Source organism: Collimonas rhizosphaerae (assembly GCF_038896935.1).
GTDB lineage: Bacteria > Pseudomonadota > Gammaproteobacteria > Burkholderiales > Burkholderiaceae_D > Collimonas > Collimonas rhizosphaerae.
The window spans coordinates 1-230,686 of sequence record NZ_JBANDC010000003.1 but is presented as its reverse complement, the minus strand read 5'-3'; the positions used below and the strand labels follow the sequence as shown (position 1 = coordinate 230,686).

Here is a 230,686-nt window from a genome sequence, read left to right as displayed (position 1 = left end):
CGGCCGGCGGTGTCATGAGCGCCGACGCCAAGACCCGGTTCGGCATCCTGCATGGCGTCGCCAGCGGCATCTACCTGATCCAGAGCTTGCTGGGAGTGGGACTGATCCTGCGTTTGCGCAGCTTGCGCTAGGCGGCTGGCCGCCCCGCGCAGGCTGTGGTATTTGCCGAAGCGGCAGGCATCAACGGCCCAATGCGGATTTCTTGCTGCTTTTCTGACGCGGTTTGGCGCGCTTGATATTGCCGCCCTGGGTCACGCGTTCATTGCCTTTTACCATGACCTTGGTCACCGACGGCCGCTTGGTGCCGCTTGGGCTTGGTTTGACGATAGTCACTTCACGCATGCCCTTGCCGCGGCTTTCGCTGCGTTCTTTGGCAGCATCTTTTTGCGGCCGGTACAGGACCAGCAGCTTGCCGATGTGTTGTACCGGGGCTGCGCCGAGTTTTTCGCAAATGGTTTCGTAGATGGCAATCCGTGCCTCGCGATCATCACCGAATACACGCACTTTAATCAGGCCGTGCGAGTTCAGGCTGGCATCGATCTCTTTCATCAGGGACGGCTTCAAGCCATCTTCGCTGATCAGGACCACCGGATTCAGTCCGTGGGCTTGGGAACGGAGCTCGCTACGCTCGGCGGATGTAAGTTTCAACATAAAAATTCCTTAAAAACGGTATTCTACGCGAATGGCAAAGAAGAAATTAAACAAAAACTGGCTGCACGACCACATTAACGATCCTTATGTGAAGCTGGCGCAGAAAGAAGGCTACCGTGCGCGGGCCGCCTACAAGCTGAAAGAAATCGACGAACTGGACAAGCTGATCAAGCCTGGCCAGATCATTGTCGACCTTGGATCGACCCCGGGCAGCTGGTCGCAATACGCGCGCAACAAGCTGGCGGGCCAGGACGGCGGCGGTATCCACGGCATGATCATCGGCCTGGATATCCTGCCGATGGAGCCGATCGCCGATGTCCATTTCATCCAGGGCGACTTCCGCGAGGCGGACAGCCTGCGCCAGCTGGAGCGCCTGCTGGAAGGGCGCAAGGTGGACCTGGTGCTGTCCGACATGGCGCCCAACCTGTCCGGCATCGCCATTTCCGATGCGGCGCGGGTGGAGGAAATTATCGATTTGGCAATTGAATTTGCGCAGCAGCACATGAAGCCGGGCGGCGCCTTGCTGGCGAAATGTTTCAACGGCACCGGCTACAATGAAGTGCTGATGAAATTCCGCCAGGAATTCAAGACCGTGGCCTCTCGGAAGCCCAAAGCCAGCCGCGACAAGTCCTCGGAAATCTTCTTGCTTGGCAAGATATTGAAAAATCCAAGGTAATTAACAAGTTTTCCTTGATTTATCGTTGGTACGGCCACATATCCTGCCTAGCAAGCCGTATCTATTCCGAGTAAAATCTAATGAATACCTCGAAGCTGTACCTATGTCAGGCGCGCAGCGCGTCCAAGGAGTTCTAGTGAACAACATGTTTTCCAAAGCCGCCATCTGGGTGGTCATCGCCCTGGTGCTTTTCACCGTATTCAAGCAGTTCGACGGCCGAGGACTGGCCAGCGGCGCAGGGCCGATTGCCTATTCTGATCTCATCACTGAAATCAGGGCCGGACATATCACCGATGCGACGATTGAAGGGGGCAACATTGTCGCCAGCACTTCGGACGGCAAGAAAGTGAAAACCGCCATTACGTCGCTGGACCGCGGCTTGATCGGCGACTTGGTCAACAACAACGTCAAATTTGAAGTCAAGCAGCCGGAAGAACCATCGTTCCTGCAGCAGATCTTCATTTCCTGGTTCCCGATGATCCTGTTGCTCGGGGTCTGGATCTTCTTCATGCGGCAGATGCAGGGCGGCGGCAAGGGCGGGGCGTTCTCGTTCGGCAAGTCGAAGGCGCGCATGCTTGATGAAAACAGCAATTCTGTCACCTTTGCCGACGTTGCCGGTTGCGACGAAGCCAAGGAAGAAGTTTCCGAACTGGTCGATTTCCTGCGCGACCCTACCAAATTCCAGAAACTGGGCGGCCGTATTCCGCACGGCGTGCTGATGGTCGGTCCTCCGGGTACTGGTAAGACTTTGCTGGCGCGTGCGATTGCCGGCGAAGCCAAAGTACCGTTTTTCACCATTTCCGGTTCGGATTTCGTTGAAATGTTTGTCGGCGTCGGCGCATCGCGGGTACGCGACATGTTCGAGAATGCCAAGAAACATGCTCCCTGCATCATTTTCATCGATGAAATCGATGCGGTGGGCCGTCATCGCGGCGCCGGCATGGGCGGCGGCAATGACGAACGCGAACAGACGCTGAACCAGATGCTGGTCGAGATGGATGGTTTCGAGGCCAATTCCGGCGTGATCGTGATCGCTGCCACCAACCGTTCCGACGTGCTGGACAAAGCCTTGCTGCGTCCAGGCCGTTTCGACCGCCAGGTGGTGGTCGGCTTGCCGGACATCCGCGGCCGTGAGCAGATTTTGAACGTGCACATGCGCAAAGTGCCGATTTCGACCGACGTCAAGGCCGATATCCTGGCGCGCGGCACGCCTGGCTTCTCGGGCGCCGACCTGGCCAACCTGGTTAACGAAGCAGCCCTGTTTGCAGCCCGCCGCGCCAAGCGCCTGGTCGAGATGCAGGATTTCGAGGATGCCAAGGACAAGATCGTCATGGGCCCTGAGCGCAAGTCTGCCGTGATGCGTGAAGAAGAACGCCGTAATACCGCCTATCACGAATCCGGCCATGCCGTGGTCGCGAAGCTGCTGCCGAAAGCCGATCCGGTGCACAAGGTCACCATCATGCCGCGCGGCTTTGCGCTGGGCCTGACCTGGCAATTGCCAGAGCATGACCGCGTCAACATGTACAAGGACAAGATGCTGGAAGAGATCGCCATCCTGTTCGGCGGCCGTATTTCGGAAGAAATCTTCATGCACCAGATGTCGACCGGCGCGTCCAACGACTTCGAGCGCGCTACCAAGCTGGCGCGGGCGATGGTTACCCGTTACGGCATGTCCGAGACCCTGGGCACCATGGTCTATGAAGATACCGAGCAGGACGCGTACTTCGGCCGCATGTCGGCCAAGACCGTGTCGGAAGCCACCCAGCAAAAAGTCGACGCCGAGATCCGCAGCATCCTCGACCAGCAATACGCCTTGTCGCGCCGCCTGCTGGAGGAAAACAAGGACAAGGTCGAAGCCATGACCAAGGCCTTGCTTGACTGGGAAACCATCGACGCTGACCAGATCAACGACATCATGGAAGGCCTGGAGCCGCGCCTGCCGAAAGCCGGCAGCTCGGTGCGCAAGGCGCCTAGCGACAATTCGTCCGGCGGGGTTTCGCCGAACGCCACCGCACCGGCCTGACCTGGCCCGGAGCGCCTGTCTGGCGTCGCGGTTTGTGAAATGACCATCAGCAAGGGTGAGGAGAGATCCTCGCCCTTTTTGTTTATTTTCGCGTTTTCAATAGAATTTCCATATGCAACAGTATTTTCAATGCGGCCGTTACCGGCTGCCGGTCAACACGCCGCAGGCGCGGCCGCTGGTGATGGGCATACTCAACATCACGCCCGATTCGTTTTCCGACGGCGGGCAATTCCATGCGCTCGAATTTGCCTTGTCGCACGCGGAGCAGATGATCGCTGACGGCGTCGACATCATCGACATCGGTGGCGAGTCGAGCCGCCCCGGCAGCCCGGCGCTGTCGCTGGAAGAAGAGCTGGACCGCGTCATGCCGGCGATTTATGCCTTGCGCGATTGCGGCAAGCCGCTCTCCGTCGACACCTACAAGCCGGCCGTGATGCGCGAAGCGCTCGCCGCCGGCGCCGACCTGATCAACGATATCAACGGCTTGCGTGCGCCCGGCGCCTTGGAAGCAGTAAGCGACAGCGATTGCGGTCTGTGCGTCATGCACATGCAGGCCGATCCGCAAACCATGCAGATCAAGCCCGAGTACCAGGATGTGGTGGGCGAAGTCAGCGCTTTTTTGCATGAGCGGGTGGCGGCGCTGGAGCAGGCGGGGATCAGCCGGAATCGCATCAGCATCGATCCAGGCTTTGGTTTTGGCAAGACCTTGGCGCATAATGTTGCCTTGTTGCAAAGCATGGGAGATATCCAGCGTGCGCTGGACTTGCCCTTGCTGGCAGGCATGTCGCGTAAGACCATGCTGGGACAGCTGACCGGCAAGCCGTTGGAGCGGCGCCTTGCCGGCAGCCTGGCGGCGGCTTTGGCGGCGGTTTCGCAGGGTGCTAAGATAGTCCGGGTGCATGATGTGGCCGAGACGGTGGACGCGCTCAAGGTATGGCAGGCGGCGCAGCGGACATGAGCAGCAAGACGGTTATGATTGAAATGCATGTGACTGAGGGTTGAGATGACAAGAAAATATTTTGGTACCGATGGTGTGCGCGGGCGCGTCGGCGTAGCGCCGATTACGCCGGATTTTGTAATGAAGCTGGGTTACGCCGCGGGTAAGGTGCTGGCCCAGGCCAAATCGGGAACCGGCAAGCCAACCGTGCTGATAGGTAAAGATACCCGGGTCTCCGGTTACATGCTGGAAGCCGCGCTGGAGGCGGGTTTTGCCGCCGCCGGCGTCGACGTGATGCTGGCAGGCCCCATGCCGACGCCGGCGATTGCCTACCTGACGCGCGCCTTGCGCTTGTCGGCCGGGGTGGTGATTTCAGCGTCGCATAATCCGTACGAAGACAACGGCATCAAATTTTTCTCGGCGCAAGGGAACAAGCTGGCGGATGCGGTGGAAACCGCCATCGAAGTTGCGCTGGAGCTGCCGATGGTTTGCGTGTCGTCGGATAAGCTGGGCAAGGCAAAGCGCCTGGACGACGCGCCTGGACGTTATATCGAATTCTGCAAAAGCACGTTCCCCAACGAGCTCGACCTGCGCGGACTGACCATCGTGGTCGATAGCGCCCACGGCGCCGCCTACCATATTGCGCCGTACGTATTCCACGAGCTGGGGGCGGAAGTCATTTCTATCGGCAACCAGCCCAACGGCTTCAACATCAACGCCGGTTTCGGCTCCACCGCGCCGGACGCGCTGGCGCTGGCGGTGCGCTCCAACCGCGCGGACATCGGCATTGCGCTGGACGGCGACGCCGACCGCCTGCTGATGGTCGATGCCGGCGGCCGCATCTACAATGGCGACGAGCTGTTGTATGTGATGGTCAAGGACCGCATGAAGTCCGGGCCGGTCAAAGGGGCGGTCGGCACCCTGATGACCAACATGGCGCTGGAAGTGGCGTTCCGCCAGATGGGCGTCGAGTTTGCGCGCGCCAAGGTCGGCGACCGTTATGTGCTGGAAGTGATGAAAGAGCGTGGCTGGATCCTGGGCGGCGAGGGCTCCGGCCATCTGCTTTGCCTCGACAAACATACCACCGGCGACGGCATCGTGTCCGCGCTGCAGGTCTTGTCGGCCTTGAAGCGCGACGGCGAAACGCTGGCGCAGCTGACTGCCGATATGACGCTTTACCCGCAAACCTTGGTCAACGTGAACGTGAGCGCAGGTTTCGACTGGCAGAAGAATCCGGCGATGGTGGCGGAGAAAGAAGCGGTCGAGCGTGAGCTCGGCGATAACGGGCGCGTGCTGATCCGCGCCTCGGGCACCGAGCCGCTGATACGCGTCATGGTCGAAGCCAAGGATGCTGACCTGGCGCAAGCGATGGCGCGCCGGATCGCCGCTAAAGTCACGTCCTGACGATCGACTTCCACTGAATAGAGCCTATTGCCGATGTCGAAATATCAAACCCACATCCTGATCGTCGAAGATGAACCGGGCATCGCCGAGCTGCTGCGGTTTACGCTCGACGACGCCGGCTTTTCCTGCGAAATAGCGTATAGCGCCAGCGAAGCGCGGCAGGCGATCGTCGGGGTCTTGCCCAAGGCCGTGCTGCTGGACTGGATGCTGCCTGACACCTCCGGCCTGGCGCTGCTGCAAGAGTGGCGCAGCCAGCCGCGCAGCGCCACCTTGCCGGTCATCATGCTGACGGCCAAGGGGATGGATGAAGACAAGGTGCGCGGGCTCAATGCCGGCGCCGACGACTATGTCACCAAACCGTTTTCACCCAAGGAACTGATTGCCCGGATCCAGGCGCTGCTGAGGCGCAAGATCCCGGAACTCGGACAAAGCCTGCTCAGCCACGGCTTGATCCAGATAGACACCGACCGTTACCAGGTGACGGTCGACAGCCAGGAAATCGAACTGGACCAGGCTGAGTTCAAGCTGCTGCGTTTCCTGGTGGCGCATCCGGACCGGATTTTCTCGCGCGCGCAGTTGCTCGATAAAGTCTGGGGCGACCATACTTTCATCGAAGAGCGCACGGTGGACGTCCACATCATGCGCCTGCGCAAATCGCTTGGCCTCGCCGCCGATTACGTGAAGACCGTGCGTGGCGTCGGCTATAAGCTCAACGCCGAGCCGGCAGCGTGACAAGAGCCAGACCCGGAGCCAGACCCGGAACCAGGCCCGGAGCCGGCGCCAGCACCCGCAGCGCGCGCAAATTCTGGGTGCCGGCGCTGCTCTGGTTTGGCTTGCTGTCCCTGATTGCGGTAGCGGTCGCCGCGGTTGGCGGCGCTATTGTCGGCCTGCTGTTCTTTAGCTTGTCGCTGGCAGGCTTGCTGTTCCTGCAGATGTGGTCGCTGTACCAGATCGAACGCTGGATGGATACGCCGGTCGGCGGCCGCCGGCCGAAAACCTGGGGATTGTGGGCGCACGCATTTGCTGCGCTGGAAGACATCCGCCTGGAAGACGAGCGCTCGCGGGCCGAGATGGCGGAATGGCTGGCGCGCTTTCGGCAAGCCATGAGCTTGCTGCCGGACGGTGTGGTGATCGTCGATGGCGTGATGCATCTGGAGTGGTGCAATCCCGCGGCGCAAACCCACCTGGGGCTGGACCTGAAGCGCGACGAGGGGCGTTTGCTGACCAACCTGATACGTTCTCCCGATTTCGTCGATTACATGCTCTCGGGGCGTTTCGAACAGCCTTTGCCGTTCATGCATCACGACAGGAAAATCCTGGTGCAGCTGATTTCATTCGAAAGCCGGCGCCAGATCCTGGTCACCCACGATGCCACGCAAAACGAAAAAATGGATACCATGCGGCGCGATTTCATCGCCAATGCATCGCATGAACTGCGCACGCCGCTGACAGTCATCAATGGCTTTCTCGAACATGCGCTGAGCAGCGAAATGAGCGAAGAAACCCGGCAGCGCCAGTTGCATCTGATGGCTGAGCAGGGGCAGCGCATGCAAAGGCTGGTGGCCGACATGCTGACCCTCACCAGGCTGGAATCGCTGGTGCAGCCGCCATCGAACGACACGGTGCGCATCAAGCCGTTGCTGAATCGTTTGGTGGAAGAGGCCAGGGCCTTGTCCGGCGGCAGGCACAGCATCACTTTGCAGGTGCAGGACGTCGACCTGAAAGGCAATCACGATGAGCTGGAAAGCGCGTTTGCCAACCTGCTTTCGAATGCGGTCCGGTATACCCCGGACGGCGGCCGCATCGATGTCAGCTGGGGCATGGAAGAAGAGTGCGCCAGCCTGGTGGTTGCCGACGATGGCATCGGCATCGCGGCCGAACACCTGAGCAGGCTTACCGAACGTTTCTACCGCGTCGACAAAACCCGGTCACGCGCTACACAGGGAACCGGCCTCGGCCTGGCGATCGTGAAACATGTCCTGCTGCGCCATCGCGGCCGCCTTGAAATCACTTCCGAGTATGGCAAGGGCAGCCGTTTCAAGGTGAGTTTCCAGCGCGCGCAACTGGCGCTGCGGCAAGACTGATGAATTTTATAAATGATTTTGGCGCGGCGATTTTTGCGTGATATCGCTGCTTCTTTCCGTAGATTTGCCGATGTTTTAAGCAGAACCAAAAGCAGGCTGAAATTTTTGCCGAAATATGCGTTTTTCTCTCGCATATTTTTCCAAATTCTGGTCTAATCCGTCTCTCAAGTTTTTCAGCAGATAAGCTTTTGGCGGTACCGTTATTGGGTTGGTTTTTGCGGCAGGATTTGAAAATTTCCCTGTATAAAAATTTGACAAAAATCGGAATACTGTTTATTATCTTGCTTCTCGGAGTGTAGCGCAGCCCGGTAGCGCACCTGGTTTGGGACCAGGGGGTCCAAGGTTCGAATCCTTGTACTCCGACCATATTTAAGTTGTAAGATCAATGACTTGGAAGAGAAATCTTCCGAGTCATTTTTCTTTGCGCGCGATTTTTTTGCACGACTTTCCGTTGATTACCCTGCGCAGCCTGGGGATATTCCGCGTTTTCCGCACAAGATTTGCCATCTCGATAAGCCGTGCAATTGTCGGCGTAGCATAGTGCGCCGACATGTTGTTTACCCCATGGCCCATCAATACCGCCCGGTCCTCGGAAAGGATGCCGGCATCACGCAGGCGCTGCCCAAATGTGCGCCCTGAAAGCCCTCAGGGTGAGGGCATATTATGCGGGACTTGCAAAGAGTCACTGACCACTTTACAGGATGGCAGATGGCTCCTGCTCGGGGGCGGATCGATGGGGGCCAGTAGCGCTTTGGTTTTCGCAAACGCGATCACGCCCGCTGGATTTTGCCGCGTAAAGGGCCTTGTCGGCCGCCTGTATCAGCTCTAACGGATTGTCCAGGTTCTGAATGGGGATAAACGCATCAACGCCTGCGCTGACGGTGACCACGCCGGCCGAATTGCCCGTATGCTCGATACCAAGATTGTGGATTTCCAAACGGATTTTTTCTGCAATGGTCATTGCTCCGCGTACGTCAGTACCGGGAAGCAGAACGCCAAGCTCTTCCCCGCCGTAGCGGGCAGCGACGTCGCCAGGCCGGTTCTGATTGGTTTTGATTACCTGGCTGATTTTTCGCAAGCATTCATCGCCTGCTGCGTGACCGTATATGTCGTTATATTGTTTGAAGCAGTCAACATCGATCATGATGAGCGCCAATGAACTTGCCTCTCGCACCGCGCGGCTGAATTCCTTGTCCAGCGCGAGGTCAAAATGACGACGATTTGCGAGTCCTGTGAGACCGTCTTGCAATGCGAGCCTTTCGAGCGTCTGGTTGAGTGTTTCCAATGCATCCCGTGCTCGTACAAGTTCTGCTTCGGCATTCAGGCGTTGCTTGATTTGGCCCACGAGGTGGAATCCCAGCATGCTCAATACGATGAGCAGTATCCCCACGCCGGTGGAGTGCAAATAGGTATCCGTGAGCCAATCTGCGAGGATTTCATCTTCCGACAACGCCGTGGCGACGAACAAGGGATAGTGCTCCAAGTGTCGAAAGCTATTCAGACGCCTCACGTTGTCTAGCGCAGAAACGATAACAATCGTGCCGCTGGCCTTCTTCGCTACGTTGTCGCGAAACAGGGGGATGTTTGCAATATTTTTTCCATTGGTATCGGCCAAAAGCGGCCGGCGGGTCAGCATGATGCCATTGTTTAGCCCAAGCACGATCACGCCGTGCTGGCCAATCTCGAAGCTTTTGTAGAATTTGTTGAAATAATCCATGTTGATGGTGGCCAGCGCAACGCCGGCGAAGCTGCCGTCTGCATGTTCGATCCTGCGCGAAACGGTAATGATCCATGCGCCCGTTGAACGGCTTCGGATCGGCAGTCCAATGTACGGTTTCGGATCGGCGTGGGTGCTGTGATAGATGAAATAATCGCGATCCGAATTGTTAACGTTGGATGGCATGGCCGGTAAGGCGTTAACCAGCCAATTTCCTTTTTCGTCATAGACGAACAAGCCTTGGAGCTGAGGCAATTCTATAACCCTCCGCACCAGCAGCTCATGCATGCGCCGCAGGGCCTCGGGACCGGTACCGTCCGTTTGTACCCGTTCAACCAGGCCCACCAGCGTGGTGTCGGCTGCTTTAATCGTGTCGTCGGCGTGCTGTGCTATGGCTCGCGTCATGTTAGACGTGGAAATTCCCATCTCGCGCAGCTGAATATTGCGGGCGGTCCAGCTTCGCCAGCCATCAATGAATACCAAAGATAGACAGACAAGAACGACGAAAATTAAGGCCAACGACGTAATTGGGATCCGTTTGGTCACTAATTCTGTTTGCCGCGCCAATGTGTCTCGAAGACCGTTCATGATTTTATGGGGAGCTGATTACAAGTTTAAAAGTCGGCGTGTCTCTCTTCTGTCGCATAACCACGCGCTTGCGGATACCGGAAAATATTTTCATGTGGAAACTATTATTGATCATAGGGCGGCATAGATCAATGCAATAGTTATTTATTAATTGCTTGGTGCCGCCGCGTTGGCGTGTGCTGTGTTGCCCGTTCGCTGCCTTGCCCGCAAGAAAATTTCCCCATCAGCTGCCGGTTACAGGTGATCGTAACGATTAAATAGGTGTAGAATTGATTCCAAATGGCAACATTTTGTGGGTTATTGTCGAACGTCAAGACTGACGCCAATCATTTGCCGGTGCCAATAGAACAGCTATTTCAACTCGGCATTCCCTCTTTTAGGAGGTGTTATGGACTCAATTCCATTCGAAAAAGTCTCGGTCTCGGAAGCAAAAGCCGTACTTGATGCAGAGCAGCGCAGGAAGCAAGAAAAGAATTGGGACCAATTGCGCCGCTTGCATGAGCCTGCCGATTTGAAATTGCAGGAACGGACATACAATTGGTTGCTGTCGCTGCCTACGGAAATCTGGCCTTTATGGCTCATCAAACATTATCCGCGTATCGCCAATCAATTTGCCGCAGTTTGGCCGCGGCATGCCGCCAGTGAAAAACTGTTTGCTGAACTCTTGCTGGATCAACGAGGCACCCGCAAAGGTTTTCCTGCAGATGTCTCCAGGGAAATCATGGCTTTGAAGCTGTATTACGACACACAAAAAGTTCCAGCTGCCAAGCAGCTGAGCCCGCTGGAAAAGGCAAACGACGCTTGATTACGCCGAATCATCCGCCTCCTTGGAAGGGATTGATCTGGCAGGCCTGCCATTATTCGTCTTAGAGCATTCTTACTTGCTCCCAGTCGGTCAGGCCTTGAAATATTTTATCGATCCCGTCCTGTTTCAAGGTACGCATGCCTTCCCCAATGGCGGTTTGCAATATTTCGGGGACATTCGCTTTGGCATGGATTTTTTTCTTGATGGCGGGACTGTTGACCAGTAATTCGTGTACGCCCAATCTGCCTTTATAACCGCTCTTGTCACATTTTTCGCATCCCACGGCCTTGTATAACGTGAGAACAGTGCCGTCGTCGCCATATTGTTTTTGCCATTGCGCTGCTACGTCGTCTTCCCGGAGTCCGGTTTCCAGGCAATATTCGTAAGCAAGCATCTTGATTTGCTCGGCGGTGGCGGAATAAGGCTGGCGGCAGCTTGTACACAATTTACGCGTGAGCCGTTGACCGACTACGCCTAACAGCGCATCTGCAAAATTAAACGGATCCAGGCCGAGATCCAATAACCTGACGACGCTTTCGACCGCACTGTTGGTATGCAATGTGGAAAATACCAGATGCCCGGTTAGTGAAGCTTCAATGACGGTCCGGGCCGTTTCCGGGTCCCTTGTTTCTCCTACCATGATGACATCGGGATCGGCTCGCAAAAAGCTCCGCAATACGGCGGCGAATGTCAGGTCGATTTTTGCGTGAACCTGTACTTGCCGCAGGCCTTTCTGGGTAATTTCTATAGGGTCCTCGACCGTCCATATTTTTCGTTCGCTGGTATTGATATAACTGAGCAAGGAATGCAAAGTCGTCGTTTTACCTGACCCGGTGGGGCCGCAGACGAATAGCAGGCCATGAGGTTTCAGGGCAAGTTTCTTGAGTCCTTCCAGCACCGCGGTAGACAGGCCCAGTGCGTCCAGGGATAAGGCCTTTGGCGCTGCGAGTATGCGCATCACGATATCTTCCAGGCCTTCCGTAGTCGGCATGGTGACGACTCGCAGTTCAATTTTCGCAGGACCAAACTGCTCAAAATTCAGTTTCCCATCTTGTGAGCGGCGCTTCTCGGAAATGTCGAGGCGGCTCATGATCTTAAGGCGGGAAACCAAGGCATTACGGTAGTTGGCCGGAATGTTCGAATAATCGACCATGATGCCGTCCTTGCGAAAGCGGACCCGGGTGGGCTCATTGCCTTTCATGACTTCGATATGGATGTCGGAGGCGCCTTGTTCGAATGCATCGAGGATGATCTTGTTGACCAGGCGAACCGTGGCGTTGTCGGATTCGGTAATGACCTCACTGCCAACCTGGCTTGGCTCGGCGCTGCCGCCATCATCCATTTTAGAAACAAACTCTGCGATATCCTGACGTTCCCCTTGCCGGCCATAAAATCTTGGAATGACCTCGGCCAGGTCAGTCTCCGACGCCATGACGGGATCAATCGTCAGCTTGGAAAAAAATGATAATGCCTTCAACGCTTCCGACGACAGCGGATCTTCCATTGCCACCACCATGCGCGACTGGGTTCGGTATAGCGGCATGACAATGTATTTTCGTGCCAGGTCGGCAGGCACTACCTTGGTTAAATTCAAGTCAAACTGGAACTGGGGCAGGGTAACGAAGGGGATGCCAAGCTTTTTCGCCAATATTCTTTTAATGCTTTCTTTGGTGACAAAACCCATGCCGACAAGGATTTCTCCCAGGTGCAGCTTTCTGTCTTCATGTTGTTTCTTTAGCGCTTGCGCCAGCTGTTCAACGGTGATCAAATTCTCTTGAACCAATGCTTCCCCAAGCTTGAGGTGAGGCATCGATCTTTGTTTTTGCAACGCCTTTTCCACTTCCGCTTCTGAGACAAGGCTTTCCAGCTGCAGATATTCGCCCAGCTTGGATTCCCGCAGCTGGCCTTGCTTCTTCAAGCCCGCATCGACAGCGTCCGCCGACGCCATTCTGGTGTCTATCAGCATCTGGCCAAGCTTGTCGCCAATTTGATAATTGGCAATTGCTTCTGTTGGAATAAACCAGCGCAAAACGTTGTTGCCGACGCCAACAAGAAATAGAAAGAGCCCGATTTCACGCGGAACGTAACCTATCGTTTCGGATAGCAGATGTTCTCCGTCCTTGAACGTAATCACGCATTTTTGCCGAATCGGGATGGGCAAATCTCCTTGTGTTTCGACCGTTGAAGGCAATTCCATTTTCTTTAACTCTATCGGCGACGTTAAGCGGATACTTTTGAAATTGGAAAAGCCGATACGCAAGTTGCCGCCGGCACGTTCCGGATGAAATTCTATCGATGAGGTTTCCAGGTCAAAACCCAGCAGATTTCCGACCTTCCGGTTACCGTCGTTCATGGTAACGATGCATGGCGCCTTGCCATTGTCCGCAGCCGAGGTTGCAGAGATTGATTCGAAGTGTGGCGGCAGTGGCCAGCCGAAATCGGTATCCATGGACTTCTCCGTTTTGATTCAAAAACTGTCGCATTCCAAGAAAAATTATCGTTTGGCGTAACGCTTGGCGAGTTGCGATTCCTTATTTCAAAGCGGGTGCGCTGATGGGCTTGGTGTCCTGTTTCGGATTTTTACCCATCGTGCGTGCTTCGTAGCGACGAAACGACTCTCCAACATGCTGCCGCAGCAATCGGTCATCCCACGGCTTCGTCAGGAATTTATAAACGGCTGCCTCGTTAATTGCGCCGGTCGCCAGCTGTATTTCGGAGTAACCGGAAAGCATGATGCGGACTATATGCGGATAGAGTCCTCTGACCCGGCTTAAGGGATCGATTCCGGGTATTTCAGGTTTACCCAGGTCAGATACAATGACGCCCACAGGATAGATCGCTAGCATTTCCAACGCTTCAAGCGGACTGTTTGTGCTGAAAATTTGATAGCCGTCCGGTAGAAAAAGACGATTGAGGGAGGCCTGTATTTCCTCATCGTTGCAGACCAGCAGCAGGGTGCGCTTGAGTTGCTCGCTGCGTTGGTTGTCATCAAGGAGATGTGTTCCTGCGCTAAGCAACGCATCCATTTCTTCTATCGGCAATGGGCGGCTGAAATAATACCCTTGCATGGTGTCGCATCGGTTGCTGCTTAAAAACCCCAATTGGCCTTCTGTCTCCACCCCTTCGGCAACTGTCGTCATATGAAGGGACTCGGCCATGGCAATGATAGATTTGGTGAGCGAGGCGCCATCGACGCTGTTGGTCACGTCGGTGATGAACGACTTATCGATCTTCACTACATCGAAGGGGAATTCCTTGAGATAGGAAAGACTCGAATATCCGGTGCCGAAATCGTCCAGCGTTAACACCACGCCTATCTCTTTGAGCTGACGCAGTGTTTTTACCGCGGTCTGTCGATCCCGCATGAGCACGCTTTCTGTCAGTTCCAGTTCCAGATATTCAGCGGCGAGGCCGCTATCAAGCAGAGCGCTACGCACGAGTTCGACAATATTCTGTTGTCGAAATTGCCGCGCTGATACGTTGACTGCCATGCTCAGCTCAAGATGCCCTGCAACTTGCCAGGCCTTTGCCTGGACGCAAGCCGTTCTCAATACCCACTCGCCCAAGGGCACAATTAATCCCGTCTCTTCCGCCAAGGGGATAAAGCTGTCCGGGGGGATCAAGCCGACCCCCGGGCGACGCCAGCGCAGCAGCGCTTCAACGCCATTGACTTGTCCACTTTTAAGATCGACCTTGGGTTGGTAGAAAAGCTCGAATTCATGCCGTACGACGGCTTGGCGCAGCGCATTTTCGAGCTCCGCCTGTTCCTCTACCTGAACGCCCATTTCACGGGTATAGAGCTGGAAGCAATTCCGGCCCTTTTCTTTCGCACTGTATAACGCAGCATCTGCCGTTTTCAGCAATGTTTCGCTATTGCCGCCATCCTCAGGATAAATACTCACTCCGATGCTGGTCGTGACATGCAGCGTATGATCGCCGACCAGGAACGGCGAGGAAAACGCATCTAACACTCTTCGCACTGCCGTGTCCGTATCATCGGAGGCGCTGAAAGCCGGCAGCATGATGACGAATTCATCGCCTCCTATTCGCGCTACGGTATCCTCTTCGCGCGTCGCTGTTTTGAGCCTGGCAGCAACCGCCTTCAACAAATTGTCGCCTGCGGGGTGGCCGAAATTGTCGTTAACAAATTTAAATCGATCCAAATCGAGAAACATCACAGCCATGTGCTGGCCGGCACGGTTCGCATGAGCGATTGACTGCGTAATGCGATCGCTCAGCAAGTTGCGGTTGGGCAGGTCTGTAAGCGCATCATGGTTGGCCAGGTATTCGATCCGCGCCTCGTGCATCTTACGTTCAGTGATGTCTTGCAAAGTGCCGCGGAGTGTCAGGATCCGGCCTTGCTCGCGCAACGCTTCCGCCTGTTGGAGCACAATCCTCTCGTCTCCGTTGGGGCGTGTAATACGGTGCTCCAGGCTATAGCTGATGCCTTCAGTGCGCAAATTCATGAAGGAATAAATCAGCTTGGGCTGCTCATCGTTGGGCGCCACTTGCAGCAGCGATTCAAACCGTGGCGGACTATTACTCTCGTCGAGTCCCAGGATCCTGTAGACTTCCGGGGACCAGTAACCGTCGGCGCTTTCCGGGCTATATTCCCAGTTTCCCACATGGGCCAATCCCTGGGCATACGTCAGGCTCGCCTCGCTGCGCGCCAGGTCCTCCAGGGCTTCGCTGGCCCGTAACAGATATCGCACTCGATGCGGCAGCAATTTCCAGCGCATGGGCTTGGAAAGAAAGTCGGTAGCCCCAGCCTCAAATGCCTGCGTAATCGACTCGTCATCGTCGTTTCCGGTAAGGACGACAATCGGTATGCGCTTGCCGTCAAGCAGTCCACGTATGCGCTTGCAGCAAGCAAATCCGTCCATTCCGGGCATGCTGACGTCTAATAGAATGATGTCAGGCTGGAGGCGTTGAAACGCCTCGATGCCTTCGATGCCGCTTGCGGCTTCTTCCACCTTGAAACCCTCAGGTTCGAGCGCTTCTACAACAAGCATGCGTGTCATCGCATCGTCGTCAACGATGAGAACCACGGTAACGTCTTTAGTTTCCTTAGTCATGCGGCAACCCTTTCCAGAGCGAGCGCCACAAGGACGCGGTCAAGTTCTTCCATTGCTCCATCAAATGGTGCGGCGGTTGCCGCCACATCCGCAGAGCGCGCTAGTTGTTCGATTTCACGGCAGTACGCCGCAAGCACCATGGCGCCGACATTTGCACTAGTCGATTTCAGCGTATGTGCAGCACGCTGCAAAGCGTCAGCATCATTCGCCGCAATGGCGTTACGCATTGCGGAAAGCAACCGGGGAGCATCGAGGTTGAACATGTCGACAACCCGGGTGAGTACGTCGGGGCGGCCCGGCTTTTGCAGTGCGCGCAAGACTTGCAGCGCCTTGGGGTCGATGGTGACGGCTTCCGGCGTGGCTGATATGGCTGGAATCTCGTCGGCGATCGGAGTGGAGCTTGGCGCCTTTCTTTCATCTCGAGTCCAGTGCGCGAGCGTCTTTAATAATATGTCGCGGCGGAACGGCTTCGAGATATAGTCGTCCATGCCCGCTTCAAGGCAGCGTTCCCTATCGCCGCCAATGGCATTTGCCGTCAGTGCAATAACGGGAATGCGATGGCCGCCGGTTTCGTTTTCTCGCCGGCGTAGCTCGCGGGTCGCTTCGAAGCCGTCCATTTCCGGCATTTGGCAATCCATCAATACGACATCAAAATCGCTGCTCGCAAGCATGGATAGCACCACGCGACCGTTCTCGGCTGCGGTGACGTGGTATCCGGTATCTTCAAGCATTGCTATGGCGATTTCCTGATTGATCGCATTGTCCTCAGCCAGCAGCACTCGGACCGTTATCCCGGGGAGCAGATTGGTTGCCGCAGCTGGTGCAGGATCGATCGCCTTTAGCATGGGCTGCGCGGTAGTTGGGGTGCCGGCTCCGGTTGCGGCGATGATGCAGTCGTAGAGGTCGGTTCCACGTACCGGTTTGTTAAAACAGTGTTCGATGCCCAGTTTGCGGGCAAGATTGATGTCGTCGACGGTGTCGAACGAAGTGAGCATGACAATCTTCGGCTGAAAGAGAGAAGTATCGGCTTGGATCGCGTGTACCAGGGCAATGCCGTCCATGACAGGCATGCGAACGTCGATGATCGCTACGTCAAAATGCTTGTCGCCGGCTGCGGCGGCGCGTAGCTGATCCAAAGCTTCCGCGCCGCTCGATACGCTCACGGCATCCATATTCCATTCGCCCGCATGCTCCAGGAGAATACTGCGGTCGGTCGCATTGTCATCGACAATCAGCATCCTCAATCCGGCCAGGGATGTCCGTACGGCAGGAGCATGGGACGATATTTCCTCGGCCAGCCGCTCCAGGAGCAAGGTGACCGAAAAAATGGACCCCTGACCCGGCGAACTCTTCAATTCGATTGTTCCTCCCATCATTTCGACGAGCTGCTTGGTGATGACAAGACCTAATCCGGTGCCGCCGTACTTCCGTGAAGTTGAACTATCCGCTTGCTGGAAGGGTTGAAAAAGATGCGCGGCCACCTCCGGTGCTATGCCTATGCCAGTGTCAGAGATCGAAAAACAGATACGGTCGCGATCGTCGCAGCGCACATCGACCACAATTTCTCCACGATCAGTGAACTTGATGGCATTGTTGATCAGATTCGTGATGATTTGGCGCACCCGAACCGAGTCGCCTCTCACATTTTGCGGCAGGTCCTCTGCCATAAGAAGGATGAGATCAAGGCCCTTGCGTTGAGCGCCATGAGCAAGCAGGACAACGACATCGTCGATCGTCTGTCTCAAGTTGAATCCGATTTTCTCCAGTGTCAGCTTGCCTGCTTCGATTTTTGAAAAATCGAGAATGTCGTCGATAACCGTCAGAAGCGACTCGCCAGAGCGGTAAACCGAGTCGACGAAGCGTCGCTGCTTGGCATCCAGCCTGGTACGCAACAATAGTTCAGTCATGCCCAGCACGCCGTTCATGGGAGTGCGGATTTCGTGGCTCATCTTGGCTAAAAACTCCGACTTCGCCTGGTTGCCAGCCTTTGCTTCCGCAGTCGCGTGCTTGAGCTGCGCGTCACGCCGCTCAATATTCTCGAGCATGCTGTTAAAACCGTTGATCAGTATTCCGATTTCGCCCGTACCGTGCTCGAGCACCCGCAAAGAAAGATCCTTCCCGCCTCGTATGCGTTCGATCGTGGCGGACAGGCTGGAAAGCGGGTGCGCGATCGACGTTCCGATCTTGGTATTGACAGCGATGCCGGCGAAAGCCAGTAATAATGTTGCGATCACAATCACGACAAACGATCTATTTACCGAACTCTGCAAATTCGATACGACGCCTTGCTGTTGCTTGCCGATGTTTTCCACTTGCAAGTCGCTGTAAGCAAGTTTTTTCATCGAGACGGCATTGACCTGTTCGACGATTTCGCGTAACGCAGCGTCACTTGCAAGCACACGCATCTTTGCCGTGATGATTCTTTCAGATCCTTCATTGAGTACCTGGATAAGCCGGTTGATGGCATTGGCATCGGCAATGTATTTGTTCTGCTGCGTGCCCAACAGCTCCTTTCTAAACAAAGAATCACTCTCTTTCAATTCTTTTGCCTGGATCCTCGCAGCAGTCACGCTCGTTTTTAATTCAGACTCCGATTCGCTCAGGATCACCCCCCCGATTGCGCTATTCAACTCGTTGACATCAATGGTGATGGCATTTCCAGCGTCTTTCACGCGCGTCGCCTTTTGCAAGAATGCAGTGGCTTCTTCAAGTTTGTGGCGGTCGCGGACCAGTTGCATTTCAATCGGATCGATAGCCTCGGATACTTTCGCATCAATGGATTCAAATTCCCGAATGATGTTTGCTTTTTCCGAAAAATAGCCGGCCTCTGAGGCAGCGTTCGACAGTGTGTTGGAGCGCAACGCGATCAATCCGCCTTTATTGTTGAGGACACGTTCAGTCAATGCCGAAATGGCGTCGCCTATTTCCTTCATTTTTGTCGTGCCGTCCTGCGCATAAGCAAGCCCTTTAATCGCATTTTCCGCAGCTTTCATGCGTTCTTTCAAAGGGGTAAGCCGATAACGGTTCTTTACTGTTTCAATCTCATCGATGATGATGATCATGTCTTTCACGCGCATTCTGATACCGGAGAATTCTTTGATAATCTTGTTCGACGAAAGACTTGCCTGCTGCGCCGCGGCGACCACTGTTTCCGCCTGCGTATTCAGCGTGCCAATACTGGTCTTGATGGTGCTTATCGAGCGCTCTATGTTCTTTAGCGTCTCTTTGATGTTGTGCGCCTCGTCCTTGAATATTTCGGTATCCTGTAGACGGTCGCCGACCGCAAGATTCATCTTTCCCTGCATCGCCTCATATAATGCAGGATTGATGTCAATCCCTTGCTGATCCATTTCTTGGATATTGCTCGTAAGAGTTCTGATCGACTTGATATTGCTGGCGATTGCCGATGAAGACTGTTCTTGCTGCTGACGATCTGTCGACATGCCGAGTTTGAAAAAATTGTCTGACGTTCTTTCGATGGTGCGCTGCAGTTCGCCTGTTTTCAATTGCAGGGGCAGCGATTCCTTGGTAAGCCGGTACACGCTCGAAGAAACGCCGTTCAAGGCGATGAGGCTAGCCGCCGCGATCGCGATCACTCCTAATAGCAGCAATCCTGTACTCGCAAACAGCTTTGTTCTGATTTTCACCAAGACCTCACTTTTGCAACGCGCGGTTCGTTCTTTTCAAGTCGGCTGTCTTGTGTGCTACTTTGGAATTGTGTCGATCGAGGTTATTTTCCCTTGCGATATTCTGGTCAAGAATACCGAATTGGATGCTTGATGATTATCCGGGCCGAGATTGAATTGCAGGCCGCCGATATCCAACCCCTTGATCGATTCGAAGGCGTGGATCAGTCCCGGCCGTGTCAACGCCGGCCCGGTCCTGTCCAAGGCGATGACCATGGCCTTGGCGCTGATACACCCTTCGAAATTGACAAATCCGAGTTTTTCTCCCGGAGCATATTTATTGATGAGTGCCGCGCATTCCCTGGCGAGCGGCAAGTCATGATTTTGCGGGAACGGGACCACTTGCGATATGACGACCCCATCGCCGTCGGTGCCGACCAGCCTGACCAGATTGTCGGTGCCGACGAACGACACGGTCGCTAAACTGGCTTTCAACCCTTCGGTTCTCGCATTTTTGATGAATGTCGACAGCGGCGTATAGGGTCCGACCATGATCACAACGTCGGGCTTGCTCTCTATTAATGTGGCAAGCCCAGCCTGGATTGCAGTCGTCCCGCGTTGGAAAGTCGCCTTTGCCACGATTTCAATGCCGCGCCGTTTTAATGCCATCTCGGTTCCGGCCAGGACCGACAGGCCGAATCCATCGTCTTGGTAAAACACGGCAAAACGTTTGGCGCCTCTGTCCTTGATGAAATGATCAACCAGGATTTCCGTCTCATCGCCATAGCTGGCGCGCAGATTGATCACTTCAGGAATGACTGGCTTGCGTAACAGCATCGCGCCGCTGAAGATACCCACGAGGGGGATCTTGGTGTCCTTGATGATAGGCAGAACGGCGTTGGCGGTTGGCGTGCCGACATATCCGAACAGAGAAAAAACATTTTCCTGGTCGATCATTTTCAATGTTGCATCGATTGCCTTGTCGGGATCGTAGGCATCGTCATCCACCAGTAGATTTATCTGTCGCCCGTGAATCCCGCCATTGGTGTTGACGTCGTTGAAAACCGCCATGGCGCCAATCCGCATGCCTTGGCCCAGTCCGGCGGCCGCCCCGGATTGCGCATTAACCATGCCCAATCGAATTTCAGTGTCGGAAATTCCCGGATCCGCAGCGAATGACTGGCCTGCAAGCATCGTGCTAAACATGAAAAAGATAAGCGATTGCCTTACCACCAGTTGCCTCCTAAATCCGTTGTCAGCTCTGTAAATATGGACGAGAAAATTGACATCAGGCTGTCCATGCAGCCATGGCAATAGTTGCCTTTTGTCTATAGTCGGCCAGAAAAATAACAAGGCAGTTCATGATCGACATATAGCCCCCACACACATATGGCATGGCAATGACCGTGGCCGATTTTCCCCTGGTGAATAGCAGGTTGCATCCGACGGCTGGGCAGTTCAATAGCCATTAACCGCTTTTTTAACATTAATGCTTTAGATGTCACAAAAACAGCTGTCAATATTGATAGGTGGCAACATATTAATAAGCTGGCAATATTAGACATCAAGATTAAGAAGTGATCAGCATTTGCCGCCTGTGGTTTTTTGCCTATTTATCTTCGGCTGCTGGCTGCTGGATGCCGGCATTGCATATCTTCTTGGTCTGGATCGTTGTTGAAGTGCGTCGACCGGATTCTTTGCTTTGTGATTTGTTAAGACAAGACTACACTTAATTTCCATGTGGGAATATTTTTTCTTGCCCATTGGCCCTGTGAGGATGAGCGGTGCACATTGCCGTACCGCAGCAATCTTCCTGCCATCAGGAGAGGGATTTGGTATGGGTGCTGATAATTTTCCGGTATATGACGATATGCCGAGGAAGAATTGGGAGCGGCCTTCCGAGCCACCCATGGTAGTCGCCGACCTGCTGGTGGCCTATCTGGACCAGATGGAAATCGAATGTGTCTTCGGTGTTCCAGGCGGGGCCATCGAGCCTTTTTTCGATGCCCTTGCCAGAAGCAGCCGCAGGGGGGGAGTGCGCCATGTCCTGGCGCGGCACGAAGCGGGAGCTGCCTACATGGCCGACGGTTATGCCCGTGAAACCGGCAAAATCGGCGTCTGCTGCGCCACCTCCGGCCCCGGCTCCACCAATTTGATTACCGGGGTGGCCTGCGCCTACGATAACAATATTCCCTTGCTGGTGATTACAGCGCAGCCAGCCCTGCCTACTTTCGGCAAGCATCCGCTGCAAGAGTCGACTTGCACCGGCGTCGATACGCTGGGCATGCTGCAGCACTGCACACACTACAATTCCCTGGTGTCCCATCCGCAGCAGTTCGAAAACAAGCTCATGACTGCTCTGCAGCGCGCCATCCGCACACCGGTCGGGCCGGTGCACTTAAGCATACCCATCGATGTGTTTCGCAGCCCGAATACGCAGTTGGCTCCCTCTTACGATTTACAAGCGCTTTTGCAGCCGTCGGCGTCGGTGGACGACGAAGCGCTGGCAACGCTGCTCCTGATGCTCTCCAGGGCCGAAAATATCGTCTTGCTAATTGGCGTGGGTTGCGGCGAAGCTATCGGTTCCATACTCCAGTTCGCCGACCTGAGCGGTGCTGCCGTGATTACCACGCCGGACGGCAAGGGCCTGGTAAGCCCGCGGCATCCGCTTTTTCGCGGCGTATTCGGTTTTGCCGGCCACGCCTCCGCCGAGACGGCGATACGGGACAAATCGGTCGACCTGATCATGGCGATCGGCACCGGGATGGGGGAGTGGAGCAGCGGCGGCTGGAGCGACGGTTTGCTCAATTCACGGCTGGTGCACATCGACGATACCGAGGAGCATCTCAGCCAGACCCCGATGGCGCGCTTTCACATGCGGGGACGGATCCTGTCAATTTTCAATCGGCTGGTCAAGCATATGCAGGACGTTCGCCGTTCCGGCAATTTCGAGTATGAACAGAGGCGCTTCGTTCGCAAGCAGCATAGCAGCCAATGGGAGCCGGACACCATGCTGATTGCTCCCAAAAAATACGAGAGCAGCGTCATACCGATTTTGCCGCAACGGCTGATGCGCGAATTAAGCCGGCTGTTTCCGCCGACCACGCGTTTCCTTGCCGATACCGGCAATAGCGCCGCCTGGGCGATTCATTATTTGCAACCCCGGGACAGGCGCATATCCGAAAGACGCCAGGGCGGGGGGGGGAGCGTCCGCGCGCCGGGACGGCGCAAGACCTACGGCGGCTGGCTGCGCGTCATCATGAATTTTGCACCGATGGGCTGGGCTATCGGCGGGGCCATCGGCACCGCCATTGGCAATCCAAAAATGCCTGTGGTATGCATTACCGGAGACGGTAGTTTCTTGATGAACGGCCAGGAAATATCGGTAGCCGTCGCCGAAAAGCTGTCCGTGATTTTTGTTGTCCTCAACGACCAGGCCTTGGGAATGGTCAAGCATGGCCAGCGGCTGGCAGAAGCCGAGCATATCGGCTGCGATTTGCCGCCTACCGATTTCGCTGCCCTGGCGCGGGCCATGGGAGCCGAAGGGCATACCATTCATGCGCCTGAAGATCTGGCCAAGCTAGATATCGCTGCGATGTGCGCGCGACCGGGGCCGACGCTGCTGGACGTGCTGATAGACCGCGACGAGGTGCCTCCAATAAATCTTCGCATGCGGGTTCTCGCTGGAACTCTATAAGGAATAGACATGGGCAAACTGGACGGCAAGACGGTACTCATCACAGGTGGTTCCAGCGGCATCGGTTTGGCAAGCGCAAAGCTTTTCCTGGAGCAGGGCGCCCGCCTGGCGATTACCGGGCGTGATCCGGATGGCTTGGCGCGCGTCCGGGAGGAGCTGGGCGGCGACGTCCTGACGATCCGCAGCGATACGGCGAATCTCACCGAAATAGCATCCTTGATGCAGCAGGTAGAGCGCCGCTTCACACGTCTGGACGTCCTGTTCGTCAATGCCGCCATCGCCACCGCAGCGCCAATGGAACTGGTCTCTGAAACACAATTTGACGACATCATGGGAATCAACTTCAAGGGAGCGTTTTTCACCATCCAGAAAGCGTTGCCGTTGTTTAGCGGGGCGGCATCCATCATTGTCACCACCTCTATCGCCAACCAGCTGGGATCGCCGAATTTCAGCGTCTACGGCGCCAGCAAAGCCGCCTTGCGCTCGCTGGTGCAGTCGTTGGCGCTGGAGCTGATCAGTCGCGGGATCCGGATCAATGCGATCAGTCCTGGCCCCATCGCCACACCGATCTTCGACCGCTTCGGCCTGCCGCCCGCCGTAGCCGACGGCATAAAAACCGAGATTGCGCAAAAGTCTCCGAGCAAACGTTTCGGCCTTCCGTCAGAGGTAGCCAAGGTTGCCCTGTTCCTGGCTTCGGACGATGCGGCCTACGTGGTCGGCGAGGAAATCGTTGTCGATGGCGGCATGAGCCTGCTTTAGCAGTTTCTTTCGAATAAGGAATCAGATGAACGATAAAGAAAGCCCGCACAGCATCCGCAGCAGCGTCTGGCAAGAAGAAGCTGAAACGGACAACCCTTTTGCTGCCGCAGCCTGTTATTGCCGAGGTTACGATGTCTATGGCGATTTGCTCGGCAAGATCGGTTACATCGAATACCTGTATCTCCTGTTCAAGGGCGAACGCCCGCAACCGGCCGTGGCCGCAGTCTTGGAGACATTAGCCGTAGCCTTGGCCAACCCCGGCCCACGCGATCCTTCTGTACACGCGGCGATGGCGGCCGGCGTCGGCGGCTCAACCGCTGCCTCGGTGCTCATGGCAGCGCTGGCTGTCGGCGCCGGTTCGCACGGCGGGGCGCGAGAAATCTTCCTGGCATTGGAGGCATGGAAGAAGAATGGGAACGAACTTGCAAACTGGCGCTCCGCTCTTGCCAGCCCGGCCGCACCGACCCGCCTGCAAGTCTGGCCTGAGCCAGGCCACCCTCCAGGATTCGACCCCTATGGCAAGAGCTGCGCAAATCCGGTACGCCAGACCCTCTCGCAATTGGTCGCGATGATGCCCGCAGGCCACCTGGCGTGGCTGTTGCAAGAAAGAGAGGCGTTGGAATCGATGGCCGGCCACCCGCTGGCGATGACCGGCGTGGCCGCCGCCGCGCTTGCCGATATCGATTTTTCTGCCAGCGAAGGTGAGATGCTGGCCTTGCTGCTGCGGCTGCCGGGCGCGGCCATCCATGCTTTGGAACAAGGCAGGCAGGGTTTTCGCCAGTTTCCTTTCTTTGAACTGGATCTGGAAAACGATCCCGGCCCGGCCTTCGCCAGGGAGCAAGCATGAGAAACATCTTGCTGGACTATGAAGGTCCCCTGCGCACCACGATGGGCGCATGTTTCCCGGGGGAGCGCGCGGTATTTCGCGGACACGATCTGCATGCCGATCTGAAGGACATGGATTGGATCGCGCTATATGCCTTCGGCATCACCGGGCGTCGCTACTCGCCTGAGCAAATAACCGTCCTGCATGCGCTCTGGACTTATACCAGTTACCCGGATCCCCGGTTGTGGAACAACCGCGTTGCCGCCCTGGCGGGTAGTGCCCGCAGTACCGGCGCGCTCGGCATTGCCGCCGCGATCGCGGTTTCGGAAGCCAGCATTTATGGATGGCAGCCGGAATTCGCTGCGGCAGATTTCCTGGTCCGCGCCCATGACCGCATCAATGCCGGGGAGTCGCTGGAAGCAGTTCTGCAGCAGGAGCTGCTGCAGCATCGACGCATCCTGGGGTACGGCCGTCCGGTGGCGACATTGCAGGTGGATGAACGTATTCCGGCGATTCTCGCGCGCATGGAAAGCGAAAAAATGGCGCAGGGTCCGTATCTTCGATTGGCCTTTGATATTGAACGGGAGCTGTCTCGAATGGGGCGCCGGTTACCGATTAACTATGCAGCTGTCGTCGTGGCCATCCCCTTGGATCTGGGCTTTTCTCCGCGCGAGTGTTATTTATTCCTGCTTCCCTCGTTCATGGCGGGCATGCCTCCTTGTTATCTGGAGGCCAGTGAACGCCCGGCAGGAGCGACATTTCCGTTGCGCTGTTCACAGCTGCGTTACGAAGGACCCGGGCGACGGCTCTGGCAGGAAGAGTAAGACAGCAAGAATAAGGCAGCTGATGCGGGAGGATGAGGAGCAGCGGCTCGACATCCTGTGATACCTGGGTTCCATCGAATGAGGCAGCAATGAAAAACCGTTGGCAAACTCAAATTCCGTGCGCCGCCATCCTGTTCCTGGGCGCCGCTTCGGCTGCAGCACAGCAAAATGCCGATGAAGACGATTTGGTGCTTTCCTACGGGAATAAAGCGTTCGTCAGCATCGCCACCGGCAGCCAGCAAGATATTTCCCGGGCGCCGGCGGTAGCGTCGGTGATAACCGCCCAGGACATCCAGGCCATGGGAGCGACCAGCATGAACCAGGCGCTGGAAAGTGTGCCAGGTTTGCACGTGTCTTACTCGGGCCTTTACAACGATCCAATCTATTCGTTCCGCGGCATCACCACGCAATACAATCCGCAGGCATTGATGCTGGTGAACGGTATCCCCATCAACGATGCTTTTCTCGGTAATCGTGACTTTGCCTGGGGCGGTGTGCCGATCCAGAACATAGCCCGTATCGAGGTCATCCGCGGCCCTGGATCAGCGCTGTACGGCGCGAACGCTTTCGCCGGCGTCATCAATATCATTACCAAGACCGCGGCTGACATCAACGGCACCGCGTATGGCGCACGGGCGGGATCGTTCGATACGCACGAAGCCTGGATCCAGCATGGCGGCAAGATGGGGCCGCTGGATGTGGCGTTCTATCTTGGAGCGGGCCACACCAGCGGCGCGAATAAAACGATAGACGCCGATGCGCAAACCAGCCTGGACAAAATTTTCGGGACGCAGGCCTCGCTAGCCCCTGGGCACGAGCAGCTGATGCGCAACAGCCTGGACATGCAGGTCGATGTCGCCTATGACCTATGGCGTCTGCGCGCCGGCTATCAGGACCAGGAAACCGGCACCGGCGTCGGCCTGGCCAACAGCCTCGATCCCAGTGCGCGCGTGCGGGCGCAGCGCTGGAATGCCGACCTGACCTATTCCAATCCCAATTTTTTCCGCAATTGGGATGTCACTGCGCAGGCGTCGGTGAAAGATATCAACGAACTGCCGGCGTCGCCGCCGACAGTGCTGTTCCCGCCGGGAGCTTTCGCGGGATCTTTCCCTGGTGGCGTCATAGGCAATCCCGGCCACGCCGAACGAGACAGTCAATTCAGCCTGTCGGGGTTTTACACCGGGTTTGACAAGCATCGGATCCGGCTCGGCGCCGGCTATCGGATTGAAAACCTGTATCAGACCAGCGAGAGCAAGAACTTCAAGATCGTGGCGATTCCCGGGGTCGGGGTCGAGTTCGTTCCGCTAACGAGCGTCATCGACGTAAGCGGCACCAGCGATGTATACCTGACCCCGCACAAACGCACAATCAGCTACGCGTTTGTGCAGGACGAATGGACCTTGGCGAAAGACTGGACGCTGACATCGGGGGTGCGGGTGGACCGCTATTCCGATTTCGGCAGCACGGTCAATCCGCGCCTGGCGCTGGTTTGGGATGCTGCCTACAATTTTTCCGTCAAGGCCTTATACGGCAGCGCGTTCCGCGCACCGTCCTTCACCGAGCAATACAGCATCAACAATCCGGTCACCATAGGCAATCCCCATCTCGAACCGGAAACCATCAATACACGCGAGCTGGCGTTCACGTGGCAGCCTACCCAGACGCTGCAAACAAACTTGAGCCTGTTCTACTACCGTATGCACAACATCATTCAGTTTGTGCCGAATCCTGACCCCTCGACCGGCTCGACCGCGCAAAATGCGGGCGACCAGACCGGCCGCGGCCTGGAACTGGAAGCAACCTGGGACGCCACGCGCAACCTGCGGCTTTCCGGCAGCTATTCCTTGCAGCACTCTACGGACCAGACCACAGGACAGGACGCCGGCCTGGCGCCGCGCCAGCGCTGGTTCGGCCGCGCTGACTGGCGTTTCGCGTCATTATGGCAATTTGGCAGCACCGTCAATCGCGTAGTCGACCGCAAGCGGCAACCTGGCGACACCCGCCCCCAGATTCCCGATTACACCACCGTCGATTTGAATTTGCGCAGGGAGAAATTGATCGGCAACTGGAGCGTCAGCGCGATGGTGCTGAACGTGTTCAATCGAGATGCCAGGGAGCCCAGTTTCGCCCCAGGCAATATTCCTTTCGATTTCCCACTGCCAGGCCGTACCTTTTATGTACAGTTCCAGCACAAACTGTGAGTCGTCCCTGCTGATTCAACTGCCCAGGGTCTCCTGTGCGGTTGTATTGCGGATCGAAGCCAGCTTGCTTCTTTTGCTGGCATGTACATTCGGCTACGCTGCCCCGGGGAGCGTCTACCAGGATCCTGGCCGGCGCGCGGGCGCCAGCCACTTGCCGGACTGGTACGAAAATACGGCTGAGATGCGCGCCGCGCGCAGCGAACTCCAGCCGCTGATCATCGCCGCAGTGGCCGCGCTGGACGCGCCAAGGCGACAGGAGATCATGGATGGCAAAGGTGCGATCGCTGTCATTTATCCAGACATCGGTGAACCCTATCGCAGCATCTTTTCCAAGATTATCGAAGGCATTCAGGAGCAAGCTAAAGTGCCGATAAACACTTACGCCGTTGGTCCCAACACCAATGCCAGCGACCTTGGCGCACAATTGGCGCGCGGCAGCGTCAAGGTAGTGATAGCGCTGGGGCGCCAAGGATTGAAGGCTACCTCCGGGTTGGCGCCGGAGATAGCGGTAGTGGTTGGCGGTGTGCTGTCGGTACCCGAAAACGAGAGCCGCAACCTGACCGGCATCAGTTTGACGCCGGATCCGGCCCTGCTGTTCGTACTATTGAAAAGACTGTTGCCCGGCATAAAAAGGGTGACCGTGATCTACGACCCGCAGCATAACGACTGGCTGATCAAACTGGCGCGTGAGGCAGCCAAGGCGCAAGGCCTGGAACTGGTCGCCCGCGAAGCCCATGACCTGGCTTCGGCGGCGCACCTTTATGACGCTGCTTTCGCCGCCGCTGACAGCCGCCAGGATGCAGTCTGGCTGCCTCAGGATACTACTACGGTAGATGATGAAACCATCTTGCCGCTGGTCCTGAAGGAAGCCTGGAGTCGAGGTTTGCCGGTCTTTTCCAGCAGCTTCCTGCATGTCAAAAAAGGTGTCATGTTCGCCTTGTATCCGAACAACCTGGGACTAGGGCGCGACCTGGCCAGTTCCGCCTTGGGTGTACTTTCAGGAGAATCACGCAAGCGTGGCGTGTCGCCGCTACGCGAGGTGCTGACGGCGGTCAATCTGCGCACCGCCAGCCACGTCGGGTTAAATCTCGATTATCAGCAGCAGCGCAGTTTTGATTTTGTTTTTCCGGAGCCTTAGCGTACGAGCATGTTCATCCAATACAGATGCAATTCGCGTGGCCAGCCGGCATGCGATGCCTTTTTTTCCTCATCTTGACGAGTCCATCATGTTGCAATCCTACTTACGCCGTACCGGATTCCGCCGCCAACTGATGGCGATTGTCACCATCTCGATCCTGGGCCTGGCGTTGTTTTCGTCCTTGATGAATTCCTGGCAAACCAATCGCAGCGTGCGGGGTTACCTGATTGAGCAAGGGCTGCATATTGCAGAAAACCTGGCGCGTCAAAGCACCCTGGCCCTGCTTTACCATTCTGCTGACAATGTGCGTGAGGAGGTTGCTACCACGCTTGCGTTTCCTGATGTGCTCCAGGTGGAGATTACCGATACCGCTAACAAAGTTTTGCTGTTCGAAACCAAGGCAGGCAAGATAGCCGGGCCGATTCAAGGGGCGCAGCCTGGCATCGCTCCGACCAGGGCCATGCTGGAACAGGAAAACGATAAGGAATGGCGTTTCGGCGCACCGGTCTATCAAGGCCATGCAGCAACGTCGCCGTTCGAGCTGCAGGAGAGCAAGCCGCAGCTCCTTGGGTATGTGTATATCGTGCTTGGCAAGGGAACCATGAATCACCTGGTGCTCTCCTTGCTGATGGTCAATCTGGCCATTACGCTTTCCTTTGCTCTTATCTTGCTGGGAATCATGCGCCTTTTGGCGCGCAATCTGATCCGGCCTTTGAATGCCCTGTCCGAGCTGATGGGGCGCGCCGAGTCGGGCGAGTCGGGCATGCGCGCAGCGCGCGAGGGGCCGCGCGACATCATAGACATGGCCAAAGCCTTCAATAAAATGATGGCAGTACTGGAAGAGCGTGAGCTCGAGCTGAAGCAGTCGCGCGACCAGGCATTGCACGCAGCAATGATGAAGGCCCAGTTTGCCGCGACGGTGAGCCATGAAGTGCGCACACCCTTGAGCGGCGTGGTGGGAATGCTGGACATGCTAAGGGAAATGCGGCTCACCAAGCCGCAAATGGAATGCGTCGAAGTGGCCTGGAGTTCGGCCCATACGCTAATTGACTTGATCAACGATGTCCTCGATTTCTCCAAGATAGAGGCCAACAAGCTGATATTGGAAGAAATCGATTTCAACTTGCGCAAACTGGTGGAAGAAGTCCTCGATCTGTTCGCCAAGCAGGCCCGGGAAAAAGAACTGGACCTTGGTTATCTACTGGCGGACGACGTTCCGGATCTGATCAAAGGCGACTCGATGCGCTTGCGGCAGGTTCTCACCAACCTGGTGGGAAACGCCTTGAAATTTACCGGACACGGCGAGGTGGCTGTCCGCATTTCCCGCAGTCGGGACAGCGGCGAATACTTCGGCCTGAGGATAGAGGTGAACGACACCGGTATTGGCATGGACCAGGATGCGGCGCTCCATGTATTCGACTCTTTTGCCCAGGCCGACAGCGCCACCGCTCGCCAATACGGCGGGACCGGTCTCGGCCTGGCGATTTGCAAGCAGCTGGTGGAGCTCATGGGAGGCGGGATCGGGGTGGTCAGTGCGCCGGGCCAAGGCGCTACATTCTGGTTCACGATTGTTTGCCAGCCGGCTGAAAAGCAGGCTGCAGTTGCGCCCGAGCCGGACTTGCAAGGGATGCAGGTCCTGATTGCAGCGAAAAGCGAGATCGTACGCAGGTTCCTGATGCAAAGCCTGGCAAGTCACGGGATGCAATGCCGCATAGCCTACAGTGCCGCGGAAGCGCGGGAAGAACTGGAGCGGGCGGCGAAAACGCCATATGCGCTGATCATCACCGAATGCACGCAGGCAGAAGGCGAGGACGCCGACTTGCTGCGATATATCCGGGCCGCGCCGGCGCTGGCGACGGCACGTCTGCTGCTGTTGCAGCACTACGGCGCAGCGAAAGACGCACAGTTCAAGGGAGTCGATGCCTATCTGGACAAGCCGTTACGCTTGCAGCGTCTATTGGAGGCGATCCGCCAGCCGCGGCCGGACCGGCAATCAGGCGCCGCCGAAATCCTTGCCGCGCAATTGCCAGGCACACTGCCAGCCAAGGCAAAACAATACCGGGTATTGGTCGTCGATGACAATCGCACCAACCAGGTGGTGGCTACCGGCATGCTTGTCATGAGCGATTGTTTCTGCGAATGCGTCGACAACGGCTGGGCGGCGATCGAGGCAGTCCAGCGCAGCCACTTTGATCTGATCCTCATGGATTGCAATATGCCTGAGATGGACGGATATGAGGTCACTGCGCGAATCCGCAATATCGAAGAACCCGGGTTGCGGCACACGCCGATCGTCGCCATGACCGCCAATACCCAGAGCGGCGATGTGGAAAAATGCCTGGCCGCAGGGATGGATGATTACCTGGCAAAGCCAATCACGCTGATTGAGCTACGGCATAAGCTGGAGCAGTGGCTGATTCGAGCAACCGGACGCAGGACAAAGGAATCCGAAACGGCGTCAATGGCGGCTAATCCGATCGAGACTGAGGCCAGTCCTTTGGATCGGACTGTGTTCGATAAACTGCAGGAGATATTAGGGCCCAGCTTGCAGCAAGCGGTGACGCCCTACCTGGAAGATATGCCGCTTAACCTAGAGCAGCTGGAGCAGGCCATAGGACAGAAAGACACGGATGCTATCCGGTCTTTAGCGCATGCCATCAAGGGTAGCAGCGGCAACCTGGGAGCAACCAATATGACCCAGTTGGCCAAGAAAGTGGAAGAACTGGAGCTGGCTGGGCAGATCGATGAGATCCGTCCTTTGCTGCCGCAGTTGCGTGCAGCGTTCGATGATGTAGCAGCCTTGCTTTACAGCGAGGTCTCAAGTGAAAACTATTTCAGCACAAAGCCGACGGAAGGCAGCGCCCTGGTGCTGGTGGTCGATGATGACCGCAGCACCCGCAGTGCCTTGCGCTATACCTTGTTAAGAGACGGTTTCCGGGTGGCGGAGGCAGAAAATGGCGCCCAGGCATTACGTGTCCTTAAGCGGATAAAACCAGACGTCATACTGATGGATGCCGTGATGCCGGTCATGGACGGATTTACCGCCTGCGCTCGCATGCAGGAGATTCCCAGTCGCCAGCATATCCCGGTATTGATCATCACCGGCCTGGAAGACAACTTGTCGGTAGAGCGTGCGTTCGCCGCAGGCGCTAGCGACTATATACCCAAGCCGATCCACTTCGCAGTCCTGCCGCAGCGAGTACGCCGCATTGTCGAAGCCAATCGCGCAGAGAGGCGAGTGCGCGACCTGGCCTTCAGCGATTCGTTGACCGGCTTGCCGAACCGGGCCATGTTTTTCGATCAGTTGAAGCGCAGCATTGAGCAGGCGCAGCGGAGCGGGAATGGCGCGGCCGTGCTGTTCCTGGATTTGGATCGGTTCAAGTACGTGAACGACACGCTCGGCCACGATGTCGGCGATCAGTTGCTGATAGCTGTAGCACGCCGCATCCAGCGCAGCGTGCGCATCGTGGATTGCGTGGCCCGATTGGGCGGAGATGAGTTCACCGTCGTACTGGCGGACGTGGCAACTTCGGATATAGCCACGCTCGTTGCCCAGAAAATTTGCCAATCCTTGGCTAAACCCTTCCTGATCAGCGGCCACGGCATCGTCGTTAGCGCCAGCATCGGTATTTCGCTCTATCCTCAGGACGGTGCTGATGTTGGAACCTTGCTGCAGCATGCTGACGCCGCAATGTACCGCGCCAAGAAAGCCAACTCAGGCTTCATGTTTTTCGAGGCTTCCATGGAGTACTCGATGTCTGAACACCTGTCCTTGGAAAGCGATTTGCGCGAAGCGTTGAACCGGAAGGAACTGGAGGTGTTTTATCAGCCGCAAATCCGGTGCGACACAGGTCGCATCGTTGGCGTGGAAGCACTGGTGCGTTGGCATCACCCGACCCGAGGCATGCTGGCGCCCAAGGATTTCATCCCGCTTGCAGAAGAAACCGACCTGATCAATATCATTGGCGCCTGGGTGATGCGTACAGCATGTGTTCAGTTGCAAAGCTGGATCAAATCTGGCATGCCGGCAATGAGAATGGCTGTGAATTTTTCCGTGCGACAGTTAAGGTCCGATTTCACTGACGCTGTGGAACAGCTCCTGGTAGAAACCAGTTTGCCTCCACAGTTATTGGAGCTGGAGATCACCGAGAGCACCCTCATGGAAAATGCCGAAAACAATTTACAGGCGCTGCATCGGCTGCATACTCTCGGAGTGCGCCTGACTATCGACGATTTTGGTACCGGCTATTCCTCGCTTGCCTACCTTAAACGCTTTCCTGTTGATGTCGTCAAGATAGACCAGTCCTTCGTGCGTGATGTCCCCCATGATCTGGATGACGTCGCCATCGTTAAAAGCATTATTGCGCTGGCGCATAGCTTGCGTCTCGAAGTGGTTGCCGAAGGAGTGGAGAACGAATCCCAGCTTGCTTTCCTGAGAGGTAATTCATGCGATCTGATGCAAGGCTATTACTTTGGAAAACCCATGGCGGCGGAGCAGTTCATGCATTTTTTCATGGAGCAGGATAGCCTTCAGCGGGCATGAACTCTTTGATTCTGGAACCGGATCTTCCTAACGAAATGATTTGTTTTGCCGACTATCTCCTATTTTCTTCCCGGCACAGCTCTGCTATACTCCTGCGACGGGCAATAGCCAAGCCTTTGATTTATAAGACGTTCCGATTTTATTGCCTGGTTTGGACCAGGGGTCCAAGGTTTGAATTGTTGTACTCCGACCAAAAAATAAAAAAGGGGCGGTCTTCGGACAGCTCCTTTTTATTTTTGCGCTTGAAGAGCAGCAGGCTCAGCAATGAAGTGATCTCCCGATCGGCATCAAGGCAACAGGCGCATGAATCCGGCCGTAGCTCAACTGGATAGAGCATTCGGCTTCTACCCGAAATGTTGGGGGTTCGATTCCCTCCGGCCGGACCAGTTTTAGCCTGACTTTCAACGCGGCATTCCATTGCCAACATCCATCTTTGTAAAATTTCGTCTGCGACACGCGTTCGCGGATTTTTCCTGCCTGTTTCCTTCTCTTCAAATTTTCCCTCGATCAGGTTAGGCCCGGGCTTATTGGCTGGGTGGCGCGAGCAACATTATGATGTGTCAATGGCATCTATCTGGTGCCGCACACCGTTGCCTCTAATCGAAGGAGAATTGCATGCCTGCTACAGTCAGCTTATCCAGCAATTTACGTTTTTTCGCATACTGCAAGATCGTGCTTGTCCGGTTCGCCGGCAGTGCGCTGGTTTGGGCCGCGACATTCCTGTGCGCAGCCGGCGCCTTGACGTTTTGCGCGACACCGGCGAACGCGGTCGAATATGTCGACGCCGTGCATTATCCCGGCAATGAGCAGGGCTGGGATGTCTTCTACGACCTGGCGCGGCGGCTGCATCGGGATTTCGACGATATCTGCGGCGATACCATCTGCGAAGGTGAGTTCAGCAATATGCAAGCCTTGCGCTACCGTTGCTCGGTACGGCAGTCCGACGGCACGATGGGAGAGTGTGTGTGGGTCTTTGCGGGCAGTAATGCTGAAATCGATGCCGCCAACGGCAAGGTCGTGACCGATGCGCGCACCTGGGCCTGCCGCTCGCCACTGGCGGCGCAGACGCCGGTAGCGTCGTTTTACAGCGCACTGGCGGGCGACAGGCCGCTCCACGCGCCGTTGCCGGGCTCGAGCATGACGATCTATGATGGTTTGACTGATTGCCTGAACTGAATCAGAGAGGCGAGCGTGCGCTGAATGGGCGATGCCGGCTGAGCCGGCATCGTACTGTCATCAGTGAGGCTTAGCGGCCGCGACCGCCGGAGCGGCGTGGAGCCGCAGGACGCGGTGCCGCACCATTGCCGCCGCCGTGGCCACGGGATGGTCCCTGGCCTGGCTTGACGCCAGGCGCGGCGCCTTGTGAGCGTCCACGTCCACCGCCGCCTCCTGCGCCGCGATTGCCGCCGCCACCGCCGCTACGCAGCTGTATAGGCTGGGCGCGGGCATTTGGATCGGGTTCAAAACCGGCAACCACTTCCTTCGGCAATTCACGCTTGATCAGCTTCTCGATATCTTTCAGCATCTGGTGTTCATCCACGCATACCAGCGATACCGCTTCACCGGTAGCGCCGGCGCGGCCGGTGCGGCCGATCCGATGGACATAGTCTTCCGGCACGTTAGGCAGATCGTAGTTGACCACGTGCGGCAGCTGGTCGATGTCGATGCCGCGTGCCGCGATGTCGGTTGCTACCAGCACTTGCAGGCTGCCGTCCTTGAACTCGGCCAGCGCGCGGGTGCGTGCCGACTGGCTCTTGTTGCCGTGGATCGCCATGCCGCTGATGCCGTCTTTTTCCAGCTGCTCGACCAGTTTGTTGGCGCCGTGCTTGGTGCGGGTAAACACCAGCACTTGCGACCATTGGTGAGTCTTGATCAAATGCGCCAGCAGCGGATGCTTGCGGTCGCGGTCGACCGGGTGGATCTTTTGCTGGATCACTTCGACCGTCGAGTTGCGGCGGGCCACTTCGATCATGGCCGGCGAGTTCAGCAGGTTGTCGGCGAGGATCTTGATCTCGTCCGAGAAGGTGGCCGAGAACAGCAGGTTCTGGCGTTTCTTCGGCAGCACGGCAAGGATCTTCTTGATGTCGCGGATAAAGCCCATGTCCAGCATGCGGTCGGCTTCGTCCAGGATCAGGATTTCCACGTGGTTCAGGTTGACGGTGCCTTGCTGCATGTGGTCCAGCAGGCGGCCCGGGGTGCACACCAGGATGTCGACGCCATGCTTGAGCAGCTTGATTTGCGGGTTGATGCCGACGCCGCCGAAAATCACGGCCGAGGTCAGCTTCAGGTATTTGCCGTACAGGCGCACGCTTTCTTCGACCTGGGCGGCCAGTTCGCGGGTCGGTGTCAGCACCAGCGCGCGGATCGGGCGCTGGCTGCCGACCGGGTTGGTGGCCGATGTCGACAAGCGGTGCAGCACCGGCAGCGTAAAGCCGGCGGTCTTGCCGGTGCCGGTCTGGGCGCCGGCCAGCAAATCGCCGCCAGCCAGCACCGCAGGAATGGCCTGGGTCTGGATTGGAGTAGGGGTAGTGTATCCGTGTTCGGTTACTGCACGAACGATGGCTTCGGACAAGCCGAGTTCAGAAAAAGACATGACAACTCAATAGAATAGTATCGGCCTGTCGCCTTCTATAAGGCGCCAGTCGCAGGCAAACGGATTAGAGGAGATTGGAGTCAGCTGGGCTGGCATTTGCTTTTCAGCCCGATAACGTCCTTGACAGCAGTATTTGACTGGAGAATTTGCTGTGTCGCCGCAGAGTATAACAACGGCGCGCTACAGGCAAGCAATTCCCGCATGTTGTGGGGCCAGGGGCCATAAAACAGCCGCTGGCGATCCGCCTGGAAATAAAGCGGACCGCACGGTGTGCAAGCGCGGGTCAGCCGGTTTGTTTCATGGCGGCAGCGGCGCGCTCGCGTATTTCTTCATCCGAATAGTCGGCGATGTGCGTGCCTACGGTCCAGACGTGGCCGAACGGGTCTTTCAGGGTGCCGGAGCGGTCGCCATAGAACTGGTCTTGCAATGGTCGCGCCTGCGTGCCACCGGCAGCGATTGCCCGCGGGAACACCACATCCACGTCTTCAACATAGAGCATGATGCTGACGCCAGCCCCGCCCAGTGTTTTCGGGCTGCGGATATCCATCTCCGGGAATTCGTCGGCCAGCATGACGTGGGAATCGCCGATCTTGATTTCCGCATGCCCGATCCTGTGGTCAGGCCCCTCCATGCGCATTATTTCCACTGCATTAAAAGCTTTTTTGTAAAACGCGATTGCGTCGGCCGCGCCGTTGACAATGAGGTAGGGAGTGACGGAAGAATATCCGTCCGGAATTGGTTTGACTGCCATATTGTTCTCCTGCGAGTTGAGAAATGGTCGTTAGGGCTGTCCAATTGCGCTGTTGCGCATGCATTGTAGTCGCCCGGCCACGCAGTTGAAATGACAAAGCAGAGTTTTATGGCGCTTCCGGGGCAGGGTTTCTCTTGCCCCGGAAAATCCAGTGGGCTATTTGCCGGCGAATGGCGACAGCAAGCCGACCATCTGCGCAAATACTTTGGGACTGCCGGCCAGCACGTCGCCCTTGTACAAATAATCGGATTCGCCGGTGAAATCGCCGACGATGCCGCCCGATTCGCTGATCAGCAGGGAGCCTGCAGCGATATCCCAAGGTTTCAGGCCTTTTTCAAAGAAACCGTCAAGGCGGCCTGCTGCGACGTACGCCAGGTCGAGGGCGGCGGCGCCCGGACGGCGCAGGCCGGCACAGCTTTGCGTCATGATGCGGAACATTTTCATGTATTCATCCATGGCCGGGCCTTCTGTTTCGCGGAAAGGAAAGCCGGTGCCGATCAGGGCGTCGGCGATCTTGTCGCGCTTGCCGACGCGGATCCGCTTGTCGTTCAGGTAGGCGCCGGAACCCTTGGTGGCTGTGAACAAATCGTTGCGAGTCGGGTCGTACACGACTGCCTGGGTGATCTGGCCGCGGTGCTGCAGCGCGATCGAGACGCAGTATTGCGGGAAACCATGGATGAAATTGGTGGTGCCGTCGAGCGGATCGATGATCCAGACGTTTTCATTATCGTCATGCAGGTTGGCGGAGGCGCCAGATTCCTCGGCCAGGATGGCGTGGTCCGGATAGGCATTCTTCAGTACATCAATGATCGCCGCTTCAGCAGCCTGGTCGACTTCGGTGACAAAGTCGTTATGCTGCTTTTTGGTGACTTTCAGCAAATCGAGGTCGAAAGAGGCGCGCGAGATGACCTTGGCGCCATTGCGGGCGGCCTTGATGGCCGTATTGAGCATTGGATGCATGATAGTGTTCCGTTAAAATGGCGGCACTGTGCCAACCGGGAACAGAACCACCTATATGATGAATAATAATGAACGATGCGGATGTTTCAGTGAATATTTCGAAAAATAAGCAACTTTTAGTCGAAGAAATCCGCGTAATGGCGCTATTTTAAATGAACCCGGCAAAAATCAACACGTCTCTTTTCAATCGGCTGCGCTTTGTGCTGGTTGAAACCAGCAGTCCCGGCAATGTCGGTGCTGCTGCACGCGCTATCAAAACCATGGGATTTTCCGAGCTGGTCCTGGTCAATCCGCGTTTCCCCGATGTGTTGCAGCGTGAGGAAGCGGTCGCGTTTGCCAGCGGCGCGCAGGACGTCCTGGCGGCGGCGCGGATTGTCGATAGCCTGGAGCAGGCCCTGGAAGGCTGCAACTTCGCTGCTGCCCTGAGTGCCCGCTTGCGAGAATTTTCCCCGCCCTTGATGGCGCCGCGCGCCTTGGCGGCACAACTGGCCGGCGATGCCAGCCTGAATGCGGCGGTCATCTTCGGCAGCGAACGTTACGGGCTGCCTAACGAGATTGTCGAAAAATGCAATGTGCTGCTGAATATTCCGGCGAATCCCGAGTATTCATCGCTGAACCTGGCGCAGGCAGTGCAGGTGCTGGCGTATGAATGCCGGGTTGCAGCCAGCGAGGATGTGTCGCCGGCAAGCAGCGGAGAGATCGGTTTCCAGGGTAATGCTGCCAGCCTGACCGACATCGACGGCATGTTCGCCCATCTTGAACAAGCCTTGATAGAGATCGAATTCCTTGATCCGGCCAGCCCGAAAAAGCTGATGCCGCGCCTGAAGCGGCTGTTCTCGCGCACCCAGCTGGAAACCGAGGAGGTCAATATTTTGCGCGGCATCGCCAGCCAGATACTGACCAAACGGCGCCGCCTTGATCGTTCCTGATTAATTCCAGCTACGCAATAGTCCGACCGCCAGGCCCTCCAGGGCGAAATCCTCTTGGCTGGATGTCACGATGATCGGCTCGAAATCAGGATTTTCCGGCAGCAGCTGGATAGTGGAGCCGATTTTCTGGTAACGCTTGACGGTGACGTCGTCGCCCAGGCGGGCCACCACGATCTGGCCATTCCTGGCACTGTCGGCTTTCTTGACCGCGAGCAGGTCGCCGTCCAGGATGCCGGCGTCGCGCATCGACATCCCGCGCACCTTCAGCAGGTAATCCGGTTTGGCGCTGAACAGGGCGGGGTCGACGTTGTAGCTGGCCTGGATATGTTCCTGCGCCAGGATCGGCGAGCCTGCGGCGACCCGTCCGACCAGCGGCAGGCTGAGCTGCATCAGGGCCGGGTGCGGCAAGGCCAGCTGCGTGCCCTGGCTGCGGCTGGCGCTTTCGGTCAGCCGGATCCCGCGCGAGGTGCCGGCCGAGATCACGATGGCGCCCTTGCGCGCCAGCGCCTGCAGATGTTCTTCTGCCGCATTGGCTGAGCGAAAGCCGAGTTCGGTTGCTATTTCGGCGCGCGTCGGCGGGAAGCCGGTGTTTTCGATGGCGTCCTTGATCAGATCGAGGATTTGCTGCTGACGTGCGGTCAATTTGATCATGGCGTATTTTGGTGTAAAAAAATGGTGTGGGAGTGCTTGGAAAAGCGGTAAAGAAACAGCAAAGGCAGCGCTGGTGCGCCCAATCGATGCTGTGCATAACAACAGTCTGTATTTTTGTACAGTATTTGTGCAAATGCAAGACAATTTGATGCGATTTGACCACTCTTTAGCTATTTACTTACATCCCGGCGAGGGCCCGGGTCTGAAATCATTGAGTTTTGTTGCAATTGCTAGTACTATTGCTGGTTTTCCTCTTCCCACACTCGTCTTGACGCCGAGGTGGGCGATTTTTCAATCCGTCCAAAAGGAGCTTACATGCGTCATTATGAAATCGTATTTATCGTCCATCCAGATCAAAGCGAGCAAGTGCCTGCGATGATCGAGCGCTACAAAGGCATCGTCACTACACGTGGCGGCACTGTGCATCGCGTGGAAGACTGGGGCCGCCGCCAACTGGCATACCTGATCCAGAAACTGGCTAAAGCACATTACGTCTGCCTCAACATCGAGTGCGACAGCGAAACCCTGGCTGAAATCGAAACCGGCTTCAAGTTCAATGATGCAGTGCTGCGTCATCTGACCGTCAAGCTGAAGAAGGCTGAAACCGGTCCTTCGCCGATGATGAAGGCTGTGCAGAAGGAAGATGCTGCCAAGAGCCATCGCACCGAAGCGCCGGCAGCCTAATACTAGCCGCCTACCAGCATTCATTACGTAGCCGACGAGTTCATCAGGAGTGGATCAACCCAATAATGTGTTTCAACTGGTTGCCGTAGTCGCCGAACGTGAAGTCATACGTTACACACCGGCAGGCATCCCGATCGTATCTGCGATATTGCAGCACCGCTCGGAACCGATTGAAGCAGGCATCAAGCGTCTGATCGAATTCGAAATTGCCGCGCTAGCCGTCGGCGAGATTTCGGGAAGATTCAGCAAGGCGCAACTGGGCGAGACATTCTGGTTTACGGGATTCATGGCACGCAAGAGCCGCAACGGTAGAAGCCTGGTATTTCACATCACGGATTTCGCTGCAACCGCGATTGCAGATGAATCAATTAGTCAAAATTTAAAGTCTAAAATTTAGATACAGGAGCCAAAAATGGCATTCGGTAAAAAGTTCGATAAAAGCAAACTGAAAAACAAGCGTCAACAACAAAACCCGCTGTTCAAGCGCAAGAAATTCTGCCGTTTCACCGCTGCACACGTTGCCAGCGTTGACTACAAAGATATCGACACGCTGAAGGATTTTGTTCAGGAAAACGGCAAGATCATGCCAGCACGTCTGACCGGCACCAAGGCAATCTATCAACGTCAAGTGGACACCGCGATCAAGCGCGCGCGTTTCCTGGCGCTGCTGCCGTACACCGATCTGCACAACGCTTAATTGACGACTTGAAATAGGAGAAAAACATGCAAGTCATTCTGTTGGAAAAAGTCGTTAATCTCGGCAATCTGGGTGAAGTTGTTCGCGTCAAGGACGGTTACGCACGTAACTTCCTGATTCCGCAACGTATGGCACGTCGTGCTACAACTACTGCCATCGCTGAATTCGAAGCGAAGCGCGCCGACCTGGAAAAAGCTGCCGCCGCCAAGCTGGCTGCCGCTCAAGTCCAGGGCGAAAAACTGAACGGCCTGACCGTGCAGATTTCGCAAAAATCGGGTGTTGACGGCCGTCTGTTCGGTTCCGTGACCAACTTCGACATCGCTGAAGCGTTGACCAAGCAAGGTTTTGCAGTCGAAAAAGCTCAAGTTCGTTTGCCTGTCGGTCCTCTGAAGACCACCGGCGAGCACGCTGTTGCGGTTGCCCTGCATACCGACGTCGTAGTCGACATCGTTATCGCTGTGATCGGCGAGCACGTTTGATACGTTGCCTGAAATAGTTGTTGTAGTGTTAAAAAGCCGGGTTTTCCCGGCTTTTTTTATGTCCTTTTTCTGGACGCGATGGCAAGACCGATATCAGAAACGGGTATAATTCGCGCCATGAAAGCACCTTCCAAAGCACCGTCCGATCCGCAGTTAGACTCTCTCCGCGTACCACCCCATTCCATCGAAGCAGAACAATCCGTTTTAGGCGGACTGCTGCTGGATAACGCGGCCTGGGACAAGATCGCCGACTTTGTGAACGCCGACGATTTCTATCGGTACGACCACCGCATCATCTTCCAGCACATGGTCAAGCTGATCAACGGCAGCAAGCCTGCCGACGTAATCACTGTCTATGAATCGCTGAGCGGCACCGGCAAGGCTGAAGAGGTGGGCGGCCTGAGCTACCTTAACGCGCTGGCCCAGAATACGCCGTCCGCCGCCAATATCCGCCGCTACGCCGAGATCGTGCGCGACCGCGGCGTGCTGCGCAAATTGATCACCGTCGCCGACGAGATTTCCGGCCAGGCTTTCAGCCCGCAGGGCAAGGAAGTCAAGCAGATGCTGGACGAGGCCGAATCGAAGATCTTCGCGATCGCCGAGGAAGGCGCGCGCGGCGCCCAAGGGTTCCAGGAAATCCAGCCTTTGCTGACGCAAGTGGTGGAGCGCATCGACGAACTCTACAACCGCGACAACCAGAGCGACATCACCGGCGTCTCGACCGGCTTCATCGATCTCGACAAGATGACTTCCGGCCTGCAAAAGGGCGACCTGGTCATCGTCGCTGGACGGCCGTCGATGGGTAAGACTGCATTCTCTGTGAATATCGGCGAAAACGTCGCGCTCGACAGCGGTTTGCCGGTGGCGATCTTTTCGATGGAAATGGGCGGCACCCAGCTCGCCATGCGTATGCTGGGTTCGGTCGGCAAGCTCGACCAGCACCGCCTGCGCACAGGCCGCCTGAACGACGAAGACTGGCCGCGCCTGACGCATGCGATCCAGAAGATGAACGACGCCCAGCTGTTCATCGATGAAACCCCGGCCCTGAGTTCGATCGAGCTGCGCGCCCGCGCGCGCCGCCTGTCGCGCCAGTGCGGCACGCTGGGCCTGATCATCATCGATTACCTGCAGCTGATGTCAGCCAACAACGCCGGCGAGAATCGCGCGACCGAAATTTCTGAAATCTCGCGTAACCTGAAGGGCCTGGCGAAAGAGCTGCAGTGTCCGGTGATCGCGCTGTCGCAGCTGAACCGTTCGCTGGAACAGCGCCCCAACAAGCGCCCCGTGATGTCGGACTTGCGCGAATCCGGCGCTATCGAGCAGGATGCCGACGTCATCCTGTTCATCTACCGCGACGAGGTGTACAACCCCGATTCGCAAGAAAAGGGCACCGCCGAAATCATTATCGGCAAGCAGCGTAACGGCCCGATCGGCAGCGTCCGGCTGAGTTTCCTCGGCCAATACACTAAATTCGACAATTACGTTGGTAATCTGGATGCGCCGTACGGCGGCGACTGACCGCCGTTTCCATTTTTTGTTGCAGTAATGCGAAACAGGTAAAACCAGCTTAGCAACGTTTGGGCGAGCCTGATATATTTCAGTTTCGTGACATTTGTTTGCTTTAAATCAATATATTCGGCAAATAACAGTTAGTAAGTAGCGCAGTAAGTAGATTCAGCTTAACCCTCAGAAGAGAGAATAAACATGTTTGGACGATTGATGCCCACCGAGGGCAAATTCTTTGAGCTCTTTAACCAGCACGCAGAGTTATGCGTCAAGGGCGCCAAGGAAATGGTGGCGTTGATGACTAATTTCGACGATCTGGAAATCCGCGTGCACGCTATCGAAGGCATTGAGAAGCAGGCCGACCAGGTCACCCATCATGCAATCGACATGCTGCACAAGACTTTCATCACGCCTATCGATCGCGACGACATCCATCAGCTGATCACGCGCATGGATGACATCCTGGATTTGCTGGAAGACGCGGCGCAGACCATTTCCCTGTACGACATCAAGGCCATCACGCCGGAAGCCAAGCGCCTGGCCGAGCTGTGCCTGGGTTGCGCGGAAAAGGTCAAGGCCGCGGTGGGCCTGCTGCACAACATGGACAACTCGCGTGAAATCCTGGCCATCTGTGTCGAGATCGACCGCCTGGAATCGGATGCCGACCACGTGATGCGCGCCGCCATGTCGAAGCTGTTCCGCGACGAACCGGACGTGCGCACCCTGATCAAGCTGAAAGCCATTTACGAGTTGCTGGAAACGGTAACGGACCGTTGCGAAGATGTCGCCAACATCATCGAAGGCATCATCGTAGAAAACGCCTGATCCATGCACACTCTTCAAATCAGTATCTACGTTCTCGTTTTCCTCATTGCACTGGCGCTGGTATTCGATTTCATGAACGGCTTCCATGATGCCGCCAATGCCATCGCAACCGTGGTTTCCACCGGCGTCCTGAAGCCGCAGCAGGCAGTCGCCATGGCGGCCCTGTTCAATTTCATTGCGATCGCGGTATTCCAGCTGCATGTGGCCGCCACGGTGGGCAAGGGCACCATCGATCCGAATGTGGTCGACCATTACGTCGTGTTCGGCGCGCTGGTCGGCGCCATCTGCTGGAACATCCTGACCTGGTATTACGGCATTCCGTCGTCGTCTTCGCACGCCTTGATCGGCGGCCTGGTCGGCGCTGCGGTAGCCAAGGCCGGCACCGGTTCGCTGATCTCGGCCGGCCTGATCAAGACGATTGCGTTCATCGTCCTGTCGCCGCTGCTGGGTTTCGTGTTCGGCTCGATCATGATGGTGCTGGTGTCGTGGATCTTCGTGCGCTCCACGCCGCGCAAGGTCGACAAATGGTTCCGCCGGCTGCAGCTGGTGTCGGCTTCGATGTACAGCCTGGGCCACGGCGGCAACGATGCGCAAAAGACCATCGGCATCATCTGGATGCTGCTGATCGCCACCGGCTTTTCGCAGCAGACCGATGCGCTGCCGCCTTGGTGGGTGATCATTTCCTGCTATAGCGCGATCAGCCTCGGCACCTTGTTCGGCGGCTGGCGCATCGTCAAGACCATGGGCCAGAAAATCACCAAGCTGAAACCGGTGGGTGGCTTTTGCGCCGAAACCGGCGGCGCCATCACCTTGTTCCTGGCCACCATGCTGGGCGTTCCGGTCTCGACTACCCACACCATCACCGGCGCCATCGTCGGCGTCGGCGCGGCGCGCCGGGTTTCCGCGGTACGCTGGGGAGTGGCTGGAAATATCGTCTGGGCCTGGGTGCTGACGATCCCGGCGTCGGCCTTCATGGCGGCGATTGCCTGGTGGATAGGCAGGCACATCCTGTAAGGGATTTTGCAAGAAAAAGCGGAAAGGGCGATGCAGCGGAATTGTGCATCGCCTTTTTTTACGCCTGGTGCAGGTAATTTTTGTGAACGTTTACCGGGTTGCCATGGTCTTCCATAGCAAATACAATAGTTTCTTCGTGGAAATTAATAATAGTCTGACTACAATAAGCACATGCATAGTGCATTGACTGAGGAGCGACCATGCAACGAGCACTCAAGAAAAGCATGAATGGCGTCGTCATCGCATTTGCCGGAACCTTGATTACCCAGGCGCACGCTACCTGCAGCAGCAATGCACCTGCCAGCGGCGTTTCGGTAAGCTGTTCCGGCGCCGTTGCAACACCTGTTGCGGCACAAGCCGGCAGCACCGGCGTGACGGTCACGCTGGATTCCAGCGTAGTGGCGAATATTCCGCGCAGCACCAGCCCGGTCGGTTTTCAGGTGGATACCTCAAGCACCGTCACCAGCAACGGCAGCATCACCCTGACCGGCGGCGGCGGCACCGGCGGCAACCGAGGCGCCGCGCTGCTCGGCTTAAACAACAACAACCAGCTCACCAACGGCGCCCAGGCCAGCATCAGCACCACCGGCGCCTTCAACGACGGCATGGCCGCCAACGGCAGCGGCAACACGCTGATCAACCAGGGCACCATTTCCACCACGGGTCCCAATGCCTTCGGCATATCCGCCGCCTGGGGCCAGACCAATCTTGGCCAGTTGAACAACACCATCAGCAACTCAGGGACGATTACCACCGCAGGCAGCAACGCCCGCGCCATCTCCATCCTCGGCGGCAGCGGTACGGTGACCAACAGCGGTAGCCTGTCGACCAGCGGCGCCAGCAGTCCTACCGTGTACATGCAGGGCAATAACGACAAGCTCGTCAACAGCGGCACGATCAACGCTTCAGGCACAGGTTCCGACGCGGTGTTTTCAAATACCGTGGGTTCCAGTTTTACGGCCAGCATCGAGAACCAGGCCGGCGGCCAGATCATCAGCCAGCAGGGCGCTGCGGTGCGCACTCTCAACGGCAGCAGCACCGTCATCAATGCCGGCCTGTTGCAGAGCGGCTCCGGCACGGCGATTTCGATGGGCACCGGCGTCAATACGCTGATATTGAGAACCGGTTCGGTGATCAACGGCGCTGCCAATGGCGGCGGCAACGCCGGCAGCGGCGTAGTGCTGCAGGGATCGGGCACGGCCTCGAATGCATTTACTAATTTTGCCAGCTTGCAGGCGCAGGGCGACAGCTGGACCTGGAGCGGCAACGGTGTTTTCACTACTGCGCAAATCCAGAGCGGCCTCTTTAACCTCACTGGCAGCCTGGGCGGAGCAACCACCGTCGCCTCGGGAGCAACCCTGGCCGGCAACGGCGGCACGATTGCCGGCAACCTGCTGAACCAGGGCACCCTGCATCCAGGCGTCGGCGACGGCAGCGGCGGCCTGACCGTGACGGGAAATTTCACCCATGCGGCAAATGGCATATTCCAGACCGAGGCGTCGCCGGTTTCCGCCGGCTTGCTGACTGTAGGCGGCACTGCCAGCCTGCAGGGAGGAACCGTGAATGCGGCCATGCTGCCGGGTTCTTATCCTGACCAGGTCCGGTTGCCGATTGTCACCGCCGCGGGCGGCGTCACCGGCACTTTCAGCCAGCTGCAAGCGAACGCAACGGCGTTGCTGACGCCAACGCTGGCGTATGACAACGGCAATGCCTACCTGGTGATTACCCGCGCGCCGATCGCGACGGCGGTCACCAGCGGCAACAATGCAGCGATCGGGCAAGCCATCGACACCAGCCGGCCCCAGGCCACGCCCCAGGAACCGGTGCCGCCCGCAGTTACGCCAGCTGGCGTGCCGGTAGCCACGGGTGCGCTGGCGGAGACGATCAATACCCTCAACTTGCTGGATAAGGCAGAGTTGCAGGCAACCGTAGGCAGCCTCACCGGCGGCGTCCATGCAACCTTCTCGCAACTCGCCCTGCGTGAAAACGACCTGTTCGGCCGCGCTCTGTCGATACGCCTGGACACCCAGCGCGAGGGCAGGCGCAAGGTTGGCGATAACGGCGTGTGGGTACGCCCCTACGGTTCTTTCGGTAAATTGAGCGCCACCGCGGACACCTCCGGCGCGAGCTACCGGATAGGCGGCATCAGCGCCGGCGTCGACCGTGCTGTAGGTAACGATTGGATTGTCGGCGGCGGCTTCGATTATGCCCACCTGAACGCCGACTTCGACGATTACAACGGCAACGGCAAGCTCGACAGCTACAAGATCGGCGCCTATGCCAGTTACGCTCCAGGTCCGCTGTATGTCGATGCGATCGCCAGCTACGCGATACAGCGTACCGGCATCCAGCGCGACGTGCTGACCGGAACCGGCTCCACGCTGCGCGCCAAGAGTTCCTATGACGGCCAGCAGGCAAGCGCCTACGGTGAACTGGGCTATCGTGCGAAACTGGACGAACGTTTTGTCCTGCAGCCGTTCACCGCCTTGCATTACACGCGCTTGCGCCAGGACGGCTTCACCGAAACCGATGCCGAGAACCTGGGATTGTCCACCCACAGCACTACCTTGAACAGCTTGCGCAGCAGCCTCGGCATCAAGGCCAGCCAGGACCTGCCGCTGTCCACGGGTTTCATCACGTTCGGCGCGCAGTTGCGCTGGATGCATGAGTTCATGGACGCCCAGGCGCAATACCAGGCGACCCTGATTGGCGCCCCGGGCAGCGATTTCACGGTGAAGGGCGTGGACCTGGGCCGCGATGCGGTGCTGGCAGGACTGAGCCTGTCATACACCGTTTCGCCGCGCATGAACCTGTTCGCCGACTACGACTACCAGGCGGAATCGCATAACCGTGTGAACCGGGTCACTCTCGGCTTGCGTTATCTCTGGTGAGCCCGGTTCAACCGCTTGGCGCGCCGCGGTAAGCAAGGTTTGCGCATAAAAAAAGAGCGATGCCGTCTCAACGACGGTATCGCTCTTTTTACAACTGCATCCGGTCCTTTAGTGGGCGCCGCCCGCATCAGCCGGCACGCTGGAGCGGGAAGGCTTGGTCAGCCACACCAGCGCGATCAGCATCAGGAACAGGACCGCCGAGATCCAGAAAATATCGGTGGCGCCCTGGGTTGCGGCTTTCACCGTAATCAGGCGCTCGATAGTGGCCCAGGCCGCAGGTTCCGACATGCCCTGGGCGGTCAGGTTATGCACCGCTTCGTTGAATGCCGGGCTGTGCGGGCCGCTGAATTCGGTCAGCTGCGAATGGTGCAGCGATGTGCGGCGATCCCAGAAGGTGCTGGTGATCGATGTGCCCATGCCGCCGAACATGATCCGCACGAAATTGGACAGGCCGGCCGCCGACGGCATCTTTTCCGGCGGCTGGCCGGAGAGGATGATCGAGGTCAGCGGAATGAAGAACATCGCCATCGCCGCACCCTGGATCACGGTAGGAATCATCAGCGTGAAGGTGTCGACGTTTTCAGTGAACTGCGAACGCAGGAAAAACACTAGCGCAAAGATCAGGAAGGCCGTGCTGGCAACCCAGCGGGCATCTACCTTCGGCAATATTTTCCCGATGAACGGCGACAGGATGATGGCAAAGATCCCGACCGGCGCCATCACTTCGCCCGCCAGCGTCGCCGTATACCCCAGCGTGGTCTGCAGCCACAGCGGCAGGATCACCAGGCCGCCGAACATCAGGCCGTAGCCGACCGAAATCGCGATCACGCCGCCGCTGAAGTTGCGGCCTTTGAACAAGGTAAGGTCGACCACCGGATGGTCGTCGCCCAGTTCCCAGATCACGAAATAAATAAAGGCAACCAGTGCGATCGCACCCAATATCACGATGGTCGAGGAATTGAACCAGTCGAGCTCCTTGCCCTTGTCCAGCATGATCTGCAGCGAACCGACCCAGATCACCAGCAGGCCGAGGCCGATTTTATCGATCGGCAGTTTATAGACTGCCGACTCGCGCTTGTGATAGATCGACCAGGTGGCCCAGGCGGCAAATACGCCGACCGGAATGTTGATGTAGAAAATCCACGGCCAGGTGTAGTTGTCCGAAATCCAGCCGCCCAGCAGCGGCCCCATGACCGGCGCAACCAGTGTCGTCATGCCCCAGAAGGCCAGGGCCATGCCGCTCTTGGCGGGCGGGTAACTGGAGAGCAGCAGCGACTGCGACAAGGGAATCATCGGTCCTGCCACCGCGCCTTGCAGCACCCGCGCGGCAATCAGCACTTCCATGCTGGGAGCCAGGCCGCACAATATCGACGACAGCACGAACAGGATGATCGATGTGACAAACAGGCGCACCTGGCCGAAGCGCTGGGTCAGCCAGCCGGTCAGCGGCACCGAGATGGCGTTGGCGACGGCAAACGAAGTGATGACCCAGGTGCCTTGCTGCGGCGATACACCCAGGTCGCCCGAAATGGCCGGGATGGAAACGTTGGCGATGGAAGAATCGAGCACGTTCATGAACACGGCTAGCGATAACGCTACCGTGCCCATGACAAGCTTGCCGCCGGTCAGCGGCGGCAGTGGTTGCGATGGCGGCCGCGCGGGCAGCGCCGGTTTTGGGGAACTCATGAAGGCATTCCGGTAAGGGTTCGCGCGCCGGAGGCCGCCGCGACGGCGGCATCCGGCAGGGCAGGCAGCAGCTTAGTGTGCAGCAGCTGCATTGTTATTGGCGGCGATGATGCTGGCGATGCGTGCATCGGCTTCCTGGCCGCTCTTGTCGAAGACGTCGGTGGTGTAAGCCGGCGTCGTGCGCGCTGTGCCTGCGGTCAGCGAGGTGCCTTCGGTCTGGGCAATGTCGACAGTGGCGTCCATCGATACGCCGATGCGCAGCGGATGGCTTTCAAGATCCTTGGGATCGAGGGAAATCCGCACCGGGATCCGCTGCACGATCTTGATCCAGTTGCCGCTGGCGTTTTGTGCCGGCAGCAGCGCGAAAGCAGAGCCGGTGCCGGCTGCCAGGCCGACCACCTTGCCGTGGTATTCGATCTTCGACCCGTACAGGTCCGATTTCAAGGACACCGGCTGGCCGATGCGCATGTTGTTGATCTGCACTTCCTTGAAATTGGCGTCAACCCACAGTGCGTTCAGCGGCACGATCGACAGCAGCGGTGTGCCGGCGGCGACGCGCTGGCCGACCTGCACCGAGCGCTTGGCGACGTAGCCTGTGGTCGGCGCCAGCAAGGTGGTGCGGGCCAGGTTGATATAGGCATTGCGCACCTGGGCGGCAGCGTTTTGCACATTCGGATGCTGTTCAACCGAGGTGTGGTCGGTCAACACGCGGTTCGACGCCAGCTGTTCGCGCGCAGCCTGCAATGCAGCTTCCGCTCCTTGCACCGCGACCTTGGCGTGATCCAGTTCTTCCTTGGATACTGCGCCGGTGCTGATCAGCTGCTGGCGGCGCGCCAGGTCGGCGCGGGCACGGTCCAGCTCAGACGTACGGGCGGTAACGTTGGAAACCAGGGCGTTGTTGTTGACGAACAGCGTGCGCACCTGGCGCACGGTTTGCGCCAGCTGGGCTTCCGCCTGGTCCAGCGCTACCTTGGCGTCGGCCTTGTCCAGCTCCACCAGCGGTTTGCCGGCTTGCACCAGTTCGGTATCGTCGGTATTGATCGCCAATACCGTGCCGCCTACCTGCGGCGTGACTTGCACCACGTTGCCGCCGACATACGCGTCGTCGGTGTTTTCGTAGTGACGGGCATAGATGAACCACCAGATGCCATAGGCAAGCAGGACGATGATGAGGGCGATGGTGACGCCGATCAGCAGGCTGCGGCGTTTGCCGTTGCCGTTGCCATTGGCGGCCGGGGCCGGAGCAGCTGGGGACGGATTTTCTGGAGTTTGATTTGGTGTGGTCATGATGCGGGTTTCGCAATAAGTGAACGGTTTATTTTATGGATCAGTTAGCTGCGTTTGCTTGCGAGCTGGCAGTGCCTGTGCTTGCTTCGGCCGGATTGAGTCCCTCGGCCGCGGCGTCAAAGCCGCCGCCCAGCGACTTGATCAGGTTGACGCGCAGGTCCGCCCTGCGGGCGCGCGTATCGAGCTCAAGCTTGCGTTGCGCCAGCCAGGAAATCTGGGTGCTTACCACCTGCAGCATGTTGGCGGTGCCCACCTGCTGCCGCTGTTCAGCCAGTTTCATGCCGCGCTCGGCGGCATCTACCGCAGCCTGCTGGTTCTTGCCCTGGGTTTCAGCCGCCTGCAGCGATTGCACGCTGTCGGCCACTTCATGGAACGCATCGTTCAGGGCCTGGTTGTAAGTCGCCACGGCGCCGTCATAAGCGGCGACCCGGCCCTTGAGCTGGGCGCGCAATGCGCCGCCTTCAAAGATCGGCAGGTGGATCGCGGGGCCGATGCCGACCACCTTGCTGCTGTGGTTCAGGAATTGCGAAAAGCTGAGGCTGGAAAAGCCGGCCATGGCCGACAGGTTGATATCCGGGTAGAACTCGGTCTTGGCAACCTTGATGTCGCTCTGTGCAGCTTCCACCTGCCAGCGGGCGGCGACCACGTCCGGGCGGCGTCCAAGCAGGCCAAGCGGCAGCTGGTCGGGCAGGGCGATGGCGGCGTCCGCCGGCAATGCCGGAGGCGCGATTTTCAGGCCGCGGTCAGGACCCTGGCCCATCAGCGCGGCGATCTGGTTGCGGGTCAGCGCGATCGCTTCCTGCCATTGCGCCTGCTCGGCGCGCAAGCCGGCTACCTGCTGGCGGCTTTGCTGGTTGTCGCTTTGGGTGTCAAGGCCGGCGGCGAAGCGCTGCTGGGTCAGCTTGTCGAGCTTGTCGCGCAGCACCAGCTGCTGGTTGGTCAGGTCCAGTTGCGCGTACTGGCGTCCCAGCTGCAGCCAGGCTTTCGAGATGCCGGCGGTCAGCGCCAGGCGCGCCGCATAGTGCTCAGCTTCCGCGGCCTTGCTTTGTGAAATGGCTGAGCGCAGCTGTGCGCTGTGCTTGCCCCAGAAATCCAGGTCGTAGGAGAAATTCAGCGCGGTTTCATAATCCGTCACATACATGCCGCCGAACGGCGGCGGATAAATGCTGTTCTCGGAAAACCGTTCGCGGGTGGCCGACAGGCTGGCGCCGACTTGCGGCTTGCTGGTGGCGCCGGCTGCCTCGACCATGGCGCGTGCGGCGCCGATGCGGGCAGCGGCGGCCTGCAGGTTGGGATTGCCCGCCAGCGCTTCATCCACCAGTTGCTGCAGCTGGCTGCCGCCGATCGCGTTTACCCAGGAGCTGGCCGGCCATAAACCGCCTTGTCCCGGCAGGGAAGCGGAGGAGGCGTAGTCGTCCGGGTTGTTGGTGCTGGCGGTGCTGTGGATGCCGCTGAAGTTGGCGCATGCCGCCAGCAATAGTACGGCGGCGCTGATCACAAGGCGCTGGGTGCCGAGTTTCGGCAGGCTGCGTCGGGCTGAAGATGGATGAGAGTTCATGTCGGCGTTGATTTGACGGATTGGTTTAGCGGTCACGAATAGAAAGACTATCGGGAACTGCTGCTTGTTTAAAAGTAATATTGAATAAATTAATCTTGCATAGTCAATGTGTTTTCTCTGGCGGCGCATTGCTTGCCAGCAGCCGCCTGAGCATCGATTTCAAAAAGCCGATCTCTTCCGCGCTGAACGCCGAAAAATGCTTGTTCAGCACGCCGCAAAACGCCTGCGGCACCAGTTTCGACAACTCCACGCCGCTTGCCGTCAGGTGCAGTTTCATCAGCCGCCTGTCATTTGCGCAGGGCTCGCGCTTGATCAGGTCTCGCGCCACCAGGCGGTCGATCATGCGCTTGGTGGATGCTGCGTCGGTATACGTCTCGCGGGCCAGGTCGGCGGCCGTCGAATACTTTCCTGTTGACAACATCAGGAGGATGGCGCCTTGCGCATGGGTGATCCCGTACTGCATCAGAGATTCATCGGAGCTCTTGACCAGCATGGCGCGCGAACGCGCCAGCAGGTAGCCTATGCTTTCTTCAATCTGGTAAGTATCCAGAGTGAACAATGGGGGGGGGGTGCTCACGATTTTCTCAACTTGTTTTGCTTGACTTGTTGCTTCAATATTCATTGCCTAGGCAAGAATATACTGCAAAATAAAGTTTCTTGCTGACGACACTTTAGAATTGTTGTTCAGGTCCTGGCGTGGCACAGGCGGGCAGTTGCAGCAACACCGTCAGGCCGCGCTGCTGCTCGCCGATGCCTAGCGTCACCGTGCCTTGCGCCGCGATCACGATTTCCTTGACGATGGCAAGGCCGAGGCCGGTGCCGTCCTGCCCCGGAGCCGCGTTGCGGAAGAAGCGTTCAAACACGCGGTCGCGCACTTCGGCCGGGATGCCCGGACCGTTGTCGCTGACGCGGATCTCGACCTGTCCGTCACTCGCCGCGATGGCTACCGTCACCTTGCCGTCCACCGGGGTATAGCGGATAGCGTTGTCGACCAGGTTCATCATCATGGCGCTGAACAAAGCTTCGTTTCCCATCACCCACGCATGCTCGATTGCTGTCTCCAGCCCGAGGTCGATATTCTTGCGCTGCGCCAGGTCGACGATTTCTTCCAGCACCGTGGCCGACACCGCCAGCAGGTCTACCGGCTGGCGCAGGAAGGCCGTGGTGTTGGAGGCTTCCGCCTGCGACAGCAGCAACAGCTTGTTGGTCAGTTCGGTCATGTTGCGGCTGCTCTCCTGCATCGCCTGCAGTACCTGCAGCACTTCGGCGCGCCGGCTTTCATCGCTCAGGCGGTGCGCGAACTGGATTTGCGAATCGAGCAGGGTGAGCGGGGTGCGCAACTGGTGGGCGGCATCGGCGATAAAACGCTTTTGCGCCGACACCTGCGTGTTGAGGCGCTGGATGGTCTGGTTGATGGCTTCGACGATCGGCCTCAGCTCCAGCTGCAGCTGGCCGGCCTTGATCGGCGACAGCGAGGTCGCATCGCGCGCGGCCAGCTGGTTTTTCAGATGCATCAGCGGCCGCAATTCCATGCTCAGGCCGATCACCACCAATGCCGCGGCCAGCAGCAGCATGGCGATCTGGCGATGCAGGGCAGGGCGCCACAGGTCAGCCGCCATCTGGTCGCGGGCGCCGGTGGTCTGGCCAACCAGTACCGCGATCTTGCGCAGCTGGCCAGCGTTGTACAGGGTGCGCACCTGGCTCACCACGCGCAGTACCTGGCCGTGGTAGTCGATGGTGCTGAACGCCGGCGCGCTTAGAGGAAAACGCAGCGCTTGCGGGAAATCGGGACGGCCTGCCAGCAAGCTGTCGTTATCGGTGATGACCTGGTAGTAGACCTGGTCCTGCCTGGGCGAGACCAGCAGTTCCAGCGCCGCCGGCGGGATGCTGGCATGCGGTACGCCGTCCAGCCAATGGATCTCGCCGGCGATCACTTGCGCCGACGCCAGCAGCGCATGGTCCTGGATCAGGTCTGCGGTCTGGCGCGCGCTGCGATAGGAAAGCGAAGCGCTGATGGCGACAAACACCGCCAGCGGAATCAGCAGCCATAACAGCAAACGCAGGCGCAGGCTGATGATCAATTGGCGTCTTTCTGTTTGAGCAGGTAACCGAGTCCGCGCAAAGTCATGATGGCGGCTTGGCAGTGTTCCAGTTTCTTGCGCAGCCGGTGGATGTAGATTTCGATGGCGTCGGCGCTGGGTTCGTCGTCGAGGCCGAACACGCCGTCCATCAAGGCGGTCTTGGAGACGGTCTTGCCTTGCTTCAGCATCAGGATTTCGAGCACATCGTGTTCCCGGCCGGGCAGCGCCAGCAGCTGGCCGGCAATCGAGAACTGCCGGGTGTTGCTGTCGTAGCGCAGGTCGGCGCAATGCATCTCGGCCGCCTTGTCGGGCGTCTGGCGGCGGATCAGGGCCTTGATCCGCGCGACCAGCTCGCGCACCTCGAACGGCTTGACCAGGTAGTCGTCGGCGCCGGCGCCGAGGCAATCGACTTTCTCGTCGACCGAGCCGCTGGCGGTAAGGATCATGACCGGCACATTGTTATGCCGTTCGCGCAGCCGGCGCAAGACGCTCTTGCCGTTCATCTTCGGCAGCTGCAGGTCGAGCAGCACCACGTCGTAGCTTTCGCTTTGCAGCAGGCGGTCGGCGGCTTCGCCGTCGCTGGCGAGGTCGATGGTGAATTTGTCTTCCTTCAAAATCTTGCTGAGCCATAACGCCAGCGGCGGATTGTCTTCGATCAGGAGTAGTTTCATGGATGTGGTTGCTTATGTGGCGCTTTATGTTGCACTGCAAGTTAAATAAGGCGGTTTTGGAAAGCTGGATGAAAGTTAGCGCATCCTAGAATACGCCCAAGACTGGAACAATGGCATGCTGTCCTGCGGATCCGGTCATTATCCCAAAAAAACAAACGGAGACAACTCAATGCATACCCTCATCCGCGGTTCCCTGCTTTCCGCTGTGCTGCTTGGCAGCGGCGTGCTTGGCGCCAGCCAGGCCATGGCGGCCGATTCAGGAAAGATCACCATCATGGTCGGCGGCATCACCAAGATGATCTACCTGCCGGCCAAGCTGACCGAGCAGCTCGGTTACTTCAAGGAAGAAGGCCTGGACGTTGAGCTGCAATCGCAGCCGGCTGGCGTGGATGCGGAAAATGAATTGCTGGCCGGGGCAGTGCAAGCGGTGGTCGGCTTCTACGACCACTCCATCGATTTGCAAAGCAAGGGCAAGGAAGTCACGGCGATCACGGTTTTCGGCCAGGTTCCGGGCGAAGTTGAAATGGTGTCGACCAAGGCTGCCGCCACCATCAAGAGCATGGCTGACGTCAAAGGCAAAACGCTGGGCGTGACCGGCCTCGGCTCGTCGACCAATTTCCTGACGCAATACCTGGCGGCCAAGGCCGGCATCACGTCCAGCCAGTATTCGGTGTTGCCGGTGGGCGCCGACAATACGTTCATCGTCGCCATCAAGCAAGGCCGCATCGACGCCGGCATGACCACCGAACCGACCGTGTCGCAGCTGCTGAAGACCGGCGAGGCTTCGGTGCTGGTCGACATGCGCACCGTCGAAGGCACGGTCAAGGCGCTGGGCGGTTTGTATCCGGCGTCCAGCCTGTACGTCCAGGGCCCATGGCTGAAGGCGCACAAGGCCGAAGCGGCCAAGCTGGCGCATGCTTTCGTCAAGACGCTGAAATTCATCAACACCCATAGCGCTGCCGAAATCGCCGACAAGATGCCGAAGGATTACTACGGCAATAACAAGCCGATGTATGTGCAGGCCTTGCAAAATTCCCTGCCGATGTTTTCGGCCGACGGCAAGATGCCGCCAGGCGGCCCGGAAACCGTGCTGCAGGTGCTGTCGGGTTTTAATCCTAACGTCAAGGGCAAGCATATCGACCTTGCCAAGACCTATACCAACGAGTTTGTCAGCCAGGCCAAGTAAGGCCGAAGCTTAACCATCCGGCAGGCCGGAAGCGCAGCTTCCGGGCGGGGAGACCCGCGCCCAGCGAATTGCTTCGGCCTGTATAGCAAAGGAATTTCAAATGACTCAAGCAGCACATGCCTCGCAACCGGCCACGCCTGCGGCAACTTCGCCGGCGTCCCAGGTTTTAAGGGACACGCCCGCCATCGAACTGCGCAACGTTTCGTGCCGCTTCATCTCTCCTGACGGCAAGGCCACCGTGGCCTTGCGCGATTTCAGCATGAGCGTGGCGCGCGGTGAATTCGTGGCCGTTGTGGGACCGACCGGCTGCGGCAAATCGACCACGCTGAGCATGATTACCGGCCTGCTCAAGCCGACCGTGGGCGAGGTGCGCATCATGGGCGAGCCGGTCAGCGGCATCGACCCGCGCATCGGTTTCGTATTCCAGAACGATGCGGTATTTCCTTGGCGCAGCGTGATCGACAACGTGGCGGCCGGACCGCTGTTCCGCGGCAAGCCGAAAGATGCCGCGTATGCCTTGGCGGAAGAGTGGATACGCCGCGTCGGCCTCGATAAATTCGCCAACCATTACCCGCATCAATTGTCCGGCGGCATGCGCAAACGCGTTGCGCTGGCGCAGACATTCATCAACAGCCCCGAGATCCTGTTGATGGATGAACCGTTCAGCGCGCTCGACATGCAAACCCGCACCCTGATGCAAGACGAGCTGCTGCAGCTGTGGTCGTCGCAAGCCGGTTCGGTGGTGTTCGTCACGCATGACCTGGAAGAAGCGATTGCGCTGGCGGACAAGGTCTACGTGCTGACCGCGCGTCCGGCCACCTTGAAGAGCGTGTATGAAATCGACTTGCCGCGGCCGCGTGTGATGTCGGAAGTGCGTTATGAACAGCGCTTCATCGATATCTCGCGCAAGATCTGGGCGGACCTGCGCGAAGAAGTGCACATCAGCTGATTACAGGCTGTCATCCATTTACATACCGTCGCTTATGCAGATATGGATGTCGCATAAGCGAAAGGAAAAAGGCATTATATGAGTCAAGTACGGAATCAAGCACAAACAATCGACAAACTCAGCGCGGCCAGCCTGGCCACTGTCGAACAAGAGGCGCAACGAAAAATCAAGCAACGCTACTGGCTGGTGATATCGCTGCGCGTCGCCATCCTGGTGCTGACCCTGGGCGGCTGGGAGCTGGCTGCCAGGCTGCAGTGGATAGATCCGTTCTTCTTTTCGCAGCCGTCGCTGATCGTGGTGCAGATCTATGACTGGATCGTGGAAGGCACCTCGCAAGGCCCGCTCTGGACCCAGGTGCTGGTGACGCTGGAAGAGACGGTGCTCGGTTTCCTGATCGGCTCGGTCGCCGGCGTGATCTGCGGCATCCTGCTGGGCCGTAATAAATTGCTGTCGGATGTTTTCAGCATCTACATCCAGGTTGCCAATTCGATTCCACGGGTAGTGCTGGGCTCGATTTTCGTGATTGCGCTGGGCCTGGGCATGGCTTCCAAGGTTGCGCTGGCGGTGGTGATGGTGTTCTTTGTGGTGTTCGGCAATGCATTCCAAGGAGTGCGCGAAGCGGACCGTTACATGATTGCCAATGCCCAGATCCTTGGCGCTTCGCCGCGCCAGGTAACGATGTCGGTGGTGATCCCTTCCGCGCTAAGCTGGATCCTGGCCAGCCTGCACGTCAGTTTCGGCTTTGCCTTGGTAGGCGCCGTGGTCGGGGAGTTCCTAGGCTCCAAGCAAGGCATCGGCTTGCTGATCTCGACCGCCCAGGGCGCTTTCAACGCCAGCGGCGTGTTTGCGGCGATGATCGTGCTGGCTGTGGTGGCCCTGGCGGCGGATTATTTGCTGACAACGCTGGAAAAACGTTTGCTTAAATGGCGTCCTGTGGCATTCTAGTTTTAACTGAAGATTAGTGACTTAAGGTTGCGGCGCATTGAAAAATGCGCCGTTTTTTTATGCCCGGATTCTTCCCGTCGACAGCCACGTCGCCCAGTCGGCCCGGCCGTTCTTCAGCGCCGTCGCGGCCGCCTTGTTGTGGTCGTAGCTGATGTTGAGATGGCTGACATCCCAGCCGTGGGCGGTTTTTTCGCAGATGGCGTAACGGGCGTGCGGGCTGCCGTTTTCGATAGCGTGGAAGTAGGGCTGGTCGTCGTCATAAGCCTGCAGGCCGACGCTGCCGGGGTTGACCACCAGGCGTCCGCCGGAGATCGCATGGGCGCGCGGCTTGTGCGTATGGCCGCAAATGATCAGGCTGTGGCTGATGCCCGCCGCATGGGTTTCGATGTCCGCTGCTTCGGCCAGGCGGCAGCTTTGCTGGTCGACCTGTTCGAGGAAATACACCAGGTCGCTGGCCGGCGTGCCATGGCACATGAAGATCTCGTCCGAAATGGCGAGGGCGGCAGGCAATCCCCTGATCCAGTCGCGTTGCGCCTGTGTCGTGTGCTCGAAGGCAAACTGGTCGCTGGGATGCCCCGGGCGCTGTTCGCAGTCCAGCAGCTGGCGTTCGTGATTGCCGCGGATGGTGGGCAGCTGCAGCGACATCAGCAGGTCCGCGGTGGCCGAGGGTTCCAAGGGGCCGGACAGGATGTCGCCGGCGTTGACGACCAGGTCCGCTCCTTGTTTGCTGATGTCCGCGAGGACGGCTTCCAGCGCCCAAATGTTGGCATGAATGTCGGAGACGATAGCGAGTTTCATTGGCGGCTTTCTTCACGGAAGATGGCGGGATATCACATCATCAAATTGTATTATCAAATAAAACGGGTGCAATTCAACCGGAATTGAATTGCACCCGTTCTGCCATCCGGCAAGCGCATCGCTGCGCCGCCGTTCAGGCCATCTTGTTACAGTACGTCGCTGGCATGGTCGGCCAGGCGCGAGCGCTCGCCGCGCGCCAGCGTCACATGGCCGCTGTGCGACCAGCCCTTGAAACGGTCGACTACATACGTCAGGCCGCTCGAGCCTTCGGTCAGGTACGGCGTATCGATCTGGGCGATATTGCCGAGGCAGATGATCTTGGTGCCCGGACCGGCGCGGGTGACCAGGGTTTTCATTTGCTTCGGCGTCAGGTTTTGCGCTTCGTCGATGATCAGGAACTTGTTGACGAAGGTGCGGCCGCGCATGAAGTTGAGCGACTTGATCTTGATGCGCGAGCGAATCAGGTCCTGGGTGGCGGCGCGACCCCATTCGCCGGCATCCGAATCGGACTTGTTGAGCACTTCCAGGTTGTCGTCGAAGGCGCCCATCCACGGCCCCATCTTCTCTTCTTCGGTACCCGGCAGGAAACCGATATCCTCACCGACCGGCACCGTGACGCGGGTCACGATGATTTCGTTGTAGGTCTTGGTTTCCAGCACTTGCGCCAAGCCGGCGGCCAGCGCCAGCAGGGTTTTGCCGGTGCCGGCCTGGCCCAGCAGGGTGACGAAGTCGCAGTCGGGATTCATCAGCAGGTTCAGCGCGAAATTCTGCTCGCGGTTGCGCGCTGTGATGCCCCACACGCTGTTCTTGGCGTGGCCGTAGTCGCGCAAGGTTTGCAGTACCGCCGTCTTGCCGTTGATCTGCGTGACTTGTCCGTAGAACGCCGGTTCGCCGTTTTTCGGTTCGATGAAAACGAACTGGTTGACCAGCAGCGTCGGCACCAATGGTCCGCTCAGGCGATAGTAGGTATAGCCGGTGCCATGCTTGTTTTCTTGCCAGGATTCGATGCCCTTGCCGTGCTTGATCCAGAAATCGTCCGGCAATTGCTGGATGCCCGAGTACAGCAGGTCGGTGTCTTCCAGCACATGGTCATTGAAATAATCTTCCGCCGGCAAGCCCATCGCCCGCGCCTTGATGCGCATGTTGATGTCTTTCGACACCAGCACCACCGGACGGCCCGGGGTTTCGGCTTCCAGGCCGCGCACTACGCCGAGGATCTGGTTGTCGGCCTTGCCTACCGGCAGGCCTTCAGGCAAGTCTGCGTTCTGCAGCTTGGTCTGGAAGAACAGGCGGCCCTTGGCGTCCTTGTTGCCGAGCTTCGACAAAGGAATGCCATGGTCGATCTGGTCGTCGACGATATCGCCCACCAGTGCATCCAGCGAGCGCGACACCTGGCGTGCGTTGCGCGCAACTTCCGACATGCCTTTCTTGTGGTTGTCGAGTTCCTCCAGCGTCACCATCGGCAGGTAGATGTCGTGTTCCTCAAACCGGAACAGGGAGGTTGGATCATGCATCAGCACGTTGGTGTCCAGCACAAACAGCTTGGTCGTGCCGGATTTGTCGGCGGCGCGGCTGGTGCTCGATTTCGGCCGGCTGTCGGCCGGTTTTGCAGGTTTGTCGGCAACGGCACGCGAATTCTCTGCGGGGGCCTTGTCGGTCTTGCGGTTTTCTACTGGTTTGTTGCGGGCTTGCGGAGCAACTTCCTTGTTACGGGTAATCGGTTCAACGACGGCGATACGTGGTTTGACGGCTTTGCCGGCTTCCGCTTTTGGGTAATCTTGAACGGAGAGTAAAGCAGCGGGTTTGGTCGGTAATTTTGGTAAGGGCATCAGAACCTCGCTTTAAAGATGAAAAAAGTGTTCGCTTTGGTGATAACACGAACCGGACCAAACGGGTGAAGCTACGGCGGGTACGACTTAAATATATTTAAAAAACATCAGGAGTGAAGCGGCCTGGCTAACAAAACACAAATTAAAAAGTAAAAAAGCCGTTTGGGAAGGCCCTCAGGCCTTTTCCGCAAACGGCTTCCAAAATTATTTTTTTTGAATTCAATGACTTACAAACTCCAATACTTCTTCAACATGCGATGGCACCTTCACTCCACGCCATTCTTTCACCAATGTGCCGACGCCGTCAATCACAAACGTGCTGCGCTCGATGCCGCGTACTTGCTTGCCGTACATGTTTTTCATTTTCATGACATTGAACATGGCGCACAGCGTTTCGTCGGGGTCGGCGACCAGGTCGAAAGGCAGCCCCAGTTTGGCTTTGAAACCTTCATGGGAGCGAATGCTGTCGCGGCTGACGCCAAATATCAAAGTGTTTTTCTGTTCGAATTCCTGGTGCAGGTCACGGAATTGCATGGCTTCGGTGGTGCAGCCAGGCGTGTTGTCCTTGGGGTAAAAATACAACACTATGTTTTTTCCATGATAGTCCGACAACTTGAATGTCTGTCCGCCGGTCATGGCTGCGGAGAAGTCGGGCACCGTCATGTTGGTGATGGAAGGTTGGTCAGCCACTGTATTGTCCTGTTCATTAGATGATGATGAATCGGTCGCCAATCAGGGTCCTGCTGTACACGCTGATCAGCTGCTGCTTGCCTGCATGATCATCTCGCCCGATCGTCCAGGCAATTCCGCCCATGCAAGAGGGACCGTGGGTAATTGCCGGTCTTTGACGTGTCGATGATAGTCTTCCATCGCGACCAGATCATAGCCCTGCGCCTTCCAACCCTGCAGCAACTGCTCGAATATGGGGGCGAGTTTTTGCCCTTCAAGCTCTGCATGCAGAGTAAATACATGATCGCGCGGCGAGGCTGTCAGGGCAAGGATATGGGCGGCGATATTCGCCGGCGTCAGTTCAACGCCGCCGAAGCTCCTGCCCAGCAGTTCATCCAGCGTCGGCAGGGTAGTCGGCAGCTGTATGCATGCCAGTGTCTTGCCGTTGACCTGCAAGCGATGCGGGCCGGCGGCCTGGTCGGCCAGGGCGCCGTCATCGGCCAGCATGGCGCGGCCATCGGAGGCATAAGCGATGCCGAATTTTTCCAGCTGCTCGAAGGCATGGGGATTCATTTGCCAGCCGGCGGCGCCGTGGGTCTTGGGCGCCTGGCCGAAAATCCGGGTGAAGCGGTCGAACGAGCGCTGCATCTGCAGAGCGGTCCACTCGGCGCCGCGCTGCCGCACATGGTCTTGCCACACGCGGTGATCCCAGGTGTGGACGCCGCATTCGAAGCCGGCGTCGCGCACTGCCTGCATGTAGCTCGCGCACGTCTTGCCGATATCCGGCGCAGGCAGCAGCACGCCGTACATCAGGGTCTTGAGGCCGTAATGTTCGACCACCGAGGTGCGCGATACTTTCTGGAAGAAGCCGGGCCGGAACACTTGCTTCAAGGCCCAGCCGGTATGGTCGTGCCCGAGCGAGAACAGGAAAGTGGCGCGGGCCTGGTATTTGCTCAGCAGGCGCACCAGGTTCGGTACTCCTTCACGAGTGCCGCGATAGGTGTCGGCGTCGATTTTTAAGGTGAGGAGGGGCAAGTTGTCTGGTCTGGCAGTAATAGGAAAAACAGCGCCCGCGAAACACACGAAACAGCGTCGTGGCTTGCACGGGCGGCAACGTGGGTCTTAGTCCATCAAGGCGCGTGCTTCGGCTACCTGGCCGCGGTACGCATCAAAAATGTTGCGCAGGGTGTCGGCCATGGTGGTGGTCGGCTTCCAGTTTAGTTCGTCGCAGGTGTTGGTGATCTTCGGCACGCGGTTCTGCACGTCCTGGTAACCCTTGCCGTAGTAAGCGGCGGAAGTGGTCTCGACCAGCTTGACCTTCTTCGCCGAATCGGCGTACTCAGGATATTCCGCAGCCAGCTTGAGCATCATGTCGGCCAGGTCGCGGATCGAGTAGTTGTTGACCGGATTGCCGATGTTGTAGATCTTGCCGCTGGCGACGCCGTCCTTGTTGGCGATGATCTTGATCAGCGCGTCGATGCCGTCGTCGATGTAGGTGAACGCACGTTTCTGCTGGCCGCCGTCGACCAGCGAGATATTCTCGCCGCGCACGATATGGCCGAAGAACTGGGTCACCACGCGCGAGCTGCCTTCTTTCGGCGTATGGATCGAGTCGAGGCCGGCGCCGATCCAGTTGAACGGACGGAACAGGGTGAAGTTCAAGCCTTCTTCCATGCCGTAGCCCCAGATCACGCGGTCCATCAGTTGCTTGGCGCAAGAGTAGATCCAGCGCGGCTTGTTGATCGGGCCGCAGATCAGCTCGGATTGCTCCGGGTCGAATTCTTCATCGTGGCACATGCCATACACTTCGGAAGTCGACGGGAACACCAGGTGCTTGCCGTACTTGGCGGCGGAACGCACGATAGGCAGGTTGGCTTCGAAGTCCAGTTCGAATACGCGCAGCGGCTGCTTGACGTAAGTCGATGGCGTGGCGATCGCTACCAGCGGCAGGATCACGTCGCATTTCTTGACGTGGTATTCGACCCATTCCTTATTAATGGTGATGTCGCCCTCGAAGAAGTGCATGCGCGACTTGTAAGCTTCGTTGTCCAGCAGGTCGCGGATACGGTCGGTCATCATGTCCATGCCGTAGACGTGCCAGTCGGTGGTTTCCAGGATCCGCTTGGACAGGTGGTGGCCGATGAAACCGTTGACGCCGAGGATGAGGACTTTTTTCATAGTGATCTATTGTTGTTGGATTGGCATTCCGCAAAACGGAATTTCAAGCGCTGCAGTTCTTGCCGGGCAGGGCGCGGTAGACAAACTGACACCGAAACCGCCCCGCCTGCGAAAGCAGCCGGTTTTATAAAAGGATGTTCTTTAAGGCTTCTGGCGTCACGGTTTGGCCGTCCGCCAGCAATTCGTTAATCAACAGCGTGCGGCCATCGCCGCAGACGCCAACAATGCGATTATCCACTACCGCCAAGCCCCGAGGCAAATTTGCCGGCAGGTTTTCCATCAGTTTGGCCGATAAACAGGCTTTTCCGACGATAAACGTGCGCTCTTTGACAATAGTCCAGGCGCCAGGGTAAGGCGGCGCCACTGCGCGGTACAGGTTGTAGACTTCTTGCGCCGGCCGGTTCCAGTCGATTTTGCCGTCCTCAGGCTTGCGTCCGCCGAAATAGCTGCCTTGCGCCAGGTTGTTCGGCAACCGGGGAATGTTGCCTGCCAGCATGGCCGGCAACACCCGCCACAGCGTCTGCTCGGCGGCAACCACGACCTTGCCAAATACTTCGTAAGCGGTATCGTCGGGAAGGATAGGCACCGAGGTTTGCGCCACGATGGCGCCGGCGTCCGGCTTGGCCGCCATTTCGTGCAGGGTGGCGCCGGTTTCGGTTTCGCCGTGCAGCACCGCCCAGTTGATCGGCACCCGGCCGCGGTATTTCGGCAGCAGCGAACCGTGCATGTTGTAAGCGCCGTGTCTTGCCAGCGCCAGCAGGGTGGCTGGCAGCATGTGGCGGTAATAGAAACTGAAGATGAAATCCGGCTGCAGGGCCGCGACCTGGGCCAGCAGCTCAGGCGCGGCGGGATCGTTCGGAGCGATGCTGGCAATGCCGTGCTGGCGGCACAGCGACGATACCGATTCGAACCAGATGGTTTCCTGCGGATTGTCTTCGTGGGTAACCACCAGAGCAATGTCGACGCCGCGCGCCAGCAGGACTTTCAGGCAGCGCACGCCAACGTTGTGATAGGCAAAGACGACGGCTTTCATGACGCCTGCTTGTCGTCCGTCGACGACTGTTCCAGCATGGCTTGCACTACATACCGCGGCCGCGCCCGCACTTGCTGGTAGATCCGGCCGACGTATTCGCCGACCAGGCCGATGCCGAACAGGATCATGCCCATCAGGAAGAAGGCAAACGCGAACAGGGTGAACACACCCTGTACTTCAGCGCCGAACAGGAAACGGCGCGCGACCAGGATGAAGAACAGTGCCGCGGAAGCGAAGGAAAGCACGATGCCTATCAGCGAGAACAGCTGCAAAGGCATGATCGAAAAGCCGGTCACCAGGTCGAAATTCAGGCGGATCAGGCTATACAGGGAGTATTTCGATTCGCCGGCCGAGCGTTCTTCATGCTCGACCACGATTTCAGTCTCTTTGCGGGCAAACGTATATGCCAGCGCCGGTACGAAGGTGTTGACCTCCTGGCACTGGTTGATCAGGTCGACCACGTTGCGGCCATAGGCGCGCAGCATGTTGCCCTGGTCGGTCATCCTGATGCCGGTGATCCTTTCGCGCAGCAGGTTCATGGCCTTGGAGGCGATCGTGCGCCAGGCCGAATCCTGGCGCTTGCGGCGGATCGAGCCGACGTAGTCGTAGCCCTCGCGCATCTTGGCGACCAGGTTGCCGATTTCTTCCGGCGGGTTCTGCAGGTCGGCGTCGAGCGTGACGACGATGTCGCCGCGGGTCGCTTCAAAACCGGCCAGTATCGCCATGTGCTGGCCGAAATTGCCGTTGAACAGGACTACGCGGGTAACGTCGGGACGCAAGCGGAACTGTTCCGCCAGGACGGCCGCCGACTTGTCGCGGCTGCCGTCGTTGACGTACAGGATTTCATAGCTGATGCCGAGTGCGTCGAGCGCCGGATAGAGGCGCTCGAACAGTTTGGGAAGGCCCGATTCCTCGTTATATACCGGGATGACGACGGAAAGTTCTGGTTTCATCAAGCGATCGTTCAATTTATTGAAGCACGGATTTTACCGCGGACACTGCACGTTCGACATCGTTCTTCGTCATGGCATTGAACATCGGCAGCGAGACGATCAGGCGCCCGACCTTTTCGGCGACCGGGAACATGCCTTCCTTGAAGCCGCGTGCGCGATACATGCTGAGCAGGTGGATCGCCGGGTAGTGGTAGCCGATGCCGATGCCGCGTTCCTGCATCTGTTCCATGAAGGCAGCGCGCGCCGGTTTGCCGTCCTGGCGTTCCGGCAGCACCAGCTGGAACATGTGCCAGTTGCTGTTGGCGAAGTCGGCGACCGGCAGCTGGGCGCCGTGTTTCGCCTCGAAATCGCTGCCGAAGCAGGCAAAATAATGCTGCGCCAGTTCGCGCCGGTGGGCGGTGATCGCTTCGATATGGGCAAACTGGCCGAGGCCGATGGCGGCGGCGACGTCGGTCATGTTGAATTTGCCGCCGAGGACGTCGACATCGAGGCCGTCGAAGCCGCTGCGGGTTACGCCTTGCAGGCGGTATTTTTCCGCCAGGCGCGCTTCCTCGGCATTGTTCAGCACCAGGCAGCCGCCTTCCGACGAAGTGATGTTCTTGTTGGCCTGGAAGCTGAACGAGGCAAAATCTCCGAAAGAGCCGATGCGCTGGCCGTTCCAGGTCGAGCCCAAGGCTTGGGCGGCGTCTTCCACCACGCGCAAGCCATGTTTTTTAGCCAGCGCGTAGAGGCGGTCCATGTCGACCGGCAGGCCCGACAGGTAGACCGGGATGATGGCCTTGGTGCGCGGCGTGATGGCGGCTTCGACCTGGGCCAGGTCGATATTGCGGGTGACCGGATCGATGTCGGCGAACACCGGCGTGGCGCCGGTTTCGATGATCACGTTGGCGGTGGCGACCCAGGAAATCGGCGTGGTGATGACTTCATCGCCGGCGCCGATGCCGGCGATGCGCAAGGCGATTTCCATGGTGCAGGTGCCGGAATTGAACGTGCGCACCGGCCGGCCGCCGAAATATTCCGACAATTGCGCTTCGAATGCCTGCACCTTGGGGCCGCTGGTAATCCAGCCGGAGCGCAAGACGTCGCCGACCGCTGCGATCGTGGCTTCGTCGATGGTGGGTTTGGCAAACGGCAGGAAAGGTTGTTGGCTCATATTGGTTTTGATATCCGATGTAAGTTTGACGGAAAGTCGCGATGCATTGACTAGCTGCGTGTCAGCAATACCACGCCGACGATGATGATGCCGATTGCCAGCAGGCGCTGCATCGAAACCGCTTCTCCCAGGAAGTACCAGGCGCCGACGGCGCTGATGATATAGCCCATCGACAGCATCGGATAGGCAATCGTGACGTCGACCCGCGACAAGCCGATGATCCAGACCCCTACCGAGATGACATAACAAGCCAGGCCGCCCAGGATCGGCAGCTGGGTCGCCAGCTTGATGCCGGTGGCAAGCCAGTTCTGCGGCGTCAGGTGGATCACGCCGACTGCATTGGTGCCGGCTTTCAGCAGCAGCTGCGCGACGGCGTTAAGGCAGACGCCGCCGAGGATGAAGGCAAAAGTGGTGATGTTCATATATATGCGGCGGGTTACGGTGCAGTTGCTGTGGATGCCGCAGCCGAAGCAGCCGGTGCCGCCTCGCTCGCAGCAGCGGCTGGCGCCGCGGGCGCGGCGGCAGCAATTCCCTGGTTGGTCACCACTACCCGGCGCGGATCCTGGCCGATGACCCGCATCGGCAGGCCGCGCTGTTCCAGTTCGCGATAGTTTTCCGGGCGGATGATGGCAATGTCCTTCTTGCCGGCAGCGTGATCGGCCGTCCATTTGACGACAAATGCATCGATGGTCGGAATCCATAGCTGCGGCTGCTGGCCGATGCCGAATTCCAGCTCATCCATGTGCTGCACCATGGTCATGGTGCGGCGCAGGTAGAACGGCAGCGCCTGCTCGTATTTGCCGACCACGTACAGCGTGGTTTGCGGCGTCATTTCGGCATTGATGGCCGGCACCAGGTCGATCCCGGCCGAGTAGCGTCCTTGCGGATCGTGGCCGTACATCAGCAGCTGGCCGCCGATGAAGCCGCTGGCGGCGAGGGCGACGATGGCCCATTCGCGCTGCCGGCGCACCAGCAGCAGGGCAGCGACGGCGCCCGCGAAACCGACTGCCGATGCGGCGAACACCCAAGGCACGTGGGCTTGCATCAAGGGCAGGCTGTAAGCATCCTTGGCCAGGTTCGGGATCTTGTGCGACAGGGCCAGGCCGATCACGGCCGGCGCCAGCAGCAACAGCGCCGAAGCCTGCACCGACTTGTTGCTGGCGTTATCCAGGTGGCAGGCGATCAGCAGCGCCAGCGCCGGGAAGATCGGCAGGATGTACGACGGCAGCTTGGAATCGGAAATGCTGAAGAACGCGAAAATGAACACGCTCCAGATCAGCAGCATCTTTTTCGGCTGGAAGCCTGACGCCGCATTCTGTTCGCGCGCACCGTTCCACAGGCTCTGGAACAGGACGCCCAGCCAAGGCACGATACCCAATACCAGGATTGGAACGAAGTAATAAGGCGGGCCGTAGCGGTTGTGGATCTTGCTGGTGAAGCGCTGGAATTGCTCGTGGATGAAGAAGAATTGCGGGAATTCGGGATTCTTCAGCGAGATCAGGACAAACCATGGCGTGGTGATAAGGAAGAACAGGATCAGGCCCAATACCAGGTGCAGGCGTTTCCAGATCGACCAGTCGCGCGAGAACAGCGTATACAGGATCAGCACCGCGCCGGGCAAGACCAGCCCGATCAAGCCCTTCGACAATACCGCCAGCGCCATGCCTGCCCAGCACAGCAGCATCCAGTTGCGCTGCTCGCCATGGCTGATGTCGCTGCGCTGCGCCAGCAGCAGGGCGCACAGGGAAATCGTCATCATGCCGGACAAGCCCATGTCCAGCGTATTGATGTGGCCGAGGCCGGCCCACAGGAAGCTGGAGCCGAGCACCAGCGCTGCGTAGAAGCCGATGCGGGCCGAGAACATGCGGGTGCCGGTGAACGCAACCAATACCACGCCCAGCAAACCGCACAAGCCGGTCCACAAGCGCGCTTGCCATTCGCCCAGGCCGAACAGCTCGAAGGTGAGGGCGTTCATCCAGGTTTGCAGCGGGGGTTTCTCGAAGTACTTGAGGCCGTTCAGGCGCAGGGTGATCCAGTCGCCGGTGGCGACCATTTCGCGCGCCATTTCGGCGTAGCGGCCTTCATCGGTGGGCACCAGCGTGCGCGCGCCGAGCATGTAAAACCAGATGATGCAGAACAGCAGGAACAACAGCCAGGCGAAAGTTTTTGATTTATGCAGTTCACGCATCTTGGGCGGTTTCCTCGTCGGTATTGAAAATCAGGGCCAGGGCGACTTTGCGTCCCTCGGCCATCAGGATGTTGTAGGTGCGGCAGGCGGCCTTGTTATCCATGCATTCGACGCCGATGCGGCGCGCGGTCAGCACGCTGGTCAGCTTCGGATGGACAAAGCGCTGGCGCGCGCCGGTGCCGAGGATCACGACATCGGGCCGGGTGCTGTCTATATGCGCGAAATGTTCGGCATGGAGGGCGTCGAAGCCGCTCACCGGCCATGGCACCGGCGCAGCTTCCGGCAGCACCAGCAGGCTATGTTCATAGCGGACGGCGTTGATTTCCACGCCCTTGTCGTCGTAGGCCGTGACTGTCTGGTACTGTTGGGTCGGGGTGGTATGTAGCTTCATTGCATTATCTTTACACGTTGAGGGGTTGATCCTATCCACGAATACTTAGCTGAACCAAAGGATAGACCGCAGACGATGTGCAAATTCCCGGAAAATGGAAAATAAAGTGCTGCATTGTAGCGTTTTCCGTCCAGGAACTTGCGGTATTGATTGATAAAACCTCACGCTTTCGGCAGAATGGGTGGTTCGGGCGGTGAATTGTGCACTGCCGAAAAGCTGTCTGAAAAGTCGTGAAATGCGGGGGTGTCGAGCCCTGGAGCGCCCTCACAAGGGGTTGTCGCAAGCATTTGTGCGGCGCACTGACCCGTGTGTGACCATAACCCAATTTTCCAGACAGCTTTTTAACGCTGGATAATGTTGCGTAAAATACAAGGGATTGCGCTGTGCGACCGATTCAAAAATCGAAAAAACTGGACGATGTCTGTTACGACATCCGCGGCCCCGTGCTGGAAAAAGCGCGGCAAATGGAAGAAGAGGGCCACAAGATCATCAAGCTGAACATCGGCAACCTGGCCGTGTTCGGTTTTGAGCCGCCCGATGAAATCGTGCAGGACATGATCCTCAACATGGGCAACGCTTCCGGCTATACCGATTCCAAGGGCATGTTCGCACCGCGCAAGTCGGTGATGCATTATTGCCAGCAAAAAAAGATCCAGGGCGTCACGATCGACGATATCTACCTGGGCAACGGCGCCTCGGAACTGATCGTGATGAGCATGAACGCCTTGCTCAACACCGGTGACGAAGTCCTGGTGCCGGCGCCCGACTATCCGCTCTGGACCGCGGCGGTCAGCCTGTCCGGCGGCACCCCGCGCCATTACATCTGCGACGAGCAGGCCGGCTGGTTCCCGGATATCGAAGACATCAAGAAGAAAATCAACAGCAATACCCGCGCGATCGTCGTCATCAACCCGAACAATCCGACCGGCGCCCTTTACCCGGTGGAGCTGCTGCAGCAGATCGTCGACCTGGCGCGCCAGCACCAGCTGATCATTTTTGCCGACGAGATCTACGACAAGGTGCTGTACGACGGCGAGACCCATACTTCGCTGGCGGCGCTGGCCGACGACGTGCTGTTCATCACATTCAACGGTTTGTCGAAAAACTATCGTTCCTGTGGCTACCGCGCCGGCTGGATGGTGGTGTCGGGCGAGAAAAAACATGCCAAAGGCTATATCGAGGGCTTGAACATGCTGGCGTCGATGCGCCTGTGCGCCAACGCGCCTGGCCAGTATGCGATCCAGACCGCGCTGGGCGGCTACCAGAGCATCAACGACCTGGTCGGGCCGGGCGGCCGCCTGACGCGCCAGCGCGACATGGCGTATAAATTGCTGACCGATATCCCGGGCGTCACCTGCGTCAAGCCGAAGGCTGCGCTATACATGTTCCCGCGCCTCGATCCGAAGATGTACCCGATCAGCGACGACCAGGATTTCGCCTACGAATTGCTGGCCGAGCAGCGCGTGCTGATTGTCCAGGGAACCGGCTTCAACTGCCCGACGCCAGACCATTTCCGCGTGGTGTTCCTGCCGAACACCGACGACCTGGCCGATTCCATGGGGCGCATCGCCAGCTTCCTCGAAGGTTATCGCCGGCGCCACGGCAAGGCTTGACGCGGCTTGAGGCAGAATTTTTATTGAACCCGCCGGACTGGCTTGGCAGCCGGCCCGGCATCAGCAGATTTTTTTACAGACAGCAGAGATCATGAAATCCATCAAGGTAGGTTTGCTTGGCATAGGTACGGTCGGTTCCGGCACGTTCAACGTATTGAAGCGCAACCAGCGAGAGATTGCAGCGCGCGCAGGGAGAGCTATCGAAATTACGATGGTGGCCGATCTCGATGTCGAACGCGCCAGGCAGCTGACCAATGGCGAAGTGGCCGTGGTCAACGACGCCAGGCTGGTGGTCAACAATCCCGATATCGATATCGTCATCGAGCTGATCGGCGGCTACGGCATCGCCAAGGACCTGGTGCTGCAGGCGATTGCCAACGGCAAGCATGTGGTGACCGCCAACAAGGCGCTGATCGCAACGCATGGCGATGAAATTTTCAAGGCGGCCCAGGAAAAGGGTGTGATCGTCGCGTTTGAAGCGGCGGTGGCCGGCGGCATTCCTATCATCAAAGCTTTGCGCGAAGGTTTGACCGCCAACAGCATCCAATGGATCGCCGGCATCATCAACGGCACCACCAACTTCATCCTGTCCGAAATGCGCGACAAGGGCCTCGATTTTGACGTCGTGCTGAAAGAAGCGCAGCGCCTGGGTTACGCCGAAGCCGATCCGACTTTCGATATCGAGGGCGTGGACGCCGCCCACAAGCTGACCATCATGGCTTCGATCGCATTCGGCATCCCGGTGCAGTTCAGCAAGGCGCATGTGGAAGGCATCACCAAGCTGCAGGCGACCGATATCCGCTATGCCGAGCAGCTCGGCTATCGCATCAAGCTGCTTGGCATCACCAAGCGCACCGCCGGCGGCATCGAGCTGCGCGTGCATCCGACCCTGATCCCGAGCAAGCGCCTGATCGCCAATGTCGAAGGCGCCATGAATGCGGTGCTGGTGCGCGGCGATGCGGTTGGCGATACGCTGTATTACGGCAAGGGCGCCGGCGCCGAGCCTACCGCTTCGGCCGTGATCGCCGACCTGGTCGACATCACGCGCCTGGCGACCGCCGATCCCGAGCATCGCGTGCCGCACCTGGCGTTCCAGCCGAACGCCATGGCCGATACGCCGATCCTGCCGATGACGGAAATCACCACCAGCTATTACCTGCGCATGCATGTGGCCGACCAGCCGGGCGTGCTGGCCGATGTTACGCGGATCCTGGCCGATTCGTCGATTTCGATCGACGCCATGCTGCAGAAAGAACCGGCGGCAGGCGAGACCCGCACCGACATCATCATGCTGACGCACCAGACCCAGGAAAAGAATGTCGAAGCGGCGATTGCCAAGATCGAAGCCTTGGCGACCGTGGTCGGCAGCGTCACCAAGATCCGCCTGGAAGAATTGGGTTAAGCGCCTGTCTTGATGGAAGATGATTGGCGCTTCCAGCGTCAACGTAAAAAAACGCAGCAGATGAATAATCTGCTGCGTTTTTTTTCATCTGCCGCAGGGCGGGGCGGCAGATTTTGTATTAATGGTAATTGCCGCCGCCTGCAGGACCGGGCGCTGGCGACCCAGCTGTCATTCGAGGTTCTGCACCTGCTCGCGCATCTGGTCGATGAGCAGCTTCAGTTCCATGGAGGCGTCGGCGAGTTCCTTGATCGCTGCCTTTGAACCAACGGTGTTGGCTTCGCGATTGAGTTCCTGCATCATGAAATCGAGGCGCTTGCCGACCTGGCCGCCTTTTTTCAGGATATGGCGGGTTTCGCTCAGGTGCGCCGCCAGCCTGGACAGCTCTTCCGCGATATCGATGCGGATGCCGTACAGCGTGACTTCCTGGCGGATCCGGTCCAGCGCTTCTTCGCGCGACAGGCTGGAGTTGCCGGCGTCCTGTTGCGCCAGGCCGAGCGCTTCCTGCATGCGCTCTATGGCTTTTTGCTGGAACTGCGCCACTACCTGCGGCACCAGCGGCGTGATCCTTTGCACGATGGCTTCCATGGCGTCGATGCGGGAAATCAGGGTGGCCTGCAGCGCAGCGCCTTCGCGGGCGCGCGAATCGACAAACGCTTCCAGCGTGGCGCCCATGGCGGCCTGGATGTCGGCTTGCAGCGTGTCCTGGCTGATCACCGCTTCCTCGATCACGCCCGGCCAGCGCAGCAGTTCGTTGACGGTGAGCGGCGCCGCTTCGATGAATTGCTGGCGCACGGCGCTTTGCAGGTCTGCCAGGGAGGCCAGCAGCGCGGTGTTCAGCGCCTGCGATGCGCCGGACGCGGTCTTGCGCCCGAAACTCAGACGGCATTCAACCTTGCCGCGCGCAACGCGGCCGATGATAGCCTCGCGCAGCGCCGGTTCGAGCGAGCGCAGATCGTCGTTGATGCGAAATTGCAAGTCGAGGAAGCGCGAATTGACGCTCTTGATTTCGATGGTAATCGTGCCCGCTGCCGTCTCGCGATTGTTGACGGCGTAACCTGTCATGCTACAGATAGTCAAAATGCTGTCCTTTGTTTCTGGTTTGCAAGGGTTTTTCTTTACAATTCAGCGATTTATCAAGACAATCCTTACACCATTGACTAAGCATTGATTAAGGTAGGATCGCATGGCCGCGCAAAACAATGCACCATTGCCTGACGGGCTAAAAATTGCTGGATACCGCATTGTAAAGAAGATTGCTTCTGGCGGGTTCAGTATTGTCTATCTGGCATACGACGAGGATGGCAACGCAGTCGCCATCAAGGAATATCTGCCGAGTTCGTTGGCTTTACGCCAATGGGGAGAACTGGCGCCGGCCATCTCGCCGGAAAACCTGCCGACCTTCCGCATCGGCCTCAAATGCTTCTTCGAGGAGGGCCGCGCGCTGGCGCGCATCGCCCATCCGAACGTGGTGAGCGTGATCAATTTCTTCCGCGCCAATGAAACCGTGTACATGGTGATGGCCTACGAATCGGGGCGCTCGCTGCAGGAACACATCCTGCGCCGCCGCGACAAGGGGGAGAAACCGCTGGTGTCGGAAAAATTCATCCGCAAGATGTTCCGCCACGTGATGAACGGCTTGCGCGAAGTGCATACCCACAAGTTGCTGCACCTGGACTTGAAGCCGGCGAATATCTACCTGCGCGCCGACGGCACGCCGATCCTGCTGGACTTCGGCGCCGCCCGCCAGACCCTGCGCTCCGACTCGCCCAAGCTGTATCCGATGTATACGCCGGGTTTTGCCCCGGCCGAATTGTATGAGCGGAATGGCAACCTGGGGCCGTGGACCGACATCTACAGCATCGGCGCCTCGATTTTCGCCTGCATGGTCGGCGCGCCGCCGCAGCCGGTGGACCAGCGCAAGGTCAACGACAAGATGGAAGGCCACTTCCGCAAGCTGGAGGGGCTGTATTCGCCGGAGCTGATCCAGGTGGTGCGCTGGTGCCTGATGATCGACCCGCTGCAGCGGCCGCAAAGCGTGTTCGCGGTGCAGCGCGCCTTGATGGAGCCGGTGCAGGAAGAGGAGGTCAGCGTGCGCGACATGGTCACGCGCAAGATACGCAACGTGTTCTTCACGCATATCCAGTTCCGCCGCAAGGCCGAGAGCAACCCGGATACGACCATCCAGGAAAATACGCAGTAAACAAGTAAAAAAACGCCGCTTCATTGCCCCAGCATTCGCTGTATTTTTAGCAAGAACCAGACATAGTCATGCGATTTTCAGTTTATCAAGAAAGCCATATCGGCGGCCGCAAAGTCAACCAGGACCGGATGGGCTACAGTTTCACGCGTGACGCCTTGCTGCTGCTGCTGACCGACGGCATGGGCGGCCACCTGCACGGCGAGATCGCCGCCAGCATCGCGATGCAGACCATCGGCTCGCTGTTCCAGAAGAATGCCCAGCCGTATATCAAGAAGCCGGAGCGTTTCCTGGAAGACGCCTTCTATGCCGCCCATATGGAAATCCACCGCTACCGGGAAGTGCACAAGCTGTCGGAAACCCCGCGCACCACGGTGGTGGCCTGCCTGATCCAGCACAACAGCGCGTTCTGGGCGCATTGCGGCGATTCGCGGCTGTACTGGATGCGCAACGGCCAGATTCTGGCGCGCACCCGCGACCATTCACGCATCGAGAGCCTGATTGCGCAAGGCAAGGCCGATCCTTCGGAGCGCGCCACCCACCCGGACCGCAACAAGCTGTTCAACTGCCTGGGCGCGACCAACATGCCGATCGTCGAACTGTCGCGCCGCGTCAGCCTGCAGGCGGGCGACGTCATGCTGCTGTGCTCCGACGGCCTGTGGTCGATGCTGCCTGACCACGTGCTGGCGCAACGGCTGCAGACCAGCACCATCGTGCGGGCGGTGCCGGAACTGGTGAACAATGCGCTTGGGATTGCCGGCAAAACCAGCGATAATATTACTGCTTTGGCAATGGCCTGGGGCGCCGACCCGAACATCGACGATCCGGCCAGTTCGATCGTCACCCACACGCTGCCGATCGGCAGCCTGACCACCACCATCCAGGCGCCGCGGCTTGGCGCGACAGATACCCCGGACGGCTTCAGCGATGCCGACATCGAACAGGCGATCGCGGAAATCCGCGGCGCGATTGAGAAAAATATTTGATTTTATTGCGGGACAGAGCTGCCCGGGTAGGGTTTAAGAGCCACCGTAGCGCGGCGAATTACACTCCCCGTGCGGCTCTGTCCTCAACTGGTCAGATAAACGATTAAATTTGAGAAATGAGTTGATTATGTCCACCATTACCCGTCCTAGCGGCCGCGCCGCCGATGCCTTGCGCAGCGTGCGCCTGACCCGCAACTACACCAAGCACGCCGAGGGTTCGGTGCTGGTCGAGTTCGGCGACACCAAGGTCATCTGCACTGCCAGCCTGGAAGAAAAAGTCCCCGGTTTCCTGAAGGGCAAGGGACAAGGCTGGCTGACCGCCGAATACGGCATGCTGCCGCGCTCCACCAATACCCGCATGGACCGCGAGGCGGCGCGCGGCAAGCAATCCGGCCGCACCCAGGAAATCCAGCGCCTGATCGGCCGTTCGCTGCGCGCAGCGTTTGACCTGGAGGCTTTCGGCGAGCGCACCTTGCATCTTGACTGCGACGTGATCCAGGCCGACGGCGGCACCCGCACCGCATCGATCACCGGCGCCATGGTGGCGGCTTACGATGCCTTTGCCCGGCTGCTGGAGAACAAGGCGATCGCCGCGATTCCCTTGAAACATTTCGTGGCGGCGATTTCGGTCGGCGTCTACCAGGGCACGCCGGTGCTGGACCTCGATTATGTCGAAGATTCCGGCTGCGACACCGACATGAACGTAGTGATGACCGACACCGGCCATTTCATCGAAGTGCAGGGCACCGCGGAAGGCGTCGCCTTCGACCGTCCTACGCTGAACAGCTTGCTGGACCTGGCGCAAGGCGGCATCGGCGAACTGATCCAGCTGCAAAAACAGGCTTTGGGCCTGGCCGACTGAGGTCCCTCCGCCGGCAAAACCGCGAGGCTGAATATCGGCTGCGCGCGCAGATCGCCGATGATGCGCGCGCGCAAGCGATATAATCCTGCCTATGTATATCGATTCCCACTGCCATATCAATTTTCCGGAGCTGTCCGCCAGGATGCCGGAAGTGCTCGCCAAGATGGCGCAAAACCAGGTGACCCATGCGTTATGCGTATCGGTTGACCTGCCCGATTTTCCGCAGGTGCTGGAGCTGGCCGAGACCTATCCGCACATCTATGCCTCGGTCGGCGTGCATCCCGATTATGAAGATACGCCGGAACCCAGCGTCGACGACCTGATCCGCCTTTCCGACCATCCGAAAATCATCGCCATCGGTGAAACGGGGCTCGACTATTACCGCCTGCAGGGCGACCTGGAATGGCAGCGCGAGCGTTTCCGCCGCCACATCCGGGCTTCGCGCGCGACCGGCAAGCCGCTGATCATCCATACCCGCGCCGCTTCCGCCGACACCATCCGCATCATGCAGGAAGAGGGCGCCGGCACCGATGCCGGCGGCGCCGGCGGCGTCATGCACTGTTTTACCGAGTCGCTGGAAGTGGCCGAAGCGGCGATGGCGATGGGTTTTTACATTTCGTTTTCCGGCATCGTCACCTTCAAGAGCGCCAAGGAATTGCAGGCGGTGGCGCTGGCAGTGCCGCTGAGCAGCACCCTGATCGAAACCGATTCGCCCTACCTGGCGCCGGTGCCGCATCGCGGCAAGATGAACGAGCCGGGCTGGGTCATGCATGTCGGCGAGTTCCTGGCGAATCTCAAAGGCGTGCCGGCAAGCGAAGTGGCGCAGCAGACTACCGACAATTTTTTCAATTTGTTCAAACTGGCAAAGGATCAGGCGCATGCTTAACTTATCTGGCCGCTGGAGCGGCGGTTCGCGGTTTTCGGCAATGTTGCTGCTGCTGGCGCTGAGCTGCCTGCCGTCATTGAGCCAGGCCAGCAACCTCGACGACTATGTCAAGGCGGTCAGGCTGGACGACGAACGCGGCATGAAGAAATTGCTGGCTGCGGGCGTCAGCCCGAACCTGGCGGAGAAACAGCGCGGCGATACCGGCCTGATATTGGCCTTGCACGAAGATTCGAAGAAGGTCTTCGCGCTTTTGCTCAATGCAAAAGACATCGATCTCAACCTGCGCACACGCAACGGCGACACGGCGTTGATGGTGGCCTCCTACAAAGGTGATGTGGCGGCGGTGAAGGCTTTGCTGGACAAGGAAGCCGAGCCCAACAATACCGGCTGGACCGCGCTGCATTATGCGGCGGCGATCGGCAATAATGAAATCGTGCAGATGCTGCTGGACGCATCCGCCTACATCGACGCCGGCTCGCCCAACAATACGACGCCGATCATGATGGCTGCGCGCGGCGGCAAGATCGAGACCGTCAAGCTGCTGCTAGATAGCGGCGCCGACGTCACCCTGAAAAACGATCTCGGCATGACCGCCATCGACCTGGCCAGGAAATTCGACCACGACGAGATCGCCGACGGCTTGACCAGCCGCCTCAAGAAAGCCGGCAAGCTGTAATCCTTGATTAATTAATCAAGTAAGGATGTGGGGGCCCGCATCCTTGATATCTTTAGTGCCGGTCAGCGCCATGCTGACATCCAGTTCCTGCTGCAATATCTGCAGCATCCTGGTGACGCCGGCTTCTCCCATCGCTCCCAGGCTATACAGGAAGGCGCGGCCGATCATGGTGCCTTTGGCGCCGAGGGCGACCGCTTTCAGTACATCCTGGCCGCTGCGGATACCGCCGTCGAACCAGACTTCGATCTGGTCGCCCACCGCCTCGACGATCGCCGGCAGCGCCGAGATCGACGATACCGCGCCATCCAGCTGGCGGCCGCCGTGGTTGCTGACGACGATGGCGTCGGCGCCGGTGGTGGCGGCGATCTTGGCGTCCTCGACGTCGAGGATGCCCTTCAGGATCAGCTTGCCGCCCCATTGTTCCTTGATCCAGGCGATATCGTCCCAGTTCAGGGTCGGATCGAACTGGCTGGCGGTCCATTTGCTCAGGGTCATGATGCCATCGGCGCCGGAGACGTGGCCTGCCAGGTTGCCGAAAGATTTGCGGCCGCCTAGCGCGCGCAGGGCCCAGCCTGGCTTGGTGGCGAGGTCGAGCAGGTTGGCCAGGGTCATTTTCGGCGGCACCGACATGCCGTTTTTCAAGTCTTTGTGGCGTTGGCCGAGAATCTGCAGGTCCAGCGTCAGCACCAGGGCGGAACATTTGGCGGCCTTGGCGCGTTCGATCAGGGATTTGATGAAACCGCGGTCGCGCATGACATACAGCTGGAACCAGAACGGCTTGGTGGTCACGCTGGCGACATCTTCGATGGAGCAGATGCTCATGGTCGACAGGGTGAACGGGATGCCGAATTTTTCGGCGGCGATGGCACCCAGCATTTCACCGTTGGCCCATTGCATGCCGGTCAAGCCGGTAGGGGCAATCGCCACCGGCATCGTCACTTCTTCACCGATCATGCTGCTGCGGGTAGAGCGCTGGTCGACGTTGATGGCGACCCGCTGGCGCAGGTGCAGGGCGGCCAGGTCGCTGCTGTTGGCGCGATAGGTGGATTCGGTGTAGGAGCCGCTGTCGGCATAGTCGTAAAACGCTTTTGGCACGCGTTTCTTGGCCAGTACGCGCAGGTCTTCGACGCAGGTGATTACAGGCATGGGGGCTCTCCGCTAGATTTTGTTGTGTGTCGCTGTTGCCGCGCTGTTGCCACTATCTTAGATGAAAACAATGCATGCACGGTGCAATTCAATTGACGCCTGGCATGAAGCATTTTCACCTGGCTTCGCGTATCTGCGCCAGCAATGCCTGCGCCGCCAGCCTGCCGCTGCGCACTGCCGATTCCAGCGTCGCCGGATAATCGCTGGCGGTATAGTCGCCGGCCAGCAGCAGCTTGCCGAGGCCGGTGTCGTTGGCTGGCCGCGCCAGGCCCGGGGTGCAGGCGAATGTGGCGCGCTTCTCTGAAATGACCTGGGTCCAGGCGGGCGACGCCAGCTGTGGCTGCCTGAAGGCTGTGGCCAGCTGTGCGGCGACCGCTTTTGCCAGCGCCTCATGGCCGGCCTGTATAGCCTCGGACGAAGCACTGATGACGACTGCCAGCAAACCGGCCTGGGCCGCATCGAGCTGGCCGCGGTCGAATACGAACTGGCCCCAGGCGGCGCTGTCGCCGGCGTTTCCCGGATCGTCCAGCAAGGCGAAGAACGGGCGCGGCAAGCGCGTGGCGGCCGGGTACTGCAGGTAGCAGGTGGTGATCGGCTCGTAGTCGAAACCGCGCAAGGTTGCCAGCAGCGCCGCATCTGCGCAGCCATCCAGCAGCGTTGCCGCGGTTTCGGGCGGCGTGGCGATCACCACGGCGTCGAAATCCATGCTTGCCTCGCTGCCTTGCAGCTGCCATCGTTCGCCGTGGCGCTGCAGTTGCCTGATGCTGTGGCCGGATTCAACGTTGCCGCCGCGTTCCTCGATGAAGGCAGCCGCCTGTTGCGGGAACAGGTTGCTCAGATCGGTACGCGGCAGCAGCATGTCGGAGGCGCTCCTGCGGGCGCCCAGGCTGTCGCGCAGCACTGCCAGGAAAACCTGCGCCGAGGCTTGCTCCGGCGGGGTATTCAGCGCGGCGATGCAGAGCGGGCGCCACATCAGCCGGATCAGGCGCTCGGTCTGGTCGAACCGTTCCAGCAGCGTGCTGACGCTGCAATCGTCATGCAGTTGCCAGCCCATCCAGCGCGCCGCTGAAGAAAAGCGCGCCAGCGCCAGCTTGTCCTGGCGCTCGAGGCCGTCGGCGCGCAGCAATGCCGCCAGCAGGTGCAAGGGCGCCGGCAAACGCGGCGCCACAAAAGTCATGCCGCCGCTATCGGCCGGGTAACACATCTGCAGCGGCAGGCGCAGCATGACGCTGGCCGGATCGATGCCGACCTTGCGCATCATTTGCAGGGTCTGGCTGTAGGCGCCCAGCAGGATGTGCTGGCCGTTGTCCAGTATGGTTTCGTTGATGTCGACGCGGCGGGCCCGGCCGCCGAGCTGGCGGCTGGCTTCGAACAAGGTTACCTGGTGGCCGGCCTGGGTCAGTTCGACGGCAGCGCTGCAACCGGCCCAGCCGGCGCCGATCACTGCGACCTGTTGCATTTCCATGGCCATGTCAGCGCAGGGGCAGGAGCCGCGATGCGACGCAGTCAGCCGCGCACATAGGTTTTCCAAGCCAGCCAGAGTTTACGGATCGGCGTGAGCGAAATGCGCTGGTTCAATACATGGAAGCCGTCGCGCTCGATTTCACCCAGCAGCGCGCGGTAGATGGCCGCCATCATCAGGCCGGGGCGCTGGGCGCGCCGGTCTGCCTTGGGCAGCAAGGCAAATGCTTCGTCGTAAGCCTGCTGCGCGCGCGCTACCTGGAAGCGCATCAGGTTGACAAAATTCTCGCTGTAACGCGCATTCAGGATGTCGGCGGCGGTGACATTGAATTGCTGCAGCTCGTTGACCGGCAGGTAGATGCGGCCCTTGCGGCCGTCTTCACCGACGTCGCGGATAATGTTGGTGAGCTGGAATGCCAGGCCGAGCTTTTCGGCAAACTGCAGGGTTTGCGGCTGGGTTACGCCGAAGATGCTGGCCGACAGGATGCCGACCACGCCTGCCACATGCCAGCAGTATTGCTTCAAGCCCGGGTAATCCAGGTAACGGGTCTGGTTCAGGTCCATTTCCATGCCGTCGATAATCGCTTGCAGGTGCTTGCCGTCCAGTCCGTAAGGCTGCAGGTGAGGTTGCAGGGCCTGGGTGACCGGATGGGACGGATTGCCGGCCAGCATGGCGGCGATTTCCTTGCGCCACCACATCAGCTTGGTGCGCGCCACGCTTTCGTCGGTGCAATCGTCGACCGTGTCGTCCACTTCGCGGCAGAAGGCGTACAGCGCAGTGATGGCGCGCCGCCGTTCCGCCGGCAGGAACAGGAAGCTGTAATAAAAACTGGAGCCGCTCTGGGCGGCTTTTTGCTGGCAGTAATCGTCTGGGGACATGGATGTGGGGAGCAGCTTAAAAAACAATTTGCCCGAAGTATACGTAAGAATGCATAAGAGCGGCGTTGTGGTTTGCTGATTTTGTTGGCTTATCTCATGCGCAGGGCCCGCCAGGCAAGCAGCAGCCAGTCGGCTTTGCCCAGTTTCGGCCGTTGGCGGAACATGTCGTAATCCGCCGCTTCCAGCAGCTCCAGGATGCGCAGGCCGCCTTGCACCACCAGCCGCAATTCCCAGCCGATCCGGCCCGGCAGCCGCAGCGCCAGCGCCTGGGCGCCGGTCATCATGTTGCGTGCACGCTGCACCTCGAACTGCATCAGCCGACGCCAGGCGTGGTCCACCGTGCCGCTGGCAAGCTGCGCCTGCGATACGCCGAAACGCTGCAAGTCTTCCAGCGGCAGATAAATCCTGGCCTTGTCCCAGTCGATCGCTACGTCTTGCCAGAAGTTAATCAATTGCAATGCCGAACAGATGGCGTCCGAATCGCGCAGGTTCTGTTCGTTCGCCGCCCCATACAGGTGCAGCATCAGGGCGCCGACCGGATTGGCCGAGCGCCGGCAGTAGTCGAGCAGCTCGGGAAACTGGCTGTAGCGGGTGGTGACCACATCTTGCTTGAAGGCCGACAGCAGGTCGCGGAACGGCGCCAGCGGCAGCCGGTATTCCGCGATCACCTGTTCCAGCGCTTGAAACAAGCTGCTTTCCGCGGCCTGCTTATGTTCTATCCTGTCCAAAGCGGTCTCGTACGCATGCAATGCGCGCAGGCGCTGCTCGGGAGCGGCGTCGCCTTCATCGGCGATGTCGTCGGCGCTGCGGGCAAAGGCGTAGATCACCCTGACTGCGGGACGCAGCCGGGCCGGCAGCAGCAGGGAGGCGACCGGGAAATTTTCGTAATGGTTGGTGGGCATTAGGGAGGGCAGAATATTTTTATCAAAAAAGCATTATTTGTCTCTAATTGTCCGGCATAAAAAAAGCTTTGGTCAAACTTAATCCGGCGCAATTATAATAACTGACCTGAAAGTTATTAATTTGTGAGAAGCTTCGGCAATCGATTGTTTTATGGCGTGCCGAACGGTGCTGCGTAAACCGGCAACGACAGCTAACGACCGCCCAGAATAGTAAAGGAAAAAACGTGTTGACCCAGATAAATCCGCGTCCGTCCGCAGCTACCTTGGTGCGCATGCGCGCTCCCGGTTTGTTGCTTATTTGCACATTACTGTTGGCTGCCTGTTCCAAGCCCGCTGAAAAGGTCGAAGATATCCGCCCGGTGCGGGTGGTGGTGCTGAATCCGGCCAATGCCGACGTCACCTCTGAATTTCCGGGCGCGGTGCAGGCCCGCTATGAATCGCAGCTGGGTTTCCGGGTGGCCGGCAAGATCATTGCGCGCCAGGTCGATGTCGGCACGGTCGTCAAGCGCGGCCAGGTGCTGATGCGGCTCGATCCCAAGGACCTGCAGCTGGCGCAGGCACAAGCGGTGGCCGCCGTCAGCTCGGCCGCCAGCAACCGTGATACCGCCAAGGCCGACCTGAAGCGCTACCAGGACCTGCGCGACAAGAACTTTGTCAGCCAAGCCGTGCTGGATGCGAAAGATACCGCGTACAAGGCCGCGCAAGCGACTTATGACCAGGCCGAAGCCGCATTCAAGGGGCAGTTGAACCAGACCGCTTACGCGACCCTGGAATCGGATGTGGACGGGGTGGTCACCGCCATCAGCGCCGAAGCCGGCCAGGTGGTTGCGGCCGGCACGCCGGTGGTCAGCGTGGCTCGCCAGGGCGCCAAGGAAGTGGTGGTCGGGGCGCCGGAAAACCAAGTCGACAAATTGCGCGGCAGCAGCGATGTGCAGGTACGTTTGTGGGCTGATCCAAAACAAGTGATCCGCGGCACGGTGCGCGAGGTTTCGCCGATTGCCGATCCGGTGACGCGCACTTACGCCATCAAGATCTCGATCCCGGACGATACGCCTAACGTCAAGCTGGGCATGACCGCCTACGCCAGTTTCACCAGCAAGACCAGCGACAATGCGATCAAGGTGCCGCTCACCGCGCTGTTGCGGGTGCAGGACCATAGCGCGGTATGGGTGGTCGACGGCAGCACGGTGCACCAGGTGCGCCAGGTGCCGGTGCAGATCAACGGCCAGCACGGCAATGAAGTATGGATACAAGGCGACCTGCGCGCCGGCCAGCAGGTGGTGACCGCCGGCGTCAACCAGCTCAAGCCGGGACAGAAAGTCACGATCCTGAATGCGCCGGAAGGCAGCCTGCCGCCCGGCAAAGCGGTGGCGAGCCCGCCGCTGGCGTCCAATAATGCCGAACCTTCCGCAGCGGCGGCAACGGGCGGAGCAGCCCGATGAGCGATGACAAAAAAAACGGTTTTAATCTGTCGCGCTGGGCCCTGGAGCACATACCCCTGACGCGTTACCTGATGGTGGTGCTGGTGATCGGCGGCATCCTCAGCTATGGCCGCCTGGGGCAGGATGAAGATCCGCCGTTCACCTTCCGCGCCATGGTGGTGTCGGCGCAGTGGCCGGGCGCTACCGCCTTGCAGATGGCCGACCAGGTCACCGACAAGCTGGAAAAGAAGTTGCAGGAAACGCCGCACATCGACACCATCCGCAGCTATTCCAAGCCGGGCGAAACGCTGATCATCCTGACCTTGCAGGAATCGGCCCCGCCCAAGGAAACGGCGGATGCCTGGTACCAGGTGCGCAAGAAAATCAACGACATCAAGCAGACCTTGCCGCCAGGCGTGGTGGGGCCGTTCTTCAACGATGAGTTCGGCGAAACCTACGGCTCGATTTTTGCGGTTTCCGGCGACGGCTTCAATTATGCCGACGTCAAGGACTATGCCGATTTCGTGCGGCAGCAATTGCTGACCTTGCCCTCGGTCGCCAAGGTGGATTTGTTCGGCGTCCAGGATGAAAAGATATTCATCGAATTTTCGCAGAAAAAATTCTCGCAGCTGGGCATTACGGTGCAAGACATCGTCAACCAGCTGAGCGCGCAAAACGCCTTGCAGTCGACCGGGGTGCTGGCCACCGCCACCGACAACCTGCAGATCCGCGTCAGCGGTGCGCTGGCGTCGCCCAAGGACCTGGAAAACCTGCAGCTGCGGGCCAACAGCACTACCTTCAGGCTGGGAGATTTTGCCGTCGTCAAACGCGAATACCAGGATCCGCCGCAGACCAAGATGCGCTTCAACGGCAAGGAAGTGATCGGACTCGGCGTGTCGATGGCGAAGGGCGGCGACATCATCTCCCTGGGCAAGGACATGGAGAAGATGACTGCCCAGATCAAGGCCAAGCTGCCGGTCGGGATCGACCTCGAGCGGGTCTCGAACCAGCCGAAAATCGTCGCCGAATCGGTCAATGAATTCCTGAAGACCCTGATGGAAGCGGTGCTGATCGTGCTGGCGGTGAGTTTCCTGTCGCTGGGTTTCCATACCAAGCCGTTCCGCATCGACGTCCGGCCCGGCCTGGTGGTGGCCTTGACCATTCCGCTGGTGCTGGCGGTAACCTTCCTGTTCATGAGCATTTTCAGCATCGACCTGCACAAGATATCGCTGGGCGCGCTGATCATCGCCCTCGGCCTGCTGGTGGACGACGCCATCATCGCGGTGGAGATGATGGTGCGCAAGATGGAAGAAGGCTTGTCGCGGCTGGAGGCGGCGACCTTTGCCTATACCTCCACCGCGATGCCGATGCTGACCGGAACCCTGATCACCGCCGCCGGCTTCCTGCCGATCGGCCTGGCCAAGTCGGCCGCCGGCGAATATACCTTTTCCATGTTTTCGGTGAATGCGCTGGCGCTGCTGATTTCGTGGCTGGTGGCGGTGCTGTTTACGCCCTATATCGGCTTCCTGCTGCTGAAAGTGAAGCCGGCGGCCGGCGCCGACGGCCACCATGAATTGTTCAATACGCCGTTCTATACACGCGTCCGGCGCGCGGTCAACTGGTGCGTCGAGTGGCGCAAGACCACCATCGCCTTGACCTTGATGGTGTTTGCGCTGGGCGTGTTCGGCTTCAAGTTTATCGAAGAGCAGTTTTTCCCCGATTCCAGCCGGCCGGAGCTGATGATCGAGCTGTGGCTGCCGGAAGGTTCGTCGTTTGCCGCCACCGAAGCCCAGGCCAAGAAATTCGAGGCGTATATCCATGCCGCGCCCGAACTGGAAAGCATGACCACTTATGTCGGCAGCGGCAGCCCGCGTTTTTACCTGCCGCTGGACCAGATCCTGCCGCAGACCAATGTGGCGCAGCTGGTGCTGCTGACCAAGGACCTGGCGGCGCGCGACGCCTTGCGCCTGCGCATTACCGAAGCGTTCAAGCACGGTTTCCCGGAAGTCCGGGGGCGCGTCAAGCTGCTGCCTAGCGGCCCGCCGGTGCCGTATGCGGTGCAGTTCCGCGTCAGCGGCACCGACGCCGCCAAGGTCAGGACAATTGCCGACCAGGTCAAGAGCGTCATGAACGGCAATCCGAATATCACCGGCCTCAACGACAACTGGAACGAGTCGGTCAAGGTGCTGCGGATCGACCTCGACCAGGATAAGCTGCGCACGCTGGGCATCGGTTCGCAAACCGTGATGCAGACGGTGAACACCATGCTGACCGGCACCACCATCGGCCAGTACCGCGAACACGACCGCCTGATCGATATCGTGGTGCGCCAGCCGCTGGACGAGCGCGCCACCATCGACGCCCTGAACCAGGCCAACGTGCCGACCGCCAGCGGCAAGTCGGTGCCGCTGGCGCAGGTCGCCACCGTCAAGCTGGTGTGGGAGCCGGGCGTGGTGTGGCGCGAATGGCGCAATTGGGCGATCACGGTGCAGGCGGATGTGATCGACGGCGTGCAAGGGCCGACGGTGACCGCCCAGATCGATCCGCAGCTCGACAAGATCAGGGCCCAGCTGCCGCCCGGCTATATCATCGACGTCGCCGGCGCCGCCCATGACAGCGGCAAGGCGCAGGATTCGATCGCCGCCAATGTGCCGCTGGTGATTTTCATTATCTTCACTTTGCTGATGCTGCAGTTGCACAGCTTTTCGCGCTCCTTGCTGGTGTTCCTGACCGGGCCGCTCGGCGTGGCGGGTGCGGCGGCGGCGTTGCTGTTGCTGCAGCGGCCGTTCGGCTTCGTCGCCCAGCTGGGCGTGATTGCGCTGTTTGGCATGATCATCCGCAATTCGGTGATCCTGATCGACCAGATCGAGCACGATATCGCCAACGGCGTGGCGCCGTGGAATGCGATTGTGGAATCCGCGGTGCGGCGCTGCCGGCCGATCATGCTGACCGCGGCGGCAGCGGTGCTGGCGATGATCCCCTTGTCGCGTTCGGTGTTCTGGGGGCCGATGGCGGTGGCGATCATGGGCGGCCTGATTGTGGCGACCGGCTTGACCCTGCTGTTTTTGCCGGCGTTGTATGCGGCCTGGTTCCGGGTCAAGAAGCCGCAGCCGGAGACCGCTGCGGACAACCACGGTTAAGCGCGTAGAAATATGGCGAGAAAACGAGGCAGCCTCTCGCCATATCGGATGGCTTGCAGTAGAATAGCGGGCTGTCCAATCCTGCAATGCGGGATTGCACTGTATTTGTTGGAAATGCGACCGTGGCGAAATTGGTAGACGCAACAGGTTTAGGTCCTGTCGAGAGCAATCTTGTGGAGGTTCGAGTCCTCTCGGTCGCACCAGCTGTGTCGATGATATCGATGTATTGGCGGCTGGCTAAGCATGGAAGAACCCTCTTGAAGAGGGTTTTTTTACGTCTGCGCGCATGGTCGTGAAATGCCGAGCGGCGGATCGTTTGTTCGGCATACAATCGCAATTTCTTTCCTGGAATAAATATGCATACAAAATCCCTGGGAGTGGCCGCTTTACTTGGTTTGCTTGGTTTAGCGGCAATCGCCGCAGGCCCTGCGCAAGCGGCATCGGAGCAGGTGGGCGAGGTGAGCACCGCATTCCGCTGGGTCGGGCGCAATGACCGCGTCGTGGTCGAGGCGTACGACGATCCCAAGGTGCAGGGCGTGACCTGCTACGTGTCGCGCGCACGCACCGGCGGCGTCAAGGGCACCGTCGGGCTGGCGGAGGACAGGGCGGAAGCCTCGATCGCCTGCCGCCAGGTTGCCGCGGTGCAGTTCAGCGCCAAGCTGCCGTTGCAGGAAGATGTGTTTACCGAGCGCATGTCGGTGCTGTTCAAGCGCCTGCATATCGTGCGGCTGGTCGACCCGAAGCGGAATACACTGGTCTACCTGACCTATTCGGATAAATTGGTCGACGGCAGCCCGCAAAACAGCGTTACGGCGGTGCCGGTGCCGGTCGGCAACCCGATTCCGCTCAAATAAGCAAGCTTATTGCCCGGGCGGAGCGACGCGTTTTGGCGCAACCGCCTGTTTTACGTATAGAATATCGGACTTTAGCGCGGCAGGGTTGGGGTGGAAATGACAACTTTTCATCGTTTTACCCCGCATTACCTTAGCCGCACCACGGAATTTTTAATTTTTGGACGATCCACATGGCAACTGCAGTCGAAACTCTGGATAAACTTGAACGCCGCCTTACCCTCACTATCGCTGTGAGCGAAGTGCAAACCGAAGTCGAAAAGCGCTTGAAGGTTCGCGCCCGCACTGCAAAAGCGCCTGGCTTCCGCCCAGGTAAAGTGCCGATGAAGATGGTCGCTGCACAATACGGCTACCAGGTCGAAACCGAAGTGCTGAACGACAAAGTCGGCAATGCCTTCAACACCGCTGCCAATGAAAACAACCTGCGCGTTGCCGGTTATCCGAAGATCGAGCCAAAGAACAGCGAAGGCGTGGCTGAAGGTACGCTGGCGTTCGACGCGACTTTCGAAATCTACCCTGAAGTCAAGATCGGCGACCTGACCGCCGTTGAAGTCGAAAAGACCAAGGCCGAAGTCAGCGATGCTGAAATCGACAAGACCATCGATATCCTGCGCAAGCAGCGCGTGCACTACCACGTCAAGGGCGAGCAAGGCGCGCACGGCGATGGCGGCAGCGACCTGACAGCCAAGAACGGCGACCGCGTGACTGTCGATTTCGTCGGCAAGATCGACGGCGTTGAATTCCAGGGCGGCAAAGCCGACGACTACGCTTACGTACTGGGCGAAGGCCGCATGCTGCCTGAGTTCGAAAACGCGACCGTCGGCCTGAAAGTAGGCGAAGCCAAGACGTTTGAACTGGCTTTCCCTGCCGATTACCACGGCAAGGATGTCGCCGGCAAGACCGCGGAATTCACCATCACGCTGAAGAAGCTGGAATGGGCGCACCTGCCGGAAGTCGACGCAGAATTTGCTAAATCGCTGGGCATCGACGACGGCGACCTGGTCAAGATGCGCGCTGACATCAAGCTCAACCTGGAGCGTGAAGTCGGTTCCCGCGTCAAGGCCAAGAACAAAGACAGCGTCATGGATGCACTGATCAAGGTCAGCGACCTGGAAGTGCCGAAAGCGCTGGTCGAGCAGGATGTCGAGCGCCTGGTTGAAATGACCCGCCAGGATATGGCGCAGCGCGGCATGAAGGTCAACGACATGCCGTTCCCGCCGGAGCTGTTCACAGCCCAGGCTGAGCGTCGCGTACGCCTGGGCCTGATCCTGGCCGAAGTGGTCAAGGAAAACAAGCTGCAGGCAACCCCGGAGCAAGTCAAAGCCCAAGTGGAAGATTTTGCGCAAAGCTACGAAGACCCGCAGCAAGTCCTGAAATATTATTTCAGCGATCGCCGCCGCCTGGCAGAGGTCGAAGCCCTTGTTTTGGAAGAAAACGTCGTTAACTATGTGCTGGGCAAATCGAAAGTGACTGAAAAATCGGTTGCATTCGATGAATTAATGAGCAACAACGGGCAACAAGCTTAATCAGGTGCAGTACCACGGTCCAGGCGGCAAGCCTGGGCCGGTTCGGTGGTTTGATTAAGTTTTGAGCGCTCTCCATAAGGAAAAATATGACAGGCTTTAATCGTAATTCGGCACTGGATACTGACATGCTTGGCATGGTGCCTATCGTGATTGAGCAGAGTGGCCGCGGTGAGCGTTCCTATGACATCTATTCGCGCCTGCTGCGCGAACGCATCATTTTCCTGGTAGGCCCGGTCAACGACCAGACCGCCAACCTGGTGGTGGCGCAGTTGCTGTTCCTGGAAAGCGAAAATCCTGACAAGGATATTTCTTTATATATCAATTCTCCTGGCGGTTCGGTGTCTGCCGGCATGGCGATTTTCGACACCATGCAGTTCGTCAAGCCGGAAGTCTCCACCTTGTGTACCGGCATGGCGGCATCCATGGGTGCTTTCCTGCTGGCTGCGGGCGCCAAGGGCAAGCGTTTCTCGCTGCCTAACTCGCGCATCATGATTCACCAGCCTTTGGGCGGCGCCCAGGGTCAGGCTTCGGATATCGAAATCCAGGCGCGTGAAATCCTCTACCTGCGGGAACGCCTGAACGGCATCCTGGCTGACAAGACCGGCAGAAGCATTGAGCAGATCAGCAAGGATACGGACCGGGATAATTTCATGTCCGCGGATGCGGCTGTGGAATATGGCCTGATCGATAAAGTCCTGGCGACACGCGCTTGATTGCTGCGTAACGAATGAAACGCCCGGCCCCAAAGGTACGGGCGTTTTGCTTTTCAAAAATCGCCCAGGCGTGACGAATCCGGATTTCGCGGGTAAGATAAAATCCATACCGCGAATCGATGCTGTGGTCCACCCTCTATAGTTTTACTTAAACTCTGCCTTTATGTCTGATAAAAAATCTTCCAGCGGCGAAAAACTGCTTTATTGTTCCTTCTGCGGCAAAAGCCAGCATGAAGTGAAAAAACTCATCGCCGGGCCATCGGTATTCATTTGTGATGAATGCATCGATCTCTGTAATGACATCATTACCGATGAAGCATCGAACGTCGAAACGCTGGATGGTCAAAAATCGGAACTGCCGATCCCGCAGGAAATCAGCGAGCTGCTCGACCAGTATGTGATCGGCCAGGAGCCTGCCAAGCGGATCCTGTCGGTGGCGGTGTACAACCATTACAAGCGTCTCAAGCATCTTGGCAAGAAAGACGACATCGAACTGGCGAAGAGCAATATCCTGCTGGTCGGTCCGACCGGCTCCGGCAAGACCCTGCTGGCGCAAACGCTGGCGCGCATGCTGAACGTGCCGTTCGTGATCGCCGATGCGACCACGCTGACCGAAGCCGGTTATGTCGGCGAGGACGTCGAAAACATCATCCAGAAACTGCTGCAGAACTGCAATTACGAAGTCGAGAAGGCGCAGCGGGGCATCGTCTACATCGATGAAATCGACAAGATTTCGCGCAAGTCGGATAACCCGTCGATTACCCGCGATGTCTCGGGCGAGGGCGTGCAGCAAGCCTTGCTGAAACTGATCGAAGGCACCATGGCCTCGGTGCCGCCGCAAGGCGGGCGCAAGCACCCGAACCAGGACTTCGTGCAGATCGACACCACCAACATCCTGTTCATTTGCGGCGGCGCCTTCGACGGCCTGGCCAAGATCATTTCCGAGCGTTCGGAAAAGAGCGGTATTGGCTTTTCGGCAAATGTGAAGAGCCAGAGCCAGCGTACCTCCAGCGAAGTGCTGCTGGACGCCGAGCCTGAGGACTTGACGCGCTTCGGCCTGATTCCAGAGCTGGTCGGCCGTTTGCCGGTGATCGCGACGCTGGCCGAGCTGAACGAAGAAGCGCTGATCGAGATCCTGATTGCGCCCAAGAACGCGCTGGTCAAGCAATACTCCAAGCTGCTGCAGATGGAAGGCGCCGAGCTGGAAATCCGCCCTGCGGCGCTGCAAGCCATCGCCAAGCGCGCCCTGGCGCGTAAAACCGGTGCGCGCGGCTTGCGCTCCATCCTCGAGCACGTGCTGCTCGACGTTATGTACGATTTGCCAAGCCAGCAGAACGTCGCCAAGGTCGTGGTTGATGAAAATACCGTCAACAGCGGCGCTAAACCGTTGCTGATTTACCATGAGCAGCCGAAGGTGTCCGGCGCGAAATAAGGCGGTCAGGTTTGCCTGCCGGAGCAGGTCTTGCCAAAGGCCGGTTCCTGGCGGCGGCGCAAAACCGGGAAATTTGTAAAGCCATGTAAAAAGCAGGGGTTTAAGCCGGTTTTTAAGCCAAAAGTAGTACAATTTGCCAAAACATACGATTTGGCTTCAATCGCAAAGCCACCCGAAGTTACCTTCGCGTGTGGCTTTTTTATTGGCCATCGCAAACTAGTTGCAAATAGAAGTGGTGATTTATTGTTGAAACCGGGGCTTGAGTTTCGGCCACTCGTGCCAACATCATTAATAAGATTTTTTGATAGGGCTCACCATGACGACTTCTACATTTACTGAACAAACTCAGTTGCCTCTCTTGCCTTTACGGGATGTCGTGGTATTCCCGCATATGGTGATTCCACTGTTCGTCGGTCGCCCAAAATCGATCAAGGCGCTTGAAGCCGCGATGGAGCAGGGCAAGAGCATCATGCTCGCGGCCCAGAAAGCCGCAGCCAAGGACGAGCCGTCGCCGGACGATATTTATGAAATCGGCTGCGTCGCCAATATCTTGCAAATGCTGAAACTGCCCGACGGCACCGTCAAGGTGCTGGTGGAAGGGGCGCAGCGTGCGCGCATCCATCACATCAGCGAACTCGACACGCATTTTGTCGCCGACCTGACGCCGGTCGAATCCGAACTGGGCGATGAGGCTGAAGTGGAAGCGATGCGCCGCGCCATCGTTCAGCAATTCGACCAGTACGTCAAACTGAACAAGAAAATTCCGCCGGAGATCCTGACCTCGCTGTCCGGCATCGATGACGCTGGCCGCCTGGCCGACACCATCGCCGCCCACTTGCCGCTGAAGCTCGAGCAAAAGCAGGTCATCCTGGAAATCTTCAATATCGCCAAGCGTTACGAGCACCTGCTCGGCCAGCTCGAAGGCGAACTGGATATCCTGCAAGTCGAGAAGCGCATCCGCGGCCGCGTCAAGCGCCAGATGGAAAAATCCCAGCGCGAATACTATCTGAACGAGCAGGTCAAGGCGATCCAGAAGGAATTGGGCGAAGGCGAAGAAGGCGCTGACCTGGAAGAGCTGGAAAAGAAGATCCTGTCTGCCAAGATGCCTAAGGAAGCGCTGGAAAAGGCGCAGAGCGAGCTGAAGAAACTGAAACTGATGTCACCGATGTCAGCCGAAGCGACCGTGGTGCGCAACTACATCGATACGCTGGTCGGTTTGCCATGGAAGAAAAAATCCAAGGTCAACAACGAACTGGGCAATGCCGAAAAAGTCCTGGAAGGCGATCACTACGGCCTCGACAAGGTCAAAGAACGCATCCTGGAATATCTTGCCGTGCAACAGCGCGTCGACAAGCTGAAAGCGCCGATCCTGTGTTTCGTCGGTCCTCCTGGCGTGGGTAAAACCTCGCTGGGGCAGTCGATCGCCCGCGCCACCAACCGCAAATTCGTGCGGATGGCTTTAGGCGGCGTGCGTGACGAGGCCGAGATCCGCGGTCATCGCCGTACCTACATTGGCTCCATGCCAGGCAAGATCTTGCAAAGCCTGGCCAAGGTCGGGGTGCGCAATCCGCTGTTCCTGCTGGACGAGATCGACAAGCTCGGCATGGATTTCCGCGGCGATCCGTCGTCGGCGCTGCTGGAGGTGCTGGATCCTGAGCAGAACCATACCTTCTCGGACCATTACATCGAAGTCGATTTCGACTTGTCGGATGTGATGTTCGTGGCGACTTCGAACTCCTTCAACATCCCGCCGGCGCTGCTGGACCGGATGGAAGTGATTCGCCTGTCAGGCTACACCGAAGATGAAAAGACCAACATCGCGCTGCGTTACCTGCTGCCCAAGCAAATCAAGAACAATGGTTTGAAGGTCGAGGAAATCAGCCTGGCTGAAAGCGCGATCCGCGACATCATCCGTTACTACACGCGTGAAGCCGGGGTGCGTTCGCTGGAACGGGAAATCTCCAAGATCTGCCGCAAGGTGGTGAAGCTGCTGCTGTTGAAGAAGCAAGAGAAGAAGGTTGCGGTCACTTCCAAGAACATCGATAAATTCCTCGGTGTGCGGCGCTTCGATTTCGGCGTTGCCGAAAAAGAGAACCAGATCGGCCAAGTGGTCGGCCTGGCGTGGACTGAAGTGGGCGGCGAGCTGCTGACCATCGAAGCCGTCAAGATGCCGGGTAAAGGTGCAATCATCCGTACCGGCACCCTGGGCGACGTGATGAAGGAATCGATCGAAGCTGCACGCACGGTGATGCGCAGCCGCGCCGCGAAACTGGGCATCAGGGGCGAGGCGTTCGAAAAGAGCGATATCCATATCCACGTGCCGGAAGGCGCGACGCCAAAAGACGGACCGTCGGCCGGCGTCGGGATGACTACCGCCCTGGTCTCGATCTTTACCGGGATCCCGGTGCGGGCCGATGTCGCCATGACGGGTGAAATCACCTTGCGCGGCGAAGTCCTGCCTATCGGCGGCTTGAAGGAAAAACTGCTGGCAGCGCATCGCGGCGGCATCAAGACGGTGCTGATTCCAGAGCAGAACGTGAAAGACCTGGCCGAGATTCCGGACAACGTCAAGAACAAGCTGGAAATCGTACCGGTGCGCTGGATCGACAAGGTGCTCGAGATCGCCCTGGAGCGGCAGCCTGTGCCTTTGACCGACGAGGAAGCAGTGCTGGATGCTGCCGTCGCCAAGAGCAGCGAGAAGTCGGATCCCAGCGTGGTCAAGCACTGAGCCGGCGCCGGATCCGGATAAGCTATCGGATTCGCCAGCCTGATTCCTGTTTTAAAAAAGCGCTCGCGAGTGAACTGAACCCCAAAAGTTGGACAACAACTTTTGGGGTTTTTTCATATGTGCAAATGTATTTAATGTTGAATATATCAAGTTTGTAAAATCAGGTTAAACCTCCCCGTATCGCCGGGAAAGCGCTTGACACAAGGCTTTGCGGCTTGTTTAATACCAGCTGCAGATTTTTTTCTGCAGTCCATCTGCGATGATTTTTCGCACAAAATGCGGAACAAGCATCATCTCGAATTTCAATTCCTGTGAGGGGGCTTCAGTGAACAAAACCGAATTAATCGATCACATCGCCAAGTCAGCAGACATTTCCAAGGCCGCGTCGACCCGCGCTTTGGATGCCGTGATCGCCGCAGTTAAAACCACGTTGAAAAAGAACGGCTCAGTGACCTTGGTCGGCTTTGGCACGTTCTCGGTAGGCAAGCGCGCAGCACGCACCGGCCGTAATCCGCGTACCGGAGAGGCAATTAAGATCAAGGCAGCGAAAGTTCCTAAATTTAAGCCTGGCAAAGCGTTGAAAGATGCTGTAAACTAGCGTCTTTTGGCGTGGTGACAAACGCCAAAAGAGATTTACAAGCAGTTGTTTAGGAGTGGTAGTTCAGCTGGTTAGAATACCGGCCTGTCACGCCGGGGGTCGCGGGTTCGAGTCCCGTCCACTCCGCCAAAATACAAAAAAGGCGAACGAGAGTTCGCCTTTTTTCTTATGTACATCCGGTTTGTATTGCAGCCTTCCTTTTTGATCTTGATTGGCCGACCATGTTTGAATTTGTCCGTACCCATCAGCGCTTGATGCAGTTCTTGCTGCTGCTCCTGATCATCCCTTCGTTTGCATTAGTCGGGCTGCAAAGCTATAGCAGCTTTGGCGACGGCGCCAACACGGTGGCGAAAGTCGCCGGCCAGCCGATCACCCAGCAGGAATGGGACGCCGCCCTGCGCCAGCAGATGGACCGCATGCGCCAGGCATTCGGCGACCGTTTCGACCCGAAGATGGTCGAGACGCCGCAAGCCAAGCAAGGCGTGCTGGATAACCTGATCGCGCAGCGCGTGCTGGTCGCGGCGGTGGGCAGCGAGCATTTGTCGGTATCCGATCAAAGCCTGCAGCAAGCCATCATGGGTGTGCCGGAATTGCATGGCGCCGACGGCAAATTCGACAATGAACGCTACAAGGCATTGCTGGCGGCGCAGGGCATGACGCCGACCATGTACGAGGCGCGCCTGCGCCAGGACATGGCAATGCAGCAGTTGAACGGCGCAGTGCAAACCACCGCGTTTACGCCGAAAACAGTCGCCACGCGCTTGTCGGACATCAACGATCAGGAACGCGACGTGCAGGAGCTGCTGTTCAAGACTGCCGACTATGCCGCGCAAGTGAAAGTCACCGACGCCATGCTGCAGGACTACTACGTCAAGAACGCCAAGGAATTCGAAATCCCTGAGCAGATCAAGGCTGACTATGTCGTGCTCGACAGCGCTGCGGTTGCAGCCCAGGTAACGGTCAGCGATGCCGACATCAAGTCCTATTACGACAATAACCTGAGCCGTTACACGACGCCGGAAGAACGCCGCGCCAGCCATATCCTGGTCTCGGTGAAGAAAGACGCGCCGGCGGCGGAACTGGCTGCGGCAAAAGCCAAGGCTGAAGGCTTGCTGGCTGAGGTGCGCAAGAATCCGGCCGACTTCGCCAAAGTGGCCAAGGCCAATTCGCAAGACACCGCGTCCGCTGAAATGGGCGGCGATCTCGGTTATTTCGGCCCAGGCATGATGGTCAAGCCTTTCGAGGACGCAGCCGGCAAGCTGAAGCAGGGCGAGATCAGCGGCCTGGTGCAATCCGATTTCGGCTATCACATTATCGAAGTGACCGGCATCAAGCCTGCAGTGATCAAGCCGATCGATGAAGTCAAGGCCGATATCGGTGCGGAGATCAAGAAACAGCTGGCAGCGCGCAAGTTCACGGAACTGGCGGAAGCTTTCAGCAACACGGTATACGAGCAAGCTGACAGCCTGAAGCCTGTCGCCGACAAGATGCACCTGCAGATCCAGTCGGCCGCGAACCTCGGTCGCCAGCCGAATCCTGCCGCTGCGCCAGCCACCGCTCCGTACAACAACCCGAAATTCCTGGCCGCGCTGTACTCGGATGAAGCTTTGAAGAACAAGCACAATACCGAAGCGATCGAGATAGCGCCGAACACGTTCATCGCCGGCCATGTAGTCGAGTACAAGCCGGTGACCAAGCGTTCGTTCGACGAGGTCAAGGCAATCATCAGCGACAAGGTCACGCGTACCGAAGAAGCCGCGCTGGCCAAGAAAGCCGGCGAAGAAAAACTGGCTGCGCTGAAAGCGCAAGACAGCGCCAGCGGTTTCGGCGCGGTGCAAACCGTGTCGCGCGTCAAGAACCAGGGTGTCAATCCGGTGGCGTTCGAGGCGCTGATGAAGGCCAATGTGAATAAACTGCCGGCCTATGTCGGCGTGGTGCTGCCGCAGCAGGGTTACGGACTTTACCGGATCGCCAAGGTCGGCCAGCCGGCGGCCCAGGACCAGGCGCGGCGTACTGCTGAACAGCAGCAGATCACCAGTGTCCTGGGACAGCAGGAAATGCTGGCGTATGTGGATGTGCTGAAAGAGAAGGCCAAGGTCAAGATACTGAAACCGGTGGCAACCATCACCGCTGGCGGCGACGACAAGCAGAACTGATCGATGCCGTCACTAAGGTAGAGAATAAAAAGCCACTGGAAAGTGGCTTTTTTATTGCTGGATGTTATTTCGCCAGCAGCGATTTCAATTCCGGCCAGACATTGTTCAATATGATCGGATGCGCCTGCGCTACAGGGTGCATGCGGTCGGCCTGGAACATGTCCGGTTTGTCGGCGACGCCGTCCAGCAGGAACGGAACCAGCGGCACCTTGGCCTGTTTGGCCAGCATCGGATAAAGCGCAAAGAATTTTTCGGTGTAGTCGCGGCCGTAGTTGGGCGGAATCCGCATACCCACCAGCAGCACTTTTGCTTTCGCTTGCTGCGCCGCGCTGATCATCGCGCGCAGGTTGCTTTCGGTGGCGTTCAATTGCAGGCCGCGCAGGGCATCGTTGGCGCCCAGTTCGATGATGACAATGTCAGGTCGTTGCTGGAGCAGCGCCGGCAAGCGCGTTTTGCCGCCGCTGCTGGTTTCGCCGCTGATGCTGGCGTTGACGACGCTGCCGCCAAGGTTTTCTGTCTTCAGGCGCTGCTGCAGCAAGGATACCCAGCCGCTACCGCGCGCCAGTCCGTATTCTGCGGAAAGGCTATCGCCTAACACCAGTATCGATTTTGATGCAGAATAGGCATTGTTCGTCCATACTAGGCCGAGCAGGCCAAACAGCAAGGCGGCTAGCCGCAAGCGAACGCCGAATTTGCGGCGCCAGCCCTCGGCCAAGTCCTGAAAACCATTCCCCAACCCGGAGTCGATAATCTGCATGCATCAGTCCTCTTCTGTTAATCCTGCAATAGCCCCAGCCATAGACGTCCAGCGCTTGACCAAGCGTGTTGCCGACGCCAGCGGCGAGCTGGTGATTCTTGATGATATCAATTTTAACGTCCAGGGCGGTACCACGCTGGCGATTGTCGGCGCTTCCGGTTCCGGCAAATCGACCTTGCTGGGCTTGCTGGCGGGGTTGGACACGCCATCGTCGGGTACTGTGCACATCGACGGCAGCGATATCTTTGCCCTGGACGAGGATGGCCGCGCCGGCTTGCGCAAGGAAAAGCTCGGTTTCGTTTTCCAGTCTTTCCAGTTGCTGAGCCATTTGAGCGCGCTGGAAAATGTCATGCTGCCGCTCGAACTGCGTGGCGACAGGGATGCCAAAGAGAAGGCGCAGGCCAAGCTGGAACGGGTCGGGCTGGGGTCGCGCCTGCAGCACTATCCGAAATACCTGTCGGGCGGTGAGCAGCAGCGGGTGGCGCTGGCGCGTGCTTTCGTCACCGAGCCGCCGCTCTTGTTCGCTGACGAGCCTACCGGCAGCCTCGATGCGGCTACCGGCGACGCGGTGATCCAGCTGATGTTTGACCTGAACCAGGAACGCGGCTCAACGCTGGTGCTGGTGACGCACGATACCTCGATCGCCATGCAGTGCCGCCAGACCATCACGATCGCCGCCGGCCGTCTGCTGCGCCCGGGTGATACCAGCGCTGCCGATGCGCAGATATTTCAATAAGCGAAAAAAGAAGGTGGAGGGTAGTGCATGTCGGCTTGGCTTTCAGTAACAAAGGCTGTGCTTCCGTATATCAGCGACATCATTTCCGTGGCGGCGCCGGTGTTCACCCGGCGCAAAGGTAATACGGAAGAGAGCCGGCTGCAGATCTTGCAGCAGCAGGTAAGCGAACTGCAGGCGGCGTCGCTGCAAAACGTCGGCGACATCAAGGCGCTTGCCGAACAACTCAAGACCGCGCTGCCATTGCTTGAGCAGGAAATGCGGCAAGAGGCGCTGCAAGCCGGCGCAAAATCGCGGCGCGCCGGCGTGCTGTGCGGACTGGCGCTGGGCCTCAGCGCGCTGGCCCTGGTGGTCGCCTTCACGGCTTTGCTGAGTAAATGAGCGGCAGAGAATAAGATAGGACAAAAGAATATGGATCGCTTGCAGTCAATGCGGGTTTTTGCGAAGGTAGTGGAGCAGGGCAGCTTTGTCGCCGCCGCCCAGGTGCTGGACATGTCGAATGCGGTGGTCACGCGCCTGGTGGCCGACCTGGAAAACCATCTCGGGATCCGCCTGCTGCACCGCTCGACGCGCCGCATGGCGCTGACCGAACCGGGCCAGGCTTACCTGGAGCGGGTGCAGCAGATCCTGGATGAAATCGACGAAGCAGAAGCTGCTGCTTCCGTGCTGTCGACCAAACCCGCCGGCACCTTGCACATCTATTCGCAGATCGGTTTCGGCCAGACCCAGCTGGCGCGCCTGCTGCCGCTGTATTCGAAGCAGTATCCCGATGTGCGGCTGGATGTGACCTTGTCGGACCGTACTGTCGACCTGATCGAAGAAGGTTTTGACGTCGGCATTTTTTCGGTCAACCAGAAATTCGACGCCGGCATGGTGGCGCGCCAGCTGGGCATCGCGGAAGTGCTGCTGTGCGCCTCGCCGGCTTATATTGCCGAACATGGCGTGCCGCAGACGCCGGAGGAACTGGCGCAGCATTCATGCCTCAATTTTTCCATGGAACATCTGCGCCATCACTGGACCTTCCAGTCGGAGCAGGGCGCCTCGGTCATTCCGATCACCAGCAAGGTGATGTCGAACAATACCGATTTGCTGCGCCAGTGTTTGCTGGCAGGGATGGGAATCGCCATGCGCACCTCGTATACGCTGGGCGACGATATGGTGGCGGGGCGCGTGGTGCGGGTGCTGCCCGATTACCAGATCAACAAGGTGGCAGTGCGCCTGGTCTATCCCAGCCGGCGCCTGTTGTCGGCCAAGGTGCGCAGTTTTGTCGATTTCATGATGGCGCAGTTTCCGCATCCGGATTGCGACCCCTGGCTGGCATCCTAAATATCCGCCAGGCGCCGCAATAGATTGGCTTCCAGCTGCCAATGACGGCGTTCCGTGCTGCTCTGGGCTTCGGCCTGCAGCTCAGGGGTGCTCTTTTCCATTTGCGCCAGCAGGATTCTTTCGGCCAGGCGCAAATCCATTTCCACCGGGCCCAGGAACGCCACGACGTCGCCGCGCTGGATCAGCAAGGTAGGGAAATTGTCGACGTCCAGGTCGCCGATCAGTTCTGCCTGGTCTTCGATATCGATCCAGACGAATTGCACATGCGGATGGCGTTGCGCCAACGCCGTGAAATTCGCGAAATATTCCCGGCAGCTGCCGCACCAGGCGGCGCACAGGCAAGCCGCCACCCAGCCATCCTCCGACAGGGTGGTGGCAAGTTCCTGGTGATTGTCGTTATCGAGAGTGAGGATCAGCATTCGCGATATTTTACAGCGTGTGCGCTGGATCTTGCATGAATACCCTTGGTTTGCCGGTTCCTGGGGCCTTTGCCGCAGGATTGGCCCGGCCAATCGCGCAGAGTGCAGCCGAAGCGGCGTCGAGCGCGGTAAAATACGGCCCATGCAGACCATTCTTGCCATTGAAACATCTACCGAACTGGCCTCCGCCGCCTTGTTGCGCGACGGCCAGGTGACTACCCGCGAATCGGCGGGCGTCCAAACCCATTCCCTTGCCATCCTGCCGATGGTGCAAGACTTGCTGGCCGAGGCCGGGATCAGCCTGGCCCAGTGCGACGCGCTGGCGTTCGGCGTCGGTCCCGGCTCCTTCACGGGGGTGCGCACCGCCTGCGGCATCGTGCAAGGACTGGCGTTCGGCGCCGACCTGCCGGTGTTGCCGGTAGTGACGCTGGCCGCCATGGCGCAGGCTTGCCGCGACCTCAACGGCGCCGGCGAAGTGCTGGCGGTGCTGGATGCGCGCATGGGCGAAGTCTACTGGGCCCAATATCGCTTTGCCGGCGATGGCTGGCAGGTAATTGCCGAACCGGCTTTGTCGGCGCCGTCGCAGGTATTGCCCCTGCCGGCGCAAAGCGGCGTGCTGCAAGCCTGCGGCAATGGCCTGGCGGCATATGCGGAAGCGTTTTCCGCTGCTCCGTTCGCGGCCGGCGGCTTGCCGGCGGTGATGCCGAGCGCGCGCCAGATCGCCCAGCTGGGCAGCGTCGCGCTGGCCCAAGGCGGGGGCTTGAGCGCGGTGCAGGCCCAGCCTTTGTATTTGCGTAACAAGGTAGCGCTCACCACCGCCGAGCGCGCCGCCAAGGTGAACCCATGAACGCCAATGCACAGCCGGCGGCCGGCCTGTTGCGGCCGCTTGCGTTTGCCGCCATGCGTATCGAAGACCTGGACGAGGTGCTGGCGATCGAAAAGACCGTGTATTCGCATCCCTGGACCCATGGCAATTTTGTCGATTCGATCCAGAGCGGTTATCAATGCTGGGTATTGCGCGATGCGAAGCAGGCCTTGCTCGGCTATTTTTTCATGATGCAGGCGCTGGACGAGGCGCATCTGCTCAATATCAGCGTGCATGGCGACATGCAGCGGCGCGGCATCGGCAAGATGCTGCTCGATAAGGTATGCCTCCTGGCGCATCAGCAGCAGATGCAGTCGGTGTTGCTGGAAGTGCGGCCATCGAATACGCGTGCGATTGCGATCTACCAGCGCTACGGTTTCGTCGAGATCGGCCGCCGCCGCGATTATTATCCTGCTGCCGGCGACAAGCGTGAAGAAGCCATCGTAATGAGGCTGCCGTTATGAGCGAGATGAGCAGGCGCAGCGTTTTCCTTGACGAGATCGGCCTCGGCCCGCTGTGGCTGCGGCGCGATGGCGGCGCCGGCTTGGCAGGCGCAGAACTGATAAAAGCGGATGTGGCGCCGGCGGTGGAAATTCCCGCCGTGCCGGTTCCGCAGCGGGTCGAGCCGATGGCGAGCCGCGTGCAGGATAACCCTGCGGTTTCAGCCTGGGCCGACGCCGAACCGGTATCCGTACCGCAGGCAGCCGTCCAGGCGGGGATTTCCACCGCCGCAATGGATTGGGGACAGTTGCAGAAGGCAGTGGCAGGCTGCACAGCTTGCGGGCTCTGCCAGGGGCGTAAGAATACCGTGTTCGGTATCGGCGACAGCAAGGCCAAATGGCTGTTCATCGGCGAAGGTCCCGGACGCAACGAGGATATCCAGGGCGAGCCGTTCGTCGGCCCGGCCGGTAAACTGCTCGACAATATCCTGCTGGCGATGGGCTTGAAGCGCGGCGAAAACGCGTACATCGCCAATATCGTCAAGTGCCGCCCCACCGACGGCACCGGCCGCGATCGGCCACCGGCGGCGGATGAAGTGGCGGCCTGCCTGCCGTATCTGCAGCGCCAGATCGAATTGATCCAGCCAACCGTCCTGGTCGCGCTGGGCAAGACCGCTGCCTTGTCGCTGCTGGGACTGGATCCCGCCACTCCGGTTTCAAAACTGCGCGGCTCCGTGCACCGCTACGCCGACCGTCCTCTGGTGGTGACCTATCACCCGGCTTATCTGCTGCGCCAGCTGGGCGACAAGGGCAAAGTCTGGAGCGACCTGTGCCTGGCCATGAGCACGTATGCCAACGCCGGCGAATGATTCTTCCGCGGCGCACGCCGGCGCTTGCCAGCAACAGTTTCACTTGCGCTGGAACCATCTGTTCGATCCGCACGTCAGGGCGCTGGCTTGGCTGCTGGATGCGCCCGACCTGCTTGATCCCCAGGCCGCACAGTGGCAAGGAAAAATCGCCAGCTACGCTGACGCCGGCCTGGCTGCATGGCTGAGCGCGCTGGAGCAGGCGCCGGAAAAATTGCAGGCATTGCACAGCTATATCGGCAGCTTGCCATCGACGCGCTTGGGCCTGTACGCGGAAAAATTGATGGCGTTTTATTTTGAGCAGCGGCAGATGCTGGTGGCGCACAGCGTGCAGGTCAGGGCCAGCAAAAACGACACGATAGGCGAATTCGATTTCCTGTTGCGGCTGAACGGCGACCTGGTCCACTGGGAGTTCGCGACCAAGTTCTATCTGCTGGAGACTGGCGGCGGCAGCTTGCAGCCGGACGATTTCCTGGGTCCTAACCTGGCCGATTCGCTGGGCGCCAAAATGCAAAAGATCCTGCAGTGCCAGCTGGTGCTGTCGCAGCATCCGGCTTCGCAGATACACCTGAGTGAACCGGTCGCTTCTGCCCAGGCACTGGTCAAGGGCTGGCTGTTTTATCCGGATGACGATTTACCCTCGCCCTACGCGCTCGGCGTATCCACAAACGCTTGCCGGGGATATTGGCGCAGCCTCTCTGCGTTGCAGCTGGACCAGTCAGCCTTGTACCTGGTATTGCCGCGCCGGCGCTGGCTGGCGCCGGCAAAAATCGCGCTTGGACACGCGCTCAGCGCGGCAGACGCGCAACAGGCCTTGTCGCAGCATTTTGCCGGCGATGCCGCGCCGGTGCTGCTGGCGACCCTGCGCGCCGAGGATGGGTATGGGCTGGAAATCGACAGAGGTTTTGTGGTGCCGGACGACTGGGCGGAGCGGGCGGCGGCCCAGCGTCATGCAAGGATGGGCGACCAAGGCTGATCGCTGCCTGGATTTTTCTGCCGGTGTTAGTGCTTGGTTTCGCCAATCAAGGCCAGCGAATCATGCTCGCGCTGATTGGCCGCATGCTTGCGCATGATGAGAAACATGATGCAGGCGACAAACGAGCCAAACAGGAGGATGACGATATTGACATCCAGGTCGATCTTGATCATCAATGCATACAGCACCAGCATGGTCAGCACCGACAGGTTTTCATTGAAATTCTGCACAGCGATCGAGTGGCCGGCGCTCATCAGCACATGGCCGCGATGCTGCAGCAGCGCATTCATCGGCACCACGAAATAACCCGACAAGGCGCCGATGATGATCAGCAGCGGGTAAGCGACCCATACCGAGTGCACCACTGTCATGGCCATCACCACCAGGCCCATCACGATGCCCATCGGCATGACGGTCAGCGATTTTTTCAGTGGGATCATGCGCGCCGCCGCCCCGGCGCCGATCGCCACGCCAAACGCCACCACGCCTTGCAGGATGGCAGCCTTGTCGAGCGGCATGCCGAGCGACTTCTCGGCCCATTTCAATACGATGAACTGCAAGGTTGCGCCGGCGCCCCAGAACAGGGTGGTGACGGCCAGCGAAATCTGTCCCAGCTTGTCTTTCCACAGGATTGCGTTGCAATTGGCGAAATCGACGATCAGCTTGCTCGGCCTGCGCTGCTGGTGCGGATAGCGGGCGCCGGTGTCAGGGATTTTCAGGTTGAAGACGGTAGCGATCAGGTACAGCATGCCGATCACCATCAGCGCCGCATGGGTCGGCGTGTTCAGGTGCCAGTTGATGATGGGGATGTGCCATTGCAGCAAGATGGAAACGACATGGGGACTGACCAGCGCGCCGCCGAGGACCGTGCCGAGGATGATCGAAGCCATGGTCAAGCCTTCGATCCAGCCGTTGGCGGCCACCAGTTTTTCCGCCGGCAACAATTCAGTGAGGATGCCATATTTGGCAGGCGAATATGCAGCTGCGCCGAAGCCGACCACGCCATACGCGATCAGGGGATGGACATCGGCAAACATCATCAGGCAGCCGGCGATCTTGATCATGTTGGTGATGAACATCACCCGGCCTTTGGGCAGCGAATCGGCAAAAGCGCCGACAAAAGCAGCTAACAGCACGTAAGACAGGACAAAAAACAGTTTCAGCAGCGGCGTCATCCAGCCGGGCGAGGACATTTCAGCCAGTAAGGCGATTGCCGCTATGAGCAGTGCGTTGTCGGCCAGCGAAGAAAAAAACTGCGCTGCCATGATGGTGTAAAAACCGCGATTCATCCGCATCCCAGAATGTAACAATGTGTCCCCGGCCTGCTTTATACCATGAAAATATGACCGATTCGTGATTATGAGAGATGCAAAAGAGAAAACGTTCCGTCGAATTATGGGGATTGCCGATCCATCGCCGGCGGTGCATCCGGTAAAATAGAACGCTCTACGAATCTTCACAAATTCCGCACATTCATGCCCAGACCCCTAGTCGCCACCATAGACATTTCTGCACTGCATCACAACCTGCGTATTGCCAAATCGCATGCGCCCGGCGCGAAAATCTGGGCGGTGGTCAAGGCCAATGCCTACGGGCATGGCTTGGAGCGCGGCGTACGCGGTTTTGCGGAAGCGGACGGACTGGCGCTGATCGAACCGGAAAACGCGCTGCGCCTGCGCGAGCTGGGCTGGCAAAAGCCGATCTTGCTGCTGGAAGGCATTTTCGACGCCGCCGACCTTGAGACCGTAGTGCGGGCCAGGCTCGATTTTGCCGTGCATTGCAACGAGCAGATCATCTGGCTGGAACAGGCCGCGCTGAAGGGGCCGCTGGACATCCACCTGAAAATGAACAGCGGCATGAACCGGCTCGGCTTCAAGCCGGAAGCCTATCGCGCTGCCTACCAGCGCTTGCAGGCGATTCCCGCCGTGCGCAAGATCACGCTCATGACCCACTTTGCCAATGCCGACGATCCGCTCAATCCTGGTTTGCCGCTGCAGCAGCAGGTGCAGCAGTTCGAGCAGGGCGTCGCCGGCCTGAACGGCGAACGCAGCATCGCCAATTCCGCCGCCGACCTGATGCATCCGGAGCTGAAGTCGGATTGGGTGCGGCCGGGCATCATGCTGTACGGCGCCACGCCCGGCGGCGCCAGCGCCGCACAGTTCGGCCTGAAACCGGCGATGACGCTCAGCAGCAAGATCATTGGCGTGCAGCGCATAGGCGCCGGCGAGGCGATCGGCTACGGCAGCCGCTTCGTCGCCTCGGCGCCTATGCTCATAGGCGCGGTCGCCTGCGGCTACGCCGACGGCTATCCGCGCCATGCGCCTAACGGTACGCCGGTATTGGTCAATGGCGTGCGCACCGCCACCGTCGGCCGGGTATCGATGGACATGTTCTCGGTTGACCTCACCGCTGTGCCAGGGGCCGGGATCGGCAGCGCGGTAACCTTGTGGGGCGACGGCCTGCCGGTCGACGAGGTCGCGCATGCGGCCGGCACCATCGGATATGAACTGCTGTGCGCTTTGGCTCCACGGGTTAAAGTGGTGGACTTGTAATCGTCATTGCAGGTCCGCCCGCCGCTAGGGATAGTAAGTCCACCACCAACATGATTGCAGAACCGCATGGCCAAAGCTAAAACCAATTACACCTGTACCGAATGCGGCGGCGTCGCCAATAAATGGACCGGCCAGTGCCCCTCTTGCGGGCAATGGAACACGCTGGTGGAAACCATCGTGGAGGCGGTCGGCAACCGTTTCTCCAACCAGCACCAGGGCCTGGCGCAGACAGCGCCGGTGATGACCCTGGCCGACATCGAAGCGATCGACGTGCCGCGTTTCGGCACCGGGATCGAGGAATTCGACCGCGTGCTGGGCGGCGGCCTGGTAGCCGGCGGCGTGGTGCTGATCGGCGGCGATCCCGGCATCGGCAAGTCGACCTTGCTGCTGCAAGCGCTGGCGAACCTGTCGAAACTGAAAAAAGTGCTGTATGTGAGCGGCGAGGAATCCGGCGCGCAAATCGCGCTGCGCGCCAAACGGCTGGCGGTGGACGCCAAGGATCTCAAGCTGCAGGCTGAAATCCAGCTGGAAAAAATCCTCAATACCCTGGTCGAGCATAAGCCCGAAGTGGCGGTGATCGATTCGATCCAGACCGTCTATTCGGACGCGCTCAGTTCGGCTCCCGGTTCGGTGGCCCAGGTGCGCGAATGCGCGGCGCAGCTGACGCGGGTTGCCAAGCAGTCCGGCATCACCATCATCATGGTCGGCCACGTGACCAAGGAAGGCGCTTTGGCGGGGCCGCGCGTGCTTGAGCATATCGTCGATACGGTGTTGTACTTCGAGGGCGATACCCATTCCAGTTTCCGCCTGGTGCGCGCGTTCAAGAACCGCTTCGGCGCGGTCAACGAGCTTGGCGTGTTTGCCATGACCGAAAAAGGCTTGAAGGGCGTGTCCAATCCGTCGGCGCTGTTCCTGTCGCAGCATGACAACCAGGTGCCCGGCTCCTGCGTGATGGTGACGCAGGAAGGCACCCGGCCGCTGCTGGTGGAAATACAGGCGCTGGTCGACGCCTCGCACGTGCCGAACGCACGCCGCCTGTCGGTGGGGTTGGAGCAGAACCGATTGGCCATGCTGCTGGCGGTGCTGCATCGCCATGCCGGCATTGCCGCTTTCGACCAGGACGTGTTCATCAATGCCGTCGGCGGCGTCAAGATCACCGAACCGGCAGCCGACCTGGCGGTGCTGCTGGCGATCAACTCATCGATGCGCAACCGGCCGCTGCCGCGCGGCCTGGTGGTGTTCGGCGAAGTTGGCCTGGCGGGCGAAATCCGTCCGGCGCCGCGCGGCCAGGAGCGCCTGCGAGAAGCCGCCAAGCTGGGATTTTCCATCGCCATGATTCCCAAGGCAAACATGCCCAAACAAGAGATCGAAGGTTTGAAAGTGATCGGCGTCGAACGTATCGATGACGCTTTGAGCAAGATACGCGACGCTGAGTAAATGGCAGGATTGCCGTGAATATCGAATAATCCTGTGTTCCCAAATACATTCTGGTAAAGGTCACCCATATGAAAACCAAAGCAGCCATTGCATGGAAAGCCGGTCAGCCGCTGACTATCGAAGAAGTCGAACTGGGCGGCCCGCGCGCCGGCGAGGTGCTGGTCGAGATCAAGGCGACCGGCATCTGCCATACCGACTATTACACGTTGTCCGGCGCCGATCCTGAAGGTATTTTCCCTTCCATCCTGGGCCATGAAGGCGCCGGCGTGGTGGTCGATGTCGGGCCTGACGTCAAGAGCCTGAAAAAGGACGACCATGTGATCCCGCTGTATACGCCGGAATGCCGCCAGTGCAAATTCTGCCTGTCGCAGAAAACCAACCTGTGCCAGTCGATCCGTTCGACCCAGGGCCGCGGCCTGATGCCGGACGCCACCAGCCGCTTTTCGATCGACGGCAAGCCGATTTTCCATTACATGGGCACCTCGACGTTTTCCAACTACATCGTGGTGCCGGAAATCGCCCTGGCCAAGATCCGCGAGGATGCGCCGTTCGACAAGGTTTGCTACATCGGCTGCGGCGTCACTACCGGCGTCGGCGCGGTGCTGTTCACCGCCAAGGTCGAAGCCGGCGCCAACGTGGTGGTGTTCGGCCTCGGCGGCATCGGCCTGAACGTGATCCAGGCTGCGCGCATGGTCGGCGCCGACAAGATCATCGGCGTCGACATCAACCCGGGGCGTGAAGCGATGGCGCGCAAGTTCGGCATGACCCATTTCATCAACGCCAAGGAAGTCGAGAATGTGGTCGACGCCATCGTCGGCCTGACCGACGGCGGCGCCGACTACAGCTTTGAATGCATAGGCAACACCACTACCATGCGCCAGGCGCTGGAGTGCTGCCACAAGGGCTGGGGCCAGTCGATCGTGATCGGTGTCGCTGCCGCCGGCCAGGAAATCAGCACCCGGCCGTTCCAGCTGGTGACCGGGCGCGTCTGGAAGGGCTCGGCTTTCGGCGGCGCCCGCGGCCGCACCGACGTGCCCAAGATCGTCGACTGGTATATGGATGGCAAGCTGAACATCGATGATTTGATCACGCACCGCCTGCCGCTGGAGCGTATCAATGAAGGCTTCGACCTGATGAAGAGCGGCGAATCGATACGTTCGGTGGTGATCTACTGATGGAGCTGATCAGCGAACACGCCTGTTTCGGCGGCACGCAAGGGTTTTACCGCCATGCCTCGGCCGAAATCGGCCTGCCGATGCGTTTTTCGGTGTTCCAGCCGCCGCAAGCCAAATCGGCGCCGGTGCCGGTCCTGTTTTACCTGGCCGGGCTGACATCCACCGAAGAGACTTTCATGATCAAGGCCGGCGCGCAACGCTACGCGGCGCAGCACGGCATCATGCTGGTGGCGCCCGACACCAGCCCGCGCGATACCGGCATCGCCGGAGCCGACGCCAGCTGGGATTTCGGCCACGGCGCCGGCTTTTACCTGGATGCGACGCAAGCGCCATGGGCAGCGCATTTCCGGATGTACTCTTATATATTGCATGAGTTGCGGCAAACCATCGTGCAAAAATTTCCGGCGCAAGCCGGCAACATCGGCATCTTCGGCCATTCGATGGGCGGCCATGGGGCGCTGGTGCTGGCCTTGCGCAATCCGGATGTGTTTCGTTCGGTATCGGCGTTTGCACCGATTGCCGCACCCAGCCACTGTCCATGGGGGCAGAAAGCGTTCGGCAATTACCTGGGGGCAGACCAGGCGGCATGGCAGGATTACGACGCCACGCAACTGATGCTGAACTTGCCGCAGCCGTTTCCGCAAGAGATCTTGATCGACCAGGGCCTGGGCGATAAATTCCTGGCCGAGCAGTTATTGCCGGAACGGTTTGAAGCTGCTTGCGCGCAGGCCGGGCAAAAGCTGACGCTGCGCCGCCACGCGGCTTATGACCATGGCTATTATTTTATTTCGACCTTGATCGAAGATCACCTGGCGTTCCACCAGCGGATACTGGGCACGGCATCCTGAGCCGAAAAAAAGCCCCGCCTGGCTTGGCGGGGCTTTTACATGTCATTTCCGATCTTATTCGGCGGCCCTGGCGCCGTCGCGCCGCCTGGAAACCAGCCAGCCTCCGCCCAGCACCACGACGAAACCAATCACGTAAGCAGCATAGTTCAATCCCGGAACGCTGTTCCACAGCGGCTGCGCGATTGGCTCGGTGACGATCATGTGCATCGCGGTATACACCAGGATTGCCGCGCCGATAAAGATCGTGACCGGGAAGCGTTCTATCAGCTTCAGCGCCAGGGTCGAACCCCAGACCATGATAGGCACCGAAATCAGCAGGCCGATGATCACCAGCGCCATGCTGCCTTTGGCGGCGCCGGCCACTCCCAGCACGTTGTCGATGCCCATCACGGTATCGGCGATGATGATGGTTTTCAGCGCGGCGGCCATGGTGGTGGCTTGCGCGCCATGCGCTTCGCCGTCGTCCGACTGGGTCAGCAAGCGGTAGGCGATCCACAGCAGGGCGACGCCGCCAACCAGCAGCAAGCCTGGGATCTTGAGCAGCCACACCACGCCGATCGTCATCAGCACCCGGGTCACGACCGCGCCCATGGTGCCCCAGATGATGGCTTTGCGGCGCAGGTTGTCAGGCAGGTTGCGGGCTGCCATCGCAATCACGATGGCATTGTCGCCGGCCAGCACGAGGTCGATGACGACGATAGCCAGCAGCGCCGCGAAGAAGGCGCCGGCATTCCAGTCGGCCATGCCCAGCATTGAAAGTAAACCAGAAAAATCCATAAAGTCTCCAACAGGGTTAACGATTAACCTCAGGCATGGACGACAACAGGAGTGGTGAGGAGCCAATCTGGAAAATTGGGCGACACATTGCCTGCATGGAATCCATGCTGACAAAGGTCTTGCTCAACAGCGATGCTGCCAAGGTAACCGGGTGCAGGCGATGTGCCTGTTCCGTGATGACGACTACCTTGCAAAACATTGGGCGACGCGTAAACCTACGCGTCATGCAATATTCAGGAGCTACTCCCCTTTGAGAGGGCGTCGCACGCGCGTTGCCGTGCGACTGAGCGTGATTATATACCAGTTTTCCAAAAGCAAGGAGTCAGCCGTGGCGCCAATAGTCGGGCTGGGCATAGGCGCGCCGCAGGAAGTCGACAAACACCCGGATACGCAAGGGCAGGTGGCGGCGCTGTGCGAATACCGCGTAGATATCGTTGCCTGGCGCGGCAAATTCGTCCAGCACCGTGACCAGCTTGCCGGATTCGATCTCGCTGCCGACTTCCCACATCGAGCGCCAGGCCAGTCCCTTGCCGGCCAGCGCCCAGTCATGCAGTACCTGGCCATCGTTGCAGACCATGTTGCCGGCCACCCGGACGGTAACGGTCTTGCCGTTCTGGCGAAAGCTCCAGCCGCGCTGGCTGCCTTCGCTGCTGATCGCCAGGCAGTTGTGCTTTTGCAGGTCGTCGACCGTGAGCGGTTTGCCGTGGCGCTTGATGTAGGCAGGGGAGGCCACCACGATACGCTTGTTGTCTGCCAGCTTGGCGCCGACCAGCGACGAATCCGACAGCGACGCGATGCGGATGGCGACGTCTATCCCTTCGCCGATCAGGTCGACCACGCGGTCGTTCAGGTTGAGCGTCAGGGTGACGTCGCGGTGTTCGGTGAGGAAAGAGGGCATCAGCGGCGCCACGTGCTGCCGTCCGAAACCGGCCGGCGCCGAAATCAGCAAGTGGCCGCTGGCATGGGCGCTGCGTTCCGAGACTGCCGATTCGGCGTTTTCCAGGTCGGACAGGATGCGCTGGCAGTCTTCGAGGAAGGCTTCGCCTTCGTTGGTCAGCGCGATTTTGCGGGTGGTGCGTTGCAAAAGCTTCACGCCGAGGCGTTCCTCTAACGCATCCAGGCGCCGGCCGATCATGGCAGGGGCGATCCCTTCGGCGCGCGCAGCCGCGGACAGGCTGCCCTTGGCGGCTACCTCGACAAAAGTGGAAATCTGCTTGAATTGATCCATGTAGCCGAACTGGTTTGCTGGTTTGTTGAAGGCCCGGGCAATAGCTGGCGCTATAATACGTCCACTTGTGACTAAAACGCATAGATCAAATGATAAATCGTTCCACCTATGATGATTTGGTTTAAATATACTATATAGCGTAAAAATTAGATAATGCCATTCAGGATTTAGCATATCCGGCATGGTAAAAAACAGAATGTAGCGCTGCACAATGGCTGGTGCAGCGAACTGGCCCAAGACACCAATCAATTCATAGAACCAACAGGAGTAAAGCATGACGCAACTGACACTGCCCGCCGGCATGGAAATCAAGGGCGCAATCGGCGCCGGATACGCAGAGATTCTGACCCCCGAAGCGCTGGCGCTGGTCGCCAAGCTGAGCCGCGCATTCGAAACGCGCCGTCAGGAATTGCTGGCAGTGCGGGTCGAACGCGCCAAGCGCCTGGACGCCGGCGAGCGTCCGGACTTCCTGCCTGAAACCGCGCACATCCGCAACGGCGACTGGAAGATCGCGCCGATCCCGGCTGCGCTGGAATGCCGCCGCGTCGAAATTACCGGCCCGGTCGAGCGCAAGATGGTGATCAACGCCTTCAATTCCGGCGCCGACAGCTACATGACCGACTTCGAAGATTCGAACTCGCCGGTATGGGATAACCAGATCACCGGCCAGATCAACCTGCGCGACGCTATCCGCAAGACGATTTCGCTGGAACAGAACGGCAAGTCGTACAAACTGAACGACAAGGTCGCGACGCTGGTGGTCCGTCCGCGCGGCTGGCACCTGGATGAAAAGCATGTGCTGATCGACGGCAAGCGCGTCTCCGGCGGCATTTTCGATTTTGCGCTGTTCATGTTCCACAACGCCAAGGAACAGCTGGCGCGCGGCGCCGGCCCGTATTTCTACCTGCCGAAGCTGGAATCGCACCTGGAAGCGCGGCTGTGGAACGACATCTTCGTGATGACGCAAAACGAACTCGGCCTGCCGCAGGGCACGATCAAGGCAACGGTCCTGATCGAAACCATCCTGGCGGCTTTCGAAATGGATGAAATCCTGTACGAACTGCGCGAGCATAGCTCCGGCCTGAACGCCGGCCGCTGGGACTACATCTTCTCCTGCATCAAGAAATTCAAGCTGGACAAGGATTTCTGCCTGGCCGACCGCGCCAAGGTCACCATGACCGCGCCGTTCATGCGTTCGTACGCCTTGCTGTTGCTGAAAACCTGCCACAAGCGCAATGCGCCGGCGATCGGCGGCATGGCTGCACTGATCCCGATCAAGAACGATCCCGAGAAGAACGACATCGCCATGGGCGGTGTGCGCGTCGACAAGGCACGCGACGCCACCGACGGTTACGACGGCGGCTGGGTTGCCCACCCGGGCCTGGTCGAGCTGGCCATGACCGAATTCAAGAAGGTGCTGGGCGACAAGCCGAACCAGATCAGCAAGCAGCGCGAAGACGTCAACGTCAGCGCCGCCGACCTGCTCGACTTCAAGCCGGAAGCGCCGATCACCGAAGCCGGCCTGCGCTACAACATCAACGTCGGCATCCATTACCTGGGCGCCTGGCTGGCCGGCAACGGTTGCGTGCCGATCCATAACCTGATGGAAGATGCTGCCACGGCGGAAATCAGCCGTGCGCAAGTATGGCAATGGATCCGCTCGACCAAGGGCGTGCTCGACGACGGCAAGAAAGTGACCGCCGAGATGGTGGTCGCGATGATTCCGGAAGAGCTGGCCAAGGTCAAGGCGCTGGTTGGCGATGGCGCGACCTACGACCGCGCTGCCGCGATCTTCAAGGAAATGTCGACCTCGGCTTCGTTTGCCGAGTTCCTGACTTTGCCGCTGTACGAAGAAATCTAAACGAAGAAATCTAAATCGAAGTCCGCGGGCGGCAAAGCAGCCTGCCTGGCAAAAAAGCCGATCGGAAGATCGGTTTTTTTTTCGCCTCGGCCGGTTGCCGATGCCGGCGTTCAATGTCAATAAGTAACGGTGACGGTCACTGTATCGGTGTAGGTTCCGGCGGGCTTGTTCTGGCTTCCCGGCACGCGCCCATACGCTGTGTAATGGCGGACGGTTGGCGCGACCAGGATCAGGTAGCTGTCGCTTACCGTCTGGGTGCTTGCGGTGCCGTCCCCCCAGACTATCGTCCGCCCTGTGTCGGTGAACATGTTGTAGTTGAGGAAATTGGCGCCCGAGGACAGCTTGCGGTTGGCATAGGTGCCGGCCCCGGTGCTGACCGAAATGGTATAGCTGCCAAGCCCGGCCACTACCGCGGAGCAGGTGACCGCAACGTCGCCGGTGCTGTCTGCGTCGGTGCTGCCGGGCGATGCATAGGCGGGAAATGCGATGCCGGTGGTGGCGACGGTGCAGGTGGCGAGCAGCGCATGCGCGCTGAAGGGCAGCACCAGGAGCCAGGCAGCAGCCAGCCATTTCAGAGCAGGTTTCATTTTGTCTCCTGAGCGCAGACATAAGGCCCGAGTACCGGGAAGGCGCCGGCCTGAGGCGATGCTTCGATCCTGAAGCGGCAGCGTATGCCGGAACCGTTGTCGCGCACGACGACCTCGGCCGGGTAGTCGATCGACTCCACGAAGACTTGCCCACGCAAGGCAACTTCTGCTGCCGACGTACTGCGGTTGACATACACCCGGGTGCCGGTGGCCAGCGCCTTGTTGTTCTCGTCGACCAGGACCAAGGTCGCGCTGCGGTTCTGCTGCGCGCTGAATTTCAGCAGGCTGCCGGTGCGGTAGCCGGGCGTGACCGATTTATGCGCCAGGTCCAGCGTCATCGACAGCGGCAGCCCGGCGTCGTCCAGCGAGACCGTGTTGGATTCGTAGGGAACCAGGCGCGGAACGAAGCCGACGCCGTATTTGTCGGTCTGGCCGACCTTGATATTGTTGGCGTAGATATCGATAGGCTGCTCGACCGGCACTTCCACCATGGCGAAACTCTGGTCCAGCCAGCGCGTGGCCCGGACATGGCCGCCGAGCAGGGCGATGCCGCCGCGCGCTTCCAGCTGCAGGTTGTTTTGTCCGTCCACGTGATTGGCGTTGAGCATGTATTCACCGCTGGTGCCGATGTAGTTGGCGCCGATGTCTTCGCCGCCGTTGTCGAACAAGGCCTTGCGCGCGCGATAGCCCCAGCCGCCTTCCTGCGGCGCGGTTTGCTGGTACTCGGTGCTGAAGTATTTGCTGCCCTGCTGGCCGCTGGCCACCACCTGCAGGAAACTCTGGTGTTCCAGCGGCATGACCCAGACCAGGTTGGCGGACAGCTGGCGATCCTGCGTCAGCGATTTCAGCAAGCCGATGCTGATGCTGCCGTTCTGGTGCAGGTTGAAATTAAGGCCGGCATTGATTGCGCGCACATTGTCCTGGCCGCGGTTGACCTGGCTCAGGTAGCCGATCGCCGCGTTGGCGCGTTCTCCTAGCGAAACATTGGCTTGCGCCTGGATCTGCTGCGCCGGCGCCAGGATGTCGTCGGGCAGGCCCAGCTGCCAGAAGCGCGGGCCGGCCGTCTGCGCGCGCAGGGTCAGGGCATAGCGGCTGCCCTGGCGGTCGAACTGCAGGTATTGCTGGGTATCGTTGCCGCGCTCCGAGTTGCTGGCAACCAGGCCGCCGCTCAGCAAGCCGATATCGCTGACGGCGACGGCGGCGCCGAAAGCGAGCGACTGGCGCCCGCGCATGATCTCGCCGTGGCCCTCGACGGTGCTGCTGTCGCTGACGCCGTAACGCACGGTGGCGGAGCTGAACACCCGGCCGTAGTCGCTGTCCTTGCTGCCGAAATTGTTGCGCAGCGCGCCGGCTTCGTAAGAGACGTCCTTGCTGCCTTGCCGCAGCAGCTGGGCGCTGGTGATGTAGCCCTGAGTGTAGACCTGCTGGCGCCCCAGCACATCGTGCACCACCATCTGCACATTGCCCTGGCCGGCATACACGGGCAGGTTGTTGATGGTGAACGGACCGGTGTCGACCGGCTGTTTCAGGCGCAGGATGTTATCCACGTAGATGTCGACCACGGACGGCGCCGCCGCGGTGCCGCTGAACGCCGGCAGCGGTATCGCCTGGTAGCCCGGGATGGTCGAGAATTTGGTACGCCACTGAATGCCTCCGAAATATACCTGGCGCGACAGGGCGCTGCCGCCGGTGATGCTGTCGCCGACCACCATGGTCGCCTGCTGCTGCGGGAAATCCCGCGTGTACTGGCTGTCGAGCCGAAACAGCGAACGCTGGCCAGTCAGGTCCTGGCCGACGAAACGGCTGGTGTAGATCCCGCCGCCGCTGAATATGCCAACCTCCGCCAGGCCCGAGAGATTGGTCTGGTTCTGGCCCTTGGCGTAGTTGACATCGTAGTTCAGGAAAGCGCCGGTTTCCGCGGCCTGCAGCAGCAAGGGCTGGTGAGCGCCAAGGTTGAATGCCGAATCGATGAACGCGCTCGGCGGCGCTTGGATGTTCAGCGTCTGCGTGCCGGCCTCGATTTCGGCACGCACGCCAGGCAACGCCGCCAACGGATAATAGCGCTGCTGGTGGCTGCTGATGGCGGCGACGTCCGGCAAGCGCAGGCGAGCGTCGGTCAATAACTGTGCCGGCACGATAATGCCGTCGGCCACAGTACGCACGATCAGCGCTGCGTCCGTCAATTTCCTGTCATTGACGGTCACCGCCAATATGAATTCCTGTTCTGTCACTGACTTGTCTGCTGCCGCCAGAGCCGGGATGTGGCAAGCGATCAGGCTAGCGGCTAGATACTTGGTCAGCCTCCAGCATGAGATGTTCTTCAAGCTCGCCCTTGTCTGTTTGAATTTGCAGCCGGACCGGTCCGGCGTGGATCTTCCCGTTCGCCAAAGACCATTGTTTGTGCTGGCCCGGCAATACGTAGGCAGGTGTGCCGATTTGCAGACCGTCCTTGCCGTCGCCGTTGCTGATCTGGACGCGGATGATCTTGGCATGGACATTGCCGTCGTTGGCGGCCACCAGCAGCAGGCCATTGTTGTCATGCTTTAATTGCCAGGAGATTTTTTCCTGTTTCTTTTGCGGCGCGATAAACACGGGAATGCTGACTCTCAGCAAAGTCTTCAAGCCCGGTGCTTGCGGCCCGCTGGGCGGTACTTCATCGATCAGCAGCCGGTAGCTCTTTTCGGTTGCCGAACTGACCGGCTGGCGCACGCCGAAGCGCAGGTACTGGATTTGTCCCGGCTCCAATGCAAAGATTGGCGGATTCAACAGCAGGGCTTCAGTATCCGCCATCACTTCCTGGCGGCCATCGGTGCTCCAGTCGACGGCGCCGACCTGTATCCGCACGGGCTCATTGCCGGTGTTCTTGATTTGCAGCACGCCGGAAGCGCGTTCCACGCTCAGGTCGAAACCGATCGGATTGACGTTAAACGAGGCTGCGTTCATATCTTGTGCACAAACCAGGCACAAGACAAAAGCAACAGCCGGCCATGGCTTTAGCTTGGGCATCATCGGCCGCCTTAAAAGGTGACGGTAGCGACTACGGTATCTGTGTAAGTCGCTGCTTTGACTGATTGGCCGGACGGCACCCGGGCGTAAATGGTGATCGGCGTGGCGCTGCCGGTAGCGGTGACTGCCGCAGGCGCGGTGGCGACTGTGTTGCCCCACGTGACAGTGCGGCCGGAGTCAGAGAACAAACTGTAGTTGAGGAAGACCGGAGTGCCGCCGCCGCTGCTCAGGCGACGCAGCGGTATAGCGTCGGTCGAGCCAGTGTTGGCGTTTGCGCCTTGTCCCAGGGTAATCACGGGAGACGCGCCGATAGTGCAGGTGGTGGTGACGCTGGCTGTCACGTCCTGGTTGGTGGTGGCGTTGGCGACGATAGGGTCGTAAGTCGTCGTGAAACCAAGGGTGGAGATACTGCAATTATTGCTGATGGTGACCGTATTGGTCATGGTGGCAGTGGCGGTGGCCGCCGAGGCGCCGCTACAAATAGTTGTCGATGCGATAATCAAAATACCGTTCCGAACAAACCTTTTCATGACAAATCTCCCGATTGGCATTTTTTTTGTGTTGCGGAAGTCCAGGAGGTCACCTGGACATTCATTCAATACGGCATCCTCTCTCTCGATATTTTCCTTTGGGAAATATTTTCTTTTGTTCATATTGGCGTCATAGGAGAAGTACGTCAAGACATTTTGTTTTTTGTGAAAAACATAAATATTCATCAGGTTTTTTGGAAGAGGTATTGCTGTCAACAAATGTGTTTCTGTTTCCTGTCTTATTGTTGCTTTTTAAATGCAACAATAATATGATGATGGCATCGCAATCCATCTTCAGCAGGAAAGATAACCATGCAATTTACCAAATTCACCGACTTTGGCTTGCGCGTCCTGATGTACCTGGCAGCGACGCCGGAACAAGGCGTGATTACCGTCGGTGAGCTGGCGAGTTATTTTGACGTGCCGAAGAACCACCTGAACAAGGTGGTCAACCGCCTGGTCAAGCTGGGCTGGATCAGCGCTACGCCGGGCCGCAACGGCGGCCTGCGGCTGGCGCAAGCGCCGGCGAGCCTGCACCTGGGCGATATTCTCAGCGCGCTGGAAGGAGACGGCGGCCTGGTCGATTGCGACAAGCCGCCTTGCGTCTTGCGCGGCAGCTGCCACCTGAAACGGGTGCTGGATATCGGCCAGCAGGAATTTTATGCCGGCATGAACCGGCACAACCTGGCGGAGCTGGTCATGCCGCCGACTTCAAGCACGATTGCACGCATGCAGTTCCAGCCGATGCCGGTGCACTGATGCGATAACCGGGCGCCCGCCAAGGCAGGGCGCATTTTTTTGGATTAATTGTAGTATTTTAAATGTAACAATAGGAGTGTTTATATGATTTCCGCCATTTCCCGTCCTTATATCGTTGCTTCCGTTCCCGTCTTGCGCGAGCACGGCGTCGCCATCAGCCGTTGCTTCTACCAGCGCCTGTTTGCCGCTCATCCTGAGCTCAAGAACATGTTCAACATGCCTAACCAGCAGGCCGGCACGCAGCAGCAGGCGCTGGCGGCCGCCATTTTCGCCTATGCCGCCAACATCGATAATCCCGACGCGCTGGCGCCGGTGATCAGCCGCATTGTGCAAAAGCATGTAAGCCTGGGGATCAGCGAAGCGCACTATCCGATCGTCGGCAAGCATTTGCTGGATGCGATTGCGGAAATCCTTGGCGCGGCGGCCACGCCGGAACTGCTGGCAGCCTGGGCCGAAGCCTATGGCTTGCTGGCCGCGGCCCTGGTTGCGGAAGAACGCAAGCAGTACCAGGCGCATGGCATCGCGCCTGGCGAATATCTCTCGGTCACCGTGGCCCGCAAACAAAAGGAGAGCGACAGCGTGACCTCTTTCTATCTGCGCGCCACCGACGGCAGCGCGCTGCCGGCCTTCCAGCCAGGCCAGTACATCAGCGTCGCGGTGGATATCGAACAGCTGGCCCTGCGCCAGTTGCGCCACTACAGCTTGTCCGATGCGCCGGACAATGGCCACTGGCGCATCAGCGTCAAGCGCGAGCCGGAGAACGTCGCCGCAGACGGTCCTTATCCGGCCGGCCTGGTGTCGAACCTGCTGCACGATGAATACCATGAGGGCGATGTACTGCAGGTCAGTCCGCCATGCGGAGATTTTGTCCTGGCGCAAGAAGACCGCAGGCCGCTGGTGCTGATCAGCGCCGGCGTCGGCGTCACGCCGATGATGAGCATGCTGCACGGCAGCCTGCAGCAGAGTCCGCAGCGGCCGGTCAATTTCCTGTATGCCGCGCTGAACGGCCGCCATCATCCGCTCAAGGGTGAATTGAACAGCTTGCGCCGCCGCCATGGCCAGATACGTTCGCACATCGCCTACGAAAAACCGGGCGCCGACGATCGGCCGCAAAAGGATTACCAGCAGCAGGGTTATCTGCAGCTGGCGCAACTGCCGGACGCCTTGCTGCCGCATGACGGTTCCTACTTCTTGTGCGGACCGGCGCCATTCATGCAGGTCCAGCGCGATGCCTTGCTGGCGCGCGGCGTGGCAGCGCACCAGATCCGGCAGGAAGTGTTTGGCCCGTCGCTGCTGCAGCATTTGCAATAGGCAATGCGGCGCCAGCCGATGATGACGCACCGTGTTTCGATGTGGTAATGTTTCACTCCTAAAAATTCATTACTGATAGGGAAGACGATGCGAATTCATTGGCTTTTTGCCGCGCTGCTGGTTCCAGGCATGACGATGGCAGCGGAGGGGATGTGGACGTTGGACAATTTGCCGAAGGCGAAGATGCAGGCCGAATACGGATTCACCCCGAACGAGGGCTGGATCAAGCGCACCATGCTGGGCTCGGCACGGATTGCCGGCGGCTGCTCGGCATCCTTTGTCTCGAAAGACGGGCTGGTGATGACCAATCACCATTGCGCCTCCGAGTGCCTGGACCAATTGTCGACGGCAAAAAAGAACCTGATCAAGGATGGCTTCCTGGCCAAGGGCCGCGAGCAGGAACTGAGTTGCCCGGAAATTGAATTGAACCGCCTGGAGCAAATCACTGACGTCACGGCCGAAGTCAAGAATGCCACCGCGGGCCTGGACGGCGCGGCATTCAAGAATGCGCAAAATGCGATCAAGGCGAAGCTGACTTCAGCCTGTGTCGGCAACGACAAGGAAACCGTGCGCTGCGACGTCGTCGACCTGTATCACGGCGGCCAGTACCAGGTCTACAAATACCACCGCTTCCAGGATACGCGCCTGGTGTGGGCGCCGGAAAAAGCTGCGGCTTTCTTTGGCGGCGACCCGGATAACTTCAATTTCCCGCGCTATGACCTCGACATCACCCTGCTGCGCGCCTACGAAGGCGGCAAGCCGGCCAAGATCGAGAACTATTTCCCGTTCAGCAAAAGCGGCGCGCAAGAAGGCGAGATGGTATTCGTGACTGGCCAACCGGGTTCGACGCAACGCCAGCTGACGGTGTCGCAGCTGACTACCTTGCGTGACCTGACGCTGGTCAACAACCTGATCCGGCTGGCGGAAATACGCGGCGTGCTGGAACAATACAGCAAGAACAGTCCGGAAGCGGCGCGTAACGCCGAGAACACCTTGTTCGGCGTGGAGAATGCCTACAAGGCGTTTCGCGGACGCCTGAGCGCCTTGCAGGATCCGGCGCTGATGAAGCAGAAGCAGGATGAGGAAACTGCCTTGCGCCAGTTCGTGGCCAAGCAGCCGGCGCTGCAAGCCAAGGTCGGCGGCGCCTGGGACGCCATAGCTGCGGCGCAGCAAGCGTATCGCCAGATCGAAGCGCCTTACGGCCTGATCGAAGGCGGCCGCGGTTTCTCCAGCAAGTACTCCGGTTATGCGCGGGTCCTTGTGCGCGGCGCGGAAGAGCGCGCCAAGCCGAACGGCGAACGCTTGCCTGAATATGCCGACGCCAAGCTGCCGGAGCTGGAACAAGAGTTGTTTTCCACCGCACCGGTATATCCGGAATACGAAAAGGTGATGCTGTCGCTTTCGTTCACCAAGCTGCGCGAGATGCTCGGCACCGACGATCCGTTTGTGAAGCAGGTGCTCGGCAAGCAGTCGCCTGAACAGCTCAGCGACGCCTTGATCGACCACACCAAGCTGGGCGATCCGGCGGTGCGCAAGGCGCTGTGGCAGGGCGGCAAGGAAGCGATCCTGAAATCCGACGATCCGTTCATCAAGCAGGAGCTGGCGCTCGATCCGGCTGCGCGTGCGATCCGCGCACGCTACGAAAAAGAAGTGGATTCCGTGCAGCAGAAGAATTCCGAGCTGATCGCGCAGGCGCGTTTTGCCCAGCAAGGCACCAGCGCTTATCCGGACGCCACCTTCACCTTGCGCCTCTCATATGGCGAAGTCAAAGGATGGCAGGAAGGCGACAAGAAGATTCCGCCGTTCACCACGATCGGCGGCGCCTTCGAGCGTGACACCGGCGCCGACCCGTTCGCCTTGCCGGCTTCCTGGCACGCCGCCAAGAGCAAGCTGAGCCTGGCGCAACGCTACAACCTTGCCACCACCAACGACATCATCGGCGGCAATTCCGGCAGCCCGATGATCAATCGCAACGGTGAGATCGTCGGCCTGATTTTCGATGGCAACATCCACTCGCTGGGCGGCGCATTCTGGTTCGATCCGCGTGATAACCGCTCGATCGCCGTGCATAGCGGCGCCATCCTGGAAACGCTGGGCAAGGTCTATGGCGGTGCCGACCTGGTCAAGGAAATCCAGGCGCATTGAAATCACGCTGGCCTGGCAGAACTGCGCCAGGGGCCGTGAGTTTGTATCTATAATGAATCCCTCCCGGCGGCGCCGCCGGGAGGGATTTTGCATTACATCTGTCTTACATCTGTCCGGCGGCGATTCCGGCCGAGTGATTGTCATGGAAGGAGAATGATTTTGGAAATGCTTAGCCTGGGGCTGCTGCTCTTTATCGGCATCCATCTGATTCCCGTTGTCCCGCCCCTGAAAGCGCAGCTGGTCGGCGTTTTCGGTGAAAACCGCTACAAAGGCCTGTTCGCCTTGCTGGCCGCACTGGGGCTGGTCCTGGTAGTGGCCGGATACGCCAGGGCGCCGGCCGGGCCGCAACTGTTCGCATCTTCTGTCGGCGCAATCCATGCCGCGCCGCTGGCGATGGTTGTCAGTTTCATTTTGTTAGCCGCGGCCAACATGAAAAGCCATATCCGGGCCTGGGTCAGGCACCCGATGCTGCTTGGCCTGACGATCTGGGCCTTGGTGCATTTGCTGGCGAACGGGCATGCCAAAGCCACGCTGCTGTTTTCCGCGTTCCTGGCTTATGCCGTGGTCGACCTGTTTTCCGTGATCCGCCGCCAGAGCTACAAGCCGTTTACGCCGGCGCTGAAATTCGATGTGATTGCCTGTATCTCAGGCTTGCTGCTGGCTTTGCTGGTGATGACGTTCCATCGCCGGCTGATGGGCGTGGCGGTGGTTCCCTGGGGAGCATGACGGCCGGTCCGGCCGGTCAGCGCTCTTGCAGCAGCTGGTTCAGCACCAGCCTGGCTTCCGGGATCAGTTCGCTGGCGCTCAAGCCGATTGGCCCGATGCCTTGCGCTACCAGCTGATCGGCGGCGCGGCCGTGCAGCCATACGGCCGCCAGCGCCGCTTCCCATTGCGGCCAGCCTTGCGCCAGCAAGGCGCCGCAAATGCCCGACAAGACGTCGCCGCTGCCGGCGGTGGCCAGGGCAGGGTTGCCGGTCGAGTTGACTACCGCTGCGCCATCGGCGCGGGCGATGACGCTGCCGGCACCTTTCAGCACGACTACCGCATTGAAGCGGCTTGCCAGGGTGCGGGCGGCGGCGACACGGTCGACCTGGACGTCGCTGGTGCTGACACCCAGCAGGCGCGCGGCTTCCAGCGGATGCGGCGTCATCAGCACGGCGTGCTGGCGTTGCGCTGCCTGGGTTTGCAGCTGCGGCTGGCGCGCCAGCAGGTTCAAGGCGTCGGCGTCCAGCACCAGCCAGCTGAGCGCATCGAGCGCACGGCCGAGCAAGGCCAGCGCGGTATCGGCCATGCCGAGGCCGGGGCCGACCACCAGCACCGCCGATGAAAAATCGAGGTCGGCCGCGAGGCGGCACATGAGTTCCGGCTGCGCGCTGTCGTAGGCCGGCGGGTTTTCAGGGTAGCCGACAAACACTCGTCCGGCGCCGCACTTGGCGGCGGCGCGCGCCGCCAGGATCGGCGCGCCGGCCATTCCCGCGGCGCCGCCTATCACGGCGACATCGCCAAAACTGCCTTTGTGCGAATTGCGCCGGCGCGGCCGCAGGTAGTCGCTGAACAGGCTCGGCTGGCTCAGCCACATGTGCGGCGCGGGGAAATGGCTGTCTGCGATGGTTAGCGCCGCTACTTCGACCTGGCCGGCGTAATCGGGACCGTCGCCGGTGTGCAGGCCGGCTTTGTCAGCGATGAACGTGACGGTGTGGCTGGCCTTGACGGCGATGCCGGCCGTGCCGCCCACCACGGTGCCGGTATCGGCATCCAGGCCGCTCGGCACGTCCAGCGCCAGCACCGGACAGGCCATGGCGTTGATGGCCTGCACCAGGCTGCGCCAGCCGCCGTCCAGCGCCCGGCTCAGGCCGATGCCGAACAGGCCGTCGATCACCAGCGACCATTGGTTGCTGTCGATTTCGGCAAACTGCTCCGGCGGCATCAGGTGCACGCCGTGCCGCTGGGCGCGGACCAGCGCCTGGGAGGCGTCAGCAGGCAGTTGCGACGGTGCGGCTTTGAGCAGCACCACCACTTCGGCGCCGGCCTTGGCCAGGACAGCGCCGGCTTCCAGGGCGTCGCCGCCGTTGTTGCCGGGGCCTGCCAGGACCAGGATCGTGGATGTATGGGGCGGGCCCGGGAGCATGCGCAAGGCCGCTTGCGCCGCCGCCTGGCCAGCGCGTTGCATCAGGCTGTACGGCGGCAGCGCGCGCAAGGCGGACTGTTCGATTTTGCGGATGTCGGCGACGGGATAGATGGCGCTCATGGTGTGTTGTCCGTTAGCAGGAGCCAGGGCAGCCTGGAGCTTCCAGCATATAGCAAAAGAAACGCCGCCTTCGGCTGACCGTTTTTGTCAGCGATAGCGCGCGACAGTCAATCCGTCCAGGTCAACCTCGGGTACTAGCCCGCTGATCTGGTCGGCCAGCACCTTGGCGGCGCCTAGCGCCATGCTCCAGCCCGAACCGCCGTGCCCGATATTGACAAATACGTTGCTGGCGCCGGTATGGCCGATGAGCGGTACCTCGTCAGCCAGCATCGGCGTATGGCCGCACCAGAAACTGGCGCTGTTGAAATTGGCGGCATCGGGGAACCAGTCCTGCGCCACTTTCAGCAGTGTACGCATGGCCTTGTCGTCGAACGACATGTCCTGGGCGCCGAACTCGGCAATCCCTGCCAGTCGGATACGGTCGCCGATGCGCGCCATGGTGACCTGGTAACTGCCGTCCAGCACTGCCGTCTGCGGCGCGACGTCGTAGTTCTTTACGGTGGCGGTAGCGGTGTAAGTCTTGATCGCGTGCAGCGGCAGGCGCAGGCCCAGCGGTTTCAGCAGTTCCGCGCTGGCGCCGCCGGCGGCGCACACCACGGCATCGGCCAACAGCACGTTGCCGTCGATATGCAGAGCGACTTGCGCGCCTTGCGGTGCGACGGCGGAGACTTTGCTGTCGAAATGAAACTGTACTCCCAGTCCTTGCAGGATGGCTTTCAACTGCTTGGTAAACAGGGTGCAATTGCCGGCGCCGAGGTCGGGGAAATACAAGCCGCCGGCCAGCTTGCCGGCGCCGGCCAGGGCCGGTTCCTGCAGCCGCACGGCAGCCTCGTCAAGCAGCTGGTGCGCTACGCCGCATTCGGCCAGCAGCTCGCGGGCGGGAGCCAGCGCCGCCAGTTCGGCTTCACTGCGGAACAGGCGCAGCAAGCCCGGGCTCTGCTCAAAGTCGAGCTGGAAATGCTGTTGTATCTGCTCCAGCAGATCCTGGCTGTAGGAAGCCAGTCTTTGCATCTGGCGGGCGTGGGAGCGAAAGCGCTGGATATCCGATTCCGCCATCCAGCGCCGCATCCAGCGCCACAGCGCAGGGCTGAAGCGGGCGTTGAGCACGTTCGGCGCTTCCTGGTTGAACATGCCGGAGAGGATCTTGCGGCGCATGCCCGGCACTGCCCACGGTAGCGCGGCGCCGGCCGACAAGATGCCGGAATTGCCCAGCGTCGACTGCTCCGCGACATTGCTGCGTTGTTCGACTACGGCAACCTGGTGCCCGGCTTCGGCCAGAAAATAAGCGCTGCAGACTCCCATCACGCCGCCGCCGATAACCACGATTTGTTTCTGTGTCTGCTGCTGTATCACTATTGTTCTCAAGGGGTTCTGCGCGGCACGACGCGTTGCAGCCGACCAGAATCATACCTTGAATTACTTGATGACAGGACAGCAGAATGCACAATTACCTCGTCGCCGGCGGTTTGGTTAACTCAGGCAGGGGCGGGGCATGGCGCCCCATGTTTGTTCGAATGTGCACTTGAGCCAGGGCCCGCCCAACGTGGCTATAACTTAAATGCGCCGGCGTCATATGCCTTGCTGTAGGTCTGCCAATCCTTGCGTACTTGCGCCGCGCAATCCTGGGCCGCATCCAGCAACTGTTTTTTCCATTTCTTGCCTTCTCCGAAAGCGATCAGTTCATCGGCAATCGCCGATCCCTGGCGGCCGGAGCTGCGCAATTGCGCCCAGGCGACAATATTGCCCATGACCGTCATGACTTGCTGGATTTCGGCCAGCGTGTGGCGCGGCTGCTTGAGCGCGACCCGGTCTTCGCTGGGTTGCAGCCCGCGCAGCACATAAGCGGTCTTGCCCAGCATGACCGGCTGCAGGAACGCCATCGACACCGCCTGGCAGCGCCGCTGCAGCGACACCACGCGCTGCGCCTGGTTCTTCCATCTGGGTTGGGCCGCCTTCAGGTAAGGCGCCAACGATGAGGGCAGCGCCTGCTTCAAATCAAGCAGGTAGTTGCCGTCCGGCGAACCCTTGCCCTGCACCAGGATGGTGTAGCGGTCGACGCCCAGGCTGCCGGTGCCGGCGATGCGGCGCGCCACATCCAGCACCTTGTAGAAATCAGGATTGGGCTGTTCGGCGGCGAAGCGCTTCATGAATGCAGTGACTTTGGCACGCTGCTTGTCTGAAGCCGGCAGCGCTTTCTTGCCATCCGTGTTCAGTACGCGCAGCTTGCCTTTGCGTACCGTGCGGGCATTCAGGTAATCGGCGCGCTGCCGGCCGCGCAAGCTGTTCAGCAAGTCACCGACCATGCCTTGCGCGGTATCGCGCTCGACCCAGCGCGGTTTACCCAGCGTCAAGGCGGCGCCGTAGGCGTCGATGAAGCTGCGGCACAGGATCCGGCTATCGGCGGCGCCGTTGGGTGCGGCATCGGCCGCAATCAGCACGCTGGTCAGCAGCCGCACCAGTTCCCAGCTGACCGGCGCCAGCGCGGCTTCATCGAAATCGTTGAGGTCGAAATAAGCCAGGCGGTTGTCGCCCTTGTAGCTGCCGAAATTTTCCAGGTGCAGGTCGCCGCAGATCCAGGCCAGCGGCGCAGAACGCATCACGCCGCTTTGCGGCAGGCGCTCATAGAACAAGTGGCAGGTCCCGCGCAGGAAAGTGAACGGATCGTTGCGGATATTCTTGTATTTCAGCTGCAGCCGCTGCGGATCGCGGCCTGCGTTGTATTCCTGGATGCGCTTTACTACATTCACCATGGCACGCCTCTTGAGGATGGGATCGGTTGCTTTGGAGCAGTGCCAATCTTACTGCATCATCTTGACAAAATGCTGACAAGAACGATGCGGCTTCCTCAGAGGCAGTCCTGGTTTACCAGACCCGGTACACGCGCCCGGTCTGTGCGCCTTCGACGCTGCGGCTGTATGCCTGGGCCACGCGGCTTGCCGGGGCCGCCTCGAAACCGTAGAAGAACGGGCCGTAGACAGGCAGCGATTCTTCCAGCACCGTCGGATTGACGACATTGATGCGGATGCCGCGCTTGAGTTCGATCGCGGCGGCGCGCACAAAACCGTCCAGCGCCGCATTGACCGTGCTGGCGTTGACGCCTTGCAGGATAGGTTCGTCGCTGAGAATGCCGCTGGTGAGCGTGATCGAACCGCCGTCGTTCAGGTGGTGCTGCGCCACCAGCGCCAGGTTGATCTGACCCATCAGCTTGTCGCGCAGGCCGACTTCGAATTTCTCGGGCGTCAGTTCCTGCAGCGGGCCGAAATGCAGTTTGCCGGCGGTGGAGACGATCGCATCGATCTTGCCGATCTGCGCGAACAAGCCTTCGACGCTGCGGATGTCGGTGATGTCGACCTGGAATTGGCCGCTGCTGTTGCCGACCTGGATGATTTCATGGCGGCCGGCCAGTTGTTTGACGACTGCCTTGCCGATGGTGCCTGTGGCGCCGATAACTGCGATTTTCATGATGTGCTCCGTAAAAAGTGGGTAAGGAAGGAGATCCAGCGTTCATTGTGATTGCTTCTTTGTGGTAGATAAACAGCGTAATATTCATATTACTTAAAACCATTGGTGCGTAATAAGAAATATGGACAGACTGACCAGCATGCAGATTTTCGTCCGCGTGGTTGAAAAAGGCGGGTTTTCGGCGGCAGCGGAAGAAGCACGGATTTCGCCCACCATGGTGGGCAAGCACGTGCGCCAGCTGGAGGAGCAGCTCGGCGTGCGCCTGTTGAACCGCACCACGCGCCGCCAAAGCCTGACCGAGATCGGCCAGCTGTACTTTGAGCGCTGCAAGCAAGCCCTGCTGGAAATCGAAGCGGCCGACGCTTCGGTGAAGCAGATGCAGCTGCTGCCGCGCGGCGTGCTGCGGGTGACCGCGCCGGCCACTTTCGGCGGCCAGATGCTGGCCGCCGTGGTGCGCGCCTACCTGGAACGTTACCCGGATGTCGAACTCGACCTGTCCCTGAACGACCGCGTGGTCGACCTGGTGGAGGAGGGGTTCGAGGTGGCGATCCGGATCGGCGCGCTGCCCGATTCGACCCTGGTCGCGCGCCCCTTGCAGCCATATCGGGCGCTGGTTTGCGCGGCGCCGGAATACCTCGCGCGTTGCGGCACGCCGCAGACTCCGCAGCAATTGCGCGATCATAATTGCATGAGCTTCGTGCACGGCAACCATTACAACCGCTGGCGCTTTTCCAAGGACGGCGTGGAGCAGGAGGTGGAAGTGCACGGCAATTTCCGCGCCAACAACGGCCTGGCGCTACGCACCGCGGCCCTCAACGGCATCGGCATCATCATGCAGCCGGAAGCCTTGCTGTGCGGGGAAATTGCCGCGGGACGGCTGCGGCGCTTGCTGGTTGGCTATGAGTTGGAGCACCGCGCCATGCACATCGTGGTTGCCTCGAACCGCAAGATGACGCCCAAACTGACGTCGTTCATCGAATTCGTGGTCGAACATTTCGGCCGGGACGCCGGATCGTTCACGGCGCCGGATTAAGGGGCCGTTAGGGAATAAGTTGAACATTTGCGCTGGCCGTAGCCAGCGCGCCGCTGCGTTAGCCGCCGCTTGCAGTGCTCGCACTGCGGCGCGTCGTCTGCCTTGCTTCGCATCCAGCTACGACCGCCCAAATATCCAACTTATTCCCTAACGGCCCCTAGCGCGGCAAACTGCGCGCGCAAGAATGCCAGCAAAGCGCGCAGCGACGGCGACATGCTGCTGCGATGCGGATACACCATGCTGAGCGGTGTTTCTTCGCCGGTGAACTGTTCCAGGATGATTTCCAGGCGGCCGTCGGCTACATCCTGCCGCACGTCCAGCCAGGACTTGTAGGCGATGCCTACGCCTGCGACCGCCCAGGTCCTGGCGATGGCGGCGTCGTCGGTCATGCGGTCGCCGCGCACCTTGACGTCGACCGCGGTCTTGCCGGTGTAGAAGCGCCAGTTGTTGAACAAGCCGTGCTGCAGGTAGTACAGCAGGCAATTATGGCTGGCCAGGTCCTTCGGCACGCTGGGCCGGCCGTGTTTTGCCAGGTAGGAGGGCGCCGCCACGGCCACCCGGCGGCTGGGCGCGAGGATCTGCGACACCAGGGTCGAGTCGTCCAGCGGGCCGTAGCGAAAAGCCACATCCACCGGATCGCGGAACAGGTCCACCACGCGGTCGGAAAATTGCAGCGACAGGGTCACTTGCGGATGATTGTCCTGGAAGGCGTCCAGCCAGGGCAGCAATACATTGCGCCCGACATCGGACGGCATCGACAGCCGCAAATGACCGCTGACCGGGCCGCCGGCGGTGAGCAGGGCCTGGCCTTCCTGCAGCAGCGCCAGCGCCTGCCGGCTGTATTCCAGGAACAGGGTCCCTTCCGGCGTCAGCCGCATGCTGCGGGTCGAGCGCACGAACAGCCTGGTGTTGAGCTGCTGCTCCAGCCGCTTCAGGCTGGCGCTGGCGGTGGCCGGCAGCAGGTCGAGCTGGCGCGCCGCGTTCGACAGGCTGCCGAGATCGGCGGTGTGAATGAAAAGCTGGAGGTCGGTGGTCGAATACATTATCAAATATGGATTGAAAGTGAATCAAATCCAAGGCTGTTTATAAAATAATTCAACATTATCATAATGGCTGTCATTCGATCGGATTGATCGTGAATCTGTGTTTATCTTCAGGAGCCCGCAAATGAAAGCCATCGCCTTGACCCGATACCTGCCCATCGAGAACCCCGAATCGCTGGTCGACGTCCAGCTCGACAAGCCGACGCCGCAAGGCCGCGACATCCTGGTCGAGGTCAAGGCCATCGGCGTCAATCCGGTCGACGTCAAAGTGCGGGCGCCCAAGGACGCCATCGAAAAAGCGCCGCGCGTGCTGGGCTGGGATGCCGCCGGCGTGGTGCAGGCGGTCGGACCCGAGGTCAGCGGTTTCAAGGCTGGCGACAGGGTGTTTTATGCGGGCGACATCACCCGCCCCGGCAGCAACAGCGAATTCCAGCTGGTCGACGAGCGCATCGTCGGCCATATGCCGCAATCGCTGTCATTCGAGCAGGCCGCCGCCTTGCCGCTGACCACGATCACCGCCTGGGAAGCGTTGTTCGAGCGCCTGCATGTGCCGCCCGCAGCGACGGCGTCGGCCAAATCCATCCTGATCATAGGCGGCGCCGGCGGCGTCGGTTCGATTGCGATCCAGCTGGCGGTCAAGGTCGCCGGCTTGAAGGTGATCGCCACGGCATCGCGGCCTGAGTCGGAAAAATGGGTGCGCGAGCTGGGCGCGCAGCATGTCATCAACCATTTCGGCGACCTGCCGGCGCAGCTCAAGCAGGAAGGTTTCGACAACGTCGACTATGTGCTGATCCTGAACGACACCGACCGCCATTTCCCGGCGGCGGCAGCAGCGGTAGCGCCGCAGGGGATGATCTGCACCATCGTCGAAAACGCTGCGCCGCTCGACGTCAGCCTGCTGAAAGCCAAGAGCGCCGGCTTCATCTGGGAATTCATGTTCACCCGCTCGATGTTCCAGACTGCCGACATGCAGCAGCAAGGCAACCTGCTGGACCAGGTGGCGCGCCTGATCGACAACCAGGTGATTGTCACCACGGTGAACCAGGTTTTGTCGCCGATTAATGCGGCCAACCTGCGCCAGGCCCATGCCACGCTGGAAGGCGGGCGCGCGATCGGCAAGATCGTGCTCAAGGATTTTTCTTGAACGCGAGGTTCCTCCAGATCGACAGCAGGCTTTCTGTGAATGAGGATGTAAGCACACGATTGCCGTGGCCGCTGAGATGATTTGAGTCGAAATAGAGCGGCTTGCCGCGATCGTCGTAGGCCGAGCAGGTAGCGCCGGGGCAAAGCAGCGGCAACGGGTCCCAGACAGTCAGGCCGGGATGTTCCCGTTGCAGCAAGTCCAGGAGTTGCATCTGCGGGGCACGCAGGCGTTCGAGCTGGACGCGTTCCATCGTCAGGCCGGGAGCGCAAACAGGGTTCATCTTGTTGAACCAGTCCGAACAGCGGTTGGGCGGCGCCTTGAACAAGGGTTTGGGCGCGTCGATCAGGACCTGCACTTGTGCTGCTTCCAGCCGCGCGAGGATGGCTGCGGCGGAGCTTCGGGCGCCTTCGTTCATCGAAGGTGTCAGCTCGGCCAGTGCTTCATTGACGACGGCATTCTCGCCGCGTTGCCACTCGCGGCCGTCGAGTTCGGGCATCCTGAGAGAGGCCAGGAATACGATGTCGCCCGGTTTTGCCTTGGCCTCGATGGCTTTCAGGTCGGTTTCCCGGCGCTGGGCGCACTTGGCCGGATCGGGACCGATCAGCGTGACCACGCCACAACCGCCCTGTTCGTATTCCAGCACCTTGATGCCGAGTTTCAGCGATACGATCTTCAGCATGGTGCGATAGGCGGCGGTATGCGAGTCGCCGATGACAAACAGCTGGCGCCCCGCCACCTGTGGATCATCGATCTTGCTGATTTCCTCCCGAGGAAAATGCCGGTACGCATACCAGGTGTAGGTGTCGCGTGTCTGGCTGAGCGACAGGTGGTCAGGGTTGTCCGAGACCCACAGCGCGGTCCATGAGAACAGGCCGAGCGCCATGAAGCTTGACGCGAAAGCGACCCACGCGCGGCGCTGCAAAAGCGACTTGCCGCTGCGGATCGGCGTCTCGATCCAGTGATAGGAGGCGGCGGCGAGCGCTACGACAATCACGGGATAGAGGAGCTGGACGGCGAGGTGCTCCAGTCCCGTTGTCCAGCGCAAGAACACGGCGACCGGCCAATGCCAGAGGTAGAGCGAATAGGACAGCCGGCCAATATAGGTCGCCAACGGCGATTGCAGCAGGCGCTGCAGCGGGGAGAAGGGACCTTCGGCCCGCAGCACCAGCGCCGCGATCATCAGCAGCGAGCCTGACACTGTTGCCAGCGCCCAGGGGAAGGGGAACTGATTGCGCCCGGCGAAAAGAAACCCCGCCATAACGAGCGCGAGGCCGGCCGGCAGCAAGACGTGGGCCAGCCATCCGGGTCGCGCTGAAAAGCGCCTTGCGCCGATGACTTGGAAGAGCATGGCGCCCGCCGCCAATTCCCAGAACCGGCTTGGCAGCAGGTAAAAGGCTGAGAGCGGCTCGGCGCGTGTCTGGAAGGCGCTGATCGCCAGCGAGGCCAGGGCCAGGACCGGCAGAATAGCCCACACCATCGTGGTCTGTTTCCTATATCGAAGCCACACGAAATAAATCGCGGGAAAGATGACATAGAACTGCTCCTCCACGGCCAGCGACCAGGTATGCAGGTAGGGATTGAGCTCGGCGCTCGGTGAAAAATAAGTGTCCGTGTTCCAGGCCAGCACGAAATTGCTGAATCCAAAGAAGGCCGCAAGTCCAGTGCGGTTCATCAGTTCGCTAAGCCAGAATTGCGGCATGAACATCGCCGATGCCAGGAAGCTGGCAAACAGGACAACCAGGAGCGCAGGCAGGATGCGCAGGAAACGCCTGCGATAAAAATCCTTCAGATAATCGGCAAATCCCAAGTCGGCCCGCTCGAAACGCTCGGAAAGGGACTGGCTGATGACATAACCGGAGATCACGAAGAACATGTCGACGCCGGTGAAGCCGCCAGGAAGAATGCCTAGGAAGTTGGCGTGAAAGATGATGACGGAGAGCACGGCGATGGCGCGCAGGCCGTCGATTGCAGGAATGTAGGCTGGAGAGGGGTGGGGCATCGCGCGGAGTAGATGGATTGCAATTAGTAAAAGATTAACATGGATGGGTAGCCTGCCTTTGTCCTAGCCGATTTTTTATTCTTTTTGCCTATATCGCTTCAGCGAGTTTTAATTAAAACAACGAGTTATACGCTCGCCGCGGCTTTTGTCCGGTTTGGCGGCAAGGTGATTTTGTCATCAACCCTGGGGCGCTGGACGGGCCGGCACTGTATAATGGCGGCTTCTGATTTAACCCGCAGCAACGCTGCATCAACTCCCTCCTCGCCATGTTGATTTTGCCCGGTTCCAACGCTCTGCCTGCCTTCCGTTCCCAACGTCTTCTAGCCCAGTTACAAGCGATCGACAGCAATGTCGTCGAAGTGACCGGGCGTTTCGACCATTTTGTCGATGCCTCGACCGCGCTCAGCCAGGACGATATCGGCCGCCTGAACGCCTTGCTGACCTATGGCGATCCGTTCACTGCCGGCGAAGGCGGCGAAGAATTCATCGTGATTCCGCGCTTCGGCACCATCTCGCCATGGGCCAGCAAGGCCACCGACATCGCCCATAACTGCGGCATGGCCCATATCAAGCGCATTGAACGCGGCATTGCCTACCAGGTGAAACTGAAGAGCGGCTTGCTGGGCGGCGCCAAGAAACTCGGCGACGACAGCGTGCGCGCCATCGCCGACGTGCTGCATGACCGCATGACGGAAACCGTCTTGCGCAGCGCCGAGCAGGCGGCCGGCCTGTTCAGCGAACTGGATGCCAAGCCTCTGGCGTTCGTGGACTTGCTGGCGGGCGGCAAAGGCGCCCTGGAGCAAGCCAACAGCGAGCTGGGCCTGGCGCTGTCTGACGATGAAATCGACTACCTGCTGGCTGCGTTCACCAGCGCCAAGCGCAATCCGACCGATGTCGAACTGATGATGTTCGCGCAAGCCAACAGCGAACATTGCCGCCACAAGATTTTCAACGCCGACTGGGTTATCGACGGCGCAGCGCAGGACAAGTCATTGTTCGCGATGATCAAGAATACCCACCAGCTGCAGCCGAAAGGCACGATCGTCGCCTATAGCGACAATTCCTCGATCATCGAAGGCGCCACCGTGTCGCGCTTCTACGCGCGCGGCGCGGCGGAAGGCAATACCTACCGTGCTTCGGATGAGCTGACGCATATCCTGATGAAGGTCGAGACGCATAACCATCCGACCGCGATTTCGCCGTTTCCCGGCGCTTCCACCGGCGCCGGCGGCGAGATCCGCGACGAGGGTGCAACCGGCCGCGGCGCCAAGCCGAAGGCTGGCCTGACCGGTTTCACCGTATCCAACCTGCAGCTGCCGGATGCACGTCAAGCCTGGGAGAATGCGGCTGACGTCACCGCTGCCGGCCAGCCGGATGCAAGCCAGTACGGCAAGCCGGAGCGCATCGCTTCGGCCTTGCAGATCATGATCGACGGTCCGCTCGGCGGCGCTGCGTTCAACAATGAATTCGGCCGTCCCAACCTGGGCGGTTATTTCCGCACCTACGAACAGAACGTCGGCGGCAATGTGCAGGGTTACCACAAGCCGATCATGATCGCCGGCGGCATCGGCAGCATTTCGGACAAGCACACCAAGAAGAACGAACTGCCGGTCGGCAGCCTGCTGATCCAGCTGGGCGGCCCCGGCATGCGCATCGGCATGGGCGGCAGCGCGGCATCGTCGATGGCGACCGGTTCGAATACCGCCGACCTCGATTTCGATTCGGTCCAGCGCGGCAATCCGGAAATGGAACGGCGCGCGCAGGAAGTGATCAACGCCTGCTGGGCTATGGACGACAAGAATCCTATCCTGTCGATCCATGACGTCGGCGCCGGCGGCCTGTCCAACGCTTTCCCGGAAATCACCAACGACGCCAAGCGCGGCGCGATCTTCGATTTGCGCAAAGTGCCGCTGGAAGAAAGCGGCATGGCGCCCAAGGAAATCTGGAGCAATGAATCGCAGGAACGCTATGTGCTGGCGATCGCGCCGGAAAGCCTGCCGCTGTTCGAATATTTCTGCCAGCGCGAGCGCTGCCTGTTCGCGGTGGTCGGCACTGCTACCGAAGAGCGCCAGCTGAAGGTGATCGATCCGCAGCACAGTGATAGTCAAATGAGCAATCCGGTCGACATGCCGATGGACGTCCTGCTCGGCAAGCCGCCGAAGATGCAGCGCGACGTCATTCGCTTGAATCCGACCTTGCCCGCGGTCGACCTGACCGGCATGGACCTGCTGGAAGTGTCGCAGCGCGTGCTGAAGCTGCCGGCGGTGGCCGACAAATCCTTCCTGATCACCATCGGCGACCGCACCGTCGGCGCGACCTCGGTGCGCGACCAGATGGTCGGTCCGTGGCAGGTCCCGGTGGCCGACTGCGCGGTCACCAGCATGAGTTTCGAGGGCTACCTGGGCGAAGCGATGGCGATGGGCGAGCGTACGCCGCTGGCGGTCATCAATGCCGCCGCATCGGGCCGCATGGCGGTCGGCGAAGCCTTGACCAACATCGCTGCCGCGGCGATTGCCGATATTTCCGACGTCAAGCTGTCCGCCAACTGGATGGCTGCCTGCGGCCAGCCAGGCCAGGACGCCGCCTTGTTCGATACCGTCAAGGCGATCGGCATGGAGTTGTGCCCGGCGCTGGGCATCAGCATCCCGGTCGGCAAGGATTCGCTGTCGATGCGCACTACCTGGAATGACGACGGCCAGGCCAAGGCTGTGACTTCACCAGTGTCGCTGATCGTCTCCGCATTCGCGCCGGTGAGCGATGTGCGCCGTTCGCTGACGCCGCAGCTGCGCACCGATCTTGGCGATACCGCCATCATCCTGGTCGACCTCGGCCGCGGCAAGAACCGCATGGGCGCTTCGGCGCTGACCCAGGTGATGCAGCAGATCGGCAATGAAACGCCGGACGTCGACAGCGCGGAAGACCTGAAGGCTTTCTTCGCCGCGATCCAGCAATTGAACAGTGAACAGAAACTGCTGGCTTACCATGACCGTTCCGACGGCGGCCTGTTCACTTCCTTGTGCGAGATGGCGTTCGCCGGCCACAGCGGCTTGTCGATCAATCTCGATATCCTGACCATGGAAAGCGAGCACGCAGCCGACTGGGGCGATTCCAAGAACTGGACCGGCCAGGTGGCCGAGCGCCGCAATGAACTGACCTTGCGCGCGCTGTTCAGCGAAGAGCTGGGCGCGGTGCTGCAAGTGCGCGCCGAACAGAAGTCGGAAGTCATGAACGTGCTGCGCAGCTTCAACCTCGGCGCTTGCAGCCACATCATCGGCAAGCCGAACACGCGCGACGTCATCGAGTTCAGCCGCGACGCCAAGACCATCTACAGCCAGACCCGCATAGCGCTGCAGCGCCTGTGGAGCGAAACCAGCTGGCGCATCGCCCGCCTGCGCGACAATCCGGCCAGCGCCGATGCCGAATACGACCGCATCCTGGATGCCGCCGATCCTGGCATCACGCCGGTCGTGCCGTTCGACCTGCAAGACAATATCGCCGCGCCTTTCCTCAACCTGGCGGCCAAGCCGCGCGTGGCGATCTTGCGCGAGCAGGGCGTCAACTCGCATGTAGAGACTGCTTATGTCATGCACCAGGCCGGTTTCTCCGCGGTCGACGTCCACATGAGCGACCTCATCGCCGGCCGCGCGCGGCTCGACGATTTCAAGGGTTTCATCGCGGTCGGCGGTTTCTCGTACGGCGACGTGCTGGGCGCCGGCGAGGGCTGGGCCAAGACGATCCTGTTCAACGCCAAGCTGGCGGAGCAGTTCTCGCTGTTCTTCCAGCGCGGCGACACCTTTGCGCTGGGCGTCTGCAACGGCTGCCAGATGATGAGCAACCTGAAGGCGATCATCCCCGGCGCCCAGGCATGGCCGAAGTTCACCCGCAACAAGTCGGAAAAATTCGAGGCGCGTTTCTCGATGGTGCAAGTGGAGTCGTCGCCGTCGATTTTCCTGCAAGACATGGCCGGCACCCAAAGCGCCATCGCTATCGCCCACGGCGAAGGTTTTGCCGATTTCTCGCAAACCGGCGATATCAAGGAAGCGCTGGTCGCCATGCGCTTTGTCGACAACAAGGGGCAGGTGAGCGAAGCTTATCCGTACAACCCGAACGGTTCGCCGCAAGGCATCACCGCGGTGACTACGCCGGACGGCCGCTTCACGGTTTGCATGCCGCACGCCGAGCGGGTGTTCCGCACGGTGCAGCAATCGTGGCACCCTGATTCGTGGGGCGAGGATTCGCCATGGATGCGCATGTTCCGCAACGCGCGCAAGTGGGTGGGATAATCGCCAGGCCGGCCGGCCATGCCGTTCGCGGCATGGCCGGGGCATAAAAAAAGCGCTCCGAGGAGCGCTTTTTCATTTACTGCGGTTTTGCTGTTGCCGGGGTCTTATTGCACCTTGGCTTTGGCGCGCAGATCAGCTTGGTAAGCTTGCAGTTTTTTCTGTTGCAGGGCTTCAGTGATTTGCGGTTTGACTTCAGCCAAAGTAGGGATCTTGGCTGCGCGCACTTCTTCCAGCTTGATCACGTGGTAGCCGAACTGGGTCTTGATCGGCGTTTCGGTCAATTGACCAGGCTTCAAAGCCACCAGCGCATCGGAGAAAGGCTTCACGAAAGAAGCTGGAGTCGCCCAGCCCAGGTCGCCGCCGTTGGCTGCCGAACCTGGATCTTTCGATTGTTTGGCCAGGTCTTCAAACTTGCCGCCGGCTTTCAGCTTGGTGATGACGGATTTTGCATCGGCTTCGTTTTCAACCAGGATATGGCGAGCGTGATATTCCTTGTCGCCGGCTTGCGCCTTGAACTTGTCGTATTCAGCCTGGATGTCGGCATCCTTGATCGGGTTCTTCTTGACGAAGTCGGCAACCAGGGCGCGGATCAGGATCGATTGGCGGGCGATGTCGGCTTGCGCCTTGACGTCGGCGTTATTGCCCAAACCCAGCTTGTCGGCTTCCTGGATCAGCACTTCGCGGTTGATCAGTTCGTCCTTGACCATGCTGCGCAGTTCCGGGGTGTCGGCCTGGCCGCCTTGCGCGGACAATTGCTTGACCATCATGTCGGCGCGCGACGAAGGGATTGCCTTACCATTCACGACTGCAAGGTTTTGGGCCATAACAGGCAAAGTCGCTGCTGCAAAAAGTACCACCAGTAAACGTGAAGGTTTAAATGTCATTATCAAATCCTAAATTGGGGAGGTTGTTAATAAATCAATGCGAGGCAAGGGCAGAATAACTGAAGTGTGTTTGAAGGGCAATTATTCTTTAAGATCACTTATGTTTTACGCAGCTTTGGTTTCAGATGGAGCCAGTGCAGTGATAGCCAATGCATGAATTTCAGTTTGCATCATATCAGCCAAGCAATCATACACCAGCCTATGCCGATTTAAGCGGTTTTGTCCTTCAAAAACTGCGCAAACTATCCGTACTTTATAGTGCCCGCCGCCTGATGCAGCACCGGCGTGTCCCACATGCAGCGCCGATTCGTCCTCAACTATACATTCCGACGGCGCCAGCGCCGCTGTCAATTTGTTACGAATGGTATCAAGTCTTGGGTTCATCTGGGTCCTTGATGTATTTGGAGAGCAGGATGCTTTGGCCGATCACGAAGGCAAACATCAGTCCCATGCCGCCGAACAGCTTGAAGTTGACCCAGGTAGCGGTCGGGAAATTGAAGGCGATGTACAGGTTCAGGCAGCCCATGGCGATGAAGAAGGCGATCCAGGCAAAGCCGACCCGCGGCCAGATCGGGTCTGGCAGGGCGATCTGCTTTTCCATCATGGAGCGGATCAGGTTCTTCTTGAGCAGCACCTGGCTGATCAGCAATGCCGCCGCGAATGCCCAGTACAAGACGGTCGGCTTCCATTTGATGAAGGTTTCGTTATGGAAGTAGATGGTGGCGCCGCCGAAGACGCAGATGATGACCAGGGATACCCACAGCATCGCATCGACTTTTTTCCGGCGCAGCAGCAGGTAGCCGATTTGCGCAATCGTGGCGACGATCGCCACCGCGGTAGCCAGCAGCACCGGCGCTTGCGTGGCGGTGACCACGCCGCCGGACACGAAACCCGACAGGTACTGGCTGACCAGCGCCTGGGCAGCATCGGCGTTGCCTTCGCTCCATTTGAAGATGCCGAAAAAAAGGATTACCGGGAACAGGTCGAACAGGAACTTCATGGGTGTTTTTGCTTTCAGTCAGGATAAATGGTGGCCAGCGCGTGCATCAGCCGGCGGGATCAAAACGCAGCGACGCCGAATTGATGCAGTAACGCAGGCCGGTTGGCGGCGGGCCGTCGGGAAATACGTGGCCGAGATGGGCGTCGCACACCTTGCATAAAATTTCAGTGCGCATCATGCCATGGCTGCGGTCGACGCGCTCTTCGACATTGTCAGGATTGACCGCCTTGAAATAGCTCGGCCAGCCGCAGCCGGAATCGAACTTGGCGTCCGATTCGAACAAGGGCGTGTTGCAGCATACGCAGGTATAGACGCCATGCTCGTGATGATCCCAGAACTTGCCGGTGAACGCCCGTTCGGTGGCGGCGTGGCGGGTTACTTCGTATTCCATCGGTTCCAGCGCGGCGCGCCATTCGGCGTCGGTTTTGATGACTTTGCTGCTCATAACGTTTTAATCCAATCTAGGACGAACAACTGACTTCCAGCCCGCGCGCCCAGTCAGGGGGCAATTCGGCGTACCGGGCATGTTGCGGCTGTTCGTCAAACGGGTTTTCAAGAATCTGCTGCAGTTTCCTGACTTCCGAGAAGTCTTTCTCCTGCGCTCTTTCGATAGCGGTTTGCGCCAAATAGTTTCGCAACACATATTTGGGGTTGCTTGCATCCATGGCAAGCTTGCGGCTCCGGTCCTGGCTGTTTTCCAGTTTCAGGCGCGCCCGGTATTGTAACGCCCAGGCGTCAAATGCCGCACGGTCGATAAACAGGTCGCGCAGGGCTTCATCGCCGCCGCTGCCGTCCAGGCGCAAATTGCCGAGCCGGCGGAAAAACAGGGTGAAATCGACGTGGCTGCCCTGCATCAGGGCAAACATGGCGTCCAGCAATTTATCGTCGTCAGGCTGGCGCGACGCCAGGCCCAGCTTGGCATGCAGCAATTCATCCAGCTTGGCGCCGTATATGGCCTGATAGTTGCCCAGCGCAGCTTCGGTTTCCTCGACGCTGCCGATCAGCGGCAACAGCGCCTGGCCCAGGGCAAAGCAGTTCCAATGGCCGATCTGCGGCTGCCTGGCGTAGGCGTAGCGGCCCTGCTGGTCGGTATGGTTGCAGATATGGCCCGGGTCGTAGGCTTCCATGAAGCCGAACGGGCCGTAATCCAGGGTCAGGCCGAGGATCGACATGTTGTCGGTATTCATCACGCCGTGCATGAAGCCGACCGCCTGCCATTGCGCCATCAGCTGCGCGGTGCGGCGAGTCACTTCGGCCAGTAGCGCATGGTAAGGATTGCTTGCCGCCTGCAGTTCCGGGTAAAAACCGGCGATCACATGGTCGGCCAGGGTTTTCAGTTCCTCGCGGCGGTTGTTGTAATACCAGTGCTCGAACGAACCGAAGCGCACGAAGCTGGGCGCCATGCGCGTCACCACGGCGGTGGTTTCGGGCCGCTCCCGCATCGCCAGCTGGTCGGAACCGATCACCGACAAGGCGCGCGAAGTAGGGATGCCAAGCGCCGCCATGGCTTCCGAGCACAGGTATTCGCGGATCGACGAGCGCAGCACGGCGCGGCCGTCGCCCATGCGCGAATAAGGCGTTGCGCCGGATCCTTTGAGCTGCAGCTCCAGCCGCCCGCCGTCGCTGGCCGCGACGTCGCCCAGCAGGATGGCGCGGCCGTCTCCCAATTGCCCGGCCCAGACGCCGAACTGGTGGCCGGAATAGACTGCCGCCAACGACTGTGAATCGGCGGCGGCGCGGTTGCCGGAGAACGTCTGGATGAAGTCCTCGCTGGCGCATGCCGGCGGCGCCAGTCCGATCAGCTGCGCGGCTTGTTCGCTGGCGGCGACCAGGTAGGGCGCGGGCAGCGGTGTCGGTGCAAGCCTTGTATAAAAGGCAGCGGGCAGGCTGGCAAATGAGTTGGCGAAGCGTAGATGCGCGATTCCGGTCGCTTCGGGGAAAGCCAGGCGGTTGTTCATGACTGCATTGATCCTGATGGCAAGAAGGGAAAATCCAAGTATCGCACGGCGGCCGTTTACCGTTTTTATTCGGCTGAAGCGAAGGCTCTGGCGGCCAAGGTCCTGGCGTGATCGCGGATGTCGATCTGCCATGGTTCGCTCAATTCTTCGAAGCGCGACTGGTCGCCGGCAAAAAAGGCGCGCGTCGCCTCTTCAAAATTGGGCTGGTTGCCGGCCATGGCTGACATGAAACGGTAAGCGTATTCTTGCGCCTTGCGTACCTGGTCGCGTTCTTCGCTGCGGCGTTTCGCATCTTCGACCAGCTTGCGCAGCGCCACCGAAGCGCCGCCCGGCTGCTGGTTGAGCCAGGCCCAGTGACGCGGCAGCAGGGTGACCTCGCGGCCAACGACGCCCAGTTTCGGACGTCCCGGGCCACGCGCAGTTTCCTGCGCGTCGACGCTTGTTTCTGCTGCCGCGGCGACGGCTTCCGTAGCGGACAGGCGCTGCAATACCTGCTCGGCGCTGCCGCGGAAATCGATTTCGACCTGTTCGCTGGTGAGGCCGTCGAAGATCAAGATGCTTGCCGAGTCGTTCCGGTCGATCAGTTCTTTTGCTTTCAGCGCCACCAGCTCCAGCTGGCCGGAAGCAATACGCTTGGCGCCGGCAAAGGCGATAACCTGGTGCGGGGTAATCTGGTTCATCGGATTCTCGTGATCTGTTTGGGTGAGTGAATATTACCCGGGTTTAATTGAGAGGTCAATATTACCTTGGTAAAAATATTCGACTGACATTAACCATGGCCGGCAAACCGGCGGCCGACGAACCGGTGGCCGGCAAACCGGTAGAATGCCGCACTGCCTGTCATTACCGTCTCTCATCATCCTGCGCAATGGAATTTACCCTCATTACTTTGCTCAACGGCCTCAGCTACGGCTTGCTGCTATTCCTGCTGTCGTCGGGACTGACGCTGATTTTCAGCATGCTGGGCGTGCTCAATTTCGCGCATGCGAGTTTTTACATGCTGGGCGCGTATTTCGCCTATGCGATCAGCACCAGGCTTGGCTTCTGGCCGGCACTGCTGCTGGCGCCGCTGCTGACCGGCCTGCTGGGGGCGCTGGTCGAGCGCTTCGGACTGCGCCATGTGCGGCGCCATGGGCAGGTGGCGGAGCTGCTGTTCACTTTCGGCCTGTCGTACCTGATCGTCGAGCTGGTGCAGCTGGCCTGGGGCAAAGCGGCGCTGCCGTATGCGATTCCGGCGCAGCTGGATGGCCCGCTATTCACGTTTTATGCCACCACGTTTCCCATCTACCGCGGCTTCATGATGCTGCTGGCGTTGCTGGTCTTGCTGACAGCGGCCTGGCTGCTGAAACGTTCGCGCATCGGCCTGCTGATCCAGGCGGCGCTGACGCATCCGCAGATGGTGGAAGCGCTCGGGCATGACGTGCCGCGCATTTTCACACTGGTGTTTGCGGCCGGTTGCAGCCTGGCTGGGTTGGCGGGCGTGGTCGGCGGCAATGCCTTTGTCACCGAGCCGGGCATGGCGGCCGGGGTCGGCAGCATCATTTTCGTGGTGGTGGTGGTCGGCGGCCTCGGTTCGCTGCGCGGGGCGTTCATGGCTTCGCTGCTGATCGGGATCCTGCAGACGTACGCGGTGGCGCTGGATGTATCCCTGGCCAGCGCCCTGGCGCATTGGGGCGTGGCGCTCAATCCTGATGCAGCCGCCTACCCGCTGCTGCAACTGACGCTGGCCCAGCTGGCGCCGGTGTTGCCGTACCTGCTGCTGGTGCTGGCCATGCTGCTGCGCCCGCGCGGCTTGTCCGGGGTGCGCGACTGATGGACACGCGCTTGACACGAAAATGGGCCTGGATGGCGTTTGCATTGGTGCTGCTGGCCGCGCCCTGGGTGTTCCGGCAAAGCGCCGCGCTGTCGCTGCTGTCGCAATGCGGCAGCATGATGATCCTGACGCTTTCCTACAACATGCTGCTCGGGCAGGCCGGCATGCTGTCGTTCGGACACGCCATGTATTCAGGGCTGGCCGCTTTTGCCGCCGTGCACGTGATGAACCGATGGGCTGGCGGCAGTCCCGCCGCGCTGGTGCTGGTGCCGCTGGTCGGCGGCTGCGCCGGTTTGCTGTGCGGCGCTGTTTTCGGTTTTGTCACTACCCGTAAAGCGGGCACTGCCTTGTCCATGATCAGCCTGGCGCTGGCCGAACTGGCGGCGGCCGGCGCCTTGATGCTGCCGGGATGGTTCGGCGGCGAGAGCGGGATCAGCGCCGATCGTGTGCTCGGCGCGCCGCTGCTGGGCATCGACTTTGCTTCGCAGCTGCAGGTGTATTACTTGATCGCTTTCTGGCTGTTCGTATCCGCCGCCGCCATGTACGGGCTGACGCGCACGCCGCTGGGCCGCATCGCCAACGCCGTGCGCGACAATCCCGAACGGGCGGCATTCATCGGCCACGATCCGCGCCGCGTACGTTACCTGATGTTCATGCTGTCGGCGTTCTTTGCCGGCATCGGCGGTGCGCTGGCGGCGATCAACTTTGAAATCGCCAGCGCCGAAAACCTGGGTTTGCTGCGTTCGGCGCAGATCCTGCTGTTTACCTTTATCGGCGGCATCGGCTATTTCTTCGGCCCGATGTTAGGCGCGCTGGCAGGCGTGCTGTTTTCCGCCCTGTCGACATACACGCGAGGCTGGCAGCTGTATCTTGGCCTGCTGTTTGTGATCGTCGTGCTGTTTGCGCCCGGCGGCATCGCCGGCGCCCTGGTGAAAGCGCTGGCGATGCGGCGGCGGCCGGCGCTGCCGTCCTTGCTGCGTTCGGCCGGGTGGCTGCTGCTGGCAGGCTGCTCCGTGGTCTTGATTGAAATGCTGTACCGACGGGCGGGCGGTGTATGAGCGCGAATGACCTGCCGGTCGTCCTGGAGCTGCGCAACCTGCGCAAGCATTTCGGCAATACGCAGATCATCCGCGGCGCGGACCTGCAGTTGAAACAGGGCGAACGGCTGGCGTTGATCGGCCCCAACGGCGCTGGAAAATCGACCCTGTTCAACCTGGTCTCAGGCCGTACCGCCGCCAGCAGCGGCGAGATCCTGCTGCGCGGACGCAACATAAACGGCCTCAGTCCGTTCCAGGTCAACCGGCTCGGCCTGGCGCGCAGTTTTCAGGTCAGCAATATATTCCCGCAGCTGAGCGTCCGGGAAAACCTGCGTGCCGCGGTGCTGTCGTCGCACGGCTACCGTCATGTTTTCTGGCGCCGCCTGTCGGCCCTGCGCGCAGTCAGCCAGCGTACCGAAGAAGTGCTGCGGCAATGCGGTTTGCAAGCCGAGTGCGACACCCTCGGCGGCGACCTCAGCTATGCCGCCCAGCGCGCGCTGGAAATCGGCATCACGATCGCCGGCGACGCCGGCCTGATCCTGCTGGACGAACCCACCGCCGGCATGAGCCGGGACGAATCGGCTGCCGCCGCCGAGCTGATCCGCAGCGTCAGCGCCGGCAAGACCTTGCTGATGATCGAGCACGACATGGATGTGGTGTTCGGGCTGGTGGACCGCATCGCGGTGCTGGTCGACGGACGGATCATCGCTTGCGATACGCCTGCGGCCATCCGCGGCAACCGCGCGGTGCAGGCCGCCTACCTGGGCAATGCGGAGGCGGCGCCGTGACGGCCATGCTCGAAGTGCGCGGCTTGCACGCTTTCTACGGTCAAAGCCATGTCTTGCACGGCGTCGATCTGGATGTCGGGCCAGGCGAGATCGTCAGCCTGCTGGGGCGCAACGGCGCCGGCCGTTCCTCGACCCTGAAAGCGATCATGGGCATGCTGCGCAGCAGCGGCTCGGTGCGCTTCGACGGGATCGAGCTGAACGGCTTGAAAACTTTCCGCATCGCCCGCCAGGGCCTGGCTTACGTGCCGGAAGAGCGAGCCGTGTTTCCGACCCTGACGGTAGAGCAGAATCTGCTCCTGGGCCAGCAGCGCGAGCGGGTGGCGATGGACGACATGTGGCGGCTGATGCCGCAGCTGGCGGCGCGCAGGCATGTGGCCGCCGGCCTGTTGTCCGGCGGCGAACAGCAGATGCTCAGCCTGTGCCGCAGTCTCATTGGCAAGCCGCGGCTGGTCATGGTGGACGAGCCGACCGAAGGCCTGGCGCCGCAGGTGGTGCAATCGGTGGTGCAGCATTTGCTGGCGTTGCGGGCGCAAGGACTGGGCGTGTTGCTGGTCGAGCAGAAACTTGGCATCGCGCTGGACATATCCGACCGTGTGCTGGTGATGGGGCATGGGCGGATTGTATTTGCCGGCACGCCGGATGAATTGCGCGCGCATCCAGAGGCGCGGCAGAAATGGCTGGAAGTCTAGGTTACCAGTAATCTTCGGTCACGAATTGCCCCGGCACCGCGCGCCTGCACGGACGCAAACCGCGCTGGTAGAAAATGTCGCGGGTCGCGGTAATCATTTCCGGATTGCCGCACATCATGATGCGCGATTTTTCCACCGTGATATCCAGGCCCGCCGCCGCTTCCAGCTCGCCGCTGGCGAGCAGGGCGGTAATCCGTCCTTGCAGGTTGCCGTGCCCGGCCGCTTGCACATCGCGCGTAGTGGAGCGTATCAGTTGCAGCCTGGCGCCGCCGGCAGCCAGTTCCGGTCGCTGCGGCAGGGCCGACAGCAGTTCCTGGTACGCCAGCTCCTCGGTGTTTCTCACGCAATGCACCAGGACCAGGTTGCGGAATTTCTTCCATACCGCGGGATCCTGCAGGATCGAGATGAACGGGCCGAGGCCGGTGCCGGTGGCCAGCATCCATAAATCTTCGCCATCCACAAAACGGTCCACGGTCATGAAGCCATAGCTGAATTTTTCCACCAGGATCGGATAACCCGGCTTCAACCCTTTCAATTGTTCGGTAAACAAGCCGCCGGGGACTTGCACCAGGAAATATTCCAGTTCGTCTTCGGTGGCCGCCGAAGTCACCGAGTAGGCGCGCCACAGCGTTTCTGCGCCGGCGGTCACGCCCAGCCGGGCAAATTGTCCCGGCGTGAACTGGTAGCCGGCCGGGCGCGTGGTGCGGAACGACAGCAGCTTCTCGGTCCAGTAATGCACGCTGGTGACGGTCTCGGTGCTGGCTTTGAGCTGGGAAACCGGGGTTTTCGGTGGCGTGCTGCTCATGGCAGGGGTTCCTGTAGTTGTCCGCCGCCGCGCACCGCGCCGGAGGCGGCGGGCGGGTTCAGGCGCAAGGCCTGGCGCACGGTGAAGAAGGCCAGCAGCGGCGCCGCTGCGAAACAGATGAACAGCCATTGTGCCGCATTTGCGGCGCCAGGCAAACCGCCCGGGTCGGCCAGTCCCGCCAGCGAGGTCACCATGCCGGCCAGGGCGGCGCCGATGGCGGTGGCAAACAGCTGCACCGTCGTCAGCGAATAGGCCGCCAGGTTACCTTCATCCGACGGCGCGCTGCTCAATATCTTTGCCATCAGGTGCGGCATGCCCATGCCTATGCCGAAACCGACCAGCACCAGCGCGATGCACAAGGGCAGCAGGCCATAGTCGTCCAGCGCGGCGGCCGACGGCAGCATGAACGACAGCGCCAGCAATGCCGCGATCACCACCAGCGGGCCGGCTTTCATGACAAATTTCGCGCGCGCGCCGCTATAGCTGGAGAACAGCAAGGCCGCCAGGGTCCAGCCGCAAGACATGATGCCGGTCAGGTAGCCGGCCAGCAGCGGCGAGTGGCCCTGGATCACCTGCAGGAAATACGGCACGTAGATTTCGGTGGTCAGTCCCAGGATCATCAGGATCATGGTGGCGTACAGGGCGCCGATGCGGCTGCGCAGGGAAAATGCGCCGGTCGGCAGCAAACGTGCGCCGCCGCGCCGTTCCAGCCAGGCGATCAGGCCGACCAGGGCAATGCCGAACAGGATGCCGCCGATATTCAATACGGCGCTGCTGGACAGGCTGGCCGCCGACACCGACAGCACCGCTGCCGCCAGCAGCAATATTTTGGCGAGCGGGATGCTGTTGGCTTTTTCTTCCGGCGCCGTTTGCGCCGGGACTTTCAGCGTGAACTGCACCAGCAGCGCGAGTATGACCGCTGCCGGCAACAGCGACCAGAACGCGCCGCGCCAGCTGCCGGCTTGCGCAAACATGCCGCCGATGGCAGGACCCGACAGCGTCGAAATGCCCCACATGCCTGACATCAAAGCCATGGCGCGCGACCACAAGGGCGGTGCGAACACCACCCGGATCATGGCGTAAGACAGCGCCACCAGCACGCCGCCGCCGAATCCCTGCACGGTGCGCGCCAGCAGCAGCCACACCATGTGCGGCGCCAGCGCGCAGCCGGCGGAACCCAGCGAAAACACCAGCAGCGCCAGCAGGCAGGCGGGACGGTAGCCGATCCATTCGACCAGCCGCGAAGCCAGGCCGGCGGCGATGATCGACGCCACCACGAACAAAGAAGTGGCCCAGGCATAGTATTCCAGGCCGCCGATATCCTTGACTACCGACGGCAGGATGGTGGTGACGATATAGACATTGGTGGCATGCATGCCGATGCCGCCGGCCAGTGTGATGGAGCGTAAGGCGTTGCGCCCTGACAGCAGGTCTGCCCAGCTGGCAGAGGGTGCGTCAGGCAAAGTAGAGGTAACTGACATGAATCGGTATGTCCTGTGTGCTGCGTGCTAATGGGAATTTTACTGCGGGGATCAGAATCCGCCGGTAAATTGATATCTTGAGCCTGGATGCCACAAGGTGACGGAAGTCGCTACCGCCTGCCGCACCCAGGTACGGCGCGACAGCAGCAGGCACGGTTCACCGGCTTCCATCTGCAGCAGCTTGCGCACGGCGGTTTCCGGCATCTTGGATTCGATGCTGTATTCGGCTTTGTCGAGCGGCGCGATCTGCACCATGTAGTGGTTCGGCGTGATGCGGTGGAAATCCTGCTGCAGGTAGTCGGGGAACAGTTGCGGATTGGTGTAGCGGTCTTCCAGCTGGATCGGGATGTCGTCGGCAAAATGCACGATCACCGAATGAAACGCCGGGCCGCTTTCCAGTCCCAGCGCCTTCAACGCGACCGGCGCATTGCTGGCTTCCAGCGTCAGCACCTGGCTGCGGTAGCGGTGGCCGCGTGCTACCAGTTCATCGTCGATACTGTGTATCTCCACCAGGGTCGACTGGTATTTGCCAGGCGCGACGTAAGTGCCCGAGCCCTGGATCCGCACCAGCAGCTGGTTGTCGGTCAGTTCACGCAGGGCGCGGTTGACCGTCATGCGCGACAGGCTGAATTGCAGCATCAGTTCGCGCTCGGAAGGGATCAGGTCGCCCGGTTTCCATGCGCCGCTGCGGATCTGCTGCAAGACATGGTCCTTGACCTGTTGAAATGCCGGGACTGCTTTGTTGTTTGATGCGCCATGCATGTGCAGGCTCCTACTCAAGAAATTCATCACGGATACTACATCAGTTGCTAACAGAACTCATTTCCCCCATATCCGTGAGTGCGAACGGACTATTTGGGTGTATTGCTGCGTTGCGCCGCTTGCCAAGGGAACCACCCTTGGCTGCGCGACGCGCCTTGCACTACTTCCCAAATAGCCGCGTTCGCACTCACGGATATGGGGAAAGTGAGTTCTTTGCCAAGTATGCAAGTTCAAGTGGCCTTGAAGTCAACAACAATTTTTACTCGCTTGCATAAATTCGGTTGACTAAGTTGTATAGGCATTATATTTTACTGGACTATACAACTTGCTGTTTTGTTTTCCAGCGATCTTAATGATAAAGATCGGCGCCGCCACTTTAAGGAGATGAGTCAACATGAGCACAATGAGCAAACAAGCCGACCCACGGCGCGACCCCAGCCGCACCATCCGCGCCCCGCGCGGCACTACCTTGACCGCCAAGAGCTGGCTGACCGAAGCGCCGCTGCGCATGCTGATGAACAATCTCGACCCGGAAGTGGCCGAACGGCCGAACGACCTGGTGGTCTACGGCGGCATCGGCCGCGCCGCGCGCGACTGGGCCTGTTTCGACAAGATCGTCGAGGCGCTCACCAAGCTGGACGACGACCAGACCCTGCTGATCCAGTCCGGCAAGCCGGTCGGCGTATTCCAGACCCACGCCGATGCGCCGCGGGTGCTGCTGGCCAATTCCAACCTGGTGCCGAAATGGGCCAACTGGGAGCACTTCAACGAACTCGACCGCAAGGGCCTGTTCATGTACGGCCAGATGACCGCCGGCAGCTGGATCTACATCGGCAGCCAGGGCATCGTGCAAGGCACGTTTGAAACCTTTGCCGAAGCAGGGCGCCAGCATTTCGGCGGCGACCTGTCCGGGCGCTGGATCCTGACCGCCGGCCTGGGCGGCATGGGCGGCGCGCAGCCGCTGGCGGCGACGCTGGCCGGCGCCGCCTCGCTGACCGTCGAATGCAAGCAGTCCAGCATCGATTTCCGCCTGCGCACGCGTTATCTCGACAAGCAGGCCAAGGACCTGGACGATGCGCTGGAACTGATCAAATACCATACCGGACGCAAGGAAGCGATTTCCATCGGCCTGCTCGGCAACGCCGCGGAAGTCTTGCCTGAGCTGGTCAGGCGCGCCAAGGCCGGCGGCATCAAGCCTGACCTGGTGACCGACCAGACTTCCGCGCATGACCTGATCAACGGTTACCTGCCGACAGGCTGGAGCGTCGAGCAGTGGATGGCAGCGCAGCACGATCCGTCGCAGCAAGCGCGGCTGACCGCCGATGCCGCAAAGTCATGCGCGCAGCACGTGCAAGCCATGCTGGATTTCCATGCGATGGGCATCAAGACCGTCGACTACGGCAACAACATCCGCCAGGTAGCGTTCGACCAGGGCGTCAAGAACGCCTTCGATTTTCCCGGCTTCGTGCCGGCCTATATCCGGCCGCTGTTTTGCGAAGGCAAGGGACCGTTCCGCTGGGTCGCCCTGTCCGGCGACCCGGAAGATATCTACAAGACCGACGCCAAGATCAAGGAGCTGTTCCCGCAAAACAAGCATGTGCACCGCTGGCTGGACATGGCGCGCGAGCGCATTGCGTTCCAGGGCTTGCCGGCGCGGATCTGCTGGCTCGGCCTGGGAGAGCGCCATATCGCCGGCCTTGCCTTCAACGAAATGGTGCGCACCGGCGAACTGAAGGCGCCGATCGTGATCGGCCGCGACCACCTCGATACCGGTTCGGTCGCCAGCCCGAACCGTGAAACCGAAAGCATGAAAGACGGCACCGATGCGGTTTCCGACTGGCCCCTGCTGAACGCCTTGCTAAACACGTCCGGCGGCGCTACCTGGGTTTCGCTGCATCACGGCGGCGGGGTAGGCATGGGCTACTCGCAGCACGCCGGCATGGTGATCGTCGCCGACGGCACCGAGGCCGCCGCCAAGCGCCTGGCGCGGGTGCTGGTCAACGATTGCGCCTCCGGCGTGATGCGCCATGCCGACGCCGGCTACGAAGCGGCGATCGAGTGCGCCAAGCGCCATAACCTGAACCTGCCGATGATCAACCGTTGATGCTTACGCTAATTTGAAAGAAATGACCATGAAAACACCGTTGACTCTGCAACCAGGAAAAATGTCTTTGGCAGAGATCCGCCGCATCTGGGCCGAAGCCGTGCCGCTGGCATTGCCGCCTGCCGCTTATGACGCCATCAATGCTTCCGCCGCCACCGTCGCCAGGATCGTCGAACGCGGCGATGCCGCCTACGGCATCAATACCGGCTTCGGTAAGCTGGCCAAGACCCGCATCCCGGACGAACAGCTGGAACTGCTGCAGCGCAACCTGATCCTGTCGCACTCGGTCGGCACCGGCGACCTGATCGACGATGCCGCGGTGCGCCTGATCCTGGCCATGAAGATCGGCAGCCTGGCGCGCGGCTATTCCGGCATCCGGGCGCAGGTGATCGATACCCTGCTGGCGATCTACAACGCCGGCATCATGCCTTGCATCCCTGTCAAAGGTTCGGTCGGCGCCTCGGGCGACCTGGCGCCCTTGTCGCACATGACCCTGGCGATACTCGGTGAAGGCCAGGTGCGGGTCGACGGCAAGCTGGTCGAGGCCAAGGAAGCGCTGGCGCGGGCCGGCATCGCGCCTATCGTGCTGGCGGCCAAGGAAGGACTGGCGCTGATCAACGGCACCCAGGTGTCTACCGCCTTGACCTTGAACGGCCTGTTCCTGGCGGAACGCGTGCTGGAAGCCGCCACGGTAACCGGAGCATTGGCGGTCGACGCCGCCCGCGGCAGCGATGCGCCGTTCGACCCGCGCGTGCATGAAGTGCGCGGCCAGCCGGGGCAGATCGCCACCGCCAAGATTTACCGCCAACTGCTGAACGGCAGCGCGATCCGCCAATCGCACCTGGTCAACGACGAACGGGTGCAGGATCCCTACAGCTTGCGTTGCCAGCCGCAGGTGATGGGCGCCTGCGTCGACCTGATCGGCAATGCGGCGCGCACCTTGCTGATCGAAGCCAATGCCGTGACCGACAATCCGCTGATTTACGCCGAGCATGACGAGGTGATATCCGGCGGCAATTTCCACGCCGAGCCGGTGGCTTTCGCAGCCGACACGCTGGCCCTGGCGATTGCCGAAATCGGCGCCTTGTCGGAGCGCCGCATCGCGCTGCTGATCGATTCTTCCTTGTCCGGTTTGCCGCCGTTCCTGGTGCAGTCGTCCGGCCTCAATTCCGGTTTCATGATCGCCCACGTCACCGCTGCAGCGCTGGCGTCCGAGAACAAGTCGCTGGCGCATCCGGCCAGCGTCGACAGCCTGCCGACTTCGGCCAACCAGGAAGACCACGTCAGCATGGCGACTTTCGCCGGCCGCCGCCTGCACGAAATGGCGCACAACACCGCCACTATCGTCGCGATCGAATTGCTGGCGGCGGCGCAGGGCGTCGATTGCCACCTGCCTCTGACCACTTCGCCGCTGCTGGATGAAGTGCAGCAGCGTTTGCGCCAGCAGGTAGCGTTCTACGATAAAGACCGCTTCTTTGCGCCGGATATCGAAGCCGCCAAGCAGCTGGTGCTGCAAGGCGCGGTCAGCGGCAGCTGCCATGCCTTGTTTGCCGGCCTGTACGGGCAGTAACATGCGTTTGCTCAAGTTCGAAGAGCTGCAGGCCACGCCCTGGAAAAACGGCGGCGGCGTCACGCGCGAGCTGAACGGTTATCCGGCAGGAGCCTCGTTCGATGCATTTTTATGGCGGGTGAGCATTGCCGATGTCAGCCAGTCCGGCGCCTTTTCCAGTTTCCCGGGCGTCGACCGGGTGATCATGTTGCTGGAAGGGGATGGCATGCAGCTGCGCTCGGCCGGCGGTGGGACGGCCTTGTTGACGCCTTTGCAAGCGCACCGTTTCCGCGGCGAAGAGCAGGTTGGCGCGCAACTGGCAGGCGGCGCCTGCCAGGATTTCAACCTGATGCTGCGGCGCGGGGCGGCTAGCGGCACAGTCGATGTCTGGCATGCCGACCAGGACCTGGCGCAGCACACCAGCCTGCTGTTTTGCGTGCAAGGCCGCTGGGACGTGCTGACCGATAATGGCGAACAGGCAACGCTGGCGCCGCGCCAGACCCTGATCTTTGACGAACAGCCGGGCCGGCTGGCGTTGCGTTCGCTGCAGGCCGGCAGTATCGTTATCAGTGTCAGCATCAACCTGCTATAGGAAAACCAGCATGCCGCAGAGTCAAGTTGAAGCAGCCCGCTTAGCCGACGGCGTCTGGCGCCAGGCCAGGATTGCGCCGTCCGGCAACCCCGGCCAAGTCATCCTGGATGGCGCCATGGTGGTGCGCGACGGCCTGGTCGCCTGGATCGGCAGCGAGGCTGAGCTGCCTGCAGAATTCAGGCAAGCGGGCCTGGCGCAGCACGATGTAGGCAACCGCTGGATCACGCCCGGCCTGATCGATTGCCACACCCACCTGGTGTATGGCGGCAACCGCGCCGACGAATTCGCCATGCGCCTGGCCGGCGCCAGTTATGAAGAAATCGCCAGGAGCGGCGGCGGCATTGTATCGACCGTGCGCGCTACCCGCGCAGCCGACGAAGACAGCCTGTTCCGGCAATCGGCGCGGCGCCTGGAAGCCTTGCTGGCGGAAGGCGTGACCACGATTGAAATCAAATCCGGCTACGGCCTCGACCTGCCGGCCGAACGCAAGATGCTGCGGGTGGCGCGGCGCCTGGGCGAGTCTTATCCGGTCACCGTCTACACCACGTTTCTTGGCGCCCACGCCTTGCCGCCCGAATACAAGGACCGCGCCGACGAATACATCAGGCTGGTCTGCGACCAGATCCTGCCGGCCTTGCATGCGGAAGGGCTGGTTGACGCGGTTGATGTGTTTTGCGAGAACATCGGCTTTTCCGTAACGCAGAGCGAACAAGTGTTTATCGCAGCCGGCAAGCTTGGCCTGCCGGTGAAGATGCACGCCGACCAGCTGTCGAATATCGGCGCCACCCAGCTGGCGACACGCTACAAGGCGCTGTCGGTTGATCATCTGGAACACCTGAGCGAAGCGGATGTGGCGGCGATGCAGGAAAGCGGAACGGTCGCCGTGCTGCTGCCCGGCGCCTATTACTTCATCCGCGAAACAAAACAGCCGCCGCTGGAATTGCTGCGGCGTTACCGGATTCCGATCGCGGTTTCCACCGACAGCAATCCGGGCACTTCACCCAGCACTTCCTTGCTGCTCATGCTGAACATGTCTTGCACCTTGTTCAGAATGACCACCGCGGAAGCCCTGATGGGGGTGACCGGCAATGCCGCGCTGGCGCTCGGCAAGGCAGATCGCCATGGCTTGCTGGCGGCGGGACGCGCCGCCGACTTTGTGGTCTGGTCGGTGGAGTCGCTGGCGGAGCTGGCTTACTGGTCGGGTCTCAATCCCTGTAGCGCGATAGTGCGCGGCGGCCGTTTCGCTGCGGTATCGCAAAAGGAAATGTCATGAGGAAAATATCATGAAGCAGCTGATCGCCGATCGCGCCCTGTTGCCAGGAGGCTGGCGCAACAATGTCCTGCTGGAGTGGGACGACCATGGCATCCTGACCCGCGTCAGACCTGATTCCGATGCCGCCGCGGTGGCTGTCGCCGGCACGGTGTTGCCAGGCATCGCCAACCTGCATTCGCATGCATTCCAAAGGGCGATGGCCGGGCTGACCGAATACCGCAGCGATCCGAAAGACAGTTTCTGGAGCTGGCGCACCCTGATGTACAAGTTTGCCGGCAAGCTGTCGCCTGCCGACCTGAAGGCGATTGCGCTCCAGCTGTATATCGAGATGCTGCAGGCGGGTTATACCTCGGTCTGCGAATTCCACTACCTGCATCACGATGCGGACGGCAAGCCTTACGCCGACCCGGCCGAAAACATGGTGTGCCTGATCGAAGCGGCGCAGGAAGCGGGCATCGGCCTGACCTTGCTGCCGGTGATGTACCAGTACAGCGGCTTCGGCGCCCAGGCGCCGCATATCGGGCAGGCGCGTTTTGTCAATTCGCCGGAGTGGATCATCGGCGCCCTGCAAGCCCTGCAGGCGGCGCACCCGCAGCATGCCGGCCTGCGCTACGGCGTCGCTCCCCATTCCTTGCGCGCGGTGTCGCCGCAATCGCTGCAGCAGCTGCTGACGCTGCTCAGGCAATGGGATGCGCAGGCGCCGGTGCATATCCACATTGCCGAACAAGAGAAAGAGGTCGAAGACTGCGTCGCCGCGCTGGGTGCGCGGCCGGTGGCCTGGCTGCTGGAGCATGCCGAGGTCGACAGCCGCTGGTGCCTGGTGCACGCCACCCACATGACTACCGCCGAAACCGAAAAGCTGGCGCGCAGCGGCGCCGTTGCCGGTATTTGCCCGACCACCGAAGCCAACTTGGGCGACGGCATTTTCAACGGCGTGGCCTATGCCGGCGCGCAAGGTGCGTGGGGCATCGGTTCTGACAGCCATATCAGCACCAGCGTCAGCGAAGAGTTGCGTTTGTATGAATACAGCCAGCGCCTGCTGCACCGCCAGCGCAATATGCTGGCCGGCGGCGAGGGCGCTTCCGTCGGCGGCTACCTGTACCGGCAAGCCTTGCGCGGCGGCGCTATCGCCAGCGGCCGCCAGGTGGCCGGCCTGGAAACCGGACAGCGCGCCGACCTGCTGGTGCTGGACCCGCAGCACGCCGACCTGGGCGGCAAACACGGCGACCAATTGCTCGACAGTTTCGTGTTTTGCCAGCACGGGCAAACGCCGGTGCGCGATGTCATGGCCGGCGGCCATTGGGTGGTCCGCGACCACAAGCATGGCCGGCAGGAACAGAGCGCCGCGGCTTATGCGCGTACCATGAAGAAATTGCTGGATTAAGAATAGTGAAGGAAAGCTGATGAACCCGCCTGTAGAAAAATTCCTGTTTCATCGCGGCAGGCTGCCGCTGCTGGTGTCGATGCCGCATGCAGGAGAGTACATCCCGCCGGAGATCGCCGCGGACATGAGCGCCGCGGCGCTGGAGATTGCCGATACCGACTGGCACATGCCAAGGTTGTACAGCTTCCTGGAGGAACTGGGCGCTTCAGTCCTGGTGGCGACCCATTCGCGTTACGTGATTGACGTCAACCGGCCCGAGGACAACGTCAACCTCTATCCGGGGCAGGATACGACCGGGCTGTGCCCGCTGGACACCTTCCACAAGCAAGCCCTGTATCAAGCCGGGAAAGATCCGGGCGAGGCGGAAATACAGCGCCGCATCACGCAGTACTGGCGCCCTTACCACCAGCAGCTGGAGCAGGAACTGCAGCGCATGCGCGCCGAGCACGGCGTGGCGATGCTGTGGGACGCGCACTCCATCGCATCGGTGGTGCCGCGCTTTTTCGAAGGGCGCTTGCCTGACCTGAACCTGGGCACCGGCGCCGGCAGCTCGTGCGCGCCGGAACTGACGCAGCAATTGCAGGCGGTCGCTGCGCAGGCTGCCGAGGCGGGCTACAGCTACGCAGTGAACGGCCGCTTCAAGGGCGGCCACATCACACGCCATTACGGCAAGCCGGAGCAGAACATCCATGCGGTGCAGCTGGAGCAGGCGCAACTGACCTATATGGAAGAACAGCTGCCGTTTGCGTTCGACGAACAGCGCGCGGCGCTGGTGCGGCCGACTTTGCAGCGTTTCATGGACGTGATGCTGGCCTGGGCCAAAGATCACGTATCGGATTGAACCCTCACAACCAGTAACCGAGCGAGCGCGCCGCCCATTCCTTGATGCGTTCGGAAAGCGGCCGCTGCTGCCATTGTTCCAGCGTGATTTGCTGCGAGCCGCGGATGTCTTCGCGGAAGGCTTTTTCCATTTCGCGGCCGAACTGTTCGTCGATGACGATCACGTTGGCTTCATAGTTGTGGAGGAAACTGCGGATATCCAGGTTGGCGGAACCGACGGTAGACCAGCTGCCGTCGATCACGGCGGTCTTGGCGTGCAGCACCGCGACCTGTAGCTGGTAGATGTGGATGCCGGTGCTCAGCAACTGTGTATAAAACGACTGGCCGGCGTGGAACATCAGGCCGATATCGGTCACGCCGGGCAAGATCAGGGTAACGTCGACGCCGCGCTTGGCGGCGGCAACCAGCGCATCCACCAGCTGGCGGTCGGGAGTGAAGTAGGGCGTGGTGATGTGTATGCTTTTGCGCGCTTGCTGGATCGCCAGGATATAGGCTTTGTAAAGGCTGTAGTCGCTGTCGGGCTGGGTGCTCAGCACATGCACCGTCTTGTCGCCGGCGTTGTCCAGTTTCGGAAAATAATCGAGGTCCGGCAAATCTTCGGCATGTTGCGTGCCCCAGGTCTGCAAGAACAGCAATTGCAGCGACGCTACCGCCGGGCCTTCTATCTGCAGGTGGGTATCACGCCAGCCTATGGCGCCTGAGTCGGCGCGGCGCCGCGCGCGGAACAGCGAACTGTTGGCATAGGCGGCGCTGATGTTGACGCCGCCGGTGAAGCCGGTCTTGCCGTCCACCACCAGGATCTTGCGGTGATCGCGATGGTTCAGCTGCCAGCGGCCGAAGCGCTTGAGCGGGTTGACCGGATTGAATTCGACCAGCCTGATGCCGGCGGCGCGCATGCGCTCGAAAAATTCGGTGGGCGTGCCGATGCTGCCGACGCTGTCGTAGATGATGTTGACCTGGACCCCGGCGCGCTGCTTTTCAATCAGCAGGTCGGCAAACTGCAGGCCGAGCTGGTCCTGGTCGAAAATGTAGGTTTCAAAATTGATCGTGCTTTTGGCCTGCTGTATGGCGGCGATCATGGCCGTCATGGTGTCCGGCCCGTCGAACAGCAAAGTGACCTTGTTGCCTTTGACCAGCGGACTGTTGGTCACCGCTTCTTCCATCGCTGCCAGCATGGCGAGCCGGGCCGGGCCGTTTGCCGGGGCGCTGCCGGCTGCGCTTACTTGCGCTACCGAGGCGCTCAGGTTGCTGACGTCGGGCAGCGTCGAGCAGGCCGCTGTCAGGACGCACAGCAGCGCAACGGCGTATCGTAGAAAAAATCCATGCAGCTGGGGATTCGACATGTCTCAAGACCTTGCGGCGGGTTCAAATATATTGCCGTTCGGATACTACCGTGTTGCGCCGGTTCTTGCTTGGCTAATCACGTTGCGGCGTTCCAGGATAGTAAAGCGGATCATTCCGCAACATCTGGCCGCTAAGCGGCGGGCTTGTCCTCTTCCATCGGCGCCTGCCGTTTAGGCGGAATGAAAAAATCCTTGGGGCTTTTCCTGAAACGCATGAAGACCGCCTTGGCCAGCGCCAGGCCATGGCGGAAGCGCACCTGGCGCGCACGCAACGCCACGAACAGCGCCAGCGAAAAGCTGACCCAGAGGTTGACCGTGCCGATCGCCAGCACGCCGATGACGGAAACCACAGCGGTTTGCCAGCTCATGTGGTTATCGAGGCCGACCAGGGCGGTGGCGAAATTGGTCGCCGAAAACGTGATGTGGCGGATGTCGATAGGCAGGCCCAGCATGAAACCGATGGTGCCGATAGTGCCGAGCAGGATGCCGAAATAGAAATTCCCCATCAGGCCGCCCAGGTTGCGCTCCAGGTATTCGCCGAAGCGGGCCAGCCGCGGCTGGCCCAGCAGCCTGCGCAGCCAGTGCGCGCGCGCCACCCGTAGCGCCATGTGGGTGTAGAGCGCCTTGTTGTCGTAGTAGCCCGAGATCAGGCCGGCCAGGAACAGGCAGACGCCGGCGATCGCGGCGTGGAACAGCGCCAGGCTGGCAAACGGGTCGATATCGTGCAGCAGGTGCGCCGCCTTGTCAGGCGTCACCAGGTGATGGCCGGACAGCGCCTGGTAGCCGAGCGCGATCAGATAAGCCACCGGGAAAGCCAGCAGCAGGTTGCCGGCGACCGCAATGAATTGCGTGCGGATCACCTTGACGATCAGTTCGACCAGGCTGTCGAGGTCGATATTGCGGCCGTCGCGGCTTTGCAGGCCGGAAGCGATGCGCGACGCGGTCATCGCCGGCTGCTTGGTAGCGACCGTGAAATGCAGGACATGGATCAGCATGAAACCGAGCGAATAGTTCATGCTGAATAAAAACGCTTCCACCAGCGGCGCGGCGCGCAGGTAGGAGGCCAGGATCTTCAGCAGCGACATGAAGCCGATGACCAGGCCGGCGCCGGAGGCAGAGCGGAACATCGCGGCGTATTCGGAGCGATCCTCGGCGATGTAGTGTTCGCCGGTGCGGCTGGCGTTTTCGGTGACGTTGCGCGCCAGCAGGTTGATGTTGTCGGCGAACAGTTCGCGCACCGCGTATTTGCGGTTATGGCCCTCGACCAGTTCCTGGCCAAGCGCCAGCGCCTGGCTGCGCCGGGCGAGTTGCCGGGCTTCGGCCGCGCCGGGATCGGATGCCGCGTCGGCCTGTCCATCCTCGGCCGGGCCGGCATCGACCAGGCTCAGCAGCTTGCGCAGGCGCGCGGTGCTTTGCTCCAGCCGCACCAGCAGGTAGGTGAGGGAGACGCTGCTGCCCATGCGCAAGGCGTTCTTGCGGATCTTGAGGACGATGGTTTCGCACTGGTCCAGCATCACCGACAGGTGGCGGGCGTCTTCCAGCGGCGGCAATTCGCTCGGATCGAGGGCCGAGTCGGCGGCAGCCAGGCGGCGGCGATAGCTGTTCAGGTACAGGTGCAGCTCGACGTTCTGCATCAGGAACGGCGATTCGAACTCGTCGATGCTGGGATAGAGCCGCAGCAGCGCCGGCTCCAGGCCCATGGCGCTGATGCGGTAGGACAGGGTCTGGATCGCTTCCAGCAGTTCGCCCACGGTCTTATGGCGGTCGACGGCGTCGCTGGCGGCGTTGTTGTCGGCGTCGGTATACGGCGCGGCCTGGCTCAGCAGATCGAACAGGCTCAGCCAGTCTGCCGCGGGCACGGCGTTGATCCACAGGTAATCGGTTTCAACCGGCAGCAGGCGGTCGAGGCAATCGCGCAGATAGTTTTCATCCAGCGCCGGCGGCAAGATGCGGAACGACAGGCGCTGGAACAGTTCGGTAAAAAAACCGGCGTTGGGCAGGATGCCGGTGTCGGTGTACAGGCTGATCTGGCGCCGCGTCGAAAACAGCCGCAGGATATAGTGGCGCAGGGCGCTGGCCTGGGCCGGCTCGCCATGCAGCAGTTGCACCAGCACCCGCACGTTCTCGGCCGCTTCCTGTCCAAGCTCCGGCCTGGTGGGGCGCAAGGTCTTGATCAAGGCCACCAGATGGTCGATATTGTCGGAGTTGGGATCGGCGGCGATGAGTTTTAGTGTTGATAGCATGCAAAGTTTTATAAAATGCGAAGTCGATAGTGTACGGTCAGTTTATCGAAATCAGTTGTTAATGAATGTTATGTTTTTGGTTTGCCATAGAAAGAGCCCATGATATTTTTGAAAACCCCAGCCTTGGGCAAACTGTTTGCCAGCCTGTTCCTGATGGTTCTGCTGGCGGCTTGCCAGGGCATGCCGCCGGCGCCGAGCGCTGCCGACGCTGCCCAGGCCGATCATTTGCTGGTGCTGATAGACCAGCGCCTTGCGGTCGCTCCGATGGTCGCCAAGGCGAAATGGAATTCAGGCGGCGCCGTCAACGATCCGCCGCGCGAACAATTGATACTCGATGCCGTCGTAGCCCAGGCCAAAGGGCTGGATCCGGTTTTTGCCCGGCGTTTTTTTCAGGCCCAGTTCGACGCCAGCAAAGCCATGCAGCTCGGGCTGCATGCGCAGTGGCGCCAGCAAGGCCGGGGCCGTTTCGACGATGCGCCGGACCTGGGGCGCGATGTGCGGCCGGTGCTGGACAAATTGACGCCTGAGCTGATCGCCGAGCTGGAAAAGATCCGGCCCTTGCTGGCGCAGCCGGGCATGCCGGCCTATATCGAAATGCGTTCAGCGGTCCTGGTGCGCGGCGACCTGGACGGCGAGCCGCGCCGGGTCGCATTGACGGGCTGGCTGCGGAACTAGCCGCGCGCGGACTTCATGGCCGGGCCTAGCCTGGCCGGACCCTGTTGTGCCTGGTCGCATGGCGCATGTGCCGTTTGTAGTTGGGGCCAGGCTGGCCAAATGCTTCCAGCCCGCGCTGATAGCCGTAGTGCCATTGTGCTTCCACATGCTCCTGGTAAATTTCATGGCGAGCCGGCATCAGCAGGCGCAGGCGATTCTTCGGCCAGGACAGTTTCTGCTGCATGCCGCGCTTGCGGAATACACTTTCCACATCCGACGCATCGATCCAGACATCGGCATGCTGGCTGTGGACGTGGCGCAGGCGCTGGTTGCCATCGACTCCCAGCACCGCGCGCCAGGCCGGGATCGCCAGCGCCTGGCTGAACGGCGCCTTCAGTTCCATCACCACCCGCTGCGCCAGCCGTTTTGCCAGTTCGATGGGAAACAGGTCGACCACGCCGCCGGTATAGTGCCCGGCCTGGTGCGTGTGGCAGGGAAAATAAAACATGTCGGAAATCGAAATCCGCACGGCGTCGCCGATCGGCATCTGGACGTCGGTCAGCAGTTGCGGCGCGATGGCGTTGTCGCCCCACATCGGATCGCTCATGGGCGAGGCCATGCCGTCCAGCAGCGCCGCCGTGCGCGGATCGCAAAACACGGTTTCGGCAAACAGCTTGCGGCCGGCCCTGCGCTGCCCGACCTGGTCTTTGGAAAACAGCATTTTGCCGCCGACGATGGCGACCGCGGGCGGGGCTTCCGCTTGCGCCTGCAGCGGCGGCAGCGGCAGTTGCGGCGGGATATCGAAAAAATAATCGCTGAACAGGTCCGGGATGACAGCGGCGCGCCTGGCCGTCAGGCGCCGTTTGACAGCGTGCAGGAAGGAACGGCCGATGGCGGCCTTGGGCGTCGACTGCAAGCCGCACAGGAAGCGGTACATCGCCGGCGAGCTGATCCACGCCTTGCGCTGCGCATCGTCCGGCAGCGCCCGGATCACGGCGGCAGCGATCGAGCCGCCGCAGCTGGCCAGCAGCAGGTCAGGCTTGTTGCCGGTGTCGACTGCCGCGGCGTACATGCCAAGGTAGTAGCCGAAGCGGAAGCCGCCACCCGCCATCACCATGCAGCATTGATATTTTTCGGTTCGGGTCATGGGCTCGAATGATGCATCAATAGCCGCTTGCATATCAAGCATCTTGTTGCCGGAGGGAGTGCCGTCCGACAGGCTGCTAGCAATGGGCCCAGAACCACCTGGTCTGCAGTTCGTCGCGCTCGCGCCGCATGCGGTCGCGTATGTACGGCGGCTGCCAGCGGTGCGCCATGTAACCCAGCCATTCGATGCGCCGTCCGAGCGCCGGACAATCGACGCCGGCGTCGGTGGTGATGGAGGTCACCGGCGGTTCGATCACGGCGGCGGGCGGCGCGGCCTGGGCCAGCTGTGGCGGCGGCGCCGGCTGGCGCAGTGTGCGTTCAATCGTGGCGCGGTCGACGCCGGGAACGACGGCGTTGTCGGTGATTTGTAAAGATCTGGATTTGCTTCCTTGCGGACAGCCCTTGTCGGTATAGACGATCTTGCCGTCGATGTTGCATTTGGCGATGGCGCCGGCATTGTCGGCCAAGGGAGGGCTGGCCGGCGCCGGCGGCAGGATATCGCTGGCTGCCGGCGGCGCCGCTGTTGCCGCTGCAGATGCAGCAAATGCCGCAGGATTCTCTGTCGGCGCCACGGCGCCGGCTGTTTTTACCGGGCTCTCAAGGTTCTTGACGCTGTTGCTGCCGGACGAGTGGTCGATTGCATACAGCACGCCGCTGGCAAGCGCGATGGCCAGCAAGAATGCGGCGAAAATCCGGATGGTCGAATGCATAGGCTGATTAAGGTTTTTTATATCAGCCGCCATGGCTGGTTTGCAGTACGCGCATGGCGGCTCGGGAGGCTCGGCTCAGGGCTGCAGCTGGCCGCGGATTTCGCCGCCGGGATTGGTGGCGCTGTGGACATTGATATACAGGTTGCCCGCCATGTAGCTGGCGTATTGGGCGTCGGTGAACTTGGTGCCGTCCGGCACTGACCACATATTGTCTCCGGTTTTGGTCAGGCCCACCATGACGGGGCCGTTCTTGCCCAGCGCGCCTTCATGGATGTGCGCCACTTTTCCTTGTATGCCCCTGGTGGTGACGCTGCCGCTGACCGATTTGTCGGCCTTGACCACGATGGTGCCGGCGCCGCTTGCGCTCGAGTCGTTAGGCGGGACTTCGTGCGCGCTGTCCAGGGTAACTTCGCTGGTGTGGGTGGTATCGGCCGGCATGGTCGAGCATGCTGCAAGCAGCAATGCCAGTGCAACAGAAGCGAACAGCGATGGCCTCAGGTTTTTTAACTGGGTAGTCATGTGTTTTCCTTTGTGCTGTTTATAGGGGGAAAGCAAGCAATAGTGTAGTCCGCTTTCTTTCTTGCGGATTTTTTTATGTATCCGCTTGACCCTGTAGTAACTACAAGGTTTTAAATGAGGCCATTCAACCGCAAAGGAGAGCAAAGTGCGTTTTTTCAAAAACCTGCTTGGCCTTGGCCACCATGGCGACGGACACAATTCGCCATATCGGCAGGGCGGCAAGCACGGGTATCGTGGCGGCATCCAGCAAAATGCCTGGGGCGCGGCTGCGCCCGGCCAAGGCAATTGCCTGAACTGCAATGCAGGCAATGTCGCCGGTGCGCGTTTTTGCCAGCAATGCGGCAATTCCCTGCAGGCGGTGAGTTGCGGCGGTTGCGGTGTCGCCAAGGCGGCCGGCGCAAAATTCTGCGGCAATTGCGGAACGCCGCAATAAGGCGCTACATTACCTCTACGCAACCTAAGGACCCCTCATGAGCGCAGGCCATTCCCACGCCTTACCCACCAGCCAGAACGAAAAATATATCTGGACCGCATTAGGACTGACTTCGACCTTCCTGGTAGTCGAAGTGATCGGCGGCCTGGTCACCGGCAGCCTGGCGCTGATCTCGGACGCGGCGCACATGCTGACGGACACCATGGCGCTGGCGATTGCCTTGGCGGCAATCCGCATCGCCAGGAAGGCGCCCGACGCCAAACGCACCTTTGGCTACCATCGTTTCGAAATCCTGGCGGCGGCGTTCAATGCGGTCTTGCTGTTCCTGGTGGCGATGTACATCTTGTACGAGGCTTACCAGCGTTTCCGCAGCCCCGCTGAAATCCAGTCGACCGGAATGCTGGTGATCGCCGTCTTCGGGCTGCTCGTGAACCTGGTCAGCATGCGGCTCCTGAGCAGCGGCAAAGACGCCAGCCTGAACGTCAAAGGCGCCTACCTGGAAGTCTGGAGCGACATGCTGGGTTCGGTCGGCGTGATCCTCGGAGCGCTCGTCATCCGTTATACCGGCTGGGAATGGGTCGATTCGCTGATTGCGGTGTTGATCGGATTCTGGGTCTTGCCGCGCACCTGGATCCTGCTGAAGGAAAGCGTCAACATCCTGCTGGAAGGAGTGCCGGAAGGCATGGACATCGAGCAGGTGCAAGCCGCGCTGCGTGCGGTGCCCGGAGTAGTGAGCGTGCATGACTTCCACCTGTGGGCGGTCACCAGCGGCAAGGCCAGCCTGACCGCGCACGTGGTGTACGACCCGGCTTATCCGGCGGAACAATTGCTGCCGCTGCTGAAGGAGGTCCTGGCGTCGCAGTTTGCGGTGTACCACACCACGCTGCAGTTCGAGCTCAGTCCCTGCGCCCATACCGAGGACGGCTGCAACTACAGCGCGCCAGAGGAGAGGCATGTGCATGCCTGAAGCGGCATCGGCGTAAACCGTACGGATGCATGCTGCATGCATCCGTTTTCATTTCCGGGCCGCCAATCGGCAGCCTGCCGCAGTTATTTTCCGTAGTTGTTTGTTTCTCTATGTAAATCCCTGAATATTTGATTGATAATGTAAATCATTCGCATTATCATTATGTTTTCTGTAAATCCTGCCTGCTTCAAACATTATTCCCCCCCCACAGACCATGCGTTCCGCCCGGCGCCAGCCGCGAGGTTGCGCAAGCTTGGGCGGGGCAGGCTGCCGAGAATTTCCAGCAGTACCGCTTCGCATTAAAACAAAAAAGTAAACAATCAACTCAGGGATGATAAATGGCAACTAATTGCACGCTAATACCGCCGTCGGCCGCTCCTCTTTCACGTATTCCCTGCGCCCAGCCATCGCTGCGGGCCATGAGCCTGGCGGTGGCGCTGGCCCTGTCGGCCATGGCGCCGCGGCTGGCGCTGGCGCAGCAGCCGGCGGCCGCAGGCAGCGATGCGGCGCTGCCGGAAGTCGTGGTCACGGCCGGCAGCGACCAGCAGGCCCCGAGCGAGAAGACCGGCAGCTACACCGTACGCAATAGCAATACCGCCACCAAGATGGACATGTCGTTGCGCGAAACGCCGCAGTCGGTATCGGTGGTCACGCGCGCCAAGATGGACGACTTCAAACTCGACAATGTCGACCGGGTATTGGCCGGCACCACCGGCGTTTCCGTCGAAAAGGTGGAAACCAACCGTACCTATTACACGGCGCGCGGCTTCGACATCACCAATTTCCAGTTCGACGGCGTCGGCATCCCGCTCACTTTCGGCCTGCAGAACGGCGACCTGGACACTGCCTTGTATGACCGTGTCGAAGTAGTGCGCGGCGCCAACGGCCTGACTTCTTCCACCGGCAATCCATCGGCCACCGTGAATTTCGTGCGCAAGCGTCCGACCTACGATTTCCAGGCCGCCGCCGGCGTCAGCTACGGCTCCTGGAATACGCGCCGCATCGAGGCCGATGTCTCCGGCGCGCTCAATAGCGACAAAACCGTGGCGGCGCGCGTGGTGGCAGCGCATGAAGACGGCAACTCCTACCTCGACCGCTACCAGCCCGGCAAGAACGTGTTTTACGGCGTGATCGAAGCCAACCTGAACAACGACACCTTGCTGACGCTGGGTTACAGCTACCAGAAAAACGATGGCAAGGGCGCAATCTGGGGCGCCTTGCCGCTGTATTACAGCGACGGCACGCCGACCGCTTACGGTGTTGGCACCAGCACCTCGGCCAGCTGGTCGTCCTGGAATTCGGAGGAACAGCGCGCTTTCGCCGAGCTGAACCACCGCTTCGGCAACGACTGGCAATGGAAGACCACCCTCAGCCACAACAAGCTCAGCACCGACGGCAAGCTGTTCTATGTCTACGGCACGCCGGACCGGGCAACCGGCGCCGGCCTGTTCAGCTATCCGTCGCTGTACAACTCGGACAACAGGCAGACCGCGGTCGACAGTTATGTCAGCGGCAAATACACGCTGGGCGGACGCCAGCACGACCTGACGTTCGGCGCCAGCTGGTCGCGTTCGACGCTGGACGACATGTCCCATTACGGACAGGGAATCGGCACCCCGCTGACAGCCTCGGGCGCATTTGACGGCAGTTATCCTGAGCCTAGCTTCAACGCTTCGACCGACGGCAGCTCCTACGTCGACAAGCGCAAGACCCTGTACGGCGCCACCCGTTTCAGCCTGGCCGACAATCTCAAGCTGCTGCTCGGCGTCAACTATACCGACGCCAGCACCACCGGCATCGCCTATGGAGTCAGCCGCCAGACCAGCGCCAGCTCCACCACGCCGTACGCCGGCCTGGTCTACGACCTGGACCGGAACATATCGGCTTACGCCAGCTATGCCGAGATTTTCAATCCGCAGTACCAGACCGACATCAGCGGCGCCACGCTCAAGCCGGTCGAAGGCAAGAGTTACGAGCTGGGCTTGAAGAGCGAATTTTTCAACCGCAGGCTGAACGCCTCGGCGGCCCTGTTCAGGGTGGAGCAAAACAATACGGCGGAGCAGGCCGGTTATATCGGCAGCAAGACGTACTACCGCGCCATCGACGCCCATTCGGAAGGGCTGGAACTGGAATTGTCGGGCGAGCTGGCCAGGGGATGGCAGGGCAGCCTCGGTTACACCGTGATGACCATCAAGGACCAGGATGGCAATTCGGCCAAGAACTACGTTCCGAAAAAGACCGTGCGGCTGGCGACCACCTACCGCCTGCCGCAGCTGGAACAGCTGAAAGTCGGCGCCAGCGTCAACTGGCAAGGCAATACCAGCCGCACCGATGTGCTGACCGGGACGCAGACCGTCGCCACGGTGCAGCAGGGCTACGCGCTGCTCAACCTGATGGCGCGCTACGACATCAGCAAACAAGTCAGCATCACCGCCAACCTCAACAACGTCACCAATAAAAAATACATCTCCAGCCTGTATGCGAGCCAGGGTTACTACGGCGAGCCGATCAACGGCAGCGTCGCGATCAACTGGAAATACTGAAGCCGATCATGACGACACGTCCTTTCATGGTGATCCTGCACCGCTGGTTCGGCCTGGCGGCGGCGGTGTTCCTGTTCATCGCCGGCGCGACCGGCGCCGTCATTTCCTGGGATCACGAACTCGACGCATGGCTCAATCCGCAACTGTTCCATGCCCATAGCGCCGACCAGCCCTCATCCGGCAAGGCCATGCCGGGGCTGGAACTGGCGAACCGGGTGGAAGCACAGGATCCGCGTTTGCGCGTCACCTACGTGATGACCGAAAATGAGCCGGGGCACACCAGCACCATGATGGTGGAAGGGCGCATCGATCCGGCTACCAGGCAGCCTTACGACCTGGGTTTCAACCAGGTCGCGGTCGATCCGGCCAGCGCCGAGATACAGGGCAAGCGCATGTGGGGCGCCATCTCGCTCAGCCGCGAGAACCTGCTGCCGTTCCTGTACAAGCTGCACTACACCATGCATCTGCCCGCGGTCGGCGGGATTGAGCTCGGAACCTGGCTGATGGGCATCATCGGCATCGTCTGGACGCTGGATTGTTTCATCGCCCTGTGGCTGTCGTTCCCCAACTGGCGCAGCTGGCGCAAGTCGTTTGCATTCCGCTGGCGCCAGGGCGGACACAAGCTCAATTTCGACCTGCACCGTTCCGGCGGCGTCTGGCTCTGGATCTTGCTGCTGGTGCTGGCGGTGACCTCGGTTTCCATGAATCTCTACCAGCCGGTGATGCGGCCCATCGTGCAAACCTTTTCAACGCTGACGCCGGATCCGTTCGACAGCCGCAAGCCGGTCGCGCCGGCACAGGCTGCGCAGGCGGAGCCGGGAGTCAGCCGCGAGCGGGTGGCGCAGCTGGCGAGCGAGGATGGGCGGCGCCGCGGCTGGACGGCGCCGGTTGGCGGCGTGTTCTATTCGTCTGCCTTCGGTTTGTACGGCGTCGGTTTTTTCGAGGCCGGCAACGACCACGGCGATATCGGGCTGGGCAACAGCTGGCTCTATTACGACGCCGCCGACGGCCATGCTGCCGGCGCCAAGATTCCCGGCACAGGCAGCGCCGGCGACATTTTCATGCAAGCGCAGTTTCCCCTGCATTCGGGGCGCATCCTCGGCCTTGCAGGACGCATCCTCATTTCTCTGATGGGAGCAGCGGTAGCTATGCTGAGCGTGACCGGCGTGGTCATCTGGGCCCGCAAGCGCCGCGCGCGCCTGCTGGCGGCGCGGCATGCGGCGGACAGCTTGTCCGCGGCAGGCAGCCGTCGCCGTGCGGTCGCCGAATAGGTTGCGGTCAAACTGGCCCGCAAGCGCTTTTTACTGAGCGATCTCGACCCGGTTTTTGCCGCCGCGCTTGGCGCGGTACAGTGCCTGGTCGGCCGCTTCCACCAGTTTTTCCTGGGAACTGCCGCGCTGCGGCACCATGCTGGCGCCGCCGACGCTGACCGTGACCCTGGCGTCGTTGCTGGAGGATGCGTGGGCGATGCCCTGCGCATGCACCGCGGCCTGCAGCTTGTCGGCCTGGACCTCCATGTGCTCGCGCGACATGGATGGCAGCACCAGCACAAACTCTTCACCGCCGATACGGGCCGCGAGATCGGTCGGCCGCCGGGCAAAATAGCCGATGCTTTCCGCCACCTGCTTGAGCGCGGTGTCGCCGGCCAGGTGGCCATAGGTATCGTTATACAGCTTGAAATCGTCGACATCGATCATCAGCAGCGACAGCGAGCTTTGCTCGCGTTCGGCGCGCTTCCATTCGGCGCTGAAATATTCGTCGAAATAACGGCGGTTGGCGAGCCCGGTCAGGCCGTCCGAGTTGGTCAGGCGCTGCAGTTCCAGGTTGGTTTCCAGCAGCTGCTGCTGGCTTTGGCGCAGCGCGCGATAGGCTTCGTCGCGCTGCAGCAGGTTGACGTAAGAGCGCGAATGATAGCGGATCCGCGCCACCAGCTCGATGGTGTCGGGCAGCTTGACCAGGTAGTCGTTGGCGCCGGCGGTAAACGCGGCGCTCTTGACCGCCGGATCTTCCCGGGTCGACAGCACGATGATCGGCACGTTGCGGGTGGCCGGGTTGGCGCGGTACTGGCGCACCAGGGTCAGGCCGTCGATGCCGGGCATCACCAGGTCCTGCAGGATGACCGTGGGGCGGGTTTTCTGGGCGGCTTCGATCGCCTCGTCGGGATGGGCGCAGTAGTGGAAATCGATGTTGACCTGGTTCGCCAGCGCGCGCCTGACCGCTTCGCCCACCATGGCCTGGTCGTCGACCAGCAGCACCATGACCGGATAGTCGTCTGGCGGCTGATCGATGTCGAGATTGAGTTCTTTTGGCATGACTTACTCCGTATCTGTGCTGATTGTAGCTATCGTTTGCTTATGATGCCGGCCAGCTTGCCGGCGATCTGGTTCACCGGCAGGATGGCGTCGGCCGCATCGAGCAGGGCGGCCGCTTTCGGCATGCCGTACACGGCGCTGGATTGGCGGTCCTGGGCGATCGTGTAATACCCTTTGTCGCGCATGGCTTTCAGGCCCAGGGCGCCGTCGCGCCCCATGCCGGTGAGCAGGATGCCGATCGCCTTGCCGGCCCATAATTCGACGATGCTCTGGAAAAAAACGTCAATCGACGGCCGGTAGGGATAGCCGCTGGGCTGTTCTGTATATCCCAGCTGGAACGGCCGCGTCAGGCGCAGGTGGTCGTCGGTCCCGGCCAGCAAGACCTGGCCCGGCGCCGGGCTGTCTCCGGCCAGCGCCAGCCGTACCGGCAGCTTCGACTGGCTGCTGAGCCATTCGGCCATGCCGGACGCGAACTGGGCATCCACGTGCTGCACCACTACCAGGGCCGCCGGAAAATCCGCTGGCAGCTGCGACAGCAAGGTCGCCAGCGCAGCCGGGCCGCCGGCGGAAGCGCCGATGGCGACCAGGTATTTCGAATCGGGAGCCGGCAGCGACGATTTCCTGCTGCCGGCCGCAATGGCGGTTGCGGCGGCCGAAGCTGCCGCCGGCGCGCCCTGTTCAGGCAGCGACTGGCGCTGGTTGAGCAGTTTTTCGATGGAGTCGATCTTGGCCAGCAAGCTGTTGACGTCGTTGCGCGGATAACCGCTCAGGGTGCTCGGGGTATCGATCGCATCGAGCGCGCCGTAGGCCATCGCATCATAGACCGCCGAGACATTGGCGCCGACGTCGCCGGTGACGATCAGGATCGCGCACGGCGTATGCGCCATGATATGGCGGGTGGCGGCGACGCCATCGAGCACCGGCATCATCAGGTCCATCAGGATCAGGTCCGGCGCCTGCCAGGCGCACAGCTCGATGGCGCGCTGGCCATCCTCGGCAATCCAGATGATTTCATGGTCCTGGCGCTGGACCAGTGTGCGGCGCAGCGCTTCCACTGCAATTGGCGCATCGTTGACGATACCGATTTTCATGAATGCGCCTCGCCGATCAGGTCTTCCACTGCCTGCAGCAGGGTCTCGTCATGGAAACTGGCTTTGGCCAGGTAGTAGTCGGCGCCGGCTTCGAGCCCGCGCTGACGGTCTTCCTGGCGGTCTTTGTAAGATACGATCATGACTGGAATGGCTTTCAGCTGCAGGTTTTTCTTGATCAAGGTGACCAGTTCGATGCCGTCCATGCGCGGCATGTCGATGTCGGTCACCACCAGGTCGAACGGCTCGCTGCGCAAGGCGTTCCAGCCGTCCATGCCGTCCACCGCGACGCGCACCGTATAACCGCGGCTGCTCAGCAGCTTGCGCTCCAGTTCGCGCACGGTGAGCGAATCGTCCACCACCAGCACCCGTTTGCTGGTCCGCACTTGTTGCTGGCTGCTGTTGTTTTCAATCTTGCTGAGCTGGCCTTGGGCGATCAGTTTCTCGACTGAATTGAGCATGTCGGCGACGTCCAGTATCAGCACCGGTGCGCCGTCTTCCATCAGCGCCGCCGCCGCGACATCCTTGATCTTGCCCAGGCGCGCGTCCAGCGGCTGCACCACCAGCATGTGCTCGCCCAGCAAGCGGTCGACCTGCAGGCCGTAGGTCTGCACCTGGTCGCCTATGACGACCAGGGCGATGCGGTCGCCGCCCGGGGCCGCATCGCCGCTCTGCAGGATCTGGCTGGCGGCGACCAGGCCGATCTGGCGGTCTTCAAATGCGAAGTGCTGGCGGCCTTCCAGCGATTCGATCTGGCTGCGCTCCAATATCATGGTGCGGTTGACGTAGGCCAGCGGAAAGGCGTAGGGTTCGCCGCCTATGCTGACCAGCAGGCTGCGCACCAGCGACAGCGTCAGCGGCAGTTGCAGCTGGAAGCGCATGCCGTGGCCGGCTTCGCTGAAAATCTGGATGGTGCCGCGCATGCGCTTGAGCATGTTGTGGACCACATCCAGGCCGACCCCGCGCCCGGAAATTTCAGTCACCGTGTCGCGCATGCTGAAGCCCGGCAGCAGCAGGAAATGCAGCAGTTCGGTATCGCTCAGGCGGCTTGCGGTGGCATGGTCCACCAGCCCGCGCCGCACCACGGCGGCGCGCAGCTGCTCCAGGTCGACGCCGTTGCCGTCATCGCTGATGGTGATCTGCAGCAGGCCGGCGTGGTGGCGCGCGGTCAGCGTGATCAAGCCTTCTTCGTCCTTGCCGGCGGCGCGGCGCTGCGGCGGCGCTTCGATGCCGTGGTCCAGCGCATTGCGCAACAGGTGCACCAGCGGCGCATCCAGCTGCTCCAGGATGTCGCGGTCAACCTGGGTTGCCTGGCCGTTGATTTCCAGCTTGACCTGTTTGCCCAAGGTGCGTCCGAGGTCGCGCACCATGCGGTCGTAGCCGACCACGCGGTCGGCGAACGGCCGCATGCGGCTGGCCAGCGCCTGGTCGTACAGACGTTGCGCGCGGCTGCTGTTGCGCCGTTCGAACAGCTCCAGCTCGGCCAGGCGCTCCGCCAGCATTTTCTGGCTGGCGTCGATATGCTGCCGGACCTCCTGCAGCGCCATGAGGTGGTCGCCCGCGAGATTGTCCTCGCGCAGCGAGTCGTGCAGGACTTCCAGCGATTGCGCGGTGTTTTGCTGCAGTCGTTTCAGGCGCAGCAGGGATTCGTTGAAAGCCGGCAGCCAGCGCGATTCGACCAGCGATTCGCCCGACAGGCTGACCAGCTGGTTCAGGTGCGCGGCGGTGACGCGCAGCATGCGGTCGCCCTGGTCCTGGTTCTTGATCTTGTCCAGGTGCTTGCCGGGTGCGGCTTCATCGGCTGCCGCCATTGCCTCATCCGCTTCCGTTGCGGCAAGCGCAATCGCCGCTTCCGGCTCGCGGGCGCGGTCATCGGCTTGCTGCAAGCTGTTTTCCAGGCCGCGCAGGAAAGTTTCGATTTCCTTGCGGCCGCTGCCGGCCTGCCACAGTTCCAGGTCTTCGGCGCTGGCGGCGATCCGCTGCAGCAGGTCGACGCCATGCAGCAGCTGGTCGATACGGCGCGGCCCGAGCTGGATTTTGCCCTGCTGCGCCGAGACAAAACAGTCTTCCATGACATGGGTAACGTCTACCCCGGCCTGGATGCCGACGATGCGCGCCGCGCCTTTGATCGAATGGGCGGCGCGCATGCAGGCTTCCAGCTGTTGCGGCGAGGGCGCGCGTTCAATCGCCAGCAAGCCGCTGCTCATGACTTGCGCCTGGGTGTCTACTTCCAGGCGGAACAGGTCGAGCATGGAGGCGTCGCGCATATCGTCGGCGTTCATGCCAGGCTCCGATCCAGCGTGTGGAACAGCAGTTCCTGGTCCAGCAAGCCGACGCTATGCCCGTTCCATTGGATCACGGCATGGGTGAAATGGCCGGCAGCGCGCGTCAGCGTGGTCGGCACCGGCTGCCAGGCGGAAGCGGCGACGCGCAAGGTGCCATACACTTCATCCGCGGTGAAGGCGGTGGTCTGGCCGTTGTGCCTGACGATCAGCATGCGCCGCAGCAGTTCCTGGCGCGCTGTCGCCAGGCTGTCGTTGCTGATGCCGAGCATCGCCGCCAGCGACACGCAAGTCACCAGCGCCCCGCGGATATTGCTGATGCCGAGCACGACGGCGTTTTGCCGGTGCGGCAAACGGTGCACGGTGCGCAGCTCGGTGATCTCTTCCAGCAGCGCGGTCGGCAGCGCCAGCCATTCTTCGCCGATGCGGAACAGCAGCAAGGACTGCAGGCCGGCTGTGTTTTCCGCCGGCTGCTCGGCTTGCTCGCGCCAGCCGTCGCCGATGTCATCCATCTGCAAACGGTCGAGCAGCTCGGCTGCAGCGCGTGCATGTACCGGGCAGTTGCGGCAATCGATGTGCAGCGCCAGGCGCTCGCAGGAGGAATCGCCGCGCACGCCGATGCGGTTCCAGCAATCGTCGATCAGCGCGGTGTCGATTTGATAATCAAGTGGTGTGCTCATGATTGCCACATCATACGACTAACCGGCAGGCTGGAATAGCCGGTCCGGGAGTGATGGGCGGGTGCCGTGGTCAAGTGCATGTCAAGGCGGATTGTTTTCTGCCGAACGCCGCGCGCGCTGTTGCAGGAGCCTGGCGCCGGCGGCGTCGCCCTGGGTTTGCAGCAGGGCTGCCAGGTGCGTCATGGCACCGGCATGGGCCGGTTCCAGGTACAAGGCTTTGCGATAGCAGTCCGCCGCGGCTTGCTTGCGGTCGCCAGCGTCGTGGATCAGGCCCATCAGGTAGTATGCGGCGGCCGATGCGCCATGACGCTGGATCAGCTGTTCGCACAGGCTGGCGGCTTCGTCCAGTTTGCCCTGGTCGGCCAGCAGCTGCACCTGTGCCAGGGTGGCCTGCGGCAGCGGTGGCGAATCGGCCGCGGACCTGGCCTTGGAAGGCGCGGTGCGTATGGCAGCCGATCTTGGCGCAGGACGCGCCGGCGGCTGCGGTGCGAAGACGGCGGCCGGCGCCGGTTTGGCCGCATCCTGCCTGGGCGCGCCCTGGCGGAAGGCGAAGGCCATCGGCGCCTTGATCGGCGTCAGCGCATGCTGCATCATCAAGGCGCTTTCGGCCGGACCGACAAACAGCAAGCCCTCAGGCGCCAGCCGCTGGGTCAGGATGGTGACAGCCTGGTGCTGGGTGGCGCGGTCGAAATAGATCAGCAGGTTGCGGCAAAAGATGATGTCGTAAGGCGCTTCGCCATACAGCAAGCCGGGCGCAAACAGGTTGCCCTGGATGAAGCATACCTGCTGGCGCACCGTTTCCGACAACGCATAACCCTGTTCATTGAGGGCAAAATAGTGATCGCGGAACGCGAGAAAATCGCCGCGGAACGAATTCTTGCCGTATGCCGCCTGGCGCGCAATGGCCAGCGATTGCGGGCTGATGTCGATGGCGTCAATGCGGAAATGCTGCGGCGGCATGCCAATGTCCAGCAATGCCATTGCAATCGAATACGGCTCTTCGCCGGTAGAGCAGGGCAGGCTCAGGATGCGCAAAGGCAGGCTGGCGCTGACCAGCCGCTGCGGCAGCAGCTGCACCATTTCATTGAACGCTTCGCGATTGCGGAAGAACCAGGTTTCCGGGACGATGACCGATTCGATCAGGTGCAGCTGTTCCTGCTCCGACATCTGCAGCAGCAGCCAGTAGGCGTCAAGGTCGTCGAGGCCGCTTTTGTCGCGCCGCTCGTGCACGGCGCGCTCAAGCATGGGGCGGCCGATGGACTGGACATCCAGCCCCATCGTACGCTTCAGCATGGCTTCGAATTTTTCCAGCGGCATTATTGCTCCGCGGCCGGAAACAGTTGCACCCGTACTTCAGGCGGCAACAGGTCTTGCACCCGGACCGACTGGATCAGTCCGCGCGCATCGTCGGTAACCGGCCCCAGGTAAGGCGCGTCGCTGTGATCGAGGCCGCTGCCGCGGAACTCGGACGGCTCGCGGCGCATGATTTCGCTGGATTTTTCCAGCACCAGTCCCAGCAGGCGGCTGTCAGGGCCCGGGGCCGGATAGTGCACCAGCACGATGCGGGTGCTCAGGCGGCGCTGGGCAGGGCGGCCCAGCGCCAGCTGGCTGAGGTCGATCACCGGCACCGACTGGCCCTGGTAGGTGAACACGCCGGCCACCCAGGGCGCGGTCGCCGGTATCTGTTTCAGGCTGACCAGCGACAGCACTACCGCGACCTGGCTGGTGTCAAGCGCGTAATGGTCCTGGCCGATTTTGAACAATAAGAAAAGCATGGGGGGCAACTCCGCGGCTGCCTCAGCCGAGCTTCAGCTTGAAGCGCGAGACGCCGTTGCGCAGGCCGTTGGCGGTCAGCGTCAGTTCATCGATCGCCTGGCTCGACTGGCGCAGCGATTCCACGCTTTGCTGGGCGGCTTCGCTCAGCTGGGTCAGCGCCTGGCTGATCTGTTCGGCGCCGATGGCTTGCGCCTGCACCCCTTCATTGACCGACTGGAAGCGCGGCGTCAGGGCCTGCACCTGCTGGATGATCTGCGACAGCTGGGTGCCGACGTTCTGCACGTCGGCGATGCCGCGCCGTACCTCTTCGGAAAATTTATCCATGCCCATGACGCCGGCCGATACCGCGGACTGGATCTCTTTCACCATCTGTTCGATGTCGTAGGTGGCCACCGCGGTCTGGTCGGCCAGGCGACGGATTTCGGTCGCCACCACGGAAAATCCGCGGCCGTATTCACCGGCTTTTTCCGCTTCGATGGCGGCGTTCAGCGACAGCAGGTTGGTTTGCCCGGCGACCTTGGTGATGGTGGTCACCACCTGGTTGATGTTGCTGGCCTTTTCGTTGAGGATGGCCAGCTTGGCGTTGACCGAACCGGCGGCATCCATCACATGGTGCATGGTGTCTTCCATCTGGGTCAGGCCGGCCTGGCCGGTGCCGACCAGCCGTGCCGCTTCCTCCGCCCCGGACGACACTTCGTTCATGGTGTTCACCAGCTCGCGCGAAGTGGAATAGATCTCGCGCGACGTGGCGCCGATCTCGGTGGTGGTGGCCGCGGTTTCGTTGGCGGTGGCCTGCTGCTGCTTGGCGGTGGCGGCGATTTCAACCACCGAGGTGGTGACCTGCACCGCCGATTTCTGCGCTTGCCCGACCAGTCCGGTCAGTTCGTCCGACATGCGGTTGAGGCCCGCTTCCAGCGCCTGGAATTCGTCGTGGCGGTTGAGGTTCAGGCGTTGCGAAAGGTCACCGGAGCGGATCACTTCCAGCGCCGCGATCAGGTCCGCCATCGGCCGTGTGATGGCGCGCAGCAGGAAGAAACCGCAGATCAGGGCCGAGGCCAGGGCGATCACCAGCGCCACCAGCAACGTGCTTTTGGCGACCACTACCGCAGCTTCGATCTTGTCCACCGAGCGCACTTCGGCCTGCTGGTTGAAGTCGCGCAGCTGGGTAGCGGCGTTGCGTCCAACCTGCCAGGCTGGTTCCAGCTGTTGTATCAGCAGGGCGCGGGCTTGCGCATTCTTTTGGGAATCGTCCAGCTTCAAGACCTCGGCCATGAGCCGGTCGTATTGGACGCGGGCAGCCTTGAAGGCGTTGAAATTGATTCGGTCCTGGTTTTCGAAAATGGTCTTGTCGTAGTCTGTGACCAGCTTGTCCATTTTCTCGGCGTCGGCGTGGATGGTCGCCAGGTCTTGCTTGCGTTCATCCGGGTTGTCCAGCGCCACTACCTGCAGCATCAGCAGGTAACTCTGGAACCAGGTCGAACGGATGCCTGTGCTCAATTCCAGGCCGGGCATGGAGTCGGTCTGGAAACTGGTGGTTTCGTGTTCGATCGCCGCCAGCTTGAGATAGGTAATGCCGGCCATGAATCCCATCAACGCCAGGATCAGGCCGAAACTGACCAGCATTCTTTGCCGAATAGTCCATTGCTTCACGTGTTATCTCTCCTGTCGTTGATCGGTGGTTGGTGCGTTCTCCCGGTCCGCGGTTCGAGAATGGTTTGGAGTTGGTGAACTGACAACTGCGCCATTCTGGTGAGTTTCTAAGCGGATACAATAAACCAGTCAGATCGAAAGCGGGCGACTTTTTGGCAATGCCGGAACAGTGCCGGGCGCCGATTATTGCAGATTTTTGGATACTGATTTGTATATCATTGTGAAATCTCGAAGGTAACAATCAATAATCCCTTGTGCCGTCGTCAGCGGCGATTCCGATTGTCAAACTGCCGCCGGCAGATCCGCTCCGGTTCCGGCGCCTGGCGCTGTTGCGCACAATTCTCGTCTCCTACCCCTTCAGCTATGCAGCGGCGCTGCCGTTAATGCATAGGAGAGCAGCAAATGCTTCCCGTGCCGGCGCCTCGGCGCCGCATGTTATCGATAATTGCCAAGGCAAACGGAGACCCATTCATGAACAGATTATCTTTTACGCAGAAACTATGGCTGCCGCTGCTGGTCAGCCTGGTCGCACTATTTTCGATCTCCGTATTCAATGCTTACCAGGCGCGGCAGATCCGGCTGGAAGAGCGTAAAAGCGATTTGATCAATGTCTCCAATGTCGCCATGAACGTGATCAAGGAATACGGCGCCATGGCCGCCAGCGGCGCCCTCGGCAAGAGCGAGGCGCAGCAGCAGGCGCTGGCGCGGCTGAAGGCCATGCGCTATGGCAAGGACGGTTATTTTTCGGTCTCGACTTCGAATGAAGTGATGGTCATGCATCCGATCAAGCCGGAACTGGACGGCCGCAAGATGAGCGATTTCAAGGATCCCGAGGGCAACCTGGTGTTCGTCCTGATTTCCAAGGCCGGCAGCCAGAGCGGCGGCGGTTTCGTCGATTATGTCTGGCCGCGCGTCGGCTCCGCCGAACCGGTGCCGAAGATGTCGTTCGCGCTTGGCTACCAGCCGTGGGACTGGATCGCCACCACCGGCATCTATGTGGACGACCTGAACCTGGCTTTCATGCAGTCGCTGTACCAGGCCGGCGCCATCCTGCTGGTGGTGGCGCTGGCGCTGGTGGCGCTGGTGATCTATTCCAACCGCAGCATGCTGGCCGCGATCGGCGGCGATCCCGGCGCTGCGGCCGCTATCGCCAACCGCATCGCCGACGGCGACCTCAGCCTGGACATCGCGACCCGGCCCGGCGATACGCGCAGCCTGGTGTATGCCATGAAATGCATGCGCACATCGCTGCTGCACACGATCACCAACATCAAGAGTTCAGCCGACACCATCGCCACTGCCTCCGGCCAGATCGCCAGCGGCAACCTGGACCTGTCGAGCCGCACCGAACAGCAGGCCGGATCGCTGGAAGAAACCGCGTCGGCGATGGAACAGCTGACCTCGACCGTCAAGCAGAACGCCGACAATGCACGGCAGGCCAACCAGCTGGCGGTGACCGCTTCGCAGGTGGCGAGCAACAGCAGCGCCGTGGTGTCGCAGGTGGTGGACACCATGGGCAATATCCGCAGTTCGTCGAAGAAAATCGTCGACATCATCGGCGTCATCGACGGCATTGCGTTCCAGACCAATATCCTGGCCCTGAATGCGGCAGTGGAAGCGGCGCGCGCCGGCGAACAGGGGCGCGGTTTTGCGGTGGTCGCTTCGGAAGTGCGCAGCCTGGCGCAGCGTTCGGCGGCCGCGGCCAAGGAAATCAAGGTGCTGATCGACGATTCGGTGAGCCAGGTCGGCAGCGGCAGCAAGCTGGTCGAGCAGGCCGGCGCAACCATGGGCGAGGTGGTGACCAGCGTCAAGCGGGTGACCGACATCATCGGCGAGATCGCCACCGCCAGCCAGGAACAAAGCACGGGCATCGAGCAGGTCAACCACGCGATTGCGCAAATGGACGAGGTCACCCAGCAAAACGCGGCGCTGGTGGAGCAAGCCGCCGCAGCAGCAGCGTCGCTGCAGGAACAGGCAGTCAACCTGGCGCAGATGGTGAGCGTGTTCAAGACCGGCAGCGGCCAGGTCAGCCAGGCATTCGCTGCCGAACCGTCTGCGCGGGCGCGCAACATCACGCCGCCGCAGGCGCAATTATCGTCTAGGCCCGCAACGCGGCGAGTTGCAGCCTAGGTTCTATCTCATAGGGGAAGTATGAAAAATCTGAGTCTGAAAGCAAAACTGTGGCTGGTGCTGGCGGTCATGTGGCTGGGATTGCTGCTGCTGGCCGGCTGGTCTGCCTTGAATACCCGCGACACCATGATGAAGGAGCGCGAGGCGGGGTTGAAGAATGTGGTGGAAACCGTGGCCGGCATCGTCAAAGGTTATGCCGACGATGTCGCCGCCGGCCGGCTCAGCCTGGCGGATGCGCAAAGCCAGGCCCTGCAGCGCATCGGCACCATGCGCTATGCGCAGGACAACTACGTGTTTGTCTTCGATTCGCAGCCGGTGGTGCTGATGCACCCGACCAGCAAGGATATCGTCAACAAGAACGTCGGCGAGCGCAAGGATACCGACGGCAAGCTGTATTACGTGGAAATGGTCAAGCTGGGCAAGCAGCAACAGCAAGGCATCGTCCACTACATGGGCCGCTTGCCGGGCACCACCGACACCCGCGCCGAAAAAATCAGCCAGGTGAATTATTTCGCGCCGTGGGACTGGTTCCTGGTGTCCGGCGTGTTCGTCAATGATGTGCAGGCCGCGTTTTACGACAACCTGCTCAGGCAGCTGCTGATCATGTTTGTGATCGGCGTGACGGTGTCGGCGACCATGCTGTTGATCATCCGCAGCGTGACGCGCAGCTTGGGCGGAGAACCCAGCTATGCCGCTGCCATCGCCGCCAGGATCGCCGGCGGCGAACTGGATGTGACGGTAGTGGTCGACGGCAAGGACAAGTCCAGCCTGCTGCACGCGATGCGGCAGATGCAGCAGCAGCTGGCGGCGGCCATCACCGAAATCCGCGAGGGCACGCACAATATCGGCGCCTCGATCAAGGAAATCTCGGCCGGCAACAGCGACCTGTCGGCGCGCACCGAGCAGCAGGCGGCGTCGCTGCAGCAGACCGCGGCCAGCATGGAGCAGCTGACCGCCACCGTGCGGCAGAATGCCGACAACGCCCGCCAGGCGGGCAACCTGGCGCAGAGCGCTTCCGATATCGCCGCCAAGGGTGGCGAGGTGGTCGGACAGGTGGTGCATACCATGCAAGGCATTACCGACAGCTCCCGGCGCATCGCCGACATCATCGGCGTGATCGACGGCATTGCGTTCCAGACCAATATCCTGGCGCTGAACGCGGCGGTGGAGGCGGCCCGCGCCGGCGAACAGGGGCGCGGTTTTGCGGTGGTCGCGGCCGAGGTGCGCAACCTGGCGCAGCGCAGCGCCCAGGCAGCGAAGGAAATCAAGGAACTGATCGGCGATTCTGTCGACAAGGTGGACGGCGGCTCCGAACTGGTGGCCAGGGCTGGCCAGACCATGGATGAAATCGTGCAGGCGGTCAAGCGCGTGACCGACATCATGGCGGAAGTCACGGTGGCTTCGGAAGAACAAAGCAGTGGCATCGAACAGGTCAACCAGGCCGTGACGCAGATGGACCAAGTCACGCAGCAGAATGCCGCGCTGGTGGAGCAGGTAGCGGCAGCGGCCGGTTCGCTGGAAGGACAGGCGCAGCGCCTGCAGGATGCGGTGTCGGTATTCCATGTAGCCGAGCAACAGCGCAGCAGCGTGCCGTCGACCCCTGCCAAACGCGCAGAGCCGGTGCTGGGCGCCAGGCCGGCGCCGGTGAAACGCTCGTCGCCTCCGGTCTTGAAGACGGTCGCCGCCACCAAGACTCGCGCCGTCGCGGGCAAGCCCGCATCCGTCAATGTGCAGCAAACGCCGTGGAAAGCGCCCGCGGTCAAGCTGGCCGCATCCAACGCGGATGACTGGGAGACGTTTTAAGGCGGTCGGCGAGATGCGGTCGGCTAGATGCGGTCGGCGAGACGCGGTCGGCCCTGAATCGGCTGGATGAAAGAAACGGCGCATGGCAGCAGTCAAGAGGTATACTCGGGAACTATCGAAGATGTCCGTTTGCGGTGACCGCAAACGGGCGATGCAGATGATGTTTTGCCAAACATCGTGATCTGCTCCCTGCCTACCTACACTGATCGAGACCAATCCATGCGCTTGAATTTCACCACCGTCGAATTGCCTTCGGCCGACCATCCCGCAGGCGCCTTATGACGGCAAGCGAACAGCCTATGATCCATTGGATCGAGGAAGAGCAGCCGCGCTCAGCGCGCTGGCGCTCGGAAAACGGCAACGCCGCACCGAAACGGGTCGTGATTGCCGACGACCGGATGACCGCCGACACCGCTTACCGCCTGGCTTGCGAAGGCACCGGCATGCTCTGGCGCGGCGATTTCCAGAACGCCCGCCAGTTGCTGCAAGCGCTGGCGCGGCGCGCCGAACCGAAGCCTGACAAGCGCGGCAAGCCGCGCAAGCAGCCGGTTTCGCCGGTCGACGCCTTCAACCTGCACCGCCAGGCCCAATCGCAGCGGGCGCGCACCCTGGGCATGCTGTTGCTGCCGTTCGACGCCGACTACAGCATTCCCTTGCGCCGCGCACCCGATGTGCAGCTCGCCTGCAACGAAGCGTATGGCGCGCCGGCAGAGCCGTTCGTGGCGTCGCTGCGCGAATTGCTGGGGCTGATCGGCGCCCACGAGTGGCGCAAGAAGGGTGTCGAGATTGCCGCGCTGGGTGAACGCATCCATCCGCACTACGGCGTGTATTCGCCGGTGCGCGGCGAATATATCGGGCTGGCGGCGGCGGCGCCGTTGCCGTCCACCAAGCTGGCTTTTGATATCGGCACCGGCACCGGCGTGCTGGCGGCGTTATTGGCTAAACGCGGCGTGGAACGCGTCGTGGCCACCGACATGGACCCGCGCGCCCTGCGTTGCGCGCGCGAGAACCTGGTGCGGCTGGAGCTGGACGGCCAGGTAACGCTGCTGCAGGCTGACTTGTTTCCTGAAGGCCGGGCGCCGCTGGTGATCTGCAATCCGCCCTGGATTCCGGCGCGGCCCAGCTCGCCCATCGAACATGCGGTGTACGATCCTGAGAGCCGCATGCTGCGCGGATTCCTGGGCGGCCTGGCGCAACATCTGGAGCCGGGCGGCGAGGGCTGGCTGATCCTGTCCGACCTGGCTGAACACCTGGGCTTGCGCCCGCGCGCCGAGCTGCTGGCGGCGATCGAGGCAGCGGGCCTGAAAGTGCTGGGGAAAACCGATATCCGGCCGCAGCATCCGAAGGCCAGCGACGAAACCGATCCGTTGCACGCCGCGCGCGCCGCCGAGCTGACTTCCTTGTGGCGATTGGCGGCAGCTTGAACAGGGCGGATTGAAGAAGATTCGCTTTTTATTGCACCTTGGAAAATATTTGTTGTAAATTCGCCGGTTTTTGTGGATATGACCGGCGATTTGTTGTTACCCAATGTTAACGATTGTGAAATATATAAGTTTGGCATTGCTGCAATTAAGCTCCAAATCTAGGCTATCTCTGTTCATCTGACGGCAAAACGGTGAATGCAGGGTCGCGTGCCTTGTCCTGCAACCGATGCAGGCAGTCATCGCGGTATCTCGGGATAACACTGGAAGTGGACGAAATGAACAAGAGCAAGGGTAGGCAGCTTCCGCCAGATCCGCTATTGCCTTTGGACGAATCCGAGCTCGGGCTTGACGATCTGTTCGTGGCCAGCGCCAGGCAAGACCTGGCCAGCATCGAGCAAGCGCTGGCAAGCGGCGACTACTGTGCCATGCAGCAGACGGTGCACCGGCTGAAGGGAGCGGCCATGATTTTCCGCATGACAGCGATGGTCGACGCCACGCTGCATATCGAAGCCGTCCTGAATACGGGACTGGCCGTCGATCATGCACAGCTGGCTGCGGCCTGCCTCGCCTTGCGTCGCCAGGTTGAACTGCTTTAGGGCCTGATAACATTTGATTTGGGAGATGCGTTCCCACCAAAACGTGTGCTGGCAAGGCGCGTGGCGTAGCTGGGGCTGGTGCCCCAGCAAGCCATGCAACGCAGCCAGCGCACGTTTTGGTGGGAACCCTCCGGGAACGGCTGCAGGCGTCACATGCCGTTGTTGTAACTCCTTGCCGTAGCACCGCTACGTCGCGTCGTTACGCCTAGGCCTGTAACGCCTGCCGCGCGTTCGCACTCCCAAATCAAATGTTAACAGGCCCTAGCAGCATCGCTATCCTCTAAAACGGCTATAGTCTCTATATCAAATCCCAACTTGATATGGAGAGCTCATGGCGTCTGTACATCTACAAAGCAGCACTGGCTATGTCCAGCAAATCCAGGCCCGGTCGCACCAGCTGCAGGCCGATGAACCGCTCGACAACGGCGGTACCGACAGCGGCCCGGCGCCCTATGAACTGCTGCTGGCCGGACTGGCAGCCTGCACCTCCCTGACTTTGCGCATGTACGCCGACCGCAAACAGTGGGAGCTCGGCCTGATCGATGTGCGGCTGCGCTTTTCGCGCGACGAGCAAGGACGGGAAAGGATCGATCGCACGGTCGCCTTTGGCGCCTCGCTCAGCCCGGAACAGATCGGCCGGCTGGGGGAAATCTGCGAGAAGACGCCGGTCACCAAGACCATCAGGCAAGGTACGGAAATCCTGACCACCTTGAATCCGGCTCGGCTTGAGCCGCACGCTTGACCCATCCTGAGGAGAAACGCATGTCAAAGATCGTCGGAGTGGCCGGCAGCCTGCGCAGCGGTTCGCTGAACGCTGCCTTGCTGCGTGCGGCAGCCGAGCTGATGCCGGCCGGTTCGGCGCTGGAGATCGGCACCATCAAAGGGATTCCGCTGTATGACGCCGACCTGGAACAGGCCGAGGGCATCCCGCCGGCGGTGGCGCTGCTGAAAGAACAGATCGCGGTGGCCGATGCGCTGCTGCTGGTGACGCCGGAATACAATAATTCGATGCCGGGCGTGTTCAAGAACGCGCTCGACTGGCTGTCCCGGCCGCCGGCCGACAGCGCCCGCATTTTTCGCGGCCGCCGGGTAGCGGTGATCGGCGCTTCGCCTGGCGGCTTCGGCACCGTCCTGTCGCAGAACGCCTGGCTGCCGGTATTGCGCACGCTGGGCATGCAGCCTTGGTTCGGCGGCCGGCTGATGGTGTCGCACGCCGGCAAGGCATTTAACGAAAACGGTGAGCTGGTCGATGAGCAGGTGCGCGAACAGCTCAGGGAATTCAACCGGAATTTTGTCGAGTTTCTGAAAAACTGAAATGAAATTCAAAGACTATTACAGCGCCCTTGGCGTCGAACGCACGGCCAGCGCCGCCGAAATCAAGCAGGCTTATCGCAAGCTGGCGCACAAATACCATCCGGATGTCTCCAAGGATCCGGCCGGGGAAGAAAAATTCAAGGATATCGCGGAAGCATATTCGACTCTGAAGGATACGGAAAAGCGCGCCGCCTACGACCAGCTGGGCAGCCACCAGCCCGGTGAAAACGTTGAGCCGCCGCATGCCTGGCAGCAGGGATTCAGCGATGGCGGAACTTCCTTTGGCGATGTCGACATGGCCGACATCCTGGCCGCTTTTGCCGCCTCGCGCCAGGGCGGCCGGCCGCGGCCGAGCAGGGGCGAGGACTATGAAGTCAATACCCCCATCACGCTGGAGCAGATTTACGACGGCGGTGAAACCGATGTCCGGCTGAGCATGCCTGAATACGATGAGCACGGCAAATTGCACCGGGTGCCGCGCACCTTCCGGGTCCGCATACCGAAAGGCGCGGAAGACGGCCAGCGCCTGCGCTTGTCAGGCAAGGGCGGGCAGGGCCGCGACGGCGGCAAGCATGGCGACCTGTATGTGATGATGAAGCTGATCCCGCATCCCCTGTACCGGGTTACCGGCAAGGACCTGTATTTCGATTTGCCGCTGACGCCGTGGGAAGCCGTGCTGGGCGCGGTAGTGCAGGTGCCGACGCTTGGCGGCAAGGTGGAATTGAATGTTCCCGCCGGTACCGCCGCCAACCGCCAGTTCCGCCTGGCCAAGCGCGGCCTGCCGTCCGCCAGCGGCGAATCGGGCAACCTGTATGCGGTGGTAAGGATAGAAGTGCCGCCGGCGCCCGCCGCGCGCGAGCGCGAACTGTTCGAACAGCTTGCTGCCGAATCGACATTCAATCCGCGCCAGCATCTTAATTAGGAGGGACGCCAATGACTGCTCTGCTAGTAGAAGCCGTTTGGTTAAACGACATTGCGTTGTGTTCGCTGGATGAGCTGGCGGAATTTTCCGGCCTTAGCCACGACGAGCTGGCCGAACTGGTGGCGATCGGCGCCATCGAACCGGACCGGGATTCCGCTCCGGCTTACGTGTTCCGCGCGCAGACCATCGTGCTGGCCAGGACGGCGCGCCGCCTGCGCGACGATTTCGAGCTCGATACGCACGGCGTAGCGATGGCGCTCAATCTATTGCAAAGGATACATGCGCTGGAAGCGCGGCTGGCGGCAATGGATGCCAAGCTGCCGCATCTGAGTTAGCGCATCAGGCGCATGCGGCGGATTTTCCGTGCGGTGTGCCCGTGCAATAGTGTTGATCTTTTTTTGTCATAAATACATCGCCATTTCATTACTTGATGTCGCGGGCGATGCCGAGATGATGCCGCATCAGGGCGGACGCCCATTCCCGGTTGCCGTTTTCCAGCGCCTGGATGATTTGCAGATGTTCCTTGCATGAATCGATCTGGCGTGGATTGCGCTGAAATGCGATATGTTCGCTGACGCGCCGGAGCTGGTTTTGCTGCTGCACCGCCTGCAGCACGAAACGGTTGTTGGAGAAACGCGCCAGCATTTCGTGGAAAGCGGCGTTGAGAGCAAAAAATGCGCTGGCCGAATAATCGGCCGGCGCCTTCTGCAATAATTTTTCATGCGCCAGGCGGCTGTTCTGCAGCTGGGCGGCGTCAACCTTGAACGTGCTCTCCAGCAGCCCGCCGCACTCCACCATGATCCGGAACTGGTAGCTCTCGGCCATCAGTTCCGGCGAGCCTATCGTCGACGGGAAGTTCCAGCCCTGGCCGCGGCGTTTCTCGATCAGGCCGTCAGCCGCCATGCGCACCAGGGTTCCCCTCAACAGGCTGCGCGGCACCGCGTAGCGCTCCAGGAAATCCGTCTCGGTCATGGTGTCCGGCAGCAGGTTGCTGGCGCGGTCGTCGATCAGGCGCAGATACAGGGTGTCGCCGCTGATGCCGCCGACCACCATTTCCGCGGCCGTTTCGGGCCGGGCGTTGCTGCTGACGAAGTAGCCGCTGTTGACGTGATACTCCAGCAGCTCTTGCTCCGCAACCAGGCGCAACGCCGCCTTGACAGGCGTCCGCGAGACGTCGAACTGGCTGGCCAGGCCTTCTTCGGTGAGATGGGTTCCGGCCGGCAGTTCGCCGGTCGTGATCTGCTGGATCAGCCGGTTTGCCAGGTCGAGCTGCAATGGGCTGGGACGGCTGGGTTTTGTCGTTTTGCTCATTCTGTGCCGCGGTTAGGTTTACATTCGCTCAATGTTAAATGATTAATATCATATGAGTAAACTGCAGGGCAAGCGACATATACGCATGCAACGGATAAGATTAATCTTAAAAGGTAACATTGAATTGATTTTATCAAAAAGTTAATACAATATACTTTGAAATTGTCGATTAAACAATTTTGGAGGTTTGTATATGGACGGCAAGGCGATCCCGATTGAGCCCTTCCCGCAGGTAGATACCTGCGGCTCGCCCTATCAGCGCGGCCGGCAGCACGGCGCGGCGGTGCCCGAGCGCATCGCGCGCAGCGCCAGCCTGTATCGCCGGCAACTGGCGCGGCACAACGTCTGCGCCGAACGCCAGAACGTGCTGGCGCTGGGAATGCTGCCGGCAATCGAGCGCTTCGATCGCGACTACCTGGAGGAAATGCAAGGCATTGCCGATGGCGCCGGAGTGCCGCTGGAGGACGTCATCCTCATCAACTGCCGTACCGAACTGTTGTTTGGTCAAGGCGAGCTATCGGCGATATGCCAGGAGCTGGACGACCGCTGCGCCAGCCTGGCGGTATTGCCGGAAAATGCAGAAAGCGGGCGCCTGATGCACGCCCACAGTTCGGACTGGCGGGAAGAGTGCCTAGATACCGGCATCGTCTTGCGGATCAGGCGTGGCGGCAGCCAGGACGAGCCCGACCTGCTCATGTTTACCGGTGCCGGCAGCCTGGCGCGGCACGGCTTCAACAGTGCCGGTGTGTCCCTGACGGGCGGTTTCCTGGGCTCCGACCGCGATTACCGCCTGATGGCCGGCGTGCCGCTGGTGCTGGTGCGGCGCAAGATGCTGGAAGCGCCCAGCATGGGCGCGGCCATGAAACTGCTTTGGCAGACGCGCCGCTTTTGTTCCGGGAACCTGATGCTGGCCCAGGCCCGGGTCAGCGCCGACAGCCAGCATGTCGGCGATGCGGTCAGTCTGGAATGCGCGCCGGATGAAATTTTCTGGCTGACGCCGCAGCACGGCTTGCTGGTCCATGCCAATCACTGGCTGTGCCCGGTTGCGCGCAGCAGGCTGAACGGGCAGGGGCTGGCCGTCAACCCGGATTCCTTATATCGCCAGCAGCGGGTGGAGACGACGCTGCTGCAAGCCATCAACCAAGGCCCGGGAAAAATCAGCTGGGCAATGGCAAAGAAGGTGCTGGCGGACGATTTCCCCGATCTCGGCGGCGCTTTTCGCAAACCCGATGGTGAAAATGCCGATGCCCGGCCCGCCACAGCCGTGACGACCCTGATCGACGCCGCCGGCGGCGCCATGTGGATAGCGCGCAAACCACATCAGCCGCACGCTTTCGTCGAATACCGCTTATAGCCAGACGCGGCCGGTCGGCCGGCGTAGCGGCGTCAGTATTCCTTGATGGCCTCAACGCTGACATGCAGCGTCACCGCATCGCTGACAAAGGGGACATAGCGTCCAAGCTTGTAGTCGCTGCGCAGGATCTTGGCGGAGCCGTTGGCGCCGCAGGCTTGTTTGCCGTAAATGAGCATGAAGCGGCAATTGAAATTGCTGATCTCCAGCGTTACCGGATGCGTGATGCCCTTGATCGTCAGGTCGCCCTCGATTTGCGTCAGCTGCTGTTCTTCAAAATGCAGGCTGGACGATGTGAAGCTGATCTTGGGATAGTTGGCGGCGTCGAAGAAATCGCCTGAGCGCATGATCTGGTTGAAGCCGTCGCTGCCGGTGCTGACCGAGGCCGCGTCGATCTCGATGTCTATGCTGCCGCTGTGGCTGGCCAGGTCGATTTCAATCGAACCGGAAGTACGGTCGAAGCGGCTGCGCTGCGTCGACAAGCCCCAGTGGCTGTACTCGAAATAGGAAAAAGTATGCTCGGGGTCGATCAGGTAGCGATCGGCGGCGCTGCACACGCCGGCGCTGAATGCCAGCGGCAGCAGCGCAGCGCGCAGCAGCAGCCGGGTGGCGGGCAGGATTGCAGATGGTTTTGCGATGGACGGCGTCATGGTCTTGGGTAAATGGTCAGTGGCTACAGGCATCATGCATCAGTCGATATCGATACGCTACAGCTTCGTGGCTATTCTTGTCTGAAAGCATTTAAAATGCCACTCTGCAACTGCGGCTGCAATTTGAGAATGCAGCGATATCCTATGCAGTTGATTGCGTTTTAACCATCACAACTTACACCGGAGCGTCAGACATCATGTATGAACTGTATATCGCCAATAAAAACTATTCTTCCTGGTCGCTGCGTCCATGGGTGCTGATGCGCGAGCTTGGTTTGGCGTTCAAGGAACACGTGGTGCCGTTTGCCGATGGACTTCCCGGCTCCAACTGGGATACGTTCCGCAGTTTTTCGCCGACCGGCAAAGTGCCGGCGCTGAACGACGGCGGCACGGTTGTCTGGGATTCGCTCGGGATAGTCGAATACCTGGCCGAGCGCCATGAAGGCGTTTGGCCCAGCAATCCGCAAGCCAGGAGCTGGGCGCGCTGCGCCGCCGCCGAGATGCATTCCGGTTTCGGCGCCTTGCGTGAACACTGCACGATGAACTGCGGCATCCGGGTGCGCATTGAGCATTCGCCGGAAGCGCTCAAGTCGGATATCGCGCGGCTGGATGAATTGTGGAACGAGGGCCTGGAGCGTTTCGGCGGGCCGTTCCTGGCGGGGGCGAATTTCAGCGCTGTCGACGCCTTCTTTGCGCCGGTGGCTTTCCGCATCCAGACTTACAACCTCAAGCTAGGCCCCGCAGCGCATGCTTATGCAGTGCGTCTGCTCGATTTGCCGGCGATGCGGCAATGGCAGGCAGAGGCTTTGGCGGAATCGTGGCGCGAACCTGGCCATGAAGCCGAAGCCAAGGCGGCAGGGACCATCCTGGAGGATCTGCGCAGCGCACCTTCAAAGTGAAGCCGAACGGCGTAGCGTGCCATAATATCGCGCATGTTTACGCGTAACGACGACAAGCTGCTGCATATCACCGATTCACTCGCGATTCCGCTCAGTGAGGTCGAGATCAGCGCCGTCCGCGCCCAGGGCCCGGGCGGCCAGAATGTGAACAAGGTCTCGTCGGCGATACATCTGCGGTTCGACATCCGCGCATCGTCGCTGCCGGAGTTCTACCAGGAAAAGCTGCTGGCACTGAACGACCAGCGGATTACCAAGGACGGCGTGCTGGTCCTCAAGGCGCAACAGTCGCGCAGCCAGGAAAAGAACAAGGGCGAAGCCCTGTTGCGCCTGCAGGAGCTGCTGCTGAGCGTGACCGTGATTCCCAAGAAGCGGCGGCCAACCGCGCCCAGCCGCAGTTCCCAGCTCAAGCGGGTCGACAGCAAGACCCGGCGCGGCAAGGACAAAGCCATGCGCGGCAAGGTCGATCTTTGATCCTTATGCCGGCATCAGGCGCAGGCGGGTAATTTCAGATGGCGCAAACAGCCGCTTTGGCGGCCCCCAGTAGCCGGTGCCGCGGCTGGTATACACCCACAGGTTGCGCAAGCGGTTGAGGCCGGCCGTATAAGGCTGCTGCAAAGGCACGAACAGATTCCAGGGGAAGAACTGGCCGCCATGGGTATGGCCGGACAACTGCAGGTCAAAGCCGGCATCGGCGGCCGCGGCCGCCGAACGCGGCTGATGCGCCAGCAGCAGTTTCAGCGCCACGCCGGGCGGACTGCCGGCCAGCGCCGCATGCGGATCGCTGCGTTCGGCTTCGTCAAAGTGATGGGCGCTGTAGTCGGTGACGCCGGCCACCAGCAGCGATGCGCCCTGGTGCCGGATGACGACGTGCTGGTTCATGAGCACGGTCAGTCCAAGCCGGCGCACCTCTGCCACCCATTCCGGCGCGTTCGAATAATACTCGTGGTTGCCGGTGACGAAGTAGGCGCCGTGGCGAGAGCGCAGCTTGGCCAGCGGCGCCGTGTGCGCCGACAGTTCCCGCACGCTGCCGTCGACCAGGTCGCCGGTGACCGCGATCAGGTCCGGCTGGAGGGCGTTGACCTTGCCGACGATGGCGTCCAGGTAATTGTGCTTGATGGTCGGGCCGACATGGATGTCGCTGATCTGCACGATGCTGTAGCCGTGCAAGGCGGCCGGCAAGCCGCTGATCGGAATGTCGACATCGACTACCGCCGCCAGGCGGCGCGCATTGAAAAACCCAACCAGGCTTGAAACCGCGGCCAGCGCCAGCACGGCAAGCGCGCTCCAGAATGCGAATTGTTCGTGGTCCAGCTTGAACAGGGGCGACAGCCACAAGCCCAGTTCGCGCAGCAGGGTTGCCAGCAGCAGCGATGAAAAGATCCCCATGGCCAGCATGCCGCCCCACGCCAGCCGGTCGGACAGCGGCTGGCTTCGTATGCCCCTGGCCAGCATGCCGGCGGGGATCAGTAAAAACGATAGCAGCAGCCAGCCGCCTAGCAATACTTGCAAGAACGGGATGGCGGACAGCGCCGGCATCAGGAGCAAGCCGATCAGCGCATGCAGCACGCCCAGCAAGAACAGAACAAGCACGATGGCGAAGCGCGATGGCATGGGGAAACCTGTGAGAAAAATGAATGGGGGGCAACGAGCGGTGACTTGCTTGCTGTCCATATTAGGGCGCGGGCGCCGGCTTCAATAGGCGGGAGCTTATATAAAGCGCGAGATGTATTCGGGAAGCAGCCGGCTTATTCCAATATAATCGGGCAATTCATTCTTTAACAATCACCAATATTTGGTGCTTTTCCGTTAGTTATGCCCCTTTTGAAGCGAAATCCTGTCATTTCCCGCCTGTTTTGTACTGTCTGTTTAGCTGGGCTGCTGTCGGGGCTTGCGTATGCGGGACCGGCATCGGCCGCCGCGGCCGTTGCCGATAGCGCCAGCCCGGCCCGGCCGCGCATCGGCCTGGTGCTGTCCGGCGGCGGCGCCCGCGGTTATGCCCACCTGGGCGTGCTGCAGGCGCTGGAAAAAATGCATATTCCTATTGATTATGTTGCCGCCACAAGCATGGGGGCGGTGGTCGGCGGCTTGTATGCGAGCGGGCTGTCGGTCGATGAACTGGACCGCATCCTGACCGAGACCAACCTGAGCGATATTGCGTTTGACCGCAATGAACGCGCGGACCTGCCGCAATCCCAGCGCGAGGACGATTATCAATATCCTATCGGCCTGTCGGCCGGCTACGGCGACGGCAAGCTGAAGCTGCCGGCCGGCCTGGTGCAGGGTAATAACCTGCTGGCGCTGCTGCAGAACTGGACCCCGCAGCTGCCGGCGAATATTTCGTTCGACAAGCTGCCGACGCCGTTCCGTGCCGTGGCGACCGATCTCGGCAGCGGCGCTGAAGTGATCCTGAGCCAGGGTTCGCTGCCGCGCGCAATCCGCGCCAGCATGGCGGTGCCGGGCCTGTTCGCGCCGCTCAAGCTGGATGGCCGCACGCTGGTGGATGGCGGCCTGGTGGGCAATTTGCCGATATCGCTGGCGCGCAGCATGGGCGCCGACATCATCATCGCGGTCAATATCGCCACCGACCTGCAAGATCCTTCCACCCTCGAATCGCCGACCGCGGTGGCGCAGCAGATGGTGACCATCCTGATCCAGCAGAACGTCAAGCATGAGATCGACACACTCAAGAAACAAGATGTGCTGATCGAACCGAACCTGGGCGACCTGTCGTTTGCCGATTTTTCGCGCGGCAAGGATGGCGTCAAGGCCGGCTACGATGCGGCCGAGCGGCAAAGCGCCAAGCTGGCCGCGCTGGCGCTGCCGCCGCAGCAATGGAAAGAATATCTTGCGGCGCGCAGCGGCGGCGGTCCGGTGCTGGCGCAAGATACCCATATCGATGCGATTGAAATCCATAGCAACGGTCGGGTGCCGACGGCGGTGGTGCGCCGGGCGCTGGAAGTCAAGGAAGGGGATTTCTACAATCCGGTGGCGCTGAACAAGGATGTGGCGCGGCTGGCGACCAACGGCGATTTCAAAAGCGTGACGCAGGAACTGGTGAGCGAGAACGGCCGCAACGTGCTGAAAGTGGATGCCGATGCAAAATCTTGGGGGCCGCACTTCCTGCTGTTCGGTTTGGGCGTGTCGAACAATTTTGACGGACGCGGCGACTTCAACCTGCAGATCGGCCATCGCTTGCCGTGGCTGACCGAAAGCGGCCTGGAGTGGCGCAACGATGCCGTGCTGGGCAGCAAGCAGGCAAGCCTGCACACAGAACTGCGGCAACCTATATGGAATACGGTGGGCCTGTATGTCGCTCCGTACGCTGAATACGGACGCCGTCACATCGACCTTTATGCGGATGAAGGCGCGGTCACTTCAAAAACTGTTCCGGTGACTGCCTACCGGGTTGATACAACCAGGGTCGGCGTCGACCTTGGCATCCCGGTCGGACGGCTGGGAGAGTTTCGCGCCGGCGTGAATTATCAGTGGCTGTCTGCCGCTCCTGCATATAACCTGCCGGTCGAATTTGCACATCTGATCGGTGTCGACTCCATTTTCGATAAATTTCAGATAAACCAGCCGGTGGTCCGTGCTCAGCTCACTATCGACCAGCTCGATGACCCGCTGTTTCCGCGCAAAGGTTACTACCTGTCCGCAGTCAGCAATGTCGGATTCGGCGGCGCCGCGAACAGTTATAGCGATGCGCAGGGCAAGGCATTGTGGGCGGCCAGCCGCGGCCGCAATACGCTGAACCTGGCGCTGGAGGCGGCCGGCACCTATGGCAACGAGACGAACGACGCTACCGGCAACGGCGGCCTCGGTTTTTCATTGGGAGGTTTTCAACACCTGTCGGCCTACGCTCCAGACCAGTTCAACGGCAACTACCTGCTGTATGGCCGGTTGACCTACCTGCGGGACATGCCCGAACTGAACCTGCCTGGCCTACGCAATACCGTGCTCGGCAGCAGCCTGGAAATGGGCGACATCTGGCAGACGCGCGAGGCGTTCGGCACCGGATCCTACAAGAAAAGCGCGAGCATGTTCCTGGGCGGCAGCAGCTTCCTTGGCCCCCTGTATTTCGGCGCCGCAATCGCGCCGCGCGGCGTCTGGAACCTGTACCTGCAACTGGGTCGCGTATTCTAGGACCGCCGGCGCATGGCGCGCATCAAGCCTTGTCGGCGCCGCGCACCCGCCGCGGCGGCACCGGCGGGTAGCCGAAAAATTCCAGCACGCTGTTGGTGACCTGTTCCCGGTCATTGTCGATACAAATCATGTGGTAGCTGTTTTCCAGCACCACCACGCGTACATCCGGCAGCGCCGCCTGCAGGAATTCAGCCGATTTCAGGCTGGTCAGTTCATCTTCGCGCGCATGCACCACCAGCGTCGGACAGGTAATCCGCTGCGCCCCGGCCAATACCTTCTTGCGCAGGCGGTCGACCTGGCGGATGCAAGCCAGCGGCACCCAGCGATAATGGAAATTGTCGCCGCGCGCAAACTTGGCCTTGACGATGGCACGCACCGTGGCGTTCTTGATGCCGAACGGTTCGTCTTCTTCCACTTTCATCCTGCTGGCCATGCCGGGAATGCAGTACACCAGGTGCCGCAGCTGGCGGTACCAGGGAGTTGACCAGCCATCGATGAAGACCGGCGGCGCCAGGGTCACCAGCTTGCCCTTGCTGTGCTGCACCCGTTCGCACAAGGCCAGCGCCAGCAGCGAACCCAGGCACATGCCCATTACATGGAAGGTGTCGTATTGCGGCGCCAGCTCGCGGTAGCTGGCGGTGACCGTATCCAGCCAATCCTCGTAGCTGACCGGCACCAGGTCTTCCGGCTGGCTGCCGTGGCCGGGCAGCGTGACGGCGTGGGTTTCCACGCCGGCGCGCTGCAGCACCTTGTGCATCGAGCCAAGGTCGAATTGGGTGCCGCCCAGGCCGTGAATCAGCAGGGCGCCGGTGCGAACACTCATATGACAACCGGCCCTTGGCCCCGTTGCCGCGCGTCCTCCTTGAGGTGGAGGCGCCAGGCGCCGGCCACCATCGCGACCGATTCGTCGGCATCCAGCAGCACTGCGCTCATGTCGCTCACATGGCTGACTTCTCCCGCCGGCAGCAGCAGGCGGAAAGCGAGGTCGGGGCGGGCGTCGTCGTCACTGTCGTCCAGCCAGCGGCTGCGCAATTGCTGGCGGTCGTCGGGATGGACATGCGCCAGCACCTGGTCGAGGTCGCTGAAAGCGGCGTTGCCGATGCCCAGCAATCCTTGCAGGTCGCCGTTCCAGCATAGTTTTTTGCTGTGCGGATCGATGCTGTAGACCAGTTGCCGGCTGACGGTCAGCGCCAGTTCGACGTCGCTTTTCCATTGCGCGGCGTCTTCGTGCAATTGTTCGCGGGTAGTCTTGAGGGCGCTGATCAGCAGGCAGAGCAGGGCGGCGACGGCAAGGTACAGCTGGGCCTCCAGCAGCGAATGCTTGGAATAGGTATCGGCAAATGCTGCGAACGGTCCTTCGCCCTGCACCGTGTTGAGCAAGGCAAAGAAAGCCAGCATGGCAACCGCCAGCGAGCCGCCGCGGCCGCCCCACAGCAAGGTGACTACGGCAGCGAAAAACAGCGGGATGTAGGTCAGCGCAAAATTGACGCCGGCCGAAAATCTGCTGATGCTGGTGCCGTCGAAAATCACGAAAGCCGTTACCCCCAGGGCCAGGAATGCCGCCAATCCCAGCAGGAAATCGCTGCGGTCCATGCCGCCCGAACGCATGGCATGGAAACGCGACCAGCCGGCCAGCACCGGCGTGACGATCAGGATGCCGACCAGGTCGGACGCGGCCCAGACGCGCGCCGTGGGCCAGAACGGCGCGTGCTGCACCAGCGTGAACCAGGCTGCGCCGATCGCGGCGCTGACCGCGCTGCAGGCGACGCCGGCGATCAGCAGGCCGCGTACGAAATACAAACCTTCCATCGGCAGCTGCGCCTTGCGCACCAGCGCCACCACGATCGCGGCGATGCCGATTTCATCCAGGGCGAACAGCGCCACGCGCAGCAGGTTGCGTTCTTCGATAACGCCCAGCAGCAGCTGCGCCAGTGCGAAACCTATCAGCAAAGGCAGCCAGCGCGAAGTCGGGGTCAGCATGAATGCAGCGACGGTGACGCCGGCCGGCAGCCAGATATAGCCGGTGGTCGCAATCGGGCCGTTGAGCTGATGCGACATGTAGCCGGTGACCAGGTAGAGCAAGCCCCACAGCAATGCTATGACAGTCTGGTTGGTCAGTTTCACGATGGATATCCTTATGGCGTTGACGTTCTTGCGATCTGAAAAACACGGCGGGCAAGAGGTCGCTCATTATATGGTGAATCTGGAAAGAATTTGGTCGAAGGCAAGAGCCGGAGCGCGGCTGTCAAGATTGACAGTTACGCGACGGCAGGGCTTGGTCAGAGAATCGATCGGCTGGCGGCCTTTCCTCTTACCTGAAGCCTTACATCTCTGGAGGTCCGATGAAAAAAGCATTGTTTTGCTCGTCCCGGTTCACTTTATTGCTGGCGCTGACGACGCCGCTGCTGGCACAGGCGCACGGCTACATCGATGCGCCCAAATCGCGCGCGTTCATGTGCAAGACGCAAGAGAATGCTGCTTGCGGCGCGGTGCAATATGAACCGCAGAGCGTCGAAGGACCAAAGGGATTCCCGGCCGCGGGGCCGGCTGACGGCGTTATCGCGGCCGCCAGCCTGCCGCAGTTTGCGGAGCTGAACATGCAAACCCAGGGGCGTTGGAAAAAAGTGGCGTTGAAGGCTGGGCAGAATGAATTCAGCTGGTATTTTGCCGCCGGCCACATGACGCAGGACTGGCGCTACTACATCACCAGGCAAGGCTGGAACCCGAACCAGAAGCTGAGCCGCGATTCTTTCGAGCTGCAGCCGTTCTGCATCATCAAGGGCGGCTTCGCGCCGGCCAGCAATACCCACGTGAAGCACAGTTGCACCATTCCGGCGGGCCGCAGCGGCTACCACGTGATCTTGAGCACGTGGAATATCGCCGATACCGGCAATGCCTTCTATCAGGTGATCGATGCCGAAATCCCGGCCGCAGCCGCGGTGAATCCGCAGAAAGTGCTGCTCAATCCGTTCAAGTAAAACAAAGAGGGCGGCAGCGCCGCCCGTTTCAAACCCGGGTTGGAACAGCCATGGCGAGTCGATGCCCGCTCGGGACTCGTCGCGCCTGGACTAAGGCAATTTGCTGATAATATGCATCGTGTTTGCGTTGATGGCGCGCCGCGATGCCCGGCCAATGCTGATATCCACCAAGTACCCGGATCAGCTCGGTGAAATACTGGGAATTTTGCGGAGAGCCAGGCCTTCGTGCTTGCTAACGAAGGCCTGGTCTATGGTATATGGTGCCCACGGAGGGACTCGAACCCCCACACCTTGCGGCACATGGACCTGAACCATGCGCGTCTACCAATTCCGCCACGTGGGCTTGAGAGAGCGAGATTATAAGCTAATGCAGGAATAAGTCAACCTAGTCATAACGATATGTAGATATAAATTGCTTGGTTAGGAGAATGTCATAATCCTCCGTTACACTAACCCATGATGAATAACAACCTGTTGAAAATAGCCTTTTGAGCCAATATTCCTACACTATCCCTAGCCGGGAGGAAATTCTCGGCCTTCTGCGCACCTCCGCCGAGCCGCAAAACGCCGCCGCCCTGGCTACCGCGCTTAGCGTCAAACCTGATGAAATGGACGGTTTGACGCGCCGCCTGAATGCCATGGAACGCGACGGCCAGATCAAGCCCGACCGCAGCGGCGTCTACAAGCTGACCAACTCTCCCGGTTTTATCGAAGGCCGCGTCAGCAGCCACCGCGACGGTTACGGCTTCCTGATCTCGGACGAGGGCGGCGACGACGTTTTCCTGCCGGAAAAGGAAATGCAGAAAGTGCTGCATGGCGACCGGGTGCAGGCGCGCATCATCGGCACCGACCGCCGCGGCCGTCCCGAAGGGACGATCGTCGAGGTGGTGGCGCGGGCGAATACCCATGTGATCGGCCGTTTGCTGAATGAAAACGGGGTCTGGGTGATTGCTCCCGAAGACAAGCGCATCGGCCAGGACATCATCCTGGCGGGTTCGCCGGGCAAGGCCAAGGCCGGGCAGGTGGTAAGTGTCCAGCTTACTGAACAGCCTTCGCGTTATACCCAGCCGGTGGGCAAGATTGTCGAAATCCTGGGCGATATCGACGATCCCGGCATGGAGATCGAAATTGCGGTGCGCAAATACGGCGTGCCGCACGAATTTTCCGAAGCCGCCAAGAAACTGGCCGCCAAGCTGCCAGGCGAAGTGCGGGCCGCCGACCTGGGCGACCGCGTCGACCTGCGCGACGTGCCGCTGGTGACGATTGACGGCGAAGACGCACGCGACTTCGATGACGCCGTGTATTGCGAACCGATCAAGATCGGCCGCGCCAACGGCTACCGCCTGATCGTGGCGATCGCCGACGTCAGCCATTACGTCAAGCCTAACGATGCCCTGGATGTCGATGCGCTGGAGCGCAGCACCTCGGTATATTTCCCGCGCCGCGTGATCCCGATGCTGCCGGAGAAACTCTCCAACGGCCTGTGCTCGCTCAACCCCGACGTCGACCGCCTGACCCTGGTATGCGATGCGGTGATCAGCGCCAAGGGCGAGATCAAGGCTTACCAGTTCTATCCTGCGGTCATCCATTCGGCGGCACGCCTGACGTACACCGAAGTGGCGGCCATCCTGGGCAACACCAAGGGTCCGGAAGCCGCCAAGCGGCCCGGCCTGGTGCCGCACCTGCTGCACCTGTATGAAGTGTTCCACGCCTTGCTGCAGGCGCGCCAGGCGCGCGGCGCCATCGATTTCGAAACCACCGAGACTTACATCGTCTGCAACGCCGCCGGCAAGATTGAAAAAATCCTGCCGCGCACCCGCAACGATGCACACAAGGTGATTGAAGAGTGCATGCTGGCGGCCAACGTCTGCGCCGCCGACCTGATGGAACGCCACAAGCATCCGGGACTGTTCCGCATCCATGCTCATCCGACCAAGGAAAAGCTGACCATACTGCGCACCTTCCTCAAGCAGGTCGGCCTGACGCTGGCCGGCGGCGACACGCCGTCTGCTTCCGACTATGCCGCCCTGATGCCGAAGATCAAGGCGCGGCCGGATGCCTTGCTGCTGCAGACCATGTTGCTGCGTTCCATGCAGCAGGCAGTCTACAGCCCGGAAAACATCGGCCACTTCGGTTTGTCGTATGAATCGTATGCGCATTTCACCAGCCCGATCCGGCGCTATCCCGATTTGCTGACCCACCGCACCATCAAGGCGATCCTGCAAGGCAAGCGTTACGAACCCAAGGGTTTCGACACCAGTTCGCTGAACACCATGCTGTCGCCGGCCGGCCGCAAGAAACAGGCGGAAGACAAGGCGGCGGGCAAGAAAAGAAACGAAGGCAGCCTGGCGGTATGGGAAGCGCTTGGCGTCCATTGTTCCGCCAATGAGCGGCGTGCCGATGAAGCGTCGCGCGATGTCGAGGCATGGCTCAAGTGCTATTTCATCCGCGACAAGCTGGGCGAAGAATTCACCGGCGTGATTTCCGGTGTCGCCACTTTCGGCATTTTTGTCCAGCTCGACGCTTTGTACATCGAGGGCCTGGTGCATGTCACCGAACTGGGTGCGGATTATTTCCAGTACGACGAAGCGCGCCACGAATTGCGCGGCGAACGCACCGGCATCCGCTATCAATTGACCGACCGGGTCACGGTACAGGTGAGCCGGGTTGACCTGGATGCACGCAAGATCGACCTGCGCCTGGTCAACGAGCCAGGCATCAAGACCGTGCTCAAGAATGAAGCCCGGCGTGCCGACAGCGAGCAGGGCCGGGGCGCCAAACCCAAGGCCGGCGGCAAGGCTGCGCCGCCGAAAAAGACCGGCAGCCGCGTCACGACTGCGGCCAAGACCACCGCCCCTGGCAAGGCCAAGAAGGCCAAGACCGCCAGCGTCGCAGAAAAAACGCGCGCGCCAAAAGCCTTCACAAAATCGAGCAAGCGTAAAAGATAGATCGATTGATAGATAGATTCTGAGAATATGAAAAGTAAAATGATTTTCGGCTTTCACGCCGTCACCGCGCGTCTGCGTCATGAAGCATCGTCGGTGGAAGAGATTTATGTGGATGCCGGCCGCGTCGACCGCCGCATGCAAGACCTGCTGAATGCCGCCAAGGCAGCCGGCGTGCGTGTGATCCCGGTGGATGATGCGCGCTTGTCGAATATTGTCGGCACTCGCCGCCATCAAGGCGTGGTGGCAAAAGCCGGCGAGCTGTCGCTGGCGCGCAACCTGGATGAACTGCTGGATGCGATCGTCGGTCCGCCGCTGCTGCTGGTGCTGGACGGCATCACCGATCCGCACAACCTGGGCGCTTGCCTGCGGGTAGCCGACGGCGCCGGCGCCCATGCCGTGATTGCACCGAAGGACCGCGCGGTAGGCTTGAATGCGACCGCCGCCAAGGTGGCCAGCGGCGCCGCCGAAACCGTGCCTTACATTACCGTGACCAACCTGGCGCGCACCTTGCGCGAGCTGAAAGAACGTGAAATCTGGCTGATCGGCACCAGCGAAGACGGCGAAAAGGGTTTGTACGAAGCCGATTTTTCCGGGCCGGCAGCGCTGGTCATGGGTTCCGAAGGCGAGGGCATGCGCCGCCTGACGCGCGAAACCTGCGACGTGCTGGTCAACGTGCCGATGTTCGGTTCGGTTGAAAGCCTGAACGTGTCGGTGGCGTCTGGCGTCTGCCTGTACGAAGCCCGCCGCCAGCGCATGGTCAAGGGTTGTTGATCCCAATCTGCCTTATCCATTCTGAATCACGCCGCCGGTCTGTCCTGCGTGGCGGCGATTCGGATGTTCCCAGTCCGGCCTGAAACCGGTTCATCGGTTTCCCCGACTTTCGCAGCAAAAGACGGCAGGCGCAATTTGGAATAACATTACGCCTCCGCATACATCCGACACCCTTATGTTCAGCCGCATTCGTGAAGACATTGCCAACATCATGGCGCGTGATCCCGCCGCACGCACCCAGTGGGAAGTGCTGACTTGCTATCCAGGCCTGCACGCCATCATCCTGCACCGCTGGGCGCATCATTGCTGGCACAACGGCTTCAAATGGCCAGGCCGTTTCATTTCGCAGGTGGCGCGTACTTTTACCGGGATTGAAATCCATCCCGGCGCAACCATAGGCCGGCGGGTATTCATCGACCACGGCTTCGGCGTGGTGATCGGCGAAACTGCTGAAGTCGGCGACGACTGCACGATATACCAGGGCGTCACCCTCGGCGGCACTTCGCTGAACAAGGGCGCCAAGCGCCATCCGACCCTGGCGCGCGGCGCCATCATCGGCGCCGGCGCCAAGGTGCTGGGCGGCTTCACGGTGGGCGAGGGCGCCAAGGTCGGCTCCAACGCGGTGGTGGTCAAGGAAGTGCCGCCGGGAGCGACCGCGGTCGGCAATCCCGCGCGCATCGTCCAGAAAGAAAGCAGCGGCGGCAAGGATGAGGCCGCGGCGCGCATGTTTGCCGCCTACGGCGTTACCCCCAACGGCGACGATCCCTTGTCCAAGGCTTTGCACGGCTTGATCGACAACGCCGCCGCGCAGGAGCATCAGATAGAACGCATCATCGCCTTGCTGAAGAAGTCGGGCATTGCCTGCGAAGGCTTGCCTGAACTAGAGAAATTTGATCCGGACCAGCTCAACAAGCTGGTCGAATAAGGCGGCGCGCCAGGAGGCAGAGTAATGAATCAGGAAGTGAGCGGTATCCCGGCTGGCGACGTACCGATCGTTGAGGGCGCAGCCGATGAATTCCTCGACCAGTTTGAAGTTCGCGTACTGGCGGTCCTGGCCGAGAAAGAGGCGCTGACGCCGGACAACTATCCCTTGTCCCTGAATACCTTGACCAATGGCTGCAACCAGCTGTCGAGCCGGGATCCGGTCATGGCTATCGCCGAATCGACTGTGCTGGATATCTTGCAGCGCCTGATGCAGCGCAAGCTGGTGGTCGAAGTCAACCAGGCCGGCGCCCGGGTTGCCAAGTATGAACACCGGATGCGCGTCAAGTGGCTGTTGGAGCAGGACAAGCTGGCGGTGTTGACGATCTTGATGCTGCGCGGGATCCAGACCGCGGGCGAGTTGCGCAGCCGTAGCGGCAGGCTGCATGAATTCGGTTCGGTGGGAGAGGTCGAAACGGCTTTGCAGTTCCTGGCCGACAAATATCCGCCGCTGGTGGCGCGCCTGGCGAAAGCGCCCGGCACCAAGGAATCGCGCTACGCGCACTTGCTGGCGGGTGAAGCGCTGCTGGAGCAGCAGGCAATAGCGGATGCGATGTCAGGCAGCGCCTCGGTGGTGAAAAGCGCCAGCCAGGACCGGATCGCCCAGCTGGAAGACGAGGTTGCCGGCTTGCGGCGGCAAATGGATGATTTATCGGCGCAGTTTGCCGAATTCAAGCGGCAGTTTGATTAAGCGGTTTGATTAGGCGAGTTCCTGGCCGTCATGGCCAAAACGCCGGATCGCGCCGTCCGCATCGATTGCGATCCAGCCGCCTCGTTGCGCCTTGACGTCGTATTCCCAGTCCGGCAGTACGTAGCGGCTGCGGGCGGTCTCGCCTTCGCCTGAGAGGTGGTGTGCGGGCCTGTGGGTATGGCCGTGGATCAGGGTGTCGGTGGCGGTGCTGTCAAACAGGGCATCGATCGCTGCCTGATTGACGTCCATGATTTCCATCGTTTTGTGGCGCTGTTCTTCCTGGCTTTCCTTGCGTACGCCGGCGATGATCGCCTTGCGCTGCGCCAGCGGCAGAGCGAGGAACTGCGCTTGCCATTGCGGTTGCCGTACTTGCGCGCGAAATTCCATGTAAGCCAGGTCGTCGGTACACTGGGCGTCGCCATGGGCGATCGCCAGGCGCCGGCCGCCCACGGTGATGACGGACGGGTCCGGCAGCATGGTCATGCCGGCCGCTTGCGCGAAGCTGTCGCCCACCAGGAAATCGCGATTGCCTGCAATCCAGAAAACCTGGACGCCGCTATCGCTGACTTGCCGGATTGCTTCGGCAATTCCGCGGTTGTACGGCGTTTCCAGGTCGTCATCGCCAGCCCAGTACTCGAACAAGTCTCCCAGCAGATACAGTTGCGGCGCCCGCTTTGCCTGTTCCTGCAGGAAATCCACGAAGGCTTGGGTGGTGCGCGGGTGCGCTGCCTGCAGGTGCAGGTCTGAGATGAACAGCGCCTGAACGGCGCCTGGCTTGTTTGAGACTGAGGCTGTCATGAGAAGGAGTCTGGATTAAACGACTTCAGCTTTTTCGATGATGACGTCGTCCGCCGGCACATCGGCAAACATGCCGGAGCGGCCGGTCTTGACTTTTTCGATGGCGTCGACGATGTCGGTGCCTTCGACTACTTTGCCGAATACACAATAGCCCCAGCCGTCCTGGCCTGGATAGTCAAGGAAACTGTTGTTCTTGACGTTGATGAAAAACTGCGCGGAGGCCGAGTGCGGCGCCGAAGTGCGGGCCATCGCCAGCGTGTAAGGTTCGTTCTTGAGGCCGTTCTTGGCTTCGTTTTCGATCGTATCCTTGGTTGGCTTCTGTTTCATGCCTGGCTCGAAACCGCCGCCTTGCACCATGAAGCCAGGGATCACGCGGTGGAAAATGGTGCCGTTGTAATGACCGGCATTGACATAGGCCAGGAAATTTTCGACGCTCTTCGGCGCTTTTTCCGCGTCGAGTTCGATCTTGATCTTGCCGTGGTTGGTAGTGAGGAGGACTGCCATGGTGTTTCCTATCAGATGGTTGAAAATGGGAAGGACAAAAACGGGAATTATTTGGTTACTGTAGCCGATTCGATGATGACCGGCGTGGTCGGCACGTCTTGGTAGGCGGTCTTGACCTTCTTGATCTTGTCGACTACGTCGGTGCCCTTGATGACCTGGCCGAATACCGCGTAACCCCAGCCGTCGCGGCCCGGGTAGTTGAGGAATTCATTGTTGTTGGTATTGATGAAGAATTGCGCGCCGGCCGATTGCGGATCCGCGGTGCGCGCCATGGCGATGCTGTAAGGTACGTTCTTGAGGCCGTTCTTGGCTTCGTTTTCTACCTTGTTCGACGCCGGTTTCTCCACCATGTCCTTGGTCATGCCGCCGCCCTGGATCATGAAATTCTCGATGACGCGGTGGAACACGGTGCCGTTATAGTGGCCGCTGTTTACATAGCCCAGGAAATTCTTGACTGTCTTTGGCGCCTTTTCCGGATTGAGTTCGATGACGATGTCGCCCATGTTGGTCTTTAACAAGACATGGGGCTTGTCTGCGGCGCCGGCTAACGACGGGCTGCCCAGGAAACAGGCAGCCGTCAATGCCGAAGTCAACGCCAGGGTGAACGTGCGGCGGGACAGTCTAAGAGATGCTGGCATAAAAAAATCCTTCATGTAAGTGGTACCGCTTTCATGTCTCATGTGGTGTAATTTCGCTTTTCAGTAATGATATACTGCGGCGAAAAGCAACATTTTATCAAACTAAACACTGCAAAAGAGTTTTGGCGATTCAGTTGTACTGATGTCCGCACCGCAAGTGCGCGAATGGGTAAAACGGCGTGCAATATTTCTGTGCTTTAATTCTGTGCCTTATTTCTGTCGGTAGGCAGTAACTTCCCATGAGCGACCTGAAAATATATAACACGCTGGCGCGTGAGAAGCAGCCGTTTTCTCCAATCGAACCAGGCAAGGTCCGCATGTATGTCTGCGGCATGACGGTTTACGACTATTGCCATCTTGGTCATGGACGGGTGATGGTGGTGTTCGACATGGTGCAGCGCTGGCTGCGCCAGTCGGGCCTGGACGTTACCTACGTGCGCAACATCACCGACATCGACGACAAGATCATCAAGCGCGCCGTGGAAAATGGCGAAACCATCTCGCAGCTGACCGGCCGTTTCGTCCAGGCCATGGACGAGGACGCGGCTGCGCTTGGCGTGCAAAAGCCGGACCACGAGCCGCGCGCCACCGCGTTCGTGCCGCAGATGCTGGCCTTGATCGAAAAACTTGAACATAAAGGCCTGGCTTACCAGGGCCGCGACGGCGACGTCAATTATTCGGTGCGTGATTTTGCCGGCTACGGCAAGCTGTCGGGCAAGTCGCTCGACGACCTGCGCGCCGGCGAGCGCGTCGACGTCAACCTCGGCAAGCGCGATCCGCTCGACTTCGTATTGTGGAAAGCGTCGAAGGAAAGCGAGCCGGAAGAAGTCAAATGGAACTCGCGCTGGGGCCAGGGCCGGCCGGGCTGGCATATCGAATGCTCGGCGATGGCCGAGCAATTGCTGGGGCAGCAGTTCGACATCCACGGCGGCGGCCAGGATTTGCAGTTCCCGCACCACGAAAATGAAATCGCCCAATCGGAGGGCGCGCACGGCCACCAGTTCGTCAACTACTGGATGCACAACGGCTTTGTGCGTATCGATGACGAAAAGATGTCGAAGTCTTTGGGAAATTTTTTCACGATCCGCGACGTCCTGAAAAAATACGATGCGGAAGTGGTGCGCTTCTTCATCCTGCGCGCGCACTATCGCAGCCCGCTGAATTACGCCGACAGCAACCTGGACGATGCCAAGCAAGCACTGACCCGCCTGTACACCGCGCTGAAAGAAGTGGCGGCCGACGCCTTGCCGCTGGACTGGAGCGAGGCCCATGCGGTGCGCGTGGCGCAAGCCATGGACGACGATTTTAATACGCCCATGGCGATCTCCGCCTTGTTCGACCTGGCCAACGAGGTCAACAAGAACCGCTCGCAAACAGCGGCTCGCCAGCTGAAAGGCCTGGCCGGCGTGCTGGGTTTCTTGCAGCGTGCTCCTGAAGATTTTTTGAAAGGCCGCGCACTCGCCGGCAATGAAGTTGTCGGAAATGGCATTGCGCTGGCCGCTTTGTCAGAGCAAGATATCCTACTCAAAATTCAAGCTCGTCAAGAGGCAAAAATGGCCAAGGATTTTTCGACAGCAGACCTGATTCGCAAGGAACTGCTGGCCGAAGGCATCTTGCTGGAAGATAAGCCCGGCGGTCAAACCGAATGGCGAAGGGCGTAACGTAAACATATGCGTATGGAAAAAGCGACAGCGGTCGACTCCAGGCTTTTCGTGCCTTCGTATTGGGAAGACGCCAAGACCGAGCTGATGAAGCGTGACCGTATCATGCGTAAGCTGATTCCGCAGTTCGGCGACCTGCACCTGGTTGGCCGCGGCGAGGCGTTCACCACGCTGGCGCGTTCGGTGGTGGGCCAGCAGATATCGGTCAAGGCAGCGGAATCTGTATGGCAGAAATTTCTGTTAGTCTGTCCGAAGACGACCCCGGCCCAAGTGTTGAAAGCCGGCCCCGAGCAACTTGCCGCTTGCGGCCTGTCTAAGCGTAAAGCCGACTATATTCTTGACCTGGCCGACCATTTCAAGGCAAAACGGGTCAATGCCGAGCAGTGGATGGAGATGGAAGACGAGGATGTCATCGCCGACCTGACCCAGATCCGCGGCATCGGGCGCTGGACAGCGGAGATGTTTTTGATATTTAATTTGCTCCGGCCTAATATTTTGCCTTTGGATGATTTAGGATTGCTTAAGGGCATTAGTGTCAATTATTTTTCAGGAGAGCCGGTTTCGCGCAGCGATGCGCGCGAAGTGTCGGCCAATTGGGAGCCATGGCGCACCGTGGCGACCTGGTATCTATGGCGTAGCCTGGATGCGATGTCTGCAGAATATCAAGTCATTGCCGAGTGATGATTTATCAATAATTTGTTCGGTAATGATGGTTTAATCAAGGGAATAATATGAGTAAAACAACATTCCTCGGCTTCGAACAACCGATCGCCGAGTTAGATGCCAAGATCGAAGAGCTGCGTTTCGTCCAGGACGATTCGGCGGTGGACATTTCGGAAGAAATCGACCGCTTGTCGAAAAAAAGCCAGCAATTGACCAAGGACATCTACGCAAAGTTGACGCCTTGGCAGGTTTCGCAGATTTCACGGCATCCGCAGCGTCCTTACACCATGGACTATGTGAATGAAATATTCACCGATTTCCACGAGCTGCATGGCGACCGCACCTATGCCGACGACCAGTCGATAGTCGGCGGCCTGGCGCGCTTCAACGGCCAGGCTTGCATGGTGATCGGCCATCAGAAAGGGCGCGACACCAAAGAGCGCGCCTTGCGCAATTTCGGCATGCCCAAGCCGGAAGGTTATCGCAAAGCCTTGCGCCTGATGAAAGTCGCGGAAAAGTTCGGCTTGCCGATTTTCACCTTTGTCGATACGCCTGGCGCCTTTCCCGGCATCGACGCCGAAGAGCGCGGGCAGTCGGAAGCCATCGGCCACAACCTGTACGCGATGGCTGAGCTGAAAGTGCCGCTGATCGCCACCATCATCGGCGAAGGCGGCTCTGGCGGCGCCTTGGCGATTGCCGTCGGCGATGCCGTCCTGATGCTGCAGTACGCGACGTATTCGGTGATTTCGCCTGAAGGTTGCGCCTCCATCCTGTGGAAAACCGCCGAACGCGCCGCCGATGCCGCCGATGCCCTCGGCCTGACCGCGCATCGCCTGAAAGCCGTCGGCCTGATCGACAAGATCGTCAGCGAACCGTTGGGCGGCGCCCATCGCGATCCGAAACAGATGGCTTCCTTGCTCAAGCGCGCGCTGGCCGATACGCTGCGCCAGTTCCAGGGCGTCAAGACCAAGGACCTGCTGAACGCACGCCATGAAAAACTGATGAGTTACGGTAAATTCAAGGAAGTGCTGGCTGCAGAATAGGCGTGTCGAATTCATCTACTACAAGTATCAGTGCGTACTTAGAAAACACGTTGGCGGGAATCGCGCAAGCGTTCCCCGCAACTGTCTCGCAGCAGCCGGTGCGGCTGGCTGTGGCCTATAGCGGCGGACTGGATTCCAGCGTCCTGCTGCATGCGGCGGCACAGTACGCCGCCGCGCACGGCGTCAAGCTGTTCGCTTTCCATATCCATCACGGCATCAGTCCCAACGCAGACCAGTGGCAAGCCCATTGTGCCGCGGCCTGCGCTGCGCTCGATGTGGCGTTCGATACGCGCCGCATCGAATTGCGCCATAGCGACAAGAGCGGCGTGGAAGAGGCGGCGCGCATCAGCCGTTATGCGGCGCTGGGCGATCTGTGCCGCCAGCACCAGGTTCCTTTGCTGTTGACCGGGCATCACCTGGACGACCAGGCCGAAACCGTGCTGCTGCAACTGCTGCGCGGCTCCGGCGCCGCAGGCCTGTCCGGCATGGATCGCTGGAACACGGCGCCGACCTTGCTTGGCGACGATCAATTGCTGATGGCGCGGCCGCTGCTCAAAGTGTCGCGGGCGGCGCTGGAGCAATATGCAGCGGCGCAGCAGCTGACGTATATCGAAGACGAATCCAACCACGATCCGCGTTATGCCCGCAACGCATTGCGCCAGCAGGTGATGCCGGTGCTGGCCCAATATTTCCCTGGATTCCAGGAGCGTTTCTCGCGCAGTGCGGGGCACATGCAGACTACGCAACGGCTGCTGATCGACCTGGCGGCGCAAGACATGGCGCTCTGCGCCGACGGCGCCTGCCTCGATCTGCAGCAGGTGCGCCAGCTGAGCGGCGAGCGCATCGACAACCTGTTGCGCTACTGGTTCGGCTTGCATCATCTGCGCATGCCTTCCAGCGCCTGGCTGAGCGAAATGCGCCAGCAGCTGCTGGAAGCAAAAGCCGATGCGCAATTATGCGTAACGCATCCCGATTGCCATATCCGCCGTCACCGTAACCGGGTGTTCCTGACGCCGCGCGACGATGCCGACCGTTCCGAGATCGAGCCGCAAGCGTTTCGCTGGAACGGCGAGGCCGAGATGCACTTTCCGCAATTCGGCGGCGTATTGCATTTCGACCAGGCAGAGCAGGGCATCGCCGCCGACTGGCTGCGCGCGCAACCGTTGCAGATTCAATATCGTTCTGGCGGCGAGCGCCTCAAGCTGGCGCTGAACCGCCCCACCAAGAGCGTGAAATATCACTACCAGGCCTTCGATGTGCCGCCCTGGGAGCGCGAGCGGCTGCCTCTGGTGAGCAGCGGCAAGCAAATCCTGTTTGCCGCCGGCATCGGCATGGATTGCCTGCAGCTGGCGACCGGGCCCGGTCCGCATATTTGCCTGCGCTGGCAGGCTGATGAATTGTCGTTCTGGCAAGATATCTGATTTAAGGCATAGGCGTTATCGCGCTTTTCGGCTGGTAATCCACTTGTCATAATGGGGCGTTGCAGGTACAGTAAAGGGTTGATTTTTCTTTTATTGCACTACGCCTGCTTCTAGCACCCACCTACACTCCCTATGGCTTTAATCGTCCACAAATACGGCGGCACTTCGATGGGCTCGCCCGAGCGCATCAAGAATGTCGCCAAGCGCGTCGCCAAATGGCATGACGCCGGCCACCAAATCGTCGTGGTGCCTTCCGCGATGTCCGGTGAAACCAACCGCCTGCTGGGCTTGGCAAAAGAAATTACCGCCCAGCCGGATCCGCGCGAACTCGACATGCTGGCATCCACCGGCGAGCAGGCTTCGGTGGCCTTGCTGGCCATGGCCCTGCAAGCGATAGGCAAGCAGGCGGTGTCCTACGCCGGCTGGCAAGTTGCCATTAAAACCGATTCCGCCCATACCAAGGCGCGCATCCGTTCGATCGACGACACCAAGGTGCGGCAAGACCTGGATGCCGGCAAGGTAGTGATCATCACCGGTTTCCAGGGCATCGACGAACTCGGCAACATCACGACCCTGGGCCGCGGCGGTTCCGATACGTCGGCGGTGGCCGTGGCCGCCGCGCTGCAAGCCGCGGAATGCCTGATCTACACCGACGTCGACGGCGTCTACACCACCGACCCGCGCGTGGTGTCGGATGCACGCCGCCTGAAGACCGTGACCTTTGAAGAAATGCTGGAGATGGCATCGCTGGGCTCGAAAGTGCTGCAGATTCGTTCAGTCGAATTTGCCGGCAACTACAAGATGCCGACGCGCGTGCTGTCGTCGCTGACCGACCCCTTAATGCCATTGGAAGAAGAAGCAATTTCCGGCACCCTGATTTCGTTTGAGGAAGACACCAAGATGGAACAAGCCACCATTACCGGCATCGCGTTCAACCGCGACGAGACCAAGATTACCGTGCTCGGCGTGCCTGACCGTCCAGGCATCGCCTACCAGATCCTCGGCGCGGTCGCCGATGCCAATATCGAAGTCGACATGATCATCCAGAATCAGTCGGTCGACGGCAAAACCGACTTCACCTTCACCGTCCCGCGCGGCGAATACACCAAGGCGATGGCTGTCTTGAACGAGAAGGTCAAGACGCACATCGGCGCCGCCAACATCACTGGCGACGCCAAGGTGTCCAAGGTGTCGGTGGTTGGCGTCGGCATGCGTAGCCATGTCGGCATCGCTTCGCAAATGTTCCGCACCTTGTCGGAAGAGGGCATCAATATCCAGATGATTTCAACCTCCGAGATCAAGATTTCGGTGCTGATCGACGAAAAATACATGGAACTGGCGGTGCGCGCCCTGCACAAGGCTTTTGGGCTGGAAAGCGCTTAATCGCACCGGATCGCGAAAAAAATCACGAAAAAAGCGGTTAATTTGATGTGGCGTTATTGACCAATGCCCCATGAAAAGTTATTATTCGTGTCCTTAACGCGGCGTTGTTAAAAGCCGTTTTGAGTTTGGAGGCGTGGCCGAGTGGTCGAAGGCACTTCCCTGCTAAGGAAGCATATGGGCTTAAACCTGTATCGTGGGTTCGACTCCCACCGCCTCCTCCAAGAACATGTTCCGAGTCATTCGGAACGTACAAGAAACCGCTTCTAGCCTTGTGCTGGTGCGGTTTTTTTGTTTTTGCAGCCGGTTCTTTACCGGTTATTGCTTGCTGGAGCGAACCTTGCTTTGTAAACTGGCTCTTAACAACTGTTAAAGTAGTCGGCGGCCGGCCTCGAGGGAACGGCCGCATAATAAAGGTTCCATGGCACGTCATCCATCTCCGTCACAAACAGATATTCCGGCGCCTGGCGCCATTCCAGCCGTCCAGGCGGGGGGCGTAAGCTGGCGTCCCTGGCTGACCGTGCTGGTGGTGCTGGTCCTGGGGGCGCTGGTCTTCAAATCCTTGCACGCGCTGCTTGCCGATGTGCACTACCGCAGCATCGTGCATGCGGTCAAGCATACGCCGCTCAACAATCTTTTATTGGCAGTGCTGGCGACCGCCGTCAGTTACCTGTCGCTGGCCGGCTACGATGTGTCGAGCTTGCGTTACGTCGGCGCCAAGGTCAAAGGGACCACCATCGGCCTGACCTCGTTTATCGCCTACGCACTCGGCAATACCGTCGGGCTCGGCGTGCTGACCGGCGGCACGGTGCGCATGCGCTTGTACACGGCCAGCGGCGTCGAGGCATCCCAGGTGGCGCAAGCGATTGCCTTCAATGCCGGCGCATTCGGCCTTGGCATGACCACCTTCGGCGCTATCGGCTTGCTGTGGGGAGCGACGCAGGTGCAGGAGCTGGCGCATATCCCGAGCTGGCTGCTGCGCGCGCTAGCTTGCCTGGTGCTGCTTGGCGTCGCCGCTTTTATCCTGCTGTGCCGCATGCGCCGCGACGTGCTGCTGTTCGGGCGCTGGAACCTGCGTTTGCCGGAATCCGGCCTGGCGTTGCGCCAGCTGCTGATCTCTGCCGTCGATCTGAGCGCGGCAGCAGCTACCTTGTGGTTCCTGCTGCCGAGCGGCGTGATCGATTTGCCGACCTTCGTCGCGTTTTATGCGATTGCGATGGCGCTTGGCGTCATCAGCCATGTGCCTGGCGGCGTCGGCGTATTCGAAGCGGTGATCCTGCTGGCTTGCGCCAACCACGCGCCCACCAGCAAGATCGCGGCGGCCCTGGTCTTGTACCGGGCCATCTATTTCCTGTTGCCGCTGCTGCTGGCGACGATCCTGCTGGCGGCATTCGAGATGCGCGCCGGCGTTGCCGCACCGGTGGCGCGCGCGGCGGTGAAATTGTCGCCATGGCTGCTGACGGCGTTGACCCTGGTGACCGGCACCATGCTGCTGGTGTCGGGTGTAACGCCGGCCACCCGCCACGCTGAAGAACTGCTGCGGCTGCATGTGCCCCTGTTCGTGGTGGAAGCATCGCACCTGATCGGCAGCGTCGCCGGGCTGGCGATGCTGTTCCTGGCGCGCGGCCTGCTGCACCGGCTCGACGCCGCGTGGTGGGCGTCGCTGGTGCTGACCGTGATCGCCGGCATCCTGGCGCTGCCCAAGGGCATCGCCATTTCCGAATTCATCGTATTGTTCCTGCTGGCCTCGCTGCTGGTGATTTCGCGCAAGCAGTTTGACCGGCGCTCGTCCTTGTTTTCGCAAACCTTCGAGCCTGGCTGGCTGATCGCGGTTGCCTGCGTGCTCGCCGCCTGCGGCTGGATACTGCTGTTCGCTTACCGCGACATCGACATTGCCGACCGCATGTGGTGGCAATTTGCATTTGACGACTACGCGCCGCGTTCGATGCGGACCTTGATGGTTGTCGCCATCATGGCGTTGGGCCTGGGCCTGTGGCAATTGTTCCGGCGTTCTGCCGGCGTCGCCGAACGTCCCGCCGAAGAGGAGTTGCAGCGCGCCGCCGAGATCGTGCGCAAGCAGCCCGCGGCGGATGCATGCCTGGCTTTCATGGGCGACAAGAGCCTGCTGTTTTCCGCCTCCGGCAACAGCTTCATCATGTTCGCCAAGCACAACCGCTCGTGGGTCGCGTTATCCGACCCGGTTGGCGACCAGCGCGAATGGTCGGAGCTGATCTGGCGTTTTATCGAGCTGGTTGACGGTCATGGCGGCCGGGTCGCGTTCTACAAGGTGCGCCCGCAATCGCTGCCGCTCTATCTCGACGCCGGCCTGCGCGTGTACAAGCTGGGCGAAGAGGCTTATGTGCCGCTCGATCAGTTCAGCCTGCAAGGGCCGCGCCGCGCCAATCTGCGGCATGGCGTCAATCGCGCCGAGCGCGAGGGCCTGAGTTTCTCGATACTGGCGGTGGAACAGGTGCCGCCATTGATGGATCAGCTCAAGGCAGTCTCGGACGCGTGGCTGTCCGACCAGGACACGCGCGAGAAGGGTTTTTCGCTGGGAAGTTTCGACCAGGCTTACATTGCGCGGCAGCCGGTTGCGGTAATCCGGCGCGAGCAAAAAGTCATCGCTTTCGCCAGCCTGATGTGTCCGGACGTCTTGCGGATCGAAGTCGCCGTCGACCTGATGCGGCAATTGCCGGATGCGCCGCCCGGCACCATGGAATTCCTGTTCTCGCAGCTGATGCTGCATTTCAAGGAACAGGGCTACCAGCGCTTCGGGCTGGGCATGGCGCCGATGTCAGGCATGAAAGACCATCAGCTGGCTTCACGCTGGCAGCGCTTCGGCCGCATGTTGTTCATGCACGGCGGACGTTTCTACAATTTCCGCGGCCTGCGCAATTTCAAAGACAAGTTCGACCCGGTGTGGGAAGCACGCTACCTGGTGAGCAAGGGCGGGCTGGCGCCGTTGTTCGCCTTTACCGATACGGCCGCGCTGATCAGCGGCGGCATCAAGGGAGCCATCAGTAAATGAAGCAGAGAATGATTTGCCTGGCGCTGTGCGCGACGGCTTGCATCGGCAGCAGCGCGAGAGCCGACGATGCGCATCGCAGCGTAAGCCATGGCCGTTTCAAGAGTGTTGAAATCTACCAGCCGGCGGGACCGGTGAATGGTGTCGTCCTGCTGTTGTCTGGCGACGCCGGCTGGAACCAGGGCGCAGCCGAGAAGGCGCGTGCGCTGGCCGAGCAAGGTGCTTTGGTAGCAGGAATCAGCACGCCGCAATTATTCGCCAGCCTGAATGCCGACGGCGGCGACTGCGCGTTTCCGGACGGCGACCTGGAAAACCTGAGCCGCTTCGTGCAGGCTTATGAAAAAGTGCCGGGATATTATCCGCCGTTGCTGGTGGGAGAAGGTTCCGGCGCCAGCTTTGCCTATGCAATGCTGGCGCAGGCGCCTGCCGGCACTTTCGGCGGCGCCATCTCGCTCGGCTTTTGTCCTGCCCTGAGTTTGCGCAAGCCGCTGTGCAAAGGCGAGGGCGTGCGTTTCAAGGCTCGCGCAAAAGGCCAGGGCGTAGACCTGCTGCCGGTTTCCCGGTTGCCTGCCGCATGGCGGGTTTTACCGGACGCGCAACTGCCCGGTGCGGCACGTTGCGAAGCCGGCGTTACCCGCGCATTTGTCGCCAGTGTCGGCGGCGCCGAGCTGATCCAGGCAGCAGGCCAGGATGGACTGGCGCAGCTGAAGTCGGCATATTCCAGCCTGAATGCAAAACAGGCGGTGGCGGTGCAGGCGCCGCCTGCCGCAGTGTCCGATTTGCCGGTGGTGGAGGTGGCTGCGCTGGCGCCGCCTGGACACAACCAGGATGCCGGCACCATGGTGATCCTGATCAGCGGCGACGGCGGCTGGGCCGGCATTGACCGCGACGTGGCAAACGCATTGTCGAAGCGTGGCGTGCCGGTGGTCGGCATCGATTCGCTGCGCTATTTCTGGAGCGCCCGCACGCCGGCATCGACCGCAAAAGACGTTGAGCGCCTGATGCAGTTCTACATGGCGCGCTGGAAAAAAGACAAGGTCGTGCTGATCGGCTATTCGCAAGGCGCCGACGTCTTGCCTTTTGTCGGCAACCGCCTGTCGGGCAAGGCGCTGGCGTCGGTGCCGCTGGTTGCAATGATGGGCTTGGGGAAAAAAGCCGATTTCCAGTTCCATCTGACCAATTGGGTCAGCTCCAGCAATGACGGTTTACCCATCCCGCCCGAAGTCGCGAAGCTGCCGGCCGGGCTGGCGATGTGCATCTACGGCAGCGAGGAGACCGATTCGGCCTGCCCGAGCCTGGACGCCAGCCGCGTCAAATTGCTCAAGCTGAGCGGCGGCCACCATTTCGACGGCAACTACGAACGCCTGGCCGGCCTGATTCTTGACGCCGCGCGCAAGTAGCGCTGCGGGTAGCCGCCATATCCGATTGATGAATATCTGGTATCACGACAATCAAGCAGACTGCCATGCTGCAGTGCGATATAGTGTTCCTGTCTCCTCCAACACCTCTCAAGGTTTGGATTCAGCCCGCAACGGAAGTTAGCGGGCTTTTTTTTGTCCAAAAATCATCTGCTGCAAAGCAGCGACGGCCGGCCGATACCCAAACACGTATCTGAAACAGAAAATAATTCATTTGAAACCGCCTGGTTTCCGTCCTAGGATGGTCGCGCCTTTCGAACGTTTTATCTATCTAAAAACATAAAAACGGAGACAGCATGAAAATGACACGCAGAACAGTATTGGGTGCGGCGCTTTGCCTCGGCCTGGGATTTGGAGTCGCCGCCAGCGCCTATGCAGAAAAACCGCTGGTGCTGGGTTTTTCCCAGGTTGGCGCCGAAAGCGAATGGCGCACCGCGAACACCGCGTCGATCAAGGATGCGGCGAAACAGGCCGGCGTGACGCTCAAGTTCGCCGATGCCCAGCAAAAGCAGGAAAACCAGGTGAAGGCGATTCGTTCCTTCATCGCGCAAAAGGTCGATGTCATTGCATTTTCCCCGGTGGTCGAGTCGGGCTGGGACACTGTCTTGCGTGAAGCGAAAGCCGCCAAGATCCCGGTCATCCTGACTGACCGCGCAGTCGACGCCAGCGACAAATCCCTGTATGTCACTTTCATCGGCTCGGATTTTGTTGAAGAGGGCCGCCGCGCCGGACGCTGGCTGCTGGAACGGGCCAAGACCATGCCCGCCGGCGACATCAACATCGTTGAATTGCAGGGGACAGTCGGTTCCGCTCCCGCCATTGACCGCAAGGCAGGTTTTGCAGAAACCATCGCCGCCAACCCGAAACTGAAAATCATCCGCTCGCAAACCGGCGACTTTACCCGCGCCAAGGGCAAGGAAGTGATGGAAGCCTTCCTCAAAACCGACGGCAAGAAAATCAATGTCCTGTACGCGCATAACGACGACATGGCGATCGGCGCCATACAGGCCATCGAAGAAGCTGGCCTGAAACCGGGCAAGGATATATTGGTGATCTCGGTCGATGGCGTCAAGGGCGCGTTTGAAGCGATGATGGCAGGCAAGCTCAACGTGACGGTCGAATGCAGCCCTCTGCTTGGACCGCAGCTCATGAAGGTCGCAAAACAGGTGCTTGCCGGCGAGACCGTTCCTAAGCGCATTACGACCGAGGAGAGCGTGTTTCCGGCCGAAGTGGCAGCCAAGGAATTCCCGAACCGCAAGTACTAAGGTTTTCTACGAAAGGCGGCGGGCGGATCGCTCGCCGCATCGGGCATGCCTGGCCGGTCGGCATGGCTTCGCATGAGAAATTCGGGATCGTAAGCGGATGAATAAAACAGCAACAGGCGCTGCCGGCCAGGCAGCGGACGGCGTTGCACCGACGCTGGAGCTCAACGGCATATACAAGGCATTCGGCGGCGTCAAGGCGCTGAGCGATGTCGCTTTGCGGCTGTATCCAGGCGAAGTCCACACGCTGATGGGGCAAAACGGCGCGGGCAAGTCTACTCTCATCAAGGTATTGACCGGCGTCTACGCGCCCGACAGCGGCGAGATCCGGCTCGACGGCAGGATCGTGCAGCCGTCCTCCACCCATGACGCGCAAAACCTCGGCATCAGCACCGTGTACCAGGAAGTCAACCTGTGTCCGAACCTGTCGGTCGCAGAAAATATCTTTATCGGCCGCTATCCGAGAAAGTATGGCGGCATCGACTGGAAGGCCATGCAGCAGCAGGCGCAGCGCTTGCTTGGCGACCTGCAGATCCATATCGACGTCACCGCGGCACTGGCCAGGTATCCGCTGGCGATCCAGCAAATGGTGGCGATTTCACGCGCCCTGAGCGTTTCTGCCAAAGTCCTGATCCTGGACGAGCCTACCTCCAGCCTCGACGAAGCCGAAGTGCGCTTGCTGTTCGACGTGTTGCGCAAGCTGCGCGGGCAGGGCATGGCGATCCTGTTCGTGACGCATTTCCTGGAACAGACCTACGAGATCTCCGATCGCATCACGGTATTGCGCAACGGCGTCCTTGAAGGTGAATACCAGGCCAGCGCACTGAGCCGTTTCGAACTGGTGAACAAGATGGTCGGCACGCAGTCGCAGCCTGGCAAGGAAATCGCCGGCGAGGACAAAGAGGCGCGCGCACCGGGCAGCGGCGAGATCGTGCTGCAGGCGCGCGGGCTGGGGCGCAAAGGAATACTCGCTCCGCTCGACCTGGATTTCCGCGCGGGAGAGGTATTCGGACTGTGCGGCTTGCTGGGCTCCGGCCGCACCGAGGCTGCGCGCTTGCTGTTCGGCGCGGACAAGGCCGACAGCGGCAGCATCCGCATGAAAGGAGAACCTGGCCGGTTCAACTCGCCGCGCGACGCCATCGCCGCCGGCATCGGTTTCTGTTCCGAAGACAGGAAAGCCGAAGGCGCAATACTGGAGCTGTCGGTACGTGAAAACATCATCCTGGCGCTGCAAGCGCGCGCCGGCCTGCTGCGGGTGATTCCGCGCAAGCGCCAGCAGGCGATCGCCAGCGATTATGTCAAATGGCTGGGCATCAAGACGCCGGATATCGACACACCTATCAGCTCCCTGTCCGGCGGCAACCAGCAAAAGGCCCTGCTGGCGCGCTGGCTTGCGACCGATCCCGCCATGCTGATCCTGGACGAACCGACGCGCGGCATCGACGTGCGCGCCAAGCAGGAGATCATGGACCATGTCATCGCCTTGTGCCGCAAGGGCATGGCGATATTGTTCATTTCTTCCGAAATTCCCGAGGTGCTACGCTGCAGCGACCGCATGCTGGTGCTGCGCGACCGCGAACCCTGCGGTGAATACCTGCGCGGAGAACTCGACGACGAATCGGTATTGCAGGTGATCGCCGGAGAGTGCGAATGAGTATTCCATTGAATCCCGATCCGTTGTCCGGCGCCAGGCTGCAAAGCGACAGCGGGCCGGCGCTGGCGGCGCGCCTGCGCGTGCTGCTGCGCAATCCCTTGCTGCGGCCGCTGGCGGCGCTGGCGCTGCTGCTGGCGCTTGATTTTTTCATGATCCCGGGATTCTTCCGGCTTGAATGGAAGGACGGCCACCTGTATGGCAGTCTGATCGATATCGTCAACCGCGCCGCGCCGTTGATACTGACGGCGCTCGGCATGACGCTGGTGATCGCGACACGCGGCATCGATATCTCGGTGGGCGCGGTAGTCGCCATCTCCGGCACGGTTGCCGCGATGCTGATCGGCGGCACGATGGAAATGCACAACGGCGTGCCGGAATATGCAAGCCGCATCCCGATGGTGTGGGCGATTGCCGCCGCCATGGGAGCGGCGATCCTGTGCGGCGTCTGGAACGGTTTCCTGGTCGCCACGCTTGGCTTGCAGCCGATCATCGCAACCTTGATCCTGATGGTGGGCGGGCGCGGTCTGGCGCAGTTGCTGACCGACGGCCAGATCATTACGGTGTATTACAAACCGTTTTTCTATATCGGCAGCGGTTATCTGTTCGGGTTGCCGTTTTCCCTGTTTATCGCCATCGGCGTATTCCTGATTGTCGCGCTGCTGATGCGCAAGACCGCGCTCGGCCTGTTCATCCAGTCGGTCGGCATCAACCCGGTGGCGGCGCGCCTGGCCGGCATCAGGACCGCTGCGCTGATATTTTTCGTGTACATGTTTTGCAGTGCCTGCGCCGGCGTTGCCGGCTTGATGATCAGTTCCAATATCAAGAGCGCGGACGCCAACAATGCGGGCTTGCTGCTGGAGCTGGATGCGATTCTGGCGGTGACGCTGGGCGGCACCTCCCTGGCCGGCGGCAAATTCAGCCTGGTAGGCAGCGTTATCGGCGCCTTGATCATCCAGGCGCTGACTTACACGATCTATTCGATGGGCGTGCCGCCGGAGGTGAACATGGTGGTGAAGTCGATCGTGGTGTTCGCGGTCTGCCTGTCGCAATCGCCGGAGTTTCGCGGTTTGGGGGCTGGATTGTTTAGCGGCGCTGCGCGCTCGCGTTCTGATAACGGTAAAAAACCATGAAGCTTGTCCGCCAGTCGCTGTCCTCGCCTTATTTCACCTCGCTGGCGACCGTCGCCCTGCTGGTCGTGATGTTCGCCCTGGGCTCGTTCGCCTACACCGGCTTCTTTTCCTTGCAGGTAGTGCTGAATCTCTTGATCGATAATGCTTTCCTGCTGGTGATCGCGATCGGCATGACCTTTGTCATCCTGTCCGGCGGCATCGACTTGTCGGTCGGCTCGGTGCTGGCCCTGACCACCATGATTTCCGCTTACCTGCTGCAATCGTGGCACTGGCCGCCGCTGCTGGTGATCGCCTGCGTGCTGCTGATCGGCAGCGCGTTCGGCGCATTGATGGGAGCGCTGATCCATTTCTTCAAGCTGCAGGCTTTCATCGTGACCTTGGCCGGGATGTTCCTGGCGCGCGGACTGTGCTACCTGATCAGCATCAATTCGATCACGATCGACCAGCCCTTGTATGTGACCCTGTCGCAAGCGCGCATCGGCATTTTCGGCGCCTTTGTTTCGCCTAGCGTGGTGATCGCCATGCTGATGCTCGCACTGGCCATCTACATCGCCCACTACACGCGCTTCGGACGCGCGGTTTACGCCATCGGCGGCAACGAACAGTCGGCGCTGCTGATGGGATTGGCGGTAGGGCGCACCAAGGTGATGGTGTATGCCTTCAGCGGCTTTTGCGCGGCGCTGGCCGGGGTCCTGTTTTCGTTCTACATGTTGTCCGGTTATGGCTTGCATGCGCAAGGCACGGAGCTGGATGCGATTGCAGCGGTGGTGATCGGCGGCACCTTGCTGACCGGCGGTTATGGGTACGTCGCCGGGACCTTGACCGGCGTGCTGATCCTGGGGCTGATCCAGACTTTGATTGCATTCGACGGCACCTTGAGCTCGTGGTGGACCAAGATCGTGATCGGCGTGCTGCTGTTTGTGTTCTGCATGGCGCAGCGTTTGATGTCCCTGGGAGCCGCCGGCAGCGCGTCCGCCACCCCTGCCACTACGCCTGCCGCCGCGGCGGCGTAATCGCGCATCAAATCAAAAAAGCCCGATTTCTTGTATCCTGATACGCTTGCTGTCAATCGCGCGGCGCATGGCCCGCGGGCAGGCGTATTTTCGGAGATGATGTTGGCGCAGAAAAAAATCCAGGCCGTGTACATGCGCGGCGGTACGAGCAAAGGCGTGTTCTTCCATAAGGACTGGCTGCCGGCCGATCCGGCGCTGCGCGACCGCGTATTGCTGCGCGTGATGGGCAGCCCGGATCCCTACGGCCAGCAAATCGACGGCATGGGCGGCGCAACTTCGAGCACCAGCAAGGTTGTGCTGGTAAGCCCGTCCGCGCGCACCGGCTGCGATGTCGACTATCTGTTCGGACAGGTGGCGATTGACAAGGCGATGATCGACTGGTCAGGCAACTGCGGCAACCTGACCGCGGCAGTCGGGCCGTTTGCCATCGCACAAGGACTGGTGGCAGGGGTTCCGCGCGATGGCATCGCCATGGTCCGTATCTGGCAGGCGAACATTGACGCAAAAATCATCGCCCACGTGCCGATGCGGGACGGCGCCGTGGCGGAAGAGGGCGATTTTGAGCTGGATGGCGTCACCTTCCCGGCAGCCGAGATCAAGATCGAATTTCTGGATCCGAGCGGTGAAGGAGATGAAGGCGGCGCCGGCGGCATGTTTCCAAGCGGATCGCCGGTCGACGTGCTGGAGGTGCCTGGCGTCGGCCCGGTCGAACTGACCATGATTAATGCTGGCAATCCAGCTATCTTCGTGGACGCGGCGACGCTTGGGCTGGCAGGAAACGAACTGCAGCGCGACATCAATGGCAACCAAGAGCTGTTGCAGAAAGTGGAAACGATCCGCGCCCACGCCGCCGTGCGCATGGGATTGGCAAAGAGCCCAGAGGAAGCAAGCCAGCTGCGGCCGCATACGCCCAAGCTGGCTTTCGTTGCGAAACCAACTGGCTATGTCGCATCGAACGGCAAGCATGTCGATGCCGCCACGCTGGACATCAACGCGCGCATCTTTTCGATGGGAAAACTGCACCACGCGATGACGGGAACCGGAGCGATTGCGATTGCCGTCGCCGCGGCGATTCCCGGCACCATCGTCCATCGCCTGATGACGGAGCAGGCGAACGGCAAGGTCCGGTTTGGCCATCCTTCCGGCAGCCTGGCTGTCGGCGCGGAGGCGGAGCAGCGCGATGGCGCCTGGGTGGTCACCAAGGCCGTCATGAGCCGCAGCGCACGCCGGCTGATGGAAGGCGCGGTGCTTGTGTCGTCCACCGTTTTCTCTGCCTGATGCTTAAATGCCGGTCCTGTGGGCCGTAAATATCAGCCTGAGTCCCAGCGCCGCTATGGCGCTTGCGGCGACCCGGTCGATCCACGTCTTGGCGCGTAAATAAAGTTCGCGTGGCCGTTTGCTGGAAAAGCACAAGGCGACGACCGCATACCAGCCGGCTTCCACCGCAAAAACCAGCGGCGGCAGGGCGAAGTAACACCAGAGCGGCGGGTGCTGGGGCAGCAAGGCCGCGAAGATGCTGCCATAGGCGACGGCGGTCTTCGGATTGCTCAATTGTGTACTGAGGCCGACCCAGAAAGACTTACGCACATTTCCCGCGTTTTCCGCCTGGTTATTGTCAAGAGCAAGCGGCGCCGCGGCGCCTCGCCAGATTTTAGACGCCAGGTAAATCAGGTAAAGGCCGCCGGCGATTTTAAGGCCCATGTAAAGCCATCCTACGGTTGCCAGCAGGGTGTACAGTCCGACCAGCGCAATGCCGCTGAAGAAAACGCCGCCGATCCCCATCGCGGCAGCTGTCGCCAGGCCGTCACGGCGCGACAGGCCGATGGAATGTCTGGCAACAATGACAAAACTCGGACCGGGGCTCATCGCCCCGATCAATAACGCGGCAAGAATGGCTGCGATGGCGGCTGACGGGCTCATTGGCGTTTCTCCTTAAGCTAAAGGTCGGGAATCCTGATTAATGAAAATATACACGTCCTGTCCGATCGGCGCTGTAACCGGCGAGAGACTGAGCGAGCCGGTGAACGGGGAGTGCATATTCCTCTTGATTTTTTTGGCGGATGCAAAGATATTCGACACTCATCGGTGCTGTCAAAAGGCATGCCGCCATTTCAAGCCAAAAGGCAGCAGCGGCGGCGCAAAAACAAAGTGCAGGACGCGCCTCCTGCTTTGCCCGGATGCTTTCGATGATGCGTGCAGCAGCAGTGGTTTCATCAGCATTGCGCCGCCACGCTCGACGGGGCAGGAAATTTCGCCGATGCGATCGCGTTCAGCCAATGCAGCCTGGCTGGTCAGCCGCCCCATTTTGTGAGAGCCAGGGACAACGCGCAACGGCCCGTCGCCGAGACCGCATTCATCGATATGAAACCGTACCGCGACCATTTCCTGGAGAACGCTGTCGGGCGGCTGGACAAAAATGGCGCCTTCTTTTTCGGCCCATCCGGTGAGCGCAGGATGTTCAATTTTTTCCCGCACCGCTATGCTGAGATCCTGGTGAACGGGGACGAGCCAGTTCTGGCCTTTCGATTTTTCAAACAGGTTGCACTGTACCGCGGCCGTTGCAACTGAAAGAAGCGGGGCAACCAGCCGATGCGCGCGAATCGTTTTTGCCAGATCCGCACACCATGCATGCTCGATTAAATTCCGGGTGCCGACGCCGTCCGGGTTGAGCTTTGGAATAATCGCTTCGAGCTGAGCGCCGAGCTCATGTCCCGATAGCGGACCGGTGACCAGAAAACCGTCATCTTCAAATTTTTCCGGGATCATTTTGGGCAGCCAGATTCTGCGCCAACGACAGCTGCTTGCGTGACTCGATCCATGCTTCCTCTATGAAATCTGGTTTCCTGCTTTCGGAGTAACGGATGCACTTGACTAGTTTATGCTCTCGACGCCGATACGGATTTTTTCAATATCCACGGTATTCATATATTTCGGAATATTTTTCCAAAGAGAATGATATCCGTAGCCGCCATCGGTGAGCTCTTTCAGTGCTTCTTGCCTGGTCCAACCCTGGAATACGACACGGTACATGGCGGTGACAACCCCGGTCCGGTCAGCGCCGTGCCAGCAATGCAGCAGCACCGGCCCGTCCTGAGCGCCGGCACGTATGGCGCGCAAGGCGGCAATGATGTTTTTATCGCTGATTGACCAGGTGTTGATGCCGACCTGCACCGTTTTTATACCCGTATTTTCAAGTAATTCCTCGTCCGAATGAAACGAACGCAGGTTGACCACCGTTTTGATGCCGAGCGCATTGAGTGTTTTGATGTCTTTCGGCTGCAATGCAGCGCTGCGGTAGAAATTTTTGTCAATCAGATAGAGATTGGCGGAGGCATCAACCGGTTGAGCCCATTCCGGTTTTCGAACGGACGCGTGTGCCAGCTCTGCTTGCGCATATGGAGTAAAGGCGAGCGCCAATTGGACCAGCACGGCAAATTTGGCTAAACGTTTAAAGAAGTGGCGTGTCATTGATTACCGTTCTTGGTTATTGGAGTTCTTGAGGCGATTGCACATACCTGAAGTATATCTCCAGGCACCTGCGGATACCCATTTCTGCGACAGCGGATAAAATGCCGTTTGCCTATACCTGACAGGATTGCCTCCCATGAATATATTCCTTCGCCGGCTGTTGCCGTGTCTCGTTGCTTGCTCATTACCTGCGCTGCCGGCCAGCGCCGATACTACGGTGCGCTCACTGAGCCAGGTGCGCGGCGCCATCAAGACCGCCGACGCGCGTGCAGCTTTCGATCGAGAGATGAGTGGCGCACCAGCGCCAGATGGATTCGGCCAGCAGCTGCCGGGCGGCTTCACGAAGGATTTCCTGGCCTTGCAGCTCGCGCCGGGAAGAGATCCGAAGCGCCTGCTGCTGGCCGGCGCAAAACCATGGCCGCAACGGCCGGGCATGTATGTGGGCGTGGTATGCCTGGCAGCGCCGCCCGGGCTCGCCGTAGGCGCTATGAGATATCCGGTGAGTGACTGCAAGGGGTTTGACGACAATGCGGATAACGAGATCTGGTTCGGCGTGTTCGAGCGTGGCGCTGACAATGTGCCGCGGCTTGTGGCCCGCACCGATGCCCCGGTCACGGTCCCGACTGACTGGAGCACTGCCGGCAATATCGATACTCCGCAAGTCATTGGCTCCGAAGATGGCAAGGGGTCGGCCGCGGGCTTGCCGGAGAACTGGCAGCGTTTTGACCTCGCGCCTTATCTGCTGCGGAACGACGATTATGCGTTCGGCGTTCGGGCAGGCTGGTTCGAAGGCTACGCCGGCGGCGGCGCCTCGTTTGAAGCCCTGTATCTTTTTCACATTGACGGCAAGTCGCTGCGAGTCGTATTTGCGCAGCCGATGATGTTCAACAAGATGATTGCCGGCGATTGGCACAAGGACGGTACGCGCAGCCATGATGTATCGGATGGCAGCAACTCGCTCGTGGTCCTCTCTAGCGTTACCGACGGCTTTCACGATCTGCAGTTGCGCGAGAAGGGCGGGAAGTCGCGGCAGACATTTCGCTGGTCGGAGGCAATGAAGTTTTATCAGCCGGAGTAATGCGATTTCGCCGCTATAAACAAGGGGTGTTTTGCGAAACATAACAAAAAGGCTCTCAATGCTGAGAGCCTTTTGCTTTGTGGTGCCCGAGGCCGGAATCTGAAATAGAGTATTTATACCGATTTATTAGTCATTGTGTAAATTTTGTGTACATGAGCGGTGGGTCTGATTTTCTGGTAACTCTAGCAGTAGCAATACAATCGGCGCTACGAAGGATATCCGCACAATTGGACACGCTGCGTGCGAACCCATTGATTCATAAGGCACGCCAACGGATTATGAGTCAAGAACGCAGAATGCGCGTATGCCGCAAAGCCGCATCAGACTACAACTACTGTTTGTGCATTCAGTGCACGAAAAACATTGAACGCGCCTAGTTGGCCAAAAAATCCCCCACTTGAATAAGCTATACTCATTTAGACTTTGCCTCTAGCGTATAACCCCGAAGGAAAAATTTTCTGAGCGTTGCGCACGAGTGTTAGACCATAGGAGCCGAGCGTGCAGAAAATCATCAAGATCGATGATGTGAGTGATGTGAAGAACGAGGTTCTTCATTACCGAGCTAAGCGAGCTCGAGGGGATAGGGCACGACAATTCATCGTCATGATCGATGGGGTGGAGTCAGCTTTTCTTACGTATGACGTTTATAGTGACGAGTCATTAGTTTTTATCATTGAAATTTATGTCCTTCCTGACTCTAGAAAACAACGTATAGGGACATTTCTACTTTCATACGCAGAAGATTGTGCTATTCAACTTGGTTGCACATTCGTCCGGCTAAAACCATATGCTCTTGATCCAAATATAGACCAAGGATGGCTGGTCTCCTGGTATCAAGGGAAGGGCTACGTTCAACAAACTAACGACAAAGAAGTGGTGCAGAAAGATATTACTAAGGACAAAGCCTAGCAATTCATTCGAGCCGTCTCTGCTTCGCGGCTTGGGTTAACTTAGGCGTTAGTCGAATGGTTACTTTTGGACGGAACGAGCGGCTTGTTATCGGTCATAAGTAGCCAATCACCAATGTCTGCTAACAGCGACAGGAAGGTATTCTTTCCTTCTTCTACCTCAAGAGGAATCACCCAGGCTGCTCATTGATGGATTATTGACGATAGACAAGGTATAGTGTTTTGTCAACGAAACCACCTGCCATCTATGAAAAACCTAGACATAACGCGAACTCTTTATACCACTGCCGATTTCGTTAATTGGCAACGTAATGAAACGCTTGTGCTTAGCCCAAGTTTTCAGCGCCGCCCAGTATGGAAACCTGATCAAAAGTCATTCTTCATCGATACCATTATGCGAGGTTTGCCTATCCCAATTATCTTCTTGCGGGATCAGAAGACGAATCTGAAGACGTTAGTAGCTAAGCGCGAAGTTATCGATGGACAGCAGCGTATCCGAACGGTTCTGAGTTTCGTTTGCCCGGAGTATTTGCCGGATTTCGACCAGCAACGGGATGCTTTCTCCATCAAGGCGGTCCACAGCAAGGACTACGCGGGTTGTACATTCAAAACGCTACCGAACGAACTTCAGCAGAGGATCATGGACTATCAGTTCAGCGTCCACGTTTTACCGTCGAGCGTGGACGACCGCGAGGTCCTTCAAATTTTTGCTCGTATGAACTCTACGGGCGTGAAACTGAACGATCAGGAACTTCGTAATGCTGATTATTTCGGTGAGTTCAAGACACTGTCATACACCTTGTCGACAGAGTTCCTTGAAAGTTGGCGCCAGTGGGGAATTTTCACGGAGCACAACATCGCCCGGATGGACGAAGTTGAGCTGACGAGTGAACTGCTTATGTCGATGCTGAAAGGAGTGACTGGGAAGACTCAGACGGCAATTGACAAGGTCTATGCGGAATTCGACGCCAAATTTAAGGAGAAGGACGAGGTCGAACGTCGCTTCAGGCTTGTAATGGCTACTGTCGAAAAGATGGGACAAAGTATTGCCGTAGGGCCTTTCAAAAAGCGTACGGTCTTTTACGCCCTATTTTGCGCAATTTATCAACTCATGTTCGGTGCATCGGCCTCGTTGGCGACGAAAGCAAAACATAATCAGCTAACTTCTGCGCAAATTACAAAGATTTTGAAGCACGGTGACGCGATTGAAGCGAAAACGGCGCCGGAGATTGTTCTCGACGCAACTTCTCTACGGGTTACGCACGTTTCTGCGCGGACGGCGCTTGTGAAATTCCTGGCAAAGTAGTTTGATGCCAACCCCGTCTGCTGGTCTGTTCTTGACACTACAGAATCGATACGTTCGATTAGATCGGACTCGGTCGCGAGTCGATAATCTGTTCGCCCAAGGACAGTTAGTTCGGTTCGATGTAGAGCAAGTATACTCAGGCATCTATGTGGAAGCGTTTGTATCGTTTGAGCGTTTCGTGGAGGATCTGTTCTTAGGTTACGTGGCGGGTAGGATCTCTATGCCCACTCGCAACGTGAAAGCCAAAATGTCATTTCCTTCCGCAATCATTGCGGAAAAAGTTGTGTTCGGTGGTGATAAATATATCGATTGGATTCCATACGACAGAACTACTGACCGTGCTGAAATTTTTTTCAAGGACGGCAAACCGTTTTCCACGCTTACAAAGCCTCAGAAGGAGATGTTAAGGCAATTGCATCAAGTTCGAAATGCATTAGCACATCGAAGTGATCACTCGTTGGATGTGTTTACGCGTCTCGTGGTTGGTTCAGCGCCGCTTTCGCCTCATGAGCGCAAACCGGCGGGCTTCTTGCGTTCGATTCTACGGGTCAGCCCTACGCAGACCAGGCTTGAAAACTATCTATTTGAGATGCTGACGATTGCCAGGGATTTAAGTCAGTATTAATCTGTGCGGTTCATTTCAACAGGTTGATTTAAATAGCATTACAGAGGATAGAAGCGACTCGCAATGGCATCGGCGGACAATTCGGTCATTGCGTCATGGATAAATTTTCTCTTGGAAATCAGTCGAATGCAATGAAGTCCAGTTTCATCGTAGATTTCCAACCTCGCTAGCAAATTGTCGCCTAGATCGATATAGACAGGACATTTGGCATCTAACCAGGTGCGACGAGGCCGTACCCAGTCATACTGATGGTGTCCTCGATAGGCCTGGTTTACTTGTTCTTCGATTTCGTGGATGCCATGTATCCAGCCACTTTTAAGCGTTGCTCTCGTAGCGTTCGGGTTTTCCAAAAGCGCTTCAGATAAACGGAAAAATAATCCTCTGGCAGCGCCCTGCATTGAACGCGTAGCTTTGGACCATATAAGATCCTGAGCAAAATTGGAAGTTGGATCTGGTAGCAAGTGATAAATATCAAAATTTTTGCGAAAGGTGCTGCCGTCAATGACCCAAACAAGATTGCCGTAGAAGGATTCGCGGGAAATTCGTTCGGCGTCAGTCATGGCAGAGTGTTGGACCTCGATTATGATGCCCGTGGAAGTTTTTATATCGGCGCGATGGATTTCGCCATCCGGGGCAGTGTGCGAAATCTCCCTACAATTCTCAGGAAATAGATTTTTCCAGTCGCGATGCCATGCGGTTTCATTCTCCCACCAGGGATCACAATTTTGGCGGGTCGCGTGGGCCCAATGGTGAATAACTCGCGGCCCACATTTTGCGACCATTGCGGAGCCACAAGTTGGGCAGATGCCTTTTCCTCCAGTAAATGCCTCACGACGCTGATTGTCGACTAAAGAATATTGCAACTCGTCCCTCCAAGTTGACCCTAACAATGGCCCGGATTCAAAAACTGTCGTCATCATCGACACATGAGGCGTGATACTGCGAGTATTTTCGTCGTAAAAATCACTTGTATTTGATGACAACTTTACCACGCAAGTTGGCAGCTTTCTAAAATAAACTACCACACGGGAAAACCATAACCTTTATAACTTATTTCAGGAAGTGCTTGGAAACCCTTGCTGCATAAGGCTTTGCAGGATTCAGTAAACTATAACCTCGACATAACCTTGGCATAACTAGGTTATAAAATAATAGTTAACTTCTTTAAAAATAATTAACTATATAAATCAATGACTTGGAATTTGATTATGTTTTAGGTTATCAAAAGTTATAGTTTAACCATAACCACCTAAGCCTATATAAATCAACGACTTGGCGTGCATAAAAGCGCCAGGTTATAAAGGTTATGCTTTCCCCGAGCTCAAACCTGAAATCGGTTTTCCATCACCCACACCCGAACCCCATTTTTACCTCTCTGCGTGCGTCGTTTTGCGTCACTTTTTTGCGACGTATTTGCGTCCTTCGACGCTAGCTTTCTCCTATGTGCGTCACGTCAAAAAATTTGAGTCGAAACCGCCCAATTTAGCGGGCAGGCGTGGCGGGGGGATGACTGCGCGCGCCGGGTTAATGTTGGGTATATGATTCAGCCGTACCACTGTAGTCCTAAAATTCCAATAATCCAGGTTGTTTCGACGGATCGATACGACTTCCAACATTAAAAGGTTATTTAGACTATGCGGTTAGAATCCATTGATGTAGAAAATTACAAATGTTTTTGGAAGGCACAGAAGATCCTGGTGGAAACTGGATTCAATCTGTTCATTGGCGCAAATAACTCTGGTAAAACGACTGTACTTGAGGCACTTGATCCACCAAGCGGTCTAAATGCTCCTCATCGTTCTGTTGGAAATTTGACTCAATACGGTGCACAACCAAACGAAGCTTCTCAATTTAGCTTGATGATCGCCACGAATATTCCGGAGATGCGGAGCCTCGGTGGAAATAAGCTTTATATTCAACTACCGCGCGATTACGCACGACAGGTTCGAGCTGGTGTGGACGAAGCTCAATGGCTAACTCAACATTTCCAGGAAAGGCCAGAAATAAAACTGATACTAAAATTACGGCAGGGCATAGAATTTGTCGGTTTTGAGACCTTTCTCGGGCCATCGGGCATGTCTTCACGCAATAATCCATCCGAGTCAATAAGCGCGTTGGAACTAAGCTATCAGGATTGGTCCAGCACGGTTCCTGACGTACGAATCGCAAATTTTAGTGGTGTGGCAGGGGCAATCGGAGCTTTCCGAGAGCAATATTTGCGATTTATTTATCGATTTTCTGCTCAGCGACGACCTGCCGGAGAATCCGGAAGTCATGGTTCACCTATACTTGACCGTGATGCGGGAAACCTTCCCTATTGCATCAATCACCTGCAGTCAAATGATGCGCACGCTCATGGCACCTTATGCGCATGGGTCAAGCGAATTTTTCCATCTGTGAGTTGGGTTCAGGCCCCACCAGTCCCGCAAAGCCCAACCTTTCAAATACGCTGCCTGCCGCTATCACCTGAAAAACGCCGAGAGGATCTTGCCGTACCTTTAAGCCAAATGGGTACGGGTATTGGAAATGTCATCGCAATGTTATATGTTGTCTTAACATCAAGGGCTCCGCAAGTTGTCGCGATTGATGAACCGAATTCTTTTTTGCACCCGCGTGCGTTACGGGAATTGCTTCAAATTTTGGCTACAGAAGGTAAGCAGCATCAATATATTCTCACTGCACACTCCGCTGATGTATTGACGGCAGTTACTCCCAGCCTCATTACATTGTTCGAGCTAGATGGCACTTCTACCAAGACCACCCAGGTAAATGGCAAAGATATTTCTTCGCTTCGCGTAGGATTGTCGGAACTGGGAATCCGCATGACAGATCTTCATGGTCGTGATCGCGTCTTATGGGTAGAGGGACAAACTGAAGAGAGCGTGATACCTGAACTCCTGCGGTATTTTTGTCCAGAAATTGCTGCGGGAACGGCCGTTCTGCGCGTAGAGCACACAGGTACTTTTGAGACGAAGGGTGTTGACCCGAAGGAGGTCGTTAAAGTATACAAACGACTCACTACATCATCTGCTCTCGTGCCCCCAATGTTCGGCGTATTGTTAGATAGCGAAAACCGCAGCGAAAGCGAATGTGCTCAACTAAGCGCGGAATCACAAGGGGAATTGAAATATCTAAATTTCAAAATGCTTGAGAATTATTTTTTAATTCCCGAGGCTATCGCAGCGGTCCTGAATGATCTTGGCGAGAACGTTACAACTAAACAAATATCAGATCTGTTGGAAACAGAAATAGGCAATTCAGATATCTCGAAGATAGACGGTGCAAAAATCTTAAAATCAATATTTTCGACAATTTCTGAATCGCGACATGAATTCAAAAAGACACGAGATGTCATCCAATTGGTGTCATGGATTTTGCCGCGACAGCCGGAAAGCCTACGAGAGTTGGGAAATTTTCTTCGAGAGCTCGTCGGCCTATCCGATTCAACTATTGATGGTGCAATTCCACGTTCCTGAAGCCGTGGCATTGCTCGGCATGAAGACGGTATGCAATAGGTGGCCAACACGTCGTCGCGGGTGACATTGCAAAATGTGTTCTCGAACATCGCCAGCAATGAACCTGATAAAGTTACCAAGTGGTGGACAACGGATATTCCCAATTTATTCGTAGTCCGGAGAGATATCCAACACTCCATCTGAGCGCACTCTATCCCCAATCTGTTTGTCCGTTTCAAATAGAGCAGCGTCATACATCACATAAACGTACTCACCATGATGTCGGCAAAATGCCGTTGAACTGACGATCATTACATTTTCTTCGCCAGGAAAATGTAATTGAAAAATGTCCTCAAATTCTTCTTGTTTTACGCTAGCGAATATGCGGCGCGACAAGCCGAAATTTTCATCAGTGACGTAGCCGTTCGCCATCAAGCGTGCTATCAGTTCTTTAAATCGAGCTGGCTCGGAAGAAAAATAATCTATGAAATTTACAGAAATCACGGGTTGTTCCTCTCTTGATCTAGCGGGTAGTAACTCAGTGAAGACGGTGAAATGCATCGTAGATCATTGAGAACGCGCAGGCAATTGCACTCGATTTGCCAAAGTCCACAGGATCGTCGTTCATAGGGTAATTGAAAACGCCAGAGTGCTTAATCAAATTGATATATGCCGGCTGTAGATCTTTGGAGCTCCTCAGCTCGGCTAAGACTTCACCTTCAATAGAATGAATAAGTCGCCACGTGAGGGGGCGCCCCTCCGTGCGATGGCGCGCGACTGCTGTCTGGATAATTGGCTTGGCTCGGGCAATGACTGCATCAAATTCGTTCATATCGGTGAGGCGCACGGTGTTCTCCAAAATGCAAATTACTGTATGTATGTACAGTATAAGCGCATATCATTTTTTTGCTACCGACATTAGAGCGCCTCGATGTCGCGGAATCCCAACAAGAGTGTGAACTCTTGCAAAATTCGCTCTTCTTCAGTATTTCTCCTTGGTAACTAAAGTCATTGGCAGTTATGATTTAGTGAAATATTTATCAAGTAAAATCCAACGGTATATTTTTGCCAAAAAATCATCTTAAAGTTGTCGGTTCAATTCTGAGGAACCCCGCATGAGCAGTGTGTTCAAGTCTTTGATAATGGGCCGTCAGCATGGCCGCATATTGCGCCTCTCTTTCCCGCACGACGATGGTCCCCAGGCGCAACTCCTGGTCAACAAACTCGATGCAGTAGAAAGCCTTTCCGGCGACTTCGAATTTAATGTCGAATTGATATCTGATGATCCGGCATTGGCGCTCAAGGACTTGCAAGGCAAGCTGTTCAGTGTAGAGCTGGTGCGGGCAGATGGCAGCCTCCGCTATTTCAGCGGTTTTTGTTTTGAGTTCCGATTGACCAGGACCGATGGCGCCATTACGTTCTACCAGGCCAAGCTGGGTCCGTGGCTCCAGTATCTGCGGCTGCGCAAAGACAATTACATTTTTCACGGCAAGACGCTGCGTGAGCAGACGGAAAGCATTTTCAG

Annotated in this window: 195 protein-coding genes and 6 tRNA genes (1 of these 201 cut by a window edge); 118 read left to right on the top strand and 83 right to left on the bottom strand. The window is 59.7% G+C overall.

Translation table 11 applies throughout. From position 1 onward, the window contains the following. Window positions 1–131: the 3' portion of a DUF4149 domain-containing protein gene (locus V8G57_RS05520; protein ID WP_092394131.1), read on the top strand. 325 nt of this gene lie to the left of the window's left edge; 131 of the gene's 456 nt are visible here — the last part of the coding sequence; its start codon lies beyond the left edge, outside the window; the stop codon is at window positions 129–131. A 49-nt stretch (window positions 132–180) separates the two neighbouring features. Here V8G57_RS05520 and V8G57_RS05515 read toward each other — a convergent pair whose 3' ends face one another. Further along, window positions 181–651: a YhbY family RNA-binding protein gene (locus tag V8G57_RS05515; RefSeq protein ID WP_092394128.1), complete on the bottom strand. Its 471-nt coding sequence runs from the start codon at window positions 649–651 to the stop codon at window positions 181–183. A 31-nt stretch (window positions 652–682) separates the two neighbouring features. On the opposite strand from V8G57_RS05515, the gene V8G57_RS05510 reads away from it, so the two are divergent. The 7 genes from V8G57_RS05510 (at window position 683) to V8G57_RS05480 (ending at window position 8,141) form a co-directional block, all read left to right on the top strand. After that, entirely contained in the window at window positions 683–1,327 is a 645-nt protein-coding gene (locus V8G57_RS05510; protein ID WP_092394125.1) for an RlmE family RNA methyltransferase, read from the top strand. A 136-nt stretch (window positions 1,328–1,463) separates the two neighbouring features. Continuing rightward, the gene (gene ftsH / locus V8G57_RS05505; protein WP_092394123.1) at window positions 1,464–3,350 is read left to right on the top strand and encodes an ATP-dependent zinc metalloprotease FtsH; all 1,887 of its coding nucleotides are present in this window, start codon (window positions 1,464–1,466) and stop codon (window positions 3,348–3,350) included. A gap of 112 nt (window positions 3,351–3,462) precedes the next feature. Further along, window positions 3,463–4,308 (top strand): dihydropteroate synthase, encoded by an 846-nt coding sequence (gene folP / locus V8G57_RS05500; protein WP_342828504.1) that lies wholly within the window; start codon window positions 3,463–3,465, stop codon window positions 4,306–4,308. A 45-nt stretch (window positions 4,309–4,353) separates the two neighbouring features. Further along, entirely contained in the window at window positions 4,354–5,691 is a 1,338-nt protein-coding gene (glmM, locus tag V8G57_RS05495) for a phosphoglucosamine mutase (protein WP_342828503.1), read from the top strand. Between the two features lie 33 nt (window positions 5,692–5,724). After that, on the top strand, window positions 5,725–6,423 hold the full coding sequence (locus tag V8G57_RS05490) for a winged helix-turn-helix domain-containing protein (protein ID WP_092394114.1): 699 nt from the start codon (window positions 5,725–5,727) through the stop codon (window positions 6,421–6,423). Continuing rightward, window positions 6,420–7,775, top strand: a complete 1,356-nt coding sequence (gene phoR, locus V8G57_RS05485; protein ID WP_342828502.1) for a phosphate regulon sensor histidine kinase PhoR — start codon at window positions 6,420–6,422, stop codon at window positions 7,773–7,775. The genes V8G57_RS05490 and phoR overlap by 4 nt, the downstream gene beginning before the upstream one ends. A gap of 289 nt (window positions 7,776–8,064) precedes the next feature. Continuing rightward, window positions 8,065–8,141, top strand: a tRNA-Pro gene (locus V8G57_RS05480). A gap of 328 nt (window positions 8,142–8,469) precedes the next feature. Here V8G57_RS05480 and V8G57_RS05475 read toward each other — a convergent pair. Then, complete coding sequence (locus tag V8G57_RS05475) at window positions 8,470–10,080, bottom strand: sensor domain-containing diguanylate cyclase (protein ID WP_342828501.1); 1,611 nt, start codon at window positions 10,078–10,080, stop codon at window positions 8,470–8,472. 388 nt (window positions 10,081–10,468) lie between these two features. Here V8G57_RS05475 and V8G57_RS05470 point away from each other — a divergent pair, with 388 nt between their 5' ends. Continuing rightward, on the top strand, window positions 10,469–10,885 hold the full coding sequence (locus tag V8G57_RS05470) for a hypothetical protein (protein ID WP_342828500.1): 417 nt from the start codon (window positions 10,469–10,471) through the stop codon (window positions 10,883–10,885). Window positions 10,886–10,946: 61 nt separating this feature from the next. On the opposite strand, the gene V8G57_RS05465 is transcribed toward V8G57_RS05470, so the two are convergent. The 4 genes from V8G57_RS05465 to V8G57_RS05450 form a co-directional block, all read right to left on the bottom strand. Next, window positions 10,947–13,334 carry a GspE/PulE family protein gene (locus V8G57_RS05465; RefSeq protein ID WP_342828499.1) on the bottom strand — a complete coding sequence of 796 codons (2,388 nt, stop codon included), beginning with the start codon at window positions 13,332–13,334 and terminating at the stop codon, window positions 10,947–10,949. A gap of 82 nt (window positions 13,335–13,416) precedes the next feature. Further along, window positions 13,417–15,960, bottom strand: coding sequence for an EAL domain-containing protein (locus V8G57_RS05460; RefSeq protein ID WP_342828498.1), 2,544 nt, complete (start codon window positions 15,958–15,960; stop codon window positions 13,417–13,419). Beyond that, window positions 15,957–19,607, bottom strand: a complete 3,651-nt coding sequence (locus V8G57_RS05455; protein WP_342828497.1) for a response regulator — start codon at window positions 19,605–19,607, stop codon at window positions 15,957–15,959. Before V8G57_RS05455 ends, V8G57_RS05460 begins: the two co-directional genes overlap by 4 nt. Window positions 19,608–19,664: 57 nt before the next feature. Continuing rightward, a complete protein-coding gene (locus tag V8G57_RS05450) occupies window positions 19,665–20,939 on the bottom strand; it encodes an ABC transporter substrate-binding protein (protein ID WP_342828496.1) in 1,275 nt (424 codons plus the stop codon). Between the two features lie 424 nt (window positions 20,940–21,363). Between V8G57_RS05450 and V8G57_RS05445 the strand changes: the two genes are divergently transcribed. From V8G57_RS05445 to V8G57_RS05405, 9 genes are all read left to right on the top strand, one after another. Beyond that, window positions 21,364–23,283, top strand: a complete 1,920-nt coding sequence (locus tag V8G57_RS05445) for a thiamine pyrophosphate-binding protein (RefSeq protein WP_342828495.1) — start codon at window positions 21,364–21,366, stop codon at window positions 23,281–23,283. A 9-nt stretch (window positions 23,284–23,292) separates the two neighbouring features. Further along, window positions 23,293–24,042: an SDR family oxidoreductase gene (locus tag V8G57_RS05440; protein ID WP_092394090.1), complete on the top strand. Its 750-nt coding sequence runs from the start codon at window positions 23,293–23,295 to the stop codon at window positions 24,040–24,042. A gap of 25 nt (window positions 24,043–24,067) precedes the next feature. Further along, entirely contained in the window at window positions 24,068–24,889 is an 822-nt protein-coding gene (locus V8G57_RS05435; RefSeq protein ID WP_342828494.1) for a citryl-CoA lyase, read from the top strand. Further along, a complete protein-coding gene (locus V8G57_RS05430) occupies window positions 24,886–25,692 on the top strand; it encodes a citrate synthase family protein (protein ID WP_342828493.1) in 807 nt (268 codons plus the stop codon). The genes V8G57_RS05435 and V8G57_RS05430 overlap by 4 nt, the downstream gene beginning before the upstream one ends. Before the next feature lie 89 nt (window positions 25,693–25,781). Further along, on the top strand, window positions 25,782–27,893 hold the full coding sequence (locus V8G57_RS05425; RefSeq protein WP_342828492.1) for a TonB-dependent receptor plug domain-containing protein: 2,112 nt from the start codon (window positions 25,782–25,784) through the stop codon (window positions 27,891–27,893). 64 nt (window positions 27,894–27,957) lie between these two features. Then, complete coding sequence (locus V8G57_RS05420) at window positions 27,958–29,031, top strand: ABC transporter substrate binding protein (RefSeq protein WP_342828491.1); 1,074 nt, start codon at window positions 27,958–27,960, stop codon at window positions 29,029–29,031. Window positions 29,032–29,119: 88 nt separating this feature from the next. Further along, the gene (locus V8G57_RS05415; protein ID WP_342828490.1) at window positions 29,120–33,574 is read left to right on the top strand and encodes an EAL domain-containing protein; all 4,455 of its coding nucleotides are present in this window, start codon (window positions 29,120–29,122) and stop codon (window positions 33,572–33,574) included. Window positions 33,575–33,883: 309 nt separating this feature from the next. Beyond that, window positions 33,884–33,960: transfer RNA gene (locus tag V8G57_RS05410), tRNA-Arg, on the top strand. Window positions 33,961–34,189: 229 nt separating this feature from the next. After that, on the top strand, window positions 34,190–34,750 hold the full coding sequence (locus V8G57_RS05405; protein WP_175500892.1) for a hypothetical protein: 561 nt from the start codon (window positions 34,190–34,192) through the stop codon (window positions 34,748–34,750). 70 nt (window positions 34,751–34,820) lie between these two features. Here the strand turns inward: V8G57_RS05405 and V8G57_RS05400 are convergent, their stop codons facing one another. The 3 genes from V8G57_RS05400 to V8G57_RS05390 form a co-directional block, all read right to left on the bottom strand. Further along, on the bottom strand, window positions 34,821–36,167 hold the full coding sequence (locus V8G57_RS05400; RefSeq protein ID WP_144736822.1) for a DEAD/DEAH box helicase: 1,347 nt from the start codon (window positions 36,165–36,167) through the stop codon (window positions 34,821–34,823). Window positions 36,168–36,450: 283 nt separating this feature from the next. Then, window positions 36,451–36,918 carry a VOC family protein gene (locus V8G57_RS05395; RefSeq protein WP_342828489.1) on the bottom strand — a complete coding sequence of 156 codons (468 nt, stop codon included), beginning with the start codon at window positions 36,916–36,918 and terminating at the stop codon, window positions 36,451–36,453. A 156-nt stretch (window positions 36,919–37,074) separates the two neighbouring features. Next, window positions 37,075–37,878, bottom strand: a complete 804-nt coding sequence (locus V8G57_RS05390; RefSeq protein ID WP_092394069.1) for an inositol monophosphatase family protein — start codon at window positions 37,876–37,878, stop codon at window positions 37,075–37,077. A gap of 152 nt (window positions 37,879–38,030) precedes the next feature. Here V8G57_RS05390 and V8G57_RS05385 point away from each other — a divergent pair, with 152 nt between their 5' ends. Next, on the top strand, window positions 38,031–38,807 hold the full coding sequence (locus V8G57_RS05385; protein WP_342828488.1) for an RNA methyltransferase: 777 nt from the start codon (window positions 38,031–38,033) through the stop codon (window positions 38,805–38,807). Here the strand turns inward: V8G57_RS05385 and lexA are convergent, their stop codons facing one another. Continuing rightward, window positions 38,808–39,458, bottom strand: a complete 651-nt coding sequence (gene lexA / locus V8G57_RS05380) for a transcriptional repressor LexA (protein ID WP_342828487.1) — start codon at window positions 39,456–39,458, stop codon at window positions 38,808–38,810. 315 nt (window positions 39,459–39,773) lie between these two features. Here lexA and rpsF point away from each other — a divergent pair, with 315 nt between their 5' ends. From rpsF to V8G57_RS05340, 8 genes are all read left to right on the top strand, one after another. Continuing rightward, entirely contained in the window at window positions 39,774–40,142 is a 369-nt protein-coding gene (gene rpsF / locus V8G57_RS05375) for a 30S ribosomal protein S6 (protein ID WP_038488331.1), read from the top strand. Window positions 40,143–40,191: 49 nt separating this feature from the next. Beyond that, complete coding sequence (gene priB, locus V8G57_RS05370; RefSeq protein ID WP_342828486.1) at window positions 40,192–40,539, top strand: primosomal replication protein N; 348 nt, start codon at window positions 40,192–40,194, stop codon at window positions 40,537–40,539. Between the two features lie 15 nt (window positions 40,540–40,554). Further along, on the top strand, window positions 40,555–40,839 hold the full coding sequence (rpsR, locus tag V8G57_RS05365; protein WP_014006464.1) for a 30S ribosomal protein S18: 285 nt from the start codon (window positions 40,555–40,557) through the stop codon (window positions 40,837–40,839). Window positions 40,840–40,865: 26 nt separating this feature from the next. Further along, window positions 40,866–41,318, top strand: coding sequence for a 50S ribosomal protein L9 (rplI, locus tag V8G57_RS05360; RefSeq protein WP_092394057.1), 453 nt, complete (start codon window positions 40,866–40,868; stop codon window positions 41,316–41,318). Window positions 41,319–41,435: 117 nt separating this feature from the next. Next, window positions 41,436–42,836 (top strand): replicative DNA helicase, encoded by a 1,401-nt coding sequence (locus tag V8G57_RS05355; protein WP_092394053.1) that lies wholly within the window; start codon window positions 41,436–41,438, stop codon window positions 42,834–42,836. Window positions 42,837–43,022: 186 nt separating this feature from the next. Continuing rightward, entirely contained in the window at window positions 43,023–43,649 is a 627-nt protein-coding gene (locus V8G57_RS05350; RefSeq protein ID WP_014006461.1) for a DUF47 domain-containing protein, read from the top strand. A 3-nt stretch (window positions 43,650–43,652) separates the two neighbouring features. Continuing rightward, window positions 43,653–44,663, top strand: coding sequence for an inorganic phosphate transporter (locus tag V8G57_RS05345; protein ID WP_092394050.1), 1,011 nt, complete (start codon window positions 43,653–43,655; stop codon window positions 44,661–44,663). A 200-nt stretch (window positions 44,664–44,863) separates the two neighbouring features. Next, window positions 44,864–47,554: an autotransporter family protein gene (locus V8G57_RS05340; RefSeq protein ID WP_342828484.1), complete on the top strand. Its 2,691-nt coding sequence runs from the start codon at window positions 44,864–44,866 to the stop codon at window positions 47,552–47,554. A 108-nt stretch (window positions 47,555–47,662) separates the two neighbouring features. Here the strand turns inward: V8G57_RS05340 and V8G57_RS05335 are convergent, their stop codons facing one another. The 6 genes from V8G57_RS05335 to V8G57_RS05310 form a co-directional block, all read right to left on the bottom strand. Beyond that, window positions 47,663–49,240 carry a DHA2 family efflux MFS transporter permease subunit gene (locus V8G57_RS05335; protein ID WP_342828483.1) on the bottom strand — a complete coding sequence of 526 codons (1,578 nt, stop codon included), beginning with the start codon at window positions 49,238–49,240 and terminating at the stop codon, window positions 47,663–47,665. 72 nt (window positions 49,241–49,312) lie between these two features. Next, complete coding sequence (locus tag V8G57_RS05330; RefSeq protein WP_342828482.1) at window positions 49,313–50,527, bottom strand: HlyD family secretion protein; 1,215 nt, start codon at window positions 50,525–50,527, stop codon at window positions 49,313–49,315. A gap of 40 nt (window positions 50,528–50,567) precedes the next feature. Beyond that, on the bottom strand, window positions 50,568–52,085 hold the full coding sequence (locus V8G57_RS05325; RefSeq protein ID WP_342828481.1) for an efflux transporter outer membrane subunit: 1,518 nt from the start codon (window positions 52,083–52,085) through the stop codon (window positions 50,568–50,570). 103 nt (window positions 52,086–52,188) lie between these two features. Then, window positions 52,189–52,662 carry a MarR family winged helix-turn-helix transcriptional regulator gene (locus V8G57_RS05320; protein WP_342828480.1) on the bottom strand — a complete coding sequence of 158 codons (474 nt, stop codon included), beginning with the start codon at window positions 52,660–52,662 and terminating at the stop codon, window positions 52,189–52,191. A gap of 94 nt (window positions 52,663–52,756) precedes the next feature. Further along, window positions 52,757–54,166 (bottom strand): sensor histidine kinase, encoded by a 1,410-nt coding sequence (locus V8G57_RS05315; protein ID WP_342828479.1) that lies wholly within the window; start codon window positions 54,164–54,166, stop codon window positions 52,757–52,759. Continuing rightward, window positions 54,163–54,837 (bottom strand): response regulator transcription factor, encoded by a 675-nt coding sequence (locus V8G57_RS05310; RefSeq protein ID WP_092394033.1) that lies wholly within the window; start codon window positions 54,835–54,837, stop codon window positions 54,163–54,165. Before V8G57_RS05310 ends, V8G57_RS05315 begins: the two co-directional genes overlap by 4 nt. A 169-nt stretch (window positions 54,838–55,006) precedes the next feature. Here V8G57_RS05310 and V8G57_RS05305 point away from each other — a divergent pair, with 169 nt between their 5' ends. The 3 genes from V8G57_RS05305 to V8G57_RS05295 all read left to right on the top strand — a co-directional run bounded on the left by V8G57_RS05305 (window position 55,007) and on the right by V8G57_RS05295 (window position 57,917). Beyond that, entirely contained in the window at window positions 55,007–56,023 is a 1,017-nt protein-coding gene (locus V8G57_RS05305; RefSeq protein ID WP_061540548.1) for an ABC transporter substrate-binding protein, read from the top strand. A gap of 100 nt (window positions 56,024–56,123) precedes the next feature. Next, complete coding sequence (locus V8G57_RS05300; protein ID WP_342828478.1) at window positions 56,124–56,972, top strand: ABC transporter ATP-binding protein; 849 nt, start codon at window positions 56,124–56,126, stop codon at window positions 56,970–56,972. Between the two features lie 78 nt (window positions 56,973–57,050). Continuing rightward, window positions 57,051–57,917: an ABC transporter permease gene (locus V8G57_RS05295; protein ID WP_092394027.1), complete on the top strand. Its 867-nt coding sequence runs from the start codon at window positions 57,051–57,053 to the stop codon at window positions 57,915–57,917. Between the two features lie 57 nt (window positions 57,918–57,974). On the opposite strand, the gene V8G57_RS05290 is transcribed toward V8G57_RS05295, so the two are convergent. The 11 genes from V8G57_RS05290 to V8G57_RS05240 form a co-directional block, all read right to left on the bottom strand. Continuing rightward, window positions 57,975–58,715, bottom strand: a complete 741-nt coding sequence (locus V8G57_RS05290) for a metallophosphoesterase family protein (RefSeq protein WP_342828477.1) — start codon at window positions 58,713–58,715, stop codon at window positions 57,975–57,977. Window positions 58,716–58,861: 146 nt separating this feature from the next. Next, window positions 58,862–60,544: a PhoH family protein gene (locus tag V8G57_RS05285; protein WP_342828476.1), complete on the bottom strand. Its 1,683-nt coding sequence runs from the start codon at window positions 60,542–60,544 to the stop codon at window positions 58,862–58,864. 219 nt (window positions 60,545–60,763) lie between these two features. Continuing rightward, window positions 60,764–61,234, bottom strand: coding sequence for a peroxiredoxin (locus V8G57_RS05280; RefSeq protein ID WP_342828632.1), 471 nt, complete (start codon window positions 61,232–61,234; stop codon window positions 60,764–60,766). Window positions 61,235–61,300: 66 nt separating this feature from the next. After that, window positions 61,301–62,248 (bottom strand): polysaccharide deacetylase family protein, encoded by a 948-nt coding sequence (locus V8G57_RS05275; RefSeq protein ID WP_342828475.1) that lies wholly within the window; start codon window positions 62,246–62,248, stop codon window positions 61,301–61,303. An 87-nt stretch (window positions 62,249–62,335) separates the two neighbouring features. Next, complete coding sequence (locus V8G57_RS05270) at window positions 62,336–63,391, bottom strand: bifunctional UDP-4-keto-pentose/UDP-xylose synthase (protein ID WP_144736785.1); 1,056 nt, start codon at window positions 63,389–63,391, stop codon at window positions 62,336–62,338. Window positions 63,392–63,515: 124 nt separating this feature from the next. Further along, on the bottom strand, window positions 63,516–64,424 hold the full coding sequence (locus V8G57_RS05265) for a formyltransferase (protein ID WP_342828474.1): 909 nt from the start codon (window positions 64,422–64,424) through the stop codon (window positions 63,516–63,518). Further along, the gene (locus V8G57_RS05260) at window positions 64,421–65,377 is read right to left on the bottom strand and encodes a glycosyltransferase (protein WP_092394331.1); all 957 of its coding nucleotides are present in this window, start codon (window positions 65,375–65,377) and stop codon (window positions 64,421–64,423) included. The genes V8G57_RS05265 and V8G57_RS05260 overlap by 4 nt, the downstream gene beginning before the upstream one ends. 16 nt (window positions 65,378–65,393) lie before the next feature. After that, a complete protein-coding gene (locus tag V8G57_RS05255) occupies window positions 65,394–66,530 on the bottom strand; it encodes a DegT/DnrJ/EryC1/StrS family aminotransferase (RefSeq protein ID WP_092394007.1) in 1,137 nt (378 codons plus the stop codon). Window positions 66,531–66,580: 50 nt separating this feature from the next. Next, on the bottom strand, window positions 66,581–66,952 hold the full coding sequence (locus tag V8G57_RS05250) for an EamA family transporter (RefSeq protein ID WP_092394004.1): 372 nt from the start codon (window positions 66,950–66,952) through the stop codon (window positions 66,581–66,583). Between the two features lie 14 nt (window positions 66,953–66,966). Further along, window positions 66,967–68,718, bottom strand: a complete 1,752-nt coding sequence (locus V8G57_RS05245) for a glycosyltransferase family 39 protein (RefSeq protein ID WP_342828473.1) — start codon at window positions 68,716–68,718, stop codon at window positions 66,967–66,969. Next, window positions 68,711–69,109 (bottom strand): Mth938-like domain-containing protein, encoded by a 399-nt coding sequence (locus V8G57_RS05240; RefSeq protein ID WP_092393998.1) that lies wholly within the window; start codon window positions 69,107–69,109, stop codon window positions 68,711–68,713. The genes V8G57_RS05245 and V8G57_RS05240 overlap by 8 nt, the downstream gene beginning before the upstream one ends. Window positions 69,110–69,492: 383 nt before the next feature. On the opposite strand from V8G57_RS05240, the gene V8G57_RS05235 reads away from it, so the two are divergent. After that, a complete protein-coding gene (locus V8G57_RS05235; RefSeq protein ID WP_092393995.1) occupies window positions 69,493–70,722 on the top strand; it encodes a pyridoxal phosphate-dependent aminotransferase in 1,230 nt (409 codons plus the stop codon). A gap of 91 nt (window positions 70,723–70,813) precedes the next feature. Then, on the top strand, window positions 70,814–72,124 hold the full coding sequence (locus tag V8G57_RS05230) for a homoserine dehydrogenase (protein WP_092393992.1): 1,311 nt from the start codon (window positions 70,814–70,816) through the stop codon (window positions 72,122–72,124). A 168-nt stretch (window positions 72,125–72,292) separates the two neighbouring features. Here the strand turns inward: V8G57_RS05230 and V8G57_RS05225 are convergent, their stop codons facing one another. Continuing rightward, a complete protein-coding gene (locus V8G57_RS05225) occupies window positions 72,293–73,201 on the bottom strand; it encodes a YicC/YloC family endoribonuclease (RefSeq protein ID WP_254784925.1) in 909 nt (302 codons plus the stop codon). A gap of 106 nt (window positions 73,202–73,307) precedes the next feature. Here V8G57_RS05225 and V8G57_RS05220 point away from each other — a divergent pair, with 106 nt between their 5' ends. From V8G57_RS05220 to V8G57_RS05200, 5 genes are all read left to right on the top strand, one after another. Next, entirely contained in the window at window positions 73,308–74,324 is a 1,017-nt protein-coding gene (locus V8G57_RS05220) for a serine/threonine protein kinase (RefSeq protein ID WP_014006434.1), read from the top strand. A gap of 68 nt (window positions 74,325–74,392) precedes the next feature. Further along, window positions 74,393–75,307 carry a PP2C family protein-serine/threonine phosphatase gene (locus V8G57_RS05215; RefSeq protein ID WP_092393986.1) on the top strand — a complete coding sequence of 305 codons (915 nt, stop codon included), beginning with the start codon at window positions 74,393–74,395 and terminating at the stop codon, window positions 75,305–75,307. A gap of 127 nt (window positions 75,308–75,434) precedes the next feature. After that, window positions 75,435–76,169: a ribonuclease PH gene (rph, locus tag V8G57_RS05210; protein WP_092393983.1), complete on the top strand. Its 735-nt coding sequence runs from the start codon at window positions 75,435–75,437 to the stop codon at window positions 76,167–76,169. A gap of 91 nt (window positions 76,170–76,260) precedes the next feature. Continuing rightward, window positions 76,261–77,055, top strand: coding sequence for a TatD family hydrolase (locus V8G57_RS05205; protein ID WP_092393980.1), 795 nt, complete (start codon window positions 76,261–76,263; stop codon window positions 77,053–77,055). Next, entirely contained in the window at window positions 77,048–77,731 is a 684-nt protein-coding gene (locus V8G57_RS05200) for an ankyrin repeat domain-containing protein (protein ID WP_342828470.1), read from the top strand. Before V8G57_RS05205 ends, V8G57_RS05200 begins: the two co-directional genes overlap by 8 nt. A 15-nt stretch (window positions 77,732–77,746) precedes the next feature. Here V8G57_RS05200 and V8G57_RS05195 read toward each other — a convergent pair whose 3' ends face one another. The 4 genes from V8G57_RS05195 to hpnC form a co-directional block, all read right to left on the bottom strand. Beyond that, the gene (locus tag V8G57_RS05195) at window positions 77,747–78,877 is read right to left on the bottom strand and encodes an L-lactate dehydrogenase (protein WP_144736762.1); all 1,131 of its coding nucleotides are present in this window, start codon (window positions 78,875–78,877) and stop codon (window positions 77,747–77,749) included. Window positions 78,878–78,992: 115 nt separating this feature from the next. Then, window positions 78,993–80,342, bottom strand: coding sequence for a hydroxysqualene dehydroxylase HpnE (gene hpnE, locus V8G57_RS05190; RefSeq protein ID WP_254784924.1), 1,350 nt, complete (start codon window positions 80,340–80,342; stop codon window positions 78,993–78,995). 41 nt (window positions 80,343–80,383) lie between these two features. Further along, window positions 80,384–81,217, bottom strand: coding sequence for a presqualene diphosphate synthase HpnD (hpnD, locus tag V8G57_RS05185; protein WP_342828467.1), 834 nt, complete (start codon window positions 81,215–81,217; stop codon window positions 80,384–80,386). Window positions 81,218–81,306: 89 nt separating this feature from the next. Further along, window positions 81,307–82,119, bottom strand: coding sequence for a squalene synthase HpnC (hpnC, locus tag V8G57_RS05180; RefSeq protein ID WP_342828466.1), 813 nt, complete (start codon window positions 82,117–82,119; stop codon window positions 81,307–81,309). A 224-nt stretch (window positions 82,120–82,343) separates the two neighbouring features. On the opposite strand from hpnC, the gene V8G57_RS05175 reads away from it, so the two are divergent. The 11 genes from V8G57_RS05175 to V8G57_RS05125 all read left to right on the top strand — a co-directional run bounded on the left by V8G57_RS05175 (window position 82,344) and on the right by V8G57_RS05125 (window position 96,684). Further along, window positions 82,344–83,561 carry an efflux RND transporter periplasmic adaptor subunit gene (locus V8G57_RS05175; protein WP_092393962.1) on the top strand — a complete coding sequence of 406 codons (1,218 nt, stop codon included), beginning with the start codon at window positions 82,344–82,346 and terminating at the stop codon, window positions 83,559–83,561. Further along, complete coding sequence (locus V8G57_RS05170) at window positions 83,558–86,680, top strand: efflux RND transporter permease subunit (RefSeq protein WP_342828464.1); 3,123 nt, start codon at window positions 83,558–83,560, stop codon at window positions 86,678–86,680. Before V8G57_RS05175 ends, V8G57_RS05170 begins: the two co-directional genes overlap by 4 nt. Before the next feature lie 116 nt (window positions 86,681–86,796). After that, window positions 86,797–86,883, top strand: a tRNA-Leu gene (locus V8G57_RS05165). A 153-nt stretch (window positions 86,884–87,036) separates the two neighbouring features. Beyond that, on the top strand, window positions 87,037–87,534 hold the full coding sequence (locus V8G57_RS05160) for a CreA family protein (protein WP_342828463.1): 498 nt from the start codon (window positions 87,037–87,039) through the stop codon (window positions 87,532–87,534). A 170-nt stretch (window positions 87,535–87,704) separates the two neighbouring features. Then, a complete protein-coding gene (gene tig / locus V8G57_RS05155; protein ID WP_342828462.1) occupies window positions 87,705–89,057 on the top strand; it encodes a trigger factor in 1,353 nt (450 codons plus the stop codon). 86 nt (window positions 89,058–89,143) lie between these two features. After that, entirely contained in the window at window positions 89,144–89,770 is a 627-nt protein-coding gene (clpP, locus tag V8G57_RS05150) for an ATP-dependent Clp endopeptidase proteolytic subunit ClpP (RefSeq protein WP_092393953.1), read from the top strand. Window positions 89,771–89,933: 163 nt separating this feature from the next. Next, window positions 89,934–91,202, top strand: a complete 1,269-nt coding sequence (gene clpX / locus V8G57_RS05145) for an ATP-dependent Clp protease ATP-binding subunit ClpX (RefSeq protein WP_014006420.1) — start codon at window positions 89,934–89,936, stop codon at window positions 91,200–91,202. 316 nt (window positions 91,203–91,518) lie between these two features. Continuing rightward, the gene (lon, locus tag V8G57_RS05140; protein WP_092393950.1) at window positions 91,519–93,930 is read left to right on the top strand and encodes an endopeptidase La; all 2,412 of its coding nucleotides are present in this window, start codon (window positions 91,519–91,521) and stop codon (window positions 93,928–93,930) included. Window positions 93,931–94,255: 325 nt separating this feature from the next. After that, window positions 94,256–94,528: an HU family DNA-binding protein gene (locus V8G57_RS05135; protein WP_014006418.1), complete on the top strand. Its 273-nt coding sequence runs from the start codon at window positions 94,256–94,258 to the stop codon at window positions 94,526–94,528. Between the two features lie 52 nt (window positions 94,529–94,580). Continuing rightward, window positions 94,581–94,657 (top strand) — tRNA-Asp (locus V8G57_RS05130). 92 nt (window positions 94,658–94,749) lie between these two features. Next, window positions 94,750–96,684 (top strand): SurA N-terminal domain-containing protein, encoded by a 1,935-nt coding sequence (locus V8G57_RS05125; RefSeq protein WP_342828461.1) that lies wholly within the window; start codon window positions 94,750–94,752, stop codon window positions 96,682–96,684. 64 nt (window positions 96,685–96,748) lie between these two features. Here V8G57_RS05125 and V8G57_RS05120 read toward each other — a convergent pair whose 3' ends face one another. Further along, window positions 96,749–97,441, bottom strand: a complete 693-nt coding sequence (locus tag V8G57_RS05120; RefSeq protein ID WP_342828460.1) for an arylesterase — start codon at window positions 97,439–97,441, stop codon at window positions 96,749–96,751. On the opposite strand from V8G57_RS05120, the gene V8G57_RS05115 reads away from it, so the two are divergent. From V8G57_RS05115 to V8G57_RS05105, 3 genes are read left to right on the top strand one after another with little or no spacing between them, the layout of a single operon-like run. Then, on the top strand, window positions 97,440–98,177 hold the full coding sequence (locus tag V8G57_RS05115; RefSeq protein ID WP_092393942.1) for an ABC transporter ATP-binding protein: 738 nt from the start codon (window positions 97,440–97,442) through the stop codon (window positions 98,175–98,177). The genes V8G57_RS05120 and V8G57_RS05115 overlap by 2 nt on opposite strands. Window positions 98,178–98,234: 57 nt before the next feature. After that, window positions 98,235–98,555: a chemotaxis protein gene (locus V8G57_RS05110; protein WP_342828459.1), complete on the top strand. Its 321-nt coding sequence runs from the start codon at window positions 98,235–98,237 to the stop codon at window positions 98,553–98,555. Between the two features lie 30 nt (window positions 98,556–98,585). Continuing rightward, a complete protein-coding gene (locus V8G57_RS05105) occupies window positions 98,586–99,500 on the top strand; it encodes a LysR family transcriptional regulator (protein WP_092393937.1) in 915 nt (304 codons plus the stop codon). Here V8G57_RS05105 and V8G57_RS05100 read toward each other — a convergent pair. After that, on the bottom strand, window positions 99,497–99,919 hold the full coding sequence (locus V8G57_RS05100) for a thioredoxin family protein (protein ID WP_092393934.1): 423 nt from the start codon (window positions 99,917–99,919) through the stop codon (window positions 99,497–99,499). The two genes, V8G57_RS05105 and V8G57_RS05100, sit on opposite strands and share 4 nt — an antisense overlap. A 142-nt stretch (window positions 99,920–100,061) precedes the next feature. Between V8G57_RS05100 and tsaB the strand changes: the two genes are divergently transcribed. From tsaB to V8G57_RS05080, 4 genes are read left to right on the top strand one after another with little or no spacing between them, the layout of a single operon-like run. Continuing rightward, complete coding sequence (gene tsaB, locus V8G57_RS05095) at window positions 100,062–100,766, top strand: tRNA (adenosine(37)-N6)-threonylcarbamoyltransferase complex dimerization subunit type 1 TsaB (protein WP_342828457.1); 705 nt, start codon at window positions 100,062–100,064, stop codon at window positions 100,764–100,766. Next, a complete protein-coding gene (gene rimI, locus V8G57_RS05090; RefSeq protein WP_092393928.1) occupies window positions 100,763–101,248 on the top strand; it encodes a ribosomal protein S18-alanine N-acetyltransferase in 486 nt (161 codons plus the stop codon). Before tsaB ends, rimI begins: the two co-directional genes overlap by 4 nt. Next, window positions 101,245–102,093 (top strand): uracil-DNA glycosylase, encoded by an 849-nt coding sequence (locus tag V8G57_RS05085; protein WP_342828456.1) that lies wholly within the window; start codon window positions 101,245–101,247, stop codon window positions 102,091–102,093. The genes rimI and V8G57_RS05085 overlap by 4 nt, the downstream gene beginning before the upstream one ends. Further along, entirely contained in the window at window positions 102,074–103,066 is a 993-nt protein-coding gene (locus V8G57_RS05080; protein ID WP_342828455.1) for a DUF1853 family protein, read from the top strand. Before V8G57_RS05085 ends, V8G57_RS05080 begins: the two co-directional genes overlap by 20 nt. 26 nt (window positions 103,067–103,092) lie before the next feature. On the opposite strand, the gene lplT is transcribed toward V8G57_RS05080, so the two are convergent. Beyond that, a complete protein-coding gene (lplT, locus tag V8G57_RS05075; RefSeq protein WP_092393920.1) occupies window positions 103,093–104,355 on the bottom strand; it encodes a lysophospholipid transporter LplT in 1,263 nt (420 codons plus the stop codon). Window positions 104,356–104,541: 186 nt separating this feature from the next. On the opposite strand from lplT, the gene alr reads away from it, so the two are divergent. From alr to fghA, 4 genes are all read left to right on the top strand, one after another. Beyond that, a complete protein-coding gene (gene alr / locus V8G57_RS05070) occupies window positions 104,542–105,618 on the top strand; it encodes an alanine racemase (protein WP_342828454.1) in 1,077 nt (358 codons plus the stop codon). A gap of 66 nt (window positions 105,619–105,684) precedes the next feature. After that, on the top strand, window positions 105,685–107,055 hold the full coding sequence (gene radA / locus V8G57_RS05065; RefSeq protein ID WP_092393914.1) for a DNA repair protein RadA: 1,371 nt from the start codon (window positions 105,685–105,687) through the stop codon (window positions 107,053–107,055). A gap of 68 nt (window positions 107,056–107,123) precedes the next feature. Beyond that, on the top strand, window positions 107,124–108,230 hold the full coding sequence (locus V8G57_RS05060) for an S-(hydroxymethyl)glutathione dehydrogenase/class III alcohol dehydrogenase (protein ID WP_342828453.1): 1,107 nt from the start codon (window positions 107,124–107,126) through the stop codon (window positions 108,228–108,230). Further along, on the top strand, window positions 108,230–109,078 hold the full coding sequence (gene fghA, locus V8G57_RS05055; protein ID WP_342828452.1) for an S-formylglutathione hydrolase: 849 nt from the start codon (window positions 108,230–108,232) through the stop codon (window positions 109,076–109,078). The genes V8G57_RS05060 and fghA overlap by 1 nt, the downstream gene beginning before the upstream one ends. Before the next feature lie 54 nt (window positions 109,079–109,132). Here the strand turns inward: fghA and V8G57_RS05050 are convergent, their stop codons facing one another. Both V8G57_RS05050 and V8G57_RS05045 read right to left on the bottom strand, forming a co-directional pair. Next, window positions 109,133–109,855: a TerC family protein gene (locus V8G57_RS05050; protein WP_425458230.1), complete on the bottom strand. Its 723-nt coding sequence runs from the start codon at window positions 109,853–109,855 to the stop codon at window positions 109,133–109,135. 322 nt (window positions 109,856–110,177) lie between these two features. After that, a complete protein-coding gene (locus V8G57_RS05045) occupies window positions 110,178–111,083 on the bottom strand; it encodes a LysR family transcriptional regulator (protein ID WP_092393903.1) in 906 nt (301 codons plus the stop codon). A gap of 274 nt (window positions 111,084–111,357) precedes the next feature. Here V8G57_RS05045 and aceB point away from each other — a divergent pair, with 274 nt between their 5' ends. Next, window positions 111,358–112,944, top strand: a complete 1,587-nt coding sequence (gene aceB, locus V8G57_RS05040; protein ID WP_092393900.1) for a malate synthase A — start codon at window positions 111,358–111,360, stop codon at window positions 112,942–112,944. Window positions 112,945–113,060: 116 nt separating this feature from the next. Here aceB and V8G57_RS05035 read toward each other — a convergent pair whose 3' ends face one another. The 4 genes from V8G57_RS05035 to V8G57_RS05020 all read right to left on the bottom strand — a co-directional run bounded on the left by V8G57_RS05035 (window position 113,061) and on the right by V8G57_RS05020 (window position 117,040). Beyond that, window positions 113,061–113,531 (bottom strand): spore coat protein U domain-containing protein, encoded by a 471-nt coding sequence (locus V8G57_RS05035; RefSeq protein ID WP_342828451.1) that lies wholly within the window; start codon window positions 113,529–113,531, stop codon window positions 113,061–113,063. After that, on the bottom strand, window positions 113,528–115,762 hold the full coding sequence (locus tag V8G57_RS05030; protein WP_342828450.1) for a fimbria/pilus outer membrane usher protein: 2,235 nt from the start codon (window positions 115,760–115,762) through the stop codon (window positions 113,528–113,530). Before V8G57_RS05030 ends, V8G57_RS05035 begins: the two co-directional genes overlap by 4 nt. Window positions 115,763–115,808: 46 nt before the next feature. Beyond that, window positions 115,809–116,474, bottom strand: coding sequence for a fimbrial biogenesis chaperone (locus V8G57_RS05025; protein WP_342828449.1), 666 nt, complete (start codon window positions 116,472–116,474; stop codon window positions 115,809–115,811). A 74-nt stretch (window positions 116,475–116,548) separates the two neighbouring features. Beyond that, window positions 116,549–117,040 carry a spore coat protein U domain-containing protein gene (locus V8G57_RS05020; RefSeq protein WP_342828448.1) on the bottom strand — a complete coding sequence of 164 codons (492 nt, stop codon included), beginning with the start codon at window positions 117,038–117,040 and terminating at the stop codon, window positions 116,549–116,551. Between the two features lie 339 nt (window positions 117,041–117,379). Between V8G57_RS05020 and V8G57_RS05015 the strand changes: the two genes are divergently transcribed. The 4 genes from V8G57_RS05015 to V8G57_RS05000 all read left to right on the top strand — a co-directional run bounded on the left by V8G57_RS05015 (window position 117,380) and on the right by V8G57_RS05000 (window position 122,008). Beyond that, entirely contained in the window at window positions 117,380–117,826 is a 447-nt protein-coding gene (locus V8G57_RS05015; RefSeq protein WP_342828447.1) for an RrF2 family transcriptional regulator, read from the top strand. 84 nt (window positions 117,827–117,910) lie between these two features. Continuing rightward, window positions 117,911–119,137, top strand: a complete 1,227-nt coding sequence (gene hmpA / locus V8G57_RS05010) for an NO-inducible flavohemoprotein (protein WP_342828446.1) — start codon at window positions 117,911–117,913, stop codon at window positions 119,135–119,137. Window positions 119,138–119,224: 87 nt separating this feature from the next. Further along, entirely contained in the window at window positions 119,225–121,282 is a 2,058-nt protein-coding gene (locus V8G57_RS05005) for a S46 family peptidase (RefSeq protein ID WP_342828445.1), read from the top strand. A gap of 165 nt (window positions 121,283–121,447) precedes the next feature. Beyond that, window positions 121,448–122,008: an NnrU family protein gene (locus tag V8G57_RS05000; RefSeq protein ID WP_342828630.1), complete on the top strand. Its 561-nt coding sequence runs from the start codon at window positions 121,448–121,450 to the stop codon at window positions 122,006–122,008. Window positions 122,009–122,024: 16 nt separating this feature from the next. Here V8G57_RS05000 and V8G57_RS04995 read toward each other — a convergent pair whose 3' ends face one another. The 4 genes from V8G57_RS04995 to V8G57_RS04980 all read right to left on the bottom strand — a co-directional run bounded on the left by V8G57_RS04995 (window position 122,025) and on the right by V8G57_RS04980 (window position 126,992). Continuing rightward, window positions 122,025–123,530, bottom strand: coding sequence for an NAD(P)H-hydrate dehydratase (locus V8G57_RS04995; RefSeq protein ID WP_342828444.1), 1,506 nt, complete (start codon window positions 123,528–123,530; stop codon window positions 122,025–122,027). A gap of 87 nt (window positions 123,531–123,617) precedes the next feature. Further along, complete coding sequence (locus V8G57_RS04990) at window positions 123,618–124,895, bottom strand: D-amino acid dehydrogenase (protein WP_092393871.1); 1,278 nt, start codon at window positions 124,893–124,895, stop codon at window positions 123,618–123,620. A gap of 182 nt (window positions 124,896–125,077) precedes the next feature. Continuing rightward, complete coding sequence (locus V8G57_RS04985; protein WP_342828443.1) at window positions 125,078–126,280, bottom strand: DUF2252 domain-containing protein; 1,203 nt, start codon at window positions 126,278–126,280, stop codon at window positions 125,078–125,080. 112 nt (window positions 126,281–126,392) lie between these two features. Further along, entirely contained in the window at window positions 126,393–126,992 is a 600-nt protein-coding gene (locus V8G57_RS04980; RefSeq protein WP_092393865.1) for a short chain dehydrogenase, read from the bottom strand. Between the two features lie 121 nt (window positions 126,993–127,113). Between V8G57_RS04980 and V8G57_RS04975 the strand changes: the two genes are divergently transcribed. Beyond that, on the top strand, window positions 127,114–128,025 hold the full coding sequence (locus V8G57_RS04975; RefSeq protein WP_092393862.1) for a LysR family transcriptional regulator: 912 nt from the start codon (window positions 127,114–127,116) through the stop codon (window positions 128,023–128,025). 140 nt (window positions 128,026–128,165) lie between these two features. Here the strand turns inward: V8G57_RS04975 and V8G57_RS04970 are convergent, their stop codons facing one another. Next, entirely contained in the window at window positions 128,166–129,068 is a 903-nt protein-coding gene (locus tag V8G57_RS04970) for a LysR family transcriptional regulator (protein ID WP_175500885.1), read from the bottom strand. A gap of 124 nt (window positions 129,069–129,192) precedes the next feature. On the opposite strand from V8G57_RS04970, the gene V8G57_RS04965 reads away from it, so the two are divergent. Continuing rightward, the gene (locus tag V8G57_RS04965) at window positions 129,193–130,212 is read left to right on the top strand and encodes a zinc-binding alcohol dehydrogenase family protein (RefSeq protein ID WP_342828442.1); all 1,020 of its coding nucleotides are present in this window, start codon (window positions 129,193–129,195) and stop codon (window positions 130,210–130,212) included. Here the strand turns inward: V8G57_RS04965 and V8G57_RS04960 are convergent. Beyond that, complete coding sequence (locus tag V8G57_RS04960; protein ID WP_342828441.1) at window positions 130,196–132,211, bottom strand: acyltransferase family protein; 2,016 nt, start codon at window positions 132,209–132,211, stop codon at window positions 130,196–130,198. The two genes, V8G57_RS04965 and V8G57_RS04960, sit on opposite strands and share 17 nt — an antisense overlap. A gap of 266 nt (window positions 132,212–132,477) precedes the next feature. Between V8G57_RS04960 and purL the strand changes: the two genes are divergently transcribed. Continuing rightward, window positions 132,478–136,494: a phosphoribosylformylglycinamidine synthase gene (gene purL / locus V8G57_RS04955; RefSeq protein ID WP_342828440.1), complete on the top strand. Its 4,017-nt coding sequence runs from the start codon at window positions 132,478–132,480 to the stop codon at window positions 136,492–136,494. Window positions 136,495–136,598: 104 nt separating this feature from the next. On the opposite strand, the gene V8G57_RS04950 is transcribed toward purL, so the two are convergent. From V8G57_RS04950 to V8G57_RS04925, 6 genes are all read right to left on the bottom strand, one after another. Then, window positions 136,599–137,378 carry a peptidylprolyl isomerase gene (locus tag V8G57_RS04950; protein WP_092393847.1) on the bottom strand — a complete coding sequence of 260 codons (780 nt, stop codon included), beginning with the start codon at window positions 137,376–137,378 and terminating at the stop codon, window positions 136,599–136,601. 105 nt (window positions 137,379–137,483) lie between these two features. After that, window positions 137,484–137,762 (bottom strand): BolA family protein, encoded by a 279-nt coding sequence (locus tag V8G57_RS04945; protein WP_092393844.1) that lies wholly within the window; start codon window positions 137,760–137,762, stop codon window positions 137,484–137,486. Further along, window positions 137,746–138,378, bottom strand: a complete 633-nt coding sequence (locus tag V8G57_RS04940; RefSeq protein WP_342828438.1) for a septation protein A — start codon at window positions 138,376–138,378, stop codon at window positions 137,746–137,748. The genes V8G57_RS04945 and V8G57_RS04940 overlap by 17 nt, the downstream gene beginning before the upstream one ends. A 46-nt stretch (window positions 138,379–138,424) precedes the next feature. Beyond that, on the bottom strand, window positions 138,425–138,823 hold the full coding sequence (gene msrB / locus V8G57_RS04935; RefSeq protein WP_342828437.1) for a peptide-methionine (R)-S-oxide reductase MsrB: 399 nt from the start codon (window positions 138,821–138,823) through the stop codon (window positions 138,425–138,427). A gap of 16 nt (window positions 138,824–138,839) precedes the next feature. Then, window positions 138,840–140,336 (bottom strand): protein adenylyltransferase SelO, encoded by a 1,497-nt coding sequence (locus V8G57_RS04930; protein ID WP_342828436.1) that lies wholly within the window; start codon window positions 140,334–140,336, stop codon window positions 138,840–138,842. A 65-nt stretch (window positions 140,337–140,401) separates the two neighbouring features. Then, a complete protein-coding gene (locus V8G57_RS04925; RefSeq protein ID WP_342828434.1) occupies window positions 140,402–141,016 on the bottom strand; it encodes a DUF2239 family protein in 615 nt (204 codons plus the stop codon). 188 nt (window positions 141,017–141,204) lie between these two features. Between V8G57_RS04925 and V8G57_RS04920 the strand changes: the two genes are divergently transcribed. The 4 genes from V8G57_RS04920 to V8G57_RS04905 are packed head-to-tail and all read left to right on the top strand — an operon-like array spanning window position 141,205 to window position 144,663. Further along, window positions 141,205–142,149 carry a branched-chain amino acid ABC transporter permease gene (locus V8G57_RS04920; RefSeq protein ID WP_342828432.1) on the top strand — a complete coding sequence of 315 codons (945 nt, stop codon included), beginning with the start codon at window positions 141,205–141,207 and terminating at the stop codon, window positions 142,147–142,149. A gap of 11 nt (window positions 142,150–142,160) precedes the next feature. Further along, entirely contained in the window at window positions 142,161–143,207 is a 1,047-nt protein-coding gene (locus V8G57_RS04915) for a branched-chain amino acid ABC transporter permease (RefSeq protein WP_425458229.1), read from the top strand. Then, window positions 143,204–143,974 carry an ABC transporter ATP-binding protein gene (locus V8G57_RS04910; protein ID WP_342828429.1) on the top strand — a complete coding sequence of 257 codons (771 nt, stop codon included), beginning with the start codon at window positions 143,204–143,206 and terminating at the stop codon, window positions 143,972–143,974. The genes V8G57_RS04915 and V8G57_RS04910 overlap by 4 nt, the downstream gene beginning before the upstream one ends. Window positions 143,975–143,979: 5 nt before the next feature. Continuing rightward, window positions 143,980–144,663 carry an ABC transporter ATP-binding protein gene (locus V8G57_RS04905; RefSeq protein WP_342828629.1) on the top strand — a complete coding sequence of 228 codons (684 nt, stop codon included), beginning with the start codon at window positions 143,980–143,982 and terminating at the stop codon, window positions 144,661–144,663. 1 nt (window position 144,664) lies between these two features. On the opposite strand, the gene V8G57_RS04900 is transcribed toward V8G57_RS04905, so the two are convergent. From V8G57_RS04900 to hutC, 3 genes are read right to left on the bottom strand one after another with little or no spacing between them, the layout of a single operon-like run. Then, the gene (locus V8G57_RS04900) at window positions 144,665–145,468 is read right to left on the bottom strand and encodes a ferredoxin--NADP reductase (RefSeq protein WP_342828427.1); all 804 of its coding nucleotides are present in this window, start codon (window positions 145,466–145,468) and stop codon (window positions 144,665–144,667) included. Further along, complete coding sequence (locus V8G57_RS04895; RefSeq protein ID WP_342828426.1) at window positions 145,465–146,949, bottom strand: MFS transporter; 1,485 nt, start codon at window positions 146,947–146,949, stop codon at window positions 145,465–145,467. The genes V8G57_RS04900 and V8G57_RS04895 overlap by 4 nt, the downstream gene beginning before the upstream one ends. Window positions 146,950–147,000: 51 nt before the next feature. After that, a complete protein-coding gene (gene hutC / locus V8G57_RS04890) occupies window positions 147,001–147,711 on the bottom strand; it encodes a histidine utilization transcriptional repressor HutC (protein ID WP_342828425.1) in 711 nt (236 codons plus the stop codon). A gap of 394 nt (window positions 147,712–148,105) precedes the next feature. Between hutC and hutU the strand changes: the two genes are divergently transcribed. Genes hutU through hutG form a run of 6 tightly spaced genes read left to right on the top strand, consistent with a single transcriptional unit; the run spans window position 148,106 to window position 155,454 of the window. Continuing rightward, window positions 148,106–149,815, top strand: a complete 1,710-nt coding sequence (hutU, locus tag V8G57_RS04885; protein ID WP_342828424.1) for a urocanate hydratase — start codon at window positions 148,106–148,108, stop codon at window positions 149,813–149,815. Window positions 149,816–149,837: 22 nt separating this feature from the next. Continuing rightward, complete coding sequence (gene hutH / locus V8G57_RS04880; protein WP_342828422.1) at window positions 149,838–151,385, top strand: histidine ammonia-lyase; 1,548 nt, start codon at window positions 149,838–149,840, stop codon at window positions 151,383–151,385. 1 nt (window position 151,386) lies between these two features. Then, window positions 151,387–151,956, top strand: a complete 570-nt coding sequence (locus tag V8G57_RS04875) for a HutD/Ves family protein (protein WP_342828421.1) — start codon at window positions 151,387–151,389, stop codon at window positions 151,954–151,956. Between the two features lie 10 nt (window positions 151,957–151,966). Further along, the gene (gene hutI / locus V8G57_RS04870; RefSeq protein WP_342828420.1) at window positions 151,967–153,229 is read left to right on the top strand and encodes an imidazolonepropionase; all 1,263 of its coding nucleotides are present in this window, start codon (window positions 151,967–151,969) and stop codon (window positions 153,227–153,229) included. Window positions 153,230–153,239: 10 nt separating this feature from the next. Next, the gene (locus tag V8G57_RS04865) at window positions 153,240–154,613 is read left to right on the top strand and encodes a formimidoylglutamate deiminase (protein WP_342828418.1); all 1,374 of its coding nucleotides are present in this window, start codon (window positions 153,240–153,242) and stop codon (window positions 154,611–154,613) included. A gap of 19 nt (window positions 154,614–154,632) precedes the next feature. Further along, window positions 154,633–155,454 carry an N-formylglutamate deformylase gene (gene hutG / locus V8G57_RS04860; protein WP_342828416.1) on the top strand — a complete coding sequence of 274 codons (822 nt, stop codon included), beginning with the start codon at window positions 154,633–154,635 and terminating at the stop codon, window positions 155,452–155,454. Between the two features lie 4 nt (window positions 155,455–155,458). On the opposite strand, the gene cls is transcribed toward hutG, so the two are convergent. Continuing rightward, the gene (gene cls, locus V8G57_RS04855) at window positions 155,459–156,796 is read right to left on the bottom strand and encodes a cardiolipin synthase (protein ID WP_342828415.1); all 1,338 of its coding nucleotides are present in this window, start codon (window positions 156,794–156,796) and stop codon (window positions 155,459–155,461) included. A gap of 131 nt (window positions 156,797–156,927) precedes the next feature. Continuing rightward, complete coding sequence (locus tag V8G57_RS04850) at window positions 156,928–159,039, bottom strand: site-specific recombinase (protein WP_342828414.1); 2,112 nt, start codon at window positions 159,037–159,039, stop codon at window positions 156,928–156,930. Between the two features lie 99 nt (window positions 159,040–159,138). Here V8G57_RS04850 and aroQ point away from each other — a divergent pair, with 99 nt between their 5' ends. Beyond that, the gene (gene aroQ, locus V8G57_RS04845) at window positions 159,139–159,714 is read left to right on the top strand and encodes a gamma subclass chorismate mutase AroQ (RefSeq protein ID WP_092393777.1); all 576 of its coding nucleotides are present in this window, start codon (window positions 159,139–159,141) and stop codon (window positions 159,712–159,714) included. Between the two features lie 25 nt (window positions 159,715–159,739). Here the strand turns inward: aroQ and V8G57_RS04840 are convergent, their stop codons facing one another. The 3 genes from V8G57_RS04840 to V8G57_RS04830 all read right to left on the bottom strand — a co-directional run bounded on the left by V8G57_RS04840 (window position 159,740) and on the right by V8G57_RS04830 (window position 162,068). Next, window positions 159,740–160,840 carry a patatin-like phospholipase family protein gene (locus tag V8G57_RS04840; RefSeq protein WP_342828413.1) on the bottom strand — a complete coding sequence of 367 codons (1,101 nt, stop codon included), beginning with the start codon at window positions 160,838–160,840 and terminating at the stop codon, window positions 159,740–159,742. 76 nt (window positions 160,841–160,916) lie between these two features. After that, entirely contained in the window at window positions 160,917–161,549 is a 633-nt protein-coding gene (locus V8G57_RS04835; protein ID WP_342828412.1) for a hypothetical protein, read from the bottom strand. Between the two features lie 75 nt (window positions 161,550–161,624). Next, on the bottom strand, window positions 161,625–162,068 hold the full coding sequence (locus V8G57_RS04830) for a CHRD domain-containing protein (RefSeq protein ID WP_092393768.1): 444 nt from the start codon (window positions 162,066–162,068) through the stop codon (window positions 161,625–161,627). Between the two features lie 145 nt (window positions 162,069–162,213). Between V8G57_RS04830 and V8G57_RS04825 the strand changes: the two genes are divergently transcribed. From V8G57_RS04825 to V8G57_RS04810, 4 genes are all read left to right on the top strand, one after another. Then, entirely contained in the window at window positions 162,214–162,501 is a 288-nt protein-coding gene (locus V8G57_RS04825) for a zinc ribbon domain-containing protein (protein ID WP_342828410.1), read from the top strand. Window positions 162,502–162,538: 37 nt separating this feature from the next. Continuing rightward, complete coding sequence (locus V8G57_RS04820) at window positions 162,539–163,468, top strand: cation diffusion facilitator family transporter (protein ID WP_342828409.1); 930 nt, start codon at window positions 162,539–162,541, stop codon at window positions 163,466–163,468. 338 nt (window positions 163,469–163,806) lie between these two features. Further along, on the top strand, window positions 163,807–166,011 hold the full coding sequence (locus tag V8G57_RS04815; protein WP_342828408.1) for a TonB-dependent siderophore receptor: 2,205 nt from the start codon (window positions 163,807–163,809) through the stop codon (window positions 166,009–166,011). A gap of 8 nt (window positions 166,012–166,019) precedes the next feature. Then, window positions 166,020–167,282, top strand: a complete 1,263-nt coding sequence (locus tag V8G57_RS04810; RefSeq protein ID WP_342828407.1) for a PepSY-associated TM helix domain-containing protein — start codon at window positions 166,020–166,022, stop codon at window positions 167,280–167,282. A gap of 30 nt (window positions 167,283–167,312) precedes the next feature. Here V8G57_RS04810 and V8G57_RS04805 read toward each other — a convergent pair whose 3' ends face one another. The 7 genes from V8G57_RS04805 to V8G57_RS04775 all read right to left on the bottom strand — a co-directional run bounded on the left by V8G57_RS04805 (window position 167,313) and on the right by V8G57_RS04775 (window position 175,799). Continuing rightward, window positions 167,313–168,323, bottom strand: a complete 1,011-nt coding sequence (locus tag V8G57_RS04805) for a GGDEF domain-containing response regulator (RefSeq protein ID WP_092393759.1) — start codon at window positions 168,321–168,323, stop codon at window positions 167,313–167,315. A 29-nt stretch (window positions 168,324–168,352) separates the two neighbouring features. Further along, the gene (cheB, locus tag V8G57_RS04800) at window positions 168,353–169,414 is read right to left on the bottom strand and encodes a chemotaxis response regulator protein-glutamate methylesterase (RefSeq protein WP_342828406.1); all 1,062 of its coding nucleotides are present in this window, start codon (window positions 169,412–169,414) and stop codon (window positions 168,353–168,355) included. Continuing rightward, window positions 169,411–171,693: a hybrid sensor histidine kinase/response regulator gene (locus V8G57_RS04795; RefSeq protein ID WP_342828405.1), complete on the bottom strand. Its 2,283-nt coding sequence runs from the start codon at window positions 171,691–171,693 to the stop codon at window positions 169,411–169,413. Before V8G57_RS04795 ends, cheB begins: the two co-directional genes overlap by 4 nt. Next, a complete protein-coding gene (locus V8G57_RS04790; protein ID WP_342828404.1) occupies window positions 171,690–172,373 on the bottom strand; it encodes a chemotaxis protein CheW in 684 nt (227 codons plus the stop codon). The genes V8G57_RS04795 and V8G57_RS04790 overlap by 4 nt, the downstream gene beginning before the upstream one ends. Before the next feature lie 81 nt (window positions 172,374–172,454). After that, window positions 172,455–173,690 (bottom strand): CheR family methyltransferase, encoded by a 1,236-nt coding sequence (locus V8G57_RS04785; RefSeq protein ID WP_342828403.1) that lies wholly within the window; start codon window positions 173,688–173,690, stop codon window positions 172,455–172,457. Then, entirely contained in the window at window positions 173,690–174,148 is a 459-nt protein-coding gene (locus tag V8G57_RS04780) for a chemotaxis protein CheW (RefSeq protein WP_342828402.1), read from the bottom strand. Before V8G57_RS04780 ends, V8G57_RS04785 begins: the two co-directional genes overlap by 1 nt. 22 nt (window positions 174,149–174,170) lie before the next feature. After that, window positions 174,171–175,799, bottom strand: a complete 1,629-nt coding sequence (locus V8G57_RS04775) for a methyl-accepting chemotaxis protein (protein ID WP_092393741.1) — start codon at window positions 175,797–175,799, stop codon at window positions 174,171–174,173. 471 nt (window positions 175,800–176,270) lie between these two features. Here V8G57_RS04775 and V8G57_RS04770 point away from each other — a divergent pair, with 471 nt between their 5' ends. From V8G57_RS04770 to V8G57_RS04735, 8 genes are all read left to right on the top strand, one after another. Further along, on the top strand, window positions 176,271–177,929 hold the full coding sequence (locus V8G57_RS04770; protein WP_342828401.1) for a methyl-accepting chemotaxis protein: 1,659 nt from the start codon (window positions 176,271–176,273) through the stop codon (window positions 177,927–177,929). 21 nt (window positions 177,930–177,950) lie between these two features. Then, window positions 177,951–179,732 carry a methyl-accepting chemotaxis protein gene (locus V8G57_RS04765; RefSeq protein ID WP_342828400.1) on the top strand — a complete coding sequence of 594 codons (1,782 nt, stop codon included), beginning with the start codon at window positions 177,951–177,953 and terminating at the stop codon, window positions 179,730–179,732. A 299-nt stretch (window positions 179,733–180,031) separates the two neighbouring features. Next, the gene (locus tag V8G57_RS04760; protein WP_342828399.1) at window positions 180,032–181,156 is read left to right on the top strand and encodes a methyltransferase; all 1,125 of its coding nucleotides are present in this window, start codon (window positions 180,032–180,034) and stop codon (window positions 181,154–181,156) included. 275 nt (window positions 181,157–181,431) lie between these two features. After that, complete coding sequence (locus V8G57_RS04755; protein WP_092393729.1) at window positions 181,432–181,752, top strand: Hpt domain-containing protein; 321 nt, start codon at window positions 181,432–181,434, stop codon at window positions 181,750–181,752. A 331-nt stretch (window positions 181,753–182,083) separates the two neighbouring features. Continuing rightward, complete coding sequence (locus tag V8G57_RS04750; protein ID WP_092393726.1) at window positions 182,084–182,494, top strand: OsmC family protein; 411 nt, start codon at window positions 182,084–182,086, stop codon at window positions 182,492–182,494. Between the two features lie 20 nt (window positions 182,495–182,514). Next, window positions 182,515–183,066: an NADPH-dependent FMN reductase gene (locus V8G57_RS04745; protein WP_092393723.1), complete on the top strand. Its 552-nt coding sequence runs from the start codon at window positions 182,515–182,517 to the stop codon at window positions 183,064–183,066. A gap of 1 nt (window position 183,067) precedes the next feature. Continuing rightward, on the top strand, window positions 183,068–183,988 hold the full coding sequence (locus tag V8G57_RS04740) for a DnaJ C-terminal domain-containing protein (protein ID WP_092393720.1): 921 nt from the start codon (window positions 183,068–183,070) through the stop codon (window positions 183,986–183,988). A gap of 11 nt (window positions 183,989–183,999) precedes the next feature. Beyond that, window positions 184,000–184,323, top strand: coding sequence for a chaperone modulator CbpM (locus V8G57_RS04735; RefSeq protein ID WP_092393717.1), 324 nt, complete (start codon window positions 184,000–184,002; stop codon window positions 184,321–184,323). 88 nt (window positions 184,324–184,411) lie between these two features. On the opposite strand, the gene V8G57_RS04730 is transcribed toward V8G57_RS04735, so the two are convergent. Continuing rightward, window positions 184,412–185,299, bottom strand: a complete 888-nt coding sequence (locus V8G57_RS04730) for a GntR family transcriptional regulator (RefSeq protein ID WP_342828395.1) — start codon at window positions 185,297–185,299, stop codon at window positions 184,412–184,414. A 193-nt stretch (window positions 185,300–185,492) separates the two neighbouring features. Here V8G57_RS04730 and V8G57_RS04725 point away from each other — a divergent pair, with 193 nt between their 5' ends. Further along, window positions 185,493–186,653, top strand: coding sequence for a C45 family autoproteolytic acyltransferase/hydrolase (locus tag V8G57_RS04725; protein ID WP_342828393.1), 1,161 nt, complete (start codon window positions 185,493–185,495; stop codon window positions 186,651–186,653). 32 nt (window positions 186,654–186,685) lie between these two features. Here the strand turns inward: V8G57_RS04725 and V8G57_RS04720 are convergent, their stop codons facing one another. Beyond that, entirely contained in the window at window positions 186,686–187,336 is a 651-nt protein-coding gene (locus V8G57_RS04720) for a YceI family protein (RefSeq protein ID WP_342828391.1), read from the bottom strand. Window positions 187,337–187,497: 161 nt separating this feature from the next. Here V8G57_RS04720 and V8G57_RS04715 point away from each other — a divergent pair, with 161 nt between their 5' ends. Together V8G57_RS04715 and arfB are read left to right on the top strand one after the other, a co-directional pair. Further along, on the top strand, window positions 187,498–188,199 hold the full coding sequence (locus V8G57_RS04715; RefSeq protein ID WP_342828390.1) for a glutathione S-transferase family protein: 702 nt from the start codon (window positions 187,498–187,500) through the stop codon (window positions 188,197–188,199). Window positions 188,200–188,232: 33 nt separating this feature from the next. Beyond that, the gene (gene arfB, locus V8G57_RS04710) at window positions 188,233–188,670 is read left to right on the top strand and encodes an alternative ribosome rescue aminoacyl-tRNA hydrolase ArfB (RefSeq protein ID WP_425458228.1); all 438 of its coding nucleotides are present in this window, start codon (window positions 188,233–188,235) and stop codon (window positions 188,668–188,670) included. A 3-nt stretch (window positions 188,671–188,673) separates the two neighbouring features. Here arfB and V8G57_RS04705 read toward each other — a convergent pair whose 3' ends face one another. Further along, the gene (locus V8G57_RS04705; protein WP_342828388.1) at window positions 188,674–189,810 is read right to left on the bottom strand and encodes a metallophosphoesterase; all 1,137 of its coding nucleotides are present in this window, start codon (window positions 189,808–189,810) and stop codon (window positions 188,674–188,676) included. Window positions 189,811–190,011: 201 nt separating this feature from the next. Here V8G57_RS04705 and V8G57_RS04700 point away from each other — a divergent pair, with 201 nt between their 5' ends. Further along, entirely contained in the window at window positions 190,012–192,342 is a 2,331-nt protein-coding gene (locus V8G57_RS04700; protein ID WP_092393702.1) for a patatin-like phospholipase family protein, read from the top strand. A 22-nt stretch (window positions 192,343–192,364) separates the two neighbouring features. Here V8G57_RS04700 and V8G57_RS04695 read toward each other — a convergent pair whose 3' ends face one another. Then, window positions 192,365–193,165, bottom strand: coding sequence for an alpha/beta hydrolase (locus V8G57_RS04695; protein ID WP_092393699.1), 801 nt, complete (start codon window positions 193,163–193,165; stop codon window positions 192,365–192,367). Continuing rightward, window positions 193,162–194,466, bottom strand: a complete 1,305-nt coding sequence (locus V8G57_RS04690) for an MASE1 domain-containing protein (RefSeq protein WP_342828387.1) — start codon at window positions 194,464–194,466, stop codon at window positions 193,162–193,164. The genes V8G57_RS04695 and V8G57_RS04690 overlap by 4 nt, the downstream gene beginning before the upstream one ends. A 218-nt stretch (window positions 194,467–194,684) precedes the next feature. Here V8G57_RS04690 and V8G57_RS04685 point away from each other — a divergent pair, with 218 nt between their 5' ends. Next, a complete protein-coding gene (locus tag V8G57_RS04685) occupies window positions 194,685–195,320 on the top strand; it encodes a lytic polysaccharide monooxygenase (protein ID WP_342828386.1) in 636 nt (211 codons plus the stop codon). 258 nt (window positions 195,321–195,578) lie between these two features. Here V8G57_RS04685 and V8G57_RS04680 read toward each other — a convergent pair. Next, window positions 195,579–195,663 (bottom strand) — tRNA-Leu (locus V8G57_RS04680). A gap of 145 nt (window positions 195,664–195,808) precedes the next feature. Here V8G57_RS04680 and rnr point away from each other — a divergent pair. From rnr to V8G57_RS04660, 4 genes are all read left to right on the top strand, one after another. Further along, window positions 195,809–198,268 carry a ribonuclease R gene (gene rnr, locus V8G57_RS04675; protein WP_342828385.1) on the top strand — a complete coding sequence of 820 codons (2,460 nt, stop codon included), beginning with the start codon at window positions 195,809–195,811 and terminating at the stop codon, window positions 198,266–198,268. Between the two features lie 27 nt (window positions 198,269–198,295). Next, on the top strand, window positions 198,296–199,039 hold the full coding sequence (gene rlmB, locus V8G57_RS04670; RefSeq protein WP_092393686.1) for a 23S rRNA (guanosine(2251)-2'-O)-methyltransferase RlmB: 744 nt from the start codon (window positions 198,296–198,298) through the stop codon (window positions 199,037–199,039). Between the two features lie 175 nt (window positions 199,040–199,214). After that, complete coding sequence (cysE, locus tag V8G57_RS04665) at window positions 199,215–199,964, top strand: serine O-acetyltransferase (RefSeq protein ID WP_092393683.1); 750 nt, start codon at window positions 199,215–199,217, stop codon at window positions 199,962–199,964. Between the two features lie 24 nt (window positions 199,965–199,988). Next, window positions 199,989–200,711 (top strand): YceH family protein, encoded by a 723-nt coding sequence (locus V8G57_RS04660; RefSeq protein WP_342828384.1) that lies wholly within the window; start codon window positions 199,989–199,991, stop codon window positions 200,709–200,711. 9 nt (window positions 200,712–200,720) lie between these two features. Here the strand turns inward: V8G57_RS04660 and V8G57_RS04655 are convergent, their stop codons facing one another. From V8G57_RS04655 to V8G57_RS04645, 3 genes are read right to left on the bottom strand one after another with little or no spacing between them, the layout of a single operon-like run. After that, entirely contained in the window at window positions 200,721–201,509 is a 789-nt protein-coding gene (locus V8G57_RS04655; protein ID WP_342828383.1) for a UDP-2,3-diacylglucosamine diphosphatase, read from the bottom strand. 15 nt (window positions 201,510–201,524) lie between these two features. After that, window positions 201,525–202,013, bottom strand: coding sequence for a peptidylprolyl isomerase (locus V8G57_RS04650; protein ID WP_342828381.1), 489 nt, complete (start codon window positions 202,011–202,013; stop codon window positions 201,525–201,527). A gap of 47 nt (window positions 202,014–202,060) precedes the next feature. Next, window positions 202,061–202,651 (bottom strand): peptidylprolyl isomerase, encoded by a 591-nt coding sequence (locus V8G57_RS04645; RefSeq protein WP_342828379.1) that lies wholly within the window; start codon window positions 202,649–202,651, stop codon window positions 202,061–202,063. A gap of 239 nt (window positions 202,652–202,890) precedes the next feature. On the opposite strand from V8G57_RS04645, the gene cysS reads away from it, so the two are divergent. The 13 genes from cysS (at window position 202,891) to prpF (ending at window position 219,599) form a co-directional block, all read left to right on the top strand. Then, window positions 202,891–204,312 (top strand): cysteine--tRNA ligase, encoded by a 1,422-nt coding sequence (cysS, locus tag V8G57_RS04640; RefSeq protein WP_342828377.1) that lies wholly within the window; start codon window positions 202,891–202,893, stop codon window positions 204,310–204,312. 15 nt (window positions 204,313–204,327) lie between these two features. Next, window positions 204,328–204,993: a DNA-3-methyladenine glycosylase family protein gene (locus tag V8G57_RS04635; protein WP_342828376.1), complete on the top strand. Its 666-nt coding sequence runs from the start codon at window positions 204,328–204,330 to the stop codon at window positions 204,991–204,993. 50 nt (window positions 204,994–205,043) lie between these two features. Beyond that, entirely contained in the window at window positions 205,044–206,018 is a 975-nt protein-coding gene (locus V8G57_RS04630) for an acetyl-CoA carboxylase carboxyltransferase subunit alpha (protein WP_014006318.1), read from the top strand. Window positions 206,019–206,068: 50 nt separating this feature from the next. Then, the gene (gene tilS, locus V8G57_RS04625) at window positions 206,069–207,439 is read left to right on the top strand and encodes a tRNA lysidine(34) synthetase TilS (protein ID WP_342828375.1); all 1,371 of its coding nucleotides are present in this window, start codon (window positions 206,069–206,071) and stop codon (window positions 207,437–207,439) included. 132 nt (window positions 207,440–207,571) lie between these two features. Next, the gene (locus V8G57_RS04620; RefSeq protein ID WP_092393662.1) at window positions 207,572–208,822 is read left to right on the top strand and encodes an aspartate kinase; all 1,251 of its coding nucleotides are present in this window, start codon (window positions 207,572–207,574) and stop codon (window positions 208,820–208,822) included. 127 nt (window positions 208,823–208,949) lie between these two features. Continuing rightward, window positions 208,950–209,043, top strand: a tRNA-Ser gene (locus V8G57_RS04615). Window positions 209,044–209,240: 197 nt separating this feature from the next. After that, window positions 209,241–211,847: a bifunctional lysylphosphatidylglycerol flippase/synthetase MprF gene (mprF, locus tag V8G57_RS04610; RefSeq protein WP_342828373.1), complete on the top strand. Its 2,607-nt coding sequence runs from the start codon at window positions 209,241–209,243 to the stop codon at window positions 211,845–211,847. Continuing rightward, on the top strand, window positions 211,844–213,244 hold the full coding sequence (locus tag V8G57_RS04605; RefSeq protein WP_342828372.1) for a virulence factor family protein: 1,401 nt from the start codon (window positions 211,844–211,846) through the stop codon (window positions 213,242–213,244). The genes mprF and V8G57_RS04605 overlap by 4 nt, the downstream gene beginning before the upstream one ends. A gap of 314 nt (window positions 213,245–213,558) precedes the next feature. Continuing rightward, complete coding sequence (locus V8G57_RS04600) at window positions 213,559–214,527, top strand: ABC transporter substrate-binding protein (RefSeq protein ID WP_092393656.1); 969 nt, start codon at window positions 213,559–213,561, stop codon at window positions 214,525–214,527. Window positions 214,528–214,624: 97 nt separating this feature from the next. Beyond that, window positions 214,625–216,178, top strand: coding sequence for a sugar ABC transporter ATP-binding protein (locus V8G57_RS04595; RefSeq protein ID WP_342828371.1), 1,554 nt, complete (start codon window positions 214,625–214,627; stop codon window positions 216,176–216,178). Beyond that, the gene (locus V8G57_RS04590; protein ID WP_371326547.1) at window positions 216,175–217,308 is read left to right on the top strand and encodes an ABC transporter permease; all 1,134 of its coding nucleotides are present in this window, start codon (window positions 216,175–216,177) and stop codon (window positions 217,306–217,308) included. The genes V8G57_RS04595 and V8G57_RS04590 overlap by 4 nt, the downstream gene beginning before the upstream one ends. Continuing rightward, window positions 217,305–218,321: a galactofuranose ABC transporter, permease protein YjfF gene (yjfF, locus tag V8G57_RS04585; RefSeq protein WP_342828370.1), complete on the top strand. Its 1,017-nt coding sequence runs from the start codon at window positions 217,305–217,307 to the stop codon at window positions 218,319–218,321. Before V8G57_RS04590 ends, yjfF begins: the two co-directional genes overlap by 4 nt. 96 nt (window positions 218,322–218,417) lie before the next feature. Next, the gene (gene prpF, locus V8G57_RS04580) at window positions 218,418–219,599 is read left to right on the top strand and encodes a 2-methylaconitate cis-trans isomerase PrpF (protein ID WP_342828369.1); all 1,182 of its coding nucleotides are present in this window, start codon (window positions 218,418–218,420) and stop codon (window positions 219,597–219,599) included. A 3-nt stretch (window positions 219,600–219,602) separates the two neighbouring features. Here prpF and V8G57_RS04575 read toward each other — a convergent pair whose 3' ends face one another. The 3 genes from V8G57_RS04575 to V8G57_RS04565 all read right to left on the bottom strand — a co-directional run bounded on the left by V8G57_RS04575 (window position 219,603) and on the right by V8G57_RS04565 (window position 221,789). Next, window positions 219,603–220,241 carry a LysE family translocator gene (locus tag V8G57_RS04575; protein ID WP_092393644.1) on the bottom strand — a complete coding sequence of 213 codons (639 nt, stop codon included), beginning with the start codon at window positions 220,239–220,241 and terminating at the stop codon, window positions 219,603–219,605. A gap of 171 nt (window positions 220,242–220,412) precedes the next feature. Next, the gene (locus V8G57_RS04570) at window positions 220,413–221,087 is read right to left on the bottom strand and encodes a phytanoyl-CoA dioxygenase family protein (RefSeq protein ID WP_342828368.1); all 675 of its coding nucleotides are present in this window, start codon (window positions 221,085–221,087) and stop codon (window positions 220,413–220,415) included. A 105-nt stretch (window positions 221,088–221,192) separates the two neighbouring features. After that, window positions 221,193–221,789, bottom strand: coding sequence for a tyrosine-protein phosphatase (locus V8G57_RS04565; protein WP_342828367.1), 597 nt, complete (start codon window positions 221,787–221,789; stop codon window positions 221,193–221,195). A gap of 136 nt (window positions 221,790–221,925) precedes the next feature. Here V8G57_RS04565 and V8G57_RS04560 point away from each other — a divergent pair, with 136 nt between their 5' ends. The 4 genes from V8G57_RS04560 to V8G57_RS04545 all read left to right on the top strand — a co-directional run bounded on the left by V8G57_RS04560 (window position 221,926) and on the right by V8G57_RS04545 (window position 225,706). Beyond that, entirely contained in the window at window positions 221,926–222,867 is a 942-nt protein-coding gene (locus V8G57_RS04560) for a hypothetical protein (RefSeq protein WP_342828365.1), read from the top strand. A gap of 498 nt (window positions 222,868–223,365) precedes the next feature. Then, window positions 223,366–223,776: a GNAT family N-acetyltransferase gene (locus V8G57_RS04555; protein WP_342828364.1), complete on the top strand. Its 411-nt coding sequence runs from the start codon at window positions 223,366–223,368 to the stop codon at window positions 223,774–223,776. A gap of 246 nt (window positions 223,777–224,022) precedes the next feature. Next, window positions 224,023–225,081: a GmrSD restriction endonuclease domain-containing protein gene (locus V8G57_RS04550; protein WP_342828363.1), complete on the top strand. Its 1,059-nt coding sequence runs from the start codon at window positions 224,023–224,025 to the stop codon at window positions 225,079–225,081. A gap of 148 nt (window positions 225,082–225,229) precedes the next feature. Beyond that, complete coding sequence (locus V8G57_RS04545) at window positions 225,230–225,706, top strand: hypothetical protein (protein ID WP_342828362.1); 477 nt, start codon at window positions 225,230–225,232, stop codon at window positions 225,704–225,706. 38 nt (window positions 225,707–225,744) lie between these two features. Here V8G57_RS04545 and V8G57_RS04540 read toward each other — a convergent pair whose 3' ends face one another. Continuing rightward, window positions 225,745–226,569 (bottom strand): competence protein CoiA, encoded by an 825-nt coding sequence (locus tag V8G57_RS04540; protein ID WP_342828360.1) that lies wholly within the window; start codon window positions 226,567–226,569, stop codon window positions 225,745–225,747. 771 nt (window positions 226,570–227,340) lie between these two features. Between V8G57_RS04540 and V8G57_RS04535 the strand changes: the two genes are divergently transcribed. Further along, the gene (locus V8G57_RS04535; RefSeq protein WP_342828359.1) at window positions 227,341–229,182 is read left to right on the top strand and encodes an AAA family ATPase; all 1,842 of its coding nucleotides are present in this window, start codon (window positions 227,341–227,343) and stop codon (window positions 229,180–229,182) included. A gap of 144 nt (window positions 229,183–229,326) precedes the next feature. On the opposite strand, the gene V8G57_RS04530 is transcribed toward V8G57_RS04535, so the two are convergent. Then, a complete protein-coding gene (locus tag V8G57_RS04530; protein WP_342828357.1) occupies window positions 229,327–229,722 on the bottom strand; it encodes a hypothetical protein in 396 nt (131 codons plus the stop codon). Continuing rightward, the gene (locus tag V8G57_RS04525) at window positions 229,700–230,008 is read right to left on the bottom strand and encodes a DUF2471 family protein (RefSeq protein ID WP_342828356.1); all 309 of its coding nucleotides are present in this window, start codon (window positions 230,006–230,008) and stop codon (window positions 229,700–229,702) included. The genes V8G57_RS04530 and V8G57_RS04525 overlap by 23 nt, the downstream gene beginning before the upstream one ends. Before the next feature lie 268 nt (window positions 230,009–230,276). On the opposite strand from V8G57_RS04525, the gene V8G57_RS04520 reads away from it, so the two are divergent. Continuing rightward, on the top strand, window positions 230,277–230,686 hold a 410-nt coding region (locus V8G57_RS04520; protein WP_342828355.1), incomplete at its 3' end, for a contractile injection system protein, VgrG/Pvc8 family.

Excerpts from the sequence above, each read along its gene's own strand:
- V8G57_RS05515 (WP_092394128.1), bottom strand. The coding sequence starts at position 651 with ATGTTGAAACTTACATCCGCCGAGCGTAGCGAGCTCCGTTCCCAAGCC.
- V8G57_RS05510 (WP_092394125.1), top strand. The coding sequence starts at position 683 with ATGGCAAAGAAGAAATTAAACAAAAACTGGCTGCACGACCACATTAAC.
- folP (WP_342828504.1), top strand. The coding sequence starts at position 3,463 with ATGCAACAGTATTTTCAATGCGGCCGTTACCGGCTGCCGGTCAACACG.
- glmM (WP_342828503.1), top strand. The coding sequence starts at position 4,354 with ATGACAAGAAAATATTTTGGTACCGATGGTGTGCGCGGGCGCGTCGGC.
- V8G57_RS05490 (WP_092394114.1), top strand. The coding sequence starts at position 5,725 with ATGTCGAAATATCAAACCCACATCCTGATCGTCGAAGATGAACCGGGC.
- V8G57_RS05475 (WP_342828501.1), bottom strand. The coding sequence starts at position 10,080 with ATGAACGGTCTTCGAGACACATTGGCGCGGCAAACAGAATTAGTGACC.
- V8G57_RS05470 (WP_342828500.1), top strand. The coding sequence starts at position 10,469 with ATGGACTCAATTCCATTCGAAAAAGTCTCGGTCTCGGAAGCAAAAGCC.
- V8G57_RS05465 (WP_342828499.1), bottom strand. The coding sequence starts at position 13,334 with ATGGATACCGATTTCGGCTGGCCACTGCCGCCACACTTCGAATCAATC.
- V8G57_RS05460 (WP_342828498.1), bottom strand. The coding sequence starts at position 15,960 with ATGACTAAGGAAACTAAAGACGTTACCGTGGTTCTCATCGTTGACGAC.
- V8G57_RS05445 (WP_342828495.1), top strand. The coding sequence starts at position 21,364 with ATGAGCGGTGCACATTGCCGTACCGCAGCAATCTTCCTGCCATCAGGA.
- V8G57_RS05440 (WP_092394090.1), top strand. The coding sequence starts at position 23,293 with ATGGGCAAACTGGACGGCAAGACGGTACTCATCACAGGTGGTTCCAGC.
- V8G57_RS05435 (WP_342828494.1), top strand. The coding sequence starts at position 24,068 with ATGAACGATAAAGAAAGCCCGCACAGCATCCGCAGCAGCGTCTGGCAA.
- V8G57_RS05430 (WP_342828493.1), top strand. The coding sequence starts at position 24,886 with ATGAGAAACATCTTGCTGGACTATGAAGGTCCCCTGCGCACCACGATG.
- V8G57_RS05425 (WP_342828492.1), top strand. The coding sequence starts at position 25,782 with ATGAAAAACCGTTGGCAAACTCAAATTCCGTGCGCCGCCATCCTGTTC.
- V8G57_RS05415 (WP_342828490.1), top strand. The coding sequence starts at position 29,120 with ATGTTGCAATCCTACTTACGCCGTACCGGATTCCGCCGCCAACTGATG.
- V8G57_RS05405 (WP_175500892.1), top strand. The coding sequence starts at position 34,190 with ATGCCTGCTACAGTCAGCTTATCCAGCAATTTACGTTTTTTCGCATAC.
- V8G57_RS05400 (WP_144736822.1), bottom strand. The coding sequence starts at position 36,167 with ATGTCTTTTTCTGAACTCGGCTTGTCCGAAGCCATCGTTCGTGCAGTA.
- V8G57_RS05395 (WP_342828489.1), bottom strand. The coding sequence starts at position 36,918 with ATGGCAGTCAAACCAATTCCGGACGGATATTCTTCCGTCACTCCCTAC.
- V8G57_RS05390 (WP_092394069.1), bottom strand. The coding sequence starts at position 37,878 with ATGCATCCAATGCTCAATACGGCCATCAAGGCCGCCCGCAATGGCGCC.
- V8G57_RS05385 (WP_342828488.1), top strand. The coding sequence starts at position 38,031 with ATGAACCCGGCAAAAATCAACACGTCTCTTTTCAATCGGCTGCGCTTT.
- lexA (WP_342828487.1), bottom strand. The coding sequence starts at position 39,458 with ATGATCAAATTGACCGCACGTCAGCAGCAAATCCTCGATCTGATCAAG.
- rpsF (WP_038488331.1), top strand. The coding sequence starts at position 39,774 with ATGCGTCATTATGAAATCGTATTTATCGTCCATCCAGATCAAAGCGAG.
- rpsR (WP_014006464.1), top strand. The coding sequence starts at position 40,555 with ATGGCATTCGGTAAAAAGTTCGATAAAAGCAAACTGAAAAACAAGCGT.
- rplI (WP_092394057.1), top strand. The coding sequence starts at position 40,866 with ATGCAAGTCATTCTGTTGGAAAAAGTCGTTAATCTCGGCAATCTGGGT.
- V8G57_RS05355 (WP_092394053.1), top strand. The coding sequence starts at position 41,436 with ATGAAAGCACCTTCCAAAGCACCGTCCGATCCGCAGTTAGACTCTCTC.
- V8G57_RS05350 (WP_014006461.1), top strand. The coding sequence starts at position 43,023 with ATGTTTGGACGATTGATGCCCACCGAGGGCAAATTCTTTGAGCTCTTT.
- V8G57_RS05345 (WP_092394050.1), top strand. The coding sequence starts at position 43,653 with ATGCACACTCTTCAAATCAGTATCTACGTTCTCGTTTTCCTCATTGCA.
- V8G57_RS05340 (WP_342828484.1), top strand. The coding sequence starts at position 44,864 with ATGCAACGAGCACTCAAGAAAAGCATGAATGGCGTCGTCATCGCATTT.
- V8G57_RS05335 (WP_342828483.1), bottom strand. The coding sequence starts at position 49,240 with ATGAGTTCCCCAAAACCGGCGCTGCCCGCGCGGCCGCCATCGCAACCA.
- V8G57_RS05330 (WP_342828482.1), bottom strand. The coding sequence starts at position 50,527 with ATGACCACACCAAATCAAACTCCAGAAAATCCGTCCCCAGCTGCTCCG.
- V8G57_RS05325 (WP_342828481.1), bottom strand. The coding sequence starts at position 52,085 with ATGAACTCTCATCCATCTTCAGCCCGACGCAGCCTGCCGAAACTCGGC.
- V8G57_RS05310 (WP_092394033.1), bottom strand. The coding sequence starts at position 54,837 with ATGAAACTACTCCTGATCGAAGACAATCCGCCGCTGGCGTTATGGCTC.
- V8G57_RS05305 (WP_061540548.1), top strand. The coding sequence starts at position 55,007 with ATGCATACCCTCATCCGCGGTTCCCTGCTTTCCGCTGTGCTGCTTGGC.
- V8G57_RS05300 (WP_342828478.1), top strand. The coding sequence starts at position 56,124 with ATGACTCAAGCAGCACATGCCTCGCAACCGGCCACGCCTGCGGCAACT.
- V8G57_RS05295 (WP_092394027.1), top strand. The coding sequence starts at position 57,051 with ATGAGTCAAGTACGGAATCAAGCACAAACAATCGACAAACTCAGCGCG.
- V8G57_RS05290 (WP_342828477.1), bottom strand. The coding sequence starts at position 58,715 with ATGAAACTCGCTATCGTCTCCGACATTCATGCCAACATTTGGGCGCTG.
- V8G57_RS05285 (WP_342828476.1), bottom strand. The coding sequence starts at position 60,544 with ATGCCCTTACCAAAATTACCGACCAAACCCGCTGCTTTACTCTCCGTT.
- V8G57_RS05270 (WP_144736785.1), bottom strand. The coding sequence starts at position 63,391 with ATGAAAAAAGTCCTCATCCTCGGCGTCAACGGTTTCATCGGCCACCAC.
- V8G57_RS05265 (WP_342828474.1), bottom strand. The coding sequence starts at position 64,424 with ATGAAAGCCGTCGTCTTTGCCTATCACAACGTTGGCGTGCGCTGCCTG.
- V8G57_RS05260 (WP_092394331.1), bottom strand. The coding sequence starts at position 65,377 with ATGAAACCAGAACTTTCCGTCGTCATCCCGGTATATAACGAGGAATCG.
- V8G57_RS05255 (WP_092394007.1), bottom strand. The coding sequence starts at position 66,530 with ATGAGCCAACAACCTTTCCTGCCGTTTGCCAAACCCACCATCGACGAA.
- V8G57_RS05250 (WP_092394004.1), bottom strand. The coding sequence starts at position 66,952 with ATGAACATCACCACTTTTGCCTTCATCCTCGGCGGCGTCTGCCTTAAC.
- V8G57_RS05245 (WP_342828473.1), bottom strand. The coding sequence starts at position 68,718 with ATGCGTGAACTGCATAAATCAAAAACTTTCGCCTGGCTGTTGTTCCTG.
- V8G57_RS05240 (WP_092393998.1), bottom strand. The coding sequence starts at position 69,109 with ATGAAGCTACATACCACCCCGACCCAACAGTACCAGACAGTCACGGCC.
- V8G57_RS05230 (WP_092393992.1), top strand. The coding sequence starts at position 70,814 with ATGAAATCCATCAAGGTAGGTTTGCTTGGCATAGGTACGGTCGGTTCC.
- V8G57_RS05220 (WP_014006434.1), top strand. The coding sequence starts at position 73,308 with ATGGCCGCGCAAAACAATGCACCATTGCCTGACGGGCTAAAAATTGCT.
- V8G57_RS05215 (WP_092393986.1), top strand. The coding sequence starts at position 74,393 with ATGCGATTTTCAGTTTATCAAGAAAGCCATATCGGCGGCCGCAAAGTC.
- rph (WP_092393983.1), top strand. The coding sequence starts at position 75,435 with ATGTCCACCATTACCCGTCCTAGCGGCCGCGCCGCCGATGCCTTGCGC.
- V8G57_RS05205 (WP_092393980.1), top strand. The coding sequence starts at position 76,261 with ATGTATATCGATTCCCACTGCCATATCAATTTTCCGGAGCTGTCCGCC.
- V8G57_RS05200 (WP_342828470.1), top strand. The coding sequence starts at position 77,048 with ATGCTTAACTTATCTGGCCGCTGGAGCGGCGGTTCGCGGTTTTCGGCA.
- V8G57_RS05195 (WP_144736762.1), bottom strand. The coding sequence starts at position 78,877 with ATGCCTGTAATCACCTGCGTCGAAGACCTGCGCGTACTGGCCAAGAAA.
- hpnE (WP_254784924.1), bottom strand. The coding sequence starts at position 80,342 with ATGGAAATGCAACAGGTCGCAGTGATCGGCGCCGGCTGGGCCGGTTGC.
- hpnD (WP_342828467.1), bottom strand. The coding sequence starts at position 81,217 with ATGTCCCCAGACGATTACTGCCAGCAAAAAGCCGCCCAGAGCGGCTCC.
- hpnC (WP_342828466.1), bottom strand. The coding sequence starts at position 82,119 with ATGCCCACCAACCATTACGAAAATTTCCCGGTCGCCTCCCTGCTGCTG.
- V8G57_RS05170 (WP_342828464.1), top strand. The coding sequence starts at position 83,558 with ATGAGCGATGACAAAAAAAACGGTTTTAATCTGTCGCGCTGGGCCCTG.
- V8G57_RS05160 (WP_342828463.1), top strand. The coding sequence starts at position 87,037 with ATGCATACAAAATCCCTGGGAGTGGCCGCTTTACTTGGTTTGCTTGGT.
- tig (WP_342828462.1), top strand. The coding sequence starts at position 87,705 with ATGGCAACTGCAGTCGAAACTCTGGATAAACTTGAACGCCGCCTTACC.
- clpP (WP_092393953.1), top strand. The coding sequence starts at position 89,144 with ATGACAGGCTTTAATCGTAATTCGGCACTGGATACTGACATGCTTGGC.
- clpX (WP_014006420.1), top strand. The coding sequence starts at position 89,934 with ATGTCTGATAAAAAATCTTCCAGCGGCGAAAAACTGCTTTATTGTTCC.
- lon (WP_092393950.1), top strand. The coding sequence starts at position 91,519 with ATGACGACTTCTACATTTACTGAACAAACTCAGTTGCCTCTCTTGCCT.
- V8G57_RS05125 (WP_342828461.1), top strand. The coding sequence starts at position 94,750 with ATGTTTGAATTTGTCCGTACCCATCAGCGCTTGATGCAGTTCTTGCTG.
- V8G57_RS05115 (WP_092393942.1), top strand. The coding sequence starts at position 97,440 with ATGCATCAGTCCTCTTCTGTTAATCCTGCAATAGCCCCAGCCATAGAC.
- V8G57_RS05120 (WP_342828460.1), bottom strand. The coding sequence starts at position 97,441 with ATGCAGATTATCGACTCCGGGTTGGGGAATGGTTTTCAGGACTTGGCC.
- V8G57_RS05105 (WP_092393937.1), top strand. The coding sequence starts at position 98,586 with ATGGATCGCTTGCAGTCAATGCGGGTTTTTGCGAAGGTAGTGGAGCAG.
- V8G57_RS05100 (WP_092393934.1), bottom strand. The coding sequence starts at position 99,919 with ATGCTGATCCTCACTCTCGATAACGACAATCACCAGGAACTTGCCACC.
- tsaB (WP_342828457.1), top strand. The coding sequence starts at position 100,062 with ATGCAGACCATTCTTGCCATTGAAACATCTACCGAACTGGCCTCCGCC.
- rimI (WP_092393928.1), top strand. The coding sequence starts at position 100,763 with ATGAACGCCAATGCACAGCCGGCGGCCGGCCTGTTGCGGCCGCTTGCG.
- V8G57_RS05085 (WP_342828456.1), top strand. The coding sequence starts at position 101,245 with ATGAGCGAGATGAGCAGGCGCAGCGTTTTCCTTGACGAGATCGGCCTC.
- V8G57_RS05080 (WP_342828455.1), top strand. The coding sequence starts at position 102,074 with ATGCCAACGCCGGCGAATGATTCTTCCGCGGCGCACGCCGGCGCTTGC.
- lplT (WP_092393920.1), bottom strand. The coding sequence starts at position 104,355 with ATGAATCGCGGTTTTTACACCATCATGGCAGCGCAGTTTTTTTCTTCG.
- alr (WP_342828454.1), top strand. The coding sequence starts at position 104,542 with ATGCCCAGACCCCTAGTCGCCACCATAGACATTTCTGCACTGCATCAC.
- radA (WP_092393914.1), top strand. The coding sequence starts at position 105,685 with ATGGCCAAAGCTAAAACCAATTACACCTGTACCGAATGCGGCGGCGTC.
- V8G57_RS05060 (WP_342828453.1), top strand. The coding sequence starts at position 107,124 with ATGAAAACCAAAGCAGCCATTGCATGGAAAGCCGGTCAGCCGCTGACT.
- fghA (WP_342828452.1), top strand. The coding sequence starts at position 108,230 with ATGGAGCTGATCAGCGAACACGCCTGTTTCGGCGGCACGCAAGGGTTT.
- V8G57_RS05050 (WP_425458230.1), bottom strand. The coding sequence starts at position 109,855 with ATGGATTTTTCTGGTTTACTTTCAATGCTGGGCATGGCCGACTGGAAT.
- V8G57_RS05045 (WP_092393903.1), bottom strand. The coding sequence starts at position 111,083 with ATGGATCAATTCAAGCAGATTTCCACTTTTGTCGAGGTAGCCGCCAAG.
- aceB (WP_092393900.1), top strand. The coding sequence starts at position 111,358 with ATGACGCAACTGACACTGCCCGCCGGCATGGAAATCAAGGGCGCAATC.
- V8G57_RS05035 (WP_342828451.1), bottom strand. The coding sequence starts at position 113,531 with ATGAAACCTGCTCTGAAATGGCTGGCTGCTGCCTGGCTCCTGGTGCTG.
- V8G57_RS05025 (WP_342828449.1), bottom strand. The coding sequence starts at position 116,474 with ATGAACGCAGCCTCGTTTAACGTCAATCCGATCGGTTTCGACCTGAGC.
- V8G57_RS05015 (WP_342828447.1), top strand. The coding sequence starts at position 117,380 with ATGCAATTTACCAAATTCACCGACTTTGGCTTGCGCGTCCTGATGTAC.
- hmpA (WP_342828446.1), top strand. The coding sequence starts at position 117,911 with ATGATTTCCGCCATTTCCCGTCCTTATATCGTTGCTTCCGTTCCCGTC.
- V8G57_RS05005 (WP_342828445.1), top strand. The coding sequence starts at position 119,225 with ATGCGAATTCATTGGCTTTTTGCCGCGCTGCTGGTTCCAGGCATGACG.
- V8G57_RS05000 (WP_342828630.1), top strand. The coding sequence starts at position 121,448 with ATGCTTAGCCTGGGGCTGCTGCTCTTTATCGGCATCCATCTGATTCCC.
- V8G57_RS04995 (WP_342828444.1), bottom strand. The coding sequence starts at position 123,530 with ATGAGCGCCATCTATCCCGTCGCCGACATCCGCAAAATCGAACAGTCC.
- V8G57_RS04985 (WP_342828443.1), bottom strand. The coding sequence starts at position 126,280 with ATGGTGAATGTAGTAAAGCGCATCCAGGAATACAACGCAGGCCGCGAT.
- V8G57_RS04980 (WP_092393865.1), bottom strand. The coding sequence starts at position 126,992 with ATGAAAATCGCAGTTATCGGCGCCACAGGCACCATCGGCAAGGCAGTC.
- V8G57_RS04975 (WP_092393862.1), top strand. The coding sequence starts at position 127,114 with ATGGACAGACTGACCAGCATGCAGATTTTCGTCCGCGTGGTTGAAAAA.
- V8G57_RS04970 (WP_175500885.1), bottom strand. The coding sequence starts at position 129,068 with ATGTATTCGACCACCGACCTCCAGCTTTTCATTCACACCGCCGATCTC.
- V8G57_RS04965 (WP_342828442.1), top strand. The coding sequence starts at position 129,193 with ATGAAAGCCATCGCCTTGACCCGATACCTGCCCATCGAGAACCCCGAA.
- V8G57_RS04960 (WP_342828441.1), bottom strand. The coding sequence starts at position 132,211 with ATGCCCCACCCCTCTCCAGCCTACATTCCTGCAATCGACGGCCTGCGC.
- purL (WP_342828440.1), top strand. The coding sequence starts at position 132,478 with ATGTTGATTTTGCCCGGTTCCAACGCTCTGCCTGCCTTCCGTTCCCAA.
- V8G57_RS04950 (WP_092393847.1), bottom strand. The coding sequence starts at position 137,378 with ATGACATTTAAACCTTCACGTTTACTGGTGGTACTTTTTGCAGCAGCG.
- V8G57_RS04945 (WP_092393844.1), bottom strand. The coding sequence starts at position 137,762 with ATGAACCCAAGACTTGATACCATTCGTAACAAATTGACAGCGGCGCTG.
- V8G57_RS04940 (WP_342828438.1), bottom strand. The coding sequence starts at position 138,378 with ATGAAGTTCCTGTTCGACCTGTTCCCGGTAATCCTTTTTTTCGGCATC.
- msrB (WP_342828437.1), bottom strand. The coding sequence starts at position 138,823 with ATGAGCAGCAAAGTCATCAAAACCGACGCCGAATGGCGCGCCGCGCTG.
- V8G57_RS04930 (WP_342828436.1), bottom strand. The coding sequence starts at position 140,336 with ATGAACAACCGCCTGGCTTTCCCCGAAGCGACCGGAATCGCGCATCTA.
- V8G57_RS04925 (WP_342828434.1), bottom strand. The coding sequence starts at position 141,016 with ATGAACCAGATTACCCCGCACCAGGTTATCGCCTTTGCCGGCGCCAAG.
- V8G57_RS04920 (WP_342828432.1), top strand. The coding sequence starts at position 141,205 with ATGGAATTTACCCTCATTACTTTGCTCAACGGCCTCAGCTACGGCTTG.
- V8G57_RS04910 (WP_342828429.1), top strand. The coding sequence starts at position 143,204 with ATGAGCGCGAATGACCTGCCGGTCGTCCTGGAGCTGCGCAACCTGCGC.
- V8G57_RS04905 (WP_342828629.1), top strand. The coding sequence starts at position 143,980 with ATGCTCGAAGTGCGCGGCTTGCACGCTTTCTACGGTCAAAGCCATGTC.
- V8G57_RS04900 (WP_342828427.1), bottom strand. The coding sequence starts at position 145,468 with ATGAGCAGCACGCCACCGAAAACCCCGGTTTCCCAGCTCAAAGCCAGC.
- V8G57_RS04895 (WP_342828426.1), bottom strand. The coding sequence starts at position 146,949 with ATGTCAGTTACCTCTACTTTGCCTGACGCACCCTCTGCCAGCTGGGCA.
- hutC (WP_342828425.1), bottom strand. The coding sequence starts at position 147,711 with ATGCATGGCGCATCAAACAACAAAGCAGTCCCGGCATTTCAACAGGTC.
- hutU (WP_342828424.1), top strand. The coding sequence starts at position 148,106 with ATGAGCACAATGAGCAAACAAGCCGACCCACGGCGCGACCCCAGCCGC.
- hutH (WP_342828422.1), top strand. The coding sequence starts at position 149,838 with ATGACCATGAAAACACCGTTGACTCTGCAACCAGGAAAAATGTCTTTG.
- V8G57_RS04875 (WP_342828421.1), top strand. The coding sequence starts at position 151,387 with ATGCGTTTGCTCAAGTTCGAAGAGCTGCAGGCCACGCCCTGGAAAAAC.
- hutI (WP_342828420.1), top strand. The coding sequence starts at position 151,967 with ATGCCGCAGAGTCAAGTTGAAGCAGCCCGCTTAGCCGACGGCGTCTGG.
- V8G57_RS04865 (WP_342828418.1), top strand. The coding sequence starts at position 153,240 with ATGAAGCAGCTGATCGCCGATCGCGCCCTGTTGCCAGGAGGCTGGCGC.
- hutG (WP_342828416.1), top strand. The coding sequence starts at position 154,633 with ATGAACCCGCCTGTAGAAAAATTCCTGTTTCATCGCGGCAGGCTGCCG.
- cls (WP_342828415.1), bottom strand. The coding sequence starts at position 156,796 with ATGTCGAATCCCCAGCTGCATGGATTTTTTCTACGATACGCCGTTGCG.
- V8G57_RS04850 (WP_342828414.1), bottom strand. The coding sequence starts at position 159,039 with ATGCTATCAACACTAAAACTCATCGCCGCCGATCCCAACTCCGACAAT.
- aroQ (WP_092393777.1), top strand. The coding sequence starts at position 159,139 with ATGATATTTTTGAAAACCCCAGCCTTGGGCAAACTGTTTGCCAGCCTG.
- V8G57_RS04840 (WP_342828413.1), bottom strand. The coding sequence starts at position 160,840 with ATGACCCGAACCGAAAAATATCAATGCTGCATGGTGATGGCGGGTGGC.
- V8G57_RS04835 (WP_342828412.1), bottom strand. The coding sequence starts at position 161,549 with ATGCATTCGACCATCCGGATTTTCGCCGCATTCTTGCTGGCCATCGCG.
- V8G57_RS04830 (WP_092393768.1), bottom strand. The coding sequence starts at position 162,068 with ATGACTACCCAGTTAAAAAACCTGAGGCCATCGCTGTTCGCTTCTGTT.
- V8G57_RS04820 (WP_342828409.1), top strand. The coding sequence starts at position 162,539 with ATGAGCGCAGGCCATTCCCACGCCTTACCCACCAGCCAGAACGAAAAA.
- V8G57_RS04815 (WP_342828408.1), top strand. The coding sequence starts at position 163,807 with ATGGCAACTAATTGCACGCTAATACCGCCGTCGGCCGCTCCTCTTTCA.
- V8G57_RS04810 (WP_342828407.1), top strand. The coding sequence starts at position 166,020 with ATGACGACACGTCCTTTCATGGTGATCCTGCACCGCTGGTTCGGCCTG.
- V8G57_RS04805 (WP_092393759.1), bottom strand. The coding sequence starts at position 168,323 with ATGCCAAAAGAACTCAATCTCGACATCGATCAGCCGCCAGACGACTAT.
- cheB (WP_342828406.1), bottom strand. The coding sequence starts at position 169,414 with ATGAAAATCGGTATCGTCAACGATGCGCCAATTGCAGTGGAAGCGCTG.
- V8G57_RS04795 (WP_342828405.1), bottom strand. The coding sequence starts at position 171,693 with ATGAACGCCGACGATATGCGCGACGCCTCCATGCTCGACCTGTTCCGC.
- V8G57_RS04790 (WP_342828404.1), bottom strand. The coding sequence starts at position 172,373 with ATGAGCACACCACTTGATTATCAAATCGACACCGCGCTGATCGACGAT.
- V8G57_RS04785 (WP_342828403.1), bottom strand. The coding sequence starts at position 173,690 with ATGCCGCTGGAAAAATTCGAAGCCATGCTGAAGCGTACGATGGGGCTG.
- V8G57_RS04780 (WP_342828402.1), bottom strand. The coding sequence starts at position 174,148 with ATGCTTTTCTTATTGTTCAAAATCGGCCAGGACCATTACGCGCTTGAC.
- V8G57_RS04770 (WP_342828401.1), top strand. The coding sequence starts at position 176,271 with ATGAACAGATTATCTTTTACGCAGAAACTATGGCTGCCGCTGCTGGTC.
- V8G57_RS04765 (WP_342828400.1), top strand. The coding sequence starts at position 177,951 with ATGAAAAATCTGAGTCTGAAAGCAAAACTGTGGCTGGTGCTGGCGGTC.
- V8G57_RS04760 (WP_342828399.1), top strand. The coding sequence starts at position 180,032 with ATGATCCATTGGATCGAGGAAGAGCAGCCGCGCTCAGCGCGCTGGCGC.
- V8G57_RS04755 (WP_092393729.1), top strand. The coding sequence starts at position 181,432 with ATGAACAAGAGCAAGGGTAGGCAGCTTCCGCCAGATCCGCTATTGCCT.
- V8G57_RS04750 (WP_092393726.1), top strand. The coding sequence starts at position 182,084 with ATGGCGTCTGTACATCTACAAAGCAGCACTGGCTATGTCCAGCAAATC.
- V8G57_RS04745 (WP_092393723.1), top strand. The coding sequence starts at position 182,515 with ATGTCAAAGATCGTCGGAGTGGCCGGCAGCCTGCGCAGCGGTTCGCTG.
- V8G57_RS04740 (WP_092393720.1), top strand. The coding sequence starts at position 183,068 with ATGAAATTCAAAGACTATTACAGCGCCCTTGGCGTCGAACGCACGGCC.
- V8G57_RS04735 (WP_092393717.1), top strand. The coding sequence starts at position 184,000 with ATGACTGCTCTGCTAGTAGAAGCCGTTTGGTTAAACGACATTGCGTTG.
- V8G57_RS04730 (WP_342828395.1), bottom strand. The coding sequence starts at position 185,299 with ATGAGCAAAACGACAAAACCCAGCCGTCCCAGCCCATTGCAGCTCGAC.
- V8G57_RS04725 (WP_342828393.1), top strand. The coding sequence starts at position 185,493 with ATGGACGGCAAGGCGATCCCGATTGAGCCCTTCCCGCAGGTAGATACC.
- V8G57_RS04720 (WP_342828391.1), bottom strand. The coding sequence starts at position 187,336 with ATGATGCCTGTAGCCACTGACCATTTACCCAAGACCATGACGCCGTCC.
- V8G57_RS04715 (WP_342828390.1), top strand. The coding sequence starts at position 187,498 with ATGTATGAACTGTATATCGCCAATAAAAACTATTCTTCCTGGTCGCTG.
- arfB (WP_425458228.1), top strand. The coding sequence starts at position 188,233 with ATGTTTACGCGTAACGACGACAAGCTGCTGCATATCACCGATTCACTC.
- V8G57_RS04705 (WP_342828388.1), bottom strand. The coding sequence starts at position 189,810 with ATGCCATCGCGCTTCGCCATCGTGCTTGTTCTGTTCTTGCTGGGCGTG.
- V8G57_RS04700 (WP_092393702.1), top strand. The coding sequence starts at position 190,012 with ATGCCCCTTTTGAAGCGAAATCCTGTCATTTCCCGCCTGTTTTGTACT.
- V8G57_RS04695 (WP_092393699.1), bottom strand. The coding sequence starts at position 193,165 with ATGAGTGTTCGCACCGGCGCCCTGCTGATTCACGGCCTGGGCGGCACC.
- V8G57_RS04685 (WP_342828386.1), top strand. The coding sequence starts at position 194,685 with ATGAAAAAAGCATTGTTTTGCTCGTCCCGGTTCACTTTATTGCTGGCG.
- rlmB (WP_092393686.1), top strand. The coding sequence starts at position 198,296 with ATGAAAAGTAAAATGATTTTCGGCTTTCACGCCGTCACCGCGCGTCTG.
- cysE (WP_092393683.1), top strand. The coding sequence starts at position 199,215 with ATGTTCAGCCGCATTCGTGAAGACATTGCCAACATCATGGCGCGTGAT.
- V8G57_RS04660 (WP_342828384.1), top strand. The coding sequence starts at position 199,989 with ATGAATCAGGAAGTGAGCGGTATCCCGGCTGGCGACGTACCGATCGTT.
- V8G57_RS04655 (WP_342828383.1), bottom strand. The coding sequence starts at position 201,509 with ATGACAGCCTCAGTCTCAAACAAGCCAGGCGCCGTTCAGGCGCTGTTC.
- V8G57_RS04650 (WP_342828381.1), bottom strand. The coding sequence starts at position 202,013 with ATGGCAGTCCTCCTCACTACCAACCACGGCAAGATCAAGATCGAACTC.
- V8G57_RS04645 (WP_342828379.1), bottom strand. The coding sequence starts at position 202,651 with ATGCCAGCATCTCTTAGACTGTCCCGCCGCACGTTCACCCTGGCGTTG.
- cysS (WP_342828377.1), top strand. The coding sequence starts at position 202,891 with ATGAGCGACCTGAAAATATATAACACGCTGGCGCGTGAGAAGCAGCCG.
- V8G57_RS04635 (WP_342828376.1), top strand. The coding sequence starts at position 204,328 with ATGGAAAAAGCGACAGCGGTCGACTCCAGGCTTTTCGTGCCTTCGTAT.
- V8G57_RS04630 (WP_014006318.1), top strand. The coding sequence starts at position 205,044 with ATGAGTAAAACAACATTCCTCGGCTTCGAACAACCGATCGCCGAGTTA.
- V8G57_RS04620 (WP_092393662.1), top strand. The coding sequence starts at position 207,572 with ATGGCTTTAATCGTCCACAAATACGGCGGCACTTCGATGGGCTCGCCC.
- mprF (WP_342828373.1), top strand. The coding sequence starts at position 209,241 with ATGGCACGTCATCCATCTCCGTCACAAACAGATATTCCGGCGCCTGGC.
- V8G57_RS04605 (WP_342828372.1), top strand. The coding sequence starts at position 211,844 with ATGAAGCAGAGAATGATTTGCCTGGCGCTGTGCGCGACGGCTTGCATC.
- V8G57_RS04600 (WP_092393656.1), top strand. The coding sequence starts at position 213,559 with ATGAAAATGACACGCAGAACAGTATTGGGTGCGGCGCTTTGCCTCGGC.
- V8G57_RS04595 (WP_342828371.1), top strand. The coding sequence starts at position 214,625 with ATGAATAAAACAGCAACAGGCGCTGCCGGCCAGGCAGCGGACGGCGTT.
- V8G57_RS04590 (WP_371326547.1), top strand. The coding sequence starts at position 216,175 with ATGAGTATTCCATTGAATCCCGATCCGTTGTCCGGCGCCAGGCTGCAA.
- yjfF (WP_342828370.1), top strand. The coding sequence starts at position 217,305 with ATGAAGCTTGTCCGCCAGTCGCTGTCCTCGCCTTATTTCACCTCGCTG.
- prpF (WP_342828369.1), top strand. The coding sequence starts at position 218,418 with ATGATGTTGGCGCAGAAAAAAATCCAGGCCGTGTACATGCGCGGCGGT.
- V8G57_RS04575 (WP_092393644.1), bottom strand. The coding sequence starts at position 220,241 with ATGAGCCCGTCAGCCGCCATCGCAGCCATTCTTGCCGCGTTATTGATC.
- V8G57_RS04570 (WP_342828368.1), bottom strand. The coding sequence starts at position 221,087 with ATGATCCCGGAAAAATTTGAAGATGACGGTTTTCTGGTCACCGGTCCG.
- V8G57_RS04565 (WP_342828367.1), bottom strand. The coding sequence starts at position 221,789 with ATGACACGCCACTTCTTTAAACGTTTAGCCAAATTTGCCGTGCTGGTC.
- V8G57_RS04560 (WP_342828365.1), top strand. The coding sequence starts at position 221,926 with ATGAATATATTCCTTCGCCGGCTGTTGCCGTGTCTCGTTGCTTGCTCA.
- V8G57_RS04550 (WP_342828363.1), top strand. The coding sequence starts at position 224,023 with ATGAAAAACCTAGACATAACGCGAACTCTTTATACCACTGCCGATTTC.
- V8G57_RS04535 (WP_342828359.1), top strand. The coding sequence starts at position 227,341 with ATGCGGTTAGAATCCATTGATGTAGAAAATTACAAATGTTTTTGGAAG.
- V8G57_RS04530 (WP_342828357.1), bottom strand. The coding sequence starts at position 229,722 with ATGCATTTCACCGTCTTCACTGAGTTACTACCCGCTAGATCAAGAGAG.